General features: G+C 66.1%; 208 protein-coding genes, 1 tRNA gene and 3 pseudogenes (1 of these 212 cut by a window edge). 98 read left to right on the top strand and 114 right to left on the bottom strand.

Annotation, left to right across the window (positions count from 1 at the left end):
- Both AB4Y64_RS08675 and AB4Y64_RS08670 read left to right on the top strand, forming a co-directional pair.
- Positions 1-815, top strand: partial view of an EamA family transporter gene (locus AB4Y64_RS08675; protein WP_441816051.1) — the 3' portion only. 58 nt of this gene lie to the left of the window's left edge; only the last 815 of its 873 coding nucleotides appear in the window; the start codon falls outside the window, past its left edge; it ends in the stop codon at positions 813-815.
- A 61-nt stretch (positions 816-876) separates the two neighbouring features.
- Complete coding sequence (locus AB4Y64_RS08670; RefSeq protein WP_441816050.1) at positions 877-1,644, top strand: type 1 glutamine amidotransferase; 768 nt, start codon at positions 877-879, stop codon at positions 1,642-1,644.
- 21 nt (positions 1,645-1,665) lie between these two features.
- Here the strand turns inward: AB4Y64_RS08670 and AB4Y64_RS08665 are convergent, their stop codons facing one another.
- On the bottom strand, positions 1,666-2,550 hold the full coding sequence (locus AB4Y64_RS08665; protein ID WP_441816049.1) for a pseudouridine synthase: 885 nt from the start codon (positions 2,548-2,550) through the stop codon (positions 1,666-1,668).
- 115 nt (positions 2,551-2,665) lie between these two features.
- Between AB4Y64_RS08665 and AB4Y64_RS08660 the strand changes: the two genes are divergently transcribed.
- Together AB4Y64_RS08660 and AB4Y64_RS08655 are read left to right on the top strand one after the other, a co-directional pair.
- The gene (locus AB4Y64_RS08660; protein WP_441816048.1) at positions 2,666-3,229 is read left to right on the top strand and encodes a YaeQ family protein; all 564 of its coding nucleotides are present in this window, start codon (positions 2,666-2,668) and stop codon (positions 3,227-3,229) included.
- Positions 3,226-4,416 (top strand): NAD(P)/FAD-dependent oxidoreductase, encoded by a 1,191-nt coding sequence (locus AB4Y64_RS08655; RefSeq protein ID WP_441816047.1) that lies wholly within the window; start codon positions 3,226-3,228, stop codon positions 4,414-4,416. Before AB4Y64_RS08660 ends, AB4Y64_RS08655 begins: the two co-directional genes overlap by 4 nt.
- Before the next feature lie 15 nt (positions 4,417-4,431).
- Here the strand turns inward: AB4Y64_RS08655 and AB4Y64_RS08650 are convergent, their stop codons facing one another.
- Positions 4,432-4,752, bottom strand: a complete 321-nt coding sequence (locus AB4Y64_RS08650; RefSeq protein WP_441816046.1) for a hypothetical protein — start codon at positions 4,750-4,752, stop codon at positions 4,432-4,434.
- A gap of 2 nt (positions 4,753-4,754) precedes the next feature.
- A complete protein-coding gene (locus AB4Y64_RS08645) occupies positions 4,755-5,282 on the bottom strand; it encodes a phage baseplate assembly protein V (protein WP_441816045.1) in 528 nt (175 codons plus the stop codon).
- Between the two features lie 162 nt (positions 5,283-5,444).
- Here AB4Y64_RS08645 and AB4Y64_RS08640 point away from each other — a divergent pair, with 162 nt between their 5' ends.
- Complete coding sequence (locus AB4Y64_RS08640; protein ID WP_441816044.1) at positions 5,445-5,882, top strand: SRPBCC family protein; 438 nt, start codon at positions 5,445-5,447, stop codon at positions 5,880-5,882.
- A 17-nt stretch (positions 5,883-5,899) separates the two neighbouring features.
- On the top strand, positions 5,900-6,370 hold the full coding sequence (locus tag AB4Y64_RS08635; protein WP_441816330.1) for an FKBP-type peptidyl-prolyl cis-trans isomerase: 471 nt from the start codon (positions 5,900-5,902) through the stop codon (positions 6,368-6,370).
- Here the strand turns inward: AB4Y64_RS08635 and AB4Y64_RS08630 are convergent.
- From AB4Y64_RS08630 to AB4Y64_RS08620, 3 genes are read right to left on the bottom strand one after another with little or no spacing between them, the layout of a single operon-like run.
- Complete coding sequence (locus AB4Y64_RS08630; protein ID WP_441816043.1) at positions 6,367-7,356, bottom strand: LLM class flavin-dependent oxidoreductase; 990 nt, start codon at positions 7,354-7,356, stop codon at positions 6,367-6,369. The two genes, AB4Y64_RS08635 and AB4Y64_RS08630, sit on opposite strands and share 4 nt — an antisense overlap.
- A 7-nt stretch (positions 7,357-7,363) precedes the next feature.
- Complete coding sequence (locus tag AB4Y64_RS08625; RefSeq protein ID WP_441816042.1) at positions 7,364-7,816, bottom strand: hypothetical protein; 453 nt, start codon at positions 7,814-7,816, stop codon at positions 7,364-7,366.
- Positions 7,813-9,516 (bottom strand): serine hydrolase, encoded by a 1,704-nt coding sequence (locus AB4Y64_RS08620; protein WP_441816041.1) that lies wholly within the window; start codon positions 9,514-9,516, stop codon positions 7,813-7,815. The genes AB4Y64_RS08625 and AB4Y64_RS08620 overlap by 4 nt, the downstream gene beginning before the upstream one ends.
- A 101-nt stretch (positions 9,517-9,617) precedes the next feature.
- Between AB4Y64_RS08620 and AB4Y64_RS08615 the strand changes: the two genes are divergently transcribed.
- Positions 9,618-10,877 (top strand): TIGR03862 family flavoprotein, encoded by a 1,260-nt coding sequence (locus AB4Y64_RS08615; RefSeq protein WP_441816040.1) that lies wholly within the window; start codon positions 9,618-9,620, stop codon positions 10,875-10,877.
- Between the two features lie 21 nt (positions 10,878-10,898).
- Here the strand turns inward: AB4Y64_RS08615 and AB4Y64_RS08610 are convergent, their stop codons facing one another.
- The 7 genes from AB4Y64_RS08610 to soxR form a co-directional block, all read right to left on the bottom strand.
- Positions 10,899-11,534, bottom strand: coding sequence for a hypothetical protein (locus AB4Y64_RS08610; RefSeq protein ID WP_441816039.1), 636 nt, complete (start codon positions 11,532-11,534; stop codon positions 10,899-10,901).
- A gap of 91 nt (positions 11,535-11,625) precedes the next feature.
- Complete coding sequence (locus tag AB4Y64_RS08605) at positions 11,626-12,381, bottom strand: sulfurtransferase (protein ID WP_441816329.1); 756 nt, start codon at positions 12,379-12,381, stop codon at positions 11,626-11,628.
- Between the two features lie 56 nt (positions 12,382-12,437).
- Positions 12,438-13,100 (bottom strand): DUF998 domain-containing protein, encoded by a 663-nt coding sequence (locus AB4Y64_RS08600; protein ID WP_441816038.1) that lies wholly within the window; start codon positions 13,098-13,100, stop codon positions 12,438-12,440.
- 30 nt (positions 13,101-13,130) lie between these two features.
- A complete protein-coding gene (locus AB4Y64_RS08595; protein WP_441816037.1) occupies positions 13,131-13,640 on the bottom strand; it encodes a DUF1993 domain-containing protein in 510 nt (169 codons plus the stop codon).
- A gap of 96 nt (positions 13,641-13,736) precedes the next feature.
- Complete coding sequence (locus tag AB4Y64_RS08590) at positions 13,737-20,027, bottom strand: YadA-like family protein (protein WP_441816036.1); 6,291 nt, start codon at positions 20,025-20,027, stop codon at positions 13,737-13,739.
- Positions 20,028-20,516: 489 nt separating this feature from the next.
- On the bottom strand, positions 20,517-21,713 hold the full coding sequence (locus AB4Y64_RS08585) for a glycosyltransferase (protein WP_441816035.1): 1,197 nt from the start codon (positions 21,711-21,713) through the stop codon (positions 20,517-20,519).
- A 131-nt stretch (positions 21,714-21,844) separates the two neighbouring features.
- Positions 21,845-22,297, bottom strand: a complete 453-nt coding sequence (gene soxR, locus AB4Y64_RS08580) for a redox-sensitive transcriptional activator SoxR (RefSeq protein ID WP_441816034.1) — start codon at positions 22,295-22,297, stop codon at positions 21,845-21,847.
- A 64-nt stretch (positions 22,298-22,361) separates the two neighbouring features.
- On the opposite strand from soxR, the gene AB4Y64_RS08575 reads away from it, so the two are divergent.
- Both AB4Y64_RS08575 and AB4Y64_RS08570 read left to right on the top strand, forming a co-directional pair.
- On the top strand, positions 22,362-23,357 hold the full coding sequence (locus AB4Y64_RS08575) for an NADP-dependent oxidoreductase (protein WP_441816033.1): 996 nt from the start codon (positions 22,362-22,364) through the stop codon (positions 23,355-23,357).
- On the top strand, positions 23,354-24,796 hold the full coding sequence (locus tag AB4Y64_RS08570) for an MFS transporter (protein WP_441816032.1): 1,443 nt from the start codon (positions 23,354-23,356) through the stop codon (positions 24,794-24,796). The genes AB4Y64_RS08575 and AB4Y64_RS08570 overlap by 4 nt, the downstream gene beginning before the upstream one ends.
- A 6-nt stretch (positions 24,797-24,802) precedes the next feature.
- Here AB4Y64_RS08570 and AB4Y64_RS08565 read toward each other — a convergent pair whose 3' ends face one another.
- The 13 genes from AB4Y64_RS08565 to AB4Y64_RS08505 form a co-directional block, all read right to left on the bottom strand.
- On the bottom strand, positions 24,803-25,414 hold the full coding sequence (locus tag AB4Y64_RS08565; protein WP_441816031.1) for an HD domain-containing protein: 612 nt from the start codon (positions 25,412-25,414) through the stop codon (positions 24,803-24,805).
- Positions 25,415-25,454: 40 nt separating this feature from the next.
- Entirely contained in the window at positions 25,455-26,261 is an 807-nt protein-coding gene (locus AB4Y64_RS08560) for an arylamine N-acetyltransferase family protein (protein WP_441816030.1), read from the bottom strand.
- A 100-nt stretch (positions 26,262-26,361) separates the two neighbouring features.
- The gene (locus tag AB4Y64_RS08555) at positions 26,362-26,910 is read right to left on the bottom strand and encodes an NADPH-dependent FMN reductase (RefSeq protein WP_441816029.1); all 549 of its coding nucleotides are present in this window, start codon (positions 26,908-26,910) and stop codon (positions 26,362-26,364) included.
- A 91-nt stretch (positions 26,911-27,001) separates the two neighbouring features.
- Positions 27,002-27,343, bottom strand: a complete 342-nt coding sequence (locus AB4Y64_RS08550; protein ID WP_441816028.1) for a zinc ribbon domain-containing protein YjdM — start codon at positions 27,341-27,343, stop codon at positions 27,002-27,004.
- A 24-nt stretch (positions 27,344-27,367) separates the two neighbouring features.
- Complete coding sequence (locus AB4Y64_RS08545) at positions 27,368-27,736, bottom strand: DUF1622 domain-containing protein (RefSeq protein ID WP_441816027.1); 369 nt, start codon at positions 27,734-27,736, stop codon at positions 27,368-27,370.
- A 47-nt stretch (positions 27,737-27,783) separates the two neighbouring features.
- Positions 27,784-28,707: a formylglycine-generating enzyme family protein gene (locus AB4Y64_RS08540; protein WP_441816026.1), complete on the bottom strand. Its 924-nt coding sequence runs from the start codon at positions 28,705-28,707 to the stop codon at positions 27,784-27,786.
- A gap of 47 nt (positions 28,708-28,754) precedes the next feature.
- Positions 28,755-29,672, bottom strand: coding sequence for an HAD family hydrolase (locus tag AB4Y64_RS08535; RefSeq protein ID WP_441816025.1), 918 nt, complete (start codon positions 29,670-29,672; stop codon positions 28,755-28,757).
- A gap of 73 nt (positions 29,673-29,745) precedes the next feature.
- A complete protein-coding gene (locus AB4Y64_RS08530) occupies positions 29,746-31,389 on the bottom strand; it encodes an arylsulfatase (protein WP_441816024.1) in 1,644 nt (547 codons plus the stop codon).
- A gap of 99 nt (positions 31,390-31,488) precedes the next feature.
- The gene (locus tag AB4Y64_RS08525; RefSeq protein ID WP_441816023.1) at positions 31,489-31,998 is read right to left on the bottom strand and encodes a YidH family protein; all 510 of its coding nucleotides are present in this window, start codon (positions 31,996-31,998) and stop codon (positions 31,489-31,491) included.
- 3 nt (positions 31,999-32,001) lie between these two features.
- Positions 32,002-32,412, bottom strand: coding sequence for a hypothetical protein (locus AB4Y64_RS08520; protein ID WP_441816022.1), 411 nt, complete (start codon positions 32,410-32,412; stop codon positions 32,002-32,004).
- A 316-nt stretch (positions 32,413-32,728) separates the two neighbouring features.
- Positions 32,729-34,135 carry a M20/M25/M40 family metallo-hydrolase gene (locus AB4Y64_RS08515; RefSeq protein WP_441816021.1) on the bottom strand — a complete coding sequence of 469 codons (1,407 nt, stop codon included), beginning with the start codon at positions 34,133-34,135 and terminating at the stop codon, positions 32,729-32,731.
- A gap of 80 nt (positions 34,136-34,215) precedes the next feature.
- Positions 34,216-34,926: a DNA alkylation repair protein gene (locus AB4Y64_RS08510; protein WP_441816020.1), complete on the bottom strand. Its 711-nt coding sequence runs from the start codon at positions 34,924-34,926 to the stop codon at positions 34,216-34,218.
- A 6-nt stretch (positions 34,927-34,932) separates the two neighbouring features.
- Positions 34,933-35,301 carry a VOC family protein gene (locus tag AB4Y64_RS08505; protein ID WP_441816019.1) on the bottom strand — a complete coding sequence of 123 codons (369 nt, stop codon included), beginning with the start codon at positions 35,299-35,301 and terminating at the stop codon, positions 34,933-34,935.
- Positions 35,302-35,509: 208 nt separating this feature from the next.
- Between AB4Y64_RS08505 and AB4Y64_RS08500 the strand changes: the two genes are divergently transcribed.
- On the top strand, positions 35,510-36,010 hold the full coding sequence (locus AB4Y64_RS08500; RefSeq protein ID WP_441816018.1) for a VOC family protein: 501 nt from the start codon (positions 35,510-35,512) through the stop codon (positions 36,008-36,010).
- Here the strand turns inward: AB4Y64_RS08500 and AB4Y64_RS08495 are convergent.
- Both AB4Y64_RS08495 and AB4Y64_RS08490 read right to left on the bottom strand, forming a co-directional pair.
- Entirely contained in the window at positions 36,007-37,161 is a 1,155-nt protein-coding gene (locus tag AB4Y64_RS08495) for a serine hydrolase domain-containing protein (RefSeq protein ID WP_441816017.1), read from the bottom strand. The two genes, AB4Y64_RS08500 and AB4Y64_RS08495, sit on opposite strands and share 4 nt — an antisense overlap.
- Before the next feature lie 107 nt (positions 37,162-37,268).
- A complete protein-coding gene (locus AB4Y64_RS08490; RefSeq protein ID WP_441816016.1) occupies positions 37,269-37,748 on the bottom strand; it encodes a hypothetical protein in 480 nt (159 codons plus the stop codon).
- A 170-nt stretch (positions 37,749-37,918) separates the two neighbouring features.
- Between AB4Y64_RS08490 and AB4Y64_RS08485 the strand changes: the two genes are divergently transcribed.
- From AB4Y64_RS08485 to AB4Y64_RS08460, 6 genes are all read left to right on the top strand, one after another.
- A complete protein-coding gene (locus tag AB4Y64_RS08485) occupies positions 37,919-38,308 on the top strand; it encodes a BlaI/MecI/CopY family transcriptional regulator (protein ID WP_441816015.1) in 390 nt (129 codons plus the stop codon).
- A complete protein-coding gene (locus tag AB4Y64_RS08480) occupies positions 38,301-40,184 on the top strand; it encodes a M56 family metallopeptidase (RefSeq protein WP_441816014.1) in 1,884 nt (627 codons plus the stop codon). Before AB4Y64_RS08485 ends, AB4Y64_RS08480 begins: the two co-directional genes overlap by 8 nt.
- Before the next feature lie 194 nt (positions 40,185-40,378).
- Entirely contained in the window at positions 40,379-42,046 is a 1,668-nt protein-coding gene (locus AB4Y64_RS08475) for a GMC family oxidoreductase (protein WP_441816013.1), read from the top strand.
- 82 nt (positions 42,047-42,128) lie between these two features.
- The gene (locus AB4Y64_RS08470) at positions 42,129-42,662 is read left to right on the top strand and encodes a GNAT family N-acetyltransferase (RefSeq protein WP_441816012.1); all 534 of its coding nucleotides are present in this window, start codon (positions 42,129-42,131) and stop codon (positions 42,660-42,662) included.
- A gap of 100 nt (positions 42,663-42,762) precedes the next feature.
- Positions 42,763-43,197, top strand: coding sequence for a YybH family protein (locus tag AB4Y64_RS08465; protein ID WP_441816011.1), 435 nt, complete (start codon positions 42,763-42,765; stop codon positions 43,195-43,197).
- 30 nt (positions 43,198-43,227) lie between these two features.
- Positions 43,228-43,596 carry a VOC family protein gene (locus AB4Y64_RS08460; RefSeq protein WP_441816010.1) on the top strand — a complete coding sequence of 123 codons (369 nt, stop codon included), beginning with the start codon at positions 43,228-43,230 and terminating at the stop codon, positions 43,594-43,596.
- Positions 43,597-43,632: 36 nt separating this feature from the next.
- Here AB4Y64_RS08460 and AB4Y64_RS08455 read toward each other — a convergent pair whose 3' ends face one another.
- Positions 43,633-43,899: a DksA/TraR family C4-type zinc finger protein gene (locus tag AB4Y64_RS08455; RefSeq protein ID WP_441816009.1), complete on the bottom strand. Its 267-nt coding sequence runs from the start codon at positions 43,897-43,899 to the stop codon at positions 43,633-43,635.
- Positions 43,900-44,058: 159 nt separating this feature from the next.
- On the opposite strand from AB4Y64_RS08455, the gene AB4Y64_RS08450 reads away from it, so the two are divergent.
- The 4 genes from AB4Y64_RS08450 (at position 44,059) to AB4Y64_RS08435 (ending at position 47,761) form a co-directional block, all read left to right on the top strand.
- A complete protein-coding gene (locus AB4Y64_RS08450) occupies positions 44,059-45,147 on the top strand; it encodes a tetratricopeptide repeat protein (RefSeq protein ID WP_441816008.1) in 1,089 nt (362 codons plus the stop codon).
- A gap of 83 nt (positions 45,148-45,230) precedes the next feature.
- The gene (locus AB4Y64_RS08445; protein ID WP_441816007.1) at positions 45,231-46,049 is read left to right on the top strand and encodes a TIGR04325 family methyltransferase; all 819 of its coding nucleotides are present in this window, start codon (positions 45,231-45,233) and stop codon (positions 46,047-46,049) included.
- Between the two features lie 64 nt (positions 46,050-46,113).
- Entirely contained in the window at positions 46,114-46,773 is a 660-nt protein-coding gene (locus AB4Y64_RS08440) for a glutathione S-transferase family protein (protein WP_441816006.1), read from the top strand.
- A gap of 85 nt (positions 46,774-46,858) precedes the next feature.
- Entirely contained in the window at positions 46,859-47,761 is a 903-nt protein-coding gene (locus AB4Y64_RS08435; protein WP_441816005.1) for a hypothetical protein, read from the top strand.
- Positions 47,762-47,774: 13 nt separating this feature from the next.
- On the opposite strand, the gene AB4Y64_RS08430 is transcribed toward AB4Y64_RS08435, so the two are convergent.
- Positions 47,775-48,074 carry a hypothetical protein gene (locus AB4Y64_RS08430; RefSeq protein ID WP_441816004.1) on the bottom strand — a complete coding sequence of 100 codons (300 nt, stop codon included), beginning with the start codon at positions 48,072-48,074 and terminating at the stop codon, positions 47,775-47,777.
- A gap of 131 nt (positions 48,075-48,205) precedes the next feature.
- On the opposite strand from AB4Y64_RS08430, the gene AB4Y64_RS08425 reads away from it, so the two are divergent.
- Complete coding sequence (locus AB4Y64_RS08425; protein WP_441816003.1) at positions 48,206-49,504, top strand: GAF domain-containing sensor histidine kinase; 1,299 nt, start codon at positions 48,206-48,208, stop codon at positions 49,502-49,504.
- A gap of 57 nt (positions 49,505-49,561) precedes the next feature.
- A complete protein-coding gene (locus tag AB4Y64_RS08420) occupies positions 49,562-50,287 on the top strand; it encodes an rRNA pseudouridine synthase (RefSeq protein ID WP_441816002.1) in 726 nt (241 codons plus the stop codon).
- A 4-nt stretch (positions 50,288-50,291) separates the two neighbouring features.
- On the opposite strand, the gene AB4Y64_RS08415 is transcribed toward AB4Y64_RS08420, so the two are convergent.
- The 7 genes from AB4Y64_RS08415 to AB4Y64_RS08385 all read right to left on the bottom strand — a co-directional run bounded on the left by AB4Y64_RS08415 (position 50,292) and on the right by AB4Y64_RS08385 (position 58,281).
- Positions 50,292-50,762: a DUF1456 family protein gene (locus tag AB4Y64_RS08415; protein ID WP_441816001.1), complete on the bottom strand. Its 471-nt coding sequence runs from the start codon at positions 50,760-50,762 to the stop codon at positions 50,292-50,294.
- A 10-nt stretch (positions 50,763-50,772) separates the two neighbouring features.
- Positions 50,773-51,630 carry a PA4780 family RIO1-like protein kinase gene (locus AB4Y64_RS08410; protein WP_441816000.1) on the bottom strand — a complete coding sequence of 286 codons (858 nt, stop codon included), beginning with the start codon at positions 51,628-51,630 and terminating at the stop codon, positions 50,773-50,775.
- 163 nt (positions 51,631-51,793) lie between these two features.
- Entirely contained in the window at positions 51,794-52,222 is a 429-nt protein-coding gene (locus tag AB4Y64_RS08405; RefSeq protein ID WP_441815999.1) for a GFA family protein, read from the bottom strand.
- Positions 52,223-52,317: 95 nt separating this feature from the next.
- A complete protein-coding gene (locus AB4Y64_RS08400) occupies positions 52,318-54,882 on the bottom strand; it encodes an alpha/beta hydrolase family protein (RefSeq protein ID WP_441815998.1) in 2,565 nt (854 codons plus the stop codon).
- Positions 54,843-55,643, bottom strand: a complete 801-nt coding sequence (locus AB4Y64_RS08395) for a hypothetical protein (protein WP_441815997.1) — start codon at positions 55,641-55,643, stop codon at positions 54,843-54,845. The genes AB4Y64_RS08400 and AB4Y64_RS08395 overlap by 40 nt, the downstream gene beginning before the upstream one ends.
- Positions 55,644-55,675: 32 nt before the next feature.
- Complete coding sequence (locus AB4Y64_RS08390) at positions 55,676-57,226, bottom strand: hypothetical protein (RefSeq protein ID WP_441815996.1); 1,551 nt, start codon at positions 57,224-57,226, stop codon at positions 55,676-55,678.
- A gap of 128 nt (positions 57,227-57,354) precedes the next feature.
- On the bottom strand, positions 57,355-58,281 hold the full coding sequence (locus tag AB4Y64_RS08385; RefSeq protein ID WP_441815995.1) for a M14 family metallopeptidase: 927 nt from the start codon (positions 58,279-58,281) through the stop codon (positions 57,355-57,357).
- Between the two features lie 264 nt (positions 58,282-58,545).
- Between AB4Y64_RS08385 and AB4Y64_RS08380 the strand changes: the two genes are divergently transcribed.
- Positions 58,546-59,340 (top strand): OmpA family protein, encoded by a 795-nt coding sequence (locus tag AB4Y64_RS08380; RefSeq protein WP_441815994.1) that lies wholly within the window; start codon positions 58,546-58,548, stop codon positions 59,338-59,340.
- A 357-nt stretch (positions 59,341-59,697) separates the two neighbouring features.
- Positions 59,698-59,946: a hypothetical protein gene (locus tag AB4Y64_RS08375; protein WP_441815993.1), complete on the top strand. Its 249-nt coding sequence runs from the start codon at positions 59,698-59,700 to the stop codon at positions 59,944-59,946.
- A gap of 44 nt (positions 59,947-59,990) precedes the next feature.
- Here AB4Y64_RS08375 and AB4Y64_RS08370 read toward each other — a convergent pair whose 3' ends face one another.
- On the bottom strand, positions 59,991-60,794 hold the full coding sequence (locus AB4Y64_RS08370; protein ID WP_441815992.1) for a restriction endonuclease: 804 nt from the start codon (positions 60,792-60,794) through the stop codon (positions 59,991-59,993).
- Between the two features lie 171 nt (positions 60,795-60,965).
- Between AB4Y64_RS08370 and AB4Y64_RS08365 the strand changes: the two genes are divergently transcribed.
- Entirely contained in the window at positions 60,966-61,625 is a 660-nt protein-coding gene (locus tag AB4Y64_RS08365; RefSeq protein ID WP_441815991.1) for a sce7726 family protein, read from the top strand.
- Here the strand turns inward: AB4Y64_RS08365 and AB4Y64_RS08360 are convergent.
- The 4 genes from AB4Y64_RS08360 to AB4Y64_RS08345 are packed head-to-tail and all read right to left on the bottom strand — an operon-like array spanning position 61,555 to position 67,411.
- Entirely contained in the window at positions 61,555-62,631 is a 1,077-nt protein-coding gene (locus tag AB4Y64_RS08360; RefSeq protein ID WP_441815990.1) for a beta family protein, read from the bottom strand. The two genes, AB4Y64_RS08365 and AB4Y64_RS08360, sit on opposite strands and share 71 nt — an antisense overlap.
- The gene (locus AB4Y64_RS08355) at positions 62,631-63,161 is read right to left on the bottom strand and encodes an ImmA/IrrE family metallo-endopeptidase (protein ID WP_441815989.1); all 531 of its coding nucleotides are present in this window, start codon (positions 63,159-63,161) and stop codon (positions 62,631-62,633) included. The genes AB4Y64_RS08360 and AB4Y64_RS08355 overlap by 1 nt, the downstream gene beginning before the upstream one ends.
- On the bottom strand, positions 63,161-63,871 hold the full coding sequence (locus tag AB4Y64_RS08350; protein ID WP_441815988.1) for a PT domain-containing protein: 711 nt from the start codon (positions 63,869-63,871) through the stop codon (positions 63,161-63,163). The genes AB4Y64_RS08355 and AB4Y64_RS08350 overlap by 1 nt, the downstream gene beginning before the upstream one ends.
- Positions 63,872-63,919: 48 nt before the next feature.
- Positions 63,920-67,411 carry a methylmalonyl-CoA mutase family protein gene (locus AB4Y64_RS08345; RefSeq protein WP_441815987.1) on the bottom strand — a complete coding sequence of 1,164 codons (3,492 nt, stop codon included), beginning with the start codon at positions 67,409-67,411 and terminating at the stop codon, positions 63,920-63,922.
- Between the two features lie 231 nt (positions 67,412-67,642).
- Between AB4Y64_RS08345 and AB4Y64_RS08340 the strand changes: the two genes are divergently transcribed.
- The 4 genes from AB4Y64_RS08340 to AB4Y64_RS08325 all read left to right on the top strand — a co-directional run bounded on the left by AB4Y64_RS08340 (position 67,643) and on the right by AB4Y64_RS08325 (position 72,376).
- Positions 67,643-68,908 (top strand): 2OG-Fe(II) oxygenase, encoded by a 1,266-nt coding sequence (locus tag AB4Y64_RS08340; protein ID WP_441815986.1) that lies wholly within the window; start codon positions 67,643-67,645, stop codon positions 68,906-68,908.
- Between the two features lie 201 nt (positions 68,909-69,109).
- On the top strand, positions 69,110-70,213 hold the full coding sequence (locus AB4Y64_RS08335; protein ID WP_441815985.1) for a Glu/Leu/Phe/Val dehydrogenase dimerization domain-containing protein: 1,104 nt from the start codon (positions 69,110-69,112) through the stop codon (positions 70,211-70,213).
- Positions 70,214-70,503: 290 nt separating this feature from the next.
- Entirely contained in the window at positions 70,504-71,217 is a 714-nt protein-coding gene (locus AB4Y64_RS08330) for a carbonic anhydrase (RefSeq protein ID WP_441815984.1), read from the top strand.
- Position 71,218: 1 nt separating this feature from the next.
- Positions 71,219-72,376: an isovaleryl-CoA dehydrogenase gene (locus AB4Y64_RS08325; protein ID WP_441815983.1), complete on the top strand. Its 1,158-nt coding sequence runs from the start codon at positions 71,219-71,221 to the stop codon at positions 72,374-72,376.
- A 42-nt stretch (positions 72,377-72,418) separates the two neighbouring features.
- On the opposite strand, the gene AB4Y64_RS08320 is transcribed toward AB4Y64_RS08325, so the two are convergent.
- Positions 72,419-75,274 carry a S8 family serine peptidase gene (locus AB4Y64_RS08320; RefSeq protein ID WP_441815982.1) on the bottom strand — a complete coding sequence of 952 codons (2,856 nt, stop codon included), beginning with the start codon at positions 75,272-75,274 and terminating at the stop codon, positions 72,419-72,421.
- 275 nt (positions 75,275-75,549) lie between these two features.
- On the opposite strand from AB4Y64_RS08320, the gene AB4Y64_RS08315 reads away from it, so the two are divergent.
- The 6 genes from AB4Y64_RS08315 to AB4Y64_RS08290 all read left to right on the top strand — a co-directional run bounded on the left by AB4Y64_RS08315 (position 75,550) and on the right by AB4Y64_RS08290 (position 80,800).
- Positions 75,550-76,725, top strand: a complete 1,176-nt coding sequence (locus AB4Y64_RS08315) for a thiolase family protein (RefSeq protein WP_441815981.1) — start codon at positions 75,550-75,552, stop codon at positions 76,723-76,725.
- 122 nt (positions 76,726-76,847) lie between these two features.
- Positions 76,848-77,216, top strand: coding sequence for a hypothetical protein (locus AB4Y64_RS08310; RefSeq protein WP_441815980.1), 369 nt, complete (start codon positions 76,848-76,850; stop codon positions 77,214-77,216).
- A 294-nt stretch (positions 77,217-77,510) separates the two neighbouring features.
- The gene (locus AB4Y64_RS08305; protein WP_441815979.1) at positions 77,511-77,894 is read left to right on the top strand and encodes a hypothetical protein; all 384 of its coding nucleotides are present in this window, start codon (positions 77,511-77,513) and stop codon (positions 77,892-77,894) included.
- A 162-nt stretch (positions 77,895-78,056) separates the two neighbouring features.
- Positions 78,057-79,667: a carboxyl transferase domain-containing protein gene (locus AB4Y64_RS08300; RefSeq protein ID WP_441815978.1), complete on the top strand. Its 1,611-nt coding sequence runs from the start codon at positions 78,057-78,059 to the stop codon at positions 79,665-79,667.
- Positions 79,668-79,847: 180 nt separating this feature from the next.
- Positions 79,848-80,432: a bactofilin family protein gene (locus AB4Y64_RS08295; RefSeq protein ID WP_441815977.1), complete on the top strand. Its 585-nt coding sequence runs from the start codon at positions 79,848-79,850 to the stop codon at positions 80,430-80,432.
- Positions 80,429-80,800, top strand: coding sequence for a hypothetical protein (locus tag AB4Y64_RS08290; RefSeq protein ID WP_441815976.1), 372 nt, complete (start codon positions 80,429-80,431; stop codon positions 80,798-80,800). The genes AB4Y64_RS08295 and AB4Y64_RS08290 overlap by 4 nt, the downstream gene beginning before the upstream one ends.
- A gap of 88 nt (positions 80,801-80,888) precedes the next feature.
- Here the strand turns inward: AB4Y64_RS08290 and AB4Y64_RS08285 are convergent, their stop codons facing one another.
- The 3 genes from AB4Y64_RS08285 to AB4Y64_RS08275 are packed head-to-tail and all read right to left on the bottom strand — an operon-like array spanning position 80,889 to position 83,310.
- Positions 80,889-81,143: a DUF6587 family protein gene (locus AB4Y64_RS08285; protein WP_441815975.1), complete on the bottom strand. Its 255-nt coding sequence runs from the start codon at positions 81,141-81,143 to the stop codon at positions 80,889-80,891.
- Between the two features lie 2 nt (positions 81,144-81,145).
- Complete coding sequence (gene feoB, locus AB4Y64_RS08280) at positions 81,146-83,014, bottom strand: ferrous iron transport protein B (protein ID WP_441815974.1); 1,869 nt, start codon at positions 83,012-83,014, stop codon at positions 81,146-81,148.
- Complete coding sequence (locus AB4Y64_RS08275) at positions 83,011-83,310, bottom strand: FeoA family protein (protein WP_441815973.1); 300 nt, start codon at positions 83,308-83,310, stop codon at positions 83,011-83,013. Before AB4Y64_RS08275 ends, feoB begins: the two co-directional genes overlap by 4 nt.
- A gap of 146 nt (positions 83,311-83,456) precedes the next feature.
- On the opposite strand from AB4Y64_RS08275, the gene AB4Y64_RS08270 reads away from it, so the two are divergent.
- The 7 genes from AB4Y64_RS08270 (at position 83,457) to yeiP (ending at position 91,831) form a co-directional block, all read left to right on the top strand.
- Positions 83,457-84,239 (top strand): enoyl-CoA hydratase-related protein, encoded by a 783-nt coding sequence (locus AB4Y64_RS08270; protein ID WP_441815972.1) that lies wholly within the window; start codon positions 83,457-83,459, stop codon positions 84,237-84,239.
- A gap of 81 nt (positions 84,240-84,320) precedes the next feature.
- Positions 84,321-84,806 (top strand): endonuclease domain-containing protein, encoded by a 486-nt coding sequence (locus tag AB4Y64_RS08265; RefSeq protein ID WP_441815971.1) that lies wholly within the window; start codon positions 84,321-84,323, stop codon positions 84,804-84,806.
- A 3-nt stretch (positions 84,807-84,809) separates the two neighbouring features.
- Complete coding sequence (locus AB4Y64_RS08260; protein WP_441815970.1) at positions 84,810-86,885, top strand: acetyl/propionyl/methylcrotonyl-CoA carboxylase subunit alpha; 2,076 nt, start codon at positions 84,810-84,812, stop codon at positions 86,883-86,885.
- Complete coding sequence (locus AB4Y64_RS08255) at positions 86,882-87,775, top strand: hydroxymethylglutaryl-CoA lyase (protein WP_441815969.1); 894 nt, start codon at positions 86,882-86,884, stop codon at positions 87,773-87,775. The genes AB4Y64_RS08260 and AB4Y64_RS08255 overlap by 4 nt, the downstream gene beginning before the upstream one ends.
- Positions 87,776-87,795: 20 nt before the next feature.
- Complete coding sequence (locus tag AB4Y64_RS08250; protein WP_441815968.1) at positions 87,796-90,369, top strand: sensor domain-containing protein; 2,574 nt, start codon at positions 87,796-87,798, stop codon at positions 90,367-90,369.
- 61 nt (positions 90,370-90,430) lie between these two features.
- A complete protein-coding gene (locus AB4Y64_RS08245) occupies positions 90,431-91,201 on the top strand; it encodes an SDR family NAD(P)-dependent oxidoreductase (protein ID WP_441815967.1) in 771 nt (256 codons plus the stop codon).
- Between the two features lie 63 nt (positions 91,202-91,264).
- The gene (gene yeiP / locus AB4Y64_RS08240) at positions 91,265-91,831 is read left to right on the top strand and encodes an elongation factor P-like protein YeiP (RefSeq protein WP_441815966.1); all 567 of its coding nucleotides are present in this window, start codon (positions 91,265-91,267) and stop codon (positions 91,829-91,831) included.
- A gap of 94 nt (positions 91,832-91,925) precedes the next feature.
- On the opposite strand, the gene AB4Y64_RS08235 is transcribed toward yeiP, so the two are convergent.
- The 3 genes from AB4Y64_RS08235 to AB4Y64_RS08225 all read right to left on the bottom strand — a co-directional run bounded on the left by AB4Y64_RS08235 (position 91,926) and on the right by AB4Y64_RS08225 (position 95,616).
- On the bottom strand, positions 91,926-93,695 hold the full coding sequence (locus AB4Y64_RS08235) for an Lnb N-terminal periplasmic domain-containing protein (RefSeq protein WP_441815965.1): 1,770 nt from the start codon (positions 93,693-93,695) through the stop codon (positions 91,926-91,928).
- A gap of 83 nt (positions 93,696-93,778) precedes the next feature.
- Entirely contained in the window at positions 93,779-94,081 is a 303-nt protein-coding gene (locus AB4Y64_RS08230) for a DUF2388 domain-containing protein (RefSeq protein ID WP_441815964.1), read from the bottom strand.
- Positions 94,082-94,230: 149 nt separating this feature from the next.
- The gene (locus AB4Y64_RS08225; RefSeq protein WP_441815963.1) at positions 94,231-95,616 is read right to left on the bottom strand and encodes an FAD-binding oxidoreductase; all 1,386 of its coding nucleotides are present in this window, start codon (positions 95,614-95,616) and stop codon (positions 94,231-94,233) included.
- A gap of 123 nt (positions 95,617-95,739) precedes the next feature.
- Here AB4Y64_RS08225 and serA point away from each other — a divergent pair, with 123 nt between their 5' ends.
- Complete coding sequence (gene serA / locus AB4Y64_RS08220) at positions 95,740-96,978, top strand: phosphoglycerate dehydrogenase (RefSeq protein ID WP_441815962.1); 1,239 nt, start codon at positions 95,740-95,742, stop codon at positions 96,976-96,978.
- Here serA and AB4Y64_RS08215 read toward each other — a convergent pair.
- Positions 96,972-97,493: an NUDIX hydrolase gene (locus tag AB4Y64_RS08215; protein WP_441816328.1), complete on the bottom strand. Its 522-nt coding sequence runs from the start codon at positions 97,491-97,493 to the stop codon at positions 96,972-96,974. The two genes, serA and AB4Y64_RS08215, sit on opposite strands and share 7 nt — an antisense overlap.
- Before the next feature lie 214 nt (positions 97,494-97,707).
- Here AB4Y64_RS08215 and AB4Y64_RS08210 point away from each other — a divergent pair, with 214 nt between their 5' ends.
- The 3 genes from AB4Y64_RS08210 (at position 97,708) to AB4Y64_RS08200 (ending at position 101,885) form a co-directional block, all read left to right on the top strand.
- The gene (locus tag AB4Y64_RS08210; protein WP_441815961.1) at positions 97,708-98,715 is read left to right on the top strand and encodes a hypothetical protein; all 1,008 of its coding nucleotides are present in this window, start codon (positions 97,708-97,710) and stop codon (positions 98,713-98,715) included.
- Positions 98,716-98,869: 154 nt separating this feature from the next.
- On the top strand, positions 98,870-100,342 hold the full coding sequence (locus AB4Y64_RS08205; RefSeq protein WP_441815960.1) for an amino acid permease: 1,473 nt from the start codon (positions 98,870-98,872) through the stop codon (positions 100,340-100,342).
- A 115-nt stretch (positions 100,343-100,457) separates the two neighbouring features.
- Positions 100,458-101,885 carry an amino acid permease gene (locus AB4Y64_RS08200; RefSeq protein ID WP_441815959.1) on the top strand — a complete coding sequence of 476 codons (1,428 nt, stop codon included), beginning with the start codon at positions 100,458-100,460 and terminating at the stop codon, positions 101,883-101,885.
- Positions 101,886-101,941: 56 nt separating this feature from the next.
- Here the strand turns inward: AB4Y64_RS08200 and AB4Y64_RS08195 are convergent, their stop codons facing one another.
- Positions 101,942-102,328 (bottom strand): RNA-binding S4 domain-containing protein, encoded by a 387-nt coding sequence (locus tag AB4Y64_RS08195; RefSeq protein WP_441816327.1) that lies wholly within the window; start codon positions 102,326-102,328, stop codon positions 101,942-101,944.
- A 162-nt stretch (positions 102,329-102,490) separates the two neighbouring features.
- Between AB4Y64_RS08195 and AB4Y64_RS08190 the strand changes: the two genes are divergently transcribed.
- A complete protein-coding gene (locus tag AB4Y64_RS08190; protein WP_441815958.1) occupies positions 102,491-103,987 on the top strand; it encodes an MATE family efflux transporter in 1,497 nt (498 codons plus the stop codon).
- A gap of 79 nt (positions 103,988-104,066) precedes the next feature.
- On the opposite strand, the gene rplS is transcribed toward AB4Y64_RS08190, so the two are convergent.
- The 5 genes from rplS to ffh all read right to left on the bottom strand — a co-directional run bounded on the left by rplS (position 104,067) and on the right by ffh (position 107,663).
- Positions 104,067-104,447: a 50S ribosomal protein L19 gene (gene rplS / locus AB4Y64_RS08185; protein ID WP_441815957.1), complete on the bottom strand. Its 381-nt coding sequence runs from the start codon at positions 104,445-104,447 to the stop codon at positions 104,067-104,069.
- An 82-nt stretch (positions 104,448-104,529) separates the two neighbouring features.
- On the bottom strand, positions 104,530-105,336 hold the full coding sequence (gene trmD / locus AB4Y64_RS08180) for a tRNA (guanosine(37)-N1)-methyltransferase TrmD (protein WP_441815956.1): 807 nt from the start codon (positions 105,334-105,336) through the stop codon (positions 104,530-104,532).
- A gap of 12 nt (positions 105,337-105,348) precedes the next feature.
- Positions 105,349-105,879 carry a ribosome maturation factor RimM gene (rimM, locus tag AB4Y64_RS08175; protein ID WP_441815955.1) on the bottom strand — a complete coding sequence of 177 codons (531 nt, stop codon included), beginning with the start codon at positions 105,877-105,879 and terminating at the stop codon, positions 105,349-105,351.
- A 49-nt stretch (positions 105,880-105,928) separates the two neighbouring features.
- Complete coding sequence (rpsP, locus tag AB4Y64_RS08170) at positions 105,929-106,186, bottom strand: 30S ribosomal protein S16 (protein WP_441815954.1); 258 nt, start codon at positions 106,184-106,186, stop codon at positions 105,929-105,931.
- 109 nt (positions 106,187-106,295) lie between these two features.
- Positions 106,296-107,663: a signal recognition particle protein gene (gene ffh / locus AB4Y64_RS08165; RefSeq protein WP_441815953.1), complete on the bottom strand. Its 1,368-nt coding sequence runs from the start codon at positions 107,661-107,663 to the stop codon at positions 106,296-106,298.
- 138 nt (positions 107,664-107,801) lie between these two features.
- Between ffh and AB4Y64_RS08160 the strand changes: the two genes are divergently transcribed.
- From AB4Y64_RS08160 to purU, 6 genes are all read left to right on the top strand, one after another.
- A complete protein-coding gene (locus AB4Y64_RS08160; RefSeq protein ID WP_441815952.1) occupies positions 107,802-108,593 on the top strand; it encodes a cytochrome C assembly family protein in 792 nt (263 codons plus the stop codon).
- Positions 108,594-108,682: 89 nt separating this feature from the next.
- On the top strand, positions 108,683-109,138 hold the full coding sequence (locus AB4Y64_RS08155; protein ID WP_441815951.1) for a MarR family winged helix-turn-helix transcriptional regulator: 456 nt from the start codon (positions 108,683-108,685) through the stop codon (positions 109,136-109,138).
- 2 nt (positions 109,139-109,140) lie between these two features.
- A complete protein-coding gene (locus AB4Y64_RS08150) occupies positions 109,141-110,655 on the top strand; it encodes an efflux transporter outer membrane subunit (protein WP_441815950.1) in 1,515 nt (504 codons plus the stop codon).
- The gene (locus tag AB4Y64_RS08145) at positions 110,652-111,854 is read left to right on the top strand and encodes an HlyD family secretion protein (protein WP_441815949.1); all 1,203 of its coding nucleotides are present in this window, start codon (positions 110,652-110,654) and stop codon (positions 111,852-111,854) included. The genes AB4Y64_RS08150 and AB4Y64_RS08145 overlap by 4 nt, the downstream gene beginning before the upstream one ends.
- 34 nt (positions 111,855-111,888) lie before the next feature.
- Complete coding sequence (locus AB4Y64_RS08140) at positions 111,889-113,466, top strand: DHA2 family efflux MFS transporter permease subunit (RefSeq protein WP_441816326.1); 1,578 nt, start codon at positions 111,889-111,891, stop codon at positions 113,464-113,466.
- A gap of 181 nt (positions 113,467-113,647) precedes the next feature.
- Positions 113,648-114,505, top strand: a complete 858-nt coding sequence (gene purU, locus AB4Y64_RS08135; RefSeq protein WP_441815948.1) for a formyltetrahydrofolate deformylase — start codon at positions 113,648-113,650, stop codon at positions 114,503-114,505.
- 67 nt (positions 114,506-114,572) lie between these two features.
- Here purU and radA read toward each other — a convergent pair whose 3' ends face one another.
- The 5 genes from radA to paoA all read right to left on the bottom strand — a co-directional run bounded on the left by radA (position 114,573) and on the right by paoA (position 120,302).
- Positions 114,573-115,979, bottom strand: coding sequence for a DNA repair protein RadA (gene radA / locus AB4Y64_RS08130; RefSeq protein WP_441815947.1), 1,407 nt, complete (start codon positions 115,977-115,979; stop codon positions 114,573-114,575).
- An 82-nt stretch (positions 115,980-116,061) separates the two neighbouring features.
- Positions 116,062-116,460 (bottom strand): hypothetical protein, encoded by a 399-nt coding sequence (locus AB4Y64_RS08125; RefSeq protein WP_441815946.1) that lies wholly within the window; start codon positions 116,458-116,460, stop codon positions 116,062-116,064.
- Positions 116,461-116,520: 60 nt separating this feature from the next.
- A complete protein-coding gene (paoC, locus tag AB4Y64_RS08120; RefSeq protein ID WP_441815945.1) occupies positions 116,521-118,719 on the bottom strand; it encodes an aldehyde oxidoreductase molybdenum-binding subunit PaoC in 2,199 nt (732 codons plus the stop codon).
- 3 nt (positions 118,720-118,722) lie between these two features.
- A complete protein-coding gene (locus tag AB4Y64_RS08115) occupies positions 118,723-119,673 on the bottom strand; it encodes an FAD binding domain-containing protein (protein WP_441815944.1) in 951 nt (316 codons plus the stop codon).
- Positions 119,670-120,302 (bottom strand): aldehyde dehydrogenase iron-sulfur subunit PaoA, encoded by a 633-nt coding sequence (gene paoA / locus AB4Y64_RS08110; protein WP_441816325.1) that lies wholly within the window; start codon positions 120,300-120,302, stop codon positions 119,670-119,672. Before paoA ends, AB4Y64_RS08115 begins: the two co-directional genes overlap by 4 nt.
- A gap of 292 nt (positions 120,303-120,594) precedes the next feature.
- On the opposite strand from paoA, the gene AB4Y64_RS08105 reads away from it, so the two are divergent.
- From AB4Y64_RS08105 to AB4Y64_RS08070, 8 genes and pseudogenes are all read left to right on the top strand, one after another.
- A complete protein-coding gene (locus AB4Y64_RS08105; protein ID WP_441815943.1) occupies positions 120,595-121,005 on the top strand; it encodes a DCC1-like thiol-disulfide oxidoreductase family protein in 411 nt (136 codons plus the stop codon).
- Positions 121,006-121,098: 93 nt separating this feature from the next.
- Positions 121,099-121,536 (top strand): helix-turn-helix transcriptional regulator, encoded by a 438-nt coding sequence (locus AB4Y64_RS08100; RefSeq protein ID WP_441815942.1) that lies wholly within the window; start codon positions 121,099-121,101, stop codon positions 121,534-121,536.
- Positions 121,533-121,940 carry a VOC family protein gene (locus tag AB4Y64_RS08095; RefSeq protein WP_441815941.1) on the top strand — a complete coding sequence of 136 codons (408 nt, stop codon included), beginning with the start codon at positions 121,533-121,535 and terminating at the stop codon, positions 121,938-121,940. The genes AB4Y64_RS08100 and AB4Y64_RS08095 overlap by 4 nt, the downstream gene beginning before the upstream one ends.
- Before the next feature lie 26 nt (positions 121,941-121,966).
- Positions 121,967-122,458 (top strand): hypothetical protein, encoded by a 492-nt coding sequence (locus tag AB4Y64_RS08090; protein ID WP_441815940.1) that lies wholly within the window; start codon positions 121,967-121,969, stop codon positions 122,456-122,458.
- A 100-nt stretch (positions 122,459-122,558) separates the two neighbouring features.
- On the top strand, positions 122,559-123,182 hold the full coding sequence (locus tag AB4Y64_RS08085) for a hypothetical protein (RefSeq protein WP_441815939.1): 624 nt from the start codon (positions 122,559-122,561) through the stop codon (positions 123,180-123,182).
- 14 nt (positions 123,183-123,196) lie between these two features.
- On the top strand, positions 123,197-123,541 hold the full coding sequence (locus AB4Y64_RS08080) for a heavy-metal-associated domain-containing protein (protein ID WP_441815938.1): 345 nt from the start codon (positions 123,197-123,199) through the stop codon (positions 123,539-123,541).
- Positions 123,534-123,929 carry a hypothetical protein gene (locus tag AB4Y64_RS08075; RefSeq protein WP_441815937.1) on the top strand — a complete coding sequence of 132 codons (396 nt, stop codon included), beginning with the start codon at positions 123,534-123,536 and terminating at the stop codon, positions 123,927-123,929. The genes AB4Y64_RS08080 and AB4Y64_RS08075 overlap by 8 nt, the downstream gene beginning before the upstream one ends.
- A pseudogene (locus AB4Y64_RS08070) lies at positions 123,904-124,044 on the top strand (GDCCVxC domain-containing (seleno)protein); the annotation flags it as partial. The gene AB4Y64_RS08075 and the pseudogene AB4Y64_RS08070, both read left to right, overlap by 26 nt.
- Before the next feature lie 45 nt (positions 124,045-124,089).
- Here the strand turns inward: AB4Y64_RS08070 and AB4Y64_RS08065 are convergent.
- The 6 genes from AB4Y64_RS08065 to murJ form a co-directional block, all read right to left on the bottom strand.
- Positions 124,090-124,165: transfer RNA gene (locus tag AB4Y64_RS08065), tRNA-Thr, on the bottom strand.
- Between the two features lie 81 nt (positions 124,166-124,246).
- Positions 124,247-125,197: a 4-hydroxy-3-methylbut-2-enyl diphosphate reductase gene (ispH, locus tag AB4Y64_RS08060; RefSeq protein ID WP_441815936.1), complete on the bottom strand. Its 951-nt coding sequence runs from the start codon at positions 125,195-125,197 to the stop codon at positions 124,247-124,249.
- A gap of 28 nt (positions 125,198-125,225) precedes the next feature.
- Positions 125,226-125,732 (bottom strand): signal peptidase II, encoded by a 507-nt coding sequence (lspA, locus tag AB4Y64_RS08055; protein WP_441816324.1) that lies wholly within the window; start codon positions 125,730-125,732, stop codon positions 125,226-125,228.
- Positions 125,729-128,542 (bottom strand): isoleucine--tRNA ligase, encoded by a 2,814-nt coding sequence (gene ileS, locus AB4Y64_RS08050; RefSeq protein ID WP_441816323.1) that lies wholly within the window; start codon positions 128,540-128,542, stop codon positions 125,729-125,731. Before ileS ends, lspA begins: the two co-directional genes overlap by 4 nt.
- A 72-nt stretch (positions 128,543-128,614) precedes the next feature.
- Positions 128,615-129,556 carry a bifunctional riboflavin kinase/FAD synthetase gene (locus AB4Y64_RS08045; protein WP_441815935.1) on the bottom strand — a complete coding sequence of 314 codons (942 nt, stop codon included), beginning with the start codon at positions 129,554-129,556 and terminating at the stop codon, positions 128,615-128,617.
- A gap of 40 nt (positions 129,557-129,596) precedes the next feature.
- Positions 129,597-131,222 (bottom strand): murein biosynthesis integral membrane protein MurJ, encoded by a 1,626-nt coding sequence (gene murJ / locus AB4Y64_RS08040; RefSeq protein WP_441815934.1) that lies wholly within the window; start codon positions 131,220-131,222, stop codon positions 129,597-129,599.
- Positions 131,223-131,326: 104 nt separating this feature from the next.
- Here murJ and rpsT point away from each other — a divergent pair, with 104 nt between their 5' ends.
- Complete coding sequence (rpsT, locus tag AB4Y64_RS08035) at positions 131,327-131,596, top strand: 30S ribosomal protein S20 (RefSeq protein ID WP_137833401.1); 270 nt, start codon at positions 131,327-131,329, stop codon at positions 131,594-131,596.
- A gap of 136 nt (positions 131,597-131,732) precedes the next feature.
- Here rpsT and obgE read toward each other — a convergent pair whose 3' ends face one another.
- The 3 genes from obgE to rplU all read right to left on the bottom strand — a co-directional run bounded on the left by obgE (position 131,733) and on the right by rplU (position 133,515).
- Positions 131,733-132,812, bottom strand: a complete 1,080-nt coding sequence (gene obgE / locus AB4Y64_RS08030; RefSeq protein WP_441815933.1) for a GTPase ObgE — start codon at positions 132,810-132,812, stop codon at positions 131,733-131,735.
- A 121-nt stretch (positions 132,813-132,933) separates the two neighbouring features.
- Positions 132,934-133,191, bottom strand: coding sequence for a 50S ribosomal protein L27 (gene rpmA, locus AB4Y64_RS08025; protein WP_441815932.1), 258 nt, complete (start codon positions 133,189-133,191; stop codon positions 132,934-132,936).
- 15 nt (positions 133,192-133,206) lie between these two features.
- The gene (gene rplU / locus AB4Y64_RS08020) at positions 133,207-133,515 is read right to left on the bottom strand and encodes a 50S ribosomal protein L21 (RefSeq protein WP_441815931.1); all 309 of its coding nucleotides are present in this window, start codon (positions 133,513-133,515) and stop codon (positions 133,207-133,209) included.
- A gap of 230 nt (positions 133,516-133,745) precedes the next feature.
- Here rplU and AB4Y64_RS08015 point away from each other — a divergent pair, with 230 nt between their 5' ends.
- The 5 genes and pseudogenes from AB4Y64_RS08015 to AB4Y64_RS07995 all read left to right on the top strand — a co-directional run bounded on the left by AB4Y64_RS08015 (position 133,746) and on the right by AB4Y64_RS07995 (position 142,286).
- On the top strand, positions 133,746-134,807 hold the full coding sequence (locus AB4Y64_RS08015; protein ID WP_441815930.1) for an OmpA family protein: 1,062 nt from the start codon (positions 133,746-133,748) through the stop codon (positions 134,805-134,807).
- A 514-nt stretch (positions 134,808-135,321) separates the two neighbouring features.
- A complete protein-coding gene (locus AB4Y64_RS08010; protein ID WP_441815929.1) occupies positions 135,322-137,412 on the top strand; it encodes a S8 family peptidase in 2,091 nt (696 codons plus the stop codon).
- A gap of 87 nt (positions 137,413-137,499) precedes the next feature.
- Positions 137,500-138,399 (top strand): OmpA family protein, encoded by a 900-nt coding sequence (locus AB4Y64_RS08005; RefSeq protein WP_441815928.1) that lies wholly within the window; start codon positions 137,500-137,502, stop codon positions 138,397-138,399.
- A 444-nt stretch (positions 138,400-138,843) separates the two neighbouring features.
- Positions 138,844-141,720 (top strand): annotated as a pseudogene (gene uvrA / locus AB4Y64_RS08000) (excinuclease ABC subunit UvrA); the annotation flags it as partial.
- A 188-nt stretch (positions 141,721-141,908) separates the two neighbouring features.
- A complete protein-coding gene (locus AB4Y64_RS07995; RefSeq protein WP_441816322.1) occupies positions 141,909-142,286 on the top strand; it encodes an acyl-CoA thioesterase in 378 nt (125 codons plus the stop codon).
- A gap of 80 nt (positions 142,287-142,366) precedes the next feature.
- Here AB4Y64_RS07995 and AB4Y64_RS07990 read toward each other — a convergent pair whose 3' ends face one another.
- The gene (locus tag AB4Y64_RS07990; RefSeq protein WP_441815927.1) at positions 142,367-144,718 is read right to left on the bottom strand and encodes an Orn/Lys/Arg decarboxylase N-terminal domain-containing protein; all 2,352 of its coding nucleotides are present in this window, start codon (positions 144,716-144,718) and stop codon (positions 142,367-142,369) included.
- A 105-nt stretch (positions 144,719-144,823) separates the two neighbouring features.
- Positions 144,824-147,073, bottom strand: a complete 2,250-nt coding sequence (speC, locus tag AB4Y64_RS07985) for an ornithine decarboxylase (protein WP_441815926.1) — start codon at positions 147,071-147,073, stop codon at positions 144,824-144,826.
- A gap of 533 nt (positions 147,074-147,606) precedes the next feature.
- Between speC and potE the strand changes: the two genes are divergently transcribed.
- Positions 147,607-148,959, top strand: coding sequence for a putrescine-ornithine antiporter (potE, locus tag AB4Y64_RS07980; RefSeq protein ID WP_441815925.1), 1,353 nt, complete (start codon positions 147,607-147,609; stop codon positions 148,957-148,959).
- Between the two features lie 58 nt (positions 148,960-149,017).
- Here the strand turns inward: potE and AB4Y64_RS07975 are convergent, their stop codons facing one another.
- From AB4Y64_RS07975 to AB4Y64_RS07955, 5 genes are all read right to left on the bottom strand, one after another.
- The gene (locus tag AB4Y64_RS07975; protein ID WP_441815924.1) at positions 149,018-150,337 is read right to left on the bottom strand and encodes an amino acid permease; all 1,320 of its coding nucleotides are present in this window, start codon (positions 150,335-150,337) and stop codon (positions 149,018-149,020) included.
- Between the two features lie 10 nt (positions 150,338-150,347).
- Positions 150,348-152,654: an Orn/Lys/Arg decarboxylase N-terminal domain-containing protein gene (locus AB4Y64_RS07970; protein WP_441815923.1), complete on the bottom strand. Its 2,307-nt coding sequence runs from the start codon at positions 152,652-152,654 to the stop codon at positions 150,348-150,350.
- Positions 152,655-152,794: 140 nt separating this feature from the next.
- Entirely contained in the window at positions 152,795-154,195 is a 1,401-nt protein-coding gene (locus AB4Y64_RS07965) for a DcaP family trimeric outer membrane transporter (RefSeq protein WP_441815922.1), read from the bottom strand.
- A 233-nt stretch (positions 154,196-154,428) separates the two neighbouring features.
- Positions 154,429-155,331 carry a cation diffusion facilitator family transporter gene (locus AB4Y64_RS07960; protein WP_441815921.1) on the bottom strand — a complete coding sequence of 301 codons (903 nt, stop codon included), beginning with the start codon at positions 155,329-155,331 and terminating at the stop codon, positions 154,429-154,431.
- 105 nt (positions 155,332-155,436) lie between these two features.
- Positions 155,437-155,892 carry a copper chaperone PCu(A)C gene (locus tag AB4Y64_RS07955; protein WP_441815920.1) on the bottom strand — a complete coding sequence of 152 codons (456 nt, stop codon included), beginning with the start codon at positions 155,890-155,892 and terminating at the stop codon, positions 155,437-155,439.
- Positions 155,893-155,930: 38 nt separating this feature from the next.
- Between AB4Y64_RS07955 and AB4Y64_RS07950 the strand changes: the two genes are divergently transcribed.
- Positions 155,931-157,496, top strand: a complete 1,566-nt coding sequence (locus AB4Y64_RS07950) for a DUF4139 domain-containing protein (protein WP_441815919.1) — start codon at positions 155,931-155,933, stop codon at positions 157,494-157,496.
- Positions 157,497-157,507: 11 nt separating this feature from the next.
- A complete protein-coding gene (locus AB4Y64_RS07945; protein WP_441816321.1) occupies positions 157,508-158,275 on the top strand; it encodes an enoyl-CoA hydratase/isomerase family protein in 768 nt (255 codons plus the stop codon).
- 52 nt (positions 158,276-158,327) lie between these two features.
- Here the strand turns inward: AB4Y64_RS07945 and AB4Y64_RS07940 are convergent, their stop codons facing one another.
- The 4 genes and pseudogenes from AB4Y64_RS07940 to AB4Y64_RS07925 form a co-directional block, all read right to left on the bottom strand.
- On the bottom strand, positions 158,328-159,638 hold the full coding sequence (locus tag AB4Y64_RS07940; RefSeq protein ID WP_441815918.1) for a substrate-binding domain-containing protein: 1,311 nt from the start codon (positions 159,636-159,638) through the stop codon (positions 158,328-158,330).
- A 166-nt stretch (positions 159,639-159,804) separates the two neighbouring features.
- Positions 159,805-160,692, bottom strand: a complete 888-nt coding sequence (locus tag AB4Y64_RS07935) for a sulfurtransferase (protein ID WP_441815917.1) — start codon at positions 160,690-160,692, stop codon at positions 159,805-159,807.
- Positions 160,689-161,506 (bottom strand): annotated as a pseudogene (locus tag AB4Y64_RS07930) (NUDIX hydrolase). Before AB4Y64_RS07930 ends, AB4Y64_RS07935 begins: the two are co-directional and overlap by 4 nt.
- Before the next feature lie 155 nt (positions 161,507-161,661).
- Positions 161,662-162,348 (bottom strand): FKBP-type peptidyl-prolyl cis-trans isomerase N-terminal domain-containing protein, encoded by a 687-nt coding sequence (locus AB4Y64_RS07925; protein WP_441815916.1) that lies wholly within the window; start codon positions 162,346-162,348, stop codon positions 161,662-161,664.
- 234 nt (positions 162,349-162,582) lie between these two features.
- Between AB4Y64_RS07925 and AB4Y64_RS07920 the strand changes: the two genes are divergently transcribed.
- The 16 genes from AB4Y64_RS07920 (at position 162,583) to rnt (ending at position 176,399) form a co-directional block, all read left to right on the top strand.
- Entirely contained in the window at positions 162,583-163,365 is a 783-nt protein-coding gene (locus tag AB4Y64_RS07920; protein WP_441815915.1) for an enoyl-CoA hydratase/isomerase family protein, read from the top strand.
- Positions 163,366-163,394: 29 nt separating this feature from the next.
- Positions 163,395-163,790 (top strand): hypothetical protein, encoded by a 396-nt coding sequence (locus tag AB4Y64_RS07915; protein WP_441815914.1) that lies wholly within the window; start codon positions 163,395-163,397, stop codon positions 163,788-163,790.
- A 9-nt stretch (positions 163,791-163,799) separates the two neighbouring features.
- Positions 163,800-164,516 carry an endonuclease III gene (gene nth, locus AB4Y64_RS07910; RefSeq protein ID WP_441815913.1) on the top strand — a complete coding sequence of 239 codons (717 nt, stop codon included), beginning with the start codon at positions 163,800-163,802 and terminating at the stop codon, positions 164,514-164,516.
- A 156-nt stretch (positions 164,517-164,672) separates the two neighbouring features.
- Positions 164,673-165,956, top strand: coding sequence for an OprO/OprP family phosphate-selective porin (locus tag AB4Y64_RS07905; RefSeq protein ID WP_441815912.1), 1,284 nt, complete (start codon positions 164,673-164,675; stop codon positions 165,954-165,956).
- A gap of 222 nt (positions 165,957-166,178) precedes the next feature.
- A complete protein-coding gene (pstS, locus tag AB4Y64_RS07900; RefSeq protein WP_441815911.1) occupies positions 166,179-167,198 on the top strand; it encodes a phosphate ABC transporter substrate-binding protein PstS in 1,020 nt (339 codons plus the stop codon).
- A 279-nt stretch (positions 167,199-167,477) separates the two neighbouring features.
- A complete protein-coding gene (pstS, locus tag AB4Y64_RS07895; RefSeq protein WP_441815910.1) occupies positions 167,478-168,560 on the top strand; it encodes a phosphate ABC transporter substrate-binding protein PstS in 1,083 nt (360 codons plus the stop codon).
- Positions 168,561-168,564: 4 nt separating this feature from the next.
- Complete coding sequence (gene pstC / locus AB4Y64_RS07890) at positions 168,565-169,533, top strand: phosphate ABC transporter permease subunit PstC (RefSeq protein WP_441815909.1); 969 nt, start codon at positions 168,565-168,567, stop codon at positions 169,531-169,533.
- The gene (gene pstA / locus AB4Y64_RS07885) at positions 169,533-170,429 is read left to right on the top strand and encodes a phosphate ABC transporter permease PstA (protein ID WP_441815908.1); all 897 of its coding nucleotides are present in this window, start codon (positions 169,533-169,535) and stop codon (positions 170,427-170,429) included. The genes pstC and pstA overlap by 1 nt, the downstream gene beginning before the upstream one ends.
- Positions 170,430-170,463: 34 nt before the next feature.
- Complete coding sequence (gene pstB / locus AB4Y64_RS07880; RefSeq protein WP_441815907.1) at positions 170,464-171,273, top strand: phosphate ABC transporter ATP-binding protein PstB; 810 nt, start codon at positions 170,464-170,466, stop codon at positions 171,271-171,273.
- Between the two features lie 19 nt (positions 171,274-171,292).
- On the top strand, positions 171,293-172,003 hold the full coding sequence (gene phoU / locus AB4Y64_RS07875) for a phosphate signaling complex protein PhoU (RefSeq protein WP_441815906.1): 711 nt from the start codon (positions 171,293-171,295) through the stop codon (positions 172,001-172,003).
- Positions 172,004-172,310: 307 nt separating this feature from the next.
- Positions 172,311-172,826, top strand: a complete 516-nt coding sequence (locus AB4Y64_RS07870; protein ID WP_441815905.1) for an RNA polymerase sigma factor — start codon at positions 172,311-172,313, stop codon at positions 172,824-172,826.
- 94 nt (positions 172,827-172,920) lie between these two features.
- A complete protein-coding gene (locus tag AB4Y64_RS07865; RefSeq protein ID WP_441815904.1) occupies positions 172,921-173,307 on the top strand; it encodes an HvfA family oxazolone/thioamide-modified RiPP metallophore in 387 nt (128 codons plus the stop codon).
- A 3-nt stretch (positions 173,308-173,310) separates the two neighbouring features.
- On the top strand, positions 173,311-174,189 hold the full coding sequence (locus tag AB4Y64_RS07860) for an HvfB family MNIO-type RiPP peptide maturase (protein WP_441815903.1): 879 nt from the start codon (positions 173,311-173,313) through the stop codon (positions 174,187-174,189).
- On the top strand, positions 174,182-174,988 hold the full coding sequence (locus AB4Y64_RS07855; protein WP_441815902.1) for an HvfC family RiPP maturation protein: 807 nt from the start codon (positions 174,182-174,184) through the stop codon (positions 174,986-174,988). Before AB4Y64_RS07860 ends, AB4Y64_RS07855 begins: the two co-directional genes overlap by 8 nt.
- 59 nt (positions 174,989-175,047) lie before the next feature.
- Positions 175,048-175,701: an HvfX family Cu-binding RiPP maturation protein gene (locus AB4Y64_RS07850; RefSeq protein WP_441815901.1), complete on the top strand. Its 654-nt coding sequence runs from the start codon at positions 175,048-175,050 to the stop codon at positions 175,699-175,701.
- Positions 175,702-175,739: 38 nt separating this feature from the next.
- Positions 175,740-176,399, top strand: coding sequence for a ribonuclease T (gene rnt / locus AB4Y64_RS07845; RefSeq protein ID WP_441815900.1), 660 nt, complete (start codon positions 175,740-175,742; stop codon positions 176,397-176,399).
- On the opposite strand, the gene sugE is transcribed toward rnt, so the two are convergent.
- From sugE to rnr, 3 genes are all read right to left on the bottom strand, one after another.
- Positions 176,391-176,708, bottom strand: coding sequence for a quaternary ammonium compound efflux SMR transporter SugE (sugE, locus tag AB4Y64_RS07840; protein WP_441815899.1), 318 nt, complete (start codon positions 176,706-176,708; stop codon positions 176,391-176,393). The two genes, rnt and sugE, sit on opposite strands and share 9 nt — an antisense overlap.
- 132 nt (positions 176,709-176,840) lie before the next feature.
- The gene (rlmB, locus tag AB4Y64_RS07835; RefSeq protein WP_441815898.1) at positions 176,841-177,602 is read right to left on the bottom strand and encodes a 23S rRNA (guanosine(2251)-2'-O)-methyltransferase RlmB; all 762 of its coding nucleotides are present in this window, start codon (positions 177,600-177,602) and stop codon (positions 176,841-176,843) included.
- Positions 177,603-177,650: 48 nt separating this feature from the next.
- A complete protein-coding gene (rnr, locus tag AB4Y64_RS07830) occupies positions 177,651-180,071 on the bottom strand; it encodes a ribonuclease R (RefSeq protein ID WP_441815897.1) in 2,421 nt (806 codons plus the stop codon).
- A gap of 207 nt (positions 180,072-180,278) precedes the next feature.
- On the opposite strand from rnr, the gene AB4Y64_RS07825 reads away from it, so the two are divergent.
- Positions 180,279-181,571, top strand: coding sequence for a hypothetical protein (locus AB4Y64_RS07825; RefSeq protein ID WP_441815896.1), 1,293 nt, complete (start codon positions 180,279-180,281; stop codon positions 181,569-181,571).
- A 644-nt stretch (positions 181,572-182,215) separates the two neighbouring features.
- Here the strand turns inward: AB4Y64_RS07825 and AB4Y64_RS07820 are convergent.
- On the bottom strand, positions 182,216-182,644 hold the full coding sequence (locus AB4Y64_RS07820) for a hypothetical protein (RefSeq protein ID WP_441815895.1): 429 nt from the start codon (positions 182,642-182,644) through the stop codon (positions 182,216-182,218).
- A 538-nt stretch (positions 182,645-183,182) separates the two neighbouring features.
- Here AB4Y64_RS07820 and AB4Y64_RS07815 point away from each other — a divergent pair.
- Positions 183,183-183,707, top strand: coding sequence for a hypothetical protein (locus AB4Y64_RS07815; RefSeq protein WP_441815894.1), 525 nt, complete (start codon positions 183,183-183,185; stop codon positions 183,705-183,707).
- A gap of 52 nt (positions 183,708-183,759) precedes the next feature.
- Here AB4Y64_RS07815 and AB4Y64_RS07810 read toward each other — a convergent pair whose 3' ends face one another.
- Complete coding sequence (locus AB4Y64_RS07810; protein WP_441815893.1) at positions 183,760-184,386, bottom strand: hypothetical protein; 627 nt, start codon at positions 184,384-184,386, stop codon at positions 183,760-183,762.
- 252 nt (positions 184,387-184,638) lie between these two features.
- Positions 184,639-184,905, bottom strand: a complete 267-nt coding sequence (locus AB4Y64_RS07805; RefSeq protein ID WP_441815892.1) for a TraX family protein — start codon at positions 184,903-184,905, stop codon at positions 184,639-184,641.
- A gap of 64 nt (positions 184,906-184,969) precedes the next feature.
- Here AB4Y64_RS07805 and AB4Y64_RS07800 point away from each other — a divergent pair, with 64 nt between their 5' ends.
- The 3 genes from AB4Y64_RS07800 to AB4Y64_RS07790 all read left to right on the top strand — a co-directional run bounded on the left by AB4Y64_RS07800 (position 184,970) and on the right by AB4Y64_RS07790 (position 191,428).
- On the top strand, positions 184,970-185,263 hold the full coding sequence (locus AB4Y64_RS07800) for a hypothetical protein (RefSeq protein WP_441815891.1): 294 nt from the start codon (positions 184,970-184,972) through the stop codon (positions 185,261-185,263).
- Between the two features lie 255 nt (positions 185,264-185,518).
- Positions 185,519-187,510, top strand: a complete 1,992-nt coding sequence (locus tag AB4Y64_RS07795; RefSeq protein WP_441815890.1) for a ferritin-like domain-containing protein — start codon at positions 185,519-185,521, stop codon at positions 187,508-187,510.
- Between the two features lie 276 nt (positions 187,511-187,786).
- The gene (locus tag AB4Y64_RS07790) at positions 187,787-191,428 is read left to right on the top strand and encodes a PAS domain-containing protein (RefSeq protein ID WP_441815889.1); all 3,642 of its coding nucleotides are present in this window, start codon (positions 187,787-187,789) and stop codon (positions 191,426-191,428) included.
- Between the two features lie 61 nt (positions 191,429-191,489).
- On the opposite strand, the gene AB4Y64_RS07785 is transcribed toward AB4Y64_RS07790, so the two are convergent.
- The gene (locus AB4Y64_RS07785; RefSeq protein ID WP_441815888.1) at positions 191,490-192,284 is read right to left on the bottom strand and encodes an SDR family NAD(P)-dependent oxidoreductase; all 795 of its coding nucleotides are present in this window, start codon (positions 192,282-192,284) and stop codon (positions 191,490-191,492) included.
- Positions 192,285-192,571: 287 nt separating this feature from the next.
- On the opposite strand from AB4Y64_RS07785, the gene AB4Y64_RS07780 reads away from it, so the two are divergent.
- A complete protein-coding gene (locus AB4Y64_RS07780) occupies positions 192,572-192,985 on the top strand; it encodes a DoxX family protein (RefSeq protein WP_441815887.1) in 414 nt (137 codons plus the stop codon).
- A gap of 46 nt (positions 192,986-193,031) precedes the next feature.
- Here the strand turns inward: AB4Y64_RS07780 and AB4Y64_RS07775 are convergent, their stop codons facing one another.
- The 12 genes from AB4Y64_RS07775 to AB4Y64_RS07720 form a co-directional block, all read right to left on the bottom strand.
- Positions 193,032-193,904: a pirin family protein gene (locus AB4Y64_RS07775; protein WP_441815886.1), complete on the bottom strand. Its 873-nt coding sequence runs from the start codon at positions 193,902-193,904 to the stop codon at positions 193,032-193,034.
- 166 nt (positions 193,905-194,070) lie between these two features.
- On the bottom strand, positions 194,071-195,006 hold the full coding sequence (locus tag AB4Y64_RS07770) for a LysR family transcriptional regulator (RefSeq protein ID WP_441815885.1): 936 nt from the start codon (positions 195,004-195,006) through the stop codon (positions 194,071-194,073).
- 147 nt (positions 195,007-195,153) lie between these two features.
- Complete coding sequence (locus AB4Y64_RS07765; RefSeq protein ID WP_441815884.1) at positions 195,154-196,260, bottom strand: NAD(P)H-dependent flavin oxidoreductase; 1,107 nt, start codon at positions 196,258-196,260, stop codon at positions 195,154-195,156.
- 262 nt (positions 196,261-196,522) lie between these two features.
- Positions 196,523-197,071: a peptide-methionine (S)-S-oxide reductase MsrA gene (msrA, locus tag AB4Y64_RS07760; RefSeq protein WP_441815883.1), complete on the bottom strand. Its 549-nt coding sequence runs from the start codon at positions 197,069-197,071 to the stop codon at positions 196,523-196,525.
- A 71-nt stretch (positions 197,072-197,142) separates the two neighbouring features.
- Positions 197,143-197,412, bottom strand: coding sequence for a tautomerase family protein (locus AB4Y64_RS07755; protein WP_441815882.1), 270 nt, complete (start codon positions 197,410-197,412; stop codon positions 197,143-197,145).
- A gap of 48 nt (positions 197,413-197,460) precedes the next feature.
- On the bottom strand, positions 197,461-198,171 hold the full coding sequence (locus tag AB4Y64_RS07750) for an SDR family NAD(P)-dependent oxidoreductase (protein WP_441815881.1): 711 nt from the start codon (positions 198,169-198,171) through the stop codon (positions 197,461-197,463).
- A gap of 115 nt (positions 198,172-198,286) precedes the next feature.
- Positions 198,287-199,090 (bottom strand): SDR family NAD(P)-dependent oxidoreductase, encoded by an 804-nt coding sequence (locus tag AB4Y64_RS07745; RefSeq protein WP_241919368.1) that lies wholly within the window; start codon positions 199,088-199,090, stop codon positions 198,287-198,289.
- 49 nt (positions 199,091-199,139) lie between these two features.
- Positions 199,140-200,207 carry an alpha/beta fold hydrolase gene (locus tag AB4Y64_RS07740; protein ID WP_441815880.1) on the bottom strand — a complete coding sequence of 356 codons (1,068 nt, stop codon included), beginning with the start codon at positions 200,205-200,207 and terminating at the stop codon, positions 199,140-199,142.
- A gap of 37 nt (positions 200,208-200,244) precedes the next feature.
- Positions 200,245-201,534, bottom strand: coding sequence for a carbohydrate porin (locus AB4Y64_RS07735; RefSeq protein WP_441815879.1), 1,290 nt, complete (start codon positions 201,532-201,534; stop codon positions 200,245-200,247).
- A 21-nt stretch (positions 201,535-201,555) separates the two neighbouring features.
- On the bottom strand, positions 201,556-202,503 hold the full coding sequence (locus AB4Y64_RS07730) for an enoyl-CoA hydratase/isomerase family protein (RefSeq protein WP_241919365.1): 948 nt from the start codon (positions 202,501-202,503) through the stop codon (positions 201,556-201,558).
- A gap of 55 nt (positions 202,504-202,558) precedes the next feature.
- The gene (locus AB4Y64_RS07725; RefSeq protein WP_441815878.1) at positions 202,559-203,965 is read right to left on the bottom strand and encodes an epoxide hydrolase family protein; all 1,407 of its coding nucleotides are present in this window, start codon (positions 203,963-203,965) and stop codon (positions 202,559-202,561) included.
- A gap of 227 nt (positions 203,966-204,192) precedes the next feature.
- The gene (locus AB4Y64_RS07720; RefSeq protein ID WP_241919363.1) at positions 204,193-206,466 is read right to left on the bottom strand and encodes an FdhF/YdeP family oxidoreductase; all 2,274 of its coding nucleotides are present in this window, start codon (positions 206,464-206,466) and stop codon (positions 204,193-204,195) included.
- 188 nt (positions 206,467-206,654) lie between these two features.
- Here AB4Y64_RS07720 and AB4Y64_RS07715 point away from each other — a divergent pair, with 188 nt between their 5' ends.
- The 3 genes from AB4Y64_RS07715 to AB4Y64_RS07705 are packed head-to-tail and all read left to right on the top strand — an operon-like array spanning position 206,655 to position 210,050.
- On the top strand, positions 206,655-207,716 hold the full coding sequence (locus tag AB4Y64_RS07715; RefSeq protein ID WP_441815877.1) for an HlyD family secretion protein: 1,062 nt from the start codon (positions 206,655-206,657) through the stop codon (positions 207,714-207,716).
- Entirely contained in the window at positions 207,706-209,391 is a 1,686-nt protein-coding gene (locus AB4Y64_RS07710) for a DUF2955 domain-containing protein (RefSeq protein ID WP_441815876.1), read from the top strand. The genes AB4Y64_RS07715 and AB4Y64_RS07710 overlap by 11 nt, the downstream gene beginning before the upstream one ends.
- Positions 209,392-209,426: 35 nt before the next feature.
- Positions 209,427-210,050, top strand: a complete 624-nt coding sequence (locus AB4Y64_RS07705; RefSeq protein WP_241919360.1) for an isochorismatase family cysteine hydrolase — start codon at positions 209,427-209,429, stop codon at positions 210,048-210,050.
- Between the two features lie 29 nt (positions 210,051-210,079).
- Here AB4Y64_RS07705 and AB4Y64_RS07700 read toward each other — a convergent pair whose 3' ends face one another.
- Positions 210,080-215,620, bottom strand: a complete 5,541-nt coding sequence (locus AB4Y64_RS07700; protein ID WP_441815875.1) for a trifunctional serine/threonine-protein kinase/ATP-binding protein/sensor histidine kinase — start codon at positions 215,618-215,620, stop codon at positions 210,080-210,082.
- Positions 215,621-215,776: 156 nt separating this feature from the next.
- Positions 215,777-216,199 (bottom strand): organic hydroperoxide resistance protein, encoded by a 423-nt coding sequence (locus AB4Y64_RS07695; protein ID WP_441815874.1) that lies wholly within the window; start codon positions 216,197-216,199, stop codon positions 215,777-215,779.
- A gap of 264 nt (positions 216,200-216,463) precedes the next feature.
- Here AB4Y64_RS07695 and AB4Y64_RS07690 point away from each other — a divergent pair, with 264 nt between their 5' ends.
- Positions 216,464-216,808, top strand: a complete 345-nt coding sequence (locus tag AB4Y64_RS07690) for a response regulator transcription factor (RefSeq protein ID WP_241919357.1) — start codon at positions 216,464-216,466, stop codon at positions 216,806-216,808.
- A gap of 79 nt (positions 216,809-216,887) precedes the next feature.
- On the top strand, positions 216,888-217,508 hold the full coding sequence (locus AB4Y64_RS07685; RefSeq protein ID WP_441815873.1) for a response regulator transcription factor: 621 nt from the start codon (positions 216,888-216,890) through the stop codon (positions 217,506-217,508).
- A gap of 115 nt (positions 217,509-217,623) precedes the next feature.
- Here AB4Y64_RS07685 and AB4Y64_RS07680 read toward each other — a convergent pair whose 3' ends face one another.
- From AB4Y64_RS07680 to AB4Y64_RS07670, 3 genes are all read right to left on the bottom strand, one after another.
- Positions 217,624-218,736: an MBL fold metallo-hydrolase gene (locus AB4Y64_RS07680; RefSeq protein ID WP_441815872.1), complete on the bottom strand. Its 1,113-nt coding sequence runs from the start codon at positions 218,734-218,736 to the stop codon at positions 217,624-217,626.
- Positions 218,737-218,809: 73 nt separating this feature from the next.
- Positions 218,810-219,340 (bottom strand): cytochrome P460 family protein, encoded by a 531-nt coding sequence (locus AB4Y64_RS07675; RefSeq protein ID WP_441815871.1) that lies wholly within the window; start codon positions 219,338-219,340, stop codon positions 218,810-218,812.
- A gap of 22 nt (positions 219,341-219,362) precedes the next feature.
- Positions 219,363-219,788, bottom strand: a complete 426-nt coding sequence (locus AB4Y64_RS07670) for a DUF6130 family protein (protein ID WP_441815870.1) — start codon at positions 219,786-219,788, stop codon at positions 219,363-219,365.
- Positions 219,789-220,026: 238 nt separating this feature from the next.
- Between AB4Y64_RS07670 and AB4Y64_RS07665 the strand changes: the two genes are divergently transcribed.
- On the top strand, positions 220,027-220,857 hold the full coding sequence (locus tag AB4Y64_RS07665; protein WP_441815869.1) for an enoyl-CoA hydratase/isomerase family protein: 831 nt from the start codon (positions 220,027-220,029) through the stop codon (positions 220,855-220,857).
- A 120-nt stretch (positions 220,858-220,977) separates the two neighbouring features.
- Here AB4Y64_RS07665 and AB4Y64_RS07660 read toward each other — a convergent pair whose 3' ends face one another.
- From AB4Y64_RS07660 to AB4Y64_RS07620, 9 genes are all read right to left on the bottom strand, one after another.
- Positions 220,978-221,703 carry a DsbA family oxidoreductase gene (locus AB4Y64_RS07660; RefSeq protein WP_441815868.1) on the bottom strand — a complete coding sequence of 242 codons (726 nt, stop codon included), beginning with the start codon at positions 221,701-221,703 and terminating at the stop codon, positions 220,978-220,980.
- A gap of 225 nt (positions 221,704-221,928) precedes the next feature.
- Positions 221,929-222,129, bottom strand: coding sequence for a tautomerase family protein (locus tag AB4Y64_RS07655; RefSeq protein WP_441815867.1), 201 nt, complete (start codon positions 222,127-222,129; stop codon positions 221,929-221,931).
- A 13-nt stretch (positions 222,130-222,142) separates the two neighbouring features.
- Entirely contained in the window at positions 222,143-222,349 is a 207-nt protein-coding gene (locus tag AB4Y64_RS07650) for a tautomerase family protein (RefSeq protein ID WP_441815866.1), read from the bottom strand.
- A gap of 4 nt (positions 222,350-222,353) precedes the next feature.
- Entirely contained in the window at positions 222,354-223,061 is a 708-nt protein-coding gene (locus AB4Y64_RS07645) for a sensor histidine kinase (protein ID WP_441816320.1), read from the bottom strand.
- Between the two features lie 249 nt (positions 223,062-223,310).
- Positions 223,311-224,252, bottom strand: coding sequence for an alpha/beta fold hydrolase (locus tag AB4Y64_RS07640; protein WP_441815865.1), 942 nt, complete (start codon positions 224,250-224,252; stop codon positions 223,311-223,313).
- A gap of 92 nt (positions 224,253-224,344) precedes the next feature.
- Positions 224,345-224,830, bottom strand: coding sequence for a cupin domain-containing protein (locus AB4Y64_RS07635; RefSeq protein ID WP_441815864.1), 486 nt, complete (start codon positions 224,828-224,830; stop codon positions 224,345-224,347).
- A 99-nt stretch (positions 224,831-224,929) separates the two neighbouring features.
- Positions 224,930-225,319 (bottom strand): GlcG/HbpS family heme-binding protein, encoded by a 390-nt coding sequence (locus AB4Y64_RS07630; protein ID WP_441815863.1) that lies wholly within the window; start codon positions 225,317-225,319, stop codon positions 224,930-224,932.
- Positions 225,320-225,727: 408 nt separating this feature from the next.
- On the bottom strand, positions 225,728-226,888 hold the full coding sequence (locus AB4Y64_RS07625; protein ID WP_441815862.1) for an IS30 family transposase: 1,161 nt from the start codon (positions 226,886-226,888) through the stop codon (positions 225,728-225,730).
- A 298-nt stretch (positions 226,889-227,186) separates the two neighbouring features.
- Complete coding sequence (locus tag AB4Y64_RS07620; RefSeq protein WP_441815861.1) at positions 227,187-228,071, bottom strand: hypothetical protein; 885 nt, start codon at positions 228,069-228,071, stop codon at positions 227,187-227,189.
- Positions 228,072-228,454 lie beyond the last annotated feature (383 nt).

The raw sequence follows: 228,454 nt of genomic DNA, 5'->3' as shown, positions 1-228,454 counted from the left end.
TTGCGCCACGTTTTCGCCTGGACGTGGCGCAGCTGGTGACCTGGAATTACCTCGCCGCCACGGTTCTCAGCGCCTTGCTGCTGAAGCCGTCGCTGGCGAGCCTGTCGCATCCGGATGCGCCCTGGGCCGCCCTGCTCGGCCTGGCGGTCGTGCTGCCGTTGCTGTTCCTCGTGCTGGCCGCATCGGTGCGCAGCAACGGCATCGTCCGCACCGATGTCGCGCAGCGCCTGTCACTGCTGCTGTCGTTGTTGGCGGCCTTCACGCTGTTCGGCGAACGCGCCGATGGGATGCGGATGGCGGGCCTGGCGTTGGGCCTGCTGGCGGTGGCCGGCATCGTCGTCCGGCCGCGGCAGGACGGTGCCGTGGCTTCGCCGACGCGCCCGGGTATCGGCCTGCTGCTGGTGGTCTGGGTCGGCTTCGCCGTCGTCGACGTCATGCTCAAGCGCATCGCCCTGGCTGGCACGCCGTCGCTGGCTGCGTTGCAAGTGGCCTTCGCGATTGCGTTCGTGCTGATGCTGGGCTGGATCTCGATCCGGCACTGGCGCGCCGGGGTGCGCATCGAAGCGCGCAACATCGGCGCCGGATTGGTCCTCGGCCTGCTCAACTTCGGCAACATCGTCTTCTACGTCCGCGCCCACCAGGCCTTCCCGGACAATCCGTCGGTGGTATTCGCGGCCATGAACATCGGCGTCGTGGTGCTGGGCACGCTGGTCGGCGTGTTCGCCTTCGGCGAGAAGACCAGCGTCTGGAACCGCGCCGCGATCGTGCTGGCCGTCGTCGCCATTGCCGTGATCGCCGCCGCACCACGGGCCTGACGCTACCGTCCGGCGCGCCGGATTTGGCATAGTCGGGTTGTCGACCCGCCCTGCCCGCGCCATGCCCCGCCTGCTCGTCTTCCAGCACGTCGCCGCCGAACCGCTCGGCACCCTGGACCCGCTGATCCGCAAGCGCGGGCATCGCATCCGCTTCGCCAATTTCGAGCGCCAGCCAGATTTCCAGCCGAACGTGGACCGTTATCGCGGCCTGATCGTGCTCGGCGGGCCGATGAACGTCGAGGACCAGGCGCAGCGCCCGCACCTGCGGACCGAACTGCTGGCGATCGAACGCATGCTCGAACAGGGCAAGCCGGTGCTGGGGATCTGCCTGGGCGCGCAGTTGCTGGCGCACGTGCTGGGCGCGCCGGTGCGTCGCCACCATCAGGCCGAGATCGGCTGGTACCGGTTGCAGACCACCGCGGCCGGTCGCGCCGACCCGGTGCTGTCGCCGCTGGGCGATGCGGCGCCGGTGTTCCAGTGGCACCGCTACAGTTTCGATGTGCCGCGCGAAGCCGAGCATCTGGCGCGCACCGAGGGCTGCGAGCAGCAGGCGTTCCGCTATGGCGACAACGCCTACGGCTTCCAGTTTCATCTGGAAATGGACGAGCGGCTGATCGAGCGCTGGCTGGCCAACCCGGCTTACCGCGACGAGTTGGCGGAACTCGTCGGCATGGATCCGGCGCAGGCCAGCGAGGAGATGATCCGGCAGAAGACGCGCGAGCACATCGCGACGATGCAGGGCCAGGCGGACAACGTGTTCAACCGGTTCCTTGACCTGGTCGGGACGCCTCAGCGGCGGATGACGTTGCCGTCGCGGGAATGGACGTGAAAGCCCCTCGAAGGGAACTGCTCACAATTCGAGTCTGCTCTCGAATCGCCGCTCCTGGCCACTTAGCGGATCGACGAACTGCAGCGTGCGCGCCAGCAGCTTCAGTGGCTGTTTGTAGTCGTCAGCCACCGGTTCGCCGCACTCCGGATACAACGGGTCGTTGAGAATCGGCGCACCCAATGCGGCCATGTGCACGCGCAGCTGGTGCTTGCGTCCCGTGACCGGTTCCAGCCCGTAGCGCCAGATGCCGTCGCCGCGCTCGATCACCTCGATGCGCGTCTCGCTGTTTGCCGCAGCCGCGCCTTCGCGCATCCGGAAGAACGGCTCGCCGCGTTCCAGGTGCGACCGGCGCACCAGCGGAAACGCGAGGCCAGGCAGGCCGGGCGCCAGCGCCTCGTAGCGCTTGTTGATCCTGCGTTGCGGGAACAGCGCCTGGTACTGCGCGCGCGTGGCCGCATTCGCCGAGAAAAGCACCAGGCCGGCAGTGCCACGGTCAATCCGGTGCAGCGGCGCCAGATCCGGATTGCCCAGGCGCAGCACCAGCCGCGCCAGCAGCGTCTGCGCCACGTGCCTGCCTGACGGCGTCACCGGCAGGAAATGCGGTTTGTCGGCGATGACCAGGTGCTCGTCGGCATGCAGGACGACTTCCGTGAACGGAATCTCCGCTTCGCTTTCGACTTCGCGGTAGTAGGTGAGCTCGGCACCGACACGGTAAGCGGCATCCACCGCCAGCGCCTGCCCTTCGGCGTCGCGAACCAGGCCGCGCTCGATCCGGTCCAGCCAGCGCGCGCGCCCCACCGCCGGGAATCGCGCGCACAGGCCCTCCAGCACCGTCGGCCAGGGCCCCGGTGGAAGCTGCCAGCGACTCGCGGCCACGCCTTGGCGATGGGGTTGGAGCGGTTTCACGCCGCCATTGTCCCCCGGAACGGCCGCCCTGCAGTCGCAATGGCGCTGAGAACGGCACGCACCCCCCGCAGCGCCTAGAATGCGCGCTGTTTTCTGCCCCGACCGGATGTACCCCATGGCGCTCAAGGCCACCGTGGTAAAGGCCGAGCTGCAAGTCAGCGACCTCGACCGCCATCACTACGCTACCTACAACCTCACCCTCGCCCAGCATCCGTCGGAGACGGAGCAGCGGCTGATGGTGCGACTGCTCGCCTACGCCCTGTTCGCCGAGGAGCGCCTGGAGTTCGGCCGCGGCCTGAGCAGCGAAGACGACCCGGACATGTGGCGGCGCGACTACACCGGCGAGATCGAGCAATGGATCGACCTGGGCCATCCCGACGAGTCGCGCATCCGCAAGGCCTGCGGTCGTGCCCGCCAGGTGGTGGTGGTGAACTACGGCGGCCGTGCCTCGGACGTGTGGTGGGACAAGAACAGCTACGCGCTCAAGCGCCTGCGCAACCTCACCGTGATCGACATTGGCGCCGATATCGTCGAGGCCCTGGCCGGCGTGCAACAGCGCGGCATGCGCGTGAACGTGCTGATCCAGGACGGCGAAGTGCAGTGGCTGGGCGAAGGCCATTCCTTCACCTTCCGTCCGTTGACCCGCATGGCATCCGACGAGGAAGCCGCGCGGGCATGACCGGGCACTACGACGTCGCGATTGTTGGCGGCGGCGCAGCCGGACTGATGTGCGCGCTGACCGCCGGCCAGCGCGGCAAGCGCGTGCTGGTGGTCGACCACGCCAATCGCGTCGGCAAGAAGATCCTGATGTCGGGCGGCGGCCGCTGCAATTTCACCAACACCGGCACGACCCCGGCCAATTTCCTCTCGGCCAATCCGCACTTCTGCAAGTCGGCGCTGGCGCGGTACACGCCGTGGCATTTCATCGAAATGGTCGAACGCCACCGCATCGCCTACCACGAGAAGGAACTGGGCCAGCTGTTCTGCGACATCTCCTCCAAGCTGATCGTGAAGATGCTGGTGGACGAATGCCATGCCGCGGGCGTGCGCATCGAAACCAGCTGCAGCATCGAGCGGGTCAGCCACGGCGACGGCGAGGGCGCCAGCTTCCGCCTGCACACCAGCCACGGCGCGTTCGCCGCGCCGGCGCTGGTGGTGGCCAGCGGCGGCCTGTCGATCCCGTCGATGGGCGCCAGCGGGTTCGGTTACGAACTGGCCCGCCAGTTCGGCCATGCCGTGCTGCCCACGCGCGCCGGCCTGGTGCCGCTCACGCTCAGCGGCAAGCACCAGGAGCGGCTGGCGGACCTCAGCGGCGTCGCGCTGCCGGTGACCGCCCACTGCAACGGCCAGTCCTTCAGCAATTTCATGCTGGTCACCCATCGCGGCATCAGTGGACCGTCGATCCTGCAGGTCTCCTCGTACTGGCAGCCCGGCGACGACCTGCGCCTGGACCTGCTGCCGGGACGCGATGCCCTCGAGGCATTGCAGCAATGGCAGCACGAACGCCCGGCCGCCGAGCTCAAGACCGTGCTCGGCGAAGTCATGCCCAAACGCTTCGCACAGCGTCTGTGCGAGTTCTGGTTGCCGAACAAACCGATCAAGCAGTTCAACGCGCCGCAGTTGCGCGAGATCGCCGAGGTGCTGTCGCGCTGGCCGCTGGTCGCCAGCGGCAGCGAGGGCTATCGCACCGCCGAAGTCACGCTCGGTGGCGTCGACACCGATGAGCTGTCGTCCAGCACGATGCAATCGCGGCGCGTGCCAGGTCTGTATTTCATCGGCGAAGTGGTCGACGTTACCGGCTGGCTGGGCGGCTACAACTTCCAGTGGGCCTGGGCCAGCGGGCACGCAGCGGGCATGGCGGTCTGACAGACCCTGGGTGGGCTAGAGCGCGGTAACGCGCATCTGGCATTCCATCACCACCATCGCCGCGCCGTTGGGCACGCACATCGACGGACTGGTATCGAGCACCAGCGCGCGGCCGCCGGCGAACACGCGGGTACTGCCCTGCAGCCACTGGCCGCCGGTGCAGCGCAAGGCGTCTGCCGGCGACGGCAGGTTGCAGTGGGCAATGGTGTAGGGAGCCGCGACTGTCACCACCGGCCGGCCAGATACAGTGACGCGCGAATAGGGGGCCGTCGGCGTGGCCGGACCACCGTGCGAGCAGGCCACGCTTGCGCCCAGATGCAGGATTGCTCCGCCCATGGCTAGACCACCGTCAGTGCGCCGTCGTTGATGGTGACCATCGAGCCGGCCAGGACAATGCTGGCGCCGCGGCCGTTGCTGATGGTGATGCCGGCTTCGTTGACCGCGATGGTGGCGCCGGACTGCGCGCGCAGCAGGACACCGCCGTCGGGACCGGGCAGGTCCGACACCAGCACCGCGTTCTGGCCGGGCGTCTGCATCAGCAGCGCCGCCACGCCCTGCCCGGCCTGGGCCATCGGCGGCAGTTCACCGGCGTCGACCCAGTAGCCGCCAACCCAGATCGGCAACTCGGGGTCGCCCTGCTCGAACTCCACCCACACCGGCGCACCGATCGACGGCAGCAGGAACAGACCGCTCTGGTGGCCGGCAACGGGCACGCATGGCATCGCCCAGCGCGAGCCGCCGGCATCGAAGACCTTCGGGACCTGCACCAGCACGCGACCGAGCTGCAGTGGATCGATGTTGTCCACGACCACGCCACGGTGTTTGCCGTAGTGCCGGAGGAGTGCGGGCTTGCTCTGGTGGGGCATTCGACTGGTTCCTGGGACACGGGCTTGCGTGAACGTCCGGCTCCCCCCGTGAGACCACAACGTGAACGGGCCTGCCGGCAGGCCAGCGCCCCGGCCGCAGCGACCGTCGCGATGCACGACGGGATGCTCGACAATGACCGCAATTCCTCCCAGGAGCCGGCGATGAGTGCTGTCGTGGTCCGCGTGTCCCGCCATTTCGATGCTGCGCCCGGACGCGTGTTCGACGCCTGGCTCGACCCGTCCAGCGCCGGCCGCTGGCTGTTCGCGACCGAAGACGGGCAGATGCAGAGAGTCCAGATCGAACCCCGGGTGGGCGGTGGCTATGCCATCGTCGAGCGCCGCGGAGACGTCGACGCGGGGCACTTCGGCCAGTATCTGCAGATCGACCGGCCGCACCGCCTGGTCTTCACGCTTGGCATGGTGGAAGACGGCAGCGGCGGCGATCGCATTGCCGTCGAGATCGTCGACGAGGGCAAGGGCAGCCTGCTGAGCCTGAGCCACGAGATGGCCGCGGAGAATGCGCAGTACGCCGAGCGGGTCGATTCGGGCTGGAAGATGGTCCTGGACGGCCTTGCCGATTGCCTGGCAGGGAGCGCCTGATGCGTATCGTCACGCGCATGGGCGCCCGCATTGCCACGCTGTTCGCCGCCGCGCTGCTCGCCGCCTGCGCCGACCCCGGCCCGCCGCCGGGTGGCACCATCGCCCGCTTCGAGACCATCGACCAGCGGGTCGGCACCGGCGCGGTCGCCACGCCCGGACAGGACGTGGTCGTCCACTACACCGGTTGGAACTACGAACAGAAGGCAGCCGACGGCCGCGGCAGCAAGTTCGACAGTTCGCGCGACCGCAATGAGCCCTTCACGTTCCTGCTCGGCGCCGGGCGCGTGATCCGCGGCTGGGATGAAGGCGTGGCCGGCATGCGCGTGGGCGGCCGTCGCCTGCTGATGATTCCGCCGACCTACGGCTATGGCAGCGCCGGCGCGGGCGGGGTCATCCCGCCCAACGGTTCACTGGTATTCGAGGTCGAACTTCTCGACGTGCGCGCGCACCGCAGCCCGGCACCGCGACCCTGGGCGGCACGCCCCTAGGCGAGCGCATCGCGCGCAGCGGCGGCAATCTCGAACGAGCGCAGGCGCGCGGCGTGATCGAAGACGTTGGCGGTGATCATCAGCTCGTCCGGGCGATGGCGCTCGATGAAGGCGGCGATGCCGTCGCGGACCGTGTTGTCGTCGCCCACCACGGCGCACGCCAGCGCCTGCTCGACGCCGCTCTTCTCCAGCGGCGTCCAGAACGATTCGATGTCGTCGATCGGTGGCGGGATCAGGCCCGGCTTGCCGCGGCGCAGATTGACGAAGGCCTGTTGCTGGGTGGTGAACAGCCGTCGCGCCAGCGCATCGGTTTGCGCACCCACCACGTTCAGCGCCAGCATGGCGTAGGGCTGCTGCAGCCGCCTGGAGGGCTTGAACTCGCGCCGGTACGAGGCCAGCGCCATGTCCATCGCATCGGGTGCGAAATGCGAGGCGAACGCGAACGGCAGGCCGAGCTGCGCGGCCAGGCGGGCCGAGAACAGGCTCGAACCGAGCAGCCACACCGGCACCTCCACGCCCGCGCCGGGCACGGCGCGCACCGCCTGCGCCGGCTGCGCCGGCTCGAAGTAGTGCAGCAGTTCGACCACGTCCTGGGCGAACATGTCGGCGCCTTCGAAATAACGGCGCAGGGCATGTGCGGTGGCGTGATCGGTGCCGGGGGCGCGGCCCAGGCCCAGATCGATGCGCCCCGGATACAGCGAAGCCAGCGTGCCGAACTGCTCGGCCACCTGCAGCGGCGCATGGTTGGGCAGCATGACCCCGCCAGCGCCGACGCGGATCGATTGCGTGCCGCAGGCGACATGGCCGATCAGCACCGCCGTGGCGGCGCTGGCGATGCCGGGCATGTTGTGGTGTTCGGCCAGCCAGAAGCGCTGGTAGCCCAGGCGTTCGGCGAGGCGAGCCAGGTCGAGGCTGTTGGCGAATGCCTGCGTGGCGTCGCTGCCTTCGGTGATCGGCGCCAGGTCGAGGACGGAGAACGGGATCATGGCCGGGTCACCACAGGTCGAAGGTCACGCCTTCGCGTTCGTTGTCCCAGATCGTGCTGAAGACCCACCAGCGACCATGTTCAAAGCAAAGCTGGATGCTGTTGGCGCCGCGCTTGAGCAGCACCGGCGAGTCCGCGGCGGGACGGGCCTCGTAGCGGCTCCACACGTGCGCGACTTGGCCGAAACGCTGCAGCCGGTGCTCGATCTCGATTTCGTGGAAGTCGTTGGCGGCGAAGAACGGGGTGACGTCGGCGATGTAGCTGTCTACGTCGAACACCATCGATCGCGTGTTGCCGTCGGCCTCGACCACGGTGCGCAGGCTGCGCGCCTGCGGGTGCTGCAGGTAGCGGAAGCGCTCCCAGTCGCGCGGCGCGCCGGCCGGGCCGGAGATGCATTCATAGATCGCCCGCACCATCCGCGGGATGTCCTGGGTGTCGTGCCACCAGCGTGCGTCGCTCATCGCGACAGCCTCGTGCCGGCGCCGTGAGGCGCTTGTGATCCGGCGCTGTCTTCCTTGCTCACCGGCGCCAGGCGCAGATCCTGGAAGTCGAAACTGAAGTCGGTCAGCGGCGAGACCGCCTCCATCCGCGCTTCACGGATGCCACCGTCGGCATCGAGGGCAAAGGTGACGAATGCATCGGCGTTGAGCCAACGCTCGTTCCAGCGGACAACGAAGGTGTCGTGCTGCCACGGCGTGAGCTCGCCCACCAGTTCCGCCGTGCGGCTGAAGCGCATGACCAGCTTGTCGCCGCGCTGCTCGACGACGACATCGCCGTACCAGGGATCGCGGTAGGTACGGGCATAGCGCGCCAGCGGCAACGACGGCGGCGCGGCGGTGGCGCGTGCCTGCAGGTGCTTTTGCCAGTCCTCGTCGGCCTTGCCCTTCGACTTGGCCAGCGCCGCGGCGTAGGCCGCGCGCCAGTCGGTCTTCGGCGCATCCAGGTACGCATCGAGCACGCGCAGGGTGACGGCATTGAACGCGCCGCCGACCTCGGCATTGGTCAGCACGATCACGCCCAGCTTCTGCTCCGGCACCAGGGTCAGGCGCGAGACCATGCCCGGCCAGCCACCGGTGTGCCAGACCAGCTTGCGGCCGCGGTAATCGGACAGTTGCCAGCCCTCGCCGTAGCCGAGGAAGTTCGGCTTCACCGCTTCCAGCTCCGGCACTGAGGGCTTGGCGATCGGCATCGGCGTGAGCACCGACCACATCTCCTGCTGGCGCTCGGCGCTGAACAAACGCTGCTCGCTGCCGCTGGCGTCGCGGTACGTGCCGCCGGCGAGCTGCATGCGCATCCACTGGCTCATGTCGTGGACGCTGGAGTAGATGCCGCCGGCGCCGGAGACGTTGCCCCATGACATCCGCGGCGCCGGTTGCAGGTCCTTGAAGTCGGCCTTGGCGTATCCGGTGGCGACGTTGTCGCGCGCACGCAGTGCATCGCTGTTGAAGCGGGTGTCGCGCATGCCCAGCGGCGCGAAGATGCGCTGCTGCAGGAACTGCGCGTAGGACTGGCCGCTGGCCTGCTCGATCACCAGCTGCGCCACGCCATAGAGAATGTTGTCGTAGGCGTACTGGCCGCGAAAGCTGCCGGTGAGCGGCACGTCCTTCAGCCTGCGCGCGACTTCCTGGGTGCTGTAGTCGGTGCCGGGCCAGTACAGCAGGTCGCCGGCGCCCAGGCCCAGGCCACTGCGATGCGCGAGCAGATCGCGGATGCGCATCTCGCCGGTCACGTAGGTGTCGGACATGCGGAACCACGGCAGGTGCTCGATGACGCGGTCGTCGAGGCTGAGCTTGCCCTCGTCGGCGAGGATCGACAGCGACGCGGCGGTGAACGCCTTGGTGTTGGAGGCAATGGCGAACAACGTCTTCGCATCGACCGGCTGCGACTTGCCGTCCTTGCCCAGTTCGCGCGCGCCGAAACCGCGCTCGAGCACGATCTGGCCGTCCTTGACGATGGCAACGGCGATACCTGGCACGTCGAACTGCTTGCGGATGCCATCGACGTAGGCGTCGAAGTCCTGCAGTTGTGCCGGCAGCGGCGTGGCGTTCGCACTGTTGTGCGCGCTGTCCTGCGCAGTCGCCGGCGTTGCCGGTGCGGCGCCGTGCAGCGCCAGTGCCAGGCCGAGTACGGCGCATTGCGCCGGAATGAATCGCAAAGACATGCGGTGGTCAGCTCCCCAGGGATGGGGTCACCTTAGCCAAAGTGTGCCCTCACCCCAACCCCTGGAAGGCATAATCCTCGTCCCCCGTAGTGCGCCCTGCCATGCCCCTCCCGACCCGCTCCCCTGCCCGCCTGGCCGTCATCGGTGGCGGACCCGCCGGCCTGATGGCCGCCGAAGTCGCGCGCGCGGCAGGCCTGCAGGTCGACCTGTTCGAGGCCAAGGGCTCGGTGGGGCGCAAGTTCCTGATTGCCGGCAAGGGCGGGCTCAACCTCACCCATGGCGAACCGCGCCCGGCCTTCGATGCGCGCTACGGTGCCCGCCGCAGCGAGATCGCCGCGTGGCTCGACGACTTCGACGCCGATGCCCTGCGTGAATGGGCGCGCGAGCGCTTCGGCATCGACACCTACGTCGGCACTTCCGGCCGCGTCTTTCCGATGGACCGCAAGGCCGCGCCGCTGCTGCGCGGCTGGGTGCGCCGCCTGCGCGAGGACGGCGTCGCCTTTCATGTGCAGCACCGCTGGCTCGGCTGGAACGATGACGGCGCATTGCGATTCGCGATACCTGCCGGAGAGATTGCGCTCCAGGCCGACGCAACCGTGCTCGCGCTTGGCGGCGGCAGCTGGCCGGAACTGGGATCGGACGGCAGCTGGGAGGACGTCCTGCGCGCGCGTGGCGTCGATGTCGCACCGCTGCAGCCGGCCAATTGCGGATTCGATATCGGCTGGAGCGAACACTTCGCCGGTCGCCATGCCGGCGCGCCGCTGAAACCGGTCGTCGCGCATTGGCGCGATGCGTCCGGCAACGAGCACGCGCTGCAAGGCGAGTGCGTGGTTACGGCGACCGGCATCGAAGGCAGCCTGGTCTATGCACTGTCGGCGGGTCTGCGCGACGCCATCGCCAGCGATGGTCAGGCGCGGATCGAACTGGACCTGGCGCCGGGCCGCGACCTGCCGCGACTGCAGCGCGACCTCGCCTGCCCGCGCGGCGGCCGCAGCCTCAGCGAGCACCTGCGCCGCCATGCAGGCATCAGCGGCGCCAAGGCTGGCTTGCTGCATGAGGTGCTGAGCAGGGATCAGCTGCACGACGAGGCCCTGGTGGCGCGCACGATCAAGCGCCTGCCATTGCGCCTGCTGCGCCCGCGCCCGATAGCCGAAGCGATCAGCAGTGCCGGTGGCGTGCGTCTGGAAGCGCTCGACGATGGCTTGATGGTGCGGTCGATGCCGGGCGTGTTCTGCGCCGGCGAGATGCTCGACTGGGAGGCGCCGACCGGCGGTTACCTGTTGACGGCGTGCTACGCCAGCGGTCTGCGCGCGGCGCGTGGCGCCACTGCGTGGCTGCAGCGCGACGCCGCAGCGATGTGAACGACCCTCCGGCCCGGGGTATCAGCCCTTTTTGGCTGGCGGCTCGGCTGACTTGGCGGCAGACGCCGCGGCATCGGAGACGGGCAGATACATCGTGCTCGCGCACAGCTCGATGCCCTTGGCCGCGGCTGCCGGCATGTCGGTGCCCTTGAGGCCGATCACCTTGACCACGTCGCCGCCGGCCTGCGTCACCTTGGCCAGCGCGATGTAGCCGGTACGCTCGCCGCTGCACATGGCGTTGGACGGAGCCTGCGTCGGCGGTGTTTCCTCGAGCACGTGGCGCAGTTCGATTTCCTGCTCGGGTGGAACCATCATGGCCTGGGCGTAGGTATTGCCCGCCGAGTACTGGTCGCCGCCGTTGACGATCGCCACGCGCTCGGTGGTAAAGCTGGCGCCGTTGTCGCCGCGCAGCATGTTGTCTTCGATGGTCAGCTTGCCCGTCACCGCGGTCGCCACCGGGTTGCCCGGCTCGAATTCGCCCATCGCGACCGCCTTGACCATCGGCGGCGCTGCGCGTTCCACCGGTTCGGCGTTGACGTCGGGCTGCGGGTTGGCGGCCGGAGCCGGTGCCGTGATCTCTTCCGGCGGAGCGCTGTTGACCGGCGCCTGCTTGTCGCACGCGGCCAGCGCCAGCACGGCTGCCGCGACCAGGGTCATGGTGACGGCTCCGCGCGAAATTCCCACTGGTCCAATTGCTGCCATGAGTGTCCTCACTTGTCGTGGTCGGCGACGCAGTTGCCGACCGACATCAGGCGGCGGCGACTGCGTCGGCCGCATCCATCAGCGGTTTGAGTTCCGGGTCGAGCGCCACGCGCTCATCGAACACGAAGCAGCGGCCGTCGTAATGGCGACCGCCCACGCGTTCAAAGTACCCCAGAATGCCGCCGTCGAGCTGCAACACGTTGCTCATTCCCTCGGCCTGCATCCACAGCGCGGCCTTCTCGCAGCGGATGCCACCGGTGCAGAAGCTGACCACGGTTGCGTCCTGCAGCGCTTCGCGGTGCGGCTGCAGCGCCTGCGGCAGGTCGGTGAAATTGTCGATCGGCAACGTCAACGCATCGCTGAAGGTGCCGTAGCCGAACTCCTCGCGGTTGCGCGTGTCGAGCATGACCACGCGCTTGCCGGCATCGTCGTGGCCCTGGTCAAGCCAGCGTGCAAGCGTTTCCGGCATTACCGCCGGCGCGCGCCCTTCGAGCGGCGAGGCGTTGTCGCGGCGGAAGCTGATGATCTCCGACTTGACCTTTACCTTCAGCCGCGCGAACGGTTGGCTCCGGCTGCGGCTGAACTTGACGATCAGGTCCGCAAAGCAGTCCTGCGCGCGCAGGCGTTCGAGGAATCCGTGGATGCCCGCCTCACTGCCGGCCAGGAACAGGTTGATGCCCTCGCCGGCGACCAGCATGGTGCCGCGCAGCCCAGCCGCCTCGGCGCGCGACTGCAATTGCGCGGCAAGGTCTTCGGGGTGCTGGATCGGGGTGAAGTGGTAGGCGGCGATATTGAGCAGCATGGCGCGCATTGTAAGCGCCACCGGGCCGGCATCCGACCCGCAGTCCAAGTTACTGATTAATCAGGGTTCATCACCGGCATTTGGTATCTACGCAACCACCCGGCCGCCAGGGCGAACCAGGCGGCGATGGCAAGGACCACCAGCTTCTGACTGAGGCCACGCGGCAGTTCACGCCCGAAGGCCAGGACCCACAGCGCCACGAAGCAGAAGGCCGCCAGTCCGAAAGCCAGGGCGAAGTGCTGCCGCCAGCGCGCGTCGCCGCGGAAGCGCCAGGACTGCAGGAGCATGCCCAGGCTGGTGCCAAGAAAGGCCAGCGGCGCGGAGATCGCGTGGACGTAGGCGGCCGTGGTCATCGCACGGCCACCGCCCAGGTCGGTCTGCGCCCCGGCCGTGATCACCAGGGCCAACGCGCCGAGCATGAAAAGCGACAGTGCCACGGTGCTGCCCGGCCCGGAACGGGTCACGCGGTGGTAGCCGATGGCCAACAGCGCAATCGCACTGGCCAGGCCGACATAGGCCAACTGCAGCCACGCCCCGTACGGACCGACCAGGTAGAAGCTCAGCGGCACGCGCACCCAGTCCAGGTCGTCGCGCAGCCATTGCAGCGCGACGGCGGTGACGACGAACAACGCGATGGCCGCCAGCGCGGACGTGCCCAGGTTGCGGACCAGCGTCCGCTCCCTGTGCTCCGCGCCAACGGGTAGATCGACGCCGGACATCGACTCGACTCCGCGACCTCGATGGAACGATCAGCGCACGCCCATGAAATCCAGCTTGCCCACCGCGACGCCGTTGTGGCGCAGCAGTGCATACGCGGTAGTAACGTGGAAGTAGAACTGCGGCAGGCCATAGTGCAGCAGGTAGGCCGATCCGGTGAAGCGGCGCTCCTTCGGCGTGCCCGGACGCAGCACGATTTCGCGTCCCTCGCTGCCCTCGAACAGCAGCGGGTCGAGGCCGTCGATGAAGGCCAGCGTGCGCGCGATGCGTGCATGCAACTCGGCGAAGTCCTGCTCGGTATCGTCGTAGGACGGGACTTCCACGTCGGCCAGGCGTGCCGGCACGCTCTTGGCGAAGTCGCAGGCGACCTGCACCTGGCGCACCAGCGGGAACATGTCCGGGAACAGCCGGGCCTGCAGCAGCACCGACGGTTCGATCTTCTTCTCCACCGCGTAGGCCTCGGCCTTCTCCAGCAGGCCGGCCATGGCGCCGAGCATCTGCCTGAACACTGGAACCGACGCGTCGTACATCGAAACGGACATGCATTACCTCGATTCTGGGTTGACGTGCGGCGAATGGTACAGGGCGCCGGCGATCCGGATGGGTCATGTTTCAGGGATATTGAGTTCCAAACCTGCTCACCAGCCAATTCCGATGCCGACGCCGGCAGACTGCTCGCTGCCGCTGAACGCCGCGCCGACCGACAGCGACACGTTGCGCTTGATCAGTCGCTGGTAGCCGACCGCCATCGCTTCCTCGCCTTCCGCATAACCGGCACCGACCGAAACACGGTTGTCGGTCTGGATGTTGGCCGCGCTGCTGGCCATGTGCACCATCGCCGCGGTCATCGCGCCCTGGCGGTTGATGCGCTTGTCGGTGTGGCGGAACTCGTCCTCGACGTCGCCGCGCAGATCCTCGATTGCCTCCATCGGTATGGTGACGATCTGGTTGATCTGCTGGTCGGTGTAGGTGTTGGCCTGGTTCAACGTGACCGCCGCCTGCTCCGACATCTGCTGCACGTTGACCGCATCGGTTGCGGTCGTTCCTGCGGCAACGTTGGCGACCTGGCGGGTATTGCCGGTCGAACCGACCGAGACCGTGTTGGCGCGGTCTGCCACCGAGTTGGCGCCGAGGGCGACGCTGTTGTCGGCGCTGGCGACGGCGCCGCCGCCGGCAGCCACCGTGTTGGCGCCGCTGGCGGTCGAGGTGCTGCCACCGTTGGCGTTGAAGCGCGGATCGGCTGCCGAGACGCCTGGGCCGCTGCCCACGCGACCGTCGAGGTTGGCAAGCGCGGCCCCCACGTCGTTGAACACGTTGCCGCCGATGGCGTAGCTGGGCGGTGTGATCGCGCCCTGCGGCCCCACCGAAGCGCCACCACCGAAGATGGAGGTGATGCCCTGGCTCATCGTCGACAGTTGGCTCACGTTGACCGCGTCTGTGGCAGCGCTGCCCGCTGCCACGTTGGTCACCTTGCGTTCCGCACCGGCGCTACCCACCGATATTTCGCCGGCCGAGGTCTGTGCCGCAGGGATGGCGTAGGCGGTATAGCCGGCCTGCGCTCCGACGCTTGTCTGCGAGGCCGAACCCAGCGCCACGCTCAGCGCGTGGTTCGCCGTCGCGCCCGCACCCAGCGCCACGCCCTGCTCGGCGTTGGCCTGGGCCTGGCTGCCGACCGCGACGCCGGAGGCCAGCGACACCTGGGTGTCGCGGCCTATGGCGATCGCGCCCGGTGCGGCGATGTCGACGACCGCGCCGTTGCCGATGCCGATGCCGTTGTCGCCGTTGACCACCGTGAGCGGGCCCACCGCGATCGCTTCCGCGCCGATCGCGAGCGAGTCACCCGCGGACGAATTGGCGTGGAAGAACTTTGCCGGCGAAGCCGCGATCGAGCCGATCGCGCCCTGCAACTGGCGGATGGTGACCGCGTCCTGCTGCTCCGTGCCGTCGGCGACGTGGGTGATCTGCCGATACGACGTGCCCGAGCCCACGGACACCGAGCCCAGCAGGACCGCGTCGGTGGTATCGATCGGAATGCCACCGGAACCGACCGGAAGGGTACCCGACGTCGGCGCCAGTGCACGATCGGCGACCGAGCCCGAGCCCAGTGCCACCGCGCCTTCGACTGACGCTACAGCGGTGCTGCCGAACGCAAGCGCACCGGCCTGCTGTGCCTGCGACTGGAAGCCCAGCGCAACCGCGCCCTGCCCGTTGGCGACATTGGTGTGCCCGGCCGCCACCGCTCCGTTGCCGGTGGCGGTGTTGTCCAGGCCCTGCGCTATCGCGCCATCACCCGTGGCGATGTTGGGATCGCCGATCGCCACCGCACCGTTGCCGCTGGCGGTATTGCCATCGCCGATCGACACCGAACGACCGCCATTGGCCACGGCATTGCGGCCGAGGGCGACCGCCCCCTCGGTTGAAGCATTCGCACCGAAGCCACCGGCCAGTGCACCCGCTCCGCTGGCCGCGGCCGAGGCGCCGATCGCAACGGCACGCGTTCCTGCCGTGACCTGCGCATCATCGGTCCCGTCACGCAGGCCATCGGCCTGGAAGTAGCGCGTGTCAGACGTCAGCGTGCCCAGTTGACTGACATTGACCCCATCCGTCGGCGCCGTACCGGCGGCGACGTTGACGATGCGACGCTGCATGCCCGAGTTGCCGACGGAAATCACATCGGCTTCCTGGGCGTCGGAGTCCGCACCGAGCGCGACCGAGTTGGTCGCCGCCGCGCGCACCCGCGAGTTGAATCCCAACGCCGTGCCTGACGTGGCGCCGTTCTCGACGTTGCTGATGGCGCCAAGAGCCACCGCTCCATCCGCGCCCGAGAACGTCTGGCGCCCCACCGCGACGCTGTTTTCCGCGGTGGCCAGTGCGATTGTACCGAATGCAGAGGATGTGCTTCCGGAAGCAGCGCTACCGGCACCCACGGCCGTTGACGAATCGCCGCTGGCCGTAGCCTGCACGCCCATGGCAACGGTTTGTATCGCCGTCGCGTCGGCGCCCATGCCCATGGCCGTGCTCGAGGCGCCACTGGCCACGGCGGACTTGCCTGAGGCCACGCTGTTGAGACCGCTGGCGACGGCGTCGTCGCTGCCGTCGCCGGGCCCTTCGGCCTTGAAATAGGCTGTGCCTACCGCCACGGCCGCAGTGAGCTGACTGACATTGACCGCATCGGTCGCCGCCGTGCCGGCGGCCACGTTGATGATCTGGCGCTCGCCGCCGGCTGCACCGATCGACAAGGCGTTGCCGCGATCGGCGATGGAACCGGTGCCGAGCGCGACGCTGTTGTTGCCGATCGCCTGCGACAGGCGCCCCAATGCCATCGAGCCGGTTCCGCTGGCGATCGAATCGCCACCCACTGCAATCGCGAGGTCACCGCTGGCGGTGCTGTCCACGCCGACGGCTACGGCACGCACTCCAGTGGCCTGGGCCATCACACCGGCCGCCATCGAACCCAGGCCGCTGGCGACCGCATCGTCGCCAAGGATCGAACTCTGCGCCTTGAAGTGGCGGTTGCCGGCCACTGCGGTAGTGAGCTGGCTGACATTCACCGCGTCCGTCGGCGCCGTGCCGACCGCGACGTTGACGATCCTGCGCTCGCCGCCCACGCTGCCGATCGAAACGGTATTGGCCTGGTCGGCCACCGAACCGTTGCCGAGCGCCACTGCATTGATCGCCGTCACGCTGCTGCCGAAGCCCAGGGCGGTGCCCTGAGCCGCGGTGACATGGCTGGTTGCGCCGTACGCCGACGACTGGACCGCCGTCTCTTCGATGAGCGCATTTGCACCCACGACGGTGCCCTGGTCGGCCTTGATGCGGGCGTTGTTGCCGATGGCGGTATCGTCCGGACCGGCCGTGAGAGAGGTGCGACCGATCGCGACGCTGCCCACGCCCGCCGCAATGCTTGCCTGGCCGATCGATATCGCGCCGTCGGCCTGCGCCCACGCGTCGGAACCGACCGCCACCGAGTTGATGCCATCGGCCTCGCTGAACTGGCCCAGTGCCGTCGAAGCGGTACCCAGCGCCAGCGCTGAATGCCCCAGCGCGGTGGCAAACGTGGCGGTGGCCTGCGACTGGCTGCCGATCGCCGTGGTGTCGTCCTGGTTGGCGAGGGCGCTCGCGCCAGCGGCGGTCGATCGCACCCCGGTTGCCTGCGTATCGTCGCTGCCGTCGTTGAGGCCAACTGCCTTGAAGTAGCGCAGCCCGCTGGTTGCGGTGGTGAGCTGGCTCACGTTCACCGCATCGGTAAGCGCGGTACCTGCGGCGACGTTGATGATCTGTCGCTGGCTGGCGGCGGTGCCCACCGAGACCGCGTTACCGCGATCGGCCAGCGAGCCGCTGCCCACTGCGACGCCACCAACACCGGTGACGCTGCTGCCGAAGCCCAGCGCCGTGCCCTGCGAGGCGGCGACATTGCTGGTTGCACCCAATGCCGATGACTGCACGGCGCCCACCGCGATGATGCTGTCTGCGCCGACCGCCGTGCTTTGATTGGCCAATACTTGCGCGCCGCCGCCGATTGCGGTGTCGTCCGGACCGGCCGCGAGGCTTGCCGCACCCAGTGCGGTGCTGCCCACGCCGACTGCAGCGCTGCCGCGACCGCCGGAGAAGGCATCGACTGCCGATGCGACCGAGTCCGCGCCCAATGCCAGTGCGCCCGTCTGCGAGGCATTGGCCGAACGGCCCAGCGAGGTCGAGTTGGACCCCGTCGCCTGTGCGTTGTTGCCCACCGCCAGTGCTTCGCTCGCGGTTGCGTCTGCAGACTGGCCGAGCGAGACGCTCAGCGATCCGGTCGCTGTCGCGTTCTGCCCCAGCGCCGTGCTGACATTGCCCTGCGCCAGCGCCGACGTGCCCAGTGCCACTGAGTTGCTGCCGATGGCGCGTGCGTTCTGCCCGATTGCGCTGGCCTGCGGTCCCTGCGCGTTGGATGCGGTACCAAAGGCCACGCTGTTCTGGCCGTTGGCGATCGCGTTGGCGCCGACCGCAGTGGCATCGGAATTGTTGGCGCGGCTGTTGTTGCCGATCGCGATGCCCCGGCTCATCGGCGTTCCGCTGGGATCGTTCGCAGCCACGATCGCGTTGGTTCCCAGCGCCAGGCCGTCGACCGAGTTGACCTGGCTGGTGTTGCCAATGGCGATGCCGTTGGCGCCCACCGAGCTGGACTGGAATCCGATGCCGATGGTGTTGTCGCCGCTGGCCACGGACAGTGTGCCCACTGCCGTGCTTCGGATGCCCGTGGCAGCCGCGCCTGCGCCCAATGCCGTGCTGGCGTTGGTGGTCGCGCGCGACTGGTACCCGAACGCGGCACCACCAAGGCCCGAAGCCTCGGCATCGGTACCGACGGCGGTGCTGGCATCGACCAGACCGCGACTGCTGGAACCTATCGCCACCGAACCGAAGCCGTTGGACTGCGCCGCGCTGCCGACCGCGACGCTGCCTGAGCCGGTGGCCTGCGTGACCTCGCCGGCATCGACGATGCCGTTGGCGTTGTTGTCGTTCCAGCTGCCGATGGCGATGCCGAGCGTGCTGCTGGCGTTGCTGCGGTAGCCGATCGCCAGGGAACTCAGACCGCTGGCGACCGAGTTGGGACCGCTGGCAACCGAGCGCGTGCCGGTCGCCTGCGCATCGTCGCTGCCGTCGTTCAGGCCTTCGGCCTGGAAGTAGCGGGTGTCGCTGGTGACGGCGCCAAGCTGGCTGACGTTGACGGCGTCGGTCGGCGCAGTACCGGGAGCGAGATTCACGATCCTGCGCTGCGCCGCTGCGGTACCGACCGACACGGTATTGGCCTGGTCGGCGATGGAGCCGGTGCCCAGCGCCACCGAGTTGATGGCCGAGGCGGTAGCGGAGAAGCCCAGCGCGGTCGCATCGGCCGCGCTCGCGGTGGATGCGGTGCCCAATGCCGTCGCATCGACGGCGGTCGCGCTGGTGAATTCACCGGCATCGACGACTGCGTTGCCATTGCGATCGATCCAGCCACCCACTGCCGTGCTGGCGGTCTGCGTCGCGCGCGAATTGTTGCCCAGCGCCGTCGCACGCAGTCCGCTGGCGCCGCTCTGGAAGCCCAGCGCAGTGGCGCCGATCGCCGATGCATTGGCCGCCTGTCCAAGCGCGGAAGCATTGGTCGCAGTCGACTGCGCACCTTGGCCCAGGGCCGCCGAATCCTGGCCGCTGGCATTGGCCCCCTGTCCCACCGCGGTCGCGCGCACGCCAGTCGCTGTGGCGTTCTGGCCGGCGGCCGTGGTGCTCGCGACGGACGCGCGCGCGCCTTGGCCGAGGGCACTCGAATTGGGCCCGCTGGCGACGCTGCTCTCACCCAGAGCCGTGCCCTGTACGCCAGTTGCCTGGCTGTTCTGGCCCAGCGCCGAAGCGTTCTGCGCCGAAGCAATGCTCAGCTGCCCAACGGCGGTGGCCTCCAGTCCGGCGGCCTGGCTGCCCTGACCCACCGCTACCGAAGCGCCACCGTTCGCAAGCGCGGCTTGACCCAGTGCCACGGCATTGAGCGCCGCGCGCGCCTGGTTGCCAAACGCCGAACCCGCGTTGTCGCTGACCTGCGCATTGGCGCCGATCGCGGTCGAGTTGAGGAAGTTGGCCGTCGTGCGTTCGTTGTCGGTGACCAGGTTGTCGTTGTTCAGATCGAAGAATCCACCCAGCGCCGTGGCACCGATCGCATTTGCGCGCGACTGCGCGCCGACAGAGGTCGCGCCTTCGGCGTTGGCCTGCACTTGTGTGCCGATTGCCGTCGCCTGCAAACCATTGGTGGCGGCGCCGGCGCCGAGCGACATGGCTCCGGCATTGCTGGCAACCGCCAGGTTTCCAAGCGCTGTTGCATTGCCCCCCGTAGCCGTTGCGCTGCTGCCGCAGACGAACGAGCCGGCACCGGTGACCGTCTGTCCAGCTGGACCGGTGCACAGCGCCTGGGCGAAGCTCATCGTTGATGCGCTCGCAAGGGTCAGTGCGATCGCCACACGCGAAAGTAGCCCAGGTCTATTATTGCCGCCCTTGGCCAAATCATTGACGCCCAAACCACGTCCATCAAGCAATGCGCGCACTTTCGTATACATGGCGAACTACTCCTGCAATGTGCAAATTCGCCGCGGTTCTGGCACAACAACCGCGTCCGGCTATCCGCGCGTCCATTCGTGCAGATCGATATGCGGAGTCTCCGTAGCGAAGACTCGGCAGGAGTGCGGGAGTGTGTCCTTTCAAGCACGTCGCACGCGAACGCCGTGCGGGCAACGGATGACGTTCATTCATCCGAAGACCTGGCAACGGCGTTCTTGATCGGAGGCTCACGCCTGCGACGTTGAGTTTCTGTGAAATGGCAGGCGCACTGCGGAGCGCTGGAACCGGCACAGTTCTTGCGTGACGCCAGGGTCCGAGCCCCGCGGGCGCACCGCAGGGGATGCCATCAACGCAGGTCAGGCGGCCGGTACCAGCTCACTCCGTTGCGCAAGGCGCGCATACAGGTCTTCGACCCTTCTCGTCATGCCGTCAGCGCTCCATGCATTCGCATCGCGAGGCCCCGCCGCTGCCAGTCGCGCGCGCAGTTCAGGCGAACGCAGCAGGCGCGTCGCTTTCGCGGCGAAATCGTCGACGTCCTCTTCGGCGATCAGGGCACTGGCCGCATCGCGCAGCACCGTCGCGGTGCCCATGACCGCGGTGGATACGATCGGAACCCCCAATGCCATCGCCTCGATCAGCACCAGCCCCTGGGTTTCTGTCGGCGAGGCGAATACGAACGCATCGCCGGCGCGATAGGCGTCGAGCAGCGCGGTGCGGCGGTCGAGGTTGCCGAAGAAGCGCACGTGGTCGTGCAGGCCCAGTTCCTGGACCAGGCGGCGCAGGCGCGGCTCGTCGGGGCCTTCGCCAGCGATCAGGAACAGCAGGTCGGGGAAGTCCGCGACCAGCCGCTGCACGACCCGCAGCAGGAAGCCGATGTTCTTCTCCAGCGACAGGCGACTGACCGTCACCAGCGTCGGCCGCTCCGTGGCGATGCCGTGGGCCGCGCGGAAGCGCGCGCCATCGCCGTTGCTGAACTGGGCCAGGTCGATGCCGGTGGGGATCACCACCGACGGCGTGGTGATGCCGTAGCGGTCCAGCACGTCGACCATCTGCCGGCTCGGCACGATCAGCTCGTCCACGCCGTGGCACAGATGGCGCGAGGCGCGGCGCGCCAGCAGGCGCGTCAGCGCCGACGGCAGCCACGGCAGGTAGTGGCCGACGTATTCCTCGAAGTAGGTGTGGTAGGTCTCCACGGTCTTCCAGCCGCCATGCCGCGCCAGCCGCACACCGAGCGAGTGGGCGCGGAACGGCGTGTGGATATGGATCACGTCCCAGTCGCGCTCGCGCAGCATTGCCTCGGCCCTGGCCAGGTCGCTGCCCTTGATCAGGCGGTCCTCGGGATCGAAGAAGATCACCCTCGAGGGCAGCCTCAGCACCTCGAAGCCCTCGTTGCGGTCTTCAAGCGCCTGCTTCCCGGGGTCCACGCCATAGTCGGGCGCGACCAGGGTGACCGAATGCCCCATCCGCGCCAGGCCTTGCGCGAATGTGCGGATCGAAGTGGAGACACCGTTGATGCGCGGAAAGTACACGTCGGACAACATCAGGATGTTCATGCCGGTCTCGCCTGGGCCCCTGCCCGCGCCACGACGATTCCACAGGTAAAACGTTACCGTTTTGTCACAAAGACGCCATGACCTCGCAAGCCGGTCCTGGAGGGCCTCCCGGACACGCCTTCCGGAAGCGCCTATTCCTCCTGCGCATCGCTCCAGCGCTGGGGCCCTGCGCCGTGCTCGCCCAGGACATCGCCGGGATTGGCCAGGCGGCACCGTTCCAGCGACAGGCAGCCGCAGCCGATGCAGTCGTCGAGGGTGTCGCGCATCCGGATCAGTTGCTGGATGCGCGCGTCGAGTTCCTCCCGCCACATCGCCGACAACCGCGTCCAGTCGCGCCGCGTCGGCGTGCGCGCCTCCGGCAGGCTCGCCAGCGCCGCGCGGATGCTGGCCAGCGGCATGCCCACGCGCTGGGCGGCGCGGATGATCGCGATCCTGCGCAGCATGTCGCGCGAGTAGCGGCGCTGGTTGCCGGCCGTGCGCTGGCTGTGGATCAGGCCCTTGGCCTCGTAGAAGTGCAGTGCCGACACCGTGGTACCGCTGCGTTGCGCAACTTCGCCGACGGTGAGCTCGTCGTGTGATGCCATGGCACTTGACCTCAACCTAACTTGAGGTTCTATCCTCGCCCTCATGCTCGATTCCGGTCAAGTCATGGATACCCGCACCGCGCGCGACGGCTATGTCGCCCAATCCGCTCAGGCCGCGACCATGCACGCGGTGGTCTTCGACCAATACGGCCCGCCCGATGTCCTGCGAATGGCCGAGCTGCCCCTGCCCCAGCCGGCCGCGGGCGAGGTCCGGGTGCGTGTGCGGGCCGCCGGCGTGCAACCGGCCGACTGCTCGACCCGAAGCGGCTGGTTCGCCCAGCGCGGCATCGGCCAGGCGCCCTTTCCGCGCCAGCTCGGCAACGAATTCGCCGGCGTGGTCGAACAGGTCGGCGCCGGCGTCGAGACCCTCGCCGCGGGTGACGAAGTGCTCGGCTGGTCCACGGCCAATGCCTATGCCGAAGCCGTGGTGGCCCCGGCAGACCAGCTCGTCGCCAAGCCGCTGATGATGTCGTGGGCGGTTGCCGGCTCGTTGTCGGCCTCGGGCCAGACCGCACACACCGCGGTGCAGGCGCTCGACATCGCCCGCGGCGATACCGTGCTGGTGCACGGGGCCGCAGGTGGCGTCGGCACCATCGCCGTCCAACTGGCGCGCCTGCGCGGCGCCCGCGTGATCGGCACCGCCAGCCGCGAGAACCACGACTACCTGCGCTCGCTCGGCGCCGAACCGGTGTTGTACGGCCCCGGCCTGGCCGAGCGCGTGGCCGCGCTTGCGCCCAACGGAGTCCATGCGGCCCTCGATGCGTCCGGTCGCGGCGCGCTGGATGCGTCGATCGCACTCGGTATCGAGCCCTCGCGCATCGCCACGCTGGTGGCGTTCGAGGACGTCCAGCGCCTGGGTGTGCGCGGTGTCCGCAGCGAACGCAACCGGGCGCGCCTGCAGGAACTGGTCGAGCTGTACGACAGCGGCAAACTGCGCGTGCACGTCCGCGACATCTACCCGCTCGCGTACGCCGCGGTCGCGCATCGCGATGTCGAGAACGGGCATGGGCGCGGCAAGGTCGTGCTCATGGTCTACAGCACCTTTGGGCCGGCCCTGTGAGTGACGGATTCGACGGCCGGGCACCGCATCGCGCGGACACGCCCGAGCCGGCAGCGCTCCCGTTGCCCGGCGCTGCAGGCGCCGGTGGCCTGCTCGACCGCCGCTATCGCAGCGTCACGCTCGGCGCGGTCGCATTGGTCGCGCTGTACGCGTTCGAGGCGCTGGCCGTCGCCACGGCAATGCCGACGGTGGCGCAGGCACTCGATGGCCTGCCGCTGTATGCACTCGCCTTCGGCGGCACCCTCGCCGCCTCGGTTGTCGGCATGGTCGTCGCCGGAAGCTGGGGCGACCGGCGCGGGCCGGCGCCGCCGCTGCGCCAGGGCATCGTGTGGTTCGTCGTCGGCCTGGTGATCGCCGGCCTGGCACCGTCGATGTGGATCCTGCTGCTGGGCCGCATCGTGCAGGGCTTTGGCGGCGGAATGATGTCGGTGGCGCTGTACGTCGCGGTCGGCCGCGTCTACCCGCCGCCGTTGCACCCACGCATATTCGGTGCGTTCGCCGCGGCATGGGTGCTGCCCGCGGTGATCGGCCCGGCGATCAGCGGCTTGCTGGTCGAACACCTGGGATGGCGTTGGGTATTCCTCTGCGTGCCATTGGTCGCGCTGGGCGCCGCATGGTGCGTGCTGCCCGCGCTGCGCGGGCTCGACCTGCCAGCTGCCACCGACCATGACGCCGCGGACAAGCAGCCACACCGCATCGCCTGGGCGATCGGCGCTGCCGCGAGCGCGCTGCTGCTGCACTACGCCGGCCAGCAGCACCATGCCGGCGCCTTGCCGCTGCTCGCGCTGGCGGTCGCCGGTGTCGTCTCATGCGCGTGGCAGCTGCTGCCGCGCGGCACGCTGCGCGCCGCGCGCGGCCTGCCGACCGTGATCGCCATGCGTGGCATCGCCTCGGCCGCGTTCTTCGGCACCGAAGTGTTCGTGCCCTTGCTGCTGTCGCGCGAGCGCGGCCTGTCGCCTACGGCAGCCGGCGCGGTGCTCACCGCCGGCGCGATCGGCTGGTCGCTGGGCTCGTGGTGGCGCAGCCGGCCCTGGCAGCCGTTCACGCCGCCGCAGCTGCTGCGGCTCGGCATGTGCCTGATCCTGATTGGCGTCAGCGGGGTGGCGATGGCCGTCGCGCCGGCGGTGCCGGTTGCCGTCGGTGTCGTCGGCTGGATTGCCGCGGACTTCGGCATGGGCGCACTGTTCCCGACCCTGTCGGTACTGACACTGGAACTGTCGCCACCGACCCGGCAGGGCCTCAACGCATCGGCCCTGCAACTGTGCGACTCGCTGATGACCGCCACGGTGCTGGCGGTGGGCGGTTCGATCTTCGCCGCGCTACTGGTGCGTGCGCCGTCGCTGGCCTACCTGTCGGGGTTCACGATCTCGGCGCTGCTTGCGCTGCTCGGGGCGGCGCTGGCGTCACGCATCAAGGTCCGGGGTGCCGCGACGCACTGAACGGTGTCAGCGCTTCTCGGTGACCGCACGGCGCAGGTTGCGACGCGCCTGCGTGTCGTAGCGCTCGTGGAAGTAGTCGCTGAGATAGATGCGTTGACGCGCCAGCAATGCCTTCAGGAATCGCCGCCGGTTCAATTTGAACAGCCATGCCGGGACGTCCCCGCGGTACTCGGCGGTGATGCCGCGATCATAGGCGTCGAACAGCGCCGGCTCGGCGCCGAGGATGGCCATGTCGCAATCCAGGAACAGCGCGGCCTCTTCGTCGACGTCGGCCGGTTGCAGCGTGCCGTGGCGTGCGGTCAGTTCGATCAGGTCCATCACGCGGCGCGCGTCGAAACCCGCCGTCGGCCACCAGCGCGCAATGTGCGCCACCGCCATCTCCGCCGAGCGCGTTTCGTTGTCGCGTCGCCCGGCTTCATAGATCGCATCGTGGTACAGCACCGCCAGGCCCACTTCCGCCGGCTGACGCCAACCCGGGCCTGCCAACACGTCGTGGTAATGCCGCAGCACTTCCTGCACATGCTGGAAGTTGTGATATGCGCGCGGCGGCGTCGCGTAGGCCTCTTCGAGCGCGGCGCGTTGTTCGTCGGGCAGGTCCAGCGGCAGCGGGACAGTCATCGGCAGGGGTCCGTCTCTTTCGCCATGCCGCCATTGTGACTCAGCCGGGGAACAATCCGGCCAATCGCGCCTGCAATCGCGGCGATTGCGGCACGCGGATGCCGAACGTGCCCTCCAGGACGTCGCGCAGTTCGTCCACATCCTGCAGCGTGCGGCGCTCGCTTTCGCCGCCGAGGCGATGGAAGCTCAGTTCACGGTCACGCAGCGCATGGCGTCCGCCAGCGACCGGACGCGCCACGCGCAGGCCGGTGACGAAGTGCGACGCCGGATGGGTCGACAGGAAATAGTTGGAGGCCTCGTAGTCGACCGGGTACTGGCACTGCAGGTCGAACCGGTACAGCGTCGCCCAGCGATCGGGCAACCTGACCTGCATCCGCCAGTCGCCATCGCGCTGCAGGAGGCGGAACGGCTCGTGCGGCGTCGCCTGCTCGTCGCCATCGCGCAGCGCCAGGCTCGTGGTGAGCGTGGAGCCGCCGAAGCCGACATCGACCAGGCGCGTGCCCTGCTCCATGTCGACCCGCAGCAGCATGTGGCTGCGCGCGGTGATGGCGTCGTCGGGCTGGGTCCACAACACCCGCGCCGCCAGGCCGCTCACATCGAACCCGACCGCCGCCAATGCCTGCGCCAGCAGCAGGTTGTGTTCGAAGCAGTAGCCACCGCGCCCTGCGTCCACCAGCTTGCGCTCGATGGCATCGGGCGCCAGTTCGACTGCCTGGCCGGCGAACGGATCCAGGTTCTCGAAGGCGATGCTGGTGGCGTGCCGGAACGCCAGCGCATCGAGCACCTCGACATTGGGCTGCAAAGGGCCGTCGTAGCCGATGCGGCGCAGATAGGCATCGAGGTTCATGCGGCAACTCCACGGACGTTGCCGACCATTCTAGGCACGTGGATGCGGACGGGCCGCGACGCCGTCGCAACGCACCATCGTGCCAGCGGCCACCTGCCCGTCAGGAGTGCGACTTCACCCATGCGACGTAACGGTCCATCCATTCCTGCAGGAACTTGCGGCTGCCCGCGCCAATCTGGCCGTCGGCGTCGAACAGGCCTTCCTTGGCGTGGATGAACACCTCCGGCTGCCCCATCGTCGGCATGTCCAGGTAGGCCAGCGTATTGCGCAGATGCTGCTGCGCCATGGCGCTGCCGATCGAACCGATCGAGGCGCCGATGACGCCTGCCGGCTTGCCGGCGAACGCGCTCTGGCCATAGGGTCGCGAGGCGTGATCGATCGCATTCTTGAGCACGCCCGGCACCGAGCGGTTGTACTCCGGCGTCACGAACATCACGCCCTTGGCGCCGGAGATCTCCTGCTTGAGCCGCTTCACCGGCGCCGCCTGGTGGCTGTCGTCGTCCTGGTTGTACAGCGGCAGGTCGTCGATGCGGCACTCGTGGAACTCGAAGTCCGCGGGACCGAGTTTGAACAGGCCGTGGGCGAGTTGGCGGTTGATCGATTCGCGGCGCAGGCTGCCGATCAACACGGCGATGCGGTACTGGCTCATCACGGGCTCCATCGTTGGTTGTCCGCCGCCTACTCTTGGAGCGGCGGCGTGACCAGCCCGTGATGGATCGCGCAGTTGCGATGACGCGCGATCAGGCCTTGCGCAGGAACATCGTCTTGAGCACCAGGCCCTTGATCTTGTCCGAGTTGCCTTCGATGTGTTCCGAGTCGTCCTCGACCAGGCGGATGTTCTTGATCACCGTGCCCTGCTTGAGCGCTATCGAGGAACCCTTGACCTTCAGGTCCTTGATCACCACCACGGTGTCGCCGTTGGCGAGCGTGTTGCCATTGCTGTCGCGTACGACCGCGCCGGCATCGGCACTTGCCTCGCCCGAGGCAGCCCACTCGAAGCCGCAATCGGCGCAGACGAAGTTGCCGCCATCGATGTAGGTGTTCTCAAGGGTGCATTGCGGACAGGCGGGCGTAGTGGGCATGGAGGCGAACCGGCGTGGGGTCGGTCATTTTACGCCAGTGCGCTCCCGCGACGCCTCTTCGCGCTGCCGCATCTCCTCGACATCGCGTTCCAGGAAATAATTGAGGAAGGTGCGGATCACCGCCACCGCCGCCAATCGTCCGATCCCGTCCCAGTCCGGCGTGGTCGACGACTCCAGGATGTCAGCCGCCAACTGGAACGTCAGGGCCGCGACCAGCCAGCGCGAGTAGTCCATCCAGATCCGGCGACGCTCGTGGTTGTCCTGACGATGGCTCGTCAGCAACCGGATCACGCCGGCGATCGCCTGCAGCGTCCCTGCGAGGATGATCAGCAGCGCGATGAAGTCGATGGCCACCACGACCGGCTCGGTGATCCTGACCAGCCATTCCTCCATTGCCGTTCCTCCGGATTGCTTGACTGCCAGGGTGTTGCCGGCCGCGATTACCCGCGCACCACGCAACGGAAACCGAGATGGCAGGTCGAGGTATCCACCGGCTGCGCCATCCGTGCCGCGGGCCGATAGCGACGACAGTAGTTGGGGGCGCACAGATGCGAACCGCCCTTCATCACCCGCCGCGGGATCCTCACCTGTGGCTGGCGCGGATCGAAGCTCGCATCGCGCTCACCGCCGCGCGGATTCTCCAGCGTGCAGCACGAATGCTGCTGGATGCGGTTGTGGTCCTGGTACCAGTCGGTCGTCCACTCCCAGACATTGCCGGCCATGTCGTGCAGGCCGTAACCGTTGGCCGGATACGAGCCGACCGGAGCGGTCCACAGATGCCCGTCCTGCTGCAGGTTCTGCCAGGGGAACTCGCCCTGCCAGGTGTTGGCCATGTACTTGCCGTCGGGCGTGAACTCGGCGCCCCAGGTGAACTCGGCGCCGTCGAGCCCGCCGCGCGCAGCGAACTCCCATTCGGCTTCGGTCGGCAACGACTTGCCCGCCCAGTCCGCGTAGGCCTGCGCGTCCTCGAATGCGACGTGCACGACCGGGTGGCCGCCCAGGCCATCGAGCGAGGACTCCGGACCACGCGGATGGCGCCAGTCGGCGCCGGCGATGTAAGCCCACCAGTTGTGGTGATTGCGCAGGTCCACCGGCCCCTGCGAAGGCATGAACACCACCGACGACGGCACCAGCAGGGCCGGATCCGCACCGGGGTAGTCGGCAGGATCGGCCGGTCGCTCGGCCATCGTGACGTAACCGGTCGCTTCGATGAAGCGCGCGAACTGGTCGTTGGTAACGGCGGTGCGATCGATCCGGAATGCCGCCACTGACACCTTGTGCGCCGGCGCTTCTTCCGGGTAGTGGTGATCGGAACCCATCAGGAAGGCGCCACCGGGAATGTGCACCATGTCGTCCAGAGCCACGCCCACCTCATCTGCCGTGAATGCCGGTCCGAGCCTAGCGTGAATGCTCATTGCGCGAAGACCTTGTTCCAGTTGTTCTTCATGCTGACAAGACCGATGCCGTAGTCCTTGGCGTGCTCCAGCCCCTCCTTGAACGGACTGAGCTTGAAGTCGCTGTCATACGCGAACTCCCGCTCGTCGTCGTCGTGGTGCAGGTACCAGGCCATGCGCGGGCCGTCGCCGGCCAGGGTGTAACGGATCATCGCCAGGTCGCCGTCGGAGTTGCCGAAGGCGAACATGGGCCGACGGCCCAGGTGCAGGGCGATGTTGACCACCTTCTCCTCGCGGTCGTCGAAGCTGCCCAGCTCGGGCAGCTTGCGCAGCACCGGCTGGCCTTCGACGGTCTCCACTTTCATGCGCATGCTCGAGCCGATGACCTGTTCCGGCGGAATCCCGTACAGCGTCTCGGCGACCGCGCGCACGAACTCGACACCGCCACCGGTCACGATGTACGGCTTGAAGCCATTGGCACGCAGGTAGTCGAGCAGTTCGCGCTGCGGCACGTACGCGCCCTGGGTGAACAGGTGCATCAGCGTCGGGTGCTTCGCCTCCGCCAGCCATTGCGTGGCACTGGCCCGGAACTCGTCCACGGTCATGCCCGCATGCGTGGCGAAGGCCGGCTCGAAGGCCTCCTTCTTCGGCAGTGCCGCCAGGGCATGCAGATCGCAGTTGAGCATCGCCTTGAACGCCGGCTTCTCCAGCAGCGCCGGATCCTGCCGGGCCAGCAGCTTCACCTGCGCCAGCGCGAAGAATACCTGCACCTGCAGCGGGTACTCGCACCACAGCGTGCCGTCGTTGTCGAACACCGCGATGCGGTCGGCGACGGGGACGAAGCCGGGCCCGCCTTCGGTGGTCACGCGCGTGACGAAGGATTGGATCGCGGTCTTGTTGGCGCCCTCGTTCCAGGACGGCAATGGGTCGTTCATGCAGTTGCTCGCTATTTGTCCTTACCACAACCCCTCTCCCGCAAACGGGAGAGGGGCTCGCATTGCCTGCCGGTCAGCTTGCGCCAGCCGGGGCCTCGGCCATCTTCTTCAGGGCGTCGTCGATGGTGAAGCTGCCCGGCCGCTGCGCCGGCGGGAAGTCCTTGAACGTTGCAGCGAACATCGCCGCAGCGGTCTGCGCCGCATAGATGAAGTACATGTTGTTGAGGCACCAGTCGTAGTACGTGTTCGACGTGATGTCCGCCCGTTCGTAGGGATCCATCCGCAAGTTGAAGATCTTGGGTAGTCGCAGGTGCGTGAACGGCTCGGCCCATATCTGCAGCGTGCCTCGACAGCGCTGCTCGATGAACACCAGTTTCCAGTTGTCGTAGCGGATGCCAAGCACGTCGCCGTCGTCGCTGAAGTAGAAGAAGAACTTGCGCGGCCCTTCCTTGCTCGCACCGGTCAGGTACGGCACGAAACTCACGCCATCGATATGGTTCTTGAACTTCTTGCCGTTGACGGTCGCACCCTTCTTCAACCGGTCCGTGGCGCTGGTATCGCCCGCCGCTTCCAGGAACGTCGGCAGCCAGTCGTGATGCTGGACGATCTCGTTGGACACCGAACCGGCCTTGATCTGGCCCGGCCAGCGCACCAGCAGCGGCACGCGGAACGCGCCTTCCCAGTTGGTGTTCTTCTCACTGCGGAACGGCGTCATGCCCGCATCCGGCCAGCTGTTCATGTGCGGACCGTTGTCGGACGAGTACATCACGATGGTGTCGTCGGTGATGCCCAGTTCGTCGAGCAGATCGAGCATCTGCCCCACGTTCTTGTCGTGGTCGATCATGGTGTCGTGGTAAGGCGACTGCCAGCGACCGGCCTGGCCCAGGCTTTCCTTCTTGGTATGCGTGAACAGGTGCATGTGGGTCGTGTTGAGCCAGACGAAGAACGGCTTGTCGGCCTTGTGCTGGCGCTTGATGAAGTCGGTGGCGGCCTCGACGAACTCGTCGTCGCAGGTCTCCATGCGCTTCTTGGTCAGCGGGCCGGTGTCCTTGATCTTCTGCTTGCCGACCTTGCCCCAGCGTTCCTGCACCGTCGGGTCGTCCTTGTCGGTGGCCCAGCAGTGCAGCACGCCGCGCGGACCGAACTTCTCGCGGAAGCGCGGGTCCTTCGGGTAGTTGGCCATCTCCGGCTCTTCCTCGGCATTGAGGTGGTAAAGGTTGCCGAAGAACTCGTCGAAGCCATGCACGGTGGGCAGGAACTTGTTGAGGTCGCCCAGGTGGTTCTTGCCGAACTGGCCGGTGGCATAGCCGCGGTCCTTGAGCAGGTCGGCGGTGGTCACCGTCTCCGGCTGCAGGCCCTGCGGAGCGGCAGGGATGCCGACCTTCGACAAACCGGTGCGATACACGCTCTGGCCGGTAATGAAGGACGAGCGGCCGGCGGTGCAGGACTGCTCGCCGTAGGAGTCGGTGAACAGCATGCCCTCGTTGGCGATGCGGTCGATGTTCGGGGTCTGGTAGCCCATCAGGCCACGCGTGTAGCAGCTCAGGTTGGCGATGCCGATGTCGTCGCCCCAGATCACCAGGATGTTGGGTGGCTTCTTGCCCCCGCCCTTTGCTGTCCCTGCCGGCTTCGCCGCAGTGTTCGCCGCAGTGTTCGCCGCAGTCTTCGCTGCAGGCTTCGCGGCTGCCTTGGTCGCGGGCTTCTTTGCTGTTGCCATTTCTGTTCCTCCTGGGGAAACGCGGTGGGGGCACTGCGGTATTGCGGCGCCCGCACGTGGGCGAGCGCAGGTTCTTCTGGTTGCGAGCGTGCTACCCGATCAGCCCAGCAACGGAAGGTTGAACGCCATGCTGGCCGCAGCCACCAGGCCAAGCAGCCATAACAGGCCCGCGGTGATCAGCGTCAAGGACACCGGATACTTGCTCTCGCCGTGGACCAGACCCTGCGTCATCATCCGCACGCGTTCGGCGCGCAGCTCGCGCATGTAGTTGATGTGATAGACGATGCCCAGTGTCAGCATCACCATGCCCAGCACGACCAGGGCGATGCCGAAGTTGCGCGGCTCGCGGCCACCGGCGGCGAGCATCTTCGACTCCTGCATCTTCTGGAACACCTGGAAGATGGTGAAGCCGAAGCTGATCAGCGACAGCGCGGTGCGGATGATCGACATCAGCGTGCGGTCGGCGCTCATCCGCGTGCGCTGGAACGACATGCCGGTGCGTCGCGAGGACAACTCGACGGACTTGTCGTCGCTGCTCACGAACGGCGGCTGCGGCGCCTTGATCGGCAGCGGCAGCTCGGGGCTGCGATCTTCGGGCAGGATCGGCATGGCTCAGGGCACCCCGGCCTTGCGTTTGAGCCACCAGTGCGCGATCCGGTCGGCCGGGCCGCGGAACAGGAAGTAAGGGACGAAACCCAGGATCAGCGCGACGTTCAGCGCTTCGAGCACGTGGAACGTGCCGAACACCTTGTACTGGTAGACCGTGTCCATCACCAGGCCCAGGATCAGGATGCGGGCCGTGGCGCGGAACCCTTCGTGCAGGGAGGCTTCGCGCCGGACCGGATCGTGCACGATGGTCCAGAAGTACGGATGCCGACCGATCTTCGCGTCCTTGAATCCGTCGCGGAACGCCAGCAGCAGCGCCATGCCGGGCTGCAGGAACAACCGGAATGTCATCGGCCCCTGCGTGCGCCCGATCAGGTCGGTGTAGAAGCGCACCACGTCGTTCAAGAACCCGTCCATCCCGCTCCCTGTGCGGCAACCAAGGACTGTTCGCGCATGCCGCGCGCAACAGGCAATCCGGGACGCCCGCCGAACATCCGGAGCGCAGTTGAATGCGGGTACGTCCACGGGAACAACGCGGTCGATGTTCGTGTTCGCGGAGTGAATGACCCGTGATGGCTGGCAGGCACTCGCGTGACTTGACCGGGTCTGGCGGTTCATCGCGGCACTGCACCAGGGACGTGCGCCGCCAAATCGATAGCCGATTGCTATCCGCGTGCCCACCGCATCACGTGCGTGTGGGCACTGCGTGGGGGCCTTCTGGCCCCCGTTGTCTTCAGCGCGTCAGTTCGGTCAGCAGCACGTGCCAATGATCGAGATCGCCATCCAGGGCCGACACCGGAACGCGCTCGTTCAAGCCATGCGCGAAGTCGTCGGACGGACGCATGTAGAGGCCCGACACACCGTAGGACGGGATGCCTTCGGCGCGGAAATGCAGGCTGTCGGTGGCGCCGGGCGACATCTGCGGCACGATCGGCAGGCCGGGCTGGCGGCGATCGACCGCCTTGCGCACCGCCTGCATCACGTCATCGCGCAGCGGCGAAGCCGGGCTCTGCGTCGGCTCGCCGATGATCTCCACCTTCGGCGGGTACTTCGCCGACGGATCGATCACCACGTCGGCAATCTGGCGGCGCACGTCCTCCACCGCGACGCCCGGGAAGATGCGGCAGTTCACCGTCGCGGTGGCCCGCTGCGGCAATGCGTTCTCGGCGTGGCCGCCCGAGAGCATCGTCGCCACGCAGGTCGTGCGGATCATGCCGACGTACTCCGGATCGGCGGCGAGCACCTTGATCGCGTCGGCGTCCTTGGGATTGTCGGCAAAGCGCAGCATCGCCTGGCCGAGCGGGCCGGCGGTCTGCTTGCCGGTGGCCTTGAAGAAGGCGGTCGTCAGCTCGTCGGCCTGCGCCGGGAACTGGTACGCAGCCAGCCTCTGCAGCGCCGAGGCAAGGTCATAGATGGCATTTTCCGCGTGCGGGCGGCTGCTGTGCCCACCCGGATTGGTCACCTCGATGGTGACCGTGGCATAGGTCTTTTCCGCTGCCTGCAGGTTGTAGGCCACTGGCTTGTCGCTCGCCGACAGCGTGCCGCCGCCAGCATCGCCATTGAGCAGCAACTCGGCATCGGGGAACTGCTTGCTCAGCGCGCGCGTGGTCGACATGGCGGATTCTTCATCGCCTGACAGGGCCAGGATGATGTCGCGCGAGGGCTTGAAGCCTTCGGCCTTCAACCGCAGCAACGTAGCCACGATCACCGAGACATCGAACTTGTTGTCGAGGACGCCGCGGCCGTAGAAGTAACCACCCTCGGTGACCATCTTGAACGGATCGCGGGTCCAGTCCGCCGGTTTGGCCTCGACCACGTCCATGTGCGCCGACAGCAGGATCGGGCGCTTGCCACCGGTGCCGCGATAACGCGCGACCAGGGCAGCGGTGTCGCCTTGCATCTGCACCTGCACGTCGTCGGCGGCAAAGCCACCGGCCTTCAGCTGCGTGGCCAGGTACTCGGCGTAGGCCGGCACCTGTCCCTGCCCCGCCACGGTGCGGAAGCCAACGCCCTTGCCGAGCAGCTCGACCGCCTTGTCGTGCGTCTTCGCATCGACCACGGGCTTGGCTGCAACGGCAGGAAGGGCAAGGCCGTACAGGCCGGAGAGCACGATCAGGGTGGTCGCAGCGCGTAGCTTCATCAGGCAGGTCTCGGCGGTCGGATTTGCCCGAGTGTAGACGCGCCGCCACCGCCGCAGCAAAGGCCGGAAGGCCCCTCCCATTACCGCTTCCGACCGGTCGCGGCGAACCGCTGCGCCACCTCCGGCTTGCCCAGGTCACGCAGCGCGTCCTTGCCCAGCCAGCGCTCACAGGCGACCTCGGATTGGGCCAGGCGGCCCGCCAGGGCGACTGACTTCGCGTGCAGGTCCGCGTTGCGGCGGCCGATCGAACGCAGCGCCCAACTTGCGCCCTTGATCACGAAATTGCGCTCGTCACCGGCCGTGCGCTCGATCAGGCCCAGGCCTTCGACGTAGGCGCTTTCGCCGGCAAGGCGGTCGTGCAGGGCCAGGCTTGCCATCAGCGCGAATGCCGCGCGCCGCTGCAGCTCGGCGCGCTTGCCCGACCATTGCACGACCTTGGGCCAGGCATGCGGCGAACGGTCGAACAGGACGAAGCAGACGGTGTCGACGATCGCCCAGTTGTCGAAATCCCTGCACCAGCGATCCATCTGCGCCGCGGTGACCTGCGCGGGATCGTCGACGTAGGCGGCCAGCGTGCGCGCCTCGTAGATGCCGGTATCCCATAGCGCCTGCGCCAGTTCGTGGTCGTGGCCGATCGCCTTGGCCACGGCCTGGATGTCCTTCATCGCCACGCCGATGGCGTGATCGCTGGGGATGGCGTAGCGCGCCATGCCGTCGCGGGTCGCCTTGCTGGCACGGCTGCGCAGCGCCTGCAGGGCGTCATCCAGCCGAGCCCGCAGCGGCGCCTGCATCGCGGACTACTTCGCCTTGAGCTGATGCAGGAGAAGCGAGTTGCCCTCGCTGTCCAGGCATACCGCCATCCGGCACACCGGGCTGTGGATCATGTCGCCCAGGAAGGTCACGCCGCGCGCCTTGAGGCTGGCGATGAGCTGGTCGAGATCCTCGACTTCCACGGCGATCGTTCCACCCGCCGAACTGCTGGGCTTGTCGGCAGTGAAGTTGGTCAGGGCGATGCAGCCCCCGCCCGGCAGATCGTATTCGACCCAGTACTGGTCCCCCTGGTTGCCGACCGATCCGGCGGTGAGGCCGAGCGCGTTCTCGTAGAAGTCCCGCGCACGCGCCACGTCGCTGACCGGGTACATGGTGAAAGCGACCTTCTTGAGCATTGCCTGATCTCCATGGCTGACATGAACGCCCGGTCATACGCCCCGGATCTGCCTGCGTCAATGACCTGGAACGGCATCACTTCGTGATGTCGATTTCACGGTTGCCCAATCGTTGTTACAGGAGACTGGCCTTCGATCTGTCGCTGCGGCGGCATGTCGAATGCCAGCTGCGACGAGTGCCATTCCCAAGCCAGACAGGAGTTCGATCATGACCCAGCGTTTCCAGCGAATCACCCCGTTCCTCTGGTTCGACTCGCAGGCCGAAGAGGCCGCCCATTACTACACGTCGATCTTTCCCGATTCAGGCATCGGACGGACCCTGCGTTACGACGAAGCCTCCTCGAAAGGTTCCGGTCGCCCGGTGGGCACCGTGTTGACCATCGAGTTCCAGCTCGACGGAACGCAGATGGTCGCGCTCAACGGCGGCCCGCACTTCAAGTTCAACGAAGCCGTGTCGCTGTTCGTCAATTGCAAGTCGCAGGACGAGGTCGATTACTTCTGGGGCAAGCTGACTGCCGGCGGCGACCCTGCCGCGCAGCAGTGCGGCTGGCTCAAGGACAAGTACGGCGTGTCCTGGCAGATCGTGCCGACGGAGATGATCGACCTGCTCAACGATCCGGACCCGGCCCGTTCCGGCAAGGCGATGGCGGCGATGATGGAGATGAAGAAGATCGACCTGAACGAAGTGCGCCGGGCGGCGAACTCCTAGCGCCGGGCCTGCCTCGCCGTCACGTAGCGCTTGCCGATCGCGGCGACGAACTCGTCGAGATCGGTGGTGCCGGTGTTGCTCAGGATCACCACCGTCAGGTCTTCGTCGAGGAAGCGGTACAGCTGGCTCTGCGCGCCCATGATCTGCCCGGGGCGCTTCACCACGCGGTAAGGCTTGCCGTCCACCTTGGTGGTGTACGACCACAGGCCGTAGCCGTAGTCATCCAGGCCGGGGGTGAACATCGTCGCCAGCGTGGCCGGCTTGAGCAGGCGACCGGAGAACAGCGCGTCGGAAAACTTGAGGACGTCGTCGGCGGTGGCGTACATCGCGCCGGCGGCGTACCAGTTCTCCGGATAGACCGGCAGGTCGTTGACCAGGCGACCGAGATCGTCGCGCATGAAGTAGGTGCTGGCCAGGCCTTCGACGATGTCGTGCTGGTAGAGCATGCCGCTGTCGGTCATGCCCAGTGGCTGCAGGATGCGCTCATTGAGCACCTCGTCGAAACGCTTGCCCTGCAGGCGTTCGACGATCTTGCCCAGGATCACGTAGTCGCCGTTGTTGTAGTCGAACACCTTGCCCGGCTCGTGCACCAGCGGCCCGCTGGCGAAGCGCGCCAGCAGCTGGTCGCTGCTCCAGGGATGCTGGTAGGCGGGAATGCCTTCGCTGATGGCCTGCTCGGCGCTGGTCACCTTGTCCATGTTGTCGATGCCGGAGGTGTGGTTGAGCAGTTGGTGCACGGTCACGCGCTGCGCGGCCGGCCCGGCGTAGTCCGGCAGGTAGGTGGCGATGGTGCGTTCGGGATCCAGCCGCCCCTGTTCGACCAGCTGCATCACCAGCGTGGCGGTGAACAGCTTGGTGATCGAGGCGATGCGGTATTTGGTCTGCCGTGTATCGGGCACGGCGAAAGCCCGGTTGGCCTCGCCGAAACTGCCCGAGTACACCACTTCGCCGCGCTGCTTCACCAGCACCGTGCCATTGAACTGGTGCTTGCTGGCGTAGTCGGCGATGAAGGCCTCAGGCGCCTGCGCCGTTGGCGGCTGTGCGGAGAGTGGCTGTGAGGATGGCGCCTGTGCGGACGGCGGCTGTGCCGCGGCGATCGACGACAACAACAGTGCCGGCAAAAGGGCACGCAGCATCAGGGACGGCTTCATCGCGGACTCCGTGGGCGGGCGGCAAACGGCCACCCATCGCCTGACAGGGAGACGGGCTGCGGGCCGGCGGTTGCACCGCCCCGCCATTTCCCGCGATCGGTCCCCGCTCAGCGCCGCGCCAGCGCCCGCCTCGCAAACAGCACGCACACCACGCCGAACACCATGTGCGCGATGACGCTCAGGGTGATCGTGTCCAGATGCGCCAGTGCCGGCGAGCGCCCCACCCGCGACAGCGGCATCACCACGAAGTTCATCACCACATACAGCACCACCCCGTACAGCGGCCCAAGCACGAACGGCCGGCGCAGCAGCCCCGGCGAACGCCGTGCGGCCAGGGTGTAGATCACCACGAAGGACGTGGCCATCAACACGTGCAGGCACGCACCCAGCAATGCCGCCTGGATGCCGCCGTCATAGCTGGCTTTGCCCAACACGCCCACTGCGATCGCCTGGAAAACCTTTTCGATCCCGGCTGCATCCCAGGAGAACCAGACTGAAGTGGCAAACGCGATGTCGCCGATGGCGACGATCAGGCCACCCAGGACCACCTGAAGCCATTCAACGGGGCGTTGCACATGCAAGGACATGCCGGACTCCTGCGGGAAGGGTTGGAAGCGCGCCGATCGTAGGCCCATTCCGTCCCGCCGTGGCCGCCTCCCGACATTCGGCACCATGACTTTCGACATAGACAATTCTGTCTAGACAATCCGGTCTACTTGATCTACGGTTTGATCAGCCCACCCATCGCGTCCGCCACATGACCCGCAAAGCGAGCAAACCGCCCAAGCCCACCGCTGCCGAGCTCGACCTGCTGCGCGCGATCTGGCGCCTGGGACCATCGACGGTGAAGGACGTGCACGCGCAGCGCGTGCAAGAGCGCCCGGAGCTGACCTACGCCACCGTGCTGCGGCTGATGCAGATCATGCACGGCAAGGGCCTGCTGACCCGCGACGAGAGCCAGCGCTCGCACGTCTACGCCGCCGCCCACGAACGCGATGCACTGCAGACCAACCTGCTCAAGGACCTCATCCAGAAAGTCTTCGCCGGCTCCGGCAAGGACCTGGTGCTGGCCGCCCTGAGCGACCACGTGACCGACAAGGAACGCGAGGAGATCAAGCGCTTCCTCAAGGAGAATCCCGATGCCTGATTCCTCCATCCTGGTCCCGCTGCTGGGCCGGGCACTGCTGCACTTCGTCTGGCAGGGCGCGCTGATCGGCCTGGTCGCGGCACTGGCACTGCAATTACTGCATGCCGCGCGTCCGCAGCTGCGCTATGCAGTGGCCTGTGCCGCCCTGCTCGCCTGCGTGCTGGTGCCGTCGTTGCATCTGGCACTGATGATCGCCGCGGCCAATCCGCTGGCCCCGCTCGCGATCACCACTGGTGCATCGCCGCAACTGCTAATTGCTTCGGCCACCTCGCTGCCCATCGAGTCCCTGTGGCCGGCCCGCGTCGATGCCGCCATGCCCTGGATCGTGGTGGTCTGGTCCGCCGGTGCCTGCACCCTGTCGTTGCGCATGGCAGTGGGCCTGGTCTGGATCCAGCGCCTGCGCTCGCTGCCGCAAAGCGCGGCGCATGCATCCTGGCAGGTCCGACTGGACGCGCTCGCCACGCGCTTTGGCATCCACGGCCAAGTCGTCCTGCGCCTGGTCGATGGCCTCGACTCGCCGGCGTCGGCAGGCTGGTTGCGCCCGGTGGTGCTGCTGCCGTCCGCGTTGCTGATGCGCATGCCGGTCGATCTGGTCGAGGCGCTGCTGGCGCACGAGCTTGCGCATGTCCGCCGCCACGACTACCTCGTCAACCTGCTGCAGGGCGTGGTCGAGGCGCTGCTGTTCTACCACCCGGTGACGTGGTGGCTGTCGCGCCGGATCCGCATCGAGCGCGAGCACATTGCCGACCAGCTCGCCGCGACGGTGACCGGCGAACCCCGTCGCCTCGCCCTGGCCCTGTCCGAACTGTCCGAACTGTCCGACCTCACCCGCGTTTCCCGCACACACCCGACCGTCCCACACCCGCACCTTGCCCAAGCCGCCCATGGAGGCCACCTGATGTCCCGCATCGAACAGCTTGTCCGCCCCGGCCACCGCGCCGCCAGCGGCCGCGTCGCCTTCCCCCTGATCGGCCTGGCTGCCGCCTGCCTGGCCTTCTATGCCCACGCCCAGATCAGCACCCCGGTCACGCCGGCCAAGGCCGCCACCGCCGTGCCGGGCACGCAGAAGAAGCCCGCGGAGAAGACATCCTCCACGGTCACCCGCGTGAATTCGGCGAACCTGCACACCGGCGCAACGCAGGAGGCCTATGCGCTGATCAGCCAGGATCGCGACGGCATCACCATGTCCGGGTCCACCGACGACCTGCCGCAGATCCGGTCCGCCAAGCGCAGCCTGCAGGGCGACTTTGTCTGGTTCCGCCGCGGCGGCAAGTCCTACGTGATCGTCGATGCGGCCACCGTCGCCAAGACCCGCGAAGCGTGGCGCGACAGCGACAAGATCGGCAAGCAGATGGAAGTGCTCGGCGACCAGATGGAAGTGCACGGCGACAAGATGAGCGCGCTCGGCACGCAGATGGAAAAGCTCAGCGAGCACAGCGGGCCCACCGCCGCGATGGACGCCGCCACCCGGCAGATGGAAACCCTGGCAAAACAGCAGACCGGCTTTGCCGCCAAGCAGGCGCAACTGGCCGCCGAGATGGTCGGCGCCAACGCGGCCGGGATGGACGAGCTCTCGCGCAAGATGGACGCTCTATCGCAACAGCAGGATGCATTGGGCCGGCAGATGGACGCGCAGTCCCGGATCATGGACGCGCAGTCCCGCCGCATGGACGCGCAGTCCGCCCCGATGGAGGCCCTGGGCCGGCAGATGGAAGAAGCCGGCAAGCCGATGGAGGCGCTGGGCGCGCAGATGGATGTGCTTGGCGCACAGCATGAAAAGGTCGTCGCCAAGGCCGAGGCCGAGACGCGCAAGCTGATCGACGATGCCATCGCCAGGGGACTGGCCCTTCCGGCGCCGACGTACAGCGCGCAGTAACGCACCAGGTGGCGGGTGCCTGGCGCACCCGCCCACCTGATGTCGCAGGACATAACGATTTGGCATGAGCACCGCGGCCGTCAGCGCCGCGGTGCACTGTCCCCTCCCTGCCCTTGGCTACGTTGAATAGCTACAGCAGACCCGGGGGCAGGCAACCGCCTCGTGCCCGCGTCACACGCACAAGGGGCCCCGAATTGATCTTCGACTACCGAAAGGCCACGTCGCCCGCCGACGTTGAAGCGGACATCTGCATCATTGGCGCCGGTGCCGCCGGACTCGCCATTGCCTGGTCTTTCCTGGGCTCACAAGTAAACGTGTGCGTGGTTGAAGGCGGCGGCCTCGATGCCGACATGCGCAACCAGGCGCTGTTCGAAGGCTCCTCGGTCGGCGTCCCCGAATTCGACCCTGGCGCCTCGCGCCTGCGCGCCTTTGGCGGCACCTGCAACCTGTGGGGCCGCGGCTGCATTCCGCTGGCCAACCTGGCCGCGCGCGACTGGGTGCCGCACAGCGGTTGGCCGATCGGCTTCGCCGACCTTGAACCGCACTACGTCCGCGCCCGCACTTTCTGCGGCCTGGAGTCGCATGACTTCAACGAGGACAGCTTCCTGACGCCCTCGTCGCGCAAGACCCTGCCCTTCGACGGCGACTCGCTGGTGCACAAGACCTTCGCCAGCAGCCCGATGATCTTCGGCCAGGCCTATCGGACCGAGTTCGACCGCGCCGCCAACATCACCGTCCTGCTGCACGCCAACCTGCTCGAACTCGAAGCGCTGCCGTCGGGCGCGGCGGTACGCCAGGCCCGCATCGGTACGCTCGACGGCCATCGCGGCGTGATCCGCGCGCGCCACTTCGTGCTGGCCTGCGGCGGCATCGAGAACGCGCGCCTGCTGCTGTCGTCCAACTCGGTCCGGCCCAATGGGCTGGGCAACGACCACGACCTGGTCGGCCGCTATTTCATGGATCACCCCAGCGGCAAGCTGGGCGCGCTCTACACCGCCGATCCGGAAGCGGTGATCCGCCCCTACGACCGCAACGTGCCCAAGGGCAAGCCGCAGGCGCATCCCGAGATCTGCCTGTCCGACGAAGCCCAGCGCGAGCACCGCATTCTCAGCGGCCGGGTCCGGCCGTTCGCTTTCCAGGAACCGGTGCCCGAAGGTCTGCAGGCGCTGCGCGACCTGCGCGCGATCATGCGCGCGCGCCGCAATCACGATAACTGGGAGATCAAGGCGCGCGTGTGCGGCCGCAAGAACGGCGAGCCGGACTACATCGCCAACGCGCGTCCGTCCGAGGACGACATCGCATCGTTGACCCTGCGCGCCGGCCTGGGTGCGGCCGACATCGCCAAGGCCTTCGGTCGCAAGCTCACCCGCAAGCCGACGGTGAAGACCGAGCGCGTGGACCTGGTCGGCTACTTCGAGCAGGTGCCCAACCACGACAGCCGCATCACCCTGGGCGAGGAGCGCGACGCCCTGGGCCTGCGCAAGGTCAGCGTCGACTGGCGCCTGACCGAACTGGACCGCCACACCTACCGCACGGCCGCCAAGCTGTTCGGTGCCGAGATGGCGCGGGTGAGCAAGGGCGAGTTCCGCCCCGAACCGTGGCTGGAGGAGGAAAACGGCGTGCCGCAGGTATTTGGCACGTCCCACCACATGGGCACCACGCGCATGGCCGATGCGCCGGAACTGGGCGTGGTCGACCGCAACTGCCAGGTACACGGCATCGGCAACCTGCACATCGCCGGCAGCTCGGTGTTCCCGACCGGCAGCTGGGCGTTCCCCACGTTCACCATCATCGCCCTGAGCCTGCGCCTGGCCGAGCAGCTGCGCATGCGCCTGGAGCAGGCCGCGCCCTTTCTAGGCTGAGCCTTCCGGCCCTTGTCCGCTTTCCGGCGCCGGTGATAGCGTCGCGACCGTGCGTCGCTGACGCCCGGAAGGACCCAGGCAGATGGAACCGTTCGGCAACTCCCTCACGCTCACGCAGGTTCACGATTCCGACCTCGTCGCCACGGCGCGGATGCTGTATCGCGAGTACGCGGACGCGATCGGGACAGATCTCGAGTATCAGGGTTTCACATCAGAGCTCGCGGCCCTGCCATCGCCGTACGTGCCGCCTCTCGGCGCGCTGCTGCTGGCGCAGGTCGGCGACGTCATCGCCGGTTGCGTCGCACTGCGACCGCTGGACGCATCGACCGGCGAGATGAAGCGCCTCTACGTCCGTCCCGCATACCAGGGCATTGGACTCGGTAGGCGCCTGGTCGAAGCGGTGATCGAAACCGCGCGCCAGGCCGGCTATCGCGAACTGCGCCTGGACACGCTGGCGAGCATGGAATCGGCGCAGGCGCTGTACCGCCGCCTCGGTTTCGTCGAGACCCCGCCGTACAACAACACGCACGTAGCCGGCACACGCTTCTATTCGCTCGATCTCCTCGCTCGATCTCATGAACACGCCGCTGCGACAGGATTGACCGGCCGGGACTGACCGGCTGCTCACGCCGCCCTACGCCACGGCCGCCAGAATCGATCCCCACCCCCGCGGAGATGCCGATTCGATGACGGACGTTTCGATAACGCAGGTTTCCATGCCACAAGTGGATGATCCGTTCCTGCAGGCGCTCAAGGGCTACAGCGCGGCCGTCCGCGCCAAGGACGGCGACGCATTCCTGCAGCTGTACGACACGCAATTGCATGCCTTCGACCTGTGGGGGCCGTGGTCGCAGAACGGACTCGACGGTTGGCGCCGGATGGTGACGGGGTGGTTCTCGTCGATCGGCGAGGAAACGGTCGTCGTCACCTTCGACCAGGCGGACTCGTACCGGGTCGACGACCTCGCCATCGGCCACGCACTGCTCACCTACACCGCCACCGCCAGCGACGGCAGCGTGCTGCGCTCGCTCAGCAACCGCATCACGATGGCGCTGCGCAAGCGCGGCAACGGCTGGAAGATCGTCCACGAGCACACCTCCGCGCCGGTGGACCATGGCACCCTCAAGGCCGTCCTGAAGCGGACGGAATGACACCACGCAGCATTTACCCGGGAGATACCCATGAGCAATCCCGTTGGCTGGTTCGAAATCTACGTGCAGGACATGGCGCGCGCGCGGGCGTTCTACGAAGCCGTGCTGGCGCGGAAACTGGAGAAGCTGGAAAGTCCCGGCATCGAGATGTGGGCCTTCCCGATGCAGCCCGACCAGCCCGGCGCCGCCGGCTCGCTCGTCTACATGGAAGGCTTCCCCTCCGGTGGCAACAGCACCCTGGTCTACTTCATCAGTGACGACTGCGCGGTCGAAGCCGCGCGCGTGGCCGGCAACGGCGGCACGGTCTTCAAGGAGAAGTTCTCGATCGGCGAGTACGGCTTCATCGCCCTGGCCATCGACACCGAAGGCAACATGTTCGGCCTGCATTCGATGAAGTGAGGCGCGCGCCCGCGAGGCGGGCTGCGCGCGAGCGGCTCAGCGCAGCTGGCTGTCCTTGCTGCCGCGGCGGTTGTAGCCGCTGTGACCCGACTGCTCCTCGTCGTGCGCCTGCTGGCAGTCGACGCACAAACGCACGCCCGGCACCGCCTTGCGCCGCGCTTCCGGAATCTGCTTGCCGCACTCCTCGCAATGCTCCAGGCCAGGCCCCTGCGGGAGCTGGCTGCGGGCGCGCTGGATGGCGTCCTTGATGGTGGCGTCGATCTGGTCCTGGACCGCGCCGTCACCTGCCCAACCGGTGGCCATGGGGGTCGTCTCCTGTGGATCGGGGTGCTGGAGCATAGCGCCGGGGGGCTGAACCAATGTGCACAACCCGGCATGACGTTATGCACTCACGCCACCCCGCCCGCCCGGGACTAAACTCCAGCCAGCCCATCCTGCGCCGCTGGCGCGAAGGGTCTGGCCATGTTCAGTTGGGTACTCGCCGCGACGCTGGCGCTTGCCGCGCCCGAACCGGCAGCCACGGCAGCCACCGTTGCCGACGTCACGCCGCCGGCACAGATCATGGCGCTGCCTGCGGAACTGCGGACGCGCTTCCACGCCGAGGTGCTGGACGGACACACCTCGCAGCAGGCGCGGCTGGAACGCACCATCGACTTCATGTTCGGCGCTGAAGGCCTGGGCATGACCTACAAGGAAACGGCGACCACCACCGTCGCCCAGGCCTACGCCACGCGCGAAGCGAACTGCCTGACCTTCACCCTGCTCTTCCTCGCGCTCGCCCGCGAAGGCGGCATCGACGCCAGGCCGCAGGAAATCGAACAGACCCTGGCCTGGCACCAGGAGGACGGCACGCTCTATCGCAGCAACCACGTCAACGCGATCGCGCGCGCCTCCGGGAAGCAGTACAGCGTCGACGTCGCCCGCGATGCGGTCATGTCGCGCAATCCGCCCGTGCCCATCTCCGAGGCGCGCCTGCTGGCGCACTACTACAACAACCTCGGTATCGCCGCGCTGGAACGCCTGGACCTGGACGTCGCCCGGCGCGACCTGGAACAGGCCATCGCGCTCGATCCGGGCTATGCCAATCACTGGAGCAATGCCGGCGTGGTGGCGGTGCGTTCCGGCGATGCAGACACGGCCGAACGTGACTACAGGAAGGCGCTCTCGCTGGACCCCGACAACACCAATGCCCTGTTCAACATGGCCGGGCTGGCGAACCGGCGCGGCGATGCCAAGCTGGAAGCCGAGTACCGTCGCCGCCTGGCGCGCCTGCAGCAGCAGGACCCGTTCCATCACTTCCTGTTGGCGGTGAACCACGAGCGCGCCGGCGAGTACGCGCTGGCCATCCAGCACTACCGGCGGGCGATCCAGCTGTACGGCGACGAGCATCGCTTCTACGGCGCCCTGGCGCGCACCTACCTGCGCGTGGGCGACACCCGTCGTGCCGCCAGGGCCCTGGCCCGTGCCCAGGCCCTCAGTGATGGCGATACGCGCGCCGCCTACCGCGCCCGCCTCGACAGCCTGTCGGGTGCGACCCGCGAAACCCACTGATGCAGCGGCACCCCGTCGCCCGTCCCGTTTTGCGCTTCGATTGCGTTTGAGAGGTAACGGATGGGGAAAGTACGGGACGCATCATGAACTGGGTCACCAGGAAGTTACGCCGCATCGCCGTCGAATCGGCGGAACTGCCCGTGCTGCGGCTCATCGGCAAACCGCTGTACTGGCGCACCTTCAGCAAGCCCTGCATCGAAGGCAACTCGTACTTCGGCGCATTCCAAACGCGCGAACAGGCACTGGCCGCCGCGCCGTCGCTGCCCACCAGCTACGACCAGCCGGCCACCGGCAACCTCTATCTGGACCGGCACGAGCGCATCCGCGTCAGCGACTATCCGGTCGTGCATTGGCTGACGCGCCTGCTTGCGCAGGGCCGCCACCGCATCTTCGACCTGGGTGGCCACATCGGCGTGAGCTATTACGGTTTCCGAAGGTTCCTGACCTACCCGCAATCGATGGAGTGGCGGGTCCACGACGTGCCCGCCGTGGTCGATGCCGGCCGCGCCTGGGCGCAGGAGAATGACCCGGACCGAATGCTCGACTTCGCCGACACCCCCGATGCCGCCAGCGGCCACGATGTGCTGATCAGCAGCGGCGCGCTGCAGTACCTCGAATACACGCTGCCGGAACTGCTGGCGCGCCTGGACGAACCGCCGCCGCACGTACTGGTCAACATGACGCCGATGCACCCCCAGCGGGGCTTCATCACCCTGCAGAACATCGGCGAGGCGGTGCTGCCCTACCGGGTCGAGGCCAAGCCGGAGTTCATCGCCTCAATGGAGCAGCTTGGCTACCAGCTCGAGGACCAGTGGAGCTCCTGGGAGCGGAACCTGACCGTCCCGTTCGAGCCCGGCTGCACGCTCAACTACTACTCGGGGTTCTATTTCCGGCGCGCTTAGCGCATGTCGATCCGCGCCCCCCTGATTCGTCGCATCATCAATACCCCAGCCTGGAGTTTGATCGATGCCCCTGCAGCTGTTCGCCCACCCTTTCTCCTCGTACTGCCAGAAAGCCCTCACCGCGCTGTACGAGAACGACACCCCGTTCGAATTCCGACTGCTCGACGACCCCGACGGTCCGGCCATGCGCGAACTCACCGCGATGTGGCCGATGCGCCGCTTCCCGGTGCTGGTCGACGATGGCCAGTCGGTCATCGAGGCCAGCTGCATCATCGAGCACCTGGCCTTGTACCATCCCGGCCCGGTCGAGCTGATCCCGCGTGATCCGCGCGCCGCGCTCGAAGTGCGCCTGATGGACCGGTTCTTCGACAACTACGTCTCCACGCCCCAGCAGAAGGTGGTGTTCGACGCGATTCGCCCGCCCCAGGACCGCGATCCCTATGGCGTGACCGAAGCGCGCGCCATGCTCGAAACTGCCTACGCCTGGCTGGAGAAGAAGCTGCAGGGCCGGCAATGGGCCGCCGGCGACGACTTCAGCCTGGCCGACTGTGGCGCGGCGCCGTTCCTGTTCTACGCCGACTGGACCCATGCCATCGGCGATGCCTTCCCCACCGTCCACGCTTATCGGCGCCGCCTGCTGGCACGGCCGTCGTTCGCGCGCGCCGTCGACGAGGCACGGCCCTATCGCTCCTACTTCCCGCTGGGCGCACCGGATCGGGATTGAGTGGCCCATGGACAGTGCTGGCGGCATCGACAGCCAGCTGGGATGATCGCCGATTCGCGGATGCTGGAATCCGCCGGGGATCGACATGGTTGCCATCGCAACAGCAGTTGCCATCGTGCTGGTGGCCGGTCCGGCCGTACTGGCTGCGGCCGGCCTGTCCGGCAAGTCGCACCAGACCTCAGCCGCAACGAAACCGGCGACGAAACCGGATTGGGACGTGGCGCTGACGATCAACTCGGCACTGCTCTACACCATCGCCTTCAACCTGACGTTCTTCATCCAGGAACTTTTCCTGGTGCTGCCCAAGGCGATGACACCTGGCCTGCATCCGACGCTGTTCCACAACAACCACAGCTGGAATGGCGACAATCCGCTCGCCGCCCTGTTCCAGGGGACCGGCGCGGTGGCCACCGTTCTCACCGCACTGGCCTGCGCGGCATTGCTGCGCAAGACAAGCTCGACGCCACTGCGCCTGTTCCTGATCTGGATGGCCTATTGCGGGCTGTTCATGGCCTTGCCGCAGGTCGTGATCGGCGCATTGAGTTCCGGCAGCGACGTCGGCATGGCAATGGATTACCTGCAGCTTGGCGCGACGACGAAGACCATTGCCGCGCTGCTGGCCCTGGCCGTGATGCCACTGGCCGCAACCTGGCTCGCACGCCCGCTGCTTGCCCTGGCCGACAATCCGGCCCGGATCGCGACGCCCGGCACCCGCACGCGCTTCATGTTCCAGGTGGCGACGCTGCCGGTGATCCTCGGAACATTGCTGGTGATCCCGTTCCGCGTGCCGCGCGAAGCAATCGAAGTGGTGCTGCTGCCGGTACTGGTGGGACTGATCGGAATCGTGTGGATGCAGACCGGCGCATGGCGCCTGCGCGTACCGGCGGCACGCGGCACGGGTGCGGCGTCGAACCTCAAGCTGCTGCTCGCCGTGGTCGCGCTGCTGCTGGTGTTCCAGCTGCTGCTGCGACCCGGCATCGCATTCTGAGGCCGGCGCTTGCTCAGGCCGGAGGCACGGTGCGCTCCTCGCGCACCACGACCGTTCCATCCGGCCGCACATCGCGATAGACCACGCTCTCGGCCACTCGCGGCGCTTGCCGGTACTGCGCCAGCAGGTCGACGTTCTGCTGCTCGATCACTTCCAGGCTGCGCGCGATGCGGCGCAGCAGTCCCTTGATGCCGAATACCGCGAATGGCACCAGGATCCACAGCACCGACAGGATCAGGGCGAAGATGAACATGCAGATCCACAGGAAGCTGTTGGCCGTATAGGCGGCATTGGCAACGGCACTGGGTTCCATGGCGGCTCCAGAATCTGAACGAGTCACCAGTCTTCAAAAGCCGCGTGATCCCGGTGTGCACACCTGAACGAACGCCGGTCACGGTCATGCAGGTGCTAGAGTCACGCCTCATCCAGGCTGGGGGCCCGGACATGCAGCGCGACGGCAAAGAAGGCGACAGCAAGGCAATCAACAGCAAGGCGATCGCTGCCGACGTCGACGCAATCGCGCGCATCACCGCCGTCCCCAATATCCTCGAAGCGGTCACCCGCATGACCGGCATGCGCTTCGCCGCCGTGGCGCGGGTGACCGACAGCCAGTGGATCGCCTGCGCGGTGCGCAACGCCATCGGCTTCCCGCTCGAACCCGGTGGCGAGTTGCCGCTGGAAACCACGATCTGCAACGAGATCCGCCAGCATCACCAGCCGGTCGTGTTCGGCCACGCCAGCACCGATCCGCACTATGGCCAGCATCACACGCCGCGCCTGTACGGTCTGGAGAGTTACATCTCCCTTCCGATCTTCCGCACCGACGGTTCATTCTTCGGCACGCTGTGCGCGATCGACTCGGCGCCGGCCGAACTCGACGATCCGAACATCGTCGGCACGCTCAAGTTGTTTGCAGAGCTGATCGGCCGCCAGCTCGAGATCGAAGACCGCCTCAGCAACAGCCAGGCCGCGTTGAAGGAAGCCACCGCGGTGACCGTGCTGCGCGAGCAGTTCGTGACCGCGCTCGGCCAGAACATGCGCGATCCGCTACAGGCCATCATCACCGGCCTCTACCTGCTCAAGCAGTCGCCGTCGATCGGCATCGACGATCGCACGCTGGTCGTGCAGCTGGAGGATTGCAGCCAGCGCATGGACCGGCTGATCCGCGACATCCTCGATTTCGCCGCCGGCCAGCTCGGTGTCGGCATGCCGCTGGCCGTCACCCACGGCGCCGACCTGGGCGACGATCTGCGACGGGTCGTGGCGGAAGTGGCGACGACCAACCCGTCACGCTCGATCGTGTCGTCGATCGCCATCGACCGCGCGGTCAATTGCGACCGCCAGCGCATGAAGCAGTTGCTGGCAAACGTGCTGGTCAATGCCGTCGCCTACGGTGGCGCGGACCAGTCCATCGAAGTCGATGCCAGGATCGATGCGCCCGATGCGACCCATCCGGACGAGGCGCGCGGCATGCTGCGCGTGCAGGTGCGCAACGGCGGCGAGCCGATACCGGCGTCGCTGCTGCCGACCATCTTCGAGCCGCACAAGCGCCTGTCGCCGGACGGGCAAAACGCGGGCCTGGGGCTGGGGCTGTTCATCGCCGCCGAGATCGCCCGCGCCCACGGCGGCACGCTGGAGCTGACCTCCACGGCCGGCCAGGGAACGCAGGTGACGTTCCAGATGCCGCTGGTCGCGATGCCGGCCTTCGCAGGCACCGGGGCAGGCGCCGCACAGACGGCGTAAACCCCCGCCTCGCGCCGGAGTGCCTACACTACGCACCCCGTCCCGCCTGGCAGTCCCGTGTCCGAACCCGTCCGCCTTTCCCGCCGCGTCGCCGAACTGGCCGCGTGCTCGCGCGCCGATGCCGAGGCCTATATCGAAGGCGGCTGGGTCCGTGTCGACGGCAAGGTCGTGGAATCGCCGCAGCACATGGTGGCCGGCGAAACGGTCGAGCTGGACCCCGAGGCGGTGCTGGAACAGCCCGAGCCGGCCACGATCGTGTTCCACAAACCGGTCGGAATCGATGCCATCAGCGGCCGTACCGAAGCCGTGGGCCTGGTCACCCCGGACACCCGCTGGGCCGAAGACCCCAGCGGCGTGCGCCTGCTTCAGCGCCACTTCGTCCGGCTGACGCCGCTGGTGCCGCTGGACCGCGACGCCAGCGGCCTGATGGTGCTGACCCAGGACGGCCGCGTCTGGCGCCGCCTGACCGAAGACGCCGACCAGATCGAACACGAATACGTCGTCGAGGTTGCCGGCGAGATCGCGCCCTATGGCCTGCACCGCCTCAACAACGGCGGCCTGCGCTACCAGGGCCGCGAACTGGCGCCGTGCAAGGTGAGCTGGCAGAACGAGATCCGCCTGCGCTTCGCCATCAAGGCCGTGCGCCCCGGGCAGTTGCAGGACATGTGCGCGCAGGTCGGGCTGGACGTCGTGGCGATCCGCCGCCTGCGCGTCGGCAAGATCCCGCTGACCAAGATGCCAGTGGGTCAGTGGCGGTACGTGCCGGTGAGTGCGCGCTTCTAGCGTCTCAGCCGCCGCGCACGCGCAGCGTCAGGCCCTTGAGGAAATTGCGCAGCATCTGGTCGCCGCACAGGCGGAAGTTCTTGTGCGTGCTCTGCCGGAACAGCGCGGTCAGCTCAGGCTTGGACACCGGGAAACCCGCCGCCGCGAACGTCTCGTGCATGTCGGTGTCCTTCAGCTCGAACGCCACGCGCAGCTTCTTCAGCACCACGTTGTTGGTCACCCGCTTCTCGACCGGGCGTGGCGGAATGCTCTCGTCGCGCCCGCGCAGCTGGATCACCAGGCCGTCGAGGAAATGCGCGAGCACGCGGCTGCTGCACTCGACGTAGTCCGGATCGTCCTCGCGGCGCAGGAACGCCAGCACGTCGGCCTTCTCGATCGGGAACTCCGGGTCGGCCAGCCTGGTGATCTCCACGACCTTGATGTCGCTCAGGTCGAGCATGTAGCGGATGCTGCGCAGTACGTCGTTGTTGATCATGGTCGTGCCCTCAGTCGGCCAGCGCCGCTGCTTCGCGGCCCTGCTGGCGGATCAGCGCCTCGTCGCGGGCCTCGTTGATCGCGTCACGGACGCTGTCGAGGTCGACGCGGCGCTCGTCATGCGTGAACTTGCCGGTCAGCACGGTATCGGGCAGCAGCGTGCCGGCCTCGAACAGGGCCCACATTTCCTCGCCGTACCAGGTATCGAACAGCTCGGGCGCCCAGCGGCCGAGATTGGCGGTGAGGTTGTTGACGTCGCGCAGCAGCATCTGCCGGGCGGCGTTGTTGCCCGCCGCGCTCACCACCTGCGGGAAGTCGATCACCACCGGGCCGTTCGGCCCGACCAGTACGTTGTACGCCGAAAGGTCGCCATGGATCAGGCCGCAGCACAGCATCAGCACGACTTGGCGCATCAGCACCGTGTGGAACTGGCGCGCCTGCTCCGCCGTCAGCTCGACCTCGCCCAGGCGCGGCGCCGAGAAACCCTCGGCATCGGTGACCAGCTCCATCACCAGCACGCCATGGAAATAGCCGTGCGGTTCGGGCACTCGCACACCGGCCTCGCGCAACTGGTACAGCGCATCGACCTCGGTGTTCTTCCAGGCGGTTTCCTGCTGCTTGCGGCCGTACTTGCTGGCCTTTCCGATCGCGCGCGCCTCGCGGCTGCCGCGGACCTTGCGGCCTTCCTGGTACTGCACGCGCTGCTGGAAGCTGCGCTGCGCCATGTCCTTGTAGACCTTCGCGCAGCGGACGTCCTCGCCGCTGCGCACCACGAACACCGCCGCTTCCTTGCCGCTCTTGAGCGGACGCAGAACCTCGTCGATCACGCCGTCGTCGATCAGCGCCTGCAGCGCGGTGGGGGTCTTCATGGAATCCAGGGCAATGGTGGCAGCCCCAAAGGAGGGACGGGAGCGGCGCGAATCGGGGGCGCATTCTCGCACGCCCGCCGTGTCAGGACCCGTCCGGGCCCTTGCGCAGGCCCGGCCTGTTCATTCCCGGGCCCAGTCAGGCCCGGGAGAGGCCCCTGCGGGCCTATTCCGGCAGCGTTTCCCCCGAGCCGCCCAGGGCCGCGGGGAAGTCCTTCAGCTTTGGCAGCCCGTCCTTCATCGGCAGCACGGTCTCGCCGTAGTTGACGTGGACCGCCGGCGCGAAGGCCAGGGTCGGGATGGTCGCGGCATAGACGTCGACCAGGCCAAATCCCGGGTGGTTGGTCATCAGGTGGCCGCCGCAGCGGCTGCAGTACTGGCGATCGCTGGCCGGCGTCTTGGCGAAATGACCGACCAGTTCCGCGCCGCGGGTGACCCTGACGTTCTCCGGCTTCCACAGCGAGAACGCATTGACCGGCCCGGCCGACCAGCTGCGGCAGGACCCGCAATGGCAGTAGCCCATCGCCTCCGGCTCGCCGCTGACCTCGACCCCCACCGCGCCGCAGAAGCAGCTTCCGACGTGCGTATCGCCCATGGCAACGCTCCGGTTGGATGACACAGGCCGCGCGCGATGCGTGCCTGCCACCAACCGCAACGCGCTGCGGCGGCCGGGTCGGACAGGCCTGGCGCCTACTTCCCGCCACCCTGCCCCGAGGCGGCGGCCGCCGGCGCGCCCACCACCGGCGCGGCCTTGGCCTTGGCCTTGGCCTCGGCGTCCGTGATGGCCTGCGTGCTGCCCAGGTTCTGCTGCAGGAAGCCGGCAATCCCGGTCCAGGCGATGTCGATCGCGACACGGTTGAAGAAGCTGTGGCCCATGTCCGGGAACGCCAGCAGCACCGGCGGGTGCTGTTCGAGATTGAACATGCGCACCAGGCGGCGGGTGTGCTCGAAATCCACGCGCTCGTCTTCGCGGCCATGCACCAGCATCACCGGCAGCGTCAGTTCGCGGAAGTGATACAGCGGCGAGGTGGCCTGCATCTGGGCCATGTCGGTGCGTGGATCGCCCATGATGCGTTCCAGGATCTGTCGCGCCTGCGCTGAACGCACGTTGTCGCTGGCGGTGAAGCGCAGCGCCCGGTCGCTCACACCCGACAGCGAGATCGCACAGCGGAAGCGGCCTGGCCAACGCACGGCCGACACCATCGCCGAGTAACCGCCGTAGCTGGAACCCAGGGTGCACATGCGCGATTCGTCCAGCGGATAGGCCGCCGCGGCCGCGCGGATCGCCGCGTCGATGTCGTCCTCGATGAGACGGCCGTAGTTGCGATGCCCGGCCTCGCGGAAGGCCTTTCCGTAGCCATCGGAACCGCGGAAGTTCACCTGCAGCACCGCATAGCCCTGCGCGGCGATGTACTGCACCTCGCGATTGAACGTGAGGCTGTCGCTCACGCCAATCGGACCGCCGTGCGGAAACACCACCAGCGGGCGCTTGCCATCGCCCGGCGGCAGGGTCAGGAAGGCTTCGATCGGCAGGCCATCGCCGCTCTTCACTTCGAGCACGTGCGCGGGCGCGAAGGCGATGTCGCTCAGCTGCGGCGCCACGGCGTCCAGCAGCGAGGCGCGCTTGCCGGTCAGATCCATGTGATAGAGCTCGGGCGGGTGGTCGGCCGCGTCCACCCACAGGATCAACTGCGTGTTGTCGCGGTTGCGATCGAGCACCGCGACGTTGCGACCGGGAAAGGCCGACTGCAACGTCTGGTAGACATCGCGGTTGGCCTGGTCGAAGTACTCGGTGACCAGGCGACCGGACTGGTAGTAACGCACGGCCACCGGCTCGCGCCGCACGTTGAAGACCGTACTGAGGATGTCCACGCCGGGCTTGCTGAAGATCGTGCGCGAGACCTTGCGCGTCGCCGGATCGAAGGCCACCAGATCACGCTGGGTGCGGCCGTCGTCGGTGTAGCCGTAGATCGTTTCGCCGTCGTACGAGAGCCCGGCCGGGCTGAACCCGCCTTCGGCCTGCAGGCTAAGCACTTCCTGGTAGACGCCATCGCGGCCGTGCATGAGCACGGCGGTCTCGTTGCGGACCACAATGGCGGCGCGCAGGTTGCCGTAGCCGTCGGCCAGCCATGCCACGTCCTTGCTGACGCCCACGTTCAGCCGGTCGCGACTCCTGGCAGTGCGGAAGCCGGAGATCTCCTTGTCGCCGACCAGCTCGACCCGGTGCACCACCAGCTCGCCACGGCTGTCGTACCCCGCGAACAGGATGTGGTACGGATCCCCCGGCAGCATGTCGACGATCGTGCCGGTGCCGCCGATCGGCAGGCGTTGGATGCTGTGCTTGCCGTTGCTGCCGGGACCGATGCGGAACACGGTGTAGGCAGACGAGTCGTTGCCACTGGCGGCGATCAGCGTGCGGCTGTCCTTCCACGTCAGCTCGTCGGCCGCATAGATGGACGTGGTCAGGCGCTGCTCGGCGCCTTCGACCAGGTCGACCAGATTGATGCCCCACTTGCCGTTCTCGTCGCGGACGGTTTCGGCCAGCAAGTCGCCTTCGCCATTGATGGCGACCGCGGACACGCGGTCCGGCTTCCACATCACATCGGCCGGGATCGGCACGGCGATTGGTTTGGGCGGTTCCCGGCCGCCGTTGAGCTTCTCCGACGGCGTGGCATTGCCGGCGCGCGCGGTGCGGTAGAACTCGGGGAATGGATCCGGGTACAGGCCGGAGTACTCGAAGGTCATGCGCGGATACACGTCCGCATGCTCCTTCTCCAGCCAGTCGATGATCGGCAGCGAGCGGTTGGCGATATGGAAGTGCGTCGACGTCCAGCTGGTCGGGCGCAGGATCAGGTCGCCGGGGTAGACGATCTTTCCGGCGGTGACCTTGAAGCGGTATTCGTCCGAGGTCACGGTGTAACGCATGCGCCACCAGCCGTTGGACAGATCCATCTCGGCCCAGCGGTAATCGCCGGCCTTGGCCGCATACAGGCTGACATTGCGACCGGGCACGATGTAGTTGAGCACCGCGGCGACGCCATGGTCGTCACGCACGCGCACCGCCAGGATTGGCGCGCTGGCATCGACCGACAGCACCACCAGGCCTTCATCGGCGGCCAGTCTGGGGTCCTCGCCGGGATCGATCTTGCGCATGGCGGCGCAGTCCAGCGCCACCAGCAACATCCCGATGGCGAGCAGCGCCCGCCATGTCCCGATCAGCCCCCGGCGCCGCGCGCCGGACATCCCGTGCTGCATGCGATATCCCCTGTGTGTGCCGCCCTGCCCGGAACCCCGTGGCCAACCACTGCCAGGTCCGTCCTGCCCCCGACGTGCAGCACGTACTCGAAGTTCTGCACCATTTTTCCGTAGCCGCTGTCGTCGCTGTCGTAGTTCGCGCCGATCGTCAGCGTGTGGCGGCCGGTGGGCAGCGGCTTGATCAGCAGCCAGTAGCCATCCGCCGCCGTCAGACCACTGGCGTGGCCCGGTTGCAGCGCGAAGCAGCCGTCACTGCGCACGCGGAAGCGGGCGACGTCCGTCACCGGCACGCCATCGATCAACGCCACCGCACTGGCCAGGCGTTCGTTGTTCACCGCCGCAGCACCCTGCAGCACGGCGCACGGCAACGGCAAACCCTTGTCGTTGCTGCCTTGGAGCATGTTGATGATCGGCACCAGCAAGTAGCGACCTTCCGGCACCACGCACTCGCGATGCGCGTTGAAGGTGCCATCGGTACCGGCGAGGAACCAGACCGGCCCTTCCTGGCCGATCTCGCAAAAGCGTCCATCGGGATCCAGGTACGGAGGTATGTCCACGTGGTCGGCCCATTGCCACCAGCGCGCCGTCAACTGGCCAAAGGTTTCATCGCCGACCTTGCCGTCCGGCGGCAGCACCAACTGGTCGGCCGCCGTCGCCGCGGGCCGCTCGGGCGCATTGTTCGCATTGGCCGCGGTCAGCGATGCGCAGGCGGCCGCGATCGACACGATCAGGCCGGCGCGGAGCGCGAGGCGTTTCCCCATCCGATGCACGAGCTTCCCATCCGTCTGCTTCGTCACGGCGCGACCCGCTTGCCGCCCTTCGCCGCACCGCGCGGCGCGGCATGCGCCTGCCAGACCTTCATTGATTCGAGATTGACCTGATGGTCCCTGTTGTTCGGATCGGCCAGTTCCCGGTACCGCTCGACGGCCTGCAGTGCCGCCGGATCTTCGGCATTGATCAGCGAAAAGGCGCGCGTCCCCCAGGCCTCGGCCGAACGCGGGAACTCCTCCACCAGGCCGCGCGAGCATGCCAGCGATTCGGGCTGGATCTGCGGGATCATGTAGGTCTCGCAGTAGCGCTGCATCGCACGCTGGCGATACTCCACGGTCATGGCGCGCTTGTAGTACGGGCGCGCCTCCTTCGTTCCCTTCACGTCTTCGGTTGCCAGGCCGAGCAGCCAGTTGAACTTGGCGTTGTCCGGCTCAAGCTTCACCGCGACGAGCATGTCCGAGCGCGCCCAGGCCGCGTCGTACAGGTAGTAATAAAGCACCGAGGCGCGGCCGAACCGGTAACGCGCCTCATCCGGCCGGAAGCGCGTGGCCTGCGAGTAATAGACCACCGCGGGCCATGGGTCGTCCTTGTTCCAGTAACCGCCACCGGCCATTCCGGTCAGTGACGCGCTGGGCCCCATGCGCGCCGCCCCGATCAGGTCGTCGATCACCGCGCCGTAGTCGTTGGCCAGCGAAGCCTTGTCGCCTGTGTCCTCGCCCAGCAATGCGCCCAGCAGCGGATTGCGATCGGTGCGCGCGGCCGCATAGGCCACCGCCCGGCGCAGTTTCTCTTCCGAGCCGCCCCAGCGCGGCTGCGCCGAGGTGATCCACTCCAGCGCCAGGAAGTAGGAGTCCGGATCGACCTTCATGCAGTGGGCGCGCGCGTACTCCTCGAGCGCGCTGGAGCTGCTGCGGCCGATGGCGTTGAGCTTGTAGCAGGCCACGCTCAGGCGCGGCTCGATTTCCAGCGCCTTCACGTACAACGGCACCGCCTGGGCGAAGAACTGGCCCATGCGCTCGACCTGCTCGGCCGGGGTCTTGCCGATGTACGCGGTACCGCGCGCCTTCCAGCCGGCGCCGCCCAGGTAGACGCCGCTGGCGGTATTGGCGAACGCGCTGTCGGGGGCCAGCTTCAGCCAGCGCCGTGCGATCTCGCCGGCGCGGTCGTCACCGTCAAACACGTTGAGGGCGATGAAGATCTGCTCGCGCTGCGACTGATCCTTGTAGTGGGCATCGAGCAGCGCGGCAAAGCCCCGCTCCAGCTCGGCCACGCCCTCGGGTGTCGCCAGCAGGCGGTCGATGTCGTCGAGCGACCAGGCGGGCGCGCGCAGGATCGAGCAACGACCCTGCGCCGCACCGGCCCGCCATTGGTTGCCCGGCAGGTCGGGATAGGCATTGCAGCGCGCCTCGGCGTTTTCGATCGCGTCGGCCTTGCGGACGCCGGCGATGTACTGGGCGAACTCCGGCGGCGGCTTCAAAGGCGCCGGTGGATTCCCGGCGCGGGCCTGGCCGGCGCCGATAAGGATGGCGCTGCCCAGCGCGATCCCTGCGAAGACTGTACGTGTCCGTGTCATGTGTTCCCCCTGGCGGCAACGCTAGCGCACCCGCCGGGGGATGTCAGCGGGGGTGAGACTTTGTCGCAGTCCCGGCTGCCGCCTTCCGCGACGCCCGTCGCGCCTTCAGGCGCGACGGCGTTGGACCGTCACCCCGCCGGGTGGGCCAGCGCGTAATCGATCGCCGCGCACACCGCCGCTGCCTGCGCGGCATTGCACTGCTCGGGCGTGGCGCGCGGGCTGTCGGGGTAGACCTCGGTGGTGGTCTTGTACGGCGCGTCGGTGATGCCCGCGCACAGGCCAAGCTTGCGCAACGCGTATTCGATGACGCCCGGCGCGACCACGGTCGAACCGATGATCTCGCCCTTGTCGTCGGCCGGCGCGATGTGGGTGACCTTCGCCACCGCTTCGATCACCGCCTTCTGGAACCCCGGCTGCGGGCGTTCGCTGTCGTCGACCAGATAGAAACCGTCGGGGATCTCGCCCGGCTCGAACGGCTTGCCATCGCGTGCTGCCAGCGCGGGACGGAACTCGGACTCGTCGCTGTCGGTGGTTTCGTGCAGGTCGATATGCACCAGCACCTGGCCGCTCACCGGCGCCACCAGCTGCATCAGCGCCGCCGACTCCTGCGCAGGGCTGTCGGCGCGGAACGAGCGGTTCGGGTCGATCGCATTCGCATTCCAGCGATGCACGCGCTCATAGGCCCACGGGCTGATGCATGGCGCGACCAGCACATTGACCTTGCCTTCGTAGCTGGCGGCATGCAGATCGACGAACTCCAGCGCGCCGTGCACGCCGGAAGTCTCATAGCCGTGCACGCCGCCGGTCACCAGCGCGGTGGGCAGATCGTCGCGCCAGTTGCGGCTCTTGATCGCCAGTAGCGGGTAGCTGTCCGCGCCGTAGTTCAGCTCGCCGTACTGGACGACATCGAAGCGCGAACCCAGCCCCTCGATCTTGCCCCGCACCTCCGACTCGAAGCTGCGGTGGCGCGTCTGCCGCGACAACCATTGCGCCTTTTCCGTCTCGCCCCAGGCTTGTCCGGGAATGCCGATGGGATAGAACGCCTGGACAGTCATGCGCGGCTCGCTGCGTGATCACAAAGGGGCCGCAACTTTAACACCGCTCCGACAAGCACCTTCCCCATCTCCCCCTCCCCCCATCTCACGCCCCCTTTATCCCCCTAGGAGGTTAATGACCCGCCACCCCCGACTGCCGCCCTCCCGGGCTGGGCAGCTGGCGAAAACGGGCCACCGACGCTGGCCCCGGGGAACCGGTGGCATCGCACAAGGCAAGGACGGTGACCAGGCGTCAGTCGTACATCCAACCCAAAGGGAATGACCATGAATACCAGCAAGCCGAACAAGCACCTGATGCTCACCACCGCCCTCGTGGGCATCCTCGCCGCCACCTCGGCGCTTGCCGCCGACGGCGACAAGAGCAAGATCAAAGGCCTGATCACCGGCGTCAACGGCAACACGCTCACCGTCAAGGACGGCAACAACGCCGTGCAGACGATCAACGTGTCGGCCGACACCAAGCTGAAGAAAACCAAGGGCCTCACGGGCGTCATCCACTCCAAGGTCGAGCCGGGCGCACTGATCCCGGGCCTGCCGATCAGCGCCGACGTCGTCGCCGCCGGCAGCGGCTTCAACGCCACCGAGATCTCGTTCAAGTCGGAAGACTTCAAGACCGCGCAGCAGGTGCAGGCCGGTGTGGCGCCGACCAGCGAGTTGGCCACCGCGAACGCCGCCCGCATAGACGACTTCGGTACGTACGAAGCCCTTGCCACTGCCGAAGTGCTGTTCGCCTCGGGCAGCACCGCCCTCTCGGCGAAGGGCAAGTCGGATCTGGACGCCCTGGCGGCCAAGGCCAAGGAGACCAAGAACTACCAGATCGTTATGCAGGGCTTCACTGATTCGACCGGCAACGCGGAGGCGAATCAGCGCCTGAGCACGATGCGCGGCGCAGCCGTCGCCAACTACCTGCGGCAGCAAGGCGGCCTGCAACCCGGACGCGTCCGTGCCCCGGCCGGCATGGGCGTTGCGGCCGATGCGGGCTCGGGCAGCAATGCCAATGCGCGCAAGGTCGAGGTGAAGCTGGTGGTCGACAAGGGTGTGCAGGGCGGCGCGAAGTAATCGCACCTCTCCCCTGATCTAATCAGGCGATACATGAACCCGAGAACCGCCCGCACACGCGGGCGGTTTTTTTGTGCCCCTCATTTGAGGCTGCTCTTATGGACGACCCACTGCGCGCGTCGCTAGCTTGAGGTCCATTCGGCCGAAAAAATGAATCGATTTGCGAAGGGCACCATTGTTGCCGCCATCGTCCTGGCGGCGTCGTTTCCGATCGAGAGCCTGATTGCACCGGACTGGCGCAAGTGGGCCTTGGCAGCGGTCGCTGGCCTCGCGACCTATGTCGTCCAGCGGACGGCTGGGGGCACTCGGCGCACGTAGCCTTGCACCCGGTTCACCTAAGGGCTCTGGGAGTTGAGCATGGCGCTCAGGATCGCAATAGCACTACTGATGGCGGGCATTTTGACGATGCCCCTGCTGTCACGAGGAGATGGCTTCATCACCGCCACTATCGCAGTACTCATGCTGGGGGCGGTCAGCATGGGAGTGCACCTGGCCAGCAAAGCGGCGCAAGACGGAGCCAGCAGCCGCGCCACATTCGTGCTCTATCGGTCAGCGCCTGTCTTCTTCCCGCTGGCACTGCTCGGTGTCTACCGGCTCTGGCATTGAGTTCGCGCCAAAAAGGGTGAGACCAAGAGTCAGGCGGAGCTAGTTCACATCTCCGGCGTCGTCTCCGCAATGACTTGAATCCCTTCATCAGTCCTGGATTGCGACTCGACGAGCTCGTCAGCTGAGCGCTTCCCCTGCGCCTGGCCGTCAACGACCTGCCCGGACGGGACCGCCGCCCCGGAAGCTCCGCTCGTCTCCTGGCGGGTTGCTGCCGGCACCGCCGGCGCCGGCAACGAACGCATGACAACCTGCAGATGCCGGGCCACCAACACCAGGACAATCAGAAACAGCCCAACCACGATCAGTTTCGCCACCACAGCCCGACCCAGTCTCAACGCTGCCTTGCCTGCAGCCTCCGCCACTGGACCGCGCATCCGCGCCAGCGAGTCCACGGCCGAATCCGGCGCAGGACCAAGCATGACGCGAAGCTCATGCCCATCGATCAGCTTGAAATTCCGCTGGCGGGACGCAGCCTCGATCGCCGCCTTCGTGAATTCGCCACTCGTGATCAGGATCGCGCCAGTCGCGCCCTGATTGACCATGATGCCGAGCAGCTCATGCACCGCGTTGTGCGGAACCTTCATCGCCGTCCAGCGCTTGCACTGGACGAGGATGTAGCTGTCGTCGCGCCTGAGCTTCAGGTCGACCCCGCCGTCGGAGCACCGGCCAGTCTCTCCCGTCCCCACGTGCTCGATCTGGTACCCCTGGCTTCGGTAGTGGCCAGCAACGAGCGCTTCGAACTGTTCCCAACCGACGCGCGACAGCGCATCGTCATGGCGACGGCTTACCGGTTTGAGTGCCATTTCCGCCCAACCATCGCCATCATGAGTTTGCGTCCAGTTGTCCATACCCGGTCGAAAGCGATCAGGCACCTAGAGCCACCTCTAGTGCCAATCCATTTACTCTCAATCCCCGAATGTAGCTTCGAACGGCTAATCATGGCCTCCCATCGCGCGCCTAGCGCAGGTTAAGATCGCGACGTCGACCCGACCTGAAAGCTCTCCGGTTAAAAAGCGCACATGGAAACCGCGGACGACGCAAAGATTCGCTTGTTATCAATTCTAGTGCCGCAACTAGGCCCAGATGAAGCCATTGGCTCAGAACTGCGCTTTGGGGATGGCAGATACCGCGCCGACCTGGCAATCGCCTCGACAGATCGTTTAGCCGCAATAGAGATCAAGGGACCGCGCGATGACATTCGAAAGCTTGAAGCACAGCTCTCCGGTTATCTTGAAATGTTCCTCGAAGTTAGCATCGCAACCACGCGCGACCTGCTTCCCGGCGTTAGAGCGATCGCCCCACGGAGTGTCGGCCTGATCGACATAACATCAGCGACACCCCAAATACTCCGCACGCCGAAAGCCAGGAAGTTGCTCACAAAGGCAGCCGCTGCGTACTGGTTTAGGACATTTGAGCTGCGAAACATCCTTCAATCCAAGGGGATCCGCTCGCATGACGCGACGCTCACAGAGCTACGCGCAATGACCGTAGGGTCACTTTCAGTTGATGAGATCAATCAACTAGCACTCGCCTCGGTCTATGAGCGCCTTCGAACTCGACATACTGCGTTCGTTGAAGAGCTTGGCCACACGCCCACACTAGACGACCTCAGGATACTGACGCTTCCAGATCTGATTCTCGCGACAAACGAGTGGCCTGGCGGGAAACATGGTAATTGACGCGAACCGAGATCCAGTACGCAGGACTCCTACCCAACGGCAGCCCATTTGCGGCCGCTACTATGTTCTCGTGAGCCCAACAATCTAGCTCCACGTACCGAGGATCACTCAAGGCCTCAGCCGCGGCTCGAACATAGCCACCATCATCTCGCCTATATCGATGATAGAAGACATCGAGATCCAAAGGAACGTCAACCCTCGGAACCCACTGGGTCACCACACCGCCAAACTGCAGCGGATGAATGCTTCCGTAATCCGAATGCCGGATACCGTGCCTCGGAAACTCGCGCTGCAACCTGGTCGAAAGCTCAACTTCGGACAAATGAAACTGCCCTTGACTGTCTCCTCCGCCGGCAGACATGACGCTACTTGGAAACGAACTTGCTGCAACGGCGCGCATGGCGAAGGAATCGAGGTCGGCGCCCAATCCCTCAAGCATCTCCCTTACTCGTGCAAGCGCGCCAGAAATATCGCGCTCCATGACGTAAGAGGCGTCAACCAGCAGAATCAGGGCATCTAGCCCACCGATGAAGGCCTTATGTGCCTCGACAACACTATTCAGTGCTGCATAAGAGGTTGGAATTCGGAGTGCCAGCGTACCGTGCGTCACAAGCAGCTTGCGCACCTGCTTGCAGTATTCGTCGGCGTCGAAGGGATCCGTCAAATGAACAACAGGAATTGCGGTCGATGGAAGCACATTCTTAACGAACTCCACCCAGCTTGCGAAACCGTCTGATGGGTCCAAAAGCTTTGTAAACTCAGAGTTCTGCTGCCCCTCCAATGAAGTAAGGTCAGCGACGAAAGGGCGCAACCCGAGAATATCTGCGACGGTGCCAACCGTAATCGACAAGGCACCCAGGGGATTCTTCGCGGTCCGCCGAGATCGCGTTAACTCAACGACCGGCAAAATCACATCAAGTGCCTCACCGCGCAACTCTTTCAGCCCCCGCAACTCAGCGGAACGCGTCCTGATGATTGGCAAATAGAGACCTCTGGAAGCAGTCATCATCGAACCTGGTAGCTCATCGACTGGACACGAAATCTCATTGCCAGCGCAGAAACCTTAAACTTAGCCGCCAGCTCCTGGAGTGAGGTACACCCCCCATCAATCAGCTTGCGCACCTCACTCTCTGGCATCAGCAGCTCTGCCGCAAATCTGTCTGCATCCCGCTCCATCCGATCTGGCGAATCGGACCTACGCGCGAATGTTTGATCAACAAAGCTCTGCTCATGATCCCGATGAAGAATGTAATGAGCAATCTCGTGAGCAATGGTGAATCGTTGCCTGTTGGAATGATGCAATGAATTCACCCCTACTACCCAACGCCCGCTCCGATACTCCAAAAACCCCGAGATATCGTCATCCATCACTTCCTCGCTGACCTCCAGCCCGAGGAACTCGGCCACAACGTGGACATTCAGCGGAACACTTAAAAGACCCGACCGCCGCAGTCGCGCATGCAAGGACTCAAGACTCTCGATAACTACACGATCTCGCGTTTCCGCCGGCTCCAGTTTTCGAATTACGATCGCCATCACTCGTGATCCTTCTTAGCAGGGGCCACAACAGTTGTTTCGGGCACAGATTCTTGTCCTTTTCTTTCCTCACGAATCTGCTCAGAAGCCAAGAGCTGCTCCAGCCGCGAAAGGCGATCCGCAAGCGAGGCAAAGTTGGAAGCGGCGATCTCCTGACCTACCGCGTCATCTACCAGTTGATAGAACTTGTGCGACGCCATTGCAGCTTCCACTGCTGCACTCGCGGCCCCATGGGCAATCTCCTCTGCAGCATTCCTTGATAGAAATCTCAGCGAAAGTACCGAGAAGACAGCGAGCAGACCTAACAGGGCGATCAGAATCGCGATGATTGCCTGATAAAGGCCGGACATTGCCGCAATTGTATCTGCGGATGAAACCAGCTCTGCCGCCGGCTGTGCCGTCCGCTGTGCCGCCGGCTGTGCCGTCGGTTGTGCCGTCGGTTGTGCCGCCGGTCGCGCGACCGGTCGTTCTGCGGGTGGCGCTTGCTCCCCTTGCTCTTGCGAGCCCTGTGGAACTGACGCCTTGGTGGAACTGCCAACATCAGGGGCGTCAGGAAACGCCGTCGAGACCTGGATCACCGGAACAGCCTTAATTACTCGCGAATGAGGCTGCGCATATACGTAAGCGGCGATGAGGAAGAGCCCCGAAGCGCAGACCCAAGCCAATCCCTTGAACAGCCGTTCTTTTCGCTTGCTGGCCGTGCCGATCATTCGCTTCTGCGTCATAGCTCGGGCTCACCCTCATAACAGACGCCAGTCTCACATATTGCGACGATATTCCCCACCCACGTCATAAAGCGCATGACTAATCTGCCCCAGGCTATGCGTCTTAACCGCCTCCATCAGGCTGGCAAACACATTCCGTCGCTCGCGGGCCGTGGCCTGTAGCGAGGTCAAGCCTGCAGCCGCGTAGCCATTCCGGTTGCCCTGATACCCGGCCACATTCTCGATCTGCTGCCCCTTCTCCCCTTCCGTGCTCCGGATCAGCTCGATCTCGGTGACGATATCGCCGCCATGGTCCTTCGGCAGGAAGGTGTTCACGCCGATCAGCGGCAGCGACCCGTCGTGCTTCTTGTGCTCGTAGTACAGGCTCTCTTCCTGGATCTTGCCGCGCTGGTACATGGTGTCCATCGCGCCGAGCACGCCGCCGCGCTCGCTAATCGCCTCGAACTCCTTGTAGACCGCTTCCTCGACGATGTCGGTGAGCTTGTCGACGATGAAGCTGCCCTGCCAGGGGTTCTCGTTGAAGTTGAGCCCCAGTTCCTTGTTGATGATCATCTGGATGGCGACAGCGCGGCGCACGCTTTCCTCGGTCGGCGTGGTGATCGCTTCGTCGTAGGCATTGGTGTGCAGGCTGTTGCAGTTGTCGAACAGCGCATACAGCGCCTGCAGCGTGGTGCGGATGTCGTTGAACTGGATCTCCTGCGCATGCAGGGAGCGGCCGCTGGTCTGGATGTGGTACTTCATCATCTGGCTGCGGCTGCTGGCGCCGTAACGCTCACGCATCGCGCGCGCCCAGATGCGGCGGGCGACGCGGCCGATGACGGTGTACTCCGGGTCCATGCCGTTCGAAAAGAAGAACGACAGGTTCGGCGCGAAGTCGTCGATCTTCATGCCGCGCGCGAGGTAGTACTCGACGATGGTGAAGCCGTTGCTCAGGGTGAAGGCGAGCTGGCTGATCGGGTTCGCGCCGGCTTCGGCGATGTGGTAGCCGGAGATCGAGACCGAGTAGAAGTTGCGCACGCTGCGGTCGACGAAGAACTGCTGGATGTCGCCCATCATGCGCAGGGCGAACTCGGTGCTGAAGATGCAGGTGTTCTGCGCCTGGTCTTCTTTGAGGATGTCGGCTTGCACGGTGCCGCGCACGGTGGCGAGCGTGTGCGCCTTGATCTTCTCGTAGGTCTCCGCATCAACGACCTGGTCGCCGGTCACGCCCAGCAGGCCCAGGCCGAGGCCGTCGTTGGTCTCCGGCAGCATGCCGCTGTAGGTCGGGCGCTGGCGGCCTTCGAACATCTTCTCGATCTTGTCGTGCGCCTCGTCCCAGCGCGCCTGGTCGGCGCGCAGGTGCTTCTCGACCTGCTGGTCGATGGCGGTGTTCATGAACATCGCCAGGATGATCGGCGCCGGGCCGTTGATCGTCATCGACACCGACGTGCTCGGCGCGCACAGGTCGAAGCCGGAGTACAGCTTCTTCATGTCGTCGAGCGTGGCGATGTTGACGCCGGAGTTGCCGATCTTGCCGTAGATGTCCGGGCGCACGGCCGGGTCTTCGCCGTACAGCGTGACGCTGTCGAAGGCGGTGGACAGGCGCGCGGCCGGCTGGCCGACCGACAGGTAATGGAAGCGGCGGTTGGTGCGCTCGGGCGTGCCCTCGCCCGCGAACATGCGGATCGGGTCCTCGCCGGTGCGGCGGTACGGGTAGACGCCGCCGGTGTACGGGTAGTAGCCCGGCAGGTTTTCCTTCTGCAGGAAGGTCAGCAGCTCGCCCCAGCTCTTGTACGTGGGCGCGGCGATCTTCGGGATCTTCTGGTGGCTGAGCGACTCGCGGTAGTTCTCGACGCGGATGGTCTTGTCGCGGACCTGGTACTCGTTGACCTCGTCGGTGATCGACTTCAGGCGCGCCGGCCAGCCGCGCAGCAGCTTGAGGGCGTCGGAGCTGAGCGACTGGATGGCGTCGTTGTAGCGCTGGCGCAGGGTCAGCAGCGTGCGATCTGCGGGCAGCCCTTCGACTTCGCCCTGCGGGCTACGCTCAGGGCGAACGGTATCCGTCAGCAGATCGCCCGAGTCATACAGGTCCAGCGCCTTGGGCAGACTCTCGTCACCCAGGTCATGCAGCGACTGCCAATAGCTCTGCGCACGGTCGGCCACTTCGGCCTGCGTCTCGATCTGCGCATTGATGCCACGGCCCTGCTCGGCGATCTCCGCCAGGTAGCGCACGCGCGCACCCGGGATCAGCACGGTCGCACGCGGTTCCTTCAGCGAGGTGTCGATTTCCGGCGTCCACTTGCCGGCCGGCAGCGACAGCTTGTCGCGCAGCAGGCGGCACAGGTTGGCGAACATCCAGCTGATGCCGGGGTCGTTGAACTGGCTGGCGATGGTCGGATAGACCGGGACGTCCTCGTCCTTGGTCTGGAAGGCGACGCGATTGCGCTTCCACTGCTTGCGCACGTCGCGCAGCGCATCCTCGGCGCCGCGCTTGTCGAACTTGTTGAGCACGACGAGTTCGGCGAAGTCGAGCATGTCGATCTTCTCCAGCTGGCTCGGCGCGCCGAAGTCGCTGGTCATCACGTACATCGGGAAGTCGACCAAATCGACGATCTCCGAATCCGACTGGCCGATGCCGGCCGTCTCCACGATCACCAGGTCGTAGCCCAGGCCCTTGAGGAAGCCGATGCAGTCCTTGAGCACGGTGTTGGTGGCCGCGTGCTGGCGGCGCGTGGCCATCGAACGCATGTACACGCGCTTGGAGCGCAGCGAGTTCATCCGGATGCGGTCGCCGAGCAGCGCGCCACCGGTGCGGCGGCGGGTCGGATCGACCGAGATCACCGCGATGCGCATCTCGGGGAAGCTGGCGAGGAAACGGTTGAGCAGCTCGTCGGTCACCGACGACTTGCCGGCGCCGCCGGTGCCGGTGATGCCGATCACCGGGGTCTTGCCGCCGGCCAGCTGCCACTGCTTGCGCAGGTGCGACAGCTGCGATTCGTCGAGCAGGCCTTCCTCGATCGCCGAGAGCATGTGGCCGATGCTGATCTCGTCGTCCTTGTCGGGTGCGTGCTCTGGCGTCTGCGCGCCCTTGCGGGCGTCGTTGGCGCGGCGGATCACGTCCTCGATCATCGCCACCAGCCCCATGTGCATGCCGTCGTTGGGGTGGTAGATGCGTTCGACACCGTAGCCCTGCAGCTCGCGGATTTCTTCCGGCGTGATCGTGCCGCCACCGCCGCCGAACACGCGGATGTGCGAGGCGCCACGCTCCTTGAGCATGTCGACCATGTACTTGAAGTACTCGACATGCCCGCCCTGGTAAGACGATAGCGCGATGCCGTCGGCATCTTCCTGCAGCGCGGCGCGGACCACGTCCTCGACCGAGCGGTTATGGCCCAGGTGGATGACTTCGGCGCCCTGCCCCTGGATCAGCCTGCGCATGATGTTGATGGCGGCGTCGTGGCCGTCGAACAGGCTGGCGGCGGTGACGAAGCGCAGCGGGCTGCTCTCGACGGCGGTATCGGGGAGGGGGCTGGCAGGGGTGCTCATGACGCGCTCAATACGGAAACGATCGAATGCGGATTGTAGCGCGTCGGACATTCAGGCTCCGGCACGGACCCTGCCTGCTCGCATCAGCCGGTCATTCCCGCGAAGGCGGGAACCCGGCGTCATTGCCCCCGCCCCATGGCCGCCGCCCCAGCCCCACCCCGTCATCCCCATCACCACCTGCGAACCCGACCGCGTTCTGGCTACACTCGAACCCCCAAGCCATCGCCGCCCATGTCAGACGAAACCGCCCTCATCGAGCTCCGCCGCCAGGCCCACCACGGTTCGCCGCAGGCGCTTTACCAGCTGGCGACGGCTCTGGTGCTGCGGCACGAGCTGGAAGAGGCATTCGTGCTGCACCAGCGCGCCGCGGAAGCCGGCCTGGCCAATGCCCAGATCGAATGCGCGCGCATGCTGCTGTACGGCGTCGGCTGCGAGGCCGATGCCCAGATCGCCAGCGCCTGGTTGCTGCGCGCCGAGCATGCCGGCAGCCCGATCGCCAGCTACTTCCTGGCACTGGTCGCCCTCGGCGGCTTCGCCCTGCCGCGCGACGGCCGCATCAACGAGCGCCTGATGCGCGCGGTGCGCGCCAACTATCCGCCGGCACTGCGGGCAGCGGCCATCCATTTCGGCCGCAAGCCTGATCCGGCCGACCAGACCCGCTGCATCCAGATGCTGGAACTGGCCGCCGGCCACGGCGATGCGGTCGCGGCGCGACTGCTCGCCGAGCGACTGGCGCGCGGCGAAGGCTGTGCGCGCCAGCCATTTGCAGCGCGCGACATCTGGTCGCAGCTTTCAGCCGTTGGCGTCGGCCCGATGCCCGAGATCGCCGTGCCCGAGTACCGCGCCGAAGGCACCACTTCCGGCGCGATGTCGATGGAGGAAGCGCTGTATCCGGTGACCCTGCGCCGGCAGTCGTTGCGGCCACGGGTGATGACCTGCGACAACCTGCTCAGCGCCGACGAATGCCGCCTGCTGGTGGCCAACGCCGAGTCGCGCCTGCGCCGTTCGCAGACGGTGGACCCCGAGACCGGCCTGCCGCTGCCGATGCAGATCCGCACCAGCAGCGATGCCGCCCTCGACCCGATCCTCGAAGACGTGTCGCTGCGCTGCGTGCAGTTGCGCATGGCCAGCGCCGCCGGCGTTCCGCTGTCGCACGCCGAGCACCTGACGGTGTTGCGCTACGAACCCGGCCAGGAATACCGGCCTCACCGCGACTACCGCCCGCCCGGATCGATCGAGCGCGACTGCCCGCAGGCCGGCAACCGGATGCGCACCATCTGCGTCTATCTGAATGAAGTCGAAGCCGGCGGCGAAACCGAGTTCCCGCTGTCGGGCCTGAAAGTCGCGCCGCGCCCCGGCCGCGCGGTGGTCTTCGACAACCTCCACGCCGACGGCTCGCCCGACGTGGATTCCCTGCACGCCGGCCTTCCGGTGCAGCGCGGCGTGAAGTGGCTGGCCACCCTGTGGCTGCGGCAGGCGCCCTACCGCAATTTCTGAACAGGCATCGCGGGTCACGGGCCGATTTTGCCGGTCCTGTCGCGTACGTATGCGTATCCGTCGATTGCATTAGACTGTCGCGCCTGTGGTGAGGGGTGTTCCCCGGCCACGGAGGCGAATCCTTCTAGATTCAACTACTTACACATCACAGTTGGCGGCTGGCGCGACGCGCGCATCCTGACGCCAGCAGCGGAGCACCCGATGATTTTCGAAACTCTGGACACTTTCGGCCACGAGCAGGTCGTGTTTTGCCACAACAAGGACGCGGGCCTGAAGGCCATCATCGCGATCCACAACACCGTGCTCGGTCCGGCCCTGGGTGGCACCCGCATGTGGCCGTACAAGACCGAGCAGGACGCGCTCAATGACGTGCTGCGCCTGTCGCGCGGCATGACCTACAAGAACGCGGTCGCCGGCCTGAACATCGGCGGCGGCAAGGCCGTGATCATCGGCGACCCGGCTGCCGACAAGTCCGAGGCGCTGTTCCGCGCGTTCGGCCAGTTCGTCGAGGCGCTGGGCGGCCGTTACATCACCGCCGAGGACGTCGGCATCGACGTCAACGACATGGAATACGTCTACCGCGAAACCGAGTACGTCACCGGCGTGCACCAGGTCCACGGCGGTTCGGGCGACCCGTCGCCGTTCACCGCCTACGGCACCCTGCAGGGCCTGATGGCGACGCTCAACAAGCGTTTCGGCGATGAGGAAGTCGGCAAGTATTCCTACGCCGTGCAGGGCCTTGGCCATGTCGGCATGGAATTCGTGAAGCTGCTCAAGGAGCGCGGCGCGAAGATCTTCGTCACCGACATCAACAAGGGCCTGGTCGACAAGGCCGTGTCCGAGTACGGCGCCGAAGCCGTTGGCCTGGACGAGATCTACGACGTGCCGGCCGACGTGTACTCGCCGTGCGCCCTGGGTGGCACGGTCAACGAGAACACCCTGCCGCGCCTGAAGATGAAGGTCATCTGCGGCGCCGCCAACAACCAGCTGGCCAACAACGCCATCGGCGACGAAGTGTCCAAGCGCGGCATCCTGTACGCACCGGACTATGCGGTGAATGCCGGCGGCGTGATGAACGTGGCGCTGGAACTCGACGGTTACAACCGCGAGCGCGCCATGCGCATGATGCGCACGATCTATCACAACCTCGCGCGCATCTTCGAGATCGCCGAGCGTGATGCGATCCCGACCTACCGCGCCGCCGACCGCCTGGCCGAAGAGCGCATCAGCGCCATCGGCAAGCTGAAGCTGCCGCTGGGCCGCAGCGCTCCGCGCTTCCAGGGCAGGATCCGCGGCGGGCATTGATTACCTGTCTGCGACAGGCAATCCCCAAAGGTTGCTAGCGCAAACCATGGGCCCCAGCCTTCGCTGCCGATTCCCTGCCGCTGCCGAGGCGCCCCCGCTACCAAAGGGGGTTGTTGCTCCGGCAATTGCACGGATCCGGTGAGTTGGCTGGAAAAGTATTGAGAACGCCCGGCCCCGCCGGGCGTTTCTTTTTGTGCCGAGCCCGCTCCCTCGCCGTTTCAGAGCATTCTCAACGCCGTCTTCCCCGGGCCGGGAACAAGCTGACTGCCCCCAATCGCGCAGACGCCACCATGGTCAGGTTCCTGACAATCGCCGCCCTTTCCCTGGCCCTCACGGCCGCCGTCCAGGCCGCCGACAGCAAGCTCGATTACGACCACCAGGAGCAATGGAAGGCTGCCCGCGACACCGCACAGTCGCCGATCGACATCGTCACCGCCGATGCCCTGCCGGCCGGCAAGGACGAACCGGCGGCATTGCAGTTCGACCACTTGCGCGCCCCGGCCGAGGTCGTCGACAACGGCCACGCCGTCGAGGTCGAAACGAATACGACGCAAGCCACCATACGGGGGCGTCACTTCACCCTCGCGCAGTTCCATTTCCATGCCCGCAGCGAGCACACGCTCGATGGCCGTCACTTCCCGCTGGAGGGGCATTTCGTCTTCAAGGCCCAGGACGGGCGCCTGGCCGTCGTCGCCGTGATGTACGACAGCGGCGCGGCCAATGCCCAGGTCCAGGCACTGCTGGATGACCTTTCGCACAAGACCGGGCATCCCGGATCGGATGAAATCGATATCAATGGCCTGCTGCCGGCGAAGCGCGGCTACTACCACTACCTGGGCTCGCTGACCACGCCTCCGCTGACCGAAAACGTCGAGTGGTATGTTTTGCCCGCCCCGGTGACAATGTCGCAACGGCAGATCGACGGTTTCGTCGCGCACTACCGCCACAACAATCGCAATCTCCAGCCGCGCAACGGGCGGCCATTGATCCACTACGAGGGCTGACATGCGCAGTTTTTCACTGGGTGACGATCTCGACGCACTGCGCGATGCAGTCCGCCGCTTCGCCGACGTCGAGATCGCACCGCGCGCCGCCAGCATCGACGAGGACAACTGGTTCCCGCAGGACCTGTGGCCGAAGTTCGGCGAGCTTGGCCTGCTCGGCATGACCGTCCCGGCCGAGTACGGCGGCAGCGAGATGGGCTACCTGGCCCATCTGGTGGCGATGGAGGAGATCTCGCGCGCATCGGGTTCGGTTGGCTTGAGCTATGGCGCGCACTCCAACCTGTGCGTGAGCAACCTCTACGCCAACGGCAACGAAGACCAGCGCCGCAAGTACCTGCCGAAACTGTGCAGCGGTGAATGGAAGGGCGCGCTGGCGATGAGCGAACCTGGCGCCGGCTCCGACGTCGTCGGCTCGATGAGCTGCCGCGCCGAGCGCAAGGGCGATGTCTGGGTCGCCAACGGCAACAAGATGTGGATCACCAACGGCCCCGAGGCCGACGTGCTGATCGTCTACATGCGCACCGCCGGCAAGGATGCAGGCAGCCAGTGCATGACTGCGTTCATCGTCGAAAAGGGCATGAAGGGTTTCTCCACCGCGCAGAAGCTCGACAAGCTCGGCATGCGCGGCTCCAACACCTGCGAGCTGGTGTTCGAGGATTGCGAGATCCCGCACGAGAACGTGCTCGGCGAAGTGCACAAGGGCGTCAAGGTGCTCATGCGCGGGCTCAACACCGAACGCCTGGTGCTCACCGGCGGCCCGATCGGCCTGATGCAGGCCGCGCTCGACATCGCCCTGCCCTACGTGCGCGAGCGCAAGCAGTTCAACGCCGCCATCGGTACGTTCGGCCTGATGCAGGGCAAGATCGCCGACATGTACACCGCGCTGCAGTCGAGCCGCGCGTTCGCCTACCAGGTCGCACGCGACTTCGACGCCGGCCGCAGCAGCCGCGTCGATGCCGCCTCATGCCTGCTGCACGCCTCCGAAGCGGCGGTGCAGGTCGCGCTGGAAGGCATCCAGGCGCTCGGCGGAAACGGCTACATCAACGAGTTCCCGGCCGGCCGCATTCTGCGCGACGCCAAGCTCTACGCCATCGGCGCCGGCACCAACGAGATCCGCCGCATGCTGATCGGCCGCGAGCTGTTCAACGACAAGCATTGAACCACTGCCCTCCCCGGCAATCCGGGGAGGGAATGACGCTGCTCACCAGCCCATGGACCACGTGGCCATGGCGCGCGTCCAGGTCTGGTCCTGCAGGCGCTGGGTGTCGAGGTCGAAGGCAATGCGCCCGGCGTGGCGGAACTGCGTACCCAGACTCAGGCCGAGCACGCCGACATCGCGGTCTGCCGCTTCGCCGACGATCGGCGACCACACATCCAGCGCGGTGAATCGCGCGTCGATGTCGCCACCGGAGTGCGACAACAGGTGTTGCCACTCGGCGCGCCCTTCCAGGCTCCAAAGCGACGCACCGGCCCGCCAGTCGTAGGCGAAGCGCGCGCCGAGCAGGCCTTGCCCCAGGGTCATGGTCGATGCCGTCGTACTCAGCCCGAAGCCGGCCGCGCCCTGCTCGCTGAAACCGTCGCGATCGAGCTGCAATGACTGCACGCCGACATACGGCGTGATGCGCGCGCGACCGACCGACAGCGGCAGGCCCGCCTGCAGGCCGAGGTTGGCATAGCGCTGCGCGTAGTCGGCATCGACCCGGAACGCATCGGCGCCCAGCAGGATGTCGCGCTGCGTCCAGCGCTGCATGCGACCCAGCGCGACGCTACCCAGCAGATAGCCGCGACCGAGGTCATAGGCACCGTACAGTTGCGCCTCGGCCTGGCGGTTGTGCTCGCGGTCCGAGCGCAGCTCGTGATGCGCGTAACCCTCGGTCTCCGACAGCGCCATGCCCACGGTCAGGCGCTCGCCGAGACGCCGGTCCTGGCCGAGCATCCAGCCATCGGCATCGATGTCGAACCGCGACATTGCCCGCTGCGCCTGCAGGTCGTTGCTCCACGTGCCCGCCACCGGCGCGGACTGCAACGCGTCCACGCGCGATTCCAGCGCGCGCCGGTTGCCTTCGATCACCATCAGCGCGAACGCGGTGTCGGCGCCGTGCAGCTCGCCGGAAAGACTGGACAGTGACTGCTCCACCGCGGCCGCAGTGGTCGCACCTTGGATGAGCCCGGCGCCGGCAACGAAATCGGGCGCGGCATCGCCCTGCACCTTCCCGTCATCGATGGCGTCGAACGCGCCCTCCACGCGCTGCGCGCTGGCCACGCTCGTCGGGCTGAAGCCCATGGACTGCGCCGCCGCGGTGACGTCGAGTCGGGTGATGTCGAGCCAGACCTGCTGCGTGTCGTAACCCAGTGTCGCGGTCAGCAGCACGTTGGGTTGTGCGGTCAGGCTGTCGAACTGGCCATTGATCGCGCCGGCATTGAGGAACACCTCGCGGTTGCTGCGGACGTACCCCGACAACACACCGAGCACGTTGACGTTGCCGGCGAGGCTGGCGGTGCCGCCGACACTGAGCCGGGCGCCGACCATCAACGCGAGGTGGGCGGCGCTGCTTTGCTGGTAGTTCCCGGTGATCGCCGATGAGCCCGAGTCCATCAACAATGTGCCCTGGTTGACCACGCTGTTGCCGACGCTGGCGCCGCTGGACGTCGTGCCGCTGCCGATCGCCAATGTGCCGGCTGCACTCACCGTCACCGGCGAGACGATGCCACTGCCGATGCGTAACCGGCCGCCCTGGACGACGGTGGCGCCGGTGTAGCTGCCCGAACCGTTCAACACCAGCTCGCCTGTGCCCTGCTTGACCAGCCCACCGCTGCCGGAGATCGCATTCGACCAGGTCGAGGCGGCACCGTCGAAAGCGACCGTGACAGTGCCCCAGTTCAACTGTGCCGGTCCGCCGAGCGCCTTGCCGACATCGAGCAGACCGTAGCCGAACGTCGCATCCACCCCGGCCGTGCCCAGGTCCCTGGCGGTGCCGAGCAGGGTCTGCCGTACCAGGTCATTGTTGAAATACGGGAACTTCTGCCACACCAGCGCCGCGGCGCCCGACACCTGCGGCGCCGCCAGCGACGTGCCCTTCCAGCTCCAGTAGGTCGGGTTGGTCGGAGTGTCCTTGCTGCCGGTCACCACCACCGTGCCCGGCGCGGCAAGGCAATAGTTCATGGCCACGCCGCAGGCATTGGCGTACACCGCGCCGTTGCTGCCGATATCGAGCTGCTGCACGTTGTCGGGGTTGATCGCCGTGACCGCCAGCCAGCCGACTTCCAGATCGGCCGCCGTCATGACGCCGCCGGTCCCGAGCTGGCTCGGCAGGGAGGCGATGCTCGATGGGTTCGCACTGGCTTCGTTGCCGGTGGCAAACACCACCAGGCCGCCATTGCCATGGACGAAAGGACGGTACTCGTCGGCGATCTGCGTCGTGGCGGCGGGGTTCGTCCAGTAGACACCGCCCCAGGAATTGTTCATCACCCGCACGCCGCGGTTGATGAGGTCCTGGTGGATCGCTTTCAGGCCGAGCGCGCCATCGATCTGGCTGCCCTGGCCGGAACCGTCGTCGGCCGGCTCCTTGTCTTCGAGGATGCGCGCCGAAACGATTTCCGCGCCCGGTGCAATGCCACCGGGCCAGGCGCCGAACGCACTGCCCGCCATGATCTGCGACACCGCGGTGCCGTGTTCGACGACATCGTCGACCAGCAGGTTGTTGGGTGGCGACGTCACGTAGGTCAGGTTGGCAACCACGCGCGGCGACAGCGCCGGGTGGCTACGCACCACGCCGCTGTCGACCACGCCGATGCGCACGCCGGCACCGGTTATGCCGCTGTTGCGGGTGGCCAGCGCGTCGGTCACCGACAGATGCTTGGAGAAGTCCGGGTTGGCCGCGAACACCACCGGCGGAGTGGGCGGTGGCGGCGGCGGCGCGCTTGGCGTCGCCGGCGGCGGTGTCGAACGCACGTTGCCGCCGCCCCCGCCACCACCGCAGGCGACCACGGCCAGGGCTGCGACACACAGCAGGGCGGCGCGCAGCGCGGTGACAAGTCCCTCTTCGCGATAGTGCATGTCGGCTTCGGCCTCGGAGGTGGCGCGTCGCTCCCCAGCGAATCCGGCGCATCCAGATGGCCCGTTTTAATCCAACGTGCCGCCCGCCACAATCGGACGAAGTCGCAAGTACCGGCGCCCGGCCAGCGGTTGGCCGGCCACTCCCGGGTCCGCAGCGAGCCCCCCGCCTGGCTTAACGGCCCCACCCATCGGGCAGTTTGCGGCGGTGCAGCACGCCGCCGCATAATCCGGGGGTTCCAGCCGCCGCGCTGGCCTGATTTGTCCCGGAGTTCCCCATGAGCGACGTCGTCATCGTCGGTGCCAAGCGCACCGCCATCGGTTCCTTCCTCGGCCAGTTCACCGGCGTGCCCACCCCCGTGCTGGGCACGGCCGCCATTACCGGCGCTCTCGAACACGCCGGCGTCGCCGCCGACCAGGTCGACGAAGTGATCATGGGTTGCGTCCTGCCGGCCGGCCTCGGCCAGGCGCCGGCGCGCCAGGCCGCGCTCGCCGCGGGCCTGCCGACCTCGGCCGGCGCGACCACGATCAACAAGGTCTGCGGCTCGGGCATGAAGGCGATCATGCTGGCCACCGACCTGATCAAGGCCGGCTCGGCCAGTGTCGTCGTTGCCGGCGGCATGGAGTCGATGACCAACGCCCCGCACCTGCTCAACAATTCGCGCACCGGCATCCGCTACGGCAGCGCAGAGTTCCTCGACCACATGGCCTACGACGGCCTGACCAGCCCGTACGACGGCAAGGCCATGGGCGTGTTCGGCGACATGGCCTGCGAGAAGTACGGCTTCGACCGCGAATCGCTCGACGCCTTCTCGACCGAAAGCGCACGCCGCGCCCAGGCCGCCGTGGCCGGTGGCGCTTTCAAGGACGAAATCGTTCCGGTGACCGTCAAGGGCCGCAAGGGCGAGGTCGTGATCGACGGCGACGAAGAGCCGGGCAAGATCGACCTGGCGAAGATCCCGACCCTGCGCGCAGCCTTCGGCAAGGAAGGCGTCCTGACCGCCGCATCGTCGTCGAAGATTTCCGACGGCGCCGCCGCAACGGTGCTGATGAGCGCCGAGGAAGCCGGCAAGCGCGGCCTCAAGCCGCTGGCCCGGATCGTCGCCCATGCCGGCCATGCCCAGGCGCCGGAGTGGTTCACCACCGCACCGGTGAAAGCGATTTCAAACGTGCTGGCCAAGGCCGGCTGGGACGTCGCCGACGTCGATCTTTTCGAGGTCAATGAGGCATTTGCCTGCGTGGCGATGGCGCCGATGAAGGACCTGGGCATCCCCCACGAAAAGCTGAACGTCAACGGTGGCGCGGTTGCGCTGGGGCACCCGATCGGTGCCAGCGGAGCCCGCCTGGTCGTGACCCTGGTGCATGCGCTGCGTTCACGCGGCGTCAAGCGCGGCGTCGCTTCCCTGTGCATCGGCGGTGGCGAGGCGACCGCGATTGCTGTAGAACTGCTATAAGACGTTAAAAACGTATTACTTAAAAAAAACCGGACAAGCCGCTTGACACGCGTCACCGGCTTGTCATCATGTTATAGACGCGCAACTGCGCGTTGCCTAACTAAACGACGAGGATATAAACCATGACTTTCAACAAGGCGCTGCTCGCCCTGGCTATGGGCCTGGCCCTGGCTGCTTGCTCGAACCAGAAGCAGGCTGACGAAGCTGCCACGGACGCCGCCGCCGCTTCGACCGAAGCCGCTGCTGCTGCCGACACCGCTGCTGCCACCGGCGACGCCGCTGCTGCTGACGCTGCCCAGGCCGCTGCTGACACCGCTGCTCAGGCTGCTGACGCCGCCGCTGCTTCGGCCGACGCTACCGCCGCTGCAACCGCTCCGGCCGCTGCCGACGCTGCTGCTGACGCCGCTGGCCAGGCTGCTGACGCCGCCACCCAGGCTGCTGACGCTGCCGGCCAGGCTGCTGACGCTGCCAAGGAAGAAGTGAAGAAGTAATCACTTCGGGCAGGCAACTGCCCGAGTGTCTACTCTCACAGGAAGAGCCGCCGGGATTCCCGGCGGCTTTTTCCGTAGAGAGACCCTCGAACGAATGGTTCGCGACAGGGTCTAAGCAAGTGGTCTGAAAACGACATTACGAAGCAAGACGAAGCGAAGACGAAGCAAGCTCCAAAGCGGTCAGTGAACGATCGGACTGGCCTGGCCGGATCGCTGTGAGCGCCGGCGTTGCCTGATCTGGTTGATAGCGACTTTTCTACCTGGCAGTTCTCAGACAACCTCTCGGAGAGACTCATGAACACCAAGCTCTATGTAGCCCTGGCCGCCGCCGTTCTGGCCCTGTCGGCCTGCCAGAAGACCGAAACCGCGCAAACCGAAGCCGCCGAAGCCGCCAACGCTGCCGCCGACAAGGCCAGCGACGCCGCCTCCAACGCCGCTGACGCCGCGTCCACCGCCGCCAACGAAAGCGCCGAAGCCGCCGCTGCCGCCACCGATGCCGCCGCCGCACAGGCCGGTGCCGCCATGGACAAGGCTGCCGACTCCACCGCTGCCGCTGCCTCCAACGCCGCTGCCGGCGCCGCCGCTGCAACCTCCGACGCCGCCCAGGCCACGGCCGATGCAGCGCAGAAGGTTGCCGACAAGGCCGACAAGGCCGCGGAAGAAGCGAAGAAGAAGTAACCCTGGAATTACTTGCGGAGCTTTCCGCATCGAGTGTCGAAAGGCCCGCGCAAGCGGGCCTTTCTTTTTGCCTCGACACCGGCAGGTGCGATGCCGACCATGCGATTGGCCCCACACCGGCCTTTGTGGTCTCATGCCGCATCCTTCGCACCCATTGCATCGATGCCCGCCCTGACTTCCAACATCGATCCGCGCTCGCAGGACTTCCTCGACAACGTCGCCTATCACCGCGCCCTGGTCGACGAGCTCGATGCCCGCCTCGCCCGCGCGGCCGAAGGCGGTGGCGACAAGGCCCGGGCCCGCCACACCGAACGCGGCAAGCTGCTTGCGCGCGATCGCGTCACCGCACTGCTCGACCCGGGTTCACCCTTCCTCGAGATCGCCCCGCTCGCCGCCGAAGGCATGTACGAAGGCGCGGCACCGGCCGCAGGCATGGTCTGCGGCATCGGCCGGGTGATGGGACAGGAAGTGGTGATCGTCGCCAACGACGCCACGGTCAAGGGCGGCACCTACTTCCCGATGACGGTGAAGAAGCACCTGCGTGCGCAGGAAATCGCGCGCGAGAACCACCTGCCCTGCGTCTACCTCGTCGACTCCGGTGGCGCGTTCCTGCCGCTGCAGGACGAGGTGTTTCCGGACAAGGAACATTTCGGCCGCATCTTCTACAACCAGGCGCGGCTGAGCGCGGAGAACATCCCGCAGGTCGCTGTGGTGATGGGCTCATGCACGGCCGGCGGCGCCTACGTGCCGGCGATGTGCGACGAGTCGATCATCGTGCGCGAACAGGGCACGATCTTCCTCGGCGGCCCGCCGCTGGTGAAGGCCGCGACCGGCGAGATCGTCGATGCCGAAGCGCTCGGCGGCGCCGACGTGCACACCAGTGTTTCCGGCGTGGCCGACCACCTCGCCGAGGACGACCGCCACGCGCTGCAGATCGCGCGCGACATCGTCGCCACGTTCAACCGGCGCAAGACATTGCCCGTCGCGGTGCAGGCCGCGCGCGAGCCGCTGTATCCGTCCAGCGAGCTGTACGGCATCGTGCCCAAGGACACGCGCCGCCCGTTCGACATCCGCGAGGTGATCGCCCGCGTCGTCGACGGCAGCGACTTCCAGGAATTCAAGGCGCGCTACGGCAAGACCCTCGTCACCGGTTTCGCGCACCTGCACGGTTACCCGGTCGGCATCGTCGCCAACAACGGCATCCTGTTCGCCGAGAGCGCACTCAAGGGGGCGCACTTCATCGAACTGTGCAACCAGCGCGGCATCCCGCTGGTGTTCCTGCAGAACATCACCGGCTTCATGGTCGGTCGCAAGTACGAGAACGCCGGCATCGCCAAGGACGGGGCGAAGATGGTCACCGCGGTCGCCTGTTCGCACGTACCCAAGTTCACCGTCGTGATCGGCGGCAGTTTCGGCGCCGGCAACTACGCCATGTGCGGCCGCTCCTACGGCGCGCGCTTCCTGTGGATGTGGCCGAACGCGCGCATCTCGGTGATGGGCGGCGAGCAGGCAGCCAGCGTGCTGGCAACGGTCAGGCGCGATGGCATCGAAGCCGCCGGCAAGATCTGGACGGCGGACGAGGAAGAAGCCTTCAAGGCGCCGATCCGCGACCAGTACGAAAGCCAGGGCAATCCCTACTACGCCACGGCCCGGCTCTGGGACGACGGCATCATCGATCCGGCCGACACCCGTCGCGTGCTCGGCCTGGGCCTGTCGGCGAGCCTCAATGCACCGATTGAGGAGCGCACGCGCTTCGGCGTGTTCCGCATGTAAGGCGTTTGCGCTGCATTGCCGCGCAGGCCAATTCAGACAGGTGATCCTCAGATAAACGGTTGGCACACCGTGATGATTGGGTGAGGCGCGTCACACCGATGATGGGTAACGGCCAGTAGCCTCGACTGGTTGCACTTCAATCCTTCATTACGTTCCGCCCAACATCAGGAAGTCCGTGCCATGGCGATATTCAATTCCCCCCCGTCGTCCACCCCCAAGCGCGAGAACCTGCCGCCGAACCAGCCGGGTCAACCGGAATCCGCACTTGGCAAAGAGCCGGACGTGCGCAATGAAATCTCGTTCGGGTCCACCCCCGCTCCCAAGCCCGCTGCCGCACCGGCGCCGCGCCCGGCCGAGCGCGAGGGCAAGGAATCGCTGATCGCGGCCGATCTGTCGATCGAAGGCAAGATCCAGGGCGCGGGCCACATCCGCATCGCCGGCCGCTTCAAGGGTGACGTGCAGGTCGAAGGCGACCTGACGGTCGAAGTCGGCGCAAAGGTCACCGGCGGCGTGCGGGCGCGCAAGGTCGTCATCGCAGGTGAGCTCGAAGGCAACATCGAATCGGCTACGCGCGTCGAGCTGCTCGAAGGTGGCGTGGTCGTCGGCGACGTCAAGGCCGGCACGGTCACAGTCGCGGCTGGTGCGCGCATGCGTGGCCAGGTCGAGTTCGGCTGGGACGAGAAGGAACTGGCCAAGGCCAACGGCAAGTCCGACAAGGCTGACAAGGCCGACTTCAACAAGGCGGAGGCGAGCACCGCCGCATGAGTGCTGTTCGCCCCGGTACACCCGGCGCGACGCGCATCTGCCCGCACTGCAAGACGAAGATCCTGGACAGCGCCACGGTCTGTCCATCGTGCCGGCACCACCTGCGCTTCGACCCCGATGCAGTGGAGTCCGCCAAACAGCGGTCGGTGCCACTGCGCGTGGAAGGAACGATCAAGCCACCGCCCGGCGACAACGCGCTGGAATACTCGGTGGTGCTGACCATCCGCAATGACGAGGGCGTCGAGATCGATCGCCAGGTCATGGGGGTTGGCGCGCTCTTCGCTGGCGAAGAGCGCTCCTTCACCCTGGAAGTCGAAGCGGTGGAGATCAAGGGCTATCGAGCCGGACGTGGACGCGGCCGCCACTGAGGCGGCTGCGTTCCCTCATTCGTCATTCCGGCGAACGCCGGAACGACGACGATGATGACGGGACGCCGGGATGACGGCGAGACAGTCGTCAGTGCTTGCGCGGTGGCGTCGGGCCGCAGTTGTCACAGCCGCCGCAGCTGGGGTCGGCCAGGCCTGCTGGGGGTGCAATGCGACGGCCCAGCGTGCGTAGCCACGCTGGGCGGCCGTCGCGCACCATCGGCACTGCCAGCGCGATGCGCATGCGCCGCACCGCATTGGGGAACTGCCGGCGCGCGACGAAACCCGCGCTGACCAGCACCGCCACCGCGATCACCAGATACTGCGCGAGCAGTCCGGCATCCATGCTCAGCCTGCGCCCAGCGCCACGGCGGCCTGGTAGGTCAGCATCGACGCCAGGTACGCCAGCGCGAACAGATAACCGGCACTGATCGCCACCTGCTTCCACGAATTGGTCTCGCGCTTGATCGTCGCCAGCGTCGAAATGCACTGCGGCGCATAGATGAACCACACCAGCAGCGACAGCGCCGTGGCGAGCGACCAGCCACTGCTGATCAACGGCGTCAGCGCCTGGGTGGCGGCATCGTCATTGGCGGCCGACAACGCATAGACCGTGGCCAGCGACGACACCACGACTTCGCGCGCGGCCATGCCCGGAATCAGCGCGATGCAGATCTGCCAGTTGAAACCCAGCGGCGCGAACACCGCCGTCATGGCGTGGCCGATGCGGCCGGCAAAACTGTAGTCGATGGCAGGGCCGGTGGCGCCAACCGGCGCGCCCGGGAACGACAGCAGGAACCACAGCAGGATGGTCAACGCCAGGATGATGCCGCCGACGCGGCGCAGGAAGATCCAGGCGCGCTCCCACAGACCGATCAACAGATCGCGCGGATGCGGAATGCGGTACGACGGCAGCTCGAGCAGCAGCGCGTGCTCGCTCTTGTCGCGTCGCCACTTCTTCATCACCCACGACACCGCCAGCGCACTGAGGATTCCGGCCGCATACAGGCCGAACAGCACCAGCCCCTGCTGGTTGAGGAAACCGAACACCTTCTTCTGCGGAATGAACGCACCGATCAGCAGCGCATACACCGGCAGCCGCGCCGAGCAGGTCATCAGCGGCGATACCAGGATGGTGGCCAGGCGGTCACGCGGGTCCTGGATCGAGCGCGTGGCCATGATCCCCGGCACGGCGCAGGCGAAGCTCGACAGCAACGGAATGAACGAACGCCCCGACAGACCCGCCGACGCCATCATCCGGTCGAGCAGGAATGCCGCACGCGGCAGATAGCCCGACTCCTCGAGCGCGAGGATGAAAGCGAACAGGATCAGGATCTGCGGCAGGAACACGATCACGCTGCCCAGGCCGGCGATGATGCCGTCGACCAGCAGGCTGCGCAGCGGTCCCTCGGGCAGCAATGCGCCCACCATGTCGCCGAAAGCCGCGGTGCCGAGCTCGATCAGGTCCATCAGCGGCGTCGCCCAGGCATAGACCGCCTGGAAGATCAGGAACATCACCACCGCCAGCGACACCAGCCCCAGCACCGGGTGCAGCAGCCAGCGGTCCAGAGCATCGTCGATCTCGGCGGTGCGGCGCGGCATCGCCACCGCCAGTTCGAGCAGGCGCCGGGTTTCGGCGTGCAGCGCATCGGCATCGTCGGCCAGGTTCGCTGGCAGGTGCGCGCGCGGCTCGTGCAGTTTGTCGGCGACCTGGTCGAGCATCGCCACCAGCTCGCGCGCGCCGCCGCTGCGCACGGCGACGGTCGGCACCACCGGCACGCCGAGCTCGCGCTCGAGCACGGCCAGGTCGATGTCGATACCGCGACGCTTGGCCGCGTCCATCATGTTGACCGCCACCACCATCGGCCGGCCCAGCTCGCGCACTTCGAGGGCGAAGCGCAGGTGCAGGCGCAGGTTGGTCGCATCGACCACGCACACCAGCACGTCCGGCGCCGGTTCGCCCGGATAGAAGCCGCGGCACAGGTCGCGCGTCACCGCCTCGTCGAGGCTGGCTGCGTGCAGGCTGTACGCGCCAGGCAGATCGAGCACGGCGTAGTGGCGCCCGGACGGCGCGTGGAAGCGGCCTTCCTTGCGCTCGACGGTGACGCCGGCGTAGTTGGCGACTTTCTGGCGGCTGCCGGTGAGCTGGTTGAACAGCGCGGTCTTGCCGCAGTTGGGATTGCCGACCAGGGCGATGCGAAGGGTGTCGGCGCTCATGCCTGGCCCTCGTCGTGGTCGAAACCGTTGATGCGCTTGCCGTTGGTGCTCTTTGCGCCGTCGGCCGCGTGCACGCGCACGCGCGCCGCCTCGCTGCGACGAAGCGCGAAGCGGGTGAAGCCGATCTGCACCAGCAACGGCTCGGCCGCCACAGGACCGGCCGCCATCACCTCGACGCGCTCGCCGCTCACGAATCCGAGCTCGCGCAGGCGGCGCGCGATCGAATCGTTGGGCGTGTGGTCTTCGACGCTTTCAACGGTGGCGGCAGTACGGCGGGGCAATTCGGACAGCTTCAAGGTTCACCTGCAAGCCGGCCCGGACGGGTGAAAACGGGCCAGGCGCCAAATGGGAATTGTTCTCAATTCTACACCACCGCCCGCGAACGCACGGCACCGGCGGGCCAGCAGCTATGATTCGCCACAGTCCAACAAGCCGCCGGCCGATGACCCATCCCCTGTTGAGCCTGCGCGAAGGGGCCGTCGCCCGCCTGCGCCTGAACCGCCCGGAGCTGCACAACGCCTTCGATGCGATGGTGATCGCGGCGTTGACCGGGGCGCTGGAAGCGGTCGCCGCCGATGACAGCGTGCGCGTGGTCGTGATCGAGGGCGAAGGCGCCTCGTTCTCTGCCGGTGCCGACCTCAACTGGATGCGCGGCATGGCCGCCGCCGGCGAAGCCGAGAACCGCGCCGATGCGCTCGCCCTCGCCCGCCTGATGCGCGCCCTGGACGAACTGCCCAAGCCGACCATCGCCCGCGTGCACGGCGCCGCGTTTGGCGGTGGCGTCGGCCTGGTCGCCTGCTGCGATATCGCCATCGCCGCGCCCGAGGCGAAGTTCGGGCTGACCGAGAGCAAGCTGGGCCTGCTGCCGGCGGTGATCTCGCCCTACGTGATCGAAGCCATCGGCCCCCGCCAGGCGCGGCGCTGGTTCGCCACCGCCGAAATCTTCGATGCCGCCGTGGCCCTGCAGATCGGCCTGGTCCACCAGGTCGTCGCCGCCGCCGAACTGGACCAGGCGGTCCAGCGCCAGATCGACCTGCTGCTCAAGGCCGGCCCGGTGGCCTCGGCCACGGCCAAGGCGCTGATCCGGCGCGTCGCCGGCGAGCACGACCGCGACCGGCTCGACGCGGACAATGCCGCCCTCATCGCCGGTCTGCGAGTATCGGCCGAAGGACAGGAGGGCCTGGGCGCCTTCCTCGACAAGCGCAAACCGCGCTGGAACCCCTAAGCCCTCCCCTTCAAGGGGAGGGTTGGGAGGGGATGGGTTAGAGGCCCATCTGCAACACCAGGCTCAAGGAGGAGCCAACACATGGAAGGTCAGACAAACAGGCGAATCTCGCGGGAGCGACGACCGCGCAAGTTGCGCAACGATTCCACCGATGCCGAGCGTCATCTCTGGCGGTACTTGAGGAATCGACAACTGCAGGGCTGCAAGTTCAGGAGGCAGCATCCATTCGGCGACTACATACTGGATTTCGCGTGTCTCGAACGCCGATTGGCCATCGAACTCGACGGAGCCCAGCACACCGACAAGGCGGCCTACGACCGGGTGCGGACTCGGCGGCTGGAACAAGCGGGATTCGTGGTACTGAGGTTCTGGAACAACGAAGTATTCGAGAATGCCGAGGGTGTGGTTGAGGTGATTCTGGATGCGCTCAGGCGGCTCGAACCCATCCCCTCCCAACCCTCCCCTTTGAAGGGGAGGGCTTCAATCAGGAGTGTTGTAGTGATCGGCCATATGCAGACGCGGCTCAACCCATCCCCTCCCAACCCTCCCCTTGAAGGGGAGGGCTAAGCCATGTTCGACAAGATCCTGATAGCCAACCGCGGCGAGATTGCCTGTCGCGTCATCCGCACCTGCCGGCGCCTGGGCATTGCCACCGTCGCGGTCTACTCGCAGGCCGATGCCGATGCCCAGCATGTGCGCCTGGCCGACGAGGCGTGGCCGATTGGTGGGCCGCGCCCGAACGAAAGCTACCTGCGTGGCGACGCGATCCTGGAAGTGGCGCGCAAGTCAGGCGCGCAGGCAATCCATCCCGGCTACGGCTTCCTCAGCGAGAACGCCGAGTTCGCCGATGCGGTCGAAGCGGCCGGCATTGCCTTCATCGGGCCCAAGGCGGCCTCGATGCGCAAGATGGGCAGCAAGGCCGGCGCCAAGGAACTGATGCAGGCCGCCGGCGTGCCGGTCGTGCCGGGTTACACCGGTGAGGACCAGGCGCCCGACCTGCTCCAGCGCGAAGCCGACGCGATCGGTTACCCGCTGATGATCAAGGCCGCCCACGGCGGCGGCGGCAAGGGCATGCGCATCGTCCGCAACAGCGGCGAGTTCGCCGCCAACCTGGAGAGCTGCCAGCGCGAAGCGCGCAATGCCTTTGGTCGCGATCGGGTGTTGCTGGAGCGCTACGTCGAGCGCCCGCGCCACATCGAGATCCAGATCTTCGGCGACAGCCAGGGCCAGGCCATCCATCTCAACGAGCGCGAGTGCTCGGCGCAGCGCCGCTACCAGAAAGTGCTCGAGGAGTCGCCCTCGCCTTTCCTCTCGCCGGAACTGCGCCAGGCGATGGGCGCGGCGGCGGTGATGGCCGCGCGCGCGATCGACTACGTCAACGCCGGCACCGTCGAGTTCATCGTCGGGCAGGACGGCGACTTCTACTTCATGGAGATCAACACGCGCTTGCAGGTCGAGCATCCTGTCACCGAGTTCGTCACCGGACTGGACCTGGTCGAATGGCAGCTGCGCGTCGCCGCCGGTGAAGCGCTACCGCTGGCGCAGGAGCAGATCCCCCAGCAAGGCCACGCCATCGAAGTGCGCCTGTACGCCGAGGACCCCGATGCCGGCTTCCTGCCCGGTTCCGGGCGCCTGGAGCGGCTGCGACTGCCGGCGACGGACGAACACGTGCGCATCGATTCGGGCGTGATCGAAGGCGACACGGTGACGATCTTCTACGACCCGATGATCGCCAAGCTCATCGTCCACGACGCCGACCGGCCGCGCGCGCTCGCGCGCCTGCGCACGGCGCTGGCGCAGTGCGACATCGCCGGGCCGAAGTCCAACATCGAATTCCTCGAGCGCCTCGTGCGCCATCCCTCGATCGTCGAGGGCAGCATCGATACCGGCTACCTGGACCGTCATCTCGACGAGTTCATCCAGGCGGGCAACGACGGCACCGTCGACGAAGCCGGCCAGGACCTGCTGCTGGCCGCGGCAACCAGCCAGTTGCTGGCCCAGGAGCGACAGACCCGCGAGCTGGCGGGCGCCTCGGCCGACCCGAGCTCGCCGTGGGCCATTGCCGACGGCTGGCGGCTGGGGCACGGCAGCCGCCGCAGCCTGGCCTTCCTGCAGGGTGAACGCCGCCTCGAACTGCATGCCCAGGGCAGCGAAGGCAGCTACCGGATCGAGCACCAGGACCGCATCCATACCGTCGAAGGCGCCCGTAACGAGGCCGACGACGCCCTCAGCCTGCGTATTGACGGACGCGGCCGCCGCTTTACGTTGGTAACGGGTGCAGGGGCCATGGCTGCCGGGGGCTCGATGTCGGCCCCGACGGACCTGACCGCGCAAGGTGCGCAGCGCATCGTCGTCCATGACGGCGGGCGTCGACTCCGTCTTCAGGCGGTGCCGATGTATCGTCCCGAGCGCAGCAGCGTCGCAGGCGCCGGGAACCAGTTGCTGGCGCCGATGCCCGGGCGGGTGGTGGTGGTCAAGGCGGCGCCGGGCGACACGGTCGAAGCGGGACAGGAGCTGATGGTGATCGAGGCGATGAAGATGGAGCTGAGCCTGAAGGCGCCGCGAGCGGGCACGGTCGCAGAAGTGCGCGCGGCCGCCGGCGACTTCGTCGAGGCCGACTCGATCCTGGTGGCGTTGGCGCCATGAAGCGCTCGGTCCGCATCGTCGAAGTCGGTCCGCGCGACGGATTGCAGAACGAAAAGACCATGGTCTCCACGGCCGACAAGATCGAACTGATCGACCGGCTGTCGGCGACCGGCCTGCGCAGCATCGAGGCGACCAGTTTCGTCAGCCCCAAGTGGGTGCCGCAGCTGGCCGATGCCACCGAAGTGCTGGCCGGCATCCACCGCCGTGCCGGCGTGCGTTATCCGGTGCTGGTGCCCAACGAGCAGGGCTATGCCCGCGCCCGCAGCGCAGGCGCCGACGAGATCGCGGTGTTCACCGCCGCGTCCGAGGAATTCAATCGCCGCAACATCAACGCCGGCATCGACGAGTCGCTGCAGCGCTTCGCGCCGGTGATGGAGCGTGCGCGCGCCGATGGCGTGGCCGTGCGTGGCTATGTCTCCACTGTGCTCGGCTGCCCGTACCAGGGCGAGGTACCATTGGCCGACGTGGTGCGCGTGGCGCGTGCGCTGCACGAGATGGGCTGCTACGAGGTGTCGCTCGGCGACACGATAGGGGTTGGCACGCCCGGCAAGGCGCGGGCGATGCTGCTCGCCGTCGCCCAGGAAGTGCCGGTCGCGGCGCTCGCGGTGCACTTCCACGACACCTACGGCCAGGCGCTGGCCAACATCCTGGCGTGCCTGGAAGAAGGCGTGTCGGTGGTCGATTCCGCCGTCTCCGGCACCGGCGGTTGCCCCTATGCGAAGGGCGCCAGCGGCAACGTCGCCAGCGAGGATGTCGTCTACATGCTGCACGGGCTCGGCATCGAGACCGGCGTCGACCTGCCCGCGCTGGCGGAAACAGGACGCTGGCTCGCCGCCCTGCTCGGCCGCGAGACCGGCAGCAAGGCCGGCAAGGCGCTCGCAGCCTCATGACGGCCAAGCCGCCCGCAGCCATGCCCACGTCACCACCTGGAAGGGTGGATTCGGTGGCGGCGGTGGATGCGGCGGCAACACTGGCGGCCATCGACGCCGCGCTGGAGCGCGACGGCGACCTGTCCGAAACCACGCGCTCGCTGCTGCAACAGGCGCGCCAGGCCCTGATCGGAAGTGGCGCGGACGTCGACGCCGAACGCGCCCGCTATCGCGCCCTGTTCGACGCCCTGCCCGACCCGGTCAGCATCATTGCCTACGACGGCACGGTGCTCGATCTCAACCGCGCCGGCTTCGAATCGTATCGACGCCCGCGCGAGGAACTGGTCGGGCAGCCGATCGAAACCATCAACCCGGACCTGCCGCAGGACCACATGGTGCCGGTGCTGGAGACGCTCAACCGTGGCGGCAGCTACATGGTCGAGGTCACCAACATGCGCGCCGATGGCACGCGCTTTCCGGTGGAGGTCCATACCGGGCCGCTGGAGTACGACGGCCGCAAGGCGATGGTCGCCGTCGCGCGCGACCTCAGCAGCCGGCTGACCGGACAGCTGCGCTATCGCGAGCTGATGGAAGCGATGGATCGCGGCATCCTCATCCAGGACGGCGACCTGCAGATCGTCTACACCAACGTCGCCGCGATGAAGATCCTCGGCGTCGGCGAGGACGAATCGGTCAACGATGCGCTGCGCGAAGAAAACTGGATGGTCGTCGACGAGCGTGGTCGCCAGCTGCCGCCGGAGTTGTACCCCTCGCACCGCGCACTGCACACCGGTCGCATCTGCGAAACCACCGTACTGGGCCTGTTCCACCGCGCCAGGCAGCAGCTCATGTGGCTGTCGGTCACCGCCGTGCCGCAGTTTCCACCGGGCGGCGACAAACCGCACCAGGTGCTGTCGCTGTTCTCCGATGTCACCACGCTCAAGCGCGACAGCACGCTGTTCGACCGCGCCCAGGCGATGGCGCACATCGGTGGCTGGGAATGGGAAGTCGGCCCGGACCGGCTCTACCTGACCGACGAGGCCCAACGCATCCTCGGCCACCGTCCGGCACCGTCGACGATCGAGGGCATGCTCGCCTGCCTGCGCCCGCACGACCGCGAGCGACTGCGCGCGGCGCTGGGCCAGGCGGTCTCGTTCGGCCGCAACCTCGACCTGGAAGTCCAGGGCAACCGTGCCGATGGCCGCGGCTTCTGGCTGCGCGTGATCGGCGAGGCCGACGCCGCCGACCCGCTCAATTCGCGCCTGACCGGCACACTGCAGGACATCACCGAGCGCAAGCACGACGAGGAAACCCTGCGAGTGCAGGCGCGCAGCGACCCGCTCACCGGCCTGCTCAACCGCGACGCGGTGCTGGCCGAACTGGAGAGCCGCCTCGACGATCCGCTGCGCGACACCCTGGCGGTGCTGTATGTCGACCTGGACCGTTTCAAGGTCGTCAACGACGTCCTGGGCCACGCCGCGGGCGACCGCCTGCTGGCCTCGGCCGGGCGGCGCATCCAGCGCGCCATCGGCAGCGAAGGACTGATCGCGCGCTTCGGCGGCGACGAGTTCCTGATCATCTGCGACACCGGCAGCGATCCCACGCGCCCGGAGCGGCTGGCCGACTCGATCCTGGAGATCTTCGGCGATAGCTTCCGCCTCGACGGCGAGGAGTTCAGCATCACCGCCAGCATCGGCATCGCCCAGGCGCCGCTCGATGGCGTGCGCTCGCAGCAGCTGATCCAGAGCGCGGACGTGGCGATGTACGACAGCAAGCGCCGCGGCCGCAACGGCTGGCAGGCATTCACGCCGGAGCTGGCCGAACAGCAACTGCATCGCCTGCAGCTGGAGACGCACCTGCGGCGCGCGGTCAACAACGAGGAATTCCATCTCGTCTACCAGCCGCAGGTGGACCTGACCACCGGCGCGATGGTTGCCGCCGAAGCGCTGATCCGCTGGCGCAACCATTCCCTGGGCGAGATCCGTCCGGACAAGTTCATCGACCACGCCGAGACCACCGGCGACATCGTCGGCATCGGCGACTGGGTGCTGCAGGAAGCCTGCCGGCAACTTCGCGAATGGCAGGAAGGCGGACTGGCCGTGCCGCGCGTGGCGGTCAATGTCTCGTACCGCCAGTTCCTCGGCGAAGACCTGGCCAGCAGCGTCAGCTCGGCGCTGGCCGAGTACGGCCTGCCCGGCGGCGCGCTGGAACTGGAATTCACCGAGCGGGTGCTGATCGAGGACGCACCGGACACGCTGCGCACCTTCGCCGCCCTGCGCGAAATGGGCGTGATGCTGACGATCGACGATTTCGGCGAGGGCTACAGCGCGCTGAACTACCTGCGCCGGTTGCCGATCCACGGCCTCAAGCTCAGCCAGCTGTTCGTCCAGGGCGTACCCGACAACCAGTCCGACGTCGCCGTCTGCCAGGCCGTCGCCGGCATCGCCCGCAGCCTCGGCCTGGCGCTGGTCGCCGAGGGCGTGGAGACCGAGGAACACCGGGAGTTCCTGCTCAGACTCGGGGTCACGATCGGCCAGGGGTTCCTGTTCGCGCCGGGATTGATGCCCGATGAGCTGAAGCTGGTCTACCGGACGGTGGCGATGGGCCGCGGCTGAGGCCACTGCGGCCCCGCTCCCGCGGTAAAATCCCGTCTTTCCGCGTCCCTGGACCTGCCCCATGCAACTCGATACTGTCCGCGCCATCGTCACTGGCGGCGTCTCCGGCCTTGGCCTCGCCGTCGCCCAGCACCTGGTCGCCCAGGGCGCCAAAGTCGCCCTGTTCGACGTCAACGACGACAAGGGCGCCGCAGCCGTGTCCGCGCTGGGCGCCGACAAGGCCCGCTACTTCAAAGCCGACGTGACCAGCGAAGCGGACGTGGCCACCAATGTCGCCGCCGCCAGCGAGTTCCTGGGCGGCCTCAACGCCACCATCAACTGCGCCGGCATCCTTGGCGCCGGTCGCGTGCTGGGCAAGGAAGGCGCGATGCCGCTGGCGCAGTTCCAGGGCACGGTGATGGTCAACCTGGTCGGCAGCTTCAACGTCGCCAAGGCCTGCGCCGCTTTGATGCAGCACAACGAGGCCGGCGTCGACGGCGAGCGCGGCGTGATCGTCAACACCGCGTCGGTGGCCGCCTACGAAGGCCAGATCGGCCAGGCCGCGTACTCGGCATCCAAGGGCGGCGTGGTCGGCATGACCCTGCCGATGGCCCGCGAGCTGTCGCGCTTCGGCATCCGCGTGATGACCGTGGCCCCGGGCGTGTTCTGGACGCCGATGGTCGACGGCATGCCCGAATCGGTGCAGCAGTCGCTGGCCGCGACGATTCCGTTCCCGTCGCGCCTGGGCAAGCCGGAGGAGTTTGCCGACCTGGTCGCCTACATCCTGCGCAACACCTATCTCAACGGCGAGACCATCCGTCTCGATGGCGCGACGCGCCTGGCGGCGAAGTAAACCCCACACCGGCGACCGCGCATTGCACGCGGCGCACGCACAGCATCAGACAAAGGTCCAGCAATGAAAGCCTACGACGTAAAGAAGGGTAACGTTGTCGAGTACAACAACGCCGTCTACCAGATCCGCGACATCGAGCGCAGCTCGCCGCAGGGCCGTGGCGGCAACGTCAAGTTCCGCTTCACCATGTACAGCGTGCCGGGCGGCACCAAGCTCGACGTCAGCATGGGCGGCGAGGACGAGATGAAGGAAGTCGAGCTCAGCCGCCGCCAGGCGACGTACTCCTACAAGGACGGCGAAGCGTTCGTGTTCCTCGACGACGAGGACTACACCCCGTACACGCTCGACGCCGATGTCGTCGGCGACCTGGCCGGCTACATCGTGGCCGACCTGAGCGGCTGCTACGTGCAGATCATCGACGACGCGCCGGTCGCACTGCAGCTGCCGCAGAGCGTGGCCATCGAAGTGATCGAGACGCCGCCGGAACTCAAGGGCGGCACCGCGACCAAGCGTCCGAAGCCGGCCAAGCTGTCGACCGGCATCGAGATCATGGTGCCGGAGTACATCGGCAACGGTGAGCGCGTGCTGGTGAACACCACCACCGGCGAGTTCGCCGGCCGCGCCGACTGACCCGCTGCCCGTCGTCCCGGCAAAAGCCGGGACCCATCTGCACTTTGGTTCTCCCGCAGAGCAACGTGGATCCCGGCTTTCGCCGGGATGACGGTCACTGGCCTGAGGGCAGGCGAATACCGCCTTCGGCCGCATGCAATGTGCGCAGGCGCTGGCCCAGCAGATCGCTGTTGGCGGCGATGCCATCGAGCAATGTCCGCTGCGGCGGCGTCATGAGTTCGCGCGCGCCCTCCTCCACATCCGCCCGCAACTGCTTCAGCCGGGTGCGGTGCTGGCCACTTTCGACCGCAAGGGCCTCGCGCTCCTGCGCCTGGGGAAGACCGTAGCCGGGACCTTCCAGCAGTTGCGCCGGACGCCCCAGATACGCGCCCTCCTGCAGCAGGCGTTGCAGCACGGCCAGCTCCGCCGGCTGCGCGTGCGCGCCCAGGTAGCGTCGCTTCAACGCCTCCTGCACCTGCAGTCGCTGCCTTCGCTGGGCGGCCTGCTCGAGCAGCAGCAATGCCGCCCCGCTGCGTAGATCCGTGCGACCGATCCAGGGCCGGCGTTGCCCCGGATCGAGCGCCATCCAGTCCTCGACCCGCGCCTGCGGCAGGCCGAGCCGCACTTTCGCCACGTCATACAGCTGCTGGAAATGCGGACGCAACGACTCGAAGCGATAGCCCAGGCGCAACGCTTGCGCCGGGTCGTCGAACACCGACGCGTCGGCGATGCCGGCACGTTCGAGCCGATGCAGCACGCCGGTCGGGGTGATGCTGCCCAGGCGGGCATCGGCCAGGCGTGGCACGCCGTCGTGCAGCAGCTTGTAGGTTTCCACCGCGCAGTTGTTGCTGAGGAAGTAGTAGCGGCCGTCGTAGCTCCAATGCAGCTGTGCGGCGCGCTCGAGCAGTCCGGCGATCTCATCGGGTTGCAGGCGCAACGGCGTCGAGCGCAGGCCGCGCAACTCGACCTTGGTGTACTCATCGACGACCTGGGTCAGCGGCAGCACGAACAGCCGCGACGGATAGCGGCCGGTCAGCCCGCGCCAGCTCGACAGCTGCACGTCATCGACGAATGCACGGAACGACAGCACCAGGTGATACGACAGGTCGAGCCGGCACTCCGGTCCGGGTACGCGCCCGGGCGCGCACACCACCAGGCGCAGCATGCTGTGCCCCCAGCGGCTCATCATCTGGTCGTTGCTGTCGGCCAGCAGATAGTCCACTGCATAGACCCGTCGCGGGTCCAGGGTTGCGAGCGCCTCGTCTCCGCCGTCACCGGCGTCGACGTAGGCGAAGTCCGGCGCGCATTGCACGTCACTCGCTGTCATCGCCGGCGCTGGACCGACCCTGGCGGTGAAGTAGCGATTCAGCGCCGGGCGCCGGCAGGCGTATCCCGGATCGAGCAGGAAGTACTCGAGGTTGACCGCGACGAATTCCTTCGGCGCGGTGAGTTCATAGCTGTCCGGGCTGCGATCGACGAAGCGGTTCTCGCGCCGACCGGCCAGCTGCGTACCCATGCGGGTCGCCCGGACCTGCCAGCCCGCCAGGTCGAGCAGGCGCGGATCGCGAGACAGGCGTCCACCCGGCGCGATGCGATCGTAGAGGTGTGCCAGCTCGTGGATCAGCGTCGCCAGCGCGCGATCGTCCGCGCCGGAATCATCTCCGCCTGTCATTGCAGAAAGCAGCGCGCGATTGAGCACGATGTCTTCGCGGGCGGCGTGGCCGCTCACGGCGGCATCGAGGTTCTGGCTCCAGCGCACCGCGATCGGACGGGCCAGCGCGGCCTGCACGGCTGGCGGCAGGTGCGCCTGTGCCTGCGCGATCAGTTGTTGCGTGGCGATGACCTCGGGCGCGCTGAGGCCGCGCGAGTCGAGCTGCAGCTGCATCGCCGCCTGCGCCTGTCCGGCGCACAGTGCCAGCGCTGCACAGGCCGCGAACCGGACGAGTCGCGCTCGGCCGCCGCCACGGTTCACAGTGCGAGGATGGCCTTTGCCAGTTCGATGTCGCTGGCCTGGCGCGTCTGCGGAACATGCTCGCGCAGATGGCGCAGTGCCGATTCGAGCTGGGCGCCACGGATCGCGCCATCGCTGGCGACGAAACTGGCGGCGTCGTCACGGGCGGCCAGCACGATCTTGTCGTCGCCCGAGGACGAATCCGAACTGGCGCTGGAGGCGGAACTGCCGCCGGCGGACGTGCCGGCGAAACTGGAGGCCATGGCCACCGGGGTGGCGCCGAGCAGCGCAATGGACAGCAGGATGGCGGGGGATTTCATCGGCGGCTCCAGGCAAGGGTGACATGGGGGACAGGCCGCCAAGATTACCCGCTGTGGCTGGCGCTGAAGCACGGCCATTCACGCGACGATAACGGACATTCACGATGGCTCGTCTCGCGTCGCGCTGCGGTGGCGCGATTGCCGCGTGGTCACGGATCGAACAGCTTGCCCGGATTCAGCACGCCATTGGGGTCCAGCACCCGGCGGATGCCGCGCATGACCTCCACTTCGGCTTCGCTGCGCGTGCCCAGCAGGTAGGGCTTCTTGACCAGACCGATGCCGTGCTCGGCGGAGATGCTGCCGCCATGGCGCTCCAGTGCCTGCGCCAGCAACCTGGTCACCTGCTCGCAATGGCCGAAGAACTCGGCGTCTTCCATGCTCTCGGGCTTGAGCACGTTGATGTGCAGGTTGCCGTCGCCGATATGGCCGAACCAGACCACGTCGAACTGCGGGTACTCGCGGCCGAGCAGCGCCTGGGTTTCGGCCAGGAACGCCGGCATCGCCGAGATCCGCACCGACACGTCGTTCTTGTACGGACGCCAGCGCACCAGGCTTTCGGTGATGCCCTCGCGCAGCCGCCACAACTGCGCGGCCTGGGCATCGCTCTGGCTGATCACCCCGTCGCTGACCAGGCCCTGCTCCAGGCAATACTCGAACGCCGCCATGGCCGTCGCTTCGCTGCGCTCGTCGCCGATCGCGAATTCGGTGACCACGTAGAACGGATGTACCTCGTCGAACGGCTTCTGCGCGCCGTGCGCGAGCACGTGATGCAGCGCGCGGTCGGTGAAGAACTCGAAGGCCTCCAGCGCCAGCCGCTCGCGGAATGCCGCGAACACCTGCATGAGCACTTCGAACGACGGCAGCGCCAGCAGCATCACGTTGGTCGGCGGCGGCGGATCGGTCAGGCGCAGCGTCGCCTCGACGACGATGCCGAGCGTGCCTTCCGAGCCGATCATCAGCTGGCGCAGGTCGTAGCCGCTGGAGTTCTTGATCAGGCCGCGGTTGAGCTCGAGCAGGTCGCCCTTGCCGGTGACCACGGCCAGGCCGGCGATCCACTCGCGGGTGTTGCCGTAGCGGATGACGCGGATGCCACCGGCATTGGTGGCGATGTTGCCGCCGATCGAACACGAACCGCGCGCGGCGAAATCCACCGGGTAGGCCAGGCCGTGCTCGCGGGCGGCGTTGTGGACGGCTTCCAGGGGGATGCCGGCCTGCACCGTCAGCGTGCGGTCGACGGCATCGAAGGCCAGGACCCGGCTCATCCGCTCCAGGCTCAGCACCAGCTCGCCCTTGGCGGCAACCGCGCCGCCGGACAGTCCGGTGCGCCCGCCCGACGGGACTACCGCCACGCCTTCTTCGTTGGCCCAGCGCAGGATCATCTGCACCTCTTCGACCGACGACGGCAAGGCCACCACCAGCGGCGCCGGCGTCCAGCGCCGGGTCCAGTCGCGGCCGTAGTGCTCCAGGTCGCCCGGATCGGTGCTCAGGCGCAGGCCGGGAGCGCGGGCAGCAAGGCGTTTGAGCGATTCGGTCATGAGGGGGCCCTGGAGGGAGTTCGTAGCGTGCCAGCACAGGCAACCTGGCGCCAGTGATGCATCGCAGCAAACACGATCGATTTCTGACATATTCAAACGCCCTCGCCACCCACCCGACGCATCGTGAGCCTGCAGACCTCGTACCCGAAGTCCGACATCCGTGTGCTGCTGCTGGAAGGGGTCGCCCCGACCGCGGTGGAGAGTTTCCGCAACGCCGGCTACTCGCAGATCCAGACCTACGACAAATCTCTGCCGCCGGAACTGCTGCGGCAGGAGATCGCCGCGGCGCACATCATCGGCATCCGCTCGCGCACGCAACTCGATGCCGACGTGCTGTCGCACGCGCGCCGGCTGATCGCCATCGGCTGCTTCTGCATCGGCACCAACCAGGTCGACCTCGACAGCGCCGAGCTGGCCGGCATCCCGGTCTTCAATGCGCCCTACTCCAACACCCGCAGCGTCGCCGAGCTGGTCGTGGCCGAGGCGATCATGCTGATGCGCGGCATCCCGCAGAAGAACGCGCAGTGCCACCGCGGCGGCTGGTCGAAGTCGGCCGCCGGCAGCCACGAGGTGCGCGGCAAGACGCTGGGCATCGTCGGCTATGGCCACATCGGCACCCAGGTCGGCGTGATCGCCGAGGCACTGGGCATGCAGGTGATCTTCCACGACATCGAAACCAAGCTGTCGCTGGGCAACGCGCGCGCCTCCGCCAGCCTCGACGACCTGCTATCGCGCAGCGACATCGTCACCCTGCACGTGCCGGAGACGGCCGCGACCCAGGGCATGTTCGGCGCCGCGCAGGTCGCGCGGATGAAGCACGGTGCGCACCTGATCAACGCCTCGCGCGGCACCGTGGTCGATATCGACGCGCTCGCCGCGGGCCTGGCATCGGGCCAGGTCGGCGGCGCCGCGGTCGACGTGTTCCCGGTCGAACCGCAGGGCAACGCCGATGCCTTCGTCTCGCCGCTGGTCGGCGTCGACAACGTGATCCTGACTCCGCACATCGGCGGCAGCACGCTGGAAGCGCAGGACAACATCGGCCTGGAAGTGGCGGCCAAGCTGATCCGCTACAGCGACAACGGCTCCACGCTCTCGGCGGTCAACTTCCCGGAAGTCACCCTGCCCGAGCACACCGGCAGCCTGCGGCTACTGCACATCCACCGCAACGTGCCCGGCGTGCTGTCGCAGGTCAACGATGTGTTCTCGCGCCTGGGCGTCAACATCGACGGCCAGTTCCTGCGCACCCATCCCAAGGTCGGCTACGTCGTGATCGATGTCACCGCGACGCAGGCGCAGGCGGCCCAGGTACGCGATGAACTGGCGCGGATCCCGGGCACGCTGCGGGTGCGAATCCTCTACTGAGCGTTGCGCGCAAGCCACTTGCGCGCCATGCGCTGCATCGACTCGTCGCTGCCCGGATCGGCCAGGATCGCCTCGATCAACCGCCACGCCAGGTCGTGCGACTCGTCGCTGACCACATAGTCCTCGCTGCCGCGCGCATGCACCACGTAGCGCACGTCGTAGTGCCAGTGGCCCGGCACGTCGCCACGTTCGGGGATCCAGTGGCGGTCGAGGTCGAACATCTGCGCGTCCACTTCCAGGCCGGTCAGGCCTGACTCCTCCTCGGCTTCGCGCAGCGCCACCCGCGCCAGGTCGCGATCGCCGTCGGCATGGCCACCGAGCTGCAGCCAGCGCTCAAGCTTGCGGTGATGGGTGAGCAGCACGCGCGTGCCGCTGGCGTCGACCAGCCACGACGAGGCGGTGAAGTGGCCGCTGAGATGGATGCGCTCGAACACGGTGTCGGCCGAGGCCAGGAAGCTGGCGAAGTCGCTGGCGACCTCGGCCTCCTGCGGCCAGCGCGCGGTGTAGTCCGCCATTTGCGCACTGAGCGAAGCGATTGCAGTGTCGCTGCGGTTGGCCTGATGTTCGCTGCTCAAAGTATTTGCCTGGAATTGCCCACACGGGATGCACGCATTTTAGAGGACCTTGCTCGCGATTTGCCTGATTGCCTTCCTGCAGGATTGAGACGTTTCTCATTCCTGTGCTGCACCGCGCTGCGAGACGCTCGCTGCACGGCTTACAGGAGACTTCATGGACGAATCATCGCTGCAATCCCGTCTTCGATTCGCGCTTCGCCCGCAGCACGGCCGTCCCCGGCATTGGCCCATCTTCATCGCCGCCGCAGTGGCTGCCGCCGCTGGCAACGTCCACGCCCAGGCCGGCGCCGACGAACAGGACGTCAACTTCACCGGTCCGCTGGTCAGCTCGGCACCGCCCCTGCCCAAGGGCCTGCTCAACATCGAGCCCTACCTCATCAACACCCAGGTCACCGGCCGCTACGACGCCGACGGGAACCGGCGCGACAGTGCCGGCGTCTCCGATGACTGGCAGATCGCCGTCCCCATCCAGTACGGCGCCACCGACCGCCTGACCCTGGCAGTCACGCTCAACGCATCCTATGCACCCACGCAGGGCGGGCGCCGCCTCACCATCGGCGATACCCGCGTGTCCGCCTCCTGGCTGCTCGCCGAGGGCAGCGGCCCGCACAAGACCAAGCTCACCGGCTCGGTGCGGCAGAACCTCACCACCGGCCAGCACGACCGGCTCGAAGTGCGTCGCGTGCCCGGTCCCACCGGCAGCGGCGCCAATTCGACCACGCTCGCGCTCGACGGCCAGGCCTACTTCCTGCCACGCAGCAACCTGCGCGGCCGCGCCGGCCTCGCCTTTCGCATCCCGGGTGCGCACGCCGGCCTGCGCGGCGAAAGCGCCTATGCGACACCGGCCAGCTTCGAAGGCAGCGCCGAGCTCGGCCACGGCATGGTCGCCAACCTCGGCGCCGAGTACAGCATCAACGCGCGCTGGGTGCTGGCCTCCGACGTGGTGTACGAGTACGAGGACAGCACCCGCATCCGCGGCCGTGGCACCGCCGGGGTCGTCGACCAGACCCTGCCATCGTCCTGGCGGGTGTCGGTCGCGCCCGCCGCCGAGTACCACTGGTCCGGCAGCGCCGGTGTGATCTTCGGCGCGCTGGTGTCGCTCGATGGTCGCAACAGTGCGGCGATCGTCTCGCCGCAGGTTGCGGTCAACCTGGTGTTCTGAGGGACGCCCGCAAGCCGTTCGCGTATACCGCAGGGGCATGACGTTTCGTGCTTGCCGCTCCTTTCCCGCGTGGGTTAAGGTGGCCCGCCCCCCACGGCCCATACGTTTCATTCGCCGCCTGAATGGGTGGCAGCTCACATTTCAGGGGAATCAGATGTTCAAAAACCTCTTCATCACCAAGCCGGTGGAGCCCGCCGGGCACGTCGATGCCGGTGAGCCCGTAGAAGGCAGCCTGGAAGGCGAGGTCGTCCTCAAGCGCTCCTTGACCGCCACCCAACTGGTGATGCTGGGTATCGGTGCCGTCATCGGCGCCGGCATCTTCGTGTTGTCCGGCCACGCCGCCGCCGAGCACGCCGGCCCGGCCATCGTCCTGAGCTTCATCATCGCCGGCTTCGCCTGCGCCCTCGCCGGCCTGTGCTACGCCGAGTTCGCCGCGATGATGCCGGTCTCGGGCAGCGCCTACTCCTACTCCTACGCCACGCTGGGCGAGTTCGTCGCCTGGTTCATCGGCTGGAACCTGGTGCTCGAGTACATGTTCGCCGCATCGACCGTCGCGGTCGGCTGGTCGGGCTACCTCAACAGCTTCCTCGAATACTTCCACGTGGCCCTGCCGGTCTCGCTGGCAGCCGCGCCGCTCAATGTCGTCGACGGCAGCATCGTCTACACCGGCGGCCTGATCAATCTGCCGGCGGTGTTCATCGTCGCCGCGCTCAGTGGCCTGTGCTACGTCGGCATCACCCAGTCGGCGATGGTCAACTCGGTGATCGTGGCCATCAAGGTCATCGTCATCGTGTTGTTCGTGGCCTTCGCCACCAGCTACATCAACCCGGACAACTGGGTGCCGTTCATCCCGGAAAATGAAGGCCCGGGCAAGTACGGCGTCTCCGGCATCATCCGTGGTGCGGCCGTCGTGTTCTTCGCCTACATCGGTTTCGATGCGGTCTCCACCGCGGCCGGCGAAGCCAAGAACCCGCAGCGCGACATGCCGATCGGCATCCTCGGTTCGCTGGTCATCTGCACCGTCATCTACATCATCGTCGCCCTGGTGCTCACCGGCCTGCTGCCGTACCACCTGCTGAGCACGCCCAAGCCGGTCGCGACCGCGCTCGAGGCCTACCCGGCACTGGGCTGGCTGAAGCTGATCGTCGAGGTTGGCGCCATTGCCGGCCTGAGCTCGGTGATCCTGGTGATGCTGATGGGCCAGCCGCGCATCTTCTACTCGATGGCGAAGGACGGCCTGATGCCGCCGATTTTTGCCAAGGTGCACCCGAAGTTCCAGACGCCGTACATGGGCACGATCATTGTTGGCGTGTTCGCCTGCCTGCTGGCCGGCTTCCTGCCGATCGGCCTGCTCGGCGAACTGGTCTCGATGGGCACCCTGCTCGCCTTCGCCACCGTCTCCATCGGCGTGCTGGTGCTGCGCAAGAGCCGCCCGGACCTGCCGCGCCCGTTCCGCGTGCCGGCCGCCGCGATCATCTGCCCGCTCGGCGCGGTCGCCTGCCTTTACCTCTTCTGGCAGCCGTTCTCCGAGCATTGGCCGCTGATGACCGGCTGGACCGCGATCGGCATGGCGATCTACTTCTTCTACGGATACCGTAACAGCAAGGTTCGCAAGGCCCAGCGCTGATCCGCTGAGGCACAAGCCAAGGCCGGCGGCATCCCCGCCGGCCTTGTTCGTTCAAGCCCGCTCCTCAAGAGCAGCTCCATCCAATGCCGGCCTCGCCGGACCTGGGAAGCAATAGATGTTCGGACAACTCTGGGCGACCAAACACCCCCATGCCAGCCATGCCGATGCGCAGGGCCTGGAACTGCACCGCACGCTCGGCCCGTGGGGTCTGACCGCCCTGGGCATCGGCGCGGTGATCGGCGGCGGCATCTTCGTCATCACCGGCCAGGCCGCGGCAGACCATGCCGGCCCGGCGATCATGCTGTCGTTCGTGCTGGCGGCGATCTGCTGCACCTTCTGCGCGCTGGCCTACGCCGAGTTCGCGGCGATGGTGCCGGTCTCCGGCAGCGCCTACACCTACACGTACGCCACGCTCGGCGAGCTGGCCGCGTGGTTCATCGGCTGGATGCTGGTACTCGAATACGGCGTGTCTGCCTCGGCCGTGGCGGTGAGCTGGACCGGTTACTTCCTCAGTCTGCTCGACCAGTTCAACATCCATCTGCCACATGCCCTGGTGAGCGCTCCGCTCGATGCGCAGCTCAGGCCCACCGGCGCGATCGCCAACCTGCCCGCGGCCGGCATCGTGCTGCTGCTGACCTGGCTGTGTTACGTGGGCATCCGCAAGTCGTCGGCGATGAACATGGCCATGGTCGTGCTCAAGACCGGGCTGATCCTGCTGGTGATCTTCGCCGGCTGGAAGTACATCGATCCGGCCAACTGGCACCCCTTCATTCCGGCCAACGAGGGCCCGGGCAAGTACGGCTTCGAAGGCGTGCTGCGCGGTGCCGCGCTGGTGTTCTTCGCCTACATCGGCTTCGAGGCGGTGTCGGTGGCGGCGCAGGAATCGCACAAACCGCAGCGCGACCTGCCGATCGGCATGCTGCTGTCGCTGGCGATCTGCACCGTGCTCTACCTCGCCATGGCCGCGGTCATGACCGGCCTGGTGCCCTTCGCACAGCTCGGCACCGACGAGCCGGTGGTGACTGCGGTGGCGGCGCATCCGGAACTGCATTGGCTGCGCTGGGTGGTCGAGATCGGCGCGCTGATCGGCCTGTCGTCGGTGGTGCTGGTGATGATCATCGGCCAGCCGCGCATCTTCATGATCATGGCGCGCGATGGATTGCTGCCGCCGTTGTTCACCCGGATCCATCCGACCTACCGCACGCCGCACATCAACACCGTCATCACCGGCATCGGCATCGCCATCCTGGCGGCGCTGTTCCCGCTCGACGTGCTCGGCGAGCTGACCTCGATGGGCACGCTGATCGCGTTCGCCGCGGTCTGCGGCGGCGTGCTGATCCTGCGCCGCACCCAGCCCGACCTGCCACGTCCGTTCCGCATCCCGTTTGCGTGGGGCGTGTGCATCGCCGGCATCCTCAGCTGCCTGGCGCTGCTGTCGACGATGACCGCGCACAACTGGTTCCTGATGGTGGTGTGGACCTCGATCGGGTTCCTGATCTACTTCCTGTACGGCTACAAGCACAGCAAGCTCAAGAAGGGCTGATGTGCAAAAGGGCGCCGAAAGGCGCCCTTTTCGTTTGAGCCATGGCTTCCTTTGAGCTATAGCGCGTCGATATCGCCCAGCGCGCGGATCAATCTGCGCGCACGCTTGTCCGGCTTGGTCTCCGGTGCACGGTAGCCATTGCGCTCGGCGATGCGCTGGGCGCGCAGCTGCTCACGCGCGAGACGGGAGGCTTCAGTCTCCGAATACAGGGTCTGGGCCGCACTGGCGGGGCCGCGCGTGTCGTTGAGCGCGACCACGCTGATCTCGAATGTCTCTTCGCCGCGCGCCACGCGCAACGCATCGCCAATGCGCACCACCCGCGACGCCTTGGCGCGCTGGCCGCCGACATCGACCTTGCCGGTCTCCACCGCCTGTTTGGCCAGTCTGCGGGTCTTGAAGAAGCGCGCGGCCCAGAGCCATATGTCCAGCCGCACTGCCTGCATCGGAACGGGTTGTTCGGTCACTGCGATTTCCAGCCTCGCGGCCTGTGCATCGGCCAATGCATTATCGCCGAATCGGCCCGGCGTTCGCGTGTGCATTCAGACATGCAGCCTCTTCGCGGCCCCGGTGCTACCTTGCCGCCCTCCCCTTCGCCTGGTCCCGTGATGCCGCCCAAACAGCACAACCTCACCGAAGGCCCGATCGGGCGCAACCTGCTGGCCTTCTCGCTGCCGATCCTGGCCGGCAACGTGGCGCAATCCCTGAACGGTTCAGTGAATGCGGTCTGGGTCGGGCACTTTCTTGGCGAAGAGGCACTGACCGCCACGGCCAACGCCAACAACATCATGTTCTTCCTGCTCGGGTCGGTGTTCGGCTTCGGCATGGCGGCGACGATCCTGATCGCCCAGGCGATCGGCGCGCGAGACATCACCCAGGCGCGGCGCGTGATGGGCACCAGCGCGACCTTCTTCGTCGGCCTGTCGGTGCTGATCGCCGCGCTGGGCTGGTGGCTGTCGCGCTACCTGCTGGCCGCGATGGGAACGCCGGCGGCGTCGCTGCAGTTTGCCGAGGATTACCTGCAGGTGATCTTCCTGGCGATGCCGATCCTGTACACGTTCGCCTTCATCTCGGCGGCGCTGCGCGGCGCAGGCGATTCGCGCACGCCGTTCCGCTTCCTGCTGGTGTCGGTGCTGCTCGACATCGCCTTCAACCCTTTGCTGATCTTCGGCCTGGGCCCGTTTCCGAAGCTCGGCATCGCCGGCTCGGCATGGTCGACGCTGCTGGCGCAGGGACTGACGCTGACTGCGCTGCTGCTCTATCTGCGCCACCGCAAGCACCCGCTGTGGCTGGGCCGGCGCGACTCGCACATGTTCAGGATCGACCTGACCATCCTGCGTGCGCTCGTCATCAAGGGCGTGCCGATGGGGCTGCAGATGGTGCTGATCTCGCTGTCGATGATCGCGATGATGACCATGGTCAACCACTACGGCACCGACACCTCGGCCGCCTACGGCGCCGCGCTGCAGTTGTGGACCTACGTGCAGATGCCGGCGATGGCGATTGGCGCGGCGTGCTCGTCGATGGCCGCGCAGAACGTCGGCGCGCATCGCTGGGACCGCGTCTCGGCCACCGCCAAGGCCGGCGTGCTGTTCAACTTCCTGCTGACCGGCGCGATCATCGCGCCGCTGATCCTGCTCGACCGCTGGACGCTGGCGCTGTTCCTGCCCGAGGGCAGCAGCGCCCTGGAGATCGCGCGCCATCTCAACCACATCTCGGTGTGGTCGTTCCTGTTCTTCGGCGTGACCTTCGTGGTCTCCGGTGTGGTGCGTTCGACTGGCGCTGTGATCCCGCCGCTGATCATCCTGGCGCTGGCGCTGTGGGGTGTCCGCGTGCCGTTCGCCAACGTGCTGCAGCCGACCCTGGGCCCCGATGCGATCTGGTGGAGTTTCCCGGTCAGCGCGTTGTGTTCGATGCTGATGGCGCTGTCGTATTACCGCTGGGGCAACTGGCGCAAGGCGCGCATGTTGCGACCGGATCCGCACGAAGTCGCGATGCCCGCCGAGGTTCCGGCGACGCCACCTTCGCCGGTGGCCGACCCGAGCGCGGACACCGACGACGACGTCGCTCTGGCGATCTCCGCAACACAAGCCTCGAAGCCGTAAACCGTAGCGATGTCCACACATGCAAACGGCCGCCCTGGGGCGGCCGTTGCTGTTCGCGGCAGGCAGCGCCTGCGCGGTATTACTCGGACTTGGTGTAAGCCGACAGATCTTCCTTGATGCGCGCCTTCTTGCCCTTCAGGCCACGCAGGTAGTACAGCTTGCCGGCGCGGACCTTGCCGCGGCGCTTCACGTCGACCGAAGCGATCGTGGCGCTGTGGGTCTGGAAGACGCGCTCGACGCCGAAGCCGTGCGAGATCTTGCGCACGGTGAACGAGGAGTTCAGGCCGGCGTTCTTGATCGCGATGACCACGCCTTCGTAGGCCTGGACGCGCTCACGCGTGCCTTCCTTGACGTTGACGTTGACGACGACGGTGTCGCCCTGGCTGAAGTCGGGCAGCTGACGCTTGATCTGCTCGGCTTCGAAATTCTGGAGAAGCGTGTGGATCGACGGATTGTTCATGGCTTTGGCCTGTTGGAGTCGTTTTAGCGCGAGTGCACGTGGACCCGCGTCTGGCATGGGTGGAGCTAATGGAAGCCGCGGATTATAACGGCTTTTTTCCTTGTGTGGCTAGCACTTGGGGTTCCCGGGGAGCGTCCGCGGGCTCGTCCGCGGCCTCCAGGCCGGCCCGGAAGGCCGCCAGCAGCTTGCGGTCGGCCTTGGACAGCGCGGCCTCGTTCAGCAGGTCCGGCCGCCGCTGCCAGGTCCGGCCGAGCGACTGCATCCGCCGCCAGGCGGCGATATGGGCGTGGTTGCCCGACAGCAGCACCTCCGGGACCGAACCCAGTTCGTGCTCGATCGGCCGACTGTAGTGCGGGCAATCCAGCAGGCCGTCCTCGAAACTGTCCTGGACCGCCGACTCGGCGTCGCCCAGCACGCCCTCGCGCAGCCGCGCGACGGCATCGACCACGACCGCCGCGGCCAGCTCGCCGCCGGACAGGACGTAGTCGCCAATGGAAATCTCTTCGTCGACCTCGGCCTGGATCAGGCGTTCATCGATGCCTTCGTAGCGGCCGCACAGCAGGATCAGGCGCTCGCGGCCGGCCAGTTCGCGGACCTTGGCCTGGGTCAGGGGCACACCCTGCGGACTGAGATAGACCACCCTCGCCGGGGCCGGATCGGCCGCATGCGCGGCCTGCAGGCTGGCACGCAGGGGATCGATCAGCATGACCATGCCGGGGCCGCCGCCACAGGGACGGTCGTCGACCCGGCGGTAGTTGCCTTCTGCGTAGTCGCGGGGGTTCCAGCCGTGCAGCGACAACAGCCCGCGCTCGCCCGCGCGCCCGACCACACCGAACGCAGCGCACTGGGCGACAAACTCGGGGAACAGGCTGATGACGTCGATGCGCATGGTGGGCGGGAACTAGAACTCGGGGTCCCAGTCGACCGTGACCACGCCGTTGTCGAAATCGACCCGGGTCACGTACTGCGGCGTCACGAACGGAATCATCCGCTCGCGCTCGTCGTCGCGCGCAACCAGGACGTCATTGGCGCCGGTGGCGAACAGGTGCGAGACCACGCCCAGTGACACTCCGTCGACGGTGACCACGCGCAGGCCTTCCAGGTCGACCCAGTAATACTCGCCCTCGCTCGGCGGCGGAAGCGCCGAACGCGGAACGTAGATTTCGGTACCGCGCATCGCCTCGATGGCGTCGCGGTCGGTGACGTCGGGGAAGTTGGCGACGGTGAACTTGCCGCTCTGCTTGCCACGTACGCCGCGCAATTCGCGCTCGTTGCCCTGCGGGTCGCGCAGGATCCACGGCTCGTAGTTGAAAATGGCGCTGCGCGGCTCGGTCCACGACTCGAGCTTGGCTTCGCCACGAATGCCAAAGGCGCCGGCCACCCTGCCCAGCAGGATGCGGCGCCCCGGGCGCTCCTCGGAGGAGCCTGTCATTGCTGCTGCTCTGGAAGCGCGGCCGCGCGGTTGAGGCGCGGCCGGCAAATCAGGCTGCGGTCGCGGCCTTGGCCGCTTCCTTGTACAGCACGGCGACCTTGTCGGTCAGCTGCGCGCCGTTGCCAACCCAGTGAGCGATGCGCTCGACGTTGAGCTCGACCTTCTTCTCGGCGCCCTGGGCGACCGGGTTGTAGAAGCCGACGCGCTCGATGTTGCGGCCGTCACGTGCATTGCGGCTGTCGGTGACGATGACGTGGTAGAACGGACGCTTCTTGGCGCCGCCGCGTGCGAGACGAATCTTGACCATGGTTCGGTAATTCCTGTGTTGCCCAGTCGCCGGAATGGCGAGGTAAGCCAAAAAGTATAAGCCATTGATCCGGGTCAGGAAAGCCCTGAACCCGCCACGAGGCCCGGGGTTACCTGAACGGCATGCCGCCGCGGGCGCCCATCATGCCCTTCATGCCGCGCATCAGGCCCTTCATGCCGCCGCCGGACAGCTTGCTCATCATCTTTTCCATCTGCTGGAACTGCTTCATGAGCTTGTTGACGTCGGCCGGGGTCAATCCGGCGCCCCTGGCGATGCGGGCACGGCGCGAGCCGTTCAGCAGCCCCGGGTTGCGGCGCTCCTTCTTCGTCATCGAGTTGATGATGGCCACCATCCGCGGCACTTCCTTGCCGGTGACCTGGCTCTTCACCGAGTCCGGGATCTGGCCCATGCCCGGCAGCTTGTCCATGAGGCCGGTGATGCCGCCCATGTTCTGCATCTGCTCGAGCTGGTCCTTCATGTCGTTGAGGTCGAACTTCTTGCCCTTGGCGACCTTCTCGGCGAGCTTTTGCGCCTTGTCCTTGTCGACCTGCTGCTCGACCTGCTCGACCAGCGACAGCACGTCGCCCATGTCGAGGATGCGGCTGGCGATGCGGTCGGGGTGGAACACGTCGAGGCCGTCGGGCTTCTCGCCGGTGCCGATGAACTTGATCGGGCGCTGGGTGATGTAGCGCACCGACAGCGCGGCGCCGCCACGGGCGTCGCCGTCGGTCTTGGTCAGCACCACGCCGGTCAGCGGCAGCGCTTCACCGAAATGCTTTGCCGTGACCGCGGCGTCCTGGCCGGTCATCGAGTCGACCACGAACAGCGTTTCCACCGGCTTGACCGCGGCGTGCAGCGCCTTGATCTCGGCCATCATCGCTTCGTCGATGCTGGTGCGGCCGGCGGTGTCGACCAGCAGCACGTCGACGTACGACTTGCGCGCATCGTCGATGGCGGCCCTGACGATGTCTTCGGGCTTCTGGTCGGCGCTGGACGGGAAGAACAGCACGTCGACCTGCTGCGCCAGCGTCTTGAGCTGCTCGATCGCGGCCGGACGGTAGACGTCGGCCGACACCACCATCACCTTCTTCTTGCGCTTTTCCTTCAGGTGCTTGGCGAGCTTGGCCACCGTGGTGGTCTTGCCCGCGCCCTGCAGGCCGGCCATCAGGATCACGGCCGGTGCCGGCACGTTCAGGTTGAGGTCGGTCGCGGCCGAACCCATCACCGCGCTCATCTCGTCGCGGACGATCTTGATGAGCGCCTGGCCCGGGGTCAGCGACTTGAGCACTTCCTGGCCGACCGCGCGCACCTTGATGCGCTCGATCAGGGCCTGCACTACCGGCAGGGCGACGTCGGCCTCGAGCAGGGCGATGCGGACCTCGCGCAGCGACTCGCGGATGTTCTCCTCGGTCAGCCGGCCGCGGCCGCGAAGGCGCTCGATGGTGCCGGAGAGACGTTGGGTCAGGGATTCGAACATGCGGGGGATACCTGCGGGTCGCGCGGACGCGGAAAAGGAACAAAAGCGGGGCGCGAAGTATAGCCCCCCGTGCACAGGCCAGACAGGAGCCGACGGCGGTCACTGCGGTTCGTCTCGCGGCTATGCGACACTGCGGCGATGACAATCGTTCTCATCGCCATCGCGCTGTACCTGCTGGCCACCGCAATGCTCGTCACCGGGGTGCGGCAACAGCCTCCCCGCTCGTCGCGGCTGTGGCTGCTGCCGGCGTGGGCCGGCGTGCTGCTGCATGCCCTCGCCCACCTGTTGGCCTGGCACCAGGCCGGTGGCGCCGACCTGCACTTCTATGCGGCGCTGTCGCTGGTCGGCCTGGGAATGGCGGCACTGACGGCGCTGGTGGGCGGTGGTGGGCGCATGGCCGCGCTCGGGGTGATCGTGTTCCCGCTGGCCGCGCTCACGCTCTACGGTTACCAGCACCATGGCCATGTGATCGCCGAACGCCTCGACTGGCGCCTGCAGCTGCACGCCTGGTTCGCCCTGCTCGCTTACGCCACCCTGGCCATCGCCGCGTTGCTGGCGGTGATGCTGTGGTTGCAGGAACGCGCACTGCGCCGTCGCGAGTTCCATCAGTGGCTGCGCGCCCTGCCGCCGCTGGTGGAGCTGGAGACCCTGCTGTTCCGCACGATCGCGGTCGGCTTCGCCCTGCTCACGGCCACCCTGCTGACCGGCGTGCTGTTCGTCGAGAGCCTGTTCGCCCAGCACCTGGTCCACAAGACCGTCCTGAGCGTGCTGTCCTGGCTCGTCTTCGGCGGCCTGTTGCTGGGCCGCTGGCGCTACGGCTGGCGCGGCGGCACTGCCGTGCGTTGGACCCTGACGGCCATGGGCCTGCTGGTCCTGGCCTTCTTCGGCAGCAAGTTCGTCCTCGAGCTGGTCCTCGGCCGCCCAGCCTGAACCCTGTTCAGCTGGCGCAACCCGGCGTTCCATTGCTGCAACAATATTTGCATTGACAACTATTGCCCGGGCGAAGAAAATTTCGTCCCATGAAAACGCTACCCGTCACTGCCTGCAGCGGATCCTCGCTCGGCCTGCTGTTCAGGCAAGTCCGCGACGCCATGTGGGCGCGGATGGAGCACGAACTGGCGGACGCCGGCCATGAGCTGACCTTCAGCCAGTACATCAGCCTGAAGATGCTCTCCAGCGGGCCGGCCGGCGTGACCGACCTCGCCCGCTTCGCCGAACTCAACCCCGGTGCGATGACGCGCCTGCTGGACAAGCTCGAGGCACGCGGAATCGTTGCCCGCACGGCCGACCCCGCCGACCGCCGCGGCATCAACATCCACCTGACGCCGGCCGGCCAGGCCATGTGGCTGGACGTCAACCAATGCGGCCAGCGAGTGCTCGATCGCGCCATGCAGGGCATGGACGCGGCCCAGCGCGAACTTCTGACGCGGATGCTCGAGCAGGTCCGCGACAACCTTTCCTTTTCAGACACCTGACCATGACATTCCAAGCCCCCCGCCCGCATCGCGGGCTGCAGCCCGTTCTGTCAGCACCGATCCTCTCTGCTTTGGCCATCGCCGTCCTCCTGGCAGGCTGCGCGAGTTCGCGCGGGCTCTCCCCCGAGGGCAAGCCGCTCGATGCCGACAGCCTGCAGGCGCAGCGCAGCCTGTCGGACGCCGCCGCCTCCGATGCCGCCTTCCCGGCGCAGGACTGGTGGACCTCGCTCGGTGATGCCCAGCTCAATGCATTGATCAGCGAAGCGCTGGCCGGCACGCCGAGCCTCGACGCCGCCGATGCGCGCGTGCGCCAGGCCGTGGCCCAGGCCGGTCTCGCCGATGCGGCACGCAAGCCGACGCTGGGCGCCGCGGCCCAGTACTCGGGCGTGCAGTTGCCCGAGACGCTTGCGCCGCCGCCGATTGGCGGCAGCTACCAGGGCGTGGAGGTGCTCAACCTCTCGTTCCATTACACCTTCGACTTGTGGGGCGGTGAGCGGGCGCGCTGGCAGTCCGCCGTGGGCCAGGCCCGCGCCGCCGAAGTCGACGCACAAGCCGCGCGCCTGACGCTGTCGACGGGCATCGCCCGCACCTATGTCGCGCTGGCGCAGGCGTTTTCCGCGCACGATGTCGCGGTCGCCGACCAGCAGCGGGCCTCGCAGTTGCTCGACCTGGGCCGCCAGCGCGTTGCCGCCGGCCTCGACAACCAGTTGCAGATCCGCCAGGCGGAAAGCGCCGTGGCCAGCGCGCAGCAGCAGATCCAGGCCAGCGAACACGAGATCGAGATCAGTCGCAACGCCCTGGCCGCACTGCTTGGCAAGGGCCCGGACCGCGGCCGCGACATTACCCAGCCTGGCCTGCTCAGCGCCGCATCGCCGCGCGTGCCGTCGGTGGTGCCGAGCGAACTGCTCGGTCACCGCCCCGACGTCGTTGCCGCGCGTTGGCGCGTGGAAGCGTCGCAGCAGGGCATCAAGGCCAGCAAGGCGGCGTTCTACCCGACCGTCAACCTGGTCGCGATCGCCGGCGTTGCCGCCGGCAATCTCGGTGACCTGTTCTCCAGCGATGCACTGATCTACGGCGGCGGTCCTGCACTGACACTGCCGATCTTCGATGGCGGCCGCCTGCGCAACCAGCTCGCGCGCAGCGATGCCGACTACGACCTCGCCGTGGCCAGCTACAACCAGACCCTGGTCGGCGCGCTGCGCGAAGTCGCCGATGCGCTGCATGCGGCGCGCTCGCTCGACGGCCAGATCGTCTCGGCCACGCAGGCGCGCGACGCAGCCCAGGACGCCTGGCAGATCGCCACCTCGCGTTACCGCGCCGGTCTTGGCACGCAGCTGGATGTGCTGGCCGCGCAGCGTCCGCTGCTTGAAGCCGATCGCATCCTGACGGTGCTCAACGCCCAGCGCCTGGCCGCATCGATCGACCTTGACCGCGCCCTCGGCGGCGGTCTCGCACTGAACGCACCCGACAGCAACAACGACTCCAATCACGATATCGCCAAGGCCCCCACGCCATGACCACCGAACCCAATCCCAACGCTCCCACCGCCAAGGCCGGCGCCGCGCCCAAGTCCAATGGCAAGCGCAAGCGCGCGCTGTTGATCCTGCTCGCCGTGGTCGTGCTCGCCGGACTGGCCTGGACCACCTGGTACCTGCTGGTCGGTCGCTGGCACGAGGACACCGATGACGCGTACGCGCAGGGCAATGTCGTCAGCATCGTGCCGCAGACCATGGGCACCGTGGTCGGCATAGACGCCGACGACGGCATGAAGGTGGTCGCCGGCCAGGCGCTGGTGCACCTGGATCCGAACGATGCACGCGTGGCCTTCGACCAGTCGGTGGCCAACCTCGCCAACACTGTGCGCCAGGTGCGCGGCCTGTACAGCGCGGTCGATGCCGGCGCCGCCGATCTGGCTGCACGCCAGGCGTCGGTCGAGCGCGCACGCGCCGACCTCAAGCGTCGCGAAGGCCTGGTCGGCAACGGCGCGGTCTCGGCCGAAGAACTCGCCCACGCCCGCAACGAACTGGCCGTGCTCGAAGCCGGCATGCGCTCGATCAACGGCAACCTGTCGCGCAACCGCGCCCTGGTCGATTCGACCACGGTCAGCAGCCAGCCGCAGGTCGAGGCAGCTGCCTCGCAGCTGCGCCAGGCGTACCTCAACCTGCAGCGCACCGCGATCGTCGCACCGGTGTCGGGCTACGTGGCCAAGCGCCAGGTCCAGCTCGGCCAGCGCGTGCAGCCGGGTACGACGCTGATGACGATCGTGCCGCTTGAGCAGATCTGGGTCGAAGCCAACTTCAAGGAAACCCAGCTCTCGCGCATGCGCATCGGCCAGCCGGTGAAGGTGCATGCCGACCTGTACGGCAGCGGCGTCGAATACGACGGCAAGGTCGCCAGTCTCGGCATGGGCACCGGCAGCGCGTTCTCGCTGCTGCCGGCGCAGAACGCCAGCGGCAACTGGATCAAGATCGTGCAGCGCGTACCGGTGCGCATCGAGATCGAACCGCGCCAGCTCGCCGAGCATCCGCTGCGCCTGGGCCTGAGCATGCACGTCGACGTGACCGTGCGTGACCAGGAGGGCGCGGTCCTTGCCGACGCCCGCAAGAGCAACAAGACGCTGTTCACCACCGCAGCCTACGAAGAGCAGCTTAACGACGCCAACGCGCTGATCGGCAAGATCATCAAGCAGAACCTGCCGACCGCGGCGCGCGACTGAGCCACCTGAGCACGCCATGTCCACCACTGCCGAAATGGAAGAGAACGCCGGCTTGCCGGTGACGCCGCCGCCCGCTCCCGCGGCGGCGGCATTCCGCCCACCCAACATGGCGTTGACGACGATTGGCCTTGCGCTGGCGTCGTTCATGCAGGTGCTCGACACCACCATCGCCAACGTCTCGCTGCCGACCATCTCCGGCAACCTCGGCGCCAGCGCCAACCAGGCGACGTGGGTGATCACGTCGTTCGCGGTCAGCAACGCGATCGCGCTCCCGCTGACCGGCTTCATGACGCGCCGGTTCGGCGAGCGCACGCTGTTCACCTGGGCCACGCTGGCATTCGTGATCGCATCGCTGCTGTGCGGCCTGGCCAACAGCATGGGCCTGCTGGTAGCGGCGCGTGCGCTGCAGGGCTTCGTCGCCGGCCCGATGTACCCGGTGACGCAGGCGCTGCTGATCTCGATCTATCCACCGCACAAACGCGGCCAGGCCATCGCCCTGCTGGCGATGGTGACGGTGGTAGCGCCCATTGCGGGCCCGATCCTGGGTGGCTGGATCACCGACAACTACAGCTGGGAATGGATCTTCTTCATCAACATTCCCATCGGCATCTTCTCCAGCATCGTCGTCGGCCGGCAGCTCAAGGGTCGTCCGGAAAGGCACGAGAAGCCGAAGATGGATTACATGGGCCTGGCGATGCTGGTGCTCGGCGTCGGCGCGCTGCAGATCGTGCTCGACCTGGGCAACGACGAGGACTGGTTCAACTCGACCAAGATCGTCTGGCTGGCCATTGTTGCCGCCGTTGCGCTGGTCGTGTTCGTGATCTGGGAGCTGACCGAGAAGGACCCGATCGTCAACCTGCGGCTGTTCCGCCACCGCAATTTCGCCAGCGGCACGCTGGCAATGGTGATGGCGTACTCGGCGTTCTTCAGCGTCGGTTTGCTGGTACCGCTGTGGCTGCAGCGCAACCTGGGCTACACGCCGATCTGGGCCGGCTATGCCAGCGCGCCGATCGGCATCCTGCCGGTGTTGCTGACGCCACTGGTGGGCAAGTACGCGCAGAAGTTCGACCTGCGCATCCTCGCCACGTTCGCCTTCATCGTGATGGCCAGCACCAGCTTCATCCGCGCCGGCTTCAATCTCGACGTCGACTTTGAACGCGTCGCCGAGGTGCAGCTGTGGCAAGGCCTGGGCGTGGCGCTGTTCTTCATGCCGGTGCTGACGATCCTGCTGTCGGACCTGGAACCGCACGAGATTGCGGCCGGGTCCGGCCTGGCCACGTTCGTGCGCACACTGGGCGGCAGTTTCGCCGCCTCGCTGACGACGTGGGCCTGGAACCAGCGAAGTACGATCCACCACGCACGCCTGACCGAGAGCATCAGCGCCTACGACCCGGCGATGCAGCAGACGGTGACGGCGCTGGGCCAGGGCGACCCACAGCGCGGCGCGGTGGCGCTGAACCAGATGATTTCGCAGCAGGCGGTGCAGATCGGCTTCAACGAGATCTTCCACCTGCTGGGAATCCTGTTCCTGGTGGTGATCATCTTCGTCTGGTTCGCCAAGCCACCGTTTGCGGCGAAGCTGGGTGGCGGGGCGGCGGCTGGCGGGCACTAGAGGCAAGAGCGCCCCTCATCCGCCCTGTGGGCACCTCGCTTCGCGCCCCGGCCCTCGCGCCAGCGCGAAGGGAGAAGGAAAGACATGCCCTCCCCCCTCGTGGGGGAGGGACAGGCCGCGAAGGCGGCCAGGGAGAGGGGCAAACCCCGTTGTATCGCTTGAAACCCCAAGCGATGCCGCAATGCCCACCTCCCACTACGTCCTCACTCTCTCCTGCCCCGACCGTCCCGGCATCGTCAACGCCGTGACCGGGCACCTGCTCCGCTTCGACGGCAACATCCTCGATGCGCAGCAATACAACGACCTGGAAACCGATCGTTTCTTCATGCGCACGGTGTTCGCGCTCGACGCCGATGCCATCGCGGCAACGCGCGAGACCTTCGCCACGCTGGCTGAAGGCTTCGGCATGCGCTGGTCACTGCGCGATCGCAGCGTGCCGCGGCGGGTGATGCTGCTGGCCTCGAAGTTCGACCATTGCCTGGCCGACGTGCTGTACCGCTGGCGCATCGGCGAATTGCCGATGGAAATCACCGGCGTGGTCTCCAACCACCCGCGTGAGACCTACCAGTTCCTCGACCTGGACGGGATCGGTTTCCACTATCTGCCGGTCGCCAAGGGGCGCAAGCAGGAGCAGGAAGCCGAACTGCTTGCGCTGATCGAACGCACCGGCACCGAGCTGGTGGTGCTGGCGCGCTACATGCAGGTGCTGTCGGAATCGCTGGCGACACGGCTGGCGGGGCGTTGCATCAACATCCACCACTCGTTCCTGCCCGGTTTCAAGGGCGCGCGTCCGTATCACGCGGCGCACGCGCGCGGGGTCAAGCTGATTGGCGCCACCGCCCACTTCATCACCGCCGACCTCGACGAGGGGCCGATCATCGAGCAGGACACCCAGCGCGTCAGCCATCACGACACGCCGCAGGACCTGATCCGCATCGGTCGCGACATCGAACGCCGCGTGCTGGCGCAGGCGCTTCGCTACTGGCTGGACGATCGGATCCTGCTCAACGGCCACCGCACGGTGGTGTTCGCGGTGTAGGCGACAGGGCGCGCGGGTGATGCAGGGGGGACGCGGGGGACGCGCGGAGGACGCGCGGGGAGTCATGTCACGCCTGTTCGAGCGCGTCCGCCAATCGCTCCACCGCGATCACTTCCATATCGCCGACCCGGCCGCCCTTTGGCGCATTCGACTTGGGCACGATCGCGCGCTTGAAGCCGTGCGTGGCCGCCTCTTTCAGGCGCTCTTCGCCATTGGGCACCGGCCGGATCTCGCCCGACAGGCCGACCTCGCCGAAGGCGACGGTCTGGTCGGCCAGCGGCCGGTCGCGCAGCGAGGACAGCACCGCCAGCAGCACCGGCAGGTCGGCCGCGGTCTCCTGCACGCGGATGCCGCCGACGATATTGACGAACACGTCCTGGTCGCCGACACCGACGCCGCCATGGCGATGCAACACCGCCAGCAGCATCGCCAGGCGATTGCCCTCCATGCCCACCGCGACGCGGCGCGGATTGGACAGCGGCGAGGCATCGACCAGCGCCTGCACTTCGACCAGCAGCGGCCGCGTGCCCTCGCGCGTGACCATCACGCAGCTGCCGGGCTGCGGGCCATTGCTGCCGGAAAGGAAGATCGCAGAAGGATTGGGGACTTCGCGCAGGCCCTTGTCGCCCATCACGAACACGCCCAGTTCATTTACCGCGCCGAAGCGGTTCTTGAAGGCGCGCAGCACGCGGAAACGGCTGCCGCTCTCGCCCTCGAAGTAGAGCACCGCATCGACCATGTGTTCGAGCACACGCGGGCCGGCGATGCCGCCTTCCTTGGTGACGTGGCCGACCAGGAATACCGCGGTGCCCGTCTCTTTCGCATAGCGCACCAGCCGCGCCGCGCTTTCGCGCACCTGGCTCACCGAGCCGGGCGCGGCGCTGAGTTCTTCGGTCCACAGCGTCTGCACCGAGTCGGCCACGATCAGGCCCGGGCGCATCCTCACTGCGTGTTCGAGCACGCGCTCGACGCCGGTTTCGGCCAGCGCATGCACGCCATCGACGGGGACGCCCAGGCGCGCGGCGCGGCCGGCCACCTGCGCCAGCGACTCTTCGCCCGTGACGTACAAACCGGGCAAGGTGCCGGCCATCTTGCTGATCGCCTGCAAAAGCAGGGTCGACTTGCCGATGCCCGGATCGCCGCCGACCAGCACGACCGAGCCATGCACCATGCCGCCGCCAAGCACGCGGTCGAACTCGCCGATACCGGTGCTGACGCGATCTTCCTCGCTATGGCGAACGTCGCTCAGCGGCGTCACCGCCGGTGCATCGGCGCGACCGGCCCAGCTGCTGCGCCGGCTCGCGGCGACGCTGGCGCCGGCCTTGGCGGCCGGCTCGACGACGAACTCGCTCAGCGTGTTCCAGCCGCCGCACTCGCCGCATTGCCCCTGCCATTTGGTGAAGTCGGCCCCGCACTCGGAGCAGACATAGGCGGTGCGGGACTTGGACGCGGGTTTGGCAGCAGGCTTGGGCATGGCGGGCGACGCATGGGAAACGTGCTGCCACTGTACGGGGCGCCGTCGCGTCAGGCGAGACTGGCGGGACAGACCCTGGGGGCTAAGCGGCGAAGCGGAGGTGATATTCGGGGTAGAACGCGCTCAGCTCCCGCTGCGGCGCACCCAGCAGCCCATCGACGTCGCCCTGCGGCACGATGCTGTAGCCGCGCGCATCGATGTCCTTGACGATGCCCTGCCAGTCCAGGCGTGGCGCGGCCGACGCACTGTCGAGCGTCCAGCCAAAGCGCAGGTCGCCCAGCACCGCCATCTCATCGTCGGGCAACGGCGCACCGCAGGGCGCGACCACGAAGCCTTCATCCTTCCCCACCACGAAAACATCCATCCGCATGGTCAACACCTTGTCGACGCCTCTTCTGGAAAAACAGGCGGCATGGTGGCGAGTGATCGGATAACAATTCGTGAAATCCAGATTGCCGATTGATGAAACGTTCATGCTCAATGGGCGTTCAGGCCTTGCTCACGCCTGCGGAACTGCGATGCCTGTCGCTGTAAACGCAATCTAGGCCAGTTCCGGCAGCTGGGCGAGCAGCTTGTCTAGCGTGATCGGGTAGTCGCGCACGCGGATGCCGGTGGCATTGTGGATCGCGTTGGCAATGGCGGCACTGACTCCGCAGATGCCGAGCTCGCCCACGCCCTTGGCCTTCATCGGCGACGACATCGGATCGGTCTCGTCGAGGAAGATCACTTCCTGGTGCGGCACGTCGGCATTCACCGGCACCTCATAGCCGGCCAGGTCGTGATTGACGAAGAAGCCCAGGCGCTTGTCGACCACCAGTTCCTCCGACAGCGCCGCGCCGAGTCCCATGGTCATCGCACCGATCACCTGGCTGCGCGCGGACTTCGGATTGAGGATGCGCCCGGCCGCGCACACGGCCAGCATGCGCCGCACCCGGGTTTCGCCGGTGGCGATGTCGACACCGACCTCGGCGAAGTGGGCAGCGAAGGTCGACTGCTGGTACTTCTTGCCCAGGTCGCCAAACTCCATCACGTCCTCTGCCACCAGGTCGCCACCCTCGCCCGCCTGCGCCAACGGAATATCGCGGGTGCCGACGTGGATGCGGCCATCGGCGAACGTCGCCTCGTCGAGGCTGAAGCCGAGCTTGCCGGCGATGGCCTCGCGCAGCTTCTGGCAGGCGGCATAGACGCCGGCGGTCGAACTGTTGGCGCCCCATTGGCCGCCGGAGCCGGCCGACACCGGGAAGGAGGAGTCGCCCAGGCGCACCACCACACGATCGAGCGGCACGCCCATCATCTCCGCGGCGGTCTGCGCTATGACCGTGTAGCTGCCGGTGCCGATGTCGGTCATGTCGGTCTCGACCGTGACCACGCCCTTGCTGTCCAGGCGCACGCGCGCCGCCGATTTCATGGTCAGGTTGTTGCGGAAACCCGCGGCGACACCGATACCTACCAGCCAGCGCCCATCTCGCTGACTGCCCGGCACCTTGGCGCGACGGTCCCAGCCGAACCGCTCCGCACCCTGGCGCAGGCACTCGTTGAGCTGGCGCTGGGAGAACGGACGCTTCGGGTTCTCCGGATCGACCTGGGTGTCATTGAGGATGCGGAATTCGATCGGGTCGAGCCCGAGCTTCTCCGCCATCTCGTCCATTGCGATCTCCAGCGCCATCAGGCCCGGTGCCTCGCCCGGCGCGCGCATGGCATTGCCTTCGGGCAGGTCGAGCACGGCCAGTCGCGTCCGCGTCATGCGGTTCGGCCCGGCATACAACAGCCTTGTCTGCTGGATCGCGGTTTCCGGACCGCCGCCGGGAAGGTCGCCGGACCAGCTTTCGTGGCCGATCGCGCTGATCTTGCCGTCGCGACTGGCGCCGATCCGGATGCGCTGGATGGTGGCCGGGCGATGAGTGGTGTTGTTGGCCATCAATGGCCGCGGCAGCGCGATCTTCACCGGCTTGCCGCAGGCGCGCGCACCCAGTGCGGCCAGCACCGCGTCGCAACGCACGAACAGCTTGCCGCCGAAGCCGCCACCGATGTACGGCGAGATCAGCCGCACGTTCTCGCGCGGGATGCCAAGCGTCTTGGCGACGTCGCCGCGGCCCCAGTTGATCATCTGGTTGGAAGTCCACACGGTGAGCTTGTCGCCGTCCCAGGCGGCAATCGACGCGTGCGGTTCCATCATCGCGTGCGACTGGTCAGGCGTGGTGTAGGTCTCGTCGAGCTTGACCGGCGCCTTGGCAAAGGCGCCGTCGAAATCGCCCACCGCGGAATCGGGCTTGGGATCCTTGGGCACCTGCGCACCGGCCTTGGCCTGATGCAGGTCGAAGGCGCCGCGGCCGCGGTCGTACTGCACGCGCACCAGCTGCGCCGCAGCACGCGCCTGCTCGAACGTCCCGGCCACGACAACAGCTATCGCCTGGTGATAGTGCTGGATGTCCGGACCACCAAGCAGCTTGGCGGTATTGAAATCGCCCTTGGTCAGCGGGCCGGCATTTGCAGCGGTGACGACGGCCAGCACACCCGGCGCCTGCTCCGCGGCAGTCACGTCCATGGACGCGATACGGCCCTTGGCGATGCCGGCGCCCACCACATAGCCATACGCCGGCGCGGGAAAGGCGTCGTGCCACTCGTGCGCGTAGGTGGCCGTGCCGGTGGTCTTGCGCGGACCGTCGATGCGATCGAGTGGCTGCCCGACGACCTTGAGCTGATCGATCGGATTGGTGCCTGCAGGGGTATCGAACTTCATGGCCTATCCCTTCGCCTCGACCAGCACCGCACTGAGCGTGCGCTGGGCCAGGACGGTCTTGAACGCGTTCTGCGCGGTCGGTTTGGCATCTGCGAACATGCGGTCGGCGACGGCCTTGGCGCCGCGCGGGAGCTCGGCTTCCGCCGCCTCCACCCGCCACGGCCTGGGCGCGACGCCGCCCATGGCGACGCGGCCGCTGCCGTCGCGCTGTATGACTGCAGCGACCGACACCAGCGCGAACGCATAGGAGGCACGATCGCGAACCTTGCGGTAGAGCTGCGTCCCGCCAATGGGTTCGGGCAGCGTCACCGCGGTGATCAGTTCGCCCTTGTCGAGCACCGTCTCCAGGTGCGGCGTGGTGCCGGGCGCGCGGTAAAGATCGTCCAGGGCAATGCTGCGGGTCGAGCCGTCGGCGCGCACTGTCTCCACCACGCCGTCGAGTGCGCGCATCGCCACGGCCATGTCGCTGGGATGCGTGGCAATGCACGCCTGGCTGGCCGCGATCACCGCGTGCGGGCGGCTGAACCCTTCCAGCGCCGCGCAACCGCTGCCCGGCAGGCGCTTGTTGCACGGCTGGTTGCTGTCGTAGAAATACGGGCAACGCGTGCGCTGCAGCAGGTTTCCTGCGGTGGTCGCCTTGTTGCGCAGTTGCCCGGATGCACCGGCGAGCAGCGCCCGCGACAGCACTGCATAATCACGGCGCACGCGCGCGTCGGCAGCCAGGTCGGTGTTGCGCACCAGCGCTCCGATGCGCAGGCCACCGTCGCCGGTCTTCTCGATCCGGTCCAGCGCCAGCCCGTTGACATCGATCAGATGGCTGGGCGTTTCGATCTCGAGCTTCATCAGGTCGAGCAGATTGGTTCCGCCGGCGATGAACTTCGCGCCGGGCGTGCGCGCAACGGCAGCCGCCGCCTCGGCGGGCGACTTCGCGCGCTCATAGCCGAAGGCCTTCATGCCGACCTCCCGGCAACGTCGGTAATGGCATCGACGATATTGGAGTACGCACCGCAACGGCAGATGTTGCCGCTCATGCGCTCGCGGATTTCCTCGCTGCCCAGGCGCGGTCGCGCGGTCAGGTCGGCGCTGACCAGGCTCGGAATGCCGGCCTTGACCTCTTCGAGCATCGCCACCGCCGAACAGATCTGCCCGGGCGTGCAGTAGCCGCACTGGTAGCCGTCGTGCCTGACGAAGGCGGCCTGCATCGGATGCAGGTCGTCAGGCGTGCCGAGGCCTTCGATCGTGGTGATGCGATCGCCCTCGTGCATCACGGCCAGCGTGAGGCAGGCATTGATGCGGCGGCCGTCGACGATGACCGTGCAGGCGCCGCACTGGCCGTGGTCGCAGCCCTTCTTGGTGCCGGTGAGGTGGAGGTGCTCGCGCAATGCGTCGAGCAGCGTGGTGCGCGTGTCGAGTTCGAGCTCGTGCGCCTTGCCGTTCACTTGCAGCTTCACCTTGCTCAACACCGGTGGCGCTCCTGGAGGCCCTGCACTTGCCTGCGCCGCGAACGACGGCACGGCAATGGCCGTGGCAGAGGTCACGCCCGCCTTCAGCAGGTCGCGCCGCGTGATGGGTAGGTTGCGGATCCTGTCCACGGTCCTGCCTCTCGATGGGCGTTTGCGAAGTCTTGCAGCGCGCGGGCGCGCTCGTCAGTCAGACACTAGAAGCGACCACTGGTGAAGGAACGGTGCAGGGACTGCAAACACCCGCCAACAGCGTGCCCCCCTACCCTTGGCCTTGGCCTTGGCCTTGGCCGCCGCCGCGCTCCCGCGTGAGCGGACCGCCGGCCGGGCAGAACGTCGTCAGGAAGCCGTGCAGCGTGGCCAGCGTTCTGGTCGGCCAGACTGTAACCTCATATCAACCCCAGGGGAGAGGCACATGAGCGATGCAAGGAAGACGGGCGAGGTCTGGCTGGTCTACGACGGTGAGTGCCCCGTCTGCAATACCTACTGCCGCTACGCACGCATCCGCGATGCGGTGGGCGAACTGCATCTGGTCGATGCCCGCCAGCCTGGCGCGCTGATGGACGAGATCACCGCCGCCGGCCTGGACATCGACCAGGGCATGGTGGTCAAGTTCGAGGGCGTCCTCTATTACGGACCCGAGGCCATCCGCATGCTGACCCTGCTCAGCACGCCTTCGGGCCTGTTCAACCGCATCAACTATCTGTTCTTCGGTGGCCGCGGGCGCGCGGAGTTCTTCTACCCCGCCGGCAAGGCCCTGCGCAACGTGATCCTCAAGATCATGGGGATCGGCTACATCGAGAACCTCAAGACAACCTCGCGCTAGAGGCGGAATCGCATCGACATGGGAACACGGACCACCGGCAAGCAAGGCCAGGACCCCGAACTGCTGCGGCGCCTGTTGCGGGCGAAGGACCGGATGGATGCCGCATCGCAGGAGGAGTGGCCGGTGCGGCGACTGGCAAGCGTGAGTGCCGTTTCCGAGGCGCATTTCGCCCGGTCGTTCAAGGAAGCGTTCGGCGTACCGCCCCACCGTTACCTGCTCACGCGCCGGATCGAACGCGCCAAGGCGCTGCTGCGCGACACCGACCTCCCCATCCTCGACATCGCGCTGCAGACGGGCTGGAACAGCCTGGGCACCTTCGGCCGGACCTTCCGCGACGTGACCGGCGAGAGCCCGGGCGAACTGCGTGCGCGTGAACGCTCGGCCCAGCATGCACTGGACCTGGTGCCCGCCTGCTATGTCAGCGCCGCGCACCGCCCCGACCTCACTACCGCAGTTTCGGAGAAGCGACGCCAGGAGTCGGATGCTACAAAAGCACTCGATTCCAACAACGTTGAACAGGAGGTTCCATGAGTCAGGGTATTGGTCTGGTTGGGTTGTACGTCCGCGATCAGGACGAAGCGCTTGCGTTCTATGTCGACAAGCTCGGATTCCGCGTCCACACCGACGCGCGCAACGGCGACTACCGCTGGCTGACGGTGCAGCATCCGGACCAGCCGTCGTTCCAGCTCGGGCTGTTCAAGCCGCAGGCGCCGGTGCTCGACGAATCCACCGCGCAGACCGTGCGCGAGGTCGTGGCGAAAGGCGCCATGCCGCCGCTGGTGCTCAACGTCGACGACTGCCGGGCAACCTACGAGCGCATGCGCGCCAACGGCGTGGAGTTCACGCAGCCTCCCGAGGAACGCTACGGCAACGTCGACGCCAACTTCCGCGACCCGTCCGGCAATGGCTGGAAGATGATCGAGTCGCGGCGCTAGTCGCGCTGCTGGGCCCCCTTGGCGCGATGAGTAACGACCAGGGGGCCAAGGCGCATCATGCCGGCATGGCACGTCCCGCCAGGCATCACGGCGTTTCCCTTGGCGATGAGAAGGCGGAACCCAGGCGGCACGATGGGATTACACTATCGGACATGACCTGGCGGCCGCCCTATCGCGTCGTACTGCATCTGCTCCTGGTGGCGTTCCTGGCTATTCCCGGAATCGCTGCCCCGGCACGGGCGGTCTTCGACGCGATGGCAGTGGCCGCGGGCACCGCGGATGCCATGGATCACAACGCGCCTTGCGACGCCATGCGCTCACCGTCCGCCGGACAACCGCCCTGCGACTGCTGCGATTCGCACACCTGCGACTTCTCCGCATGTCTGGGCACGGGATGCCTGCCCGAGCTGCCCCGCCTGGTCGCCAGCATCCCGCCTGCCATCGTGACCCCGCCGTGGCGCCGGCCACCGGTGCCCAGGGGCATGATCGAGACGCCCTTCAGGCCACCCATCGCCTGACCCCTCCGTAGCAAGAGCGGGCGCATCCGCGCCCCCATGCCGCCTTGCGCGGCATCACGGAGACATGCACGTGGACACATTCAAACAGTGGGCAGCTTTCATGCTGCTCGGGCTGCTGCCTCTGGCGGCGGTGGCAAAGCCCATTGCCTTCGCAAAAGGTACGACGGTGATGGTCGAGTACGGCGCCGGCACCATGAACGAAGCGCAGTTGTTCTACGCCCCGCGCTATTGGTACTCCGCCGGTGGTGGCTGGCTGGAACTCAAGAGCGAGGACGGCAGCAAGCAACGGCAAATCACTTACCTGCGCGGGAACCTGCTCGCCAAGCGCTGGAACATGCCGGCCGCCCAGGCGAACGTCTTTGTCTGGGGCGGCCTCGGCCGCGCGACGGGCAATGACTTCGAAGGCAGCGATCTTGCGCGCAATGCGGGTTTCCAGGCCGACTACGAGACGCGGCGCGTCTACGGCGCATTCCGGTCGGACCTTCAGGAAAGCGATGACTTCTCGCATCGGATCGACACCCTCCAGCTCGGCTGGGCGCCGTACAAGCACGACTACAACACGCTTGCGACCTGGTTCGTCATCCAAGGCCGCCGCTATACCGGCGGACTGTTCGATGGCACCGAAACCGCCCTGCTCGTCCGGTTCTTCAAGGGCGGCACCTGGGTAGAGCTCGGCGCCACGACAGACGGCAAGGTCCAGGCAATGGCCATGTTCAACTTCTGACGGACACAATCTCCATGAACCTCTTCAAGTCCAATAGCTTCAAGCTGATGGCCTCCGCTGTATTACTGGCCGCCTCTTCCCTCGCGTCCGCCGCCACCATCGAAATGGATGTCAACGGGCTGGTATGTGCGTTCTGCGCGCAGGGCATCGAGAAATCGCTCAAGGCATTCCCTGCAACCGACGCGGTGTTTGTCAGCCTGGAGCACCGCATCGTCGCCGTGCATCTCAAAGACGGCAGCGATATCGATGACGCTGCGCTGCGCAAGGCCATCACTGACTCGGGCTATACGGTGGTGGCCATTCGCCGCACCGACGAGTCCCTCGACGCCATTCGCCAACGGGTCAAGGGCCATGATTGACGGCCACGCGCAGGCGCCCCTGAAACGCAATCTAGGGGTGGCGCTACTAACCCTTCTCGCCAGCAGCGGCACGCTGGTGTGCTGCGTCCTGCCCGCGGTGATGGTTGCATTGGGGGCGGGCGCTGCCCTGGCGGGTCTCGTGACCGCGGTGCCTCAACTGATCTGGCTCTCCGAGCACAAGGCAGGTGTGTTTGGCCTCGCGTCGGCGATGCTCGCGCTGTCGGGAATGATGTTGTACCGGGCACGACGGCTGCCCTGCCCGAGCGACCCCGCCCTGGCCCGTGCCTGTACGCGGCTGCGGAGGGCCAGCATCGCACTGTGGTGGCTTGCGCTGATCTGCATGCTCCTCGGTGCGACGTTCGCGTTCGGCGTGCCAGTTCTTCCATGAGTGCACCGGCTGCGGCGCGATGCTCAGCCCGAAGCAAGGCGATTGCTGCGTGTTCTGCTCGTACGGGACGGTGCCGTGTCCGCCGGTCCAACAAGGACGGGGATGCTGCAGGTAAAAAAAGGGCCTGCAAGGCAAAAGCCTTGCAAGCCCTTGATTTCATTGGTGCCGGAAATAGGAATCGAACCTACGACCTACGCATTACGAATGCGCCGCTCTACCAACTGAGCTATTCCGGCGGGTCTGTCGGCCGGGCCCCGGAAGGCCGGCTGCGGAAACGTCCGCGAGGCGGGAATTCTAGGCGCTAGGCCACTTGCCGGTCAATCTACAAGCTGCAGCCTGAGCTCCTTCGGCAGGGCAAACACCATGTCCTCGGGCTCGCCGTCGAGCTCGCTGACATGCAGCGCGCCCAGTTCGCGCAGGCGCTCGATCACACCACGCACCAGCACTTCCGGCGCCGAGGCGCCGGCGGTCACGCCAATGCGCTTGCGGCCCTCGACCCAGGCGGGGTTGATCTCGATGGCGCCGTCGATCAGGTAGGCCGGAACGCCTTCACGTTCGGCCAGCTCGCGCAAACGGTTGGAGTTGGAGCTGTTGATCGAGCCGACAACCAGCACCAGGTCGCACCTTGCGGCCAACTCGCGCACGGCGTCCTGGCGGTTCTGGGTGGCGTAGCAGATGTCGTCGTTCTTCGGACCCTGCATGGCCGGATACTTGGTGCGCAGGGCCTCGATCACGCTGCGGGTGTCGTCCACCGACAGCGTGGTCTGGGTGGTGTAGGCGACATTGAGCGGCTGGTCGATCTGCAGGGCGGCGACGTCGTCGCTGTCCTCGACGAGATAGATTTTTCCCGAGCCGGCCTCGCGCTTCCACTGGCCCATGGTGCCTTCGACTTCCGGGTGGCCTTCGTGGCCGATCAGCACCACGTCGCGGCCGGCGCGGCAGTGGCGGGCCACTTCAAGGTGGACCTTGGTCACCAGCGGACAGGTCGCGTCGAACACCTTGAGGTCGCGTCGCTGCGCTTCCTCGCGCACGGCCTTGGATACGCCGTGGGCGCTGAAGATCACGGTTGCGCCATCGGGCACTTCGTCGAGTTCCTCGACGAAGATCGCGCCACGGTGCTTGAGGTCATCGACCACGAACCGGTTGTGCACCACTTCATGGCGCACGTAGATCGGCGCACCGAGCGTTTCGATCGCGCGCTTGACGATCTCGATCGCGCGATCGACACCGGCGCAGAAACCGCGGGGATTGGCTAGCAGGACGTCCATGGCGCCATTGTACTCCGCCGTTGCCGGGCTACTTCGTGGCCGGCTGCGGCTTGTTGCCCGCCAGCAGGCCGAACAGGGCGATGCCGACCGCTCCGGCCACGATGGCCGAATCGGCGATGTTGAACGCCGGCCAATAGTGGTCCTGCCAGTGCCACTGGATGAAGTCGACGACATGGCCATGCAGCAGCCGGTCGATGACATTGCCAAGGGCGCCACCGATCACCAGCGAGTACGGCAGGGCGCTCTTCCAGTCGCTGCGCGGGGTCCGCGCCAGCCATGCGCCGAGCAGGCCGCTGATCGCCACCGCCAGCACCACGAACACGTACTTCTGCCAGCCGCCGGCATCGCTCAGGAAGCTGAATGCCGCGCCGGTGTTGTAGGTGCGGTACCAGTTCCAGAAGCCATCGATCACCGGGATCGCGGTGTACTCGGGCAGCGAGGTCAGCACCCACCATTTGGTCAGCTGGTCGAGGACGATGACCAGCACCGACAGCACCAGCCACGGCAGCGCATTCGGGCGAACCGGCGTCATCAGAACCACTCCCGGTGTTCGCCGGCGCCGCTGATGTTCACCACGCAGCGTCCGCAAAGATCGGGATGGGCGGCATCGCTGCCGATGTCGGCGCGGTACTGCCAGCAGCGCACGCACTTGGTTTTCGTCGTCGGCGTGGCGAGCACGGCGATGTCCTTGATGCCATCGTCGGCCACCACTTCGACGTCGCCGCTGATGAACAGGAAGCGCAGCTCGTCGCTGAACTGCGCCAGCCAGTTCTGGTCGGCGACGCCGGCACGCAGGGCGATCTCGGCTTCCAATGCGGCGCCGATCTCACCGGCGGCACGCATCGGCTCGAGGGTCTTGCTGACCTCCTCGCGCAGTGCCAGCAGGCGATCGAAGTCCTGCACCGACAGCATCGAATCGTCTCCGAGCACGGCCAGCCCGTCGTACCAGGTGGTGAACAGCACGTTGCCTTCGCGCGGGCCCTTGTCGGTGACCGCCGGCAGGTGGCGCCACATCTCGTCGGCGGTGAAGGCCAGGATCGGCGCGATCCAGCGCACGAAGCCTTCGGCGATGCGGTACATCGCGCTCTGCGCCGAACGGCGGCCGCGCGAGTCCTCCGGCATCGTGTAGAGGCGGTCCTTGGTCACGTCGAGGTACAGCGAACCCAGGTCGACGCTGCAGAAGTTCGACAGCGCCTGCACGATCTCGGCGAAGTCGTAGCGCTCGTAGGCGCTGACGATGCGGTCCTGCAGTTCGGCGGCGCGGTGCACGATCCAGCGGTCGAGAGCGACCATGTCGCCCAGCGGACGCAGGTGCACGGCCGGGTCGAAGCCGCTGAGGTTGGCCAGCAGGAAACGCGCGGTGTTGCGGATGCGGCGGTATACGTCGGCATTGCGCTTGAGGATGTCGTCGGAGACCGACATCTCGTTGCGGTAGTCGGTCGAGGCGATCCACATGCGCAGCACGTCGGCGCCCATCTGGTCGATGACCTTCTGCGGCGCCAGCGTGTTCTGCAGCGACTTTGACATCTTCTTGCCCTGCGCATCCACGGTGAAGCCGTGCGTGAGGACCTGCCGGTACGGGGCCACGCCGTCCATCGCCACGCCGGTCAGCAGCGAGCTGTGGAACCAGCCGCGGTGCTGGTCCGAGCCTTCCAGATAGAGATCCGCGGGCTTGTGCAGGCCGTCCTGCGGACGCTGCGCGAGCACGCACTCGTGACTGACGCCGGAGTCGAACCAGACGTCGAGGATGTCGGTGACCTTCTCGTAGTCCGCGGCTTCGTCGCCAATCAGTTCCTCGGCGGTCATCGCGTACCAGGCATCGGCGCCTTCGAGCTCGACGCGCTCGGCCACCTTGCGCATGAGTTCGGGCGAACGCGGATGCGGCTCACCGGTCTCGCGATTGAAGAACAGCGCGATCGGCACGCCCCAGTAGCGCTGGCGCGAGATCGTCCAGTCCGGGCGGCCTTCGATCATGTTGTAGATGCGTGCCTCGCCCCACTCCGGCACCCAGCCAACCTTGCCGATCTCGGCCAGGCTGTCGCGGCGCAGGCCGGCCTGTTCCATCGAGATGAACCATTGCGGCGTCGCGCGGAACACCACCGGCGTCTTGTGGCGCCAGCAATGCGGGTAGCTGTGGGTGATGCGGTGGGCGAACAGCAGGTGGCCGCTGGCGCCGATCACGTCGAGGATCGGCTGTTCGGCCTTCCAGATGTGCAGGCCGGCCAGCGTCGTGCCGTCCGCCGGCGGCGTCGACGGCAGGTACAGGCCGCGGCCGTCGACCGGATTGATCTGGCCCGCGCTGTAGCGGTCCATCAGGCCGTACTTCAGGCCGACCGCATAGTCTTCCTGGCCGTGGCCCGGGGCGGTATGGACGATGCCGGTACCGTCTTCGGCCGAAACATGGTCACCGACCAGCACCGGGATCTGGCGATCGGCATAGAACGGATGCTGCAACAACTGGCTGTCGAGGTCGTTGCCAAGGGCGCGACCCAGCACCTGCACGTCCTCGATGCCATAGCGCGACAACGCCTTGCCGGCCAGCGCCTCGGCCACCACCAGCAGGCGGCGACCGCCATCGGCAATGCGCGGGCCTTCGACCAGCACATATTCGAGTTCGGGGCCGACGCTCACCGCAAGGCTTGCCGGCAGCGTCCACGGCGTGGTGGTCCAGATCGGCATCGCCACGCGCACGCCGTCCTCGACGGTGGCGCCAAACAGCGCCGCCAGTGCGTTGGGATCGATCGCGTCGTAGGCGACGTCGATGGCCCACGATTGCTTGTCGGCGTACTCGATCTCCGCTTCGGCCAGTGCCGAACCGCAATCGAAGCACCAGTGCACCGGCTTCGCGCCGCGCACAAGGTGACCGCGCTCGACGATCTTCGCCAGCGAACGGATGATGTCGGCCTCGTAGCGGAAATCCATCGTCCGGTACGGGTTCTCCCAGTCGCCGAGCACGCCCAGGCGCTTGAAGTCGGTGCGCTGCAGGTCGATCTGCTCGGCGGCGTACTCGCGGCACTTCTGGCGGAATTCGCTGGCGTCGATCTTGTCTCCGACCTTGCCGAACTTCTTCTCGACCTGGTGTTCGATCGGCAGGCCATGGCAGTCCCAACCGGGCACGTACGGCGCATCGAAGCCGGCGAGCAGCTTGGACTTCACCACTACGTCCTTGAGCACCTTGTTGACCGCGTGACCGAGGTGGATCGCGCCGTTGGCGTACGGCGGGCCGTCGTGCAGTACGAAGCTGCGCTCGCGCTTGCCGACCTTCTCGCGGATTCGCTGGTACAGGCCCTCGCTTTCCCAGCGCGCCAGGGTTTCCGGCTCGCGCTTGGGCAGGTCGCCGCGCATCGGGAAGTCCGTCGCCGGAAGATGCAGGGTGGCTTTGTACTGGTTGGTGTCGTTATTGGTCACAGCGTGCGCTCAGGCGAAAACTTCTTGCGAAAGGATGGCGCGCGCCTGTTCGGCGTCGCGATGCATCTGCGCGGTCAATGCCGGCAGATCGGAAAACTTCAGTTCGTCGCGCAACTTGGCGACGAACTCCACTTCGATACGACGACCGTAGAGGTCGCCGTTGAAATCGAACAAGTGCGCTTCCAGCAGCGGCTCCACGCCGGCCACGGTCGGTCGCGTGCCCAGGCTCGACACGGAGGCGTGGGGCTTGTCGCCCACGCCATGCACCCAGGTCGCGTAGATGCCCGACAGCGCGGGCGTCTTGCCGGCGAAACGCAGGTTGGCGGTAGGAAAGCCGAGCGTGCGCCCGAGGCGCTTGCCGGGAACGACATGGCCGTCGATCGCATAGGGCCGACCGAGAAATTCCGCGGCCGTGTCGAAGTCGCCGCCGAGCAGCGCCTCGCGGATCTTCGTGCTCGAGACGCGCTCGCCATCGAGCAGGAACGGCTCGATCTCGCCGGCGCTGAAACCATGCGCGGCGCCCATCCGCTGCAGCAGCGCGATGTCGCCACCGCGGCCCTTGCCGAACCGGAACTCCGGCCCGACCCAGACTTCGCGTGCGCAAAGACGGCCCATCAGCACGGTGCGGACGAAGTCCTCGGCCGACATGCTGCTGAAGCGGCGATCGAAGCGCAGCAGGCCAAGCTGGTCCGCGCCCAGGCCGAACAGGCGTTCGGCCTTCGCATGGGTCAGCAGCAGCCGCGGCGGCGGCGCGGCCGGGGCAAAGAACTCGCGCGGCAGCGGCTCGAAGCTCAGGACCACCGCTTCCACGCCCAGCGCGCGGGCACGGGCGACCGTGTGGCGCACCAGCGCCTGATGCCCGAGGTGCAGGCCGTCGAATGCGCCGATGCAGACCACACTGCCGTGCGGGCACCGGGGCCCGCCCTCGACGTCACGAAAAAGCCTGCTCATTGCCATTAAGTATAGCCGGGGCAAGGGATTTTCATTGCCCTCAATGCCCGCGCAGGTCGCGCGGACGGATGCCCTGCAGCCACAGCACAGCGCCGTAGGAGATGCCGCCGGCGCCGACCAGCACGCCCAGCTTCCACACCCGCTCCCACCAGGGCCATTCGGACCAGCCTTGCCAAGCCCACAGGATGGCCAGCAGCACGGCTGTCATCGCGACGCTGGCCACCGCAATCTGGCGCAGGAAACGACGCCAGCCCGGCTGCATCTCGTACACCTTGGCGCGGCTGAGGTACCACCACAGCTGCAGGGCGTTGGTCCAGCCGGCAATCGCGATCGCCAGTGCCAGCAGCGCATGTGCGCCGGGGATGCGGCCCAGGGCATCGAGCAGCCCGGTCGACTGCGCCCGCGCCGCGGTGCCGGCATCGGTCAGGAACAGCAGCCCCGTCATCAGCGCGACGGTCATCAGCACGTTCACCGCCACCGATACCACCGCCGACTTCACCGGCGTCCTGGTGTCCTGGCGCGAATAGAAGCCCGGCGCCAGCACCTTCACCAGCAGGAACGCGGGCACCGCGGTGGACTGGGCGATCAGGCTCAGCTGCGCCATCCGCGTGTCCTCGGCGCTGAAGTGACCGTGCTGGAACAGCGCGGCGATCAGCGGCTTGGCGCACAGCACCAGGCCGATGCAGGCCGGCACGCCGATCATCATGCAAAGTCGGAAACCCCAGTCCAGGCCGCGCGAGAAGCCCTTCGGGTCGGTGTCGGCATGGCGCGCCGACAGGTGCGGCAGGATCACCGTACCGATCGCGACGCCGAACATGCCCAGCGGGAACTCCAGCAGGCGGTCGGTGTAGTACAGCCAGGTCACGCTGCCGCTGATCAGGAACGAGGCCATGACGGTGTTGAGCAGCAGGTTCACCTGCGCCACCGAGGAACCGAACAGGGTCGGCACCATCAGCTTCATGATCTTGCGCACGCCGCCGTGGTCCCCGCCCCAGCGCGGTCGCGGCAACAGCCCGATCCGCGCCAGCGACGGCAACTGGAACACCAGCTGCGCCACGCCCGCGGCGAACACGCCCCAGGCCAGCGCCAGCACCGGCTCGTAGCCCCACTCCTTGAGCTGCGGTGCCAGGCACAGCGCGGCCAGGATCATCGAGATGTTCAGCAGCACCGGCGACAGCGCCGGGATGGCGAAGCGCTGGTAGCTGTTGAGGATGCCGCCGACGAACGATGCCAGCGAGATGAACAAGGCATACGGGAAGGTGATCCGCAGCATCAGTTCGGCCAGCTCGCTCTGGGCGCTGCCGGGCTCGAAGCCGGGCGCGAACAGGCGCATCACCACCGGCGCGAAGATCACCGCCAGGGCCGTGATCACCAGCAGGGCTGCGGTCAGGGTGCCGGCGACCCGGTCGATCAGCTCCTTGACCGCGGCCTCGTCGTGCTTGGCCTTGTACTCGGCCAGGACCGGCACGAAGGCCATCGAGAACGAGCCCTCGGCCGACAGCCGCCGCATGAAATTGGGGATCCGGAAGGCCACCACGAAGGCGTCCATGGCCGGACTGGCCCCGAACACCGCCGCGTAGATCTGGTCCCGCACCAGCCCCGAGAGCCGCGAGATGAACGTCATCGCGCTGAAAACGGTTGTAGAGCGCAACAGGCCCCCACTCATCGGCCCTTCCCCCTGCTGTTGACGCAAGCCACTGAATACTCCATACTTTCCGGTCTGATTTTCCGCAATCTCATTTTTCTCTTACCAGTTTCCAGGAATTCGCCGTGGCAAACATCAAGTCCGCCAAAAAGCGCGCCAAGCAGACCGTCGTCCGCAATGCCCGCAACGCCAGCCAGCGTTCGATGCTGCGTACCGCTGTGAAGAAGGTGCTCAAGGCCCTGGGCGAGAACGACGCCGCCGGCGCCGAGACCGCCTTCGCAGTCGCACAGCCGATCCTCGATCGCTTCAGCTCGCGTGGTCTCATCCACAAGAACAAGGCTGCCCGTCACAAGGCTCGCCTGAACGCCCGCATCAAGGCGCTCAAGGCTGCCTGATACGACCGACGCGCCGGCATCGCCGGCGCCGAGGTTGTGGTCAATGCCAAGTTCGCCGCACTGCCCGGCCTTACCGCCGGCAGCGCAAAACAAAAACCCGGCCGATGCCGGGTTTTTTGTTGCCTGCGCAACAGGCTTACGGAGCATGCGGGCCTGCCGCCTGCGCCGCCTCCAGCGCCTCGTCGCGCTGGCGGTCGAAGAAGGCCATCACGTCCTTCATGATCGGGAAGGTGCCCTCGCGGCCGATCGCCGAGACCATGTACCAGCGATCCTTCCAGCCCAGTTCTTCGATGATCCCCTTGGCGACGGCCTGCTGTTCTTCTTCCAGCAGCAGGTCGGCCTTGTTGAGCACCAGCCAGCGCGGTTTGTCGAGCAGCTCGGGGTCGTGCTTGGCCAGCTCGCGCTCGATCGCGCGCACCTGCTCGGCCGGGCTCATCAGTTCGCTGTCGTCGCCTTCATCGAATGACATCGGCGCCATGTCGACCAGGTGCAGCAGCAAACGCGTGCGCTGCAGATGGCGCAGGAACTGCGCGCCCAGGCCGGCACCGTCGGCCGCGCCTTCGATCAGGCCGGGGATGTCGGCGATGACGAAGCTGCGATGCGCTTCGACGCTGACGACACCCAGGTTCGGATAGAGCGTGGTGAACGGATAGTCCGCCACCTTCGGCGTCGCTGCCGACACCGCGCGGATCAGCGTGCTCTTGCCGGCATTGGGGAAACCAAGCAGGCCAACGTCGGCGAGCAGCTTCAGTTCCAGCTTGAGCTCGCGCTCCTCGCCCGGCAAACCCGGCAGCGCCTTGCGCGGCGAGCGGTTGACCGAGCTCTTGAAATGCATGTTGCCCAGGCCACCCTTGCCGCCCATGGCGACAAGCAGGCGATCGCCGTGCCGGGTCAGGTCACCGATGACTTCATCGGTGCCGACGTTGGTGATCACGGTGCCGACCGGCACGGTGATGATCAGGTCCTCGCCGGCCTTGCCGTACATCTGCCGGCCCATGCCGTTCTCGCCGCGCTTGGCGCGGAACTGGCGCTGATGGCGGAAGTCGACCAGGGTGTTGAGGTTTTCGTCGGCCACCAGCCAGACGCTGCCGCCATCGCCGCCGTCGCCGCCATCGGGGCCACCGAGCGGAATGAACTTCTCACGGCGGAAGCCAACGCAGCCATTGCCGCCGTTGCCTGCGCTGACCTGGATTTCGGCTTCGTCGACGAGTTTCATGGGAGCGTTGAATTACTTCAGTAGTAGAACGGGTGAACGGATGCGAATCCATCGCCTCGGCGTGAATCACAAACGAAAAGCCCCGCCGAAGCGGGGCCCCTCGCTGCAGCTTCGATTCCGATTACGCGGAGACGACGCTGACGGTGCGACGCTTCTTCGGGCCCTTGGTCGAGAACTCGACCTTGCCATCGACGAGCGCGAACAGGGTGTGATCGCGGCCGAGGCCGACGCCGGAACCCGGATGGAACTGGGTGCCGCGCTGGCGGATGATGATGTTGCCGGCCTCGATGGCCTGGCCGCCGTACATCTTCACGCCGAGGTACTTCGGGTTGGAGTCGCGGCCGTTACGGGTGGAACCTACGCCCTTTTTGTGTGCCATGGCTGCTTCTCCTGATTAACCGGCGATGCCGGTGATTTCGATTTCGGTGTAATGCTGACGGTGACCCATCTGCTTGCGGTGATGCTTGCGGCGACGGAACTTCACGATGCGCACCTTGTCGGCGCGGCCGTGGCCGACGATCTTGGCGGAGACGGTGGCACCCTTGAGGGCGTCGCCAATCTTCACGCCGTCGCTGCCGCCCAGCATCAGGACGTTGTCGAGCTTGATCTCGCTTCCAACTTCGGCATCGAGCAGTTCGACGCGCAGGGTTTCGCCCTGCATGACGCGGTACTGCTTACCGCCGGTGACTACTACTGCGTACATGACCAGATTCCTCTGTAGTTATTTTGGTCGCTGTCGCACCCACACTCGGGCGAACAGAAGCGGAATTCTAGGGCTTTCAGCGGGTTACGGCAAGTCCTGGGCCACTCCCGGGGGCCCGGAGGCGGGCGCCGCCTGCCACCGGCTTAACGCCGCCCGTGATGTACTCCCGACGCCGGGGTCTGGAGCGTCCCCAGCCCCCTTCCGGGGCGCTCGCGCAGGAGGGAATCGCCATGTTCAGCCAGATCCTCGAACAGGTGGTAGGCCGTTTCGGGCTGCAGCCAGAGCAGGCCAAGCGCTTGATGGGCCTGCTGGTGGCCCAGGTTTTCAATCCCAGGCACGGCGGCCCCACGGGGTTCATCCAGGCGTTCAGGGACCAGGGCCTGGACGGCCTGGTCGACTCCTGGCTGGGCCCGGGCCCCAACCTGCCCATCACCCCCGCCCAGCTCGAGGCCGTCCTGAGCGCCGAAACCCTGGACGGATTCGGTCAGCGCCTGGGGCTTCCGGCGGCGACCGTAAGCAGCGCCTCGGCGGCGATGCTGCCTGACGCCATCGACGAACTGAGCGAGCACGGCGATCTGCCGATCGCGGCCAGCCCGCTTTCGCAGAAGCTGCAGCACTGGTTCGGCGGGGTTGGCGTTGGACTGGACGAGTTCGGCCAGTGGGCGGCCGCACCGATGGCCGGCGCCGTCACCGCCGAAGCAGTCACGCCGACGCGCGCCGAACCGCAGGTGATCGCTCCGGCCGTCCATCGCTCCGGCGCGCATCGCTGGTTGCCATGGCTGTTGATCGGTCTGGTGATCATCGTCGCGGTGCTGTTGCCACGCGGATGCCATGGCGAACGCACCGCGGTCACCGATGCTTCCCTGCCACCGCGCAGCCAGGGCGTCGACGCGGCCACCCAGGCGCTCGACCTGCTGATCTCACGCAAGTTCAGCGCCGACGACCTGGTACACGCGTTGAACCTGATGGTGGTGGAATTCGATTCCGACAGTGCGCGCATTTCCTCGCACAGCGATGCGATCCTGGCAAAAGCGGCCCAGGCGATCGCGTCGGCGCCTGCCGGGACACGCATCGAGATCGGTGGCCATACCGACAACAGCGGCGACGCCGCGGCAAACCTGAAACTCTCGCAGGACCGCGCCGATGCGGTGAAGCAGCGACTGATCGAGCGCGGCGTCGACGCCACGATCCTGACCAGCATCGGCCACGGCCAGGATCGGCCGATCGCCGACAACGCCAGCGACGAAGGGCGCGCACGCAATCGACGAATCGAGTTCAGTGTTGTGAAGTGATCATCACGTCACGCGACATCAGCGCGACTGCATCTGCGCAATTGCGCATTCATGATTGACGAAGATGATCGCGCGCGTTTTTTCGTGCCCACGTGCACGCATTTTTACTACGTAAACGCTTGCACTTATCCGATGGTTTGGAATACGTTCACGTTGTGAGCAGCTACAGGGGGCTGCAATCACGCACGAGTGATCCCATTCGGCTGCGCGCCTTCAACGCGGCGTACGGGATCGACCGCGAGTTCAATCTGAACTACCAGAACCTGGGGCCCCGGCATGTCACTGGAAGGATCCGGTCCGTCCATCACCGACGGCGCAGCAATCGATGTGCTCGCAACCCCCTCCCCCTCCTGCGCACTGATCGCAAGTGCCCGCACGCGGCTGCCACGCAGCGCACGCGTGTCTGGCACGCACCCCGTCGGGCGACACGGCACTGCTCCGATGTAGCCGACACGTACCCGGAGCCAAGGGGAGGCGACGGGAAAATCCTGAGCAGCCAACAAAGGATGTTGTCATGACTCGCAAGACTCGTTCCCTGAAGTGGACCGCGCTGGCCATCGCCACGGCGTTCATCGTTGCACCTGTCGCCAACTCCGGCGGAAAGTTGCCCAACGTCAGCACGTCCAAGGTCTCCACACTCACCAAGCAAGCGGCGAAGGCGGCGAAGAAACAGCCCGCGCAATACGACCGCTTCATCATCACCTACAGATCGGATGCGAAGAAGCTCAGCGCTGCCGCCAGCGGCACGCAACTGGCGACGCAGCTGGCAACGGCGGCCAAGTCGCTGGGCGTCGGCATCGCGCCGATGCGCACGCTGGCCACCGGCAGCTCGCTGATCCGCACCGATCGCAAGCTCGACCTCGCCGCAACCAAGCAGCTGATGGTCGAACTGCTGAAGGATCCCAACGTGCTGGCGGTCGAGCCCGATCGCCTGCGCAAGCCGCTGATGGTTCCCAACGATCCGCTTTATGCGCAGCAGTGGCATTACAAGAACGGACCGGGCGGCATCAATGTCGAGCCGGCATGGGACATCAGCACCGGCAGCGGCGTGGTCGTGGCCGTGCTCGATACCGGCATCACGCCGCATTCGGAACTGGCCGGACAAACCGTCCCCGGCTACGACTTCATCATCGACCCGGAAGTCAGCGTCGACGGCGATGGCCGCGATGCCGACCCGAACGATCCGGGCGACTGGCACGACGGCGAGTGCAACATCTTCGGCATCCCCGAGGACAGCAGCTGGCACGGCACGCACGTATCCGGCACGGTTGCCGCGGCGACCAACAACAACGCCGGCGTGGCCGGTGTCGCCTTCGGCGCCAAGGTGCAACCGGTCCGCGTGCTCGGCAAGTGCGGCGGCTACGAGTCCGACATCATCGATGCGGTGACCTGGGCCTCCGGTGGCACGGTGGCGGGCGTTCCGGCCAATGCCACTCCGGCGGAAGTGATCAACCTCAGCCTGGGTGGCGGTGGCGCCTGCTCGGTCGCCGAACAGGCGGCCTACACCGCAGCCGTCGGCCGCGGCACGACCGTGGTGGTATCGGCCGGCAACTCGTCCGATGACGCGGCCAACTACTCTCCGGCCAGCTGCAACGACGTGATCACCGTGGCCTCCGTGGGTCCGACCGGCGAGATCTCCGGCTTCTCCAACTACGGCAATGTCGTCGACGTGGCGGCGCCGGGTGGTTCGGGCGAAGCGCCCGCCGCTGACAACATCCTGTCGACGCTCAACCTGGGCCTCAAGGAGCAGGAAGCCGAAGGCTATGCCTGGTATGCGGGCACCTCGATGTCGGCACCGCACGTGTCGGGCACGATCGCCCTGATGCAGGCCGCGGCGCCAACGCCGAAGACACCGGCGCAGATCAAGAAGATCCTGGAGAACACCGCCTATGCCTCCGGCGGATTCCCGGGCGGCTGCAGCTATAGCCTCTACTGCGGCGCGGGCATCATCGATGCGCGCTACGCGGTCGCGGTCGCGGCGGGCACCGAAGCCTTGCCGCCGGACGTCCCGCCGCCGCCGCCGCCGCCGCCGGCGATCCCGCTGAAGAACGGGGTTACCGTCACCGGCATCAGCGTCGGCGCCAACGGCACGATCCGCTACGAGCTGCTGGTCCCCAACGGCGCATCCAACCTGCTGTTCGCCATGTACGGCGGCACCGGCGATGCCGACATCTACGTCAAGCGTGGAAGCGAACCGACACTGACCTCGTACGACTGCCGGCCGTTCAGCTTCGGCAACAACGAGAACTGCTTCTTCCCGGCACCGCAGGGCGGCAAGTGGTACGTGACGATCCGTGGCTTCAGTGCCGCCACCGGCGTGTCGCTGTATCCGAGCTTCACCGACGCCAACTGGCCGCGCTCGGTCGAGGCCGAGGCCACCGCGCTCAACAACCACCGCACCCGCGTTGACCTGACCTGGACCTTCGGCAAGAAGAACATCGACATCTACCGCAACGGCGCGATCCTCAAGACCGTGAAGAACAAGGGCGCGGCCACCGATACGTTCCGCATCATCGGCAGCGGCACCATGAGCTACAAGCTGTGCAACAACGGTACGCAGGAGTGCGCAGACCCGGTCGAGATCGACTACACCTCGCACAAGTAAGCGGCCAAGCAACACGCGTGGAACCACCTTGGAGGGCCCGGTGCGCCGGGCCCTTCCTTTCACCACGACATGCCCTCTGGAGAACCCATGAAGCCAGTCCGCACGACTGCATCGAACTCCCCCGCGCGGTCGCACGTCACGCCATCGCACGTCGCGCTTGTCGCCACGATGACGATGACGGCCCTGATCGCCCTCGGCGGCTGCAGCCGCCAAGCAGCAGCGCCGGCCGCGCCGCAGGCACACACGACCGCCGCGACGCTTCCGCCCGCGCAGTTCGATTCGCGCCTGAGCCTGGTCAACAACAACGGCACGGTGCGCTACGACGGCACCGTCGACAGCGACGCCAGCCGCAAGGCCATCATCGCCATGCTCGGCCAGGCGTACGGCCCGGGCCACATATCCGGCGCCCTTGCCATCGACGCAGGCGCCCGCCCGGCTCCCTGGCAGGCACGGCTGCCGCAGTTCCTGCCCGCATTCACGATGCCCGGCGCCGCAATCGGCTTCGACGGCAAGCGGCTCGAACTCGGCGGCTACGCGTCCGAACCCGACCGCGCGACCCTGCTGGCGCGCGCCCGGCAACTGTTCCCCGGCTACGAACTCACCGGCCTGTTCCGCGGCGTGGGCGACATCGCCCCGGACGACACCGCACAGGCACTGGCCGGACTGAAGTCGGGCGCATCGGCCGGCGAGGTCGTCCAGGCCTTGAACCAGACCCCGATCCACTTCATCGACGGCAGCGCCCAGGTCAGCGCAGACAGCCTTGCAGCGCTCAGCCAGGCCGCCAAAGCCATCCAGGGCAGCGCTGGCGAGCGCCGGATCGAGATCACCGGCCCGGCCGGCGCCGGCGAAGACCTGGCGCTGTCGCAGCAGCGCGCCGAGGCGATCAAGGTGCAACTGATCGTCAATGGCGTCAGTCCCGCCGCGATCGAGACCCGGAGCCACTCCGCCGGCAGCGCGGACACCGGGGCAAGTTTCCGATTGCTGTAGCTCGCAGCGCAACGACGCCGGGTCCCCGACTTCGCGGGGAGGACGGGCCACGGGCAACGTCCATGGATTCCCGCCTCGGCGGGAATGACGGGTTTTTCGGACGAAGACGGAGCAATGAAGTGCTGGAGCGTCGTCCGCCGGGCTGGGGGTTGCTCCGCAGCGGGACATGGATGTCCCGCGCCCCGCATCGGACAGGATGTCCGACTAAGGGGCGGAGCAATCCCCAGCCCGGCGGGCGGCGCCGCTCGGAGGCCCGCCACGCCGCCATGCCATCCCACCCGCCACGCCCACGCGCGCCACAAGCCACCCAGGTCTGAACCGCCCTGCGAACCCCTCCCTGCGCCCCTTCCAAAACTACTAATTGCCCCCATCTTCGCCAGTCGATACGCTCCCCTGTTCGCCCCTGCATTGCGCGGCGGCGACCCCCTCCCAGACAGGCAACCGATGGCGCTGGACTACATCCGCATCCGCGGCGCGCGGACGCACAATCTCAAGAATATCGATCTCGACCTGCCGCGCGACAAACTGATCGTGATTACCGGCCTGTCGGGCTCGGGCAAGTCATCGCTCGCCTTCGACACCATCTACGCCGAAGGCCAGCGCCGCTACGTCGAATCCCTCTCGGCCTACGCACGCCAGTTCCTGTCGGTGATGGAAAAGCCCGATGTCGACCACATCGAAGGCCTGTCGCCGGCGATCTCGATCGAACAGAAATCGACCTCGCACAACCCGCGATCGACCGTCGGCACGATCACCGAGATCTACGACTACCTGCGCCTGCTCTATGCCCGCGTCGGCACCCCGCGCTGCCCCGACCACGGCTACCCCCTGGAAGCACAGACCGTCAGCCAGATGGTCGACCAGGTGATCGCCCTGGGCGAGACCGAAGAAGGTCGCGAACAGCGCTACATGCTGCTGGCCCCGGTCATCCGCGAGCGCAAGGGCGAGCATGCCCAGGTCTTCGAACAACTGCGCGCCCAAGGCTACGTCCGCGTCCGCGTCGACGGCGAACTGTACGAGATCGACGCCGTGCCGCCGCTGGCGCTGCGCGTCAAGCACACCATCGAAGCGGTGATCGACCGCTTCAAGCCGCGCGAAGACATCAAGCAGCGCCTGGCCGAATCGTTCGAGACCGCGCTCAAGCTCGGCGACGGCATGGCCCAGGTGATGTCGCTCGACAACGCCGAGGCCGCACCGCTGCTGTTCTCGTCCAAGTACAGCTGCCCGGTCTGCGACTATTCGCTGCCCGAACTCGAACCGCGCCTGTTCTCGTTCAACTCGCCGGTCGGCGCCTGCCCGACCTGCGACGGCCTGGGCGTGGCGCAATTCTTCGATCCCACGCGCGTGGTCGTGCACCCGGAGCTGTCGCTCTCGGCCGGCGCCGTGCGTGGCTGGGACCGCCGCAACGCCTACTACTTCCAGCTGATCCAGTCGCTGGCCAAGCACTACAAGTTCGATACCGACGCGGTGTGGCAGTCGCTACCCGAGAAGGTGCGCCAGGCCGTGCTGTTCGGCAGCGGCGAGGAACTGGTGACGTTCACCTACCTCACCGAGAGCGGCGGCCGCAGCCAGCGCAAGCACCGTTTCGAAGGCATCGTCCCGAACCTCGAGCGTCGCTACCGCGAGACCGAGTCGGCGGCCGTGCGCGAGGAACTGGCCAAGTACATCAGCGAGCGCGCCTGCACCGACTGCGGCGGCGCGCGTCTCAACCGTGCCGCCCGCAACGTCTTCGTCGCCGACCGGCCGCTGCCGCAAATCGTGGTGCTGCCGGTCGATGAGGCCCTGTCGTTCTTCAAGGGCCTCAACCTGCCCGGCTGGCGCGGCGAGATCGCGGGCAAGATCGTCAAGGAAATCAGCGACCGTCTGCGCTTCCTGGTGGACGTGGGTCTCGACTACCTCACCCTGGAGCGCAAGGCGGACTCGCTGTCGGGCGGTGAAGCCCAGCGCATCCGCCTGGCCTCGCAGATCGGCGCCGGCCTGGTCGGCGTGATGTACGTGCTCGACGAGCCGTCCATCGGCCTGCACCAGCGCGACAACGAACGCCTGCTCGGCACGCTGACCCGCCTGCGCGACCTTGGCAACACGGTGATCGTGGTCGAGCACGACGAAGACGCGATCCGCCTGGCCGACTACGTGGTCGACATCGGCCCCGGCGCGGGCGTGCACGGCGGTGAAGTGATCGCCCAGGGCCAGCTGGCCGACCTGCTCAAGGCGCCGCGCTCGCTGACCGGCCAGTATCTCAGCGGCAAGAAGCGCATCGAGATCCCGACCAAGCGCCACAAGCCCGATCCCAAGACCACGTTCCACCTGCGCGGCGCCACCGGCAACAACCTCAAGGACGTCGACCTGGCGGTGCCGAGCGGGCTGTTCACGGCCGTCACCGGCGTGTCGGGTTCGGGCAAGTCGACGCTGATCAACGACACCCTGTTCGCGATCGCCGCCAACGAACTCAACGGCGCCTCGCATACGCCGGCGCCACACCGCGAGTACGAGAACATCGAGCTGTGGGACAAGGTCGTCGACATCGACCAGTCGCCGATCGGCCGTACGCCCCGCAGCAACCCGGCGACCTACACCGGTCTGTTCACGCCGCTGCGCGAGCTGTTCGCTCAGGTGCCCGAGGCGCGTGCGCGCGGCTACTCGCCGGGACGCTTCAGCTTCAACGTTCGTGGCGGTCGCTGCGAGGCGTGCCAGGGCGACGGCCTGATCAAGGTCGAGATGCACTTCCTGCCCGACGTCTACGTGCCCTGCGACGTCTGCGGCGGCAAGCGCTACAACCGCGAGACGCTGGAAGTCCTCTACAAGGGCTACAACATCAACGACGTGCTGGAGATGACGGTCGAGGATGCGCTGGGCCTGTTCGACGCGATCCCGGCGATCGCGCGAAAGCTTGAAACGCTGATGGACGTCGGCCTGAGCTACATCAAGCTCGGCCAGAGCGCGACCACGTTGTCGGGTGGCGAGGCGCAGCGCGTCAAACTGTCGAAGGAACTGTCGCGGCGCGATACCGGTCGCACCTTGTACATCCTCGACGAGCCGACCACCGGCCTGCATTTCCACGACATCGAGCATCTGCTGGCGGTGCTGCACCGCCTGCGTGACGACGGCAACACCGTGGTCGTGATCGAGCACAACCTCGACGTGATCAAGACTGCCGACTGGGTGATCGACCTGGGCCCGGAAGGCGGCCACCGTGGCGGCACCATCCTCGCCACCGGCACGCCGGAGCACATCGCCAGCCTGACCCACTCCCACACCGGCCGCTTCCTCGCACCGCTCCTTGGCGCGAAACCGCAAGCCCCGGGCCGCAAGCCCAGCAAGAAGAAAACCACCGCATGAGCGACACCCCTGCCCCGTCGAAGACGGGCCGCACGCCCGCACGCAAGCGCAAGCCGGCCGCGAAGAAGACCGCCAAGGCCAGCGGCGAGAAAAACCAGGCCGCTGCTGCCGTCGCGCCGGATCCGATCGTCACCGGTGCGCCCGCGCCGGTCGCGCTGATCCGCGTGCCGATGTCGGTGCGCTGGCGCGACCTGGACGCGTTCAACCACGTCAACAATTCCAAGTACCTGAGCTACCTCGAGGAAGCCCGCCTGCACTGGATGCTGTCGGTGCCGGGACAAGGACTGGACGAGCACGTCGCCCCGGTCGTCGCCGCGGCCAACCTCAACTACCGCCGCCCGATCGAATGGCCGGCGCAGGTCGCGATCGAACTGTTCGTCGACCGCCTCGGCAACAGCAGCGTCAGCATCGGCCATCGCATCGTCGATGCCGCCGATGACAGCGTGCTGTATTGCGACGGCAACGTGGTGATGGTCTGGATCGATCGTGGCGACGGTCGCGCCGCGCCGCTGCCCGACGCCGTGCGCGAGTCCTGCTCGCAACACTGACGCCGCAGCCTGCGCCGCCCTCACCCGAAGGGCGGCGCCATTCAGTCGTGCCCAGGCGCGCTCAGACCCGCCCAGGCGATCTAGTGCTTGCGCCCCGCCTTCTTGCCCGGCTTGGGTGCCTTGTCGGCCTTCCCGGCAGCGCCCTCGAGCGTGACCTTGGCCCACATGTCGCCATTCTCGTCCGGGTGAACGTTCTGCACTTCGCGCCCGAATCCCGGGAAACGCTTGCCGAACGCTTCGACTGCGATGAGGAACTTCACGATCGTGCCGCCCTTGCGGTCGACCCGCTCGCCCGGCATCAGCACCGGGATGCCCGGCGGATACGGCACGATCATCAAAGCCGCCACGCGCCCGGGCAGATCGGCCACGCGCACTTCCTCGGTCTTGCCGTGGATCAGTTGCTGGTAGGCCTCCGAAGGCGTCAGCACCTGTTCGGAAATCACCTCGCCGGCGGCATTGGCCATGGCCTGCAGGTCGAGTTCGGTCATGACCTCGTGCATCTCGTCGCACAGTTGCGGCAGCGTCATGCCGCCGTAGCGCTGGGGATAGGCGTGGACCAGCTCGGGCAATGCTTCTTCCAGCGGCGCCTTGCGGTCGTACAGCCGCTTGAACGCCATCAGCGTTTCCAGCAGCGTGCCCCACTTGCCCTGTGTGGTGCCGACCGAGAACAGCACCAGCACGGTGTAGTCGCCGGTGCGGGCGATCTCCTGCCGGCGCGCATCGAGGAACTTCGACAGGATCGTGCCGGGGATGCCACGCTTGGCGATCTTGCCCCTGGCGTCGGTGCCTGGGCACAGGATCGTGACCTTGGTCGGATCGAGCATGCAGAAGTCGCCGGCAACGACTTCGTCGGGGATGCCATGCCAGCTTTCGCCCGATCGCAGCGTCCAGCAGCCTGGATCGTTGCACAGCACGTCGGTGTCGGCGTCGGCCAGTTCGACCTTCTTCTTGCCAACCGTGACCTGGTCGGGCTGGAACAAAGAGAAGAACCACTCTCCCTCCGCCTTGAAGCGCTTGTTGACCGAGGCCACCGCCTTGCGGAACTCGACTGCGTAACTGACCGTCTCGCGCAGCAGCGCGCTGCCCGAGGGTTCGTCCATCATCGCGCTGGCAATGTCCAGTGATGCAATCAGCGGATAGAACGGCGATGTCGTGCCGTGCATCATGAAGGCCTCCTTGATCGGGGCCCACTCCATCTTGCCGCGCTCGCTGTTGCTGACGTGGATGTAGGACGCCATCGAGAACGCCGGCAGCATCTTGTGCGTCGACTGCACCGCGAAGACCGTCGGCCGGTTCTTCATGTCCCGCGGCACGCCCATCGCGAAGCGGTGCTTGAACAACGGATGGAACTTTCCGTACGCGTACCAGGCCTCGTCGAAGTGCACGCGCGGCACGCTCTCGCCCAGCATCTCGGCGACCTTGTCGACGTTGTAGAGCATGCCGTCGTAGGTCGGGTTGGTGACCACCGCATGCACCGGCGCGCTCGACTTCGCACCGGCCGTCAGCGGCGAGTCGGCGACCAGCTTGGCAATGTGCGCCTTGGTGAAGCGCTTCGGCGGAATCAGGCCGATCATGCCGTAGCCGTTGCGGCTGGGCTGGAAGTACACCGGGCGAGAACCTGCGAGCGTCATCGCATGGTTGAGCGATTTGTGGCAATTGCGGTCGACCACCACCATCTCGTCATTGCCGACCGCCGCCTGCACGACGATGCGGTTGGACGCCGACGACCCCGCCAGCACATAGAACGTCCAGTCCGCGCCGAACACACGCGCGGCCATGCGTTGCGACTCCGCCGGCGGCCCTTCGATGTCCAGCCACGAACCCAGCTCGACATTGGAGATGCCGATGTCGGCACGCATGATGTTCTCGCCGAAGAAGCGGTGGAACTCGGCGCCCGCCGGATGCTTGAGGTAGGCCGCGCCGCCCATGTGGCCCGGCGCGTCCCACTGGTAGGTTCCTTCTTCGGTCAGCTTCTTGAGCGCCTTGAAGTACGGCGGGAGCATGCCGCTGTGGTAGTCGTCGATGGCGAAGCGCACGCGCTTGGCAAAGAACTCCGGTGTCTCGCCGATCAGGTTGACGTACTCGCGCACCTCGCGGACCACGCTCATTGGCAGGTTTCGGGTGGTGACGCCGCGGCTGAGCAGGAAGATCGGGATGCGCAGCGACTTCTCGCGTATCGCGCGAATGATCTCCAGCACCGGCTTCTCGCTCATGCCTGCGGTTTCACCCAGGTCCCAGTCGATGGCCACGCACGAGTACGACGCCGAACCGCGGGCGATGATCAGCCCGTCCTCGCAACTGTGCGCGCGCAACACTTCGATGCCCTGGTCCTGGACCGCCTGCCCAAGCCGCGCCAGCGCGAGCGCGTAGGCCGATCCCTGATCGGGAAGATCGGTCGTGACGTAGAGCACCCAGGGCTTGGTCATGGACATGGCGATTCCTCTCGAAGTGGTGCTGACGATGACGGGGGACACCGCGGCGACTTCATGCCACGCCGCGTAAATTCCGGATGAAGCCGGGCCGCGTCCGGGCTTGCCTCACTCCTGCACGACGTAGGTGTAGAAGCGGATGCGCCCTTCCTCGTGCACCTGGTACACCCCCTGGACCTCGTAGGAGAAGCCCGGGAAGCGGTTGCAGTTCTCTTCGAACGCCAGGAAGTAGTCGATCATCGGCTGGGCCTTGGCGTCGTAGCGTTCGCCGGGAACGATGATCCCGATGCCCGGTGGATAGATCAGCGCCAGCGTGGCCGCGACCCGGCCGGAGACCTCGCTCATCGGCACGAAGTCCACTTCGCCACCGACCAGCGCCTCGTTCGCTTCCCGCGCGGGCATGGCCTGTTCGGGGAAGGATTCGTAGCGGAAGCTGAGCCGCTGCAGCTCCTTGATGTTCCTGGCAACGAAGTAGTCGTGCATCTCCTGCGCTATCTGGCGCAGCGAGTAGTCGCGGTAGCGCGCCTCGTTGCGCTGGTAGAGCCCGGGCACGACGGCGGCCAGCGGGCTGTCCGCCTCGTAGTGGTCGCGAAAACGCTCAAGCGCGGCCAGCAGCATCGCCATCTTGCCCTCGCCCACCGCCGGGGTCATCAGGAACAGGATGCTGTAGAGATCGTTCTTCTCCGGGATGACGTTGTTCTCGCGCAGGAAGTTGGCCAGGATCGTGGCCGGCACACCGCTCTTGGCATAGTTGCCCGTGGCTACGTCTATGCCGGCTGTGGTCAGCATCAGCTTGGTCGGATCGACCATCGCCGCGTCTTCGCCGAGGTTGCGATAGCCGTGCCAGCTCGCGCCGGGGGCCAGCTGCCAGTAGGCCTGCTCGCGCGCGAGCACCGCGGTCGGCACGTCCTCCCACGCAACGGACTTGCCCTGGTACTCGACCTTGTCCGGCACGAAGGGGTCGATGAAGCCGGCGAAGCGCTTGCGCACCGCCTTGCGGCCCTCGATGCCGAGCTTGACCATGTCGTCCCAGAGCACCTGCCCGGACTTGTCAGCGTGCATCTGCGCATTGACGTCGAGGCTGGAGAACAGCGGATAGAACGGCGACGTCGACGCCTGCAGCATGAACATCTCGTTGAAGCGCTTGTGGTTGACGCGGAATGGCTTGTCGCGGATGTGCTCGTCGCGCACGTGGATCTGCGAGGCCTGCGAGAAACCGGCCAGCTGCTTGTGCGTCGACTGCGTGGCGATGATGCCCGGTGAATCGCCATCCAGTGCAAGGCCCATGCTGAAGTGGTCCTTCATCAGTGGGTGGAACGCACCAAACCCGGCCCAGGCTTCGTCGAAGTGGATGTACTGGCACAGGTGGCCGATCTTCTCCAGCACCTTGCGGGCGTTGTAGACGGTGCCGTCGTAGGTGCACTGTTCGATGATCGCGACCCGGATCGGGCGTTCGCGCTTCCACACATCGGTGCCGGCCAGTCGCGGATGATGCTTGAGCTTGTCGCGGATCGCTGTCTCGTCGAACGCCGACCAGTCGATCGGTCCGACCATGCCGAAGCCATTGCGGTCGGTTTCCAGGTAGACCGGAATCGCGCCGGCCATCAGCAGCGCGCCATGGTGGTTGGACTTGTGGTTGTTGCGATCGAACAGCACCACGTCCTTGCTGCGCAGCAGCGACGTGTTGACGACCTTGTTGGACGAAGACGTGCCGTTGAGCACGAAGTAGGTCCGGTCGGACTGGAACACCCTGGCGGCAGCCTGCTGCGCCGCCAGCGCCGGTCCTTCGTGGATCAGCAGGTCGCCCAGCGCGACCATCGCGTTGCAGATGTCGTCGCGGAACACATTCTCGCCCATGTGCTCGTAGAACAGCCGGCCGACCGGGTGGCGCATGAACATCTGCCCGCCCTGGTGGCCCGGGCACGCCCAGGTGCGGTTGGCGTCGTAGTCGTACTTCATCAACTCGCCGAAGAACGGCGTGCGCAGGCTCGCCGCATAGCGCTCGATGGATGCGACCAGGCGCTTCTCGTAGAAGTCGCGCGTTTCCAGGTCGGCGATGAGGACTCCGTCGAGCGACTTCAGGAAGGGCTCGGCGAGCGCTTCGTCATCGCGACCGCTGATCATGAAGATCGGCATGCGCAGGCCGCGCTCTTCACGCGCGTCGACCACCGCCTGCGTGTCGGCGCGGGCGCAGATGATCGCGCCAAGGTCGGCGCCGCCACGGATCGCCGTCGCGATCTGCTCGGAATCTATCGACGTCACCGGGAAATGCAGTTCGTCCTCGATGACCTGCGCGACGACGCCACTGTGCTCGCCCACCACCAGGATGCGGAAGAAGCGTTCAAGGGGAATACTCATCGCGGCGTCCTCTTCTCCAGTGTTCCGGCGAGCTTGTCGACAGCAGCCAGCGGACCATCGCGCATCGCGCGGCATCGGCTGACACCATTGCCAAGAAACAGAGTCGTTGACGGCGACCGCCGCAGAGTGCCCGTGCTCTATCGCGCCTGGTCCGGCCCGCAGATGCTCGCACCGAAACACGTCATTTGCGAGCGTTTCGCCTCGGTGATAATTACCGTTCGTCCGGGCGGAATAAAGCGGCTCCAGACTTCACGCGAGCGTTACGAACGCTATGAAAACCTCGCGGCGATCGCTGTCCTAAACGGGGGACTCACTGCTCGCCAGTGGCCTTGCCGCCGCGTACGGCCGGTGCGGTCGGCGGTAACCGGCCCCGCCGACCTGGGCACGCGCATTCATTTCCGCCGCGCACCGAACATTCTTGACTCCGCACTGCCGCCAGCGCACGACGATCCGCCCCGGACGCAGCTCCCGCGGATGCACAAAAAGCACGACTTGCAACGCCTGAAGTTCCGAACCCTTTCACGGAGCCTGTCATGAGCGAGTCCCACAAGAAGATGAATGTGTTCCAGCTGACGGTCATCACGCTGGTGAACATGATGGGGTCGGGCATCATCCTGCTGCCGAGCAAACTGGCGGAGATCGGCACCATCACGATCTTCTCCTGGCTGTTCACCGCCGGCGGCTCGCTTGCCCTCGCCTACGTGTTCGCCCGCTGCGGCTTCCTGAGCAGGAAGCCAGGCGGCATGGGCGGCTACGCCGAGTACGCCTTCGGCAAGGGCGGCAACTACATGGCGAACTACACCTATGGCCTGTCGCTGGTGATCGGCAACGTCGCCATCGGCGTCACCGCCGTGGGTTATGCCACCGTGCTGTTCGGCGCCACGCTGAGCCCGATGCAGACCTGCTTCTGGACCATCGTCCTGCTGTGGATCACCACGTTCGCCAATTTCGGCGGCGCCAGCATTACCGGCAAGATCGGTACCGTGACGGTGTGGGGCGTGATCCTGCCGGTGGTTCTCATCTGCCTGATCGGCTGGTTCTGGTTCAGCCCCAGCACCTGGTCGGCAGCATGGAACCCCCACGACATGGGCTTCTGGGCCGCCGTGGGCAGTTCGATCTCGGTCACCCTGTGGGCGTTCCTCGGCCTGGAATCGGCCTGCGCCAACGCAGACGCGGTCGAGAATCCCGAGAAGAACGTGCCGATCGCCGTGCTGGTGGCGACCATTGGCGCCGCGGTGGTCTACATCGTGTCGACCAACGTCATCGCCGGCATCATCCCGAACGCGGAGCTGGCAAAGTCGAGCGCGCCGTTCGGGCTTGCTTACTCCCATATGTTCAGCCCGGGCATTGGCCAGACCGTGACCGCGCTGATGGTCATCGCCTGCATCGGCTCCCTGCTGGGCTGGCAGTTCACCGTCGCCCAGGTGTTCAAGAGCTCGGCCGACGTCGGCTACTTCGTCCCGATCTTCAGCCGCGTCACCAAGATCGGCACGCCCATCGTCGGCATGCTGGTGCTGCTGGCCGTCCAGACCGCGCTGGCGCTGATGACCGCAAGCCCCGAGCTGAGCGAGACGTTCGGCAAGGTGGTAAACCTCGCGGTCGTCACCAACCTGGTGCCGTACGTGATGTCGATGGCGGCCATCGTCACCATCCAGAACGTGTCGAACATTCCCAAGGACAAGGCGAGGCTGACCAACTTCGTCGCCCTGATCGCGACGGTCTACAGCTTCTATGCCCTCTACAGTTCGGGCACCGAGGCCATCGTGCTGGGCGGCCTGTGCATCTTCCTGGGCTGGACGCTGTTTGGCTTCTTCGCCGCCAACCGCTTCTACCGCATGGAGAACGAGGCGCACGTGCCGAACCCGGGCAAGTCGTTCCAGACCTGACGTTCACGCGCCCTGACCCCAGCCTCTCTCCCGCACGCGGGAGAGAGGCTCAAGTCGCTCAGGGCAACTTGGCCCCCACCCTCGCCGCGCTGCGTCCCACCAGCGCATAGAACGGAATCGTCAGCACCAGCACCACGAAGGCATTGCGATCCAGCTCCGCGGACTGGCCGAGGATCACCCCACCGCAGTACACGCAGGCCAGCAGCCCGACCACGGCCAGCAGACCCCGTCGTGCCGCCGGAAGATCCAGGGTGGCGTTGAGCCGCCACATCGCCACCACCGAATAGACGTACGGAATGACCATGAGCACGACCGTGGCGCTGGTGATGCGGGTGAACTGGTCCGCCACCGTCGGCGACACCGTCAGCACCAGCAGCGCGGTCATCAGCACACCGGTGATGATCAGGTTGCGCGCCGGCATGCCACGCGCGTTCTTGATCGCGAACACGCGCGCAAACATCCCGTCCTCGGCCGCCGCCTGGGCCGACTGCGCCACGATCAGGATCCAGCCAGTGAGCGCGCCGGCGGCCTTCGCGATTGCCGCCAGCGAAATGACGATGGCGCCCCACGGCCCCAGCATGACCCGCGCCGCGTCCGCGAACGGAGCGCCGGACGCCTTCAGCTGCTCGTTGCTGAGCAACCCCATGATCACCGTGCAGCACACGACATAGATCACCGTCGACACCACCAGGCCGATGATGGTGGCCAGCGGCACGTTGCGCTTCGGGTTCTCGATCACGCCCGCCGAGACCGCCGCACTCTCCACGCCCAGGAACGCCCACAACGCGATGGAGGCACTGTGGGTGATGGCCGTCGGCGCGGGCACCGCGCCGGGGTTCCAGCCCGCCATGAAGACCTCGGGACGGAACCAGAACCAGCCCAGCAGACCGATAACCGCGATCGGCAGGATGCCGGCAACGGTGGTGATCGCGGTGAAGTGGCCAACCGCGTTGGCGCCACGCATGTTGAGCCAGATGAACACCCAGATCACCACGGCGGTGCACAGGCAGGCGAGCCATGGGTGGGCCAGTACCGGGAAGAACACGGCCAGGTAGCCGGTCACCGAGACCGCAATGGCGATGTTGCCGATGACATTGGCCACCCAGTACAGCAGGTTGGTCTGGAACGCCGCGAACGGCCCCAGGTGGTCGCGCGCGTACGCGTACGGACCACCCGCCTTCGGGTCGACCATCCCCAGGTGCGCGAACACCAGTCCCAGCGCCGAGGCCCCGATTGCGGCCGCAATCCAGCCGAAGATCGAAATGCTGCCGATCGAGGCCAGGCTGGCCGGCAACAGGAAGATCCCGGTGCCGACCATGTTCGCCACTACCAGCGAGGAGGCGCCGAGCAACCCCATCTTGCCGTTGCCACCATGCATGGACGTGGCCTCAGCCTGATGTCAGGCACTGAACGTAGTATTCGCCGTCCTCGACCTCCACGCCGTGCGTGTCGTGCCCGAAGCCGGGGAATGCGGCGTCCCATCCCTGCAGCGATTTGAGGTATCCGATGTGCGGCCCATTGGCGGCACCGGCAGACTCGCCTGGCATGACCATCGGAATGCCCGGCGGATACGGCACGATGCTGGTCGCCACGGTGCGGCCGGCAAGCTTGGGCAGCGGCACCCGCTCGACCTTTCCCAGGATCAGTTCCTGGTAGGCATCGGCTGGTGAGAGCTTGATGTCCGGCAGGTTCGAATAGGCCTTCTGCAGATGCGCGGTCTGCCCACCCTTGCGCAGCTCGGCGAACATCTGGTCGCCCAGGGCGCGCAGGCCCATGCCTTCGTAACGCTCGGGATGATCCTTGACGAGGTTCGGCATCACCCGGCTCAGCGACTGGTCGATGTCGTAGTCGCGCTTGAAGTCGAGCATCGCCGCCAGCAGCGTGCTCCACTTGGCCTTGGTGATACCGATCGAGAACAGGAACAGCACGGCGAAGTCGCTGGTCTTCTCCACCTCGATGCCGCGCGCGTCCAGATAGGCGGTCAGCAGCGAGGCCGGGAATCCCTGCTTCTGCAGGGCACCATCGTCGCCCATGCCCGGCGTCAGCACCGAAACCTTGATCGGATCGAGCATGCAGTAGTCGTCTTCGAGCTTGTCGAAGCCGTGCCAGGTGTCGCCCGGGTGCAGCACCCAGCACGACGGATCGGTCGCCAGCACTTCCGGCGGCGCGTCCTCGAAGGCCACGCGCTTGCCGCCGATCTTGACCTTGTCGGGGTTCCAGGTGCGGAAGAACCATTCCTTCTTCTTGGCGAAGCCGGCGTTGATGCGGCCGATGGTCTGGCGGAAGCTGATCGCCTCGTCGATGCTCTCGCGCGTCAGCGCCAGGCCACCGGCGCCGTCCATCATCGAGGCGGCGATCTCGTTGGAGGCGATGATCGGATAGAACGGCGAAGTCGAGCCGTGCATCATGAACGACTCGTTGAAACGCGCATGCGGGATCGGATCGCGACCGTCGCGAACGTGGATGTAGGACGCCTGCGAGAACGCCGCCAGCAGCTTGTGCGTGGAATGCGTGCTGAAGACTGTCGGACCCTTGCGGTCGTGGTCGGCGGCCTTGCCGTGCATGCCAAGGCGCCCGGCATAAAGCGGATTGAAGCGCGCGTAACCGAACCAGGCCTCGTCGAAATGGACGCGATCGACCCAGCCGCCGAGCTGCTCGAGCACGCGCGTGGCGCTGTAGCACAGGCCGTCATAAGTGGAGTTGGTCACCACCGCGAACACGGGTTGCTTGTCCTTGAGTCCCTTGCTGATCGGCGTGGAGGCGATGGCCTTGGTCAGATAGGCCTTGGCCAGCCGCTCCGGGTAAATGGGTCCGATCAGGCCATAGCGATTGCGCGAGGGCACCAGGTACTGCGGAACGCCGCCGGTCATGGTCAGGCCGTGCTCGATCGACTTGTGGCAGTTGCGATCGCACAGAACGACCTTGTCGCGCGGGACGCAGGCCATGAAGATGATTCGGTTCGAGGTCGAGGAGCCATTGGTGACCGTATAGCTGCGGTCGGAACCGAACACGGTGGAGATGTACTTCTCGCTGGCGCCGATCGGCCCGGTGTGGTCGAGCAGGGAGCCGAGCTCGCCGACGCTGATCGACAGGTCGGTCTGGAACACATGGGCCCCGTAGAAGTCATGGAACGCGCGCCCGGCCGGATGCTTGAGGAACGCGGTGCCACCGGTGTGGCCCGGGGTATGCCAGGAGTACTCGTGGACCTGGTTGAAGTTGTAGAGCGCGCTGACCAGCGGGCCGAACAGGCCACCGACGTATTTGCCCACGGCGGCCATGACGCGGCCGCAGACAAATGTCGATGCGTCCTCCAGCAGCCAGACCAGCTCGTCGATCGCCTGCACCAGTTCGATCGTCAGCGACCGCGCCTTCTCGCGCTCGGTCAGCAGGAAGATCGGCACGAACTCGTTGCGGGCGCGAATGGTGGTGATCAGGTCGATCGCGGCGGCGTTGTTGCGCTCCTTGCCGTCTCCATCCGGCAGCGACCAGTCGATCAACATCGCCTGGATCGAGGCGTCGGAAATGATCGTGGCGCGCGCATCCTCCACGTGAGTCGCCGTCACGGTCTCGACGTTGCGGTCGTCGAACTCGTCGACCAGCATCTTGCAGGCCCGTCCGCCGGCAGTGTCGGTGCCGATCTTCGGGTGGACGATGAGGACGCGGAACTTCTGACGTTGGGCACGGCGCTGAAGCATGGCTGCACTCCTGGCTCACGGACAGGACGCAGCCTGGCCGCGTCCGGCGAATGTCGGTCGTCCTGACGCGCCGTCAGCTCAGCGGGGCGAGCTCGGCAGGGCCGGCTCAGCGGAGCCGGCACAGCCGGCAGGCGCTTGTGTCATGGATTGAGGTCGTAGCGGAGCGTCGCCTGGAGTCGCTGGGCCTCGCCGTCGTTATCCTCCAGATCGGTGTTCTTGCCCCACAGGTATTCGACACCGAACATCGCCCGTTCGCTGAACTGCCAGGCGAGGTTGAGCGAGGCGAAGCGGGTGCTCTTGGGCAGCGTCGGATCAATCAGCATGTCCTCGTCCGGGTCGATCCGCAGGTAGCCGTAGGACGCGCTCGAACTGACGTTGTCGGACCATCCATGCGTATAACCCAGGCCCCAGCCACCGGCATCGATGGCCTCCAGTTCGGCCTGGGCATTGAATGCCGCATCCAGCCCGAAACCGGAGATGTCCTGCAGGAAGTTCGCATAGCCCTTGCCGTAGCTGGCCCACGCCTGCACGCTGTCGTTCTCGAACACACCGGCGGCGAAACTCAGCTGGGTGGCGTAGGCATTGGTGTTGCGCTGATGGTCCCCGATCGCGGTCTGCACGCCCAGGTCGCGGAACAGGTTGGCCCACTGGAGATGCCAGTCCGGCGTCTCCCAGCGCAGGCCGAGAGTAAGGTCGGGAATCCGCGAGTAGGTCTCGAAATCGCCGATCAGGGCGATGTCGGCGTTGGGTTTCTCCACCGACATCGGAATCGTCAACTTGCCTTCGCCCGAGCGGTACACGATCGGCGAATAGCGCACCTGCGGCGTGTACTTGAAGGTGAAGGAGTTCGGACCCTCGTAATCGAGGGTGTTCGGGAAGGCGTCGATGTCGGTGAAGGCGGACAGGTAGTAGCCGGCGATCAGCGAGTAGTCCTTCGCCTCCAGTTCGCCGTACAGGTACTGCATGTTGTACGGCATGTCGCCGCTGCCGCTGCCGAAGAAGTTGTTCTTGTAGACCACCTTCAACATGCCGTAGTCGGTCTGGCGCCGGAAGTCGAGGCGGAAGATGCTCTGCTTGGCGCTGAGGTTGCTGCGCGAGTCGGAGTCGTGGAACGGCTGGCCCTGCACCGGAATGGACGACGGCACGAACAGGTCCTTGGCGCCCATGAACTTGTTGTCGAACATCATGTCGAACTGGGCGACCACGTCGATCTTGATCAGGTTGCCGGTATCGCCGAGCTGGACGTAGCCCTCGGGCAACGGTTCCTCGGCGGGAAGCGCCGACGGTGGCTTGTGCACACGTGACTGCTCGGTCGCGGGCACCGTCGCCGAAGCGATCAGCGGCGCCGGCGCAGCGGCCGGTGCCGGCGGTGGCGCGGCCTTTGCCTGGGCCGCGTCCCTGGACTCAAGTTCGTCGAGGCGCTGTTGCATTCTCTGCATCATCTGCTGCTGCTGTTGCAGCTGCTGTCGCATCTGCGCGATCTCGCTCTTCATCTGCTCGGACGAAGCGCTGGACTGCGCATGGACCGGCTGGGCGGACATCGCCGCGCAACCTGCAAGGATGACGGCCGCTGACGAAGCTGCGAAATCGGTTCGCATGATGCGTGTCCTCCCACTGGATTCGCGCGGCTGTTGGGCGCGAGCGCATAACTTAATGCGCCATAACGTGAAGCGACCGTGATCCTCCGACAGGAGGTTTCTCCACGCTCGATTCACAAATGTCTTCACGGCGCGAGCTGTTCTGGCGTCGCGCATACAGCCAGCTCACGCCGCGATCACATCCAGGCCGGATCGCCGGTGAACTCGATGGTCAACCAGAACTGCGGCGCGTCGGCGTCCAGGCGTGCGGAGATGTCCCTGCGGATCGCATCGACGCGGGAGATCGGCCCGATCTCATGGTCGGGCGGCAACAGGATCAGAATCTCGACGAAACGTCCCCGCCCCACCTTGGCGACATGGCTGGAGTAGGCGAGAAAACCGTGCTCGGCGACGACCTCGTCCATGACCTGCTTGACCTCGCGATCGAGGTCGCCGGGCGCGACCTGCAGGACTTCGCGGATCGCCCGCCAGGTCGAACGCATCGGCACTGCAAGCATCGCCAGGGCGATGCACAACAAGATGGCCGGATCGATATACGGCACCCAGTCTTCGTGGCCCGATCCCTTCATCGACACGGCAATGGCGAAACCCAGCAGCAGGGCCAGGCTGAGCGCGCCGCTGACGAGCCAGCTGCGTGCATCGAGTGCGAGCAGATTGGAGCCAAGGCGTCGCGCGTGGCCGCGCATGTACAACGACATACCCATGCCAACCACGCACAGCACGCCAGCCCAGATAGCACCCAGGCCATAGGACACTTCGTTGCCGCCGGACGTCAGGCCGATGATCGCGGTGAACGCCGCATACAGGCACGACAACGCCAGCGTGGCGCCGCCGAATGCTTCGACCATGGGTTCCAGGTGCCAGTAGCCGAACTGGAAGCGGCGGCTGCCTTCGTAAGCCACCAGCCGCGACACGCTCAGCGATGCCACGGTCAGCACCACATCGACCAGGCTGTACATGCCATCGAAGATGATCGCGTCGGAATTGACCAGCAAGCCGCTGGCGATGCCGACGACGCCGACCACGATCGTGATGCCGATGGAAAGCTTGAGAAGGCGCTGCTCGGGGCGGGTGTCCATCGAACCTCCGTGGTCGGGCGGAGTCGGATCGTGGGAAGTGCCCGGATTGTGTTGCACTGGCCCGTGACGCCAGTGTCGCTGCGTGCGCCGCCCTGCCCCGGCGGATTACTCTCCGGCGGCGCGGACCACGAACTCGCCCAGCAGCTTGCCGCCATCCTTCAGCACGAACTCGATGGCGACCTTGCTGCCGGGCTTGAGCACCGCCTTGGGCTGCATCAGCATCAGGTGCATGCCGCCAGGCTTGAGCACCGCGGCGTCGCCTGCGGCGATGCGCAACTCGGGCAAGGCGCGCATGCGGCTGACGCCTTCGACCACGCGCGTCTCGTGCAACGACACGTCGCCGAATGCGGCGCTGCTTGCGGAAACGATCGTCACCGGCGTATTGCACGCATTCTCGATGCGGCCGAATCCGGCCATCATCGGCATGGCCATCGGCGGCATGCGCACCCAGCCGTCGCGCACCACGGGCTTGCACTCTCCGGCGAAGGCGACGGAAGAAGCGGCGGCGAGCAGGAGCAGCAGCAGGACCGGTAACCCCGGACGGAGGCGTGATGCGTTCATCGGCCTATGATACCGCCCACATGCTGAAGGAGTTGCCGATGAAACATCCGCTCTCGCTGCTTGCCCTGGCCTGCTCGCTTGCCGCCTGTTCCGGAGGCAACGTGCCCGATGCCGCTGGTGGCGACGCCCGGTCCGGATCTGCACCGGCACCTGCAAAAGTGGCAGCACCCGGCGATTCGAGCGCCGACGGGCAGACAGGCCTGACGGTCTACAGCGACGGCTACGAGCAGTTGGCCGGCAACGGCGCTCCGCAGGCGGGCATGCCCGGCTACGCCCTGGTCGAGCGCAGGCTGCATCGCACCCTCAAGCAGGGCGACAACGCCATCGAGGCCGACGACATCCCGCCGTCGATGGACGTCGAGGCGGCGACCCTGCAGCCACTCGCTCCCGGCGCCACCATCACCGGGCAGCGTTATGTTGCCGCCCTGGCGGGCGTCGCCTCCGCGCTGAGTCAGGCAACTGGGAGCAAGGTCACCGTCGAACACACGGCCGGCGGCGCCAAACAGACGGACACCGGCACGCTGTTGTCGGCCGAAGGCGGACTGACCCTGGCGCTGGACGACGGTCGGATCAAGGTGATCCCCAACTACGACAACCTCAGCCTGGTCGATGGGCAATCGCGGTTGCCCCGACAAGCCAGCCTGCAATGGACGGTGGCCGCCGCGCACGCGGGCGATGCGGACTTCCGCCTCACCTATCCGATGGGCGGCATGGCCTGGCGAGCGGAGTACCTGGCCACCGTGACCAAGGATGATGGTTGCCTGCTCGCGCTCGACGGCGCAGCGCTGATCGCCAATCGTTCCGGCGTCACGTTCGACCAAGCCGCTCTGAGCCTGGTCGCAGGCGAGCCCAACCTTGAACGACACGGTGCGGCAGTGAACGCGGTCAGGGACCAGTTCGCCTATGCGCGCAACGCGCCCGCCCCTGCGCCACCGCCGCCCACGGTGCGCCAGTCCGGCGAATACCACGCCTACGACCTGCCCGGTCGCGTGCGCCTTGCCAATGGCAGCAACGAACGCGTGCCGTTGTTCGCGCCGCGGCCGTCGATTGCCTGCGAGCGTGCCTACGTGGTGGAGGCCGATGGAGGCGACTGGCAGCCTCCGCAGCCGGTGATCGCGCCGACGTACCGCGGAACGACCGGAATGCTCCCGGTCACCACCACCGTGTCGATCCGCAACTCCAAGGCGGCCGGTCTCGGCGAGCCGCTGCCAGCCGGCCGCGTTCGCGCATTCCTGGGCGAGGATTTCCTTGGCGAATCGATGCTGCCGCACACCGCCGCCGGCGAGGAGATCCGCCTGCAGGTCGGCAAGGCCTTCGACCTGCGCGCCGAACGCGAGCAGAACGACTTCCGCCTGGACCGCAGCGGCCGCACCATCACCGAGACCTTCGAGCTCACGCTCACCAACGGCAAGCCGTCCGCCGCTACCATTCGCGTGATCGAACCGTTGCCGCGCTGGAGCGACTGGGAACTCGTCGCCAGCAGCGTGCCCGGGAAGAAGAAGGACGCCAGCCACGCGCAGTTCGAAGTGCCCGTGCCGGCAGGCGGCGAAACAAAACTCACCTATACCGTGCGCTACCGCTGGAGCAAGGACGTCAACCCATGAGCAACAACACCATGATCCAGACCCACGCCGCCGACGGTATCGTCGAATTGCAGCTGGCGCGCGCGCCGGTCAACGCGCTCAACCCGCAGTTGTGCGACGAGCTTGTCGCCGCGATTCGCACGGCGGTCGACCAGGGCGCGCAGGGCCTGATCCTCAGCGGCAACACCAAGGTGTTCTCGGCCGGACTCGACGTGCCGTACCTGCTGTCGCTCGGCGACGATCGCGATGCCGTGATGGCGGCCTGGCAGTCGTTCTTCGCCGCAGCCCTGGCCCTGGCCCAATGCCCTGTGCCGGTGGTGGCGGCGATCGGCGGCCACGCGCCTGCCGGCGGCTGCGTGCTGGCGCTGTGCTGCGACTACCGCGTGATGGCGCGCAGCGAGGATACGGCCAAACCATTCCGGATCGGACTCAACGAAACCCAGGTCGGACTGGTGGTGCCGGTCGGCATCCTGCGCCTGATGCAGCGCGTGGTCGGCGTCTACCGCGCCGAACGCCTGGTCGTTGCCGGCGAGATGGTTCCGGCCGAACGCGCCGAGCGCATCGGGCTTGTCGACGAACTGGTCGATGCGGAGGATGTCGTTTCGCGTGCGCGCGAATGGCTGGCGTCGCTCCTGGCGTTGCCGCAGCCGGTGATGCTGCAGACGCGCGCCATCGCCCGCGCCGACGTGGTGGCCGCGCTGCAGCCCGAGAACATCCAGCTTTCGCGCTTCGTCGATGCCTGGGGCGATCCGGCCACGCAGAGCGCCCTGCGGGCATTGATGGCGCGACTGCAGAAATAACCGCGCCAGGCAGGAAGGTGGCGCACATCCGCGCCACCTTCACTGGCGGGCACTACAACAGCCAGATCTCGACGCGCTCGTTGCGGAAGCGCGCGTTCGAGTCCGCAGGCGCCTTCAGCGGCACCTGCGCACCCATTCCGCGCGCATGCAGCACCGGCAGGCCCAGCGCCATCAACTCGTGCGCGACCAGGTCGGCGCGGTCGTTGCTCATCATCATCGTGGCTGCCACCGAGGTGCTGGTGCCCACGTCGGCGAAGCCCACCACCAGCAACTGCCGCCCCTGGTTCACCGGCAATTTCATGAATGCAGCCAGGCGTTCGATGTCGCGCACCGAGCGACTGTCATAGACGCTGCTGGCCACGCCGCTCTCGTTGTTGCCGGTGAAATTGAAGCGCAGGCTCAGCGGCAGCCGGATCGCGTTGCCGATCAGCGCCTTGTATTCCGTCGGCCCGAACAGCGACGGCGGCTTGTAACCCGGACGCATGGTCACGCCCAGGTGGCCCGCTGCCGCGACCGCATCCTGGCCGCGCTGCCCCATCGCATAGAGCGCGAAGCTGCGGCTCAATGCGCCCATCATCTGGCTGCCATACATGTAGAGGCGACGCGTAAGCGGATAGTCCTCGCTCTGCACGTTCAGACGGGTGGGCGCCACCGCACGGCCGCCCTCGGCGATCGCCAGCGGTCGAACGCCCGCGCCCCAGTGCTGGCGCAGCGTGATGAAGCCCACCGCCTGCGGGTCGGCCGCAACGGCACGAAGCAGCGACGGACCGTCGGCATGGTCTCGGCTGATGCCGTAAGCGCTGCCGGTCATCACGCGCGTAGCGACCAGGTCGCGGGCCGAGTTCGCTCCCGCCACCATCTGCAACCGCACCGGCCCCGGATGCCCACCCAGCTCGCGCCAGTCGCGCACTTGTCCCGATAGCAGGCGACGCAACTGCGCGAAGTCCAGGCGCGTGACGGGATTGTCGCGATTGACGACCACGGCCACGCCATCGAGCGCCAGTACGAATTCCTGATCGCGCGAGGACAGATCGCCCAGCTGCCAGCCTTCATCGAGCTCGGCGGCGGTCGGTCGCCGCGTCATCAATGCGATCTGCGCTTCGCCGTTGACCAGGTCGGAGAAGCCCTGCGCCGTGTTGCTGCCGGCGATCTCGACGATCAGCGGCTGGCCGTCGCGGGTGGCGTGGATCTCGGTGGTCGATGGCGCCGCCTGCACGCGGCGGATGTCCTGGTAACCGATGTCGCGCAGCCAGGCCTCGGCCACCGTCGGCACCAGGCGCGCTCCGAGTGTTTGCGAACCATGGATGCGGACGCGCTCGGCATCCCCCTGCGCCTGCGCCATCGCGCATGTGCCAAGCAGCATCAAACCCCACACAAACCGTGCAATACGTGACATCGCGCACGTCCCCCCTGCGAAAACCCGCAAGCATCGGGACGTTCGATGACGTTCTTGTTACCGCGTGCGATTTGTTGTTACAAAAGCCGGCCTGTCCGGCCCAGTGAACGGGTGATGCAAAGCACCGGCGTGCTCAGTCGCCCTTTGCGATCGGGCGCGACGGGTCGCCGATCCAGCCGCTCCACGAGCCCTTGAACAACCGCCCACCTTCCAGGCCGGCGTGTTCCATTGCCAGCAGCAGATGGCAGGCGGTGACGCCCGAGCCGCACATGACGACTGCCTCCCGCGCGGAACGACCACCGAGCAGCGTCGACAGTTCGACCGCCAGCTCCGCCGCCGGCCGGAAGCGACCGTCGCGCATGCTCAATGCGTAGGGCCGGTTACGCGCGCCGGGGACATGACCGGCGAGGCGGTCGATCGGTTCGACGTCGCCGCGGAAGCGTTCGTGTGCCCGTGCGTCGAACAGCAGCCCGCCCGCGTCGAGGTGCGCTTGAACCTGCGCGGCGTCGAGCAGGCGGCTCGCGTCGAACGACGCCGAGTAGTGACCCGGCGCGGCTGCGGGCACCTGCGAGTCCACCGGCAGGCCCAGCGATTGCCAGCACTCCCAGCCACCATCGAGCACGGCCACGCGCTCATGGCCGAGCACGCGCAGGAGGAACCACAGCCGGGCCGCAGCCAGCGCGCCATCACCGGCGTCGTAAACCACGACCTGGGTCTGCGGCGTGATGCCCCATCGGCCGAGCACCGCCAGGAAGTCGTCGATCTGCGGCCACGGGTGGCGACCGGCGTCGATCTGCCTGGCTGCCTCGGTGCCCTCGGGCGCCGACAGGTCGCGTTCCAGATGGGCGTAACGGGCGCCGGGAATATGTGCCTGGCGATAGGCCGCTTCGGCCGTGGCGGCATCGCCCAGCTTCGAGCGCGCATCGACCACGACCAGATCATCACGACCCAGCGCCGCGGCCAGTTCGGCAGCGGATATCAACGTGCGCCACGATTTCGTGTCCGGCTTCGTTGTGTTCATGCGATGGCCTCCAGGCGTTGCCGCAGGTTCAACAGCATCGACGCCGTCGCGCCCCAGATGCGTTGCGCGGGATAGCGGTATTCGAGCACTTCGCGCGGACGTCCACGGAAGTCCAGGGTATGCGTGGCGAGGTTGGCCGGGTCGAGCAGGAACGACAGCGGCACCTCGAACACGTCGGCGACTTCGTTCGCGTCAGGGTGGGCAACGTAGTCGTGAGCGACCAGTGCCACGACCGGCTGCACGCGGTAGCCGGTGATGGTCGCGAGCGGATCGAGAAACCCCAGCGGCGTGATCTGCGCCGGAACCAGGCCGATCTCCTCGCACGTCTCGCGCAGGGCGGTGGCGACGGCATCGACGTCGTCGACTTCCACGCGCCCTCCCGGGAAGCTGACCTGCCCGGCATGCTGACGCAGCGCGTCGGTGCGGCGAGTGAGCAACACCTGCGTCCCGCCGCTGCGCGGAATCAGTCCAACCAGAACTGCCGCGGCCACCGACGCGGCGCCATCGGGGACCAGATCGTGCAGTTCCGCGAGATTCCAGCCCGGTCCTTGCGGCGGCGACGCCAACGGATGCAACGCGACCATCAGGCCGGGGCAATCGGGCAGTTCCGGGCCGGCTGGCAGTGGCTTCACCCTCGTTGCAGCTCCCGTTGCGGCAAGGTGGTTTCCATCAGGCGCAGACGCTCGTCGTCGTTCATCTGCGGCCAGCGCGCGATTTCGGCGCTGGTGCGGTGGCAGCCGCTGCACAGGCCGTCATCGTCGAGCGAGCACACGCCGATGCAGGGACTGAGCACGGCGCGAAAAAGAGTGTTCATCAACCGACAACCTAAGGCGGGAGTGCAAGGGATTCAACCGGCGCGTTGCCGATCTGCGCCCCTCATAAAAACATTGAGCCGGCGAGGGCCGGCTCAATGCGTAATGCTCTCGTTCCGGCAAAGCCGTTCGCGCTATGCGCGAACGGGCCGGAGCGTCACTTGACGCTGACCAGCTTGACTTCGAACTGGACGGCGACGTTCGGCGGGAACGGGGTACGCGGGTCGGCGCCGTACGCCTTCTCCGGCGGCAGGGTGACTTCCCACTTCGAACCGGCCGGCATCTGCAACAGCGCTTCGCGCATTGCCGCCATTTCGATCTCGCTGACCTTGATCGCCGGGATCTGCTGGGCCGGACGCGGCTGCTGCGGACGCTCGCCCCAGGCGTAGGGGCCTGCGACTTCCAGCTGCACCGTGTTGGCCTGGGTCGGCTTGGCGCCCGAGCCCGTCTCGATCACGCGGTACTGCACGCCGCTCGGAAGCACCTTCACGCCAGCCTTGGACTTGTTGGCGGTGATGAACGCATCGCTCTTGGTCTTGTTGGTGGCAGCGGCCTTGTCCCACTCGGCCTTGGCCTTGGCCTGCTGGCGCTGCTGCATGTTCTGCACGGCGGTGCGCAGCTGGTCGACCGGAACGGTCGGCTGCTTCTTGCCGTAGCCGTCCTGCAGACCCTTGATGATGGTGTTCACATCGACCTGCTCGCCACTTTCCACGGCGTTGCGACCGAGGTCATAGCCGAGGGCGTAGCTGAGCTTGCCTTTCTCGGTCGAAGTGTCCTGCGCGACGGCGTTGCCGGCGGTCAGTGCCAGGGCCGCAACGGCGGCAGCAATCAAACGCAACTTCATTCGGTGGAATCTCCGTGATGGATCGAGGGGCGGGTTGGCCGCACCGTTGGGTAATACCAGTCTAGTCAGGCCGCACCGGTCGAATCGGCCCGGATGGACGCGCTAGGATAACGGCGTCAAGGCTTAATCGCCACTGAGGCCGCCCTGCTCTGACAGCGCTCCCGGCCGGGAGTTCAATGCCCGTGCGCGGCGCCCTCAGGCCCACCCCAAACCCGCCGAGCGAACCCCACCATCATGTCCGAAACGCCCGTCCTGATTGCCGATCGCGGTGCCGTGCGCCTGATCACCGTCAACCGCCCCGACAAGCTGAACGCGCTCAATGCGCAGACGCTCGATGCCCTCCTGGCCGCCTTCGAGGCCGCCGAGGCCGCTCCCGAGGTCCGCTGCATCGTCCTGACCGGCGCCGGCGCCAAGGCCTTCGTGGCCGGGGCGGACATCTCCCAGATGAACGCCCTGACCCCGGTCCAGGGGCGCGACTTCTCCCTGCGCGGGCAAAAACTGATGCGCCGGATCGAGAAGATGCCCAAGCCGGTGGTCGGCATGATCAACGGCTTCGCCCTCGGTGGCGGCCTCGAGCTGGCCATGGCCTGCCATCTGCGCATCGCTGCCGACTCGGCCAAGGTCGGCCAGCCGGAGATCAACCTCGGCCTGATTCCGGGCTTTGGCGGCACCCAGCGCCTGCTGCGGCTGGCCGGACGCGCCGCGACCCTGGAGCTGTGCCTGGCCGGCGCGCCGATCGATGCCGCCCGCGCGCGCGAACTGGGCATCGTCAATCGCGTCGTTGCCGCTGCCGAACTTGAAGCCGAAACCATGAAGCTCGCCGAGCAGTTGGCCGCTTCCGCTCCGCTGGCGCTGCGCGGTGTGCTCGACTGCGTCAATGTCGGTGGCGAGTGCGGCATCGAGGAAGGCCTCGAATACGAGACCGCACAGTTCGGCCTGATGTTCTCCACGGCCGACATGCGCGAAGGCACGGCCGCTTTCCTGGAGCGCCGCAAGCCAAGCTTCAGCGGCCAGTGATGGCGGCGGCGGCGAGCAGTCCTGCATGCGTGTGTGGTTGCCGCGATGACGGCGGTGCTGCCGCGCATGCCATTGCCACGGCACTCGCCGATGACGACATCGATCGGGCGATCACGCTCGGCCTGATCGACGCTCGACCCATCGCGTGCGCAATGTGCAGCGTTGACTGCCAATCGCGCCTGCACGCCGCGCGCAACGAGCGACTGCAGGCATTGGCGGCGCGCGCGCGTTACCTCACCCGCAATGCGCGCCTGGAGCGCCGGGCCCGCGAGCGTGCAGAGCAACGCACTGCGCTGCCGACGCCTGCTGGCGCCACAAACCCGAACGCGGCGATCAGCGCGACTGCCGCACCCGCCCTGCCCTCGGCCGCCGCCGCCGCACTGGCGCGCGCACGCGCCAAGGCCGCCGCGCGCCACAAGCCGTGACCCCGACCCATGCCAGTGGCCAGCGCCAGGAACAAGCCAGCAACGAAACGATCCCGCCGAGCCAGCCGCCTGAGTGCCGCGGAGATCGAAACGATGTTCGCGCGCCTGAAGGCGCTCAATCCCAAACCCACCACCGAACTGGAATTCAGCACGCCCTACGAATTGCTGGTGGCGGTGACGCTGTCGGCGCAGGCAACCGACGTCGGGGTCAACAAGGCCACGCGCAAACTGTTCCCTGTGGCCAACACACCCCAGGCCATCGCCGCCCTGGGCGTGGAGGGACTCAAGCCCTACATCGCGACCATCGGCCTGTTCAACACCAAGGCCGCCAACGTGGTGGCGATGGCGCACCAGCTGCTCGAACGCCACGGTGGCCAGGTGCCCGCCGACCGCGCCTCCCTGGAGGAGCTGCCGGGCGTCGGCCGCAAGACCGCCAACGTGGTCATGAACACCGCCTTCGGCGAACCGACCATGGCGGTGGATACCCACATCTTCCGGGTCGCCAACCGCACTGGCCTGGCCCCCGGCAAGACCGTGCGGGCGGTCGAGGACGGCCTGCTCAAGGTGATCCCGACGCAATACCTTCACGACGCCCATCACTGGCTGATCCTGCACGGCCGCTATGTCTGCAAGGCGCGCAAGCCCGATTGCCCGCACTGCGTCCTGCGCGATCTGTGCCGTTTCAAGGAAAAGACAGCCGGCGAACCCGACCGTCTGTCGGAATAGCCGTAAGTTCTCTATAGCCCGGTCAGGCGCGGCTTTTGCCGGCTGGCGGCGGTCACGCCAGCGTCATCCTGGAGAAATAAGTCAGGGCTGTCATATTTACGCAACTTTCACACCCTAGCCTGCGCAGCGTCTTCCAACGCCCCAAGGGCTACGTCCATGAAACTGTCCCGCAGCACCCTTTCCGTCGCGCTGCTCGCTGTCCTCGCCGCCCCGGCGGCCCACGCCGAAATCGCTTTCGACGTCATCGGCGGTTCCGAAATCTCGTTCGAAGGCCTGGTCCAGGCCGATTTCAACCACTTCGACAACGACTTCGCCAACCTCAACGGCGACGCCCCGGACGGCAAGAGCAGCGACAACGAAATGCGTCGCGCAGAGCTGGTGCTGAAGGGCAAGGGCCCGGGCAACATCGACTGGGTCCTGGGCTACGACGCCAAGGCCGACAAGTGGCTCGACGTCAACGCCAAGTACAAGCTCGGCGGCGACGCCAACAACTACTTCCAGCTGGGCCAGTTCAAGCAGCCCAACAGCCTGGAAGAGCTGTCGTCGACCAAGAACAACGACTTCATCTCCAAGTCGGTTGTGACCAATACCTACGGTATCGCCCGTCGCCTCGGCGCCGCCTACCACTACGGCACCAACGACTGGGGCATCACCGGCAGCTACTTCACCCGCGAGCTGACCGAGCATCCGGCTCCGACGCCGCACGGCCCGGGCTTCGGCTTCCGCGGCAACTGGGCGCCGATCAACGAGAAAGGCAACATCCTGCACTTCGGCCTGTCGTACGTTGATTACGACACCTTCACCGACACCGCCCGCATCCGCGCCCGTCCGGACGCCGACCTGGCCGGCCAGCGCATCGTCGATACCGGCAACATGACCAACGCCGACCGTCAGCAGACCGTTGGGCTTGAGGGCATGTGGGTGACCGGTCCGTTCAAGGCGCAGGGCGAGTACATGCAGTCGACGGTCTCGCGCTACAACAACGGCAACGTGCGCCAGTCGCACGACTTCGACAGCAGCAGCTGGTACGTCAGCGGCCTGTGGAACATCACCGGCGAGACCTGGGGCTACAAGGACGGCGTGCCGACCACCCCGCTGCCCGACGAACCCGGCACCGGCATGTGGCAGGCCGCCGTGCGCTACGACACGATCGACCTGGATGACGGCACCGCCATCCCGGGCGCCACCCCGACCGCAGCTTCGGTGGTCGACGGCGTGCTCGGCGGCCAGATGGACACCTGGACCGTCGGCGTCAACTGGTACTGGCGCTCCAACTTCAAGTTCATGCTGAACTACGTGATGGTCGACAGCTCGCGCTACTTCGTGCGCACCCCGGCCGCTCCGTACGCCGACAACCCGGCCAACAACAACGTCCTGGTCAACGGCAAGGTCGACGACAACCCGAACATCATCGAAGCCCGCGTCCAGCTGTACTGGTAAGCCTCCGCGGGGGCCCGGCCTTGTCGGGCCCCCGACGTTCCGATTCTCTCTTTCCTCCCCCTCGGGCGCGGCTCAGCCGTGCCCATTTTTTTAGCCTCGGGGGGCGGATGTTTCACATGTCATGCGGTTGTCACATGGCCGTCCCGGCACTGTCATCGAACCGTTATCAAATGCGCGGCGTACGGGTCAGGCCCGTCCGTCGTCACTCCAGGAGACCACCTCGTGTTGAAATCCATCCAGTTCCGCCTCGCCGCGCTCGCGCTGGCCACGGCGTTCGTAGCCAACGCACAGGCCGCCGACGTTACCGGCGCCGGCGCGTCGTTCGTGTATCCCGTGATGTCGAAGTGGTCGGCCGACTACAACAAGGCAGTGGGCAAGAAGGTCAACTACCAGTCGATCGGTTCCGGCGGCGGTATCGCCCAGATCAAGGCCGCGACGGTCGACTTCGGTTCGTCCGACGCCCCGCTCAAGCCCGAAGACCTGGCCCAGAACGGCCTGGCGCAGTTCCCGTCGGTGATCGGCGGCGTGGTGCCGGTGGTCAACGTGCCGGGCGTCGCTTCGGGCGCGCTGAAGCTTGATGGCGACACCCTCGCCAACATCTTCCTGGGCAAGGTCAAGATGTGGAACGACCCGGCGATCGTCGCCCTCAACGGTGGCGTGCAGCTGCCGGCCAAGAAGATCACCGTTGTCCACCGTTCGGACGGTTCGGGCACCACCTTCAACTTCGTCAACTTCCTGTCCAAGGTCAGCCCGGAGTGGAAGAGCGGCGTGGGTGAAGGCACCGCGGTCAAGTGGCCGGTCGGCATCGGCGGCAAGGGCAACGAGGGCGTGGCCGCCTACGTCAAGCAGATCGTCGGCGGCATCGGCTACGTCGAGCTGTCCTACGCGCTGCAGAACAAGATGGCCTACACGCGCATGAAGAATGCCGCCGGCAACTTCGTGCTGCCGTCGGACGAGAGCTTCCAGGCCGCCGCCGCCAGCGCCGACTGGGCCAACGCCAAGGACTTCTACCTGGTCATGACCAATGCCCCGGGCGCGAATTCCTGGCCGATCACCGCCACCAACTTCATCCTGATGTACAAGCAGCCCAAGAATGCCGCCGGCGCCAAGAACGCCAAGGAGTTCTTCCGCTGGGTCTACGCCAACGGCGACACCCAGGCCAAGGCGCTCGACTACGTGCCGCTGCCGGACGCCCTGGTCCAGCAGATCGAGAAGTACTGGTCGGCGAACATGAGCTACTGAGCCATCGGCTCGGGTAACACCTGAAAGCGGGCCTTCGGGCCCGCTTTTTTGTTTGGCTACAGCGCTTGCGCTCGTTCAGGCGGACGGCTTCGGTTGACCGGGTCGCGAACAGCGCGCGCTGGATGCTTCCAGCGCTCCGTAAGGCCGCTGCCGAGCTTCACTACAGATATGTGACGGTTCGATGTCATCGGGGTGTAACAAAAAGATCATCAAATGGCGCAGCCCGGGGCGAGAGCCTTGGATTCCCAATTCATTTCCCGTCCCCATACGGAGTTGCGCATGAACACGACGAAGGCCCGCATTGCTGCCCTCGCCTTTGCCATTGCCCTGGCCGCGACCGCCTGCAAGCCGTCCGGCGAAGCACAGGCGCCTGCCGGCAACGCCGCTGCTCCGGCCGCCGCCGGCGACAAGGTTGCCGTGCAGATCACCGGCGCCGGTGCGACGTTCATTTATCCGCTGATTTCCAAGTGGTCGGACGACTACAACAAGGCCACCGGCGCCAAGGTCAACTACCAGTCGATCGGTTCCGGCGGCGGCATCGCGCAGATCAAGGCCGGCACGGTTGATTTCGGTTCCTCCGACAAGCCGCTCAGCACCGAGGACCTCGCCGCGGCCGGTCTTGGCCAGTTCCCCTCCGCCATCGGCGGCGTGGTGCCGGTCGTCAACCTGGACGGCATCGAGCCGGGCAAGCTGCGCCTGACCGGCGCGCTGCTGGCCGACATCTTCCAGGGCAAGGTCACCACGTGGAACGACCCGGCGGTCGCCGCGGTCAACCCGGGCGTCAGCCTGCCCTCCACCAAGATCAACATCGTCCATCGCTCCGACGGTTCGGGCACCACCTTCAACTTCACCAACTACCTGTCCAAGGTCAGCCCGACCTGGAAGAGCGGGATTGGCGAAGGCACCACGGTCAAGTGGCCGGGTGGCGTCGGTGGCAAGGGCAACGAAGGCGTGGCCTCGTACGTGCAGCAGATCAAGGGTTCGGTCGGCTATGTCGAGCTGGCCTACGCCGCGCAGAACACGATGACCTACACCTCGCTGCAGAACGCTGCCGGCAACTGGGTGCAGCCCAATGCCGAAAGCTTCCAGGCCGCCGCCGAAGGCGCCGACTGGGCCAACGCCAAGGACTTCAACCTGGTCATCACCAACGCCTCCGGCGCCCAGGCCTGGCCGATCACGGCGACCAATTTCATCCTGATGTACAAGCAGCCCAAGGACGCCAAGCGCAGCGCCGACACGCTCGCCTTCTTCAAGTGGGCCTTCGAGAACGGCCAGACCCATGCGAAGTCGCTGGACTACGTGCCGCTGCCGCCGGCGCTGGTGCAACAGGTCGAAGCCTACTGGGCAGCAGAATTCAAGTGACCTGATGAACGCCACCACCATTCCCGCGGCAGTGCCCGGTTCGCGCGATCACAAAGACGCGCGCAACGACAAGCTGTTCCGATACATCCTGACCGGCACCGTGGCCTTCGTGCTGATCGCCCTGGCAGGCGCCGCGCTGTCGATGCTCTGGGGCGGCCGCCACGTGCTGGCCGCGTCGGGGCTGGATTTCTTCATCACCTCCGAATGGAATCCGGTCGAGAACAAGTACGGCGCACTGGTTCCGATCTACGGCACCATCGTCACCGCCCTTGTCGCCATGCTGATTGCGGTTCCGGTCAGCTTCGGCATCGCCTTCTTCCTGACCGAAGTCGCGCCGCGCTGGGCGCGTGGCCCGATCGGCACCGCCATCGAGCTGCTCGCCGGCATCCCGTCGATCATCTACGGCATGTGGGGCCTGTTCGTGCTGGTCCCGGTGATGACCGAATACGTGACGCCCTGGCTCAACGACAACCTCGGCACGTGGCCGGTGATCGGACAGTTCTTCCAGGGGCCGCCGCTGGGCATCGGCATGCTCACCGCCGGCATCGTACTGGCGATCATGGTGATCCCGTTCATCTCCTCGGTGATGCGCGAAGTGTTCCTGACCGTGCCGACACGCCTGAAGGAATCGGCCTACGCACTGGGCTCGACCAAGTGGGAAGTGAGCTGGGACATCGTCCTGCCCTACACCCGCTCGGCGGTGATCGGCGGCGTCTTCCTCGGCCTGGGCCGCGCACTGGGCGAGACGATGGCCGTGGCCTTCGTGATCGGCAACAGCGTCAACTTCTCGACCTCGCTGCTCGAACCGGGCACGACCATCGCCGCGCTGATCGCCAACGACTTCGGCGAGGCCACTGAAACCTATCGCTCCGCGCTGCTCCTGCTCGGCTTCGTGCTGTTCATCGTCACCTTCGTCGTGCTGGCCATCGCCCGCCTGATGCTGATGCAGCTTTCGCGCAAGGAGGGCAACTGATGGCCACGACCGCCAAGGAACTCAAGGCCACCGATTACCGCGTGTCCGACGGACTTTATCGAAAGCGCCGCATCGTCAACGTCGTGTCGATCGTGCTGGCCTGTGCGGCCGCGGCGTTCGGCCTGTTCTTCCTGGGCTGGATCCTGTGGACCCTGGTCTCCAAGGGCATCGGCGGCGTCAACCTGGCGCTGTTCACCCAGAGCACGCCACCGCCCATGCAGGAAGGCGGCTTGATGAACGCCTTCTTCGGCAGCGCGGTGATGTGCGCGATCGCGATCCTTATCGGCACGCCGCTGGGTATCGCGGCCGGCACGTGGCTGGCCGAATACGGCAATGCCCGCAAGATCGGCACCGTGGTCCGCTTCGTCAACGACATCCTGCTGTCGGCGCCCTCGATCGTGCTGGGCCTGTTCGTCTACACCCTGGTGGTGATGCAGTCCGGCGGCAATTTCTCGGCGCTGGCCGGCGCGATCTCGCTGGCCTTCATCGTGTTGCCGGTGGTGGTGCGAACCACCGACGAGATGCTGCGGCTGGTACCGGCGCAGATGCGCGAAGCGGCGCTGTCGCTGGGCGTTCCGCAGTGGAAGGTGATCGTGCAGGTGCTGTATCGCAGCGCCTCGGCTGGCATCGTCACCGGCGTGCTGCTGGCACTGGCGCGCATCTCCGGTGAGACCGCGCCGCTGCTGTTCACTGCGTTCGGCAACCAGTACTGGAGCACCAACATCCTCCAGCCGATGGCCAGTGTGCCGGTGGTGATGAACCAGTTCGCCGGCAGTCCCTACGAATCGTGGCAGGTGCTGGCGTGGGCCGGCGCGCTGGTCCTCACGGTGTTCGTCCTCCTAATCAGCCTGGTGGCCCGCGCCATCGTGCTTCGAAACAAGATCAGCCATGACTGACCTCACGCCCTCCCGAATCGCCCGGACTCCGGCCATGAACGACTCCCGCCTTACCGTCGCCACGCCCGAGCGCACCAGCGCCGCCGCGGCGCCGGTGAAGCTCGCCGCGCGTGGACTGAACTTCTATTACGACAAGTTCCATGCGCTCAAGGACATCCACCTGGAGATCCCGGAGAAGCGCGTCACGGCGCTGATCGGGCCTTCCGGGTGCGGCAAGTCGACCCTGCTGCGCATCTTCAATCGCATCTACGCGCTCTACCCCAAGCTGGAGGCCAGGGGCGAGGTGCTGCTCGACGGCGACAACATCCTCGACCCGCGCTACCCGATGAACCGGTTGCGCAGCAAGGTCGGCATGGTGTTCCAGAAGCCGGTGCCGTTCCCGATGACCATCTTCGAGAACGTCGCCTACGGCATCCGTCACCACGAGAAGCTGTCGAAGGCCGACATGAACGACCGTGTCGAGCACGCCCTGCGCCAGGGCGCGCTGTGGGACGAGGTCAAGGACAAGCTCGGCCAGAGCGCGCTGGGCCTGTCAGGCGGCCAGCAGCAGCGCCTGTGCATTGCACGTGCCGTGGCCCTGCGTCCGGACGTGCTGCTGCTCGATGAGCCGACCTCGGCGCTGGACCCGATCTCCACCAGCCGCATCGAGCAGCTGGTCGAGGAACTGAAGAAGGACTACACGATCGCGATCGTGACCCACAACATGCAGCAGGCCGCGCGCGTGTCCGACTTCACCGCCTTCATGTACCTGGGCGACCTGATCGAGCACGGCAACACCGAGACGATCTTCTCCAACCCGGGCAAGCAGCAGACCGAAGACTACATCACCGGTCGTTTCGGCTGATGCTTTTCAGGACAACCACATGAGTACCCAAATGCACGACCACATCGTCAAGAGCTACGACGAAGAGCAGCGCCGCCTGCTCAACGAGACCCTCCGCATGGGCGAGATGGCCGCCTCCCAGCTCGAGGCCGCCCTCGATGTCGTACAGCGTCGCGACGACAAGGCCGCCGAGCGCATCATCGCCAACGACGAGGCGATCGACGCGATGGAGCTGGAGATCAGCCACGACGTGATGAAGCTGGCGCTGCGCGGCCCGATGGCGCGCGATCTGCGCGAGATCCTGTCGGCGATCCGCATCGCGGCAGACATCGAACGCATCGGCGACTACGCCGCCAACGTCGCCAAGCGCTCCACCGCACTGAACCTGTCGCCGCCCCTGCCGCATGTGAGCGGCCTGCACGCGATCGGCACCCTGGCCGTGCAGCAGCTGCGCGACGTCCTGGCCGCGTATCGCGACAACAACATCGAGCTGGCCCAGCGCGTGCGCGCCCGCGACGCCGAGATCGACATCGCCTACACCGCCCTGTTCCGCGAGCTGCTGACCTACATGATGGAAGACGCACGCAGCATCACCGCCTGCACGCATCTGCTGTTCATGGCCAAGAACATCGAGCGCATCGGCGACCACGCCACCAACATCGCCGAGAACGTCTGGTTCCTGGTCAGGGGCGAGGAACTGTTGCCGCCGCGCGAGAAGCGCGACGACAGCAGCACGACCGGCGCGGTCTGAGCGGGACGCCTCGTACCGCAAACGCGTGACACCTGGCCGGCAATGACGCCGGCCCGACATGAGTCAGCCCCTTGGCGTGCAGTGAAAAGTCGCGGGGCAGCCGACCGCTTACGATGATCTGCACACCCGGCGCCGGGTAACAGACAAGCCGGTCCCTCCGGCCCCGCAACGGGGCCTGGAACTGAACGAAATGTAAATACAAGCGCGGACAAGCCCTCCGCGCCGAATCTTCCCGCGCCTCCCCCAACTCATGGCTTATGCGTCGGCAAGCGCCGTGCGCCAAGCTCGGTAAGAGGACATACGCGGCATGAAGCAACTCATGGCCAACGGCGACCTGGAAGCAGCGCGCATGGGCGACTCGCTCGCACTCGAGCGAGTGCTGTGCCATTCGCGCCAGAACCTGCGCCGCTATGCCGAGGTCCACTGCGTCGTCAATGACGTCGAGGACGCCGTCCAGGAAAGCCTGATAACGGTTTCGCGCAAGCTCTGCGACCTGCGGACGCTCGAATGCTTCACGTCCTGGGTGTTCCGCATCGTCAAGCGCGAGTGCAACCGCCTCAAGCGTGGCCGGCGCTGGCTGACCGGCGACGCCATCACCGAGGACATCCTGCCGGTGGTGACACCTGAACCGGCCGAGTGGCGCCACGACGTTGCCGCTGCACTGGAATCGCTACCGGGCCATTATCGGGAAGTGGTATTGCTGCGCGACCTGGAGGGCCTGACCATTGCCGAGATCGCCGACCACCTTGCGCTAACACGCGAAGCAGTCAAATCGCGACTGCATAGAGCTCGGGCACTTGCACGCGAATACCTCAGTCGGTGAATCCTTTTGCACGGCCGGTGGCTCTTATGTGCATCGGAAACGATACAGCTCATCCAAAGGCGGATCCCCCGCCACCACCCGCAGGAGAAATCGAATGTCCAAGCAATCCAACAAACCCATCGCCCTTACCCTTGGCGCCATCGTCGGCGGCCTGGCCCTGTCGGGCTCGGCATTCGCGATGAGCGACCTGGCCTCGGGCTACATGCTCGGCGCCGGTCAGGCCGCTGCAGCAGACGCCAAGGCCGCCGAAGGCAGCTGCGGCGTTGCCAAGATGGACACCGACAAGGACGGCAAGGTTTCCAAGGCCGAGTTCGGCGCCGCCCACAAGGGCGATACCAGCAAGTTCGCCGCGCACGACACCAACAAGGACGGCTTCATCAGCGCCGACGAGGCCAAGGCGACCGAAGGCAAGTGCGGCGCCGACAAGAAGAAGGCCGGTGAAGGCAAGTGCGGCGAAGGCAAGTGCGGTGGCATGGCCTGAGCCATGACACCGGACGGCAACCGCCAGCTTGATCCTGGTGCCGTCGGCCTCGGCTTGCGGCGGGCCCTCCTGGGCCCGCTGCAGACCGCCGAAAGCGGCGATTTCGATTTCCTCGAATGCGCGCCGGAGAACTGGATCGGCGTCGGCGGCAGGTTCGGCGAAGCGCTGCAGGCGCTCAGTTCGCGCCATCCCCTGGTTTGCCACGGCCTGACCCTTTCGCTCGGCGGCGTGGCGCCGCTGGACGAGACCTTCCTGCAACGCGTGCGCCGCTTCCTCGAACTGCACCGCGTCCCGCTCTACAGCGAGCACCTGAGCTACTGCAGCGACGACGGCCAGCTGTATGACCTGCTGCCCATTCCGTTCACCGAAGAAGCCGTTCACCACGTCGCCGCGCGCATCCGCCGGACCCAGGACATCGTCGGCCGTCGCATCGCGGTCGAAAACGTCTCGTACTACGCCCCCGCCCCGGCCGACCGCGGCCAGCCGGCGTTGAGCGAGATCGACTTCATCAACGCCGTGCTCGGTGAGGCCGACTGCGACCTCCTGCTCGACGTCAACAACATCTTCGTCAATGCGATCAATCATCGCTACGACGCCAGCGCATTCCTCGCGGCACTGCCCAGCGAGCGGATCGCCTACATCCACGTCGCCGGCCACTACGACGAAGCCGACGACCTCAAGGTCGACACCCATGGCGCTCCGGTCAAGGACGCCGTCTGGGCGCTGCTCGGCGAGGCCTATCGCATCCACGGCCTGCGCCCGACCCTGCTCGAACGCGACTTCAATTTTCCGCCGTACGCCGAGCTGGTCGGCGAGCTGGCGACGATCCGCAAGCTGATCGACGACGCGTCGCCGAACCACGCCAGGCGCGCCCATGCTTGAGGCTCCCGATCGCCTGCGCGCGCAGCAGTTCGCGCTGACCCGGCACCTGCGCGACCCGCAGTCCAGTCCGGCGCCGGAAGGGTTCGAGGAGCGCCGCCTGGCGATCTATCGCGACCTGCTGTTCAACAACATCGAAGGCCTGCTGTCGGGCAACTTCCCGGTCATCAGCGAGCTGCTTGGCGAGCGCCGATGGAAAGCGCTGGTGCGCGATTTCTTCCGCGACTACCGCTGCCATACGCCACTGTTTCCTGAAATCGCGCGCGAGTTCCTGCGTTATCTGGAAGTCCGCGCCGACGACGAGCGTGCTCATGACCAGCATGCCCACGACGATCCTGCCTTCCTTCTGGAGCTGGCGCATTACGAGTGGGTGGAACTGGCGCTGCAGCTTGCCGAAGCCGACCTCCACGCGGACATCGACATCGACGTCGCAGGCGACCTCCTCGACGCCGTGCCCGTCCTCTCGCCGCTGGCGTGGCCGTTGGCCTACGCCTGGCCGGTGCACCGCATCGGTCCGGACTTCCAGCCCGAACAGCCGCCGCCGACGCCCACCTTGCTGCTGCTGCGTCGCCAAGCCGATGGCGTGGTGCGCTTCTCCGAACTGAGTCCGTTGGCCTTTCGGCTGGTGCAGCGCCTCGGTGAATCGCCGCAGCTCAGTGGACGCGAGCAGTTGCAGGCGTTGGCAGCCGAGGCGGGTCACGGCGATGGCGAAGCCTTCGTCGAACAAGGAGCGGCGCTGCTGGAGCAGATGCGCAGCAACGGTGTCGTGCCCGGCGTTCGACGCGCGAATCCTTTTGCCTGATCGATGCCTCTTGTATGGACTTGGCGCCAATGGCGGCGCCGTCCAACAGGAGCACCACGATGTCCGACAGCAACCGCGGCCTGACCGCATTCCGCGACCGCCTCGAAGGAATCGGCGCCTGGTTGGCCCCGCTGGGCCTGCGCCTGGTCCTGGCCTGGGAGTTCTTCGAAGCCGGTCGCGAGAAATTTCGCGGCGAGAACTGGTTCGGCCAGATCGTGGAGGCGTTCCCGTTCCCGTTCGATCGCGTTCCGGCGCAGCTGAGCTGGTCGATGGCGACCTGGTTCGAGCTGGTGGGCGGCATCGCGCTGCTGCTCGGCCTGGGCACCCGCTTCTTCGCCGCGTCGCTGTTCGTGCTCACGGTCGTGGCGACCGCCGCGGTGCATTGGCCGACGGACTGGATGGGCCTGGCGCAGCTGGCCCAAGGCTATGCGATCAGCGACGACGGCGCCGGCAACTACAAACTGCCGCTGATCTTCCTGGTGATGCTGGTGCCACTGATCTTCAACGGCGCCGGCCGCCTCAGCGTCGATGCGCTCATTGCGCGCCTGGCTTCCCAGTCGCCGCCGCGGCCGCAGGGCGATGCCCTGGGTTGGGGCCTGGTCCTGCTGGTGAGCGGCCCGGTGGTGGCGATGTTGTTGCCGATGCCGGGACTGCTGATCTCCGCCGCAGGCCTGTTGCTGCTTCCGCTGGCCGCCAGGCGCTGCGGACACTGACCTGCATGGCTGATCTGCGCGTCTGCTAGGCTTTTGTCATGACTGACGCCGGCGCTCCCCCCGCTTCCCCCGCCACTCCCACGCTCGCCAACCGCTTCCGGGGCTTCCTTCCGGTCGTCGTGGACGTGGAAACCGGCGGCTTCGACTGGAACCGGCACGCGCTGCTCGAGATCGCGGTGGCGCCAATCGACCTCGATGCCAATGGCCTGCTGGTGGTCGGCGAGATCACCAGCAGCCATGTGGTGCCTGCGGCGGGAACGGAGATCGACCCGAAGTCGCTGGAGATCACCGGCATCGACGTCGATCATCCCTTCCGCAATGCCCTGCCCGAGCGCGCCGCGCTCGAGGCCGTGTTCGCGCCGGTGCGGGCGGCGGCAAAGAAGCATGGCTGCCAGCGCGCGATCCTGGTCGGCCATAACGCCCACTTCGATCTGAACTTCCTCAATGCCGCGGTCGCGCGCAGTGGCCACAAGCGCAACCCGTTCCATCCCTTCAGCGTGTTCGACACGGTGACGCTGGCCGGTGTCGCCTACGGCCAGACCGTGCTCGCCCGCGCCGTGCAGGCCGCGGGCTTCGACTGGAACGGCGAAGAGGCGCACTCGGCGGTGTACGACACCGAGCGCACCGCGCAGTTGTTCTGCAAGATCGTCAATGCCTGGCCGACGCCGCTGCCGGGCGTCGCGCCGATCTCAGGGTGAGGCCAGCTTCAGCCCGACCAGTCCGGCCACGATCAGGCCGACACTGACAAGACGCAAGGCATTCACCGGCTCGTTGAACAGCACGATGCCGAGGATCACGGTGCCGACCGCACCGACACCGACCCAGATCGCATAAGCGGTACCGACCGGCAGCGACTTCATCGCGATGCCGAGCAGGCCCAGGCTGATCGCCATCGCCGCGAGCGTGCCGACCGTCGGCCACAACCGGCTGAAACCCTCGGTGTACTTGAGGCCGATCGCCCAGCCCACTTCAAACAGGCCGGCGAGTACGAGAATGATCCAGGGCATGACAACGTCTCCAATCCAAGGTGGGGCCGTCCCCTTGCGATGATGGAGAGGCGGGGTCGTCCCCGCTTCCTTGTGTGGGCGGGACGGTAGCACGGGCGGCAAACCGTTCGCTGTCGCGCATGTAACCAGGCGTTACTTCGACGCTCCGCGCTGGCGCACGACTTCGAACAGCGTCACGCCCGACGCGACCGAGACGTTCAGGCTCTCGACGCCGAGGCTGCCGGCGCCCGGCATCGGGATCTTCACCAGCTGGTCGCAGTTCTCGCGCGTCAGCCGGCGCAGACCGTCGGCTTCGCCGCCGAGCACCAGGCCGACGTTGCCGCGCAGGTCAAGCGAATACAGCGAGGTGTCGGCTTCGCCCGCCAGGCCGTACAGCCAGACGCCGAGCTTCTGCAGGTCGCGCATCGTGCGGGCGAGATTGGTCACCGGGATCACCGCGACGCTGTCGGCGGCACCGGCGGATGTCTTGCGTACGGTCGCATTGACCTGCACCGACTTGTCCTTGGGGATGATCACCGCCGTGATGCCGGCCGCGGCAGCACTGCGCAGGCAGGCGCCGAGGTTGTGCGGGTCCTGCACGCCGTCGAGGATCAGCAGCAGCGCGCGGCCTTCGGCGCCCTCGACCAGCGCTTCCAGCTCGTTCTCGTTCCAGGTCTTGGCCGCGGCATAGCGAGCGACCACGCCCTGGTGGCGCAGGTCGCCAACGATGCCGTCGATCGCCTGCGTGGCGACGCGGCGCACGTCGATATCCAGGCGCCGCGCGTTGGCTTCGATCTCGACGATGCGCGGGTTCTTGGCGCCCGCCTCGATCAGCACCTCGCGCACGTGCTCGGCATCGTGTTCGAGCGCGGCCGCGACCGCGTTGATGCCGGCAATCCACTGTTTCTGACTCATTGCATTCTCTCGTGGCCCGCCAGGCCATTGCCGGGACGGGCGTGTCCATCAGTAGGGTTTTTTCGGGCGCTTGGCCGGCTGCCCGCGCGGTGGCAACGACTTGGCGCCGCGCTCCTCGACCAGCTTGAAGTCGATCTTGCGGTCCTCGACGCTGGCCTTCATCACCACGATGCGGACGCGGTCGCCGAGACGGAACTCGCGGCCGGTGCGTTCGCCGCCGAGGGTCTTGCGGATCGGGTCGAAATGATAATAGTCGTGCGGCAGCTGCGTCACGTGGATCAGACCGTTGACCTTGGAATCGTCGAGTTCGACGAACAGGCCGAAGCTGGTCACGCCGCTGATCACGCCTTCGAACTCGCCACCGACGTGCTGCTCCATCCAGGCGGCACGGTAACGCTCGTCGACCTCGCGCTCGGCCTCGTCGGCACGGCGCTCGCGCTCGGAGCACTGCAGCGTCAGCGCTGCCATTTCGCTGGGCGAGTAGCGGTACTTCTCCGGGCGGCCGCCGGTCAGCGCGTACTTGATCGCACGGTGCACCAGCAGGTCGGGATAGCGGCGGATCGGCGAGGTGAAGTGCGCATAGGCCTCCAGCGCCAGGCCGAAATGGCCAACGTTGTCGGGCGAATACACCGCCAGCGACTGGCTGCGCAGCAGCACCGACTCGAGCAGCGTGGCGTCGGCACGTTCGCGCACCTTCTTCAACAGGATCGTGAAGTCACGCGGCTCGACCTTGCTCCACGGCGGCATGCGCAGCTTGAATTCCTTGAGGAACTCCTGCAGGTCGGCGTACTTCTGCTCCGGCGGCCGTTCGTGGATGCGGTACGGCGCCGGCACGTGGTGCTCGAGCAGGTACTTCGCCGCTTCCACATTCGCGGCGATCATGCATTCCTCGATCAGCTTGTGCGCGTCGTTACGCTGCAGCATGCCGGCCTGGACGACCTCGCCCTTCGGGCCGAGCACGAAACGCACTTCGCTGGACTCGAACTCGATGGCACCGCGGCGCTCGCGCGCCTTCTTCAGGACCTGGAAGAGCTGATGCAGGCGCTGGACATTCGGCAGCAGCGAACCGATCTGGCCCAGGGCCTCCTCGCGCGCGTCGGCGGCGATGCCCTCGCCGACCGCGTTCCAGACCTGGGTGTAGGTCAGGCGCGCGTGCGAATTCATCACCGCTTCGTAGAACTTTGACCCGGTGACCTCGCCATTCCTGTCGACCTGCATGTCGCAGACGAAGCACAGGCGGTCGACCTTCGGGTTGAGTGAGCAGATGCCGTTGGACAATGTCTCCGGCAGCATCGGCACGACGAAGCCGGGGAAATAGACCGAGGTCGCGCGCTTCTGCGCCTCGTCATCGAGCGGCGTACCGGGACGGACGTAGCTCGACACGTCGGCGATCGCCACCACCAGGCGGAAACCGTCGCGGTTGGGCTCGCAATAGACCGCGTCGTCGAAGTCCTTGGCGTCCTCACCGTCGATGGTCACCAGTTGCAGCTGGCGCAAATCCACGCGCTGCGCCGCAGTGGCGGCGTCGACCGTCAGCGGTACCGCCGATGCTTCGTCGAGCACGTCCTGCGGGAACTCGTGCGGGATCTCGTGGCCGTGGATTGCCGCCTGCACCGCCAGCGAGGCGGTCAGGCGATCGCCGAGCACCGCCAGCACGCGGCCGATCGGCGGTCGTTGCGGATCGGGCGCCTGCAGCAGTTCGCAGACCACCAGCTGGCCGTTCTGCGCGCCAAGGCGCTCGTCCGGCGGGATCTGCACGTTGCGCTGGATGCGGCGGTCGTCCGGTACGACATAGCTGATGCCGGCTTCGAGCACGAAGCGCCCGATCAGGCGATTGAGGCGGCGCTCGAGCACGCGCGTGATCGCGCCTTCGCGGCGGCCGCGGCGATCCACGCCGGTGACGCTGGCAAGCACGCGGTCGCCGTGCATGGCCTTGCGCATCTCCATCGGCGGCAGGAACAGATCATCGCCGCCACCTTCCAGGCGCAGGAAACCGAAGCCGTCAGGGTTGGCGATCACCACGCCCGGCACCAGCGCGAGTTGCTGCGCCGGCAGGAACTCGCCCATGCGATTGCGCAGCAGCTGGCCATCGCGAACCATCGCGCCCAGGCGCTTGCCGAGGGCGTCGAACCGCTCCGGCGCGGACAGTTCCAGGCGCTCGGCCAGTTCCTCGGCGGGCATCGGGCCATCGGCGTCGGCCAGCAGTTGCAGGATCACTTCGCGGCTGGCGATCGGCTCGGCGTAACGGGCGGCTTCGCGCTCGGCGTGGGGATCGTGGAAGCCTCCGGGGCGGCCGCCACCGCCTGCTGCGCGGGCCGGAAGATTCGGCGGCGGCTCGGGCAACCAGCCAGGGCGCTTGGCGGGCTTCCTGGCTCCGCCAGACCCGGCGGCCTTTGCAGGAGCGCCGGACGATTTGCGCGAGGGGGATTTGGTGCCGGACTTGCCGCGACTCGGTGGTTTCTTGCTCATTCAGACATGGTCGCACATCGAGATGAACACGGTGTCGCGTCACGGGAAATCCTGCGTGGTGGCAGGAAGTATTCCGATGGCCCCCGAGGCCTGGGCGGGGCCTAAATCGGAATGGGGCAACGCACCGGAAACCGGCTCCCGGAACGCCGACGCGTAGTGCGCCGCCGATGCGCCTGCCCCTCCCCCCGCGAATCAGGAAGAAAGGTCATGCACGCACCCTCAACAGGAACCAGACGTCGCCCTCCGTCGGGCCATCCAATCCACCTTGCGGCGCGCTGGGTATTGCTCGGGCTATTGCTGCTGAGCCCCGCGGTGGCGGCCCAGACACAACCCGGGGTACCCGCCGTGGCGGCACCGCACCGCCCTGTCCACCTGTACCGATCCGATAGCCGCCCGCCCACGGAGATATTCAGGGACGGATTCCGTTCCCGCGGAGACTCCAACATCGACCTGGATGCGTACATCAATACGGGAAGCAACCCAACCAACGAGTTCCGCTTCATTTCCTTTACCGATGACCGGAACCTCAATTTCTTCCAGAACGCCATGCTGGCCTACTACGCCGCGGGAGAGGCGGACCGGGGACCCTTTGTCGGCTACCGGTACCGGATCGAAGCGAACAACTTCGCGTATTCGACCATCACCTCGCTGGAGCATGCCGCCGCTGCCTATCCCCGGGCCGAGCAGCAGTTGACCAACACCCTGATGCGGTATCCGCACCAGCGTGAATGGGTGGCACTGGATCAGGTCGAGAACCACCGGGTGGTCGACGTGGAAGTGCTGGAGCATGTCCGGGGTTCCTCCCCGGCCAGATTCCGCGTCCGCGAGAGGATCCCCAATCCGAATTACCTGCCGGGCAGCCGTGCCGGGGCCAATCCCGGCCCTTTCATTTTCCAGCCCGGTCAACTCACCGAGCCACGCTATCTGGGCAATTCGCCAGGGGCGCGGCGCTTCTCGGCATCGTTTGCGATGTGTTTCCGTTCCACCCGTCCGAAGCGCGCAGAGGGGGCCGACTGTGAACGGGACTTTGGCCAGACCGATGCCGAAGGCAACAACTATTTCAACACCCAGACCGGCAGGGACCAGCACGGGTTGACGCCGTGGAAAACGCGCAAGGTTACCGAGCGCAATTCGGTGATCGAGGAAACGAGCGTCTGCAAGATCTTCGTCTTCCCCGGAACCGACGACATCCTCATCCGTTGCCCGAACGGACCGCTGCCGCTTTACACCCCAATCAAGTTCGACGTACTGATCTCGGCCGGTGGCAAGGTCAATACCTACGTCGACACCCGAATCTCATCGGACCAGATCCGGCACCGGATATCCGAAGAGGATTATGTCTACTACTGGATCCATGCAAAGGACATTCCGACAACGACGAACGGTGTCTACTTTGACGTCTGGACCAGCAAGACGCCGCTAGGGACCATTTTTGCCGGCAAGACGCGCAACTGGTGGACGGGCTTGCGGATCAGGCCTCACTACCCGGTCCAACCCTGATCTGGAAAATGTCCGCGCAGAACGCAAAAACCCCGCCGGAGCGGGGTTTTTGTGAGGGTGGTAAACCCTGAATAATGGTGCCAGGAGAGGACTCGAACAACGCGCTTAAACAACTTAATAATAGACACATACGCGATTTCGTCATATGCGATGCCCCCAAATATGCCCCCTTCGGATGGGGCAGACTGTGGACCTACCCAAGGACGCCCCAAATGGTGGGAGTTTCTCGGTCAACACAGGCAATTCATATCGCTTCGCGATGGCTAACGGCGAGGTAACGCTCGTTGCGTTACTCGAATGGGACTTGCCACCGGTCTGTCAAACCAGGGACAGGCCCGGGCGAGCGGCACCGCCCCCCCGCCCTCAGCGCCCCTGCGCGCGTTCGGCCTCACCCACCTCGACATTTCCGTGTACCGACACCGCGTCTGACACGGCCCAGTGACGGGCAGGATTACGGCGCCACCGGTGTACGTCGCCGAGAGATCGAAGCTGCCCAGATCGGCGCCCAGGCCGCTGCTATGACTCGGTGATATCGCGCATTCACTTTCGGCCCGCCGAGCCAAGCAGTCACCCTGCCGGGCCCCGAAGCTGGCTTCGGACTGTTGACCGCATTCGGCCAGGAGCGGTCGTTCGCTTGCCCCAGGCTACTCAGAAACGCGGTACGTGATGCGTACGCCGCCAGACTCTGGCTCGGCGGCGAATACACGCACCGCCGGGTGATGCGATACAACCAGTGCTTCTGGCCCAAACCAATGTACTTGCAGCGACGGGCCGCCCCCGGGACCCGATGGCGCAGCCCCATGATTCCTATCTCCAACAAACACGTTACCGGAGTCGCCACCAAGCGCTTGTTCCGATCGCAGCACCGAAACCTGCGTGCTGTAGCCAGTTGTAGCGCCGCAGTCGCGTTGAAACACCAGCGCCTTGTTCTTCCCGTCCGGTGACGGCAACTCGGCGAGCACGTCGTTGGCGCACGCGGAGTCGAGCATGGTCCAAAGGCCAATGACGGATACCAGCGCAAGCGCAAGGCAAGTGACGGCTATCCAGATGAAGAACTTCAATGCTTTGCGCATAAGTATTTGGGAGCTGACTCCGAGAGATGCGGGTTATACGCCCAGACCGATTGAAACCGCAATCGAAAGCGGACGTACCATACCGCCACCGTGGCGTGGCTGCATCCTGAGGCGCTACCCTCCCTGTAGCGCAAGAAGCGCTACAGGGGGCAAACGTGGCAGAACCTACCTTCGACCCGACTGAGGCAGGCAATTTACATTTCCGTTCTCGGCGCGGAGGATCAACCGCATCGCGGGCCAGTGATGCATTCGATAGCCTTTGGTGGCAGATCGCCCTAGGCGGATTCCTAGCACTGACGGCCCACAGCATTGTTACCGGCCTATACGAGCGCTACGAGGCCCATCAGGCGATCCAACAGCTAAACCGCGAGGTGCGAAAGATCACATCAGCTATTGAGCGAGAAGGGCCGCCCGTTGCTCAGCCCCTCCCTGCCCTCTACCAACACGCGCGACCGTTGCGCGACGGAGAACGCTGCATCAATGGTCGTCGCCTCGCCCGAGTTGAGAACGGCTGGCGGCAGATTCAGGAGGCCTGCTAATGGCGATTCCAGATTACGCCCCGCCAACCTGGGCCGCGATGGCAAAAGCAGCCACCCGAGAGTTTGATCAATTCGCAAATTGGACAATCGCGGCCGTTGCGGCTGCCGGAGGGATCATCTTCGCAAGCCTGCCTGCTCTCTATGCGATTGCAGATAAGACCTTGCTCAAATGGTCCGTGCTGTTGCTCGCCATTTCGATCGGACTCGGCGCGTTGGGAAAGTTCTACACCCTGAAGGTCGCCGTCGGAATTGCCACAGGGCGGCGGTTGAAGAAGAAAATAGAAGAAGAGGACAAGGCGTTCGACTACGTCAATGACACGCAAGAGGAAATTGACACCGTGTTGACCGAACCCCTTATCTGGCCTTTCCAGAAAATTGCGCGAAGAAACGTAAAGCGCGCTCGCGAGAACGGCCACCCCCCGGAGTGGTCATGGCTACGGAGCGCCAGCATTGCAACTCTCTACATCTGGCTGCATCTCGCTTTCGCTTTTGTTGGCTTCACTGCGCTATGGCTATCGCTGTAGGGCCAGTGGTCAAGTCTCATCTAACCGCCGACCCGACGCCCCCCCCTAAGCCTCATTCCGTCAAAGCTGGCCTGGTGCGTGTCACAGCAGCAAGCACTAAATCCCCAAGGCCAAGCTCAGCTTTTAACTCCGAGAATTCAGCGTAATCCATATCCATTGAGTGGCCTGCACGTGCACGGTTAAACGCGAAACGGTGCACTCCACGCAGGATGTCCACGCAAGTCACCGCAAACACGACATCTTCGGGATTGTCGGCGTCGTTATAGAACGCTCGCCACTTGTGAATCGTTCTCTTGTCATCTGCCCCCATACTGTAAGCAACGAGCGCATTGAGAAGCCAAATCGCCTTACCGTCGCGGAGGCCAAGTACTTCAAGATCGACGTTATGAGCTATGCCAGGACCTGCATTAGCTACCGTGAACTCCAATACCGTGACACCTTTCTGAACCCGGTCGTCTGCCTCGACTTTACCGCCTTGCGACGTACCCCAGGTGCCAAGCTCGACATTCAGCCACGGGTGGAATTGCGAACGCGATAGTTGGTTCTGAAGTGCGAATTCCTCCGATTGCTGGGAGGCAGCCTCAACTGCGCTTGCAAGCTCCTTCTTCTGCACATAGAAGCTCCGAACAACCCAAAGGACTGCAACTGGCGACAAGACACCGGACACGATCGTCGCCACTTCCGACCATCCGTGAATGTCTAGTTTCGCACCGGGCGCATAATCGGCACCGTAGGCGACGAGCGCCGAAACAACGATCGAAAGCCAAACTCCGGTAGCAATCCAAGCAGGCCTCTCGTCAACGAACCATGACCACTTAGTCCTGTCTCGTACCACGCGTCCATCCCCCTTATGGGCTGTGATCAGCGTATCAGAAGCGGTTTGCAGGGTGAAAAATGGACTAGCGATATCCGTGGGCTCCGCCCACACCCGTCACCCGATGCGCAGCAATGCCAGCACGGCCAGATGAGCCGGATACGCGGCATAGAACGCCCACCGCAGGCGCGGCCACTGAATCGACCCATGCGATGCCAGCACGACCAGCAGCAGCGCGAACAACGCGTAGGCGTTGCCGTTGACCGCACACACCATGCCGAGGCCCGCCACCACAGCGGGCCCGGTTGTTTGTCCTGGCGACCGGAAGTACATCACGGCCGCGAGAACGAACGCCACACCGGCCCACGAGCGCCACGGCACCATCGGGCAGGAAGTTCATCCAGTCGCAGAACTGCTCGGGCGACATCGGCAGGACGCGTGCCTTTTCGTGCTGGAGGCCACGCACGTTACAGGCGTAGACCACGCGGCCCTGATCGCGACACTCGTCGCCAACCAGGTCGCGCGCATCGTCGAGCGTCGTGCCCGTTTGGGCGGCCTGGCCGGCGACTGGGGCGGCCACAGTCTGCGCTCCGGTTGCGTGACCGAGGCCGGGCGCCAAGTCGTGCCGCTGGGCGAGGTCATGGCCATGACCGAGCACCGCTGCGTCGCCACCGTGCTGGGCTACTTCCAGGCCGGCCAGCCTCCTGGGCAGTCGCGCCACGCAATTGCTGGCCGTCGCTGACTCAGGGCCAGCGCCCGATGACGCGGATCACCGGTAACGGCAAGACGGCAAGGCGATCACGCGAGGCTGGTCGAGACGGTGCGGGGTTCTGGCACCAGCTGCGCCAGGCGCGGCGGGTCGATCGTGCGGCGACCGGTACCTTTCGGAATCTGATGTATGTGACCGCCGCGCCGCAGCCCCTCCATCGGCTATAAACTGCACGAAGGGCGGCAAGGGCGGATGCAAGCGGCCCAGCACCTGCCACGAGGATCCACCTTGGACCAGCAGATCGCCGTACCGACGTCACGAGAACAGCTCTGGGCGCTGCTCGCCGAAGCGGCTGAGATCGAGCACCACCTGATGTGCTGCTACTTGTACGCGGCCTTCAGCCTCAAGGAGCGCACCGACGAAGACCTGTCGGAGGTCGAGCTCGGCGCCGTCGAGCGCTGGCGCCGCGAGATCCTGGCCGTCTCGGTGGAGGAGATGGGTCACCTCACCATCGTTTGCAACATCCTGTCGGCCCTTGGCGCGCCGGCCCATCTGGTCCACCAGAATTTCCCAATCCCGCCCGGCTACCACCCGGCGGGCGTGGTGGTGAAGCTGGCGCCGTTCAACCGGCAGACGCTCGCGCACTTCGTCTACCTCGAGCGGCCCGACGACGCCGACGTCCAGGACGGCGAAGGCTTCGAGCCGCCACAGCACTACTCGCGGGCGCTCGGCATGGACCGGCTGATGACGGCCTGTACGGACTACGAAACGGTCGGCGAGCTGTATCGCTCGGTGTCAGCCGGCCTGCAACGCTTGAGTGAATCGATGGGCGAACGGCGCCTGTTCGTGGGCAACCCCGACCACCAGCTCGACGCTGACGGCGCACGCTTGCCCGGGTTGAAGACCGTCCGATGCCTGAAGACGGCATTGGAAGCCATCGATGCGATCGTGCGCCAGGGCGAAGGCGCCGACTCGTGCACGGGCGACTCGCATTACCAGCGATTCCTGCGCATCGGCCGCGAATACGACGCACTGCTCGCAAGCCGACCCGCGTTTCGGCCCGCGCGGATGAGCGCCCACAATCCGGTGATGCGGCCGCCCCCGACGCCTGAGGGCCGACTGTGGATCAGCGCCGAACCCGCCGCCGCGCTGCTCGATCTGGGCAATGCCCTGTACAACCACTGCCTGCGATGCGTGTCGCTCGCCTACGGCGACGTCGGCCGGGAGGCGCAAGCCGTCCTCGTGTCGGCCGGTGTCGACCTGATGCACCTGCTCACGACCGTCGCGACCCGCCTTGGCACCCTGCCCGCCAATCCGAGCCTGCCGCAGGCGACCGCGGGCTTGAGTTTCGCGACCATTCGCTCGTCCGCGGCACTGATGGGGGAAGCCGGCAGCGTCGACATCCTGGTCGAGCGCTTGCGCGAGATCGGCGAGCGCTGCGAGCGCCTCATGGATCTCCATCCGCAGGAAGCTGACTTGCTGGGAGCCACGCGCACTGGCACGGAGCGCCTCGCCCATCGGCTGTCCGCGCAGGCAGAACGATGCCGGCGCGAGGAAGCGACGATGCTGGCACAAGCCGATACCCTGCAGGATTCAGTCGTTCGGTCGCCCCAAGCAAGTCAGGCGCCGCCACCGGAGCGCCTCGAGACCGGCGCGGAATTGATACCAGGCAGCGCCGTCGACATCGTGTACCACGGAGCCCGTTGCATCCATGCACGCCACTGCGTGCTGGGGCTGCCGGGCGTGTTCAGGGCGAACACGCCCGGCGCATGGATCCATCCGGATGCGGCGACGACTGAAGCCCTCGTCACGGTCGCCCATATGTGTCCATCGGGCGCGATAGCGTATCGCCGACACGACGGCGGCGCCGAAGAGGCACCGCCGCCAGTCAACCTTGTGCAACTGCGCGAGAACGGACCCTTGGGCGTTCGCGCTCGCATCGTGCTGGACGGTGTACCCATCGGCATGCGCGCGGTGCTGTGCCGGTGCGGTGCGTCGCGGCAGAAACCGTTCTGCGACGGCTCGCACAACGAGATCCATTTTCAAGCCACCGGCGAGCCTGCCAGCGTGGAATCGAAGCCCCTGCAATTGCGCGATGGTCCCCTGAACATCGATCCGGAAGTCAACGGTCCACTCGTTGTCAGCGGCAACATCGAGATCTGTTGCGGCACCGGACGCACCATCGATCGCGTGACGTCGACACGATTGTGCCGTTGCGGCGGCTCGTCGAACAAACCATTCTGCGACGACACCCACCGCCGTAACGGATTTCGCAGCTGATGCCGTTGGACCGCGATCCGCGTCCTGCGGCGAAAGCCAACATCTAAGGGGGCATACCATGAGTCCAGCGGACGCGATCCCGTCCAGCACGCACCTCGACGCAGCGCGACACATCAGCGCGCTCTTCGACAGCGAAGGGGGCGCGCTAGCAGCCCAACGCATCGGCCATGTCAGGAACGGTCATCACGCACTCGTTCAGAAGACAGCCTCCCCCGTCCCGCCACGACGGCCCTGTCGCGAAGGGGCTGAGCGGCGACCCGACGAACGTGATGCGCCATGAACGGCGCGGCCGGAGGGGGTGAGCGGGAGGCCGAGCTCGCGCGCCTGCGCACCTGCCTGGACGACCTGGGGGCACTGCTCGCGCTGTCTGCTTCGTGGCCCGGGCACGCGGCGTCCGAGATCAGCGGTGCGTTGGCCGAGGTGCTTCGGGCGATGCTTGACCTCGAACTAGTGTTCATCGCGCTGGACGATGAACTCCAAAGCAGTCACGCGTTGGGCGACAGTGCCCTCGATTCGACCACGGTTGGGAAAGAGCTTCGACGATTGCTTGGTCCCGAGCCAGGTGCATGGCCCGCCATCCAGCGCGCCAACCTTTTCGGCCGGCAGATGTCCATCGCCACACTTCCCATCGCCGTGCAGCAAGGTTGCGGCACGCTCGCGGTGGCCACCACCCGGGAGGAGTTCCCCACGGAGGCCGAACGGATAGTCCTCTCGGTTGCGCGCGATCAGGCACTGCTTGCACTGAACGAGGTGCGGCTGCGCCGAGAGGAACGCCGCCCGGCAAGCGAACTCAGCGCAATGGCACTGTTCGAAGGGCTCCCAGGCTTCGTCGCGATTCTCGGTCCCGACGGAGGCGTCGAGCGGGTGAACCTGCAGATCCAAGAGTACTGCGGCCAAACGATCGACGGGTTGCGCGCCTGGGGCACCAACGGAACGGTCCACGCGGAAGACATGCCCCACGTCGCCGAGGCGTTCGGCAGCTCGATCGCGTCGGGCGCGCCCTACGTCATCGAGCAACGGCTGCGGCGTTACGACGGCGAGTACCGCTGGTTCGACAACCGTGGCCGTCCGCTGCGCGACGAAGAAGGACGAGTCCTCGCCTGGATTGTGGTGCTGGCCGATATAGACGACCGCAAACGCGCCGAACAGGCCGTGCGTGCGAGTGAAAGGGGGCTGCGCCATCAGGCCGAGACCTTTCCGCAGATGCTGTGGAGCGCGACCGCCGACGGAAATATCGACTACTGCAATGAACGCCTGCTCGCCTACAGCGGTCTCACCGCCGAAACGGTCATGAACGGCGGGTGGGTGAATCTGCTCCATCCCGATGACCGCGAACCGACCGCGGCGATCTGGCTCCGTTGCATTGCCACGGGGGCCCCCTATTCGGTCGAAGTGCGCCATTTTCACGTTGCCGACCAGACCTATCGCTGGATCCTGACGCTCGCCCTGCCCCTGAACGACGCCGAGGGTCGGGTCGTCAAATGGTATGGCTCATGCGTCGACATACACGATCGCAAACTCGCCGAACAAGCGCTCAAGGCGAGCGAGCGTCGCCTCGCGCAGACGATCGACACCATTCCTGCCAATGTCTTCTCGGCGGGTACGGACGGCTCTGTCAACTACCTGAACGCGCGGATGCGCGAATGGTTCGGGCGAAGCGAGGAAAAGATCATGGCCTCTGAATGGGTCCATCTGGCGCACCCCGACGACCGCGAAGGGACGGTCAACGCGTGGCTGGGTGCCGTGGCCGCAGGCGGCGCTTACAGTCGTGAGGTCCGCTTCTTGCACCACACGGGCGTGTATCGCTGGTGCGATAACCAGGCGCGTCCCTTGCGAGACGCCACCGGGGAGATCATCGCCTGGCACGGTGTGGTCAATGACATCCATGACCGCAAACTCGCCGAGGAAGCGCTCACCGCCAGTGAGAAGACCTTGCGGTTGACCATTGACACGATTCCCGCACTGGCCTGGTCGGCGCGAGCCGACGGAACCGCCGATTTCTTCAATCGCCACTACCTCGACTATGTCGGCCTCCCTCTGGAAGAGCTGAGCGACTGGCAATGGATGCGCGTCATCCACCCGGACGATCACGCAGCGATTCACGCGGCCTGGGATCGGTTCAGTGCCGAGGGAACAGGTGGCGAACTCGTCGCACGCGTACGGCGATACGATGGGGCGTATCGCTGGTTCAGCTTTCGCACGCGCCCGTTGCGCAATGATCGGGGCGAGATCGTCAAATGGTACGGCGTCAAGGTCGACATCGACGAGCAGAAGCGCGGGACCATGATGCTCGCCGGGGAACGACAGCTGCTCGAATCGATTGCCGCGGGTCGGCCGTTGCTCGACGTACTCGGCGAACTGTGCAGCGTGATCGAAAGTGTTTTGCCCGAGTGCGTCTGCGAAGCCCGTCTTCTGGAGTTGACCGGGACAATCTTCGAGTTTGGCGTGGCGCCCTCGTGTCCCGCATCCATCGAAGACCTCATCACGGGGCGGCCGGCGCGACAGGCGTTGGCGCCTTGCGGATTGGCCGCGACCGAAAACATTCAGGTCGTGGTGGACGACCTGGGGACAGACCCGCGCTGGCTGGAAACGCCGTTTCGTACGCAGCTGCTCGAGCACGGGCTGTCAGGCGTCTGGAGCACCCCGATCCGCTCAAGGGCGGGCGGTGTTCTCGGAACTTTGTGTTTGTACCATCGCGGGTGCACGGGGCCGCAACCCTACGATCAGGACATCATTGCGCGCGCGGCGCACATCGCGAGTATCGCCATCGAACGATCCCGTTCCGAGGACGAGCTCAAACGACGCGAGTTCCTGCTGCGCACGTCAGAAAGCATCAGCGAAACAGGCTCATTCTCCTGGGACCTGGGCAATAACAAGCTCATCTGGTCCGAGCAGATGTTTCGCATCTGGGAAGTTGAACCAACGGAAGACCTCGGGCCTCCAACACTCCTGCCAATCGTCCATCCCGACGATCGTCCAATCGTCGAGGAGAAGATCGCCCGCATTTTTAGGGGGGAGGACAATGCTCCGAACGTCGAACGGATCGTCATGCCGGATGGACGGATCAAGTATCTCAGCCAATCCACATTGTTGTTCCACTACGACGATGGGCGCCGGGAGTGCGTGGGCGTGTCGCAGGACATCACGCGCCGCCGTCTGGCGGAAGACGCGGTCGACCAGCTTCGGTCTGAGTTGGCCCATGTGACGCGCGCGATGAGTCTGGGTGAGTTGGCCGCGTCGATCGCGCACGAGGTCAATCAACCGCTTCTGGGAATCCTCACCAACGCAGGGACGTGCCTACGCATGCTCACCGCGGGAGAACCGGACATTGAGGGCGCCATCAGGACCGCACAACGCAACATCCGCGACGCGAACCGGGCCTCGGAAGTGATCAAGCGCCTGCGCGGACTCTATCGCAAGCAGGATTTCACTCCAGAATTGTTCAATCTCAATGAAGCCGCCCAAGAGATTGTTTCCATCTGCTCGCACGACATGCGACGACGCGGCATCGTGCTGAAGTCCGAATTGGACGTGAGCCTGCCCCCCGTTTTCGGAGACCGCATCCAGTTGCAGCAGGTGATCCTTAACCTCGTGCTGAACGCCGCGGACGCCATCGCCAGCAACGATGGGTCACGGAAGATCGTCGTCCAGTCGTCCACCACGACGCCAGGGATCGCGCAGTTTCTGGTGCGAGACAACGGGTGTGGCATTGGCACCGAAGATCTTGGGAGAGTTTTCGAAGCCTTCTTCACGACCAAGCCAAACGGCCTGGGCATCGGCCTGTCCGTGAGCAAGACGATCATTGATCGTCACGATGGAACGATCTGGGCGACTGCGAACGATGGTCCAGGTTCAACCTTCGCCTTCTCGGTTCCATGCGCATCGTCGTCCAACGTCGCGCACACCACACCCGGATAAGCCCACCGCGTCTGCGCTGCTCGGCCTATTGGCAGTTCAGCGCGACCGGCGGCCTGGCGCGTCACCAGGCCGAGGCCCCGCCGTCGACGGCGTAGTTCGCCCCGGTGACATACGACGCACGGTCACTCGCGATGAAGGCGGCCAGCTCTACCAGTTCCGAGGGCCTACCAAAGCGCCGGAGGAGCGTCTTTCGCGTGACGGCCTCCCGAAGGGCAGCGTCGTCGCCCAGATCGCGGTCGCTGGCTGGTGTCAAAAAAGGTCCAGGGCTCAGGGCCACGGCGCGAATTCCGTGCGGCGCGCCTTCCAGCGCGAACTGGCGGGTCATCGCGATCACCCCGCCCTTGGCGGCCGCGTGCCCGACCATCGGCGGAGTCTCGCCGCCGATCATGCCGGCGATCGAGGCGATGTTGAGGATGACCCCGCCCCCGCGCCGCACCAGATGCGGCCAGGCGTACTTGGAGACGAAGAAAGGAATGTCGAGCTCGCCGGCGATCGTCGCGCGCCAATCATCGATCGAGAACGTCGGCATCGGACCAAAGCGCTGCACCGCGGCGTTGTTGTAGACGATGTCGAGGCCGCCGTAGATCGCCACCGCCTCGTCGATCAACCGGCGCGCCTGATCCGGATCGGTCAGGTCGACGGGCGCAATCCCGGTCATGTCGCCGCCGGCGCGGCGTACCAGCGCGACGGTGTCGTCATTGGCGCTGGCGTTGATGTCGCACCCGATCACCAGGGCTCCTTCGCGCGCGAAGGTCTGCGCCGCGACGCGCCCCAGCCCGCCGCCGGTGCCGGTGATGAGCGCAATCTTGCCCTTCAGCAGACCGATGGTTTCCTCAATTGCCATGGAAGCAGACATTGCGACGAATCCTTGGGTCCGAAAGACAGTGAGACAGAATTTACGGAGCGCTCGAATCTAGGCGACTGTGTGCGCTGTGTATCTCACCAGCACCGTTGCGCTGCGTCGATTGCACCTAGGTATCGAGCGAACCCGCGGCGGCTTGATGCCGCGAGATCGTCGGATGGTATCGGCCGACACCATCGTGCAATGGCGACGGCGCGCCGACCTTGCTTAGATCGAAACCGGTTGGTCGTCAGCGGTGCCACCGCGAGACGCCCTCAACGCGGTTTCATCAGGAGCACACCATGACCGGATCACCTCCCCTTTCCACCACGCAACGCCGCCTCGTGTGGGGCGTTCGCATTCTGCTTGCCCTGGCCTTTGCAGCGGCCGGTGTGGCCAAGCTCACCGGCGCGCCACAGATGATCCAGGTATTCGAGGCCATTGGCTTTGGCCAATGGTTCCGCTACGTCACCGGCGTCGTCGAACTGCTGGGCGCCGCACTGCTGCTTGTCCCCGCGACGGGCTTCTACGGTGGATTGCTGCTCTGCGCCACGATGGTGGGTGGCGTGGCCACGCACCTGTTCCTGATTGGCGGCAATCCAGCGCCCGCACTGGTTCTGGCTCTGCTCTCGGCATTTGTTGCGTGGCGCCTGCGTCCCTCGCGCACCTCCTTCAGCAGCGAAGCTCAGCAAAGGCGCATCCGAGATTCCATGTAATCGGTACCGCCGCGCTCTGGCGCAGCGGGCAGGTTCGCGGGCAGTTTCAGAGGCGCCCTTGGGCGCGCAGTTCTCTGCCGATCTCGCGGATGCGCCTCTCCCCCTCCAATAGCGCCAGCGGGCTGGTGTGGACCGAGTAATTGCCCAGCGTCAGCTCATGCGGGTGCTTGGCGGCCGAACCAAACACGAACTCCGTGTCCTGTACCGCAATGAACTCAATCGGACCGGGACCTTCTTCGAATACGGCCAGTTCTCCGGCATCAATGCTTTCTGGCGCCAGCAGGTGTCCCACGCTCACCGCCGCCCATGCCACCGAATGCCCGGGCCGTGGCTGATATCGCCAAGACTCGCCAGCTTTGAGCCGCACCGAGAAGTAGTCAATCGACGACGGCGCATCGATCGCTCCGCGGGCGTGGCCGTGCTGGCCAAGCAGTACCGTCACCGGCCCCTCGCGGCCCAGGGAGTCCGGGGCCAGATACCGACTGACCGGCTGCCCGAGCTCGGACGCGGGAGGAAGTGCGATCCATAGCTGGAAGCCACGCAGACGGTCGGAGTCACCAAAGTTTCCGCCGTGCCATGCGCCGTTTCCGGCGTGCATCCATTCCATCCAGCCCTGTTCGATTTGCCCCCGTCGGCCAAGGTCATCCTCGTAGTTGACCGAGCCCTCGAGCAACCACGTCAAGGTCGCGATGCCCGAGTGCGGGTGTAGACCAACGCCATCGACCTTCACGCGGGAGAGGTCCTGCGCGTCAATGAGATCGAGGAACACGAAGGGCTTCAGGACACCGCCCAAGTCCGAGGGACTCATCAGTCGCGTGATCGGTCCATGGCGCTGCCCTAGCGTCTTGTGGACGATCGGGCGCAGGCGGTCGCTCGCCACGTCACCGGCCGTGCTCCGGGAAAGATCAAGTGTGTTCATGCACGCTCCTTAAGGAGGTGGCTGCCTCGCGCGATCCGCGCGGTTAGCAGTACAACCAGGGCGCGAATCTAGCGGACGTGCGCCCGTGCGAGTACCCGCGCGACCTGGATTTCACTCGTCCACCCGTGGCAGCAATCCTGTCGACGAACCGGTGCGCAATCGCAGTTCAAGGGCCGCTCGTCGCGACGATGGGATTAGCGCCGGCGCGGACCAGCCCCGCCGTGACCATTTTTGCCAGGGCGAATTCGACGAACGCACTCACCGCGCGCGGCACCTGACGACGGCTCTGGTAGACCAGGTACATGTCGAGTCCATCCACCCCGAACTCGGGCAGCACGGGCACGAGCTGCCCGTCAAGCAGGTACGGGGCACACATGACGTCCGGCAACAGTGCGATGCCCACGCCGGACGTGCACGCTCGCAACTGGGCGAGGGCCGAGTTTGCGAAGAAGCGTCCCCGCACGACGACTTCGGTCGGTCCGTTGGCGCCATCAAGATGCCAGGCCGTGCGACCGGGGCCATCGCGACCTGAGATGCAATCGTGTCCGGCCAGATCAGCCAAGGACTCTGGAACACCGCGCTCGGCAAGGTACCCGGGGCTGGCGACCATGAGACCCCGGTTGCTACCGATCCGGCGTGCGATCAAGGTGGGCTCGTTGATCGCACCGGCACGGATGGCAACGTCGATGCCTTCGGCGACGAGATCTGCGCGTGCGTCACTGAGGACGAACTCCAAGCGCACCAATGGATACTCGGTCAGGAACAGCTTCACCCAATCCAACTCGAACCAGTGGAAGAAGTCCGCGGCGGCAGCAACCCGCACTTTGCCGCGGGGCGTCAGGCCTCCCTCTCCCACGTCCAATGCCGCCTCTGACAGGGCCTCGACCTGTCCAGAGCTGCGAGCGAAGAGCGCCTCGCCGGCATCGGTCAATGTCAGGTGCCGAGTCGAGCGATGCAGCAAGCGCACACCGAGCTGCTCCTCCAGTTGCCCGATACGACGGCTGACCGTGTTGGAAGGCATGCCGGCACGGCGCGCGGCCTCGGCAAAACTGCCGGCCTTGACCACCTGCACGAACAACGCAACGTCATTCAGATCCACCATGCTTGCTCCTCCTGCACGCCTCCACGCGTGGCGGGCGGTGGAGGGTAACGCGAGGCGAGCGCCTTTGTGCCCTTTCCAGTCAGCGCAACCGCTCTGCCGGTCGGAGCGGAATGAGTCCGCGCACCCTGCAGGCTCCATTATTGGCGTTCATGCGCCGCCCTCGGTTCTACCCTGCATGGCCGCCGATGCGGCGCGCAATTCCTCTATGAGGGTGCTCATCAACTGTTGCGTTGACATTGCCCGGACCAACGGTGCGCCCTGCCCCGCCCAGTCTGCGCCGTACCCGAGGTTGCCCGCAGCCTTGGCTATCGCATTGAGTGCCTTGCCGGCGTCGTAAGCGATCGGATAGTCGGGAATCACCCCGTCTGGGACCGTCTCACCCCAGCGCGTGAAATCATTGCTCAGGCTGCGCGCGGGGCGGCCCGAAATGACACGCGTCATCACGGTTTGGTGGGCCGCGCTGCCTTGCAAGCGCGTTCGGAAGCCAGCGTCCGCCAATGATTCGTCGGTAGCCAGAAAAGCGGTGCCCATCTGCACTGCGCAGGCACCCAACGCCACGGCTGCGGCGACTCCCGCGCCGTCCATGATGCCGCCAGCGGCGATAACCGGGACGGAAACTGAGCGCGCCAGTAGCCGGGTCAACGCCACTGTGGTGAGGCGGCTGTCGCCGACGTCGGGATCGAACACGCCACGATGGCCGCCTGCTTCGAAGCCCTGTGCCACCACTGCATCGATTCCGGCGGCCTCGACTGCCCGGGCTTCGTCCAGGTTGGTGGCGGAGGCCAGCAGCACTGCGCCGGCACGGTGCAGCGCGTCGATCTGCGCCGGGTGCGGCAGTCCAAAGTGGAAGCTCACTACCCTTGGCCGCTCGGCGACCAGCATCTCGAGCATATCGATGTTGTCGAGAAACGACGGATAGATCTCACGCAAGCTCGTGGGTGCCGGCCGCCCCCAGCGCCCGAACTCCGGCGCCAGGCGCTCCAACCACGCGAGGTCCCTGCCAGGGTCCACCTTCGCGGGCTGATGCACGAACAGATTGACGTTGAGCGGCCCGTCACTCAGCGCCCGGAACTCGCGGATGATCGTTCGCGCCTGTTCGGCGGTCATGGCTCCGATGCCAAGGGACCCCAATCCGCCCGTTTGCGAAACCGCGGCGGCCATCGCCGCGGTTGAGACACCGGCCATGGGCGATTGAATGATCGGGACCCGCATGCCGATTCGGGACAGAAGGTCGCCAGCACGTGATCTCGGCATGTCTGCGTCCTCGGTAAGTGCGTACGGTAGCCAAGCCGCCTGGCGACCGCGCATTCCTGCCACCGTGGAGGGGCATCAGGCGAAAGTGTCACCGCAGTGAACGAACGTGCCAATTGCACAAAGGTGTCGGTCAGCACCAGATCGATGTCAGAAATCGCACAGTTGTGGAGGGCGCGCGGCCGCGCCTGCTCCGCTGATTACGCAGTGCTCGGCATCGTCGAGCCTAAGCCTGGCAGGACCCGTACCGCGCAGCGGCATGCCTTCAGGCGATTCCGGGCTCGCTCGCCGCCGACCAACGCCAACCAGGGCGAATGTGACGGCATGCGCGCGCGGCGGGGTGACGTTCGAGGTAGTCCTGATGCTCCGCTTCGGCTTCCCAGAACTGACCTGCCGGTTCGATCGTGGTGACGACCGGGCCGGGTAGTACCCCGGAGGCGTCGAGGTCCACGATGGTCGCCTCGGCGGTATGCCGTTGCGCCTGGCTCAGATAGAAGATCGCGGAGCGGTAGCGAGTGCCGATGTTGCTGCCTTGGCGATTCCGGGTGGTCGGGTCGTGGATGCGGAAGAAGAACTCGAGAATCTGCCTGTAGGAAAGCAGTTTCGGATCAAACACGATCTCAATCGCCTCGGCGTGGGTGCCGTGGCTTTCGTACGTGGGGCGTTGCACATCGCCACCCGTGTAGCCCACGCGGGTCGATGACACCGTTGGTATGCGGCGGAGCAGATCCTGCATGCCCCAGAAGCAACCGCCGGCGAGGATCGCGGCTTCGGTTTCTTCAGTTGCTTCGGTTTCTCCGATCTCTTCGATCATGACCGCATTCCATACCCGGCCCGCGGGCTCCCAGATCGCACGTTAGCATTCCTGCCTGGCTTGGTTGCGAATTACCCCTGACTCAGGCCCGCCTCCTCGCTCGAGACGGGGTGATCGCTGGCGCGGCGCCGGCGCAACTCCGGCACCGGCATCCCATACCAGCCCCAGTTCTCCAACGTAACTTCTTCGATGACGACGAAGGTGGAGTCGAGCGGTTTGTGAAGCACGTCCAACAGGAGTTGGCTGACGCCGCGAATCAGCGCAGCCTTCTCGTCGGCCGTGGCGGAATCGCGGCCCGGACCGGTTCCCTCGCGGGTGATCTGTATCGTGACAATGGGCATCGGGATACTCCAGCTGAGTGATGGCGGGTCCTGCCGCCGCGATGGGTTTCAGTGACCTGCGCTCTGGCCGCCGTCGACGTGGAGGACCTCGCCGGTGACGAACCCCGCCGACTCCAGGAAGAGCACGGCCTCCACAACGTCGGAGATCTCGCCGATGCGCCCGACCGGATGCAGCCCCGCCAGTCCCGCATGAGTTTCAGGTGGATGCAACGGGGTTCGGATGATGCCTGGCGAGACCGCATTGGCGCGGATGCCGCGCTTGGCGTACTCGATGGCCAACGACTTCGTCGCCGCGTTCAGGCCACCCTTGGTCAGCGATGCCAGCACGGAGGGGACGCCGTCGATTGCATGGTCGGTGAGGCTGGTGGTGATGGTGACCACGTGACCACTGCCACGCTTCTCCATCTCCTCGACCGCGAGCTGCGTCACGTGGAAGAAGCCCGTCAGGTTGATTGCGATGTTGTTCGCATAGTCGTCAACGCTGAACTTGGTGAACGGCTTGGCTGTGAAGACCCCGGCGTTGTTGACCAGCGTATCAATGCGGCCAAAGTGCGCGAGGCCTTCCTCAATGATGCGCTGCGCGACGGTGCGGTCAGAAATGTCGCCCGCCACGGCAAGCACGTCGGGATCACTAGACGGCTTGATCGCGCGCGAGTTCGCGACGACGCGGTAACCGCGCTCGCGAAATGCCTGGACCAGGCCGGCACCGATGCCCTGCGAGGCCCCGGTGATGATGGCGACTTTGCGAGAACTGCTCATGCTGGTGCTCCGGTAGAAAGGGGATGCATCGGGACGTACCGCATTGCGAGCGGCGCCCCACCTGGCTTGCGACGACCTGGCGAACCGCCAAAAGGCCGTCGCAGGGGTGGGCGTGTCAATTGCCCGTGGCGTAGCGTGGTGCGGGCGTGGTGCGAGACAACCCCGGAAGCAGCGCACGCCGTGCAGCCTCCATCGCGTTCCACTCGTTGATGTCCGGCAGCGAGGGGAAGGTCGCGAACTCGCCCTGTGCCAGTCCTGACAGCGCCGCGTCGACGGCGTCCTCGGCAGTCATGACGATGTTCGCCGGCAGTGCCTGGACCGGGGTGCCGGACAGTTCCCAGAAATCCGTAGCGGTCGCCCCGGGCAAGACCACTTGCACGCGGATCCCCTTGTCGCCGAATTCGTGGCGCAAGGACTGCGAGAACGCCAGCACGTAAGCCTTTGTGCCGCTGTAAACGCCACCGCTCAACACTTCCGGGGCCACCGCGAGGATGGAGCCCATGTTGACGATGGTGCCCCCTCCCCTGTCGACAAATGCGATTGCCGCCGCGCGCGCCAGGCGCGTCAGCGCGGTGACGTTGAGCTCGATCATCCGCTCGATACTGGCGACATCCAGATCCTGCAGGTGTGCGGTGGATCCGGCGCCGGCGTTGTTCACCAGCATGCGTACCGACGTGTCGCTGAGCATGGCCTCCTCGACCCATTCCAGGTCCTTGGCACGGGTGAGGTCTGCGCTGATGGTCCGAACATGGCGTGCGGTGGCGGTCGAAAGGCTCTCAGCCAACTTCTCCAGCTTTGCGGTGCTGCGCGCTACGAGAATGAGGTCGTACCCATCGCGTGCGAGACGGTCGGCGTAGATCGCGCCGAGGCCGGACGATGCGCCGGTGATCAGCGCTGTGCCTTTGTCATTGATGATCATCGAAGTCTCCAGTAAGTGACGCGTGGACGAGGTGGTCCACGCTAGGTTCTTAACGCCCCGCCACGTCCAGGACCGCCCGAGCGAACTCCCGGGGGGCCTCCTGTGGCGGGTTATGGCCGATTCCGCCCGTGAGGAGCCGGTGCTCATATTTGCCGGTGAAGCGCTTGGCATAGCTCTCAGGCGGCGGATGCGGCGCGCCGTTGGCATCGCCCTCCAGCGTGATCGCCGGGACTTCGATCAACGGGAACGCCGCCAGCAGGCGCTCATCCTCGTCGTAGCGTGCCTCGCCATCCGCAAGGCCCAGTCGCCAACGATAGTTGTGGATGACGATGGCGACGTGGTCCGGATTCTGGAACGACGCCGCACTGCGATCGAACGTGGCGTCGTCGAAAGCCCATTTCGGAGAGGCGAGTTTCCAGATCAGTTTGGCGAACTCGCTGCGGTTCTTGTCGTACCCGGATCGGCCGCGTTCGGTCGCGAAGTAATACTGGTACCACCACTGAAGCTCCGCCGCTGGCGGCAGCGGTGCCTGGGCTGCTTGCTGGCTCCCGATCAGGTAGCCGCTGACCGAGACCAGTGCACCGACGCGTTCCGGTCGCAAGGCCGCGACGATGGCCGCCGACCGCGCGCCCCAGTCGAAACCGGCGAGCACAGCCTTGCGGATGCGAAGCGCATCCATCAGCTGCACCACGTCGTCGGCGAGGGCGGCGGGCTGGGCATTGCGCGGCACGTCGTCCGACACGAAGCGCGTGGTGCCGTAACCACGCAGGTACGGCACGATGACGCGAAGACCGGCCGAGGCGAGCAGCGGTGCCACTTCCGCATAGCTGTGGATGTCGTAGGGCCAGCCGTGCAGCAGAATCACGACGGGACCAGAGGTCGGGCCGACCTCCGCGTAGGCGACATCCAGGACACCGGCACGCACGGTCTTGAGTAACTCGAATGCCGCCGTCTTCACCGGCTTTGCCGCAGTTCTGGGCGTTCCGCCACCGGCGTGCGCTTGCGCGCCGCGGGCCAGCACGAACGGTGCGGTGGCAACGCCCAGTGCGGCGACGCCCAGGATGAGGCGGCGGTCCTGGTTGATGGAGTCGGTGCTGTCGGCACTGAAGTGATCCATGGCAGTCTCCTTGCAGTCTTTGTTGCGAAATTTCGCACTAGAAGTCGGCGTTGAGCTTGAGGCCCCAGACGAGTGCGCTGTCGTTGTCACTGCGTCCGCCCGGATGCCGAACGTGCTGCACGCTCGGCATCAACTGGACGCCGCGCAGGACGGCGAACTGATAGTTGAGCTCGACCGGGTTTTCATGGCGCGGCAGCACCGCATCCATCCCTGCGCCGGGCTGTGCCAGACGCTCGGCCTCGCGCGCGGGAGCGCCGACACGGTTTTGGCCAACCGCGAAGCCGACCCGGTCGTGCGGCCTGCCGGCGAAGGGACCGTGTAGCCACAAGCCGAGTGAGATCAATCGATCAACACGGTCAACGTCCGGATCCGAGCGCGAAAGATTGGCGAACAGCGTTAGAAGGCGCCCGCTCTCGTTGAACCACACCTGCTGCTGCGCCATCGCGTAGTAGCCGGTGGACTGATCGCGCATCAATGGTGTCCCGCTCTGCGCACTGACAAGCAGGTCGGCCTGGTCGGTGCTGTTGCGCCAGAAACCGATGCGATAAGCGCCGTCAAGGCGACCGAACAGGCGTGGCAGCCAGCCGGCTTCGACGTTCGACAGGATGCCGTCGTGGTCGTCATGGGGAGTGCGCAAGCGCAGACCCTGGTCGCCGTCGAGGTTGCGCGGGTTGACGTCGCTGGCACCCAGCTTGAGGTACGACGTGCGTGTCGGCCGGAACGTGACGTTCGCAAAGTACTGGCCGATGGGCCACGTGTACCAGCCGTTGCTGTGATACCCCGGCAGCGGGCCGCAGAAGCTTATGTTGATGAAGTCGCATGACAGCGGAAAGAAGTCGACATCGCTGCGACCCAGATTCAGCGTCACGCGCTGGTCGAACAGCGATTGTTGTAAGTAGAAGCGCGTCAGGCGCGTGTAATGGCCACGACCGTAGATCTCATGGGTTTCCAGCAGCGTGCCCAGACCCGCCTTCGCGTCGAGCTGCGGCCCGTTACGATTGGTGACCAGGACATGGAAGGAGGCTCCGGGCCAGCCCACCAGTGCCTCGAGGTTTGCATCCAGGCCCACCGCGAACTGGTCGGCATAGGCGCTTGCGTCGCGTTCCCCGCCGGTGCTGTTGTGCAGCCACTCGTTGATGTACGAGAGCGACATGTCGAGTCCTCTCCGGGAAAGAGCCGTTCGCGCCCCGCCCCAGTCACCACTGATACGGTCTGCGTAGGCGTTGAGCGCGTCCGGATCACCGGACGCCTCGGCCTTTGCCACGGCCGGCAAGGCCACCGCCAACAGCAGCGGAAGAATCGCGATCGCGGGCGCCGAAACGGCCATGTCTGCCCCTGCCCCGCCGCATCAATCCGCGGTTCCGCCGAGCTTGCCCGTGTACACGGGCAGGCGCTTCTCGACGTCGGGATTGACCTGCAGGCCCAGATCCATCAACTGCTTGATTCGCTGCTGCGCCGCGGCGCGCTGCACCGATCCAATGAAGCCGGCCCACTCCGCGCCGAGCTGTTCGTTCGACGGCAAGCTGCTGTCGTCGACGATGCGCTTGATGTCGGCAATGGCCTGCTTGTCGAATCGCGCGATGCGCCGCGCCATGGTATCGACGAAGGCATCGAGCTCGGCATCGGGCAAGGCTCGGTTGACGTAGCCGTAGCGCTCGGCGGTCGGCCCATCGATGTCGTTGCCGGTGAGCAGCACTTCAAGGGCGCGTCCACGTCCGATCAGGCGCGGCAAGCGCGACATGGGACCACCGCCGGGAACCAGTCCCGCACCAACCTCCCATTGCGAGAGCACGGCCTTCTCGCGGCTGGCGAAGCGCATGTCGCTCGCCAGCGACAGCTCGCTGCCCACACCGGTTGCGCGGCCGCGGATCGAGGCGATCGACACCACCGGCGCCTTGCTGATGCGCACCAGCATGTCCGGGAGGGGGGGCAGGCCGGTGGCGCCATTGGGCAAACCGGTGGTGTCGGTCAGAGGCGGCACGAAGTCGTAGTGCGTCAGGAAGAAGTCGGGCACGTCGCTGTCGAACACGACCACGCGCACACGCGGGTCGCTCTCCAACGCGGTGACCACCTTGTTCAACTGCGGCATCGTCTTCGGGCCGTAGATGTTGTACGGCGGGTTGTGGAACGTGACGCGCCAGTATTCCGGGGTCACCCGTGTGAGGCGGACCTGGTCGTCGGCGTCGGTGGCCGAGTGCGGGGCGCCGCCGCTGGCTGGTGCCTTCTGTGCCCATGCGGGCATGGCCAAGGCCATACTGGCAGCGAGAATCGCCGTAGCGAATGAATGCAGTTTCATGACTTGGCTCCGATGCGGTGCTGGGACGGGATTTCGAGATGGAGCGTTGAAAGGCTCAACGCAGAGGTTTGAACGTCGCGCGCAGCTCGTCCACGAACACGTCTGGTTGCTCCCACGCGGCGAAGTGGCCGCCCTTGTCGAGCCGGTTGTAGTGGATGAGCTTCGGGTACGCGCGCTCGGCCCAGCTCTTGGGCGCTTGATAGAGCTCGTCCGGGAACGCGCTCACGCCGACCGGGATGTCGATGCCCTTGGGGGCGAAGAACGCGAGCTTGCTTTCCCAGTACAGCCGCGCGGACGACACCGCGGTGTTGGTGAGCCAGTACAGCGTGATGTTGTCGAGGACGTCATCGCGCGACAGCCCCTCGCGCTGGCCATCGAAGACGCGCGCGATCAGCGCATAGCTGAGCGCGTCGTGGTCGAGCATCCACGCCGCAAGCCCCACAGGTGAGTCGGCGATGGCGTACAGCGTCTGCGGGCGTCCCGCCATTTCCTGCGCGTAGCCCAAGCCGTGGCGGTAGAAGAAGTCGAGCTGGTCGTAGGCGCGCTTCTCGTCGGCCGAGAGATTCGCGGGTGCAGGCTGTCGAGCCTGCAGCGCGACATCGATGTCGGCCGGCACCGTGGCCGGCATATTGGTGTGGATCCCGACCAGTTCCGGTGCTTTCAGCAGCGCCATCTGCTCGGTAACGGCGTTGCCCCAGTCACCCCCCTGCGCGACGAACCGGTTGTAGCCCAGTCGCTTCATCAACACGACCCAGGCACGTGCGATGCGTATCGGGTCCCAGCCGGTTTGCGTGGGCTTTCCTGAGAATCCATAGCCTGGCAGCGACGGAATGACGACATCGAACGCATCTGCGGCCGTGCCGCCATGCGCGGTTGGATCGGTGAGCGGGCCGATGATCTTCATCTGCTCCACGATCGATCCGGGCCAACCGTGCGTGACGATCAGCGGCAACGCGTTGGCGTGTTTGGAACGAACGTGGATGAAATGGATGTCGACACCGTCGATGGTGGTCACGAACTGTGGCGTCGCATTGAGCTTGGCTTCGAACCGGCGCCAGTCGTAGTCCTTCGCCCAGTACCCGGCGAGTTGCTTGAGGGTAGCCAGCTGCACGCCCTGCGACTGGTCGTCGACCGTTTCCTTCTCGGGCCATTTCGTCGCTTCGACGCGACGGCGCAGGTCGTCCAGTTCTGCCTGCGTGGCCTGGTACTTGAACGGGCGTATCGAAGTATCCTGGTCCACCGTTGCATTGGCGGAGGTGGTGGAGGCGACACTGGAGACGTTCATGGCGGACTCTCGGTGTGGAGTGGCGGACACGACCTGCGATGCGAGCAGCCCGGCCAGCGGAATGGCGAGCGCACAAAGCCGGATCAACGAAGCGCGCACGGTCGTCAGCGAAGAGCAGTACCGCGGGACTGACATCGCGCCGCGGCGCGAGGCATGCGTGGAGCACCAGGCGATCATGTCGATTCCTTGGTTCGGGGGGAACGGTGCGCCGGCCGAGGCCGGCGCGGGTCGTCGTCCATGCACAATGCGCGTGGGCCATCACACCAAGGCACGCGTGTGCAGTCGATTACACCAAGGTGTCGTTCGATACCTTTGTATGCACCAGGAGCCGCGCAGTCGTGCGCACGGAACCTCGGCTCGGGCCGTTTCGGTGCGCACGGATCAATCGGGAGAAGACTGGCGGATCAGTCCGCTTTCGGCTCGCGCCAGATCCGGACAGGGATCGACTTGTAGCTTGGCGTGCCGCTTTCCGGGTCGACGTGGTCAAGCGGTACCAGGCAGTTGCCTTCGGGGTAGTACGTGGCGACCGAACCCGGTGCAATGCCATAAGCCACCGCAATCACATCGCGCATTGTCCGCTCGCGCCTTACCCCGAGCACCGTCTCAATGACTATGGGGTCACCGTGCGAGATGCCGCGCGAGGCCATGTCGTCCTCGTTCATGAACACGACGTCGCGGCGGCCGAACACGCCCCGGTAGCGGTCGTCCAGACCGTAGATCGTCGTGTTGTATTGATCGTGGCTGCGAACCGTCGTCAGCGTCAGCACGGAGGCATCGCGGCCAGGCAAGTCCTCGCGCAGGCCGGCGAACGGCAGGAACTCAGCCTTACCGGACGGCGTATTCCATACGCGCTGTGTAGGCGGTAGCGGCATGCGGAAGCCACCGGGTTTGCGAATACGCTGGTTGTAATCGTCGAAACCCGGGATCACCGCCTCGATGGCCTCGCGAATGCGATCGTAGTCGGCGACCAGGTCGCTCCAAGGTACCGCGCTTGCGGGCAAAGTCGCCGCGGCGATGCCGGCGACGATGGCAGGCTCAGAACGCAGTGCGGCGGACGCCGGCGATAGCCGTCCGCGCGAGGCATGCACCATCGACATCGAATCTTCCACCGTCACCGCCTGCGGTCCGGCGGCCTGGTCATCGCGCTCGGTGCGGCCCAGGCACGGGAGCAGGAAGGCATGACGTCCCACCAGCAGATGGGTCCGGTTGAGCTTGGTCGCCACGTGCACCGCCAGCGGCAGCCGGCGCATCGCCGGTAGACACGCCTCTGGATCCGGCAGAGCCACTGCAAGATTGCCGCCCATGCAGATCAGGGCTTTCGAGCGGCCGTCGACGATGGCCCGCATCGCCGAAACCGCGTCGTGCCCATGTTCGGCCGGAGGGCGGAAACCGAATCGCGCCTCGATGCGCTTGAGCATTGCCGCCGATGGCTTCTCGGTGATGCCAACGGTGCGGTCGCCCTGCACGTTGGAGTGGCCGCGCAACGGGCAGATCCCGGCACCGGGCTTGCCAAAATTGCCACGCAGGAGCAAGAGGTTGGCGACCTGCTGCACGTTCTGCGTCCCGGTGCGATGCTGCGTCAGGCCCATGCCGTAAGTGACGATGGTCGCGTCTGACGCCGCGTAGGCTTGCGCGACGCGGCGCATCTGCGGCTCGGACAGCCCCGACTCCGTCTCGATGTCTGGCCAGCGCGTTGCACGAAGTCCGGTCGCCAACGCCTCGAAGCCATTGGTGTGCGCCGCGATGAACGCGCGATCAAGCACGTCGTCCGTTGCGTCCATTTCCAGCAGCGCCTTCATGATTCCCTTGAGCACGGCAGCATCGCCGCCCACTCTGGGCTGCAGGTAACTCGATGCGATGGCAGTGGCGCCCAGCGTCGCCATTTCCAGCGGGTCCTGCGGATCGGCGAAGCGTTCAAGCGCTCGCTCGCGCAGCGGATTGATGACGATGATCGGTACGCCCCGGCGAGCGACCTCGTGCAGCGTTCCCATCATCCTCGGGTGGTTGGTACCGGGGTTGTGGCCCATCGCAATGATCAGCTGGCAGTGGTCGAAGTCATCCAGTGACACCGTGCCCTTGCCGATGCCGATGGACATCGGCAAGCCAACGCTGGTTGCCTCATGGCACATGTTCGAGCAGTCGGGGAAGTTGTTGCTGCCGTACTCGCGCGCGAATATCTGGTACAGGAACGCGGCCTCATTTGAGGTCCGGCCGGATGTGTAGAACTCGACGGCTTGCGGATCCAGCTCGCGCAGGAGCTCGCCAATACGGGCGAAAGCCTGCTGCCAGTCTATGGGCTCGTACTGGTCCCGCTCAGCGTTATAGACCATCGGTTCGGTAAGACGTCCCTCGTCCTCCAGCGCGTGGTCACTCCATTGAAGCAGCGACTCGACGGTGTGCTGCGCGAAGAACGCCGCCGTCACCCGTTTCTTGGTCGCCTCCCAGGTCACCGCCTTGGCGCCGTTCTCGCAGAACTGGAACGTCGAGCGGTGATGTTTGTCGGGCCACGCACATCCGGGGCAATCGAATCCGTCGGGCTGGTTGGTGCGCAACAACGCGGCCGTTGCATCGCCGGCCTCCATTTGCTCCCCGATCGCCCGTGCGGTGGCCCGCAACGCGCCCCAGCCACCGGCGGGATTGCGGTAGCGACGGATTCCGGAGGGGTCGTTCTCGGCCATGGCGCACCTCGTGTCTGCACGATGGTGGAGCACTGCGCACCAGCCCTGTACGTGCGGTGTCGAGCGGCACGACGATGGTACTCCCGCGATGGGCCGGACGCGCCGACACCTTCGTATCATGGTTGTGGCCAATGGATGCGGGTAGCGTTGTCGTTGCTCCCGAAGCCCGGCGCCAGTAGACCGTCCTCATGAGTCCCGATGCCCGCTTCCGTGCGTGGATGTTGACCTCGCTGGCACTGTCGGCGGCATTCTTTGCCTACTACGTGGCGGCGGACACCCACATGCCGGTGTCGCCGGACGCGCGGCTGACCTATCGGGTAACCCGCGTTGCTCCGGAGGTCAGTGGCCGCGTCATCGACGTATGCGTCGTCAACAACCAGCGCGTGCAACGGGGCGACCTGTTGTTCCGCGTCGATCCGGACCGCTACCTCGTGCTGGTCGAACAGGCCCAGCTCGAAGTTGAACAGGCAACCCAGGACAACGCCCAGTTCGATGCCGTCATCGCCGCCGCGATAGCGGAACTGGCACGGGCGGAAACGCAACTGCAGGACGCTGACCGCGATCTGCGTCGCTTCGATGAACTGGAACGTCAGCAGTATGTTTCACACGCCGCCCTGGACGCTGCACGCGCGCGGCGCGACGTCGCCGCTGCGCAAGTGCATGCATCGCTCGCAAGCCTCGCCGCGGCGCGGGTGCAACGTGGCGAACCGGGAGATCACAGCCTGCGGTTGCGGCGCGCACGTAACGCACTCGACCGCGCCCGCCTCGACCTGGATCGCTCGCAGGTGACCGCCCTGGAGGCGGGCATCGTCAGCAATCTGCGTCTGGAGGCCGGTGCCTACGCACAGGCAGGGGAGCCAAAGCTGGCCCTGGTCAGCACGGCCCCCAGTCTGTTTGCCGACTTCCGCGAGAAGGCGTTGCTCCACGTCGAGCGGGGGACGCGCGCGGAGGTCGCCTTCGACGCCCTGCCCGGCCGCCTCTTCCAGGCGGAAGTTGCCTCTCTGGACGCGGGCGTTGCCAACGGTCAGATCGACCCCGACGGCAGGCTCGCGGCACCGGAGCAGAGCGATCGTTGGGTCCGCGACGCCGAGCGCGTGCGCGTCAATCTGCGCCTGCTCGAAGCACCGCCGAGGCCACTCATGACCGGAGCGCGTGCGACCGTGCAGTTGCATCCACGCGAGCATGGCGTGTCGGGCTGGTTCGGCCACTTGCAGATCCGCGTGATCAGCCTGCTCCACTATGTCTATTGACGCAGCCCACCTACCCTCACGCACGGCGCTCACCGAGGACAGCTGGCGTCACGCGCGGCGCATCGCAATCGCCAGCGTGTTGGGTCTGGCGACGGCAAAACTGATGGGATGGCCGTACGGCGCCTTCTTCGCCTTCTATCCGATCGTCCTGGTCGGTTTGGTGCGACCGCTTAATCCTGGGGTCGTGCTGCAGTTCGTCGGCAGCAGCGCGGTTAGCATCCTCGTCGCACAAGTGCTGATCATCCTGTCGGACGTCGCCCCATTGCTGGCCGTTCTTGCGTTCTTTGCCTTCGCAGCGCACTGCTTCCGCATGATGGCTCTAGAACGGTGGGTCCTGTTCCACGCATTGGCGATACTGTCCACCTCGGTGCTTGCGCACTTGGCGAGCTATCCGCAGGTCGCACCGGACGACCTCTACACCGCGCAGTTCATTGCAACCGTGTTGGCTGTCGTGGTCTCCGGTTTCACCCATGCCGTGTTGCCTGAGAGGCGTTCGTCAACGCCTGAGCCCCGGGCGAAGCCCCCCGCCATCGTCCACCACCAGATGCTGCTCGGTGCGATCTGCGCCACCGTGTCCTACGTGGCCTTCCAGTTGCTGGACCTGCGGGATTCACTGTCGGCGCAGGCGGCGAGTGTGCTGGTGTTGTTCCCCATGACGCTATCGGGCGGACGCTGGGCCGCGTGCACGCGGGTGATTGGGACGCTGCTTGGATCACTGTACGCACTGACGCTGCAGGTCGTGCTGTACACCCATGCCTCACACGTACCGCTCCTGCTCACACTGTACGCAGCCGGGGTCACGTGGTTCGCAACGTGGCACGTCCGCGAGGATGCAGGGCCTGCGGTTGGACTTAGCGCTGCCACGGCTGTCGCGGTGCTCATCGGGCAACTGGTTCCCAGTGCCGACCTTTACGGCATCTCGCTCTACCGTTTCGTCTCGGTTGCGATCGCGGTGACCACGATGCTGCTATGCATCTATCTCACACAGGCCGCCCTGAACTCGTTCGCGGCGACGCGTCTCGATCAGGCCAAGGAATTTGTAGCAAATGGGCCGCAATCGACACCTTCGTACGATTTGCAAGATCAGGGCGCGGGCGTAGCGTCGAGTTGCCCCCAACTTCCCCGCAAGGTGATCCAGATGGAAGAGCATGTCATCGTGGACTCGAGCTTCACAGCTATCATCAACGCACCCATCGAGAAGATCGACATCCCCTCCTGGTGCTTCAGTCTCCCCGACAAGGAATACCAGGGCTGCTCGCCAGCGCATTTTGCCGCCGGCGCGACGACGTCCGAGGATGGACGCCGGATGTCGATCAACGTCGAGGTGCTCGGCGGCGTCCCGATGGTGCAGCACTACGTAGAGCAGATTGCCGAGCCGCACCGCCTGGTGCTCGACTCGGTGTCGGACCTCTTCACGCCGTCGGGCCGGACAACCATCCTGGTGATGTGGGAACTTAGCGTGGAGCCGCTCGATGCGGGGCGCTGCACGTTCACCAACCACGTGCGCAGCCGGGCGACAGAAGGATTCCTGGATTACCTCGCGCGCCAGGGTATTCCGTTCGAGTTGTTCCGGGACCAGAGAAAGCCCATCAGTACCGCGCACAACAAACAGGAAACGCCGTTCTTCGCCGCCAGCATCGAGCGCTACGCGTTGCGTGCAGCTCGCCAGGGCTGATCGCCGCGACGCCCTCTTCGACCGTGGAGTGAATCATGTCCGAAGGTCACTATCAAAGCGACACGACGGCCCTGCTGCTCGTGGATCCCTACAACGATTTCCTGTCCGACGGTGGTATCGCCTGGCCACGCCTCAAGGACGTGGCCGAGGCAGTCGGCCTGTTGGACAATCTCCGTTCAATCCACGCCGCAGCCCGCGCTGCCGCCATCCGTATCTTTATCGTCCCGCACCATCAGTGGGAGGCTGGCGACTACGAAGGATGGAAGCATATCAACCCGACCCAGCAAGCAATCATGAAGCGGCATAGCTTTGCGAAGGGTACCTGGGGTGGCGAGTTCCATCCTGACTTCGTGCCGAAGGACGGCGACGTGGTCGTCCAACAGCATTGGGGCCAAAGCGGCTTTGCCAACACCGATCTCGACATGCGACTGAAGCAGCATGGCATCAGCCATGTTGTAATCGTCGGGCTGCTTGCCAATTCGTGCATCGAGTCGACCGGGCGCTTCGCCATGGAGCTGGGCTACCACGTAACGCTGGTTCGCGACGCCACAGCCGCCTACTCGCAAGAGCTGATGCATGCCGCGCACGAACTCAACGGTCCCACCTATGCCCATGCGATCGTCAGCACCGCCGAGCTGCTGGGCGCGCTACCCGACTGAAGGGCTAATCGATAGCCGCGGTCATCGGATCACTCCGGTACGCATGGGATGGCGAATGAGAACGTGGCGCCGCCGGACTCGTTCGGCTCCGCCCACAGACGACCGTGGTGACTTTCGATGATGCTCCGGCTGACCGAAAGTCCCACCCCCATGCCGTCATCCTTGGTGGTGAAGAACGCGTCGAAGTACTTCTCCAGCTTCTGCGGATCCAGGCCCGGGCCAGAGTCCCACACGCTTAGGCGCACGCCGTCCCCGACGTCGCTTTGGGTTCGGATCACCAGTTGCCTTGGGCGCCCCGGCTCCAGCGTTCGCATCGCGTCGGAGGCGTTGGTCAGCAGATTGAGGACCACCTGCTGGAGTTGCACGCGATCGCCAGTTACCTGCGGCAGTTGCTTGTCAAATTCGGTTCGCAGGCTGACCCGGCTGCGCACGAGCGCGTTGGAGGCTAGCGCCACCACCTCCTCCGCAGCTTCGTTGAGATCGACTTGTTCGGCGGTGGTCTCCTTTCGCGCGAACAGCGATCGCAATCGCATGATGACTTCCGACGCCCTGTTGGCGTCGCGGATCGTGCGTCGCGCCGTGTCGATTGCACCGTCCACGGCAGGAGGATCTGCCGCCAGCATGCGCAGGCAGGTTGAGGCATTCGTCATGATTCCGGCGAGAGGCTGGTTGAGCTCGTGCGCGATCGACGCCGACAACTGGCCGATGCTCGCCACCCGGTTGGCGTCCGCCAGACGCAGCTGCACGTCGTGATAGCGACGCAGACTGTCGCTGGCAGCGGCCTCCGCGGCGACGCGGTCTGACAAGTCGAGAACGAATGACACTCCTTCCGATGGCGTGCCTTCGAAAAGCGCTGCGCCGATCAGTACCGGCACGCGACTACCGTCCTTACGCATGTACGCGCCCTCGAACGGTGGCGCCACGCCGCTTTCCAGCATCGCCTTCATGATGCTGTCGTCGTCCGCGCTCCATTCTGGTGGCAGCAGCGCCTTCCACTGCATGCGGCCGGCCGCCAGTTCATGGCTGTCGTAGCCGACGATCTTGAGGAAGGCATCGTTGCCGTCCAGGATCCGGCCGTCCAGGTGCCATGTGAAGATGCCGATGATGTTGGCGTTGAACAGCCGCCGCACCCTCGCCTCGCGCATTTGCAACTCGCTGTACAGCCGAGTGTTCTCCAGCGAGATCGCCGCTTCGGAGGCCAGCAGCTTCAGCACCGCCAGCCGAGCGGGCGTGAAGACGTTGCCGGCGAGGCTGTTCTCGAGGTACAGCACACCGATCAGGCGCGCCTGCTTCAGCAGCGGCAGGCAAAGCATCGATCGCGCGGCGTGCCCAGCCAGGTAGGGGTCGGAGGAGAACGAAGCATCTCGCGAGGCATCATCGAGAAGCAATGTCTCCTGCGTGCGGACGACGAGCTGAAACACCGACAACGGCAGCCTGTCGGCCGTGACCGCTGCGGATGCCAGCGTGACGTCCAGTATGTGGTCGCCCGTGGTCGCTTCCGCTTCGATGTGGTAGTCCTGCCCGTGCGGAAGTACCAGCACGCCGCGATCGGCGCCTGCGTGTTCGATCGCCAGGTGCATGATGGTGTCGATCAACCGGTCGATCTCGACTTCGGATGAAATCGCCTGCGAGACGCGAATCACCGTCGCCAGCTCAAGGTGCTCTACCGAAGCCAGCAGGGTTCGGTTGGCATCGTTCTGGACCAGGGAATGTTCCAGATGAGGGTGCTGCACAGAAAGCTGACGCACCTTGCCGTCCGCCCCCCAAAGTCGATACCTGTCACGCGCCTCGCCGAAGTAGGCCCGCGCCGCCCTGTCCATTCCGCGCGCCAGGAAGAAGCGGCCGGCACACTCATTGGCGACGGCCTCGTTGTGCACATACCCGCTATCGCGCGCAGAACGTATCGCCGTCTCGTACAAGTGCTCGGCTTCGAGCATGCGCCCTTCGATACGTGCGATCTCGGCGGCGACCAGCGCGGCACGATTCTCGAAGTTGCCGGCCGAGCATGTTGTCCAGACGTCCAGCTGCTGCTGGTAGCGCCATGCGGTTTCGAGGTGCACCCGACGCTGGTCGTCGGACGCGGCATGCCATCTCGAGGTGTGCGCCAGCGCGCCATAGAAGAAGAAATCAGCCGTTTCCAACTGCGATGGCGAGGTCCAAAGCAGTTGCTCGGCGTTGTCCGAGGCGCGCACCGCTTCGTCCATGTCGCCACTGAAATAGCGTCCCTGCAACTTGCGGGTCCAGTAGAAGAACGCCGCCAGCGCCAGAACCGGGCTACCCGTAAGGTGCGCCTCGGCTTCGGCTTCGTTGTAATCGGCGTCATCGAAAGAGCCAAACGTCGGCGTCAGTCCGCGCAAGGTGCGGATCAACCCCACCTGAGCGGCGCACAGATCCACGACCATGCCGAAACCGGCGTCGCGCGCGAACGCCAACCCGTTCTCGGCATCGGCCTGTATTCCGGCCAGTTCGTCGCCGGCTGCAAGGCAGTTGGTGATCAGCGCATCCCAACTGTAGGCGGCAAAGGTCAGGTCGCCCATGCCGAAAGCCGTATCGAATGCGCGCCGGATCAGCTCGCGCCCGCTGGCAAAGGGTTCGAACCAGGGCATCACCATGTTGCCGAAGACGATGTACGTGCGCGCCTGATATCGCGTCAGCCCCCGCTTCTCCACGAGGTCGTAACCGAGCCGCCCGAAACGGTAACCGTCCCGGTAGTTCCCGAAACGCGGTCCGGCAAACGTGGCGAAGAAAACATAGCCGAAGCAAGACCCGTCGCAGTGCCCATATTCGAGACTCAGATTGACCATTCGGCACAGGACGAGTGAGGACAGGTTCTCGTCGAAGAAGAACGCCGGTGTCACGATCTCAGTGAACACGTCCAACATGTCCAGAACGTCCGGGTCGCTGGCCAGCGGCAGGTCGATCAGGTCCTCGATCTGGCGCTGGGCCAGCAGCGTCCAGATCCGGTCGTACTCCTGCATGACCTGCTCGCGCGTGGGTCGCGACGGCCAATCGGTGCCGTTTCGGCGCAGGTAATCGAGGAAGACTTCCACGCATCGATCGCCGCGCGAACGCGCGGTATAGAGCGTCAGCCGAAGGCGCGTGACGCCCGCGAACTCATGACGGGTACGCGCCTGCTCGGCCAGACTGGCCAGTCGGTCCTCCGCCGCGTCCAGTTCGGCGGTCATCAGTTCGCATTCGGCCATGAGCGACTCGAGCGCGAAGACCAACTCGTAGTGGCCCGCCCATCCCTCGTCCTCCACGAGCAATCGACCGGCGCGCAGGTAGCTCAGTGCCGATGCATAGGCAGATGAAGCGCGAGCGCGCCGCGCTGCATTTAAGTTGAGTCCGGCGACATGACGGCACTCTTCCGCCGATTCGAGGAGATCGCCGGCGCGATTGAACTGGTTCACGATGTCGAAGATCGCTTCGTCCTGCCCCTGCAGTGCCGTGTGCGCGGAAAGCAGCCGGCCTATGCGCAGATGTGCGGCCGCGCGCGAGTCCAGCGGGACCTGGGAGTACGCGGCTTCCTGCACGCGGTCGTGCGCGAAGCGATAGATGTCATCGTGCTTGAGGACCAGTTCCTGGCTGAGCGCTTCCCACAAGTCTGCCTCCAGCCGTTCCGGCGAGGTTTCGCACACCGCGCTCAATGTGCGCGCGTCACTGGCGTTGCCCAGGCAGGCGAAGGTCTGCAGCGCGGCAAGCGTTCTCGGCTCCAGGCGCGAGAGCTTGCGGACCATCAGATCGACGATGTTGTCGCTATAGCCTTTGGCGAGCGTGCGTTGGCGATCCCACGACCATTGCCCCGCTGCGCGGTCGAAGGCGAGCATCCCCTCCTCCGCCAGCGCCTGCAGGAATTGGATCGCGAAGAAGGGATTGCCACCCGTCTTGCCATGGATGAGTTCGGCGAGCGGCATGACGCTCGCAGGCTCCTCGTGCAGCGATTCGGCGACCAGCTGTTTCAGGTCGTCAGCCTTCAACGGCGGCAGCTTCAGCGTTCGCAGGTTCGCGCCAGCCTGGCCGAGCTCCTCCAGCTTGCGGACGAGCGGATGCAGCGCGGTCACCTCATTATCGCGGTACGCGCCAATCAGCAACACATGGCGGACGTCGCTCGCGGTGAGAAGGTCGCCGAGCAGGTCCAGCGTGGCCGAGTCGAGCCATTGCAGGTCATCCAGGAACAGCGCAAGTGGATGCTCCGGCCGCGCAAAGACGGAAATGAAGCGGCGAACGGTAACCTGGAAGCGACGCTGCCCTTCCTGTGCGGGAAGCTCCGCCACCGGAGGCTGATCGCCGATGATCAGCCGCAATTCGGGCACCAGGTTCAGCAACAGGACGCCATTGGGTCCTAGCGCTTGCGCGAATGCGTCCCGCCACCGCGCAAGTTCGTCCTCGGGCTTGCCCAGCAGTGGTCTGACCAGTTGCTGGAAGGCCTGCGCAAACGTGGCGTAGGGTATGTCAGCCTTGTACTGGTCGAATTTGCCGGAGGCGAACAGGCCGCGAGGGGGAACGAGCACCTTGTGCAGTTCGTGCACCACCGACGATTTGCCGATGCCCGAGTAGCCGGCGACCAGCACCAGCGTCGGCACACCCGTTTCCACGACGTCGTTGAACGCGGCGATCAGTGCGTTGGTCTCCGCTTCGCGCCCGTACAGCTTCTCGGGGATCGCCAGGCGATCGGGATGATCCTGCTGGCCCAAGGCGAAGGTTGCGGCAGCGGCGCCGGCGTCGTGCGCCGCGAGGCAGCGCTGCAGGTCGTGGGTGACGCCCGCCGCCGTCTGGTAGCGCTCCTCCGGCGTCTTCGCGAGCAGGCGCACGATGATGTCGGACACCGGCGGCGGAAGCTCTGGAACCCGCTGCACCGGGGGAATCGGAGTTCGCGCGATGTGGCAATGCACCCACTCCATCGGGTCCGAAGCAGTGAAAGGCAAGACGCCGGTCGCCATTCGATAGAGAAGAACACCCAGCGAGTACAGATCGCTGCGTGAATCCACCGAACGGTTCATGCGCCCGGTCTGCTCCGGCGCCATGTACGCCAGCGTGCCGGCGATCAGTTCGGGCGGATCGGGTGCTTGCCGCTCGCGTGGCAGGCGCGAAGCGATGCCGAAACCGGACAGGAACACGTGCTCCCCGTCCCGCGCCACCATGACGTTGGCAGGCTTGATGTCACGATGCACGACACCGCGTTCGTGCAGGTGCGCCAAGGCCTTGGTCACCGATATCGCAAGTGTGAGGAGCTGCCGCGGCTGCATCGGTTGCCCGGCGAGGAGGTGTTCAATGGGCTCCACCGGCTGATAATCCAGTAGCAGCGCCGTGTGCCCCCGATCGCGCACCAGTACGCTGGGCCGCAGCGCCCACTCGCTGTCGAGATGGTCCCTGAGGGCATACTCGCGCCGGAGACCCAGCTCCACGGACGGATGTGGCCGATCCGCCAGGGGCATCACTGCGATGTACTCCCGCGTAGTGCCATCGCCGTGCGCGTGAAGGACGCGGCAGAAACCGCGCTCGCCGTCGTCCCAGAGCAACTCGTGGCAGGCCAAGCCACCCTCCGTCTCCAGCGCGGACGTCTCCACCATCGAGGCCTCCGGCCAGAAACTGCGAGGGATCACGCAAGTGCGTGTCGGATGCTCGAAGATACTCCGGTGATTCCGGATGCGGCAATCGCGTGGTTCTCGCCGCCCCGCCAAGGCAATGTCCAGCCATGGACAGCGCATTCAGCCCGCGGGCCAGGGTCAGACCAGGTTGATGGCTACCTCGATGCTGGTCTTGAGCGCCTTCGAATACGGGCACGTTTCGTGACCGGCGTCGACCAGCGCCTGCGCGATTTCCCGGTCGACTCCAGGCAACGAGATATTGAGGCGGGCAGCCAGCGAGTAGCCCTCGCTGCCCTGCCGCAGGTCCACTTCGGCGTCGATAGCAGTGTCAGGCGGGAGCGTCACGCGCATCCGGCGCGCGGCGATGCCCATCGCGCCGATGAAGCAGGCAGACCAGCCGGCGGCCAGCAGTTGTTCGGGGTTGGTACCGGTGCCGTGCGTTCCCGGCGTCGAAAACCCGACTTCGAGCGCGCCATCGGTGCTCTTCGCCTTGCCGCCGTCACGGCCGCCGACGGTGTGGGTCTTGCCCGTGTAGAGGAGCTTGCGCTCGGTGTCGGTCATTTCACTCTCCGGCCCGCGGGGGAAGCCCGATGAAACTACAGGCCGGGGGTGCAGGCGATTGCACCAAGGTATCGGTCCCGGACGCCCCCCCTGCGGAGCCGGGCCAATCGACACCTAAGTATCATGTAAACCGCTCGGTCGCGGGTGCATCCTAGGCCCAGGAGCTCATCTCGGAGGATCCGATATGACCAACAGTCTGAGCGGCGTCACCCGTTCGCTGAGCATGGATGGCTTACCGTGAGGTCGCGCCGACTGGTGGCGATCGTGGACGACGACGAGTCGGTACGTGAATCGCTCCCGGACCTGCTGAAGACAGGCGGCTACGACGCCCAGGTTTTCGCGTCCGCGATCGATTTCCTCGCCTCCGGCGCGGCCGACCTCGCGGCCTGCCTGGTCGTGGATGTCTACATGCCCATTATGTCCGGGCCGGCGCTGCAGGAGGAGCTGTCGCGCCGGCGGAATACGCTTCCGCTGATCTTCATGAGCGCCCACGTGGACGCCGAGGTTCGCCGTGACCTGATCGCGCGGGGAGCCGAAGACTTCCTGTTCAAGCCCTTCGAGAGTGAAACGCTGCTGGACGCGATCGCCTCGGCCATCGCCAAAAGCTGAATGCCGCAAAGCGCTTGCATCGCCGCCCCGAAAGGATTATTCACCCTTTGCATGACCTACTTCCGACGAGGTGGCATCCGTGAACCACACCGCGCCCATCGTGTTCATCGTGGACGACGACATATCGGTCAGGGAGTCGTTGGAATCGCTGGTGCGGTTCGCCGGCTGGACGACCAGGACCTTCGCCAGCGCTGGAGAGTTCCTTGCGCATCCGCGGGAAGCAGGCCCGACCTGTTTGGTCCTTGATGTGACGCTACCCGACATCAACGGACTCGACCTGCAGGCACTGATCGCGACAGATCGCGCCGACATGCCGATCATCTTCATGTCCGGCTACGGCGACATCCCGATGACAGTGCGCGCGATGCGCGCGGGCGCGATCGAGTTTCTCACAAAACCAGTCGACGATGAGCTCCTGCTGGAGAGCATTCGCGGAGCGATCGCACGCAGCGACGCCGCGCTGGATGATGCGACGCGAGTGCGATCCTTGCGAGACGCCCATGCCTCGCTGACACGCCGCGAGCGCGAGGTCATGGAGCTGGTGGTATCGGGCCTGCTCAACAAGCAGATCGGGGGAAACCTTGGCATCAGCGAGATCACTGTCAAGGCACATCGCGGCCGGGTCATGCAGAAGATGCGGGCCAGATCGGTGCCCGACCTGGTGAAGATGGCTGCGGCGCTGGAATCGAGCAGGCGCTGATCCAGCGACCCGCTGTGGTCAAAAACGCCCCACGGGGCGGTCGCCGGCGAGCAGGGGGGCGCCGGCAGCGCCACGCGGGGCGTGAACTGAATGGCCAGTGCAGCGACGGCGCAACCTAGTCGATGCGCAGTGCCTGCTCCATCGCATAGCACTGATCCCAGATGTAGACGTCATAGCCAGCCAGCCGCGGCTGCCACTTCGGCGTGACAGAGTTGACGCACTGGATGACGACGCGGTCGATGTAGTCGTCGAAAATCGCCCACGGGTTGTCCATGTCCTTGGGGTTGACACCCTCGCCCGGCTTGGTCGTCGACAACGCCTTGCCCGCCGCGTCACGCAGATCCTTGTAGAACTCGGCCTGCTGTTGCACATCGGCATGGGTGCCGGTTCGCGCGACGTGACCGCCGACGAGGGTGTCCCATTCCATCGAGTTGATCTTGTCGACCTGAGCGATGGAGCCAAAGACGTCCTGGGCAACGGCAAAACGACGCCACGGCATCCAGCCCGGGAACACCACGTCCACAACCATCAGTGCCTTCTGCTTCGGTGCGCTGATGAAGATGTTGCCCGGCTCGTGGCCGTTGCCATGGTAAGACAGATCCAGCTTCTTCCCGCCTACTTCCAGCGTGTAGGCATCCTTGAACGTTACCGTCGGCAGCGGGCGGTCGGGGTCGTTGTCGCGTTTGAGCAGCCGCAGGGTTTCTTCCTGCGCGATGATGATCGGCTTGCCGCCCAGCGCCCGCGTCCCGCCGATGTGGTCCTTGTGGGAGTGGCTGTAGACGACGTGCGTGACGGGATTCTTCGTCACCTCCGCGATGGCGGCGGGAATATGCGACGAGAACGTGGGCGGAGTATCGATGACCACCACCCCTTTGTCGTAGACCAGGAACATCGACTGGTATGCGTTGTCGGTCACCATGTACAGGCCATCGCCGAGGTCCTGCAAGCGATAACCCTTGGCCGGATCGATGGCGGGCCCCCGAGCGGACTCGGGAACATCCAGGTGCTTGTCGATCCGCACGCCAATGGGAGCAAGCTGCGGCATGTCTGCGTACGGAACCCGAGCGGGAGTGCCCGGTGCAGAGTCGGACGCGGACGCGGACGTGGTGGCGTCCTGCGCAGGTGTGGCCGCCTCGGCCGTCAGCGGCGCAGGCTCCTGGCGTGTACAGGCCGCCAGAGCGGCAACGGCGATCAGAGAAACGACTCGAGTGGAACGGTTGCTGCGCATGGCGACGCACTCCTGGTGGGGTCTATTGTTCATTTCGATGGACGTCGAAGTGCGTGCGGCCGGGCCGCGCGCTTCAACGCTTCTGGTAGGGGTGGAAGATGTAGTCCTTGGTCTTCACTCTTACGTGGCACGCTTGGCCGCAATCGACGGGACTCGGATCGACCACAAACTTGTCGGATGGCGCGTCGTAGTTGAAGAGCGCATAACCCCATCCACCGGTCTTTGGGAACCGCTTGCTGTCCTTCTCCATCACAAACGCCTGAGTGAACACATCGGGCACGTCCACGGCGAATGGCGCCTCGCTGCTCTTCTTCGGCTTCCACTGCAGTTTCACGATCTTCGAACCTTCCGGGAATAACTGGCCGTTCTTCGGCACGCCCGCCTTGTAGGCCTTGATCATGGCCGGGTTGGCGACGATCACTTTGAGCACCTCGTCGGTCCGGGCCGACGACACGACCGCCCAGTCTTCGTAGCCGCGAAAATCAGCGAAGGCGATGCCACCCGCGGATTTCAGCGTGTATTTATCCTGCGCGGAGAATGCGGTTCCGACTACAACGATCAGCGCGGTGGCGCCCGCGATCAATGCCTTGCTCGTGCGCTTCATGGGGTGTCCTCCGAACGATGGGTCACTTGCCGGGTGCTGTGAATTTGATGCTCTGCGAGGTGAGCAGACCCCCTTCCGGATCTACCGCCTCGATCAGGACCTTATGCTCCCCGCGAGGCAGATTGACCAGGATGATGGTGTCGCTCTGACCGTAATCCGCCCATTGCCAAGGCAGGTCGTCGACGGTTACGTGGACGTGCCCAACGCGTGGCGACAGTTGACGCGCCGACGCTCCGCCGACCGGAAGGATGCGCAGGTTCTCGACACGGTACGGGATGAACGCAACGCCTTTGGCGAGCGGCCCGGGCAGGGGCGGTTCGATGGTCAGCTTCGGTGGTGGCTCGTTCTCGTAAGGAACGACCAGCGACCGCGCCGTTTGCGAAAATGCGTCGGGCGCAATCATCGTGGCAATGGCAGATGCGGCGAGCATTCTGGCGTACCTGTTCATGTCCCGGTTCCTGCGATCTGCCTGGAAGGTGGACGCCATCTGACCAGCGCGACGGTCGCACGGGAATTGCACAAAGGTGTTGATCGATACCTTGGTGCAATGCGCCGCCGCTCCCTCGGGCATCGACGGAGGTACCGACACCTTTGTCTGCTTCCTTTCCAGACGCAGCTATCTATCCTCGGGTCAGCGACTGGCCATCGGCCGTCACTGTCCGTCATGTCCGAGGAGGTAATGCGCCGTGCACAAGCAGATCGAGATCACGCAGCCCACCACGGGCTATTGGCACGCAACGTTCCATAATCCGCCGATCAACCTGATCGACCTGGACACCATCAACGAGCTTTCGCACCTGGTCGACACCTTGGAGCAGGACGTCGACGTCAAGGTGATTGTGTTCCATAGCCTCGATCCGGACTTCTTCCTCGCCCATTACGACGTATTGAGCGATCGCGAGCGTTCAGCATCGATGCCCGACGGCCCGACAGGCATGCGGCCTTGGCTCGACGTGCTGGCACGCATCAGCCGGGCGCCAGTGGTGTCGATCGCCGCCATCCGGGGGCGCGCGCGCGGCGCCGGCAGCGAGTTCGCCCTCGCGTGCGACATGCGCTTCGCCAGCCGCGAGAAGGCTGTGCTGGGGCAGTTCGAGGTGGGCGTCGGTGCCGTGCCTGGAGGTAATCCGATGGCCCGCCTGGCGGGATTAATGGGACGCGGGCGCGCTCTGGAGGTCGTGCTCGGTGCGGACGATTTCCCCGGTGACCTCGCCGAACGATATGGCTACGTCAATCGCGCGGTACCCGACGCCGAGTTGGATACGTTCGTGGATGCATTCGCCCGTCGCATCGCGAGCTTCGACAGGCAATCGCTGGCCGAGGCAAAGCGCTTCGTCGACGAAGTCTCGCTGCCTGACGACTCCCTGTTCCCGCCGGCGCTGGAACAGTTCTATCGCTCAATCGCGAGGCCCGGCACCATGACGCGGGTGACGCGACTACTCGAGTCGGGACTCCAGACGCGTTCCGAAATAGAGTTTGATCTCGGGCGCCACGTCGCGGCCCAAGCCCCGAAGCGTTAGCCAGCAGGCGAAGTACTCGTAGTTCAGGAATGCACGTAGAACGAGCGGGGCGAGCCCGGCGCCGGCGCGCACCCCCCAGGTTTGTCGTGGAGGTGCTGCGCCAGCCGCGGATACAGTTCGTTAAGAGCCCGCCACGTCCGCGGCGCGCAGCAGGCGCTGCACGTAGCCCGTCACGTCCTGCGAGCCGCTCCAAAGCAACTTCCCGTCGACGAGGTAGCTGGGTACGCCGGTCAGACCGGTGCCAAGTACGTCAGCCGCGAGTCCTCGCACCGTGTCACGGGCCGAGATCGCACGTTGCACCGCTTCCTCGCGCAGGCCCACCGCATGCGCGATGCGTGCGAGCACCGCGTGATCGCCGATGTCCTGGCCCAGCTCGAAGTAAGCGACAAAGAGCGCATCGACGAGACGCTCCTGCTGTCCAGCCCCGCCCTCCTCGCGCGCGAGGCGCACCAGCGCATGGGCGGTAACGGTGTTGGACGTGCGGGTCTGCTTCCCATAGTCGAAGTTCGCACCCACACGCTTACCGGCTTCGACTGCGCGCGCGTCCATCGCCAGCGCGGTTTCCCAGCCGAAGCGTTTTGATCGGAACTGCTTCCGATCCATGCCTTCGTCGGGCAGGTCCGGATTGAGCAGGTACGGCAGCCAATCAATCTCGATGTCCACGCCCTGCGCTGCCAGACGCACCAGCGCCTGGTCGAGGCTGCGCTTCCCGATGAAGCACCAGGGGCAGATCAGGTCGATCACGACCTGCAAATGCAGCTTGCGACGCATCACTTCGCCTCCAAGGGGTCCGTCGATGCCGTGGGAAGCGCCGCTGACAACGGCGACTTTGCTGGAATTGTTCATGGGTAGGCTCCAAGATTGCGGAGGAAGCGTCGGGCAATTCCGACGGAGTCCAATCTAGGTGCCGGGCGACGGCTTGCGAATCCACGTCGTCAGGCAGACATTATTGCGCGAAACGGTGTAATCGCCTGGCGCTCGGCCTCTTCGAGTTCGGCCAGAACCCGGCGTCCCGCGGTGGCGTATCGCTCACCCGCCTCGCTCAACCTGATCGCGAAGCGGTCCATCGGGCTAGCTGCCTGGACTGCTATTGCCCGTGGGTACGAACGCGAGCTCGCGCACGTTCGCGGCGTCGTGCTCGTGCAGGACTATGGTTATCGTGTTCGGATCGGCCCCGAGCGTGCGAATCGTCGCATCAACAAGGCCCGCTATCAGGCGCTGTTTCCGCTCGGGCGACAACTTCTTCGACAGGTGGCACTGGATCAGCGGCATGTTCAGTGCCTCCTCAGGGTTTCGTGGACGCGCTGCCGAACTCCGGGAGGTGCTTCGCGTCCTCCACGAAGTTGATGCCGGGGTTCTCATGCAGGATCAGGTGGATGTTCTCGCGCGGCTCGCCCATGGCTTCGCTCACCACGTCCAGCAGCGCCGCCGCGAATGCCCGCTTCTGTTCGCCCGTCCGCCCGGTGCGCAGGTCGATTGTGAGGATGGCCATCGGTTCAATCCTTCAGTTCGTCTATGAATGGGCGCATCACAATCTCCAGCGGGAGTCGCACGATGAAGCGACTTCCAGCTCCGACGCCAGCACTGTGCGCCTCGATGTGCCCGCCATGGCCCTCGATGACTTGTTTCGCAACCGCCAGTCCGACGCCAAGCCCTGGCGAACTGGTGATCGTGGGCGTATCACCTTGCATGAACAGATCGAATATGCGAGGCAGCACGTCGACGCTGATGCCGACGCCATCATCCTCGACAGATACGACAGCCTCGTCGCGCCCTCGCTCTACCGTGACGTTGATCCGACCACAGGGGCCGCTGTACTTGATAGCGTTGTCAAGCAAGTTTGCGAATGCCTGCGTCAGTCGCAACGGATCGGCATTCACCTGGATGGGGCATATCGCCATCTGCAAATTGAACTCCCGCCCTCCAACATCAACTCGCTGGTAGCACGCGTGGACTGCCCCACGCAGCAGATCAGAAAGATCCACATGTTTCTTCCGCAGCGTGAACTTTCCAGACGTTACGCACGCGACATCCACCAGGTCGTCAATGATTCGCGCGATGTATCCGAGCTGCTGATCGATCAGCGGCAAGGCGTGGTCAATCTCGGCCACGCCATGGCTCGTGCGCCCTAGCATGCGAACGGCGCACCACGCCGCGGACAGTGGATTGCGCAACTCATGGGCCACGACGGCGAGTTGTCTCATCTCAATCATCTCGCGTGATTCGCCTGAAACGAGCATTCGCTTGCCTTGTTGAATTCACTGACCGATCTCTGCCAATTGGAACACGATCGACCTCTCGCGGGTCTTATACGAAGGTGTCGATAACTGTTGATCTTCGAATCACGCGACTCAGATCATGGACTGTCCATCGGCGAAGGGGGATACCCGCCGAGTGCGCCGTGCCACCGCCCGGCCGCTTCCAATGGCTTCCATATCGGCGCTACGGGCCAGCTACTTCACGTGCTTATCCAGGAAGGACAGCATAAGCAATGCGACCTCGTCGACCTTCTCATCAAGCACGAAGTGCCCTGCGTCCAACAGGTGAAACTCTCCCTCCGGCAGGTCACGTTTGTATGCCTCCGCACCCGCTGCGATGAACGATGGATCGTTCTTCCCCCATATCACCAAGGCGCTTGGCCGCTCCTTGCGTAGCCATGCCTGCCAAACGGGGTAGGACGCAACGTTCGTACGGTAGTCGTAGAGAAGAAGGCCTTGGATCTCCCGTTGACCCGGCTTGGACAGGTGCGCGGACTCGTCGCTCCATGCATCCGGGTTGTACCGCTCCCGGTGGGAGGTGCCGAGCGTGTGACGCTGCTCTGTGCTCTCCCGCGAAAGGAACGCGTCTAGCACTTCGGGATGTGTCTCAGGGTCTCTCCAGTACTCGCGGATGGCCGCCCATTTCGCTCCAAGACCCTCTTCGTAGGCGTTGGCATTCTGGACAACAATCGCCTGCACCCGTTGCGGCAGCGCCAGGATCAAACGGAACCCGACCGGGCCGCCATAGTCGTGCAGATAGAAGCTGCACCGATCGATTCCTTTCATTTCAAGAAAACGATCGATCGACTCGGCCAGATGGTCGAATGTGTACTCGTACGAGGATGGAGGCGGCGCATCGCTCTGGCCAAAGCCAGGGTAGTCCGGTGCTACCACATGATAGTAGGGCGCCAATAGTGGAATAAGGGCATCGAACTGACGGGATGAGGATGGAAATCCGTGCAGAAGCACAATCGTCGATGCGCTCACCTGCCCGGCTTCGCGATAGAAGATGCGGACTCCATCAACCAACATGGCCTGATAGCGGGTCGTTGCCGAACTGGACGCGGGAAGGATGCCGCGTGGCCGGTACCCGGCGATGTGACCGCCGACCGTACCGAGCAACTCCCGAAGGCTCATAGCGAACCCTCCTCCAGAGCGTTCAACCCATCCAACCGCCTGCGCCAATCGGGGCGATGGCCTAGCGCCCCCCACGAGGTCATACACCAGCCCTAGAGTTTGCGTGGATCGTCCGTGGGATCGACGTATTCAATGCCAAGCGGACCATAACCCGTGACTTGGGTAACGTACTCGCCTGACTGCGCTCGGTGAAAGTGCGGAGTATGGGCGGGCAGCACCACAACGCTTCCCGGGGCGTATGCGACGAGCTTCGAAACTTCGAAGGTCGTGCCGAGTCCTATGTAGAAGACACCAGAGATGACTGTGTAGACCCGGTCCTCGGGGTGAGAATGTGGCATCAGCGTCACGCCAGCGGGGACTTTCACCCGCACCACGTAGGATCCGGAACCCTTCGGGTCCCCTACCAGAACTGCCAGTCGAGCCGGCGCAGGAAATGCTGGAAATGGCGCCCATTGGATGTCTTCTTTCAAGACAGAACCGAACGCGTTGGGGGGCAGCCCGACGCCCTGCGCGGCGCATGTCGACGTGCACGCCATCAGGCCAGCGGCTGCGTGCAAGAGGGCCATATGGAGATTCATTCGCTAGGCTCCAGAACGCGCGTTCAAAACTGATTCAATCCCGTCCATGCGTCGCGTCAGGTTCAGTCCAACCCTGCGTATTGCAACCCGGTTGATTTCCTAAGCGAGCGCCGCATCGACAATCGCAATGTCCTGTTCCGTCGTGCCGCCACTGACACCAACGCCAGCGATCAACCTACCTTCATGCTTGAGGGGCGCGCCTCCGCCCATCGCGGTGTAACGCCCACCAGCAATCGTCAGGAGCGCATAGAGGGACTGACCAGGCTGCACGAGCGGGAGAAGTTCAGCAGTTCGCAATCCAATGAGCGCCGAGGTATAGGCCTTTCGCTCCGAGATCTCCATCGAGAAGGCCGGCGCGTCATTCATCCGATGTTGGAGCACGAGGTTTCCATGAATGTCAACGACGCAGACCGATACTGGAATCCTGGCTTTGATCGCCTCGGCTTCAACGCGCTCGGCCAGTAACTTTGCTGTCATGAGAATATCCATGGTGCCTCTTCCGAAGTGGAGATCGATACCCTAACGCGTCGTGATTGGGAGGCGTGGACTGCCCCTGCTCACCAGCCAACTTCACATCAATGCTGGGATACCCGACGGTGGGCCGGCCCTTTGAGTCCGGCATTTCGTTCTTGGATACCCCGATGGCTCCGAGAGTGCATCCATCAGTTGGGCGGTGTCTATCCAGCTTAGGTATCGGTTTCAGTCCGATCTACCTTGCCACTGCTCCTACCTGAGATCAGCCCTCCAGCGACGCGTGAATCGCACCTGTAGAGCCTCAGGCTGAGAGTCCACAATCAAGCGAGCGAGCGCGCCGTAAACGCGGCTAGGTATTCCTGGAGGGCGCACTACGCGTCTCCTAGACGCCTAGAATGGGAACGACTGCTTTCGACTGCGGTTTCAACCGGTCAATGCAACAGCTTGTTGAAATCTTTCGGCCGGTGTTTCGTAGCCTAGCGTCTTGCGGGGCCGTCCGTTCAACTCTCTGGCCACCGCGTCGAGCTTGGCCTGCGTGATCAAGGACAGGTCCAGTCCCTTGGGGAAGTACTGCCGCAGCAATCCGTTGGTGTTCTCGTTCGATCCGCGCTGCCAAGGATACTGTGGATCGCAGAAGTAGACCTGGATGTCCGTCGCCAGGGTGAAGCGGCGGTGGTCCGCCATCTCCTTGCCGCGGTCCCAGGTCAGCGATCGGTACAGTTCCTTCGGCAGGCGCCGCGCATTCTTGATCAGCGCGTCGATGACCGTTTCGGTGTCCTTGCCACCGACCTTCACCAGCATGACGTAGCGCGTATGCCGCTCCACCAGCGTGGCAATCTGGCTGTTGCTGCTGCCAAACAACAGGTCGCCTTCCCAGTGGCCCGGCACCGCTCGATCCTCGACCGCGGCCGGACGCTCGCGGATCGAGACGGCGTCGCTGATGCGGCCGTGGTTGTCCGACTTCTGGGTGTGATGGCGTGAGCGGCGCATGGCCCGCGTCCGCCGCAGGTAGGCCAAAAGCTCCTGTTTCAAGGCGCCCCGGGCCTGGATGAATAACGTGCGGTAGATCGTCTCGTGTGACACCTGGCCGCTCGCGTCGTCTGGATGGATTTGCTTGAGCCATCCGGCAATCTGCTGCGGCGACCAGCGTTGTTGCAACTTAGCCGCCACCTGCCGTGCCAAGGCCCGATGTCGGGCCAGCTTACAAGTCTTTGGACGCCGCGCCCGATCCCACGCGACCTGGTCGGCCCGGCTGGCCCGATAGCCATTCGGCCCCTCGTTGCGTCGCAGTTCGCGGCACACCGTGGACGGCGCCCGACCAAGCGCAGCCGCGATCGAACGGATCGACTGCCCGCTCACGACGCCGCGCGAGATCTCTTCCCGCTCGGCAAGGCTCAACGTCCGCTCGGAACGTCGGCGTGCAGCCGGGCGGATCCCGCCGGACGCGGCCAGGACCCCGCGAACCGAGCTGTGCCGCCGATCAAACAGCCGCGCGATCTGGTGAAGCGACTCGCCCTTCTGCCAACGATCCCACATCTGCGCCTTCTGGCTTTCGGTGTAGCAGATCCTTGCCCGGTACTTCATATGCAACACTCCTGCTGCCGAAGCAGCCTTCAGTGTGTTGCATCGTCAATCGGGAGCCATCAATCGCGGCGGCAATGCTGGACGTAGATCTCGGAGGCGAGACGGGTGCCGACGTCGCCATCCTGCTTACTGAGCGCGGGATTCCGTACCTGGTTGCAAGCGCATATGACGCCGACGAGATTCCCGCTGTGATGCGCGGTGGACCACACTTGAGGAAGCCGTACCTGTTGAACGACCTCGAGATTGCTCTTGAAGGCTGTCGAGCCAGCTCAAAGGAAGGTTAGAGCTCTGGCAACAGCTAGTGAGTGTCGTCATGGGGATGCGATTCCGTCGGCCCTAGCCTGTTCGCCGTGTAGATGGCGAGCAGCCGCGACGAGACATAGTCCCGATGCGTGCCAGCCTCCGCACGAATGCGGACCGCCATTGTGTTGAATCTCGCCAGCATTTGCTGAGGGCTTCGATGCTGGGCGCGCATCATCACCAATTCCGAATCAAGGGCGGCAAGGTGTGCGTCAATTTTCGCCTTGTTCGTCACGACTGCCCCCAGAGTCGGAATCATTCGCCCCGGATATCGAACGAACTGGACGCCTTGGCTGGATAGGAGCGATGACAAGCTATCGTCCGCAGCCACGACCACGCACATGCCATCGAATCCTTGGCGGTAGTGGTTCAATTGCCTCATCAATTCGCCCATCGTCGGCAAGTCAGCCTTCGCCTCTACCAGGATGCTGGGGGCCCAGACTTCGCTTTCCCAAGTTACTTCGCAACCCATGTAGCTATCGTTCCGGCCATGTGAATCGCTGGCCCACTCTGCCCTGATTCTGGGCAACAACACCTTGATCACCAAGTCTGCGAAGCCTAGTTGACGCTTCCTGTCGTCGCTTGCAAAGAGGGGTACTTCCCAATGAACTCTTGTCCGAGGGGAAGGGCGCGGCTGAACACGCAGTCGCTGCGAGTCGAACTTGTACCGCTCGCGCTCACGTTCTAAGGCCCAGGCATGGGACCTATCTACGTCTTCATCGTGCCAGGCGCGGCCGAATTGATACGGATAGACCGCCTTCGCTATCTGAAGGCTGTTGTCATACGCCCAAGCACAGATTCTGTCGTGGCTTGCTAGCGTGACCTCGTCGTCCCAATAGCCCTGCTGCTGGCTCTGGACCTCACCCCTCATTCTGGCAGACATTACCCCTCCGCTTAGGACCACTTCGAATGGTCGAAGTAACCAGCCTTGGCGGTCAAAAGATCGAGGCCGCCGGCGGGACAGAATCTATCTGCTGGACGTGAACTCCAGGTCATAACGTGAACCCGCCGGCCGGAGCAAGCCCGCGGCCGCGTGGGTAACCTGCTGTCCGCTCATGGCCGTTAGCGGCCATCGGACCTGCAAGGTCGCCGGGCCGGTGCTAATGTCCGCTTCCGACTGCGGTTTCAACCGGTCGATGCAACACACTGAAGGCTGCCTCGGCAGCAGGGGTGTTGCAGATGAAGTACCGGGCAAGGATCTGTTACACGGAAGGCCAGAAGGCCCTGATGTGGGACCGCTGGCAGCAGGGCGAGTCGCTGCACCAG

Origin of the sequence: Lysobacter sp. TAF61 (assembly GCF_052113485.1) — a bacterium.
GTDB lineage: Bacteria > Pseudomonadota > Gammaproteobacteria > Xanthomonadales > Xanthomonadaceae > Lysobacter_J.
Note: the sequence above shows the minus strand (reverse complement) of the source record. Positions and strands in the feature narration are given on the sequence as shown.

Coding starts and splice junctions, on each gene's coding strand:
- AB4Y64_RS08310 (WP_441815980.1), top strand. CDS start 76,848: ATGACTTTCAACAAGGCGCTGCTCGCCCTGGCTATGGGCCTGGCCCTG.
- AB4Y64_RS08245 (WP_441815967.1), top strand. CDS start 90,431: ATGCAACTCGATACTGTCCGCGCCATCGTCACTGGCGGCGTCTCCGGC.
- speC (WP_441815926.1), bottom strand. CDS start 147,073: ATGAGTATTCCCCTTGAACGCTTCTTCCGCATCCTGGTGGTGGGCGAG.
- AB4Y64_RS08090 (WP_441815940.1), top strand. CDS start 121,967: ATGAGTAACGACCAGGGGGCCAAGGCGCATCATGCCGGCATGGCACGT.
- AB4Y64_RS08255 (WP_441815969.1), top strand. CDS start 86,882: ATGAAGCGCTCGGTCCGCATCGTCGAAGTCGGTCCGCGCGACGGATTG.
- trmD (WP_441815956.1), bottom strand. CDS start 105,336: ATGCGCATCGACGTCATCAGCCTGTTCCCCGAGTTTGTCGCCCAGTGC.
- AB4Y64_RS08235 (WP_441815965.1), bottom strand. CDS start 93,695: ATGCAGCTGCAGCTCGACTCGCGCGGCCTCAGCGCGCCCGAGGTCATC.
- AB4Y64_RS08410 (WP_441816000.1), bottom strand. CDS start 51,630: ATGAAGACCCCCACCGCGCTGCAGGCGCTGATCGACGACGGCGTGATC.
- AB4Y64_RS07935 (WP_441815917.1), bottom strand. CDS start 160,692: ATGAACACAACGAAGCCGGACACGAAATCGTGGCGCACGTTGATATCC.
- AB4Y64_RS07770 (WP_441815885.1), bottom strand. CDS start 195,006: ATGGTGGATCTGAATGACGTTGCGTTGTTCGTGCAGGTGGTCAAGGCC.
- AB4Y64_RS07820 (WP_441815895.1), bottom strand. CDS start 182,644: ATGCGCAAAGCATTGAAGTTCTTCATCTGGATAGCCGTCACTTGCCTT.
- AB4Y64_RS08490 (WP_441816016.1), bottom strand. CDS start 37,748: ATGTCCTTGCATGTGCAACGCCCCGTTGAATGGCTTCAGGTGGTCCTG.
- AB4Y64_RS08480 (WP_441816014.1), top strand. CDS start 38,301: ATGCCTGATTCCTCCATCCTGGTCCCGCTGCTGGGCCGGGCACTGCTG.
- rnr (WP_441815897.1), bottom strand. CDS start 180,071: ATGAGCAAGAAACCACCGAGTCGCGGCAAGTCCGGCACCAAATCCCCC.
- AB4Y64_RS08615 (WP_441816040.1), top strand. CDS start 9,618: ATGCCCCTCCCGACCCGCTCCCCTGCCCGCCTGGCCGTCATCGGTGGC.
- AB4Y64_RS08205 (WP_441815960.1), top strand. CDS start 98,870: ATGTTCAAAAACCTCTTCATCACCAAGCCGGTGGAGCCCGCCGGGCAC.
- AB4Y64_RS08465 (WP_441816011.1), top strand. CDS start 42,763: ATGCCACAAGTGGATGATCCGTTCCTGCAGGCGCTCAAGGGCTACAGC.
- sugE (WP_441815899.1), bottom strand. CDS start 176,708: ATGCCCTGGATCATTCTCGTACTCGCCGGCCTGTTTGAAGTGGGCTGG.
- AB4Y64_RS07905 (WP_441815912.1), top strand. CDS start 164,673: ATGAAACTGTCCCGCAGCACCCTTTCCGTCGCGCTGCTCGCTGTCCTC.
- AB4Y64_RS08485 (WP_441816015.1), top strand. CDS start 37,919: ATGACCCGCAAAGCGAGCAAACCGCCCAAGCCCACCGCTGCCGAGCTC.
- AB4Y64_RS07720 (WP_241919363.1), bottom strand. CDS start 206,466: ATGGCCGAGAACGACCCCTCCGGAATCCGTCGCTACCGCAATCCCGCC.
- AB4Y64_RS08645 (WP_441816045.1), bottom strand. CDS start 5,282: ATGCCCCACCAGAGCAAGCCCGCACTCCTCCGGCACTACGGCAAACAC.
- AB4Y64_RS07765 (WP_441815884.1), bottom strand. CDS start 196,260: ATGCCGAGATCACGTGCTGGCGACCTTCTGTCCCGAATCGGCATGCGG.
- AB4Y64_RS08080 (WP_441815938.1), top strand. CDS start 123,197: ATGAACCTCTTCAAGTCCAATAGCTTCAAGCTGATGGCCTCCGCTGTA.
- AB4Y64_RS07995 (WP_441816322.1), top strand. CDS start 141,909: ATGTCGGTGCGCTGGCGCGACCTGGACGCGTTCAACCACGTCAACAAT.
- yeiP (WP_441815966.1), top strand. CDS start 91,265: ATGAAAGCCTACGACGTAAAGAAGGGTAACGTTGTCGAGTACAACAAC.
- AB4Y64_RS08345 (WP_441815987.1), bottom strand. CDS start 67,411: ATGAGCACCCCTGCCAGCCCCCTCCCCGATACCGCCGTCGAGAGCAGC.
- AB4Y64_RS07965 (WP_441815922.1), bottom strand. CDS start 154,195: ATGTCCGCCCAGCCGGTCCATGCGCAGTCCAGCGCTTCGTCCGAGCAG.
- AB4Y64_RS08335 (WP_441815985.1), top strand. CDS start 69,110: ATGATTTTCGAAACTCTGGACACTTTCGGCCACGAGCAGGTCGTGTTT.
- paoC (WP_441815945.1), bottom strand. CDS start 118,719: ATGAAGTTCGATACCCCTGCAGGCACCAATCCGATCGATCAGCTCAAG.
- AB4Y64_RS08230 (WP_441815964.1), bottom strand. CDS start 94,081: ATGAAATCCCCCGCCATCCTGCTGTCCATTGCGCTGCTCGGCGCCACC.
- AB4Y64_RS07780 (WP_441815887.1), top strand. CDS start 192,572: ATGACCGGATCACCTCCCCTTTCCACCACGCAACGCCGCCTCGTGTGG.
- AB4Y64_RS07865 (WP_441815904.1), top strand. CDS start 172,921: ATGTCCAAGCAATCCAACAAACCCATCGCCCTTACCCTTGGCGCCATC.
- AB4Y64_RS08290 (WP_441815976.1), top strand. CDS start 80,429: ATGAGTGCTGTTCGCCCCGGTACACCCGGCGCGACGCGCATCTGCCCG.
- AB4Y64_RS07955 (WP_441815920.1), bottom strand. CDS start 155,892: ATGAACGCATCACGCCTCCGTCCGGGGTTACCGGTCCTGCTGCTGCTC.
- AB4Y64_RS07925 (WP_441815916.1), bottom strand. CDS start 162,348: ATGAAGTTGCGTTTGATTGCTGCCGCCGTTGCGGCCCTGGCACTGACC.
- AB4Y64_RS07710 (WP_441815876.1), top strand. CDS start 207,706: ATGTCTATTGACGCAGCCCACCTACCCTCACGCACGGCGCTCACCGAG.
- AB4Y64_RS07960 (WP_441815921.1), bottom strand. CDS start 155,331: ATGGACACCCGCCCCGAGCAGCGCCTTCTCAAGCTTTCCATCGGCATC.
- AB4Y64_RS08155 (WP_441815951.1), top strand. CDS start 108,683: ATGAAAACGCTACCCGTCACTGCCTGCAGCGGATCCTCGCTCGGCCTG.
- potE (WP_441815925.1), top strand. CDS start 147,607: ATGAGCGAGTCCCACAAGAAGATGAATGTGTTCCAGCTGACGGTCATC.
- AB4Y64_RS08630 (WP_441816043.1), bottom strand. CDS start 7,356: ATGATCCCGTTCTCCGTCCTCGACCTGGCGCCGATCACCGAAGGCAGC.
- AB4Y64_RS08270 (WP_441815972.1), top strand. CDS start 83,457: ATGACCCATCCCCTGTTGAGCCTGCGCGAAGGGGCCGTCGCCCGCCTG.
- AB4Y64_RS08515 (WP_441816021.1), bottom strand. CDS start 34,135: ATGAAGCTACGCGCTGCGACCACCCTGATCGTGCTCTCCGGCCTGTAC.
- AB4Y64_RS08510 (WP_441816020.1), bottom strand. CDS start 34,926: ATGCAGGCGCCGCTGCGGGCTCGGCTGGATGACGCCCTGCAGGCGCTG.
- AB4Y64_RS08620 (WP_441816041.1), bottom strand. CDS start 9,516: ATGTCTTTGCGATTCATTCCGGCGCAATGCGCCGTACTCGGCCTGGCA.
- AB4Y64_RS08330 (WP_441815984.1), top strand. CDS start 70,504: ATGGTCAGGTTCCTGACAATCGCCGCCCTTTCCCTGGCCCTCACGGCC.
- AB4Y64_RS08370 (WP_441815992.1), bottom strand. CDS start 60,794: ATGGACAACTGGACGCAAACTCATGATGGCGATGGTTGGGCGGAAATG.
- AB4Y64_RS08555 (WP_441816029.1), bottom strand. CDS start 26,910: ATGAGCCAGTACCGCATCGCCGTGTTGATCGGCAGCCTGCGCCGCGAA.
- AB4Y64_RS07990 (WP_441815927.1), bottom strand. CDS start 144,718: ATGTCCATGACCAAGCCCTGGGTGCTCTACGTCACGACCGATCTTCCC.
- AB4Y64_RS08500 (WP_441816018.1), top strand. CDS start 35,510: ATGACCCAGCGTTTCCAGCGAATCACCCCGTTCCTCTGGTTCGACTCG.
- AB4Y64_RS07970 (WP_441815923.1), bottom strand. CDS start 152,654: ATGCTTCAGCGCCGTGCCCAACGTCAGAAGTTCCGCGTCCTCATCGTC.
- AB4Y64_RS08430 (WP_441816004.1), bottom strand. CDS start 48,074: ATGGAACCCAGTGCCGTTGCCAATGCCGCCTATACGGCCAACAGCTTC.
- AB4Y64_RS08285 (WP_441815975.1), bottom strand. CDS start 81,143: ATGGATGCCGGACTGCTCGCGCAGTATCTGGTGATCGCGGTGGCGGTG.
- AB4Y64_RS07620 (WP_441815861.1), bottom strand. CDS start 228,071: ATGTCTGCCAGAATGAGGGGTGAGGTCCAGAGCCAGCAGCAGGGCTAT.
- AB4Y64_RS08550 (WP_441816028.1), bottom strand. CDS start 27,343: ATGCCCACTACGCCCGCCTGTCCGCAATGCACCCTTGAGAACACCTAC.
- AB4Y64_RS08360 (WP_441815990.1), bottom strand. CDS start 62,631: ATGACTGCTTCCAGAGGTCTCTATTTGCCAATCATCAGGACGCGTTCC.
- AB4Y64_RS08380 (WP_441815994.1), top strand. CDS start 58,546: ATGAATACCAGCAAGCCGAACAAGCACCTGATGCTCACCACCGCCCTC.
- AB4Y64_RS07745 (WP_241919368.1), bottom strand. CDS start 199,090: ATGATCATCAATGACAAAGGCACAGCGCTGATCACCGGCGCATCGTCC.
- AB4Y64_RS07655 (WP_441815867.1), bottom strand. CDS start 222,129: ATGCCGCTGATCCAGTGCCACCTGTCGAAGAAGTTGTCGCCCGAGCGG.
- AB4Y64_RS08015 (WP_441815930.1), top strand. CDS start 133,746: ATGTTCAGCCAGATCCTCGAACAGGTGGTAGGCCGTTTCGGGCTGCAG.
- phoU (WP_441815906.1), top strand. CDS start 171,293: ATGAGTACCCAAATGCACGACCACATCGTCAAGAGCTACGACGAAGAG.
- rlmB (WP_441815898.1), bottom strand. CDS start 177,602: ATGAGTCAGAAACAGTGGATTGCCGGCATCAACGCGGTCGCGGCCGCG.
- nth (WP_441815913.1), top strand. CDS start 163,800: ATGCCAGTGGCCAGCGCCAGGAACAAGCCAGCAACGAAACGATCCCGC.
- pstA (WP_441815908.1), top strand. CDS start 169,533: ATGGCCACGACCGCCAAGGAACTCAAGGCCACCGATTACCGCGTGTCC.
- AB4Y64_RS08190 (WP_441815958.1), top strand. CDS start 102,491: ATGCCGCCCAAACAGCACAACCTCACCGAAGGCCCGATCGGGCGCAAC.
- AB4Y64_RS08010 (WP_441815929.1), top strand. CDS start 135,322: ATGACTCGCAAGACTCGTTCCCTGAAGTGGACCGCGCTGGCCATCGCC.
- AB4Y64_RS08530 (WP_441816024.1), bottom strand. CDS start 31,389: ATGGCAACAGCAAAGAAGCCCGCGACCAAGGCAGCCGCGAAGCCTGCA.
- AB4Y64_RS07775 (WP_441815886.1), bottom strand. CDS start 193,904: ATGAACACACTTGATCTTTCCCGGAGCACGGCCGGTGACGTGGCGAGC.
- AB4Y64_RS08525 (WP_441816023.1), bottom strand. CDS start 31,998: ATGCCGATCCTGCCCGAAGATCGCAGCCCCGAGCTGCCGCTGCCGATC.
- pstC (WP_441815909.1), top strand. CDS start 168,565: ATGAACGCCACCACCATTCCCGCGGCAGTGCCCGGTTCGCGCGATCAC.
- AB4Y64_RS08565 (WP_441816031.1), bottom strand. CDS start 25,414: ATGACTGTCCCGCTGCCGCTGGACCTGCCCGACGAACAACGCGCCGCG.
- AB4Y64_RS08470 (WP_441816012.1), top strand. CDS start 42,129: ATGGAACCGTTCGGCAACTCCCTCACGCTCACGCAGGTTCACGATTCC.
- feoB (WP_441815974.1), bottom strand. CDS start 83,014: ATGAGCGCCGACACCCTTCGCATCGCCCTGGTCGGCAATCCCAACTGC.
- AB4Y64_RS08560 (WP_441816030.1), bottom strand. CDS start 26,261: ATGAACCTCGATGCCTATCTGCGCCGCATCGGCTACGACGGCCCTTTG.
- AB4Y64_RS08100 (WP_441815942.1), top strand. CDS start 121,099: ATGGATGCCGCATCGCAGGAGGAGTGGCCGGTGCGGCGACTGGCAAGC.
- AB4Y64_RS07870 (WP_441815905.1), top strand. CDS start 172,311: ATGAAGCAACTCATGGCCAACGGCGACCTGGAAGCAGCGCGCATGGGC.
- AB4Y64_RS08425 (WP_441816003.1), top strand. CDS start 48,206: ATGCAGCGCGACGGCAAAGAAGGCGACAGCAAGGCAATCAACAGCAAG.
- AB4Y64_RS08225 (WP_441815963.1), bottom strand. CDS start 95,616: ATGACCGAATCGCTCAAACGCCTTGCTGCCCGCGCTCCCGGCCTGCGC.
- AB4Y64_RS07785 (WP_441815888.1), bottom strand. CDS start 192,284: ATGTCTGCTTCCATGGCAATTGAGGAAACCATCGGTCTGCTGAAGGGC.
- AB4Y64_RS08595 (WP_441816037.1), bottom strand. CDS start 13,640: ATGTCCGTTTCGATGTACGACGCGTCGGTTCCAGTGTTCAGGCAGATG.
- AB4Y64_RS08355 (WP_441815989.1), bottom strand. CDS start 63,161: ATGGCGATCGTAATTCGAAAACTGGAGCCGGCGGAAACGCGAGATCGT.
- AB4Y64_RS08505 (WP_441816019.1), bottom strand. CDS start 35,301: ATGCTCAAGAAGGTCGCTTTCACCATGTACCCGGTCAGCGACGTGGCG.
- AB4Y64_RS08635 (WP_441816330.1), top strand. CDS start 5,900: ATGGGCGCCCGCATTGCCACGCTGTTCGCCGCCGCGCTGCTCGCCGCC.
- AB4Y64_RS08365 (WP_441815991.1), top strand. CDS start 60,966: ATGGAAACCGCGGACGACGCAAAGATTCGCTTGTTATCAATTCTAGTG.
- AB4Y64_RS07635 (WP_441815864.1), bottom strand. CDS start 224,830: ATGAATCTCCATATGGCCCTCTTGCACGCAGCCGCTGGCCTGATGGCG.
- AB4Y64_RS07630 (WP_441815863.1), bottom strand. CDS start 225,319: ATGGATATTCTCATGACAGCAAAGTTACTGGCCGAGCGCGTTGAAGCC.
- ispH (WP_441815936.1), bottom strand. CDS start 125,197: ATGGACGTCCTGCTAGCCAATCCCCGCGGTTTCTGCGCCGGTGTCGAT.
- soxR (WP_441816034.1), bottom strand. CDS start 22,297: ATGGCATCACACGACGAGCTCACCGTCGGCGAAGTTGCGCAACGCAGC.
- AB4Y64_RS08460 (WP_441816010.1), top strand. CDS start 43,228: ATGAGCAATCCCGTTGGCTGGTTCGAAATCTACGTGCAGGACATGGCG.
- AB4Y64_RS07700 (WP_441815875.1), bottom strand. CDS start 215,620: ATGGTGGAGACGTCCGCGCTGGAGACGGAGGGTGGCTTGGCCTGCCAC.
- AB4Y64_RS08085 (WP_441815939.1), top strand. CDS start 122,559: ATGCTGCTCGGGCTGCTGCCTCTGGCGGCGGTGGCAAAGCCCATTGCC.
- AB4Y64_RS08390 (WP_441815996.1), bottom strand. CDS start 57,226: ATGACACGGACACGTACAGTCTTCGCAGGGATCGCGCTGGGCAGCGCC.
- AB4Y64_RS07790 (WP_441815889.1), top strand. CDS start 187,787: ATGAACGGCGCGGCCGGAGGGGGTGAGCGGGAGGCCGAGCTCGCGCGC.
- AB4Y64_RS08300 (WP_441815978.1), top strand. CDS start 78,057: ATGCCCGCCCTGACTTCCAACATCGATCCGCGCTCGCAGGACTTCCTC.
- AB4Y64_RS08320 (WP_441815982.1), bottom strand. CDS start 75,274: ATGCACTATCGCGAAGAGGGACTTGTCACCGCGCTGCGCGCCGCCCTG.
- ileS (WP_441816323.1), bottom strand. CDS start 128,542: ATGCGCGGCGACCTGCCCAAGCGCGAGCCGGAAACCCTGGCGCGCTGG.
- AB4Y64_RS08405 (WP_441815999.1), bottom strand. CDS start 52,222: ATGGGCGATACGCACGTCGGAAGCTGCTTCTGCGGCGCGGTGGGGGTC.
- AB4Y64_RS07675 (WP_441815871.1), bottom strand. CDS start 219,340: ATGAAGCGCACGAGCAAGGCATTGATCGCGGGCGCCACCGCGCTGATC.
- AB4Y64_RS08660 (WP_441816048.1), top strand. CDS start 2,666: ATGGCGCTCAAGGCCACCGTGGTAAAGGCCGAGCTGCAAGTCAGCGAC.
- AB4Y64_RS08350 (WP_441815988.1), bottom strand. CDS start 63,871: ATGATCGGCACGGCCAGCAAGCGAAAAGAACGGCTGTTCAAGGGATTG.
- AB4Y64_RS08145 (WP_441815949.1), top strand. CDS start 110,652: ATGACCACCGAACCCAATCCCAACGCTCCCACCGCCAAGGCCGGCGCC.
- AB4Y64_RS08445 (WP_441816007.1), top strand. CDS start 45,231: ATGAACTGGGTCACCAGGAAGTTACGCCGCATCGCCGTCGAATCGGCG.
- AB4Y64_RS07750 (WP_441815881.1), bottom strand. CDS start 198,171: ATGAGCAGTTCTCGCAAAGTCGCCATCATCACCGGGGCCTCGCAGGGC.
- AB4Y64_RS07940 (WP_441815918.1), bottom strand. CDS start 159,638: ATGCTGCTTGGCACATGCGCGATGGCGCAGGCGCAGGGGGATGCCGAG.
- ffh (WP_441815953.1), bottom strand. CDS start 107,663: ATGTTCGAATCCCTGACCCAACGTCTCTCCGGCACCATCGAGCGCCTT.
- murJ (WP_441815934.1), bottom strand. CDS start 131,222: ATGAGTGGGGGCCTGTTGCGCTCTACAACCGTTTTCAGCGCGATGACG.
- AB4Y64_RS08305 (WP_441815979.1), top strand. CDS start 77,511: ATGAACACCAAGCTCTATGTAGCCCTGGCCGCCGCCGTTCTGGCCCTG.
- AB4Y64_RS08200 (WP_441815959.1), top strand. CDS start 100,458: ATGTTCGGACAACTCTGGGCGACCAAACACCCCCATGCCAGCCATGCC.
- AB4Y64_RS07705 (WP_241919360.1), top strand. CDS start 209,427: ATGTCCGAAGGTCACTATCAAAGCGACACGACGGCCCTGCTGCTCGTG.
- AB4Y64_RS08115 (WP_441815944.1), bottom strand. CDS start 119,673: ATGAAGGCCTTCGGCTATGAGCGCGCGAAGTCGCCCGCCGAGGCGGCG.
- msrA (WP_441815883.1), bottom strand. CDS start 197,071: ATGATCGAAGAGATCGGAGAAACCGAAGCAACTGAAGAAACCGAAGCC.
- AB4Y64_RS07730 (WP_241919365.1), bottom strand. CDS start 202,503: ATGAAACTGCATTCATTCGCTACGGCGATTCTCGCTGCCAGTATGGCC.
- AB4Y64_RS08610 (WP_441816039.1), bottom strand. CDS start 11,534: ATGACCCTGGTCGCGGCAGCCGTGCTGGCGCTGGCCGCGTGCGACAAG.
- AB4Y64_RS07650 (WP_441815866.1), bottom strand. CDS start 222,349: ATGGCCATCCTCACAATCGACCTGCGCACCGGGCGGACGGGCGAACAG.
- AB4Y64_RS08535 (WP_441816025.1), bottom strand. CDS start 29,672: ATGAACGACCCATTGCCGTCCTGGAACGAGGGCGCCAACAAGACCGCG.
- AB4Y64_RS08265 (WP_441815971.1), top strand. CDS start 84,321: ATGGAAGGTCAGACAAACAGGCGAATCTCGCGGGAGCGACGACCGCGC.
- AB4Y64_RS08260 (WP_441815970.1), top strand. CDS start 84,810: ATGTTCGACAAGATCCTGATAGCCAACCGCGGCGAGATTGCCTGTCGC.
- AB4Y64_RS07950 (WP_441815919.1), top strand. CDS start 155,931: ATGAAACATCCGCTCTCGCTGCTTGCCCTGGCCTGCTCGCTTGCCGCC.
- AB4Y64_RS08575 (WP_441816033.1), top strand. CDS start 22,362: ATGGATACCCGCACCGCGCGCGACGGCTATGTCGCCCAATCCGCTCAG.
- AB4Y64_RS08670 (WP_441816050.1), top strand. CDS start 877: ATGCCCCGCCTGCTCGTCTTCCAGCACGTCGCCGCCGAACCGCTCGGC.
- rimM (WP_441815955.1), bottom strand. CDS start 105,879: ATGACAGGCTCCTCCGAGGAGCGCCCGGGGCGCCGCATCCTGCTGGGC.
- AB4Y64_RS08440 (WP_441816006.1), top strand. CDS start 46,114: ATGCCCCTGCAGCTGTTCGCCCACCCTTTCTCCTCGTACTGCCAGAAA.
- AB4Y64_RS08095 (WP_441815941.1), top strand. CDS start 121,533: ATGAGTCAGGGTATTGGTCTGGTTGGGTTGTACGTCCGCGATCAGGAC.
- AB4Y64_RS08215 (WP_441816328.1), bottom strand. CDS start 97,493: ATGGCGGACTACACCGCGCGCTGGCCGCAGGAGGCCGAGGTCGCCAGC.
- AB4Y64_RS08650 (WP_441816046.1), bottom strand. CDS start 4,752: ATGGGCGGAGCAATCCTGCATCTGGGCGCAAGCGTGGCCTGCTCGCAC.
- AB4Y64_RS07815 (WP_441815894.1), top strand. CDS start 183,183: ATGGCGATTCCAGATTACGCCCCGCCAACCTGGGCCGCGATGGCAAAA.
- obgE (WP_441815933.1), bottom strand. CDS start 132,812: ATGAAACTCGTCGACGAAGCCGAAATCCAGGTCAGCGCAGGCAACGGC.
- AB4Y64_RS08045 (WP_441815935.1), bottom strand. CDS start 129,556: ATGAGCAGGCTTTTTCGTGACGTCGAGGGCGGGCCCCGGTGCCCGCAC.
- AB4Y64_RS08315 (WP_441815981.1), top strand. CDS start 75,550: ATGAGCGACGTCGTCATCGTCGGTGCCAAGCGCACCGCCATCGGTTCC.
- AB4Y64_RS08600 (WP_441816038.1), bottom strand. CDS start 13,100: ATGTCCGGCGTCGATCTACCCGTTGGCGCGGAGCACAGGGAGCGGACG.
- AB4Y64_RS08340 (WP_441815986.1), top strand. CDS start 67,643: ATGTCAGACGAAACCGCCCTCATCGAGCTCCGCCGCCAGGCCCACCAC.
- AB4Y64_RS07625 (WP_441815862.1), bottom strand. CDS start 226,888: ATGAAGTACCGGGCAAGGATCTGCTACACCGAAAGCCAGAAGGCGCAG.
- AB4Y64_RS08385 (WP_441815995.1), bottom strand. CDS start 58,281: ATGACTGTCCAGGCGTTCTATCCCATCGGCATTCCCGGACAAGCCTGG.
- AB4Y64_RS08375 (WP_441815993.1), top strand. CDS start 59,698: ATGGCGCTCAGGATCGCAATAGCACTACTGATGGCGGGCATTTTGACG.
- AB4Y64_RS08160 (WP_441815952.1), top strand. CDS start 107,802: ATGACAATCGTTCTCATCGCCATCGCGCTGTACCTGCTGGCCACCGCA.
- AB4Y64_RS08655 (WP_441816047.1), top strand. CDS start 3,226: ATGACCGGGCACTACGACGTCGCGATTGTTGGCGGCGGCGCAGCCGGA.
- AB4Y64_RS07660 (WP_441815868.1), bottom strand. CDS start 221,703: ATGAACAATTCCAGCAAAGTCGCCGTTGTCAGCGGCGCTTCCCACGGC.
- radA (WP_441815947.1), bottom strand. CDS start 115,979: ATGCCCAAGCCTGCTGCCAAACCCGCGTCCAAGTCCCGCACCGCCTAT.
- AB4Y64_RS08250 (WP_441815968.1), top strand. CDS start 87,796: ATGCCCACGTCACCACCTGGAAGGGTGGATTCGGTGGCGGCGGTGGAT.
- AB4Y64_RS07860 (WP_441815903.1), top strand. CDS start 173,311: ATGACACCGGACGGCAACCGCCAGCTTGATCCTGGTGCCGTCGGCCTC.
- AB4Y64_RS08325 (WP_441815983.1), top strand. CDS start 71,219: ATGCGCAGTTTTTCACTGGGTGACGATCTCGACGCACTGCGCGATGCA.
- AB4Y64_RS08400 (WP_441815998.1), bottom strand. CDS start 54,882: ATGCAGCACGGGATGTCCGGCGCGCGGCGCCGGGGGCTGATCGGGACA.
- AB4Y64_RS07755 (WP_441815882.1), bottom strand. CDS start 197,412: ATGCCCATTGTCACGATACAGATCACCCGCGAGGGAACCGGTCCGGGC.
- AB4Y64_RS07920 (WP_441815915.1), top strand. CDS start 162,583: ATGTCCGAAACGCCCGTCCTGATTGCCGATCGCGGTGCCGTGCGCCTG.
- AB4Y64_RS08640 (WP_441816044.1), top strand. CDS start 5,445: ATGAGTGCTGTCGTGGTCCGCGTGTCCCGCCATTTCGATGCTGCGCCC.
- AB4Y64_RS08210 (WP_441815961.1), top strand. CDS start 97,708: ATGGACGAATCATCGCTGCAATCCCGTCTTCGATTCGCGCTTCGCCCG.
- AB4Y64_RS08395 (WP_441815997.1), bottom strand. CDS start 55,643: ATGGGGAAACGCCTCGCGCTCCGCGCCGGCCTGATCGTGTCGATCGCG.
- rplS (WP_441815957.1), bottom strand. CDS start 104,447: ATGAACAATCCGTCGATCCACACGCTTCTCCAGAATTTCGAAGCCGAG.
- AB4Y64_RS07680 (WP_441815872.1), bottom strand. CDS start 218,736: ATGCGCAGCAACCGTTCCACTCGAGTCGTTTCTCTGATCGCCGTTGCC.
- AB4Y64_RS08105 (WP_441815943.1), top strand. CDS start 120,595: ATGAGCGATGCAAGGAAGACGGGCGAGGTCTGGCTGGTCTACGACGGT.
- AB4Y64_RS07945 (WP_441816321.1), top strand. CDS start 157,508: ATGATCCAGACCCACGCCGCCGACGGTATCGTCGAATTGCAGCTGGCG.
- AB4Y64_RS08520 (WP_441816022.1), bottom strand. CDS start 32,412: ATGGACGGGTTCTTGAACGACGTGGTGCGCTTCTACACCGACCTGATC.
- AB4Y64_RS08075 (WP_441815937.1), top strand. CDS start 123,534: ATGATTGACGGCCACGCGCAGGCGCCCCTGAAACGCAATCTAGGGGTG.
- AB4Y64_RS08590 (WP_441816036.1), bottom strand. CDS start 20,027: ATGAGCTTCGCCCAGGCGCTGTGCACCGGTCCAGCTGGACAGACGGTC.
- AB4Y64_RS08455 (WP_441816009.1), bottom strand. CDS start 43,899: ATGGCCACCGGTTGGGCAGGTGACGGCGCGGTCCAGGACCAGATCGAC.
- AB4Y64_RS08585 (WP_441816035.1), bottom strand. CDS start 21,713: ATGAACATCCTGATGTTGTCCGACGTGTACTTTCCGCGCATCAACGGT.
- AB4Y64_RS07975 (WP_441815924.1), bottom strand. CDS start 150,337: ATGCATGGTGGCAACGGCAAGATGGGGTTGCTCGGCGCCTCCTCGCTG.
- pstS (WP_441815910.1), top strand. CDS start 167,478: ATGAACACGACGAAGGCCCGCATTGCTGCCCTCGCCTTTGCCATTGCC.
- AB4Y64_RS07715 (WP_441815877.1), top strand. CDS start 206,655: ATGAGTCCCGATGCCCGCTTCCGTGCGTGGATGTTGACCTCGCTGGCA.
- AB4Y64_RS07695 (WP_441815874.1), bottom strand. CDS start 216,199: ATGACCGACACCGAGCGCAAGCTCCTCTACACGGGCAAGACCCACACC.
- rpsP (WP_441815954.1), bottom strand. CDS start 106,186: ATGGTCAAGATTCGTCTCGCACGCGGCGGCGCCAAGAAGCGTCCGTTC.
- rpmA (WP_441815932.1), bottom strand. CDS start 133,191: ATGGCACACAAAAAGGGCGTAGGTTCCACCCGTAACGGCCGCGACTCC.
- AB4Y64_RS07850 (WP_441815901.1), top strand. CDS start 175,048: ATGTCCGACAGCAACCGCGGCCTGACCGCATTCCGCGACCGCCTCGAA.
- AB4Y64_RS08415 (WP_441816001.1), bottom strand. CDS start 50,762: ATGATCAACAACGACGTACTGCGCAGCATCCGCTACATGCTCGACCTG.
- AB4Y64_RS08295 (WP_441815977.1), top strand. CDS start 79,848: ATGGCGATATTCAATTCCCCCCCGTCGTCCACCCCCAAGCGCGAGAAC.
- AB4Y64_RS07670 (WP_441815870.1), bottom strand. CDS start 219,788: ATGAACAGGTACGCCAGAATGCTCGCCGCATCTGCCATTGCCACGATG.
- purU (WP_441815948.1), top strand. CDS start 113,648: ATGCCCACCTCCCACTACGTCCTCACTCTCTCCTGCCCCGACCGTCCC.
- AB4Y64_RS07645 (WP_441816320.1), bottom strand. CDS start 223,061: ATGAGACAACTCGCCGTCGTGGCCCATGAGTTGCGCAATCCACTGTCC.
- AB4Y64_RS08005 (WP_441815928.1), top strand. CDS start 137,500: ATGAAGCCAGTCCGCACGACTGCATCGAACTCCCCCGCGCGGTCGCAC.
- AB4Y64_RS07725 (WP_441815878.1), bottom strand. CDS start 203,965: ATGATCGCCTGGTGCTCCACGCATGCCTCGCGCCGCGGCGCGATGTCA.
- AB4Y64_RS07805 (WP_441815892.1), bottom strand. CDS start 184,905: ATGGTGCCGTGGCGCTCGTGGGCCGGTGTGGCGTTCGTTCTCGCGGCC.
- rnt (WP_441815900.1), top strand. CDS start 175,740: ATGACTGACGCCGGCGCTCCCCCCGCTTCCCCCGCCACTCCCACGCTC.
- AB4Y64_RS07855 (WP_441815902.1), top strand. CDS start 174,182: ATGCTTGAGGCTCCCGATCGCCTGCGCGCGCAGCAGTTCGCGCTGACC.
- AB4Y64_RS07740 (WP_441815880.1), bottom strand. CDS start 200,207: ATGGATCACTTCAGTGCCGACAGCACCGACTCCATCAACCAGGACCGC.
- AB4Y64_RS08605 (WP_441816329.1), bottom strand. CDS start 12,381: ATGCTGCTCAATATCGCCGCCTACCACTTCACCCCGATCCAGCACCCC.
- AB4Y64_RS08545 (WP_441816027.1), bottom strand. CDS start 27,736: ATGGAGGAATGGCTGGTCAGGATCACCGAGCCGGTCGTGGTGGCCATC.
- AB4Y64_RS08450 (WP_441816008.1), top strand. CDS start 44,059: ATGTTCAGTTGGGTACTCGCCGCGACGCTGGCGCTTGCCGCGCCCGAA.
- pstB (WP_441815907.1), top strand. CDS start 170,464: ATGAACGACTCCCGCCTTACCGTCGCCACGCCCGAGCGCACCAGCGCC.
- AB4Y64_RS08150 (WP_441815950.1), top strand. CDS start 109,141: ATGACATTCCAAGCCCCCCGCCCGCATCGCGGGCTGCAGCCCGTTCTG.
- AB4Y64_RS07735 (WP_441815879.1), bottom strand. CDS start 201,534: ATGGCCGTTTCGGCGCCCGCGATCGCGATTCTTCCGCTGCTGTTGGCG.
- rplU (WP_441815931.1), bottom strand. CDS start 133,515: ATGTACGCAGTAGTAGTCACCGGCGGTAAGCAGTACCGCGTCATGCAG.
- AB4Y64_RS08195 (WP_441816327.1), bottom strand. CDS start 102,328: ATGCAGGCAGTGCGGCTGGACATATGGCTCTGGGCCGCGCGCTTCTTC.
- AB4Y64_RS07640 (WP_441815865.1), bottom strand. CDS start 224,252: ATGAGCCTTCGGGAGTTGCTCGGTACGGTCGGCGGTCACATCGCCGGG.
- AB4Y64_RS08435 (WP_441816005.1), top strand. CDS start 46,859: ATGGTTGCCATCGCAACAGCAGTTGCCATCGTGCTGGTGGCCGGTCCG.
- AB4Y64_RS08625 (WP_441816042.1), bottom strand. CDS start 7,816: ATGAGCGACGCACGCTGGTGGCACGACACCCAGGACATCCCGCGGATG.
- AB4Y64_RS08140 (WP_441816326.1), top strand. CDS start 111,889: ATGGAAGAGAACGCCGGCTTGCCGGTGACGCCGCCGCCCGCTCCCGCG.
- AB4Y64_RS07825 (WP_441815896.1), top strand. CDS start 180,279: ATGCACGCACCCTCAACAGGAACCAGACGTCGCCCTCCGTCGGGCCAT.
- AB4Y64_RS08495 (WP_441816017.1), bottom strand. CDS start 37,161: ATGAAGCCGTCCCTGATGCTGCGTGCCCTTTTGCCGGCACTGTTGTTG.